Source organism: Mucilaginibacter straminoryzae, from assembly GCF_022953055.1.
Taxonomy (GTDB): Bacteria; Bacteroidota; Bacteroidia; order Sphingobacteriales; family Sphingobacteriaceae; genus Mucilaginibacter; species Mucilaginibacter straminoryzae.
In genome coordinates, this window is the sequence record NZ_JALJEJ010000001.1 from 173,015 (window position 1) to 403,700 (window position 230,686).

The following is a 230,686-nucleotide window of genomic DNA, read 5'->3' on the forward strand; positions in this document are numbered from 1 at the left end:
TTTAGTATGGTGAATCCGGTAAGCAAGGATGAACTGAAAGAAGGCGACTTGGTTTTCTTTAAAATTCATAGCCGCAGCATATCGCACGTAGGGATCTATCTGGGCGATGGCCGCTTTGCGCATGCTTCTATGAAGGGTGTAGCGGTAAGTAACCTGGATGACGCTTATTACAGCCGTTACTTTTATAAAGGCGGACGCTTGCTGGATGTTTTTAAAGAACAACTGGAAAAAACAGGCGACGTTCAATAATAGATAAATACAGCATTTACGATCCCTTCAGTAATACTGAGGGGATTTTTTTTAGGATGAAATTTTTAAAATTACTTCAATTCGTTGTTGTCGGGCTTTGCTGGATTGGATGCCAGCACCAATTACCGCCAGTACAGCATAAAAATGATGTGGGGTTAACAGTGGTGGCGCCTGTTGTTACAGCTCCCGCAGACGAGCTGAAGATTGTTGCAGTAGGCGACATGATGCTGGGTACCTCTTACCCGGATAGCAGCGCATTGCCACCCGATAGTGCTGTTAACAGTTTCAATGCTGCCGTAAAAGAACTGCAAAGCGCCGACGTAACATTCGGCAACCTGGAGGGAACCCTGCTGAATGAAGGTGAGCCAGCAAGTTTTAAATTACATCAGCGCAGTAAGGCTTATCTGTTCCGGATGCCAGAAGCATACGGGAAAATACTTAGCAACGCCGGGTTCGACCTACTGAGCCTGGGCAATAACCATAGCAATGATTTTGATCTGAAAGGCCGGAAGAGTACCGCACGTGTACTTGATTCTTGCGGTATTGCTTATGCAGGCCTGTTGTCTTGCCCGGTAACTACAATCGAGCGGAATGGTATTACTTATGGCTTCTGTGCTTTCTCTCCAAACAGTACAACCGTTTCATTGCTTAATCTTAAACATGCGGCAGAATTGATCAGTAGTTTAAAGCAGCGTTGCGATATCGTGATCGTTTCTTTCCACGGCGGTGGCGAGGGAGTAGATTTTGAACATGTAACCCGGATGCCAGAGTCTTATTTTGGCGAACCACGCGGTGATGTGTACGCTTTTGCACATGCAGCCGTCGACGCCGGTGCTGATCTGGTATTCGGTAATGGCCCTCATGTGAACCGGGGAATGGAGTTGTATAAAAACAGGTTGATTGCTTACAGCCTGGGTAACTTTTGCACCTATAAAAGCGTAAGTATAGCAGGTATTTGCGGGTTGGCCCCGCTGCTAAAAGTGAGCATTAATAAAAATGGTGAATTTGCCGGTGGACAGATCATCTCGTTTAAGCAAGACCATCAGTTGGGGTTGCGTTTAGATGCCGCTAATAAAGCGGCACTGCGAATAAAGCAACTGACGGAAACCGATTTTCCGGATGGGGGCTTAAATATCAGTGATGAAGGAGTGATCAGTCGGAAAACTGAACAAATGGCGGGTACTCCCCCGGCGAATACGACAGAGGAGTAACCTTATTTATTTTGCATTATCAGTGGTATTTCTGACCAGGCCGATGCCCGAGAAGAAAAAGATGATGGCAATAATGCCGACGGTGATCAGGGTGGTAAAATTACCTGAATGTTGTATTACACCCAGGCCAGTGTAGATTAAGCCGACGATACCCAGGATAGTAAGTATGGCTCCGAAAGTGCGTTTTAAGTTCATGATAATTGTTTTAAATTGAGTAATTTAACAACAGATTTTAACGGTATTTAATAATACGATATAATGAGTCCAGCCGGCATATTGTTTTACATAGCACTAATAATTATTGTAGTTATTCTGTTCTCAACCGCGGTAACTATTAAACAGGGAACGGTTGGCGTGATTACTGTTTTTGGAAAGTACCGCCGGATTATCCATCCGGGGTTGAATTTTAAAATACCGATCATTGAACAGCTTTATAGCCGCATATCCATACAAAACCGCTCCGTCGAACTGGAATTCCAGGCAGTAACTATCGATCAGGCCAATGTATATTTTAAGGCCATGCTGCTATACTCTGTATTTGACCAAAGCGAGGAGATGATCAAAAACGTTGCCTTTAAGTTTGTGGACGAACGTAACCTGATGCAGGCCCTGGTGCGGACTGTCGAAGGTTCTATCCGGGCTTTTGTGGCGACCAAACGCCAATCTGACGTATTGGTGCTGCGTCGCGACATTGTGGAGCATGTAAAGGAACAAATAGACCAGATCTTAGAAAGCTGGGGCTACCATCTGCAAGACCTCCAATTAAATGATATCACCTTCGACGAAGCCATTATGAAATCGATGAGCCAAGTGGTGGCATCTAATAACCTGAAAGCAGCGGCTGAGAATGAAGGCCAGGCATTACTGATCACCAAAACAAAAGCTGCCGAGGCGGAAGGTAACGCGATAAAAATTGCCGCCGAAGCAGAACGACAGGCGTCGCAGTTACGTGGACAGGGTGTAGCGCTTTTCCGCGAAGAAGTAGCTAAAGGTATGACTATGGCTGCCAAAGAAATGTCCCAAGCAAACATGGATACCTCCGTGATCTTGTTCACTATGTGGACGGAAGCCATCAAACATTTTTCTGAAAACTCTAAAGGAAACGTGATCTTCCTGGATGGCTCGCCGGATTCGATGCAGCATACCATGAAAGAGATGATGAGCTTAAACCTTTTGCACCCGGACCAAGTCAAAAAATAGATTCTTTAAACTATAGATGAAGAAACTTTTTTACTCCTGATTAATATATGAACCCCCGAAAAGTGCGTGTGATCTGTGCGGTTGCCCTATGCCTTGGTATTTTTAGTGCCAAAGCGCAGTATCATTTATTAAACACCAGTGATTTTCAAGGACGGCCAGACTGTTCGGGCAATGTTGCCTATACCAATTGTACCATCGATTTTAGCTATCAGCCCACTCCGGCTAACGGCTTTTACCATCTGGACTTTCGCATTAAAGTAGTAGTGAATAAAGACCGCTCGTGGATAGATAAGTCGCGCATTACCAGCGGGCAGATGCTCGATGAAATTTTAAAGCATGAACAGGGCCATTATACACTGGCTTTTTTAATGCAGCAGGAAATGTTACGCGTTTTCGCAAATACCCGCTTCGGTAGTAATTATGAACAGCAGGTAAATACTATATTTGGTGCGCTTAAAAATAAATACCACCAGCTGAACAACGATTACGATGAAGATACTAACCACTCTATCGACCGGAAACAGCAGAACAGTTGGGATTTATATTTCAGGCAGCAGATTGGCCAGTACACACGTGTGGCCATGAACAACTAACCAAGATAGCCAGTTTTATAAGCCGATGAACGCCCGCAAATATTTTTGCTTACTGTTAGCCTTTTCTATATATATCCCTGTTGCCATGGCGCAGCAGGAAGATAAACCGCAATATGTAGACGGAGTAAAAATAGACCGCTTCGGGAGCAATATCAACTCCTCCGAAATTGCCTATGTGGAAAACAAGCCTAACGGCATTTTCATTCACACCCGTTTAGGTGTCCGGCGGCAATACTGGGGTTACCTCAGAAAAAAATCTGATGCTTATCGTAAAATTGCGCCTAACGTGCTTGATGATAGCAATATCCAGTACATTGTAAATAACGTTCCGTTAAATAGCGGCTATGAGCGCATTTTGGCGGGCATTACCAACCGTAATTTCATAGGCTTGCAGGTGATAGACGAACGGATGCTAAACCGCGCTTTTAATATTTACGGGAAGCAATACGGCGTGCTGATCCGCACCAAAAGATAGGTTATTCTACCGGGTTCTGTTTAGTTGCAATGGCATTGCTGGCGTAGCGCAGCTCGGTACAGGTAGAAACAATGCGGTTCTGCTGAATGGCCTGTAGTTTCTTTTCCACAAAAACCAATTCTATCAGCCAGCCGCGACTGGCAGCAATGTCCCGGGCTTCAAATAAATCCTGTTGTGCCAGCGTAAAATCGCCGATAAAAGACTTAATCTCCGCCAGTCGGGTAAGATTATGAATAGTTAACTTATCGTTATTTTGCTGCCGGGAAAGCATGTTGCTTTGCAGAAAAAACCATTTAGCTTCAGACATCCGCTTTTGTTGCACATAAAACTGCGCCAATTGACTGAAGTTGTAGCTCGCGGTATTAAATACCCTGTAACGCATGTTATGCTGGGCCATATGCATTACATAGTGCTCGGTAAGGTTCTGGCTGTACGCGCTTGGGGTAACTTCGGGATGCCTGGGGATAAACTTTGCGAATGCAGGCGTTTTAAACTGATAGCTACTGCTTATGCTTGCTTCCGGTAATAACGGTAGACGTTCATGCTTTTTAAAGCTGATCCACTGCGCTGACGCACTAAAGCCACACGTTGTCAAAAAAACAAGTAGCGCTATCCTCATATACTTTGCCTGGATTAATCGAATTAATTATTACGCAAATTTATGATATAAGTTGCATGCAACGCTATCATACCCAGGTAAAGTTAACTTATTTTATTCGAAAACTTGTGGTGCGCCGTCGTGCAATGCCCATACCATATACGGATGAGTGTCAGCATAATACATCTCGCCTTTAGCTGTAATGCCAATGATGCCGCAGAACCCATCAAAAGGCTTTAACTCATCCAGGGTTTTTTTTGTAGCCGAAGAAAGCGGCAAGCCATCGGTTACCCTGGTTACAATTTTGGTTGCTACAGATCCGCTGACGATATCTTCGCCCACCCCTGTGCAAGAAATACCGGCATATTCGTTGGCGTAATTCCCTGCTGTAGTGGCAGAATCGCTCACGCGCCCCGGCATTTCAAAACCTTTACCACCGGTAGAAGTAGCTGCTGCCAGGTTACCATAAACATCCAGCGCGACACAACCTACGGTGCCCTGCCGGATAGAGTCGCTTAGTTTCTTTTCATATTCGTGTCTGCGCTGCGGCGTTTCGGGGTTATACCAGGCAAAACCCTGTTCACGTGCATAGTCCTGCGCACGTGTCCCGCTCAGCACGCGGTCATCCACACTCAACAGCTTTTCTGCTACGCAGATTGGGTTTTTTACATGTTCGATGTTAATTACCCCGGCAAACTTTTGCGTTTTACCGTCCATTACGGCGGCGCTCATGCGGATATGGCCGTCGCTCTGTATTTGCGAGCCGGTGCCCGCGTTAAACAGGTCGCAGTTTTCCAGCAAGTGAACCGTGTATACTACCGTTTCCGTAGCCGTATGGGTTTCCAGGTATTTATACCCGGCCTCGACAATATGCAGTAACGCCTCTTGTTTTGCCTTCTTTACTTCCTGGTTGGTACCGGACTCGCTGAAGAATCCGCCGTGAATAATTAATTTCATATCACCCCTCCTTAATCCTCCCCGGTGGGGAGGAGACTTTATTCTAACGGTTTAAAGTTTCTTGAGAGCCAGATAATTGAAGTCTTGTTTCTTGGCTCTTGTTTCTTGCTTCTATCTTAGCCTCTTACAGCTATTGATCCGGTGCCTGCAGGTAAACCCCGTCTTCTACCTTAACCACTTTTTTTATGGCCAGTTTGTGCTGTTTTAGGTCATATTTGTCATAGATAGACATTACATGTACGCGCAGGCTTTCAATAGATACCGGTGAGCCGATTTCCACATCGTAGATATTCGTCTCGACAATATTGCGGCCGTCTACCAGGATAATTAATCCTGAACCGATGGCTTCCATCAGGTGCCCTTCGGTAATTAGCAGGCCGGTATCTTCGCCCAAACCAATACCTAAAATGCCCGGGTTGCTGGCCACCGCATAAAATAAACGGCCAATACGGCCGCGCTGTACAAAGTGGGTGTCAATAAATACATTATCTATAAAACCAAGGCCGGCGGTGATCTGCACTTCGCCTTTAATTAGCGCCTCATTGCTTTGCCCGCGATAGATCATGTTGGCAGAAGCTGCGGCAGCCCCGGCAGAAGTACCTGCAATTACAAAGTTCTCAGTTTGGTAACGCTTCTTTAGTATCTGCAAAAACTCTGTTCCGCCGAAGATAGAAGTTAGCCTTAACTGGTCGCCGCCGCTGAACATTACTACATCTGCCTTTCGTACGCGTTCTATGCTATCGCGCCTGCTGGCATCTTCGCGTGTGCGGATATCCAGTACATTAACGTGGGTAACATTCAGTTGGTTGAAGGCCTTGATATACTCTGCGCCTACCAGCTCGGGTATTTGCGATGCCGTAGTAATCACTTCGACTACGATGCCTTCGCCCTTACCAGATTCGGTAAGAATGCGTTTAAGAATACCCCGTTCAAAAAACCTGATATGGTCTGGTGGCGGAACAATATGCTCGGCAGCGCTGACGTTGCTGCCCATATCTACGGCCCCGCCTATTATTATTAATTTCCCTTTCGGACTGATCATGCTATAACTGAAAATACAAATTAAAATAAAATAGGTTTAAAATGAGGCAAAAGCAAACAAATTATCCGTCTGTCCCTTTTTCGTTTTAATTCGAATCCGGCAATACATTTTGTAGATTTATACCAATAAAATACGTCAACACTTACTTATGAAGATAGAAAGCATTCAGGTGCTTCGCGGCCCCAATATCTGGAGTATTTACCGCAAGAAATTAATTCAAATGAGGCTCGATCTGGAAGAGATGGAACAAAGGCCCACCAATACCATCGACGGATTTTACGACCGGTTGAAAGACCTAATCCCTTCCATGTATGATCACCGTTGTTCGCCTGGCGTACCCGGCGGCTTTTTTCAACGGGTGATTGAAGGCACCTGGATGGGGCATGTGATTGAGCACATTGCACTGGAAATACAAACCCTTGCCGGGATGGAAGTAGGTTTCGGCCGTACACGCGAAACCTATACACCGGGTGTTTACAATGTAGTGTTCGCTTACCTGGAAGAAAAGGTAGGTATTTATGCGGCGCGGTCGGCTGTTCGTATTGCTGAAGCATTGATAGATGCCAAATCATACGATCTGGAAGCAGACATTCAGGAGATGCGCGAGATACGCGAGAATACCCGCCTTGGCCCCAGCACCGGCGCTATTGTAGAAGAAGCTATTGCGCGTGATATCCCCTGGATAAGGCTGAACAACCAATCTTTAGTACAACTGGGTTATGGTATCAACCAAACCCGCGTGCGTGCTACCATGACCGAGAAGACCAGCAGCATTGCTGTTGATCTGGCCAGCGACAAGGAAGAAACCAAACGCATCCTTGAAATGCACGCGATACCGGTTGCTAACGGCATGACGGTTAGTTCTGTAAAGGAGGTATCTGTTGCTATCGATAAAATTGGCTTTCCGTTGGTTTTTAAACCATTGGATGGTAACCACGGCCGGGGGGCAACCATCAACGTGAAGACGGAAGCTGAAGCTATTGCAGCGTATGAACATGCGGCAAAAATTTCACGGAGGGTAATTGTAGAGAAATTTATTACCGGTTATGATTTCCGCGTGCTGGTGATTAATAACCAGATGGTGGCAGCCGCCCTTAGGAAGCCGGCTCATGTGATAGGCGATGGGCAGTCGACAGTGCAAGAACTGATCGACAAGGAAAACCAGGATCCGCGACGCGGCTATGGACATGAGAACGTGCTGACCGAGATCAAGATAGACCGTGACACCATGGACCTGCTGACCAAAAAAGGTTATACACTGGAAAGCATCCCTGAGGCGGACGAAGTAGTTTACCTGAAATCTACCGCTAACCTAAGCACAGGCGGTACTTCTGTTGATGTGACGGATCACGTTCACCCCGAGAATATTTTTATATGCGAACGTATTTCCAAAGTGATAGGGTTGGATATCTGCGGTATCGACATTATGGCGGTTAACCTTACCGAGCCGATCACCGAAAACGGGGGAGTGGTACTCGAAGTAAATGCGGCGCCGGGCTTCCGGATGCACATTGCGCCGAGCGAAGGCATCCCGCGTAATGTCGCCGGGCATGTGATAGATATGTTGTATCCGCCGGCAAAATCTGCTCGAATCCCGATTATTGCCACTACAGGTACTAATGGTAAAACCACCACCACTCGCTTGATTGCGCATTTGGTTAAGAACAGTGGTTACCGTGTCGGTTTCACTACTTCAGATGGTATTTATGTACAAAATACCATGCTGATTAAGGGTGATACCACCGGCCCGATGAGTACGGAATTTATACTGAAAGACCCGACGGTTGAAGTTGCCGTACTGGAAACTGCGCGTGGCGGTATTCTTCGTTCGGGCTTAGGCTTCAGCAAGTGTGATATCGGCGTAATTACCAACATCCAGCCAGACCATTTGGGCATTTCTGATATCCATACGTTAGATGACCTGGCACGGGTAAAAGGTGTGGTGATTGAATCTGTTAAGCCGGAGGGCTGGGGCATTTTGAATGCGGATAACGAGTATTGTGTACGTATCGGCCAAAAGGCAGATTGTAATATTGCCTACTTCAGCTTGAACGAGAGTAACCCTGTCATTAGCGAGCATTGCCGCAAAGGTGGCATTGCCTGTATCTGCGAGAATGGTTATGTGACGATCAAAAAAGGCGACTGGAAGATCAGGGTACAGCGTACCGGCTTCATTCCGCTTACGTTTGGCGGCGCGGTAAGTTTCATGATAGAGAACGTACTTGCGGCAACGCTTGCGGCTTACTTGTGGGGCATCAAGACAGAGGATATCAAGACATCATTGACCACCTTTATCCCTTCTGCGGCGCAAACGCCTGGCCGGATGAACCTGTTCGAGTTCCGCGAGTTTAAGTATATGGTGGATTTTGCGCATAATCCGGATGGTTTTAACGGGATAAAGAACTTTTTGAACACCATCGATTCGCCTCAGAAGATTGGTTTATTAGCAGGCACCGGCGACCGCCGCGACGACGATATCCGCGAACTTGGGCGTATTGCTGCCAGTATGTTCGATCATATAGTACTTCGCCAGGCAGACCATTTAAGAGGGCGTACCCGCGAAGAAATCATGAGCCTGATGGAAGAAGGTATTAGAGAAGTGAAGCCGGATATGCCGCTGGAAAAACTGCCGGACGAAGCCGATGCTATCCGGTACGTTATCAGTCTGGCGCAACCGGGTGCGTTCATCGTCATGCTGAGCGATGTAGTGCACGGCGGTCTGGAGATCGTCCAGAACTTACTGGAAGAAGAAAGAAGAAATACACCTGTAATTGGATAAAAATCACAAGGCTGCCCTTAAACACGGCAGCCTTTTAAATTTCAGGAATAGCAACTATAGGCAGCGGCTTGGGTTTTAGTCTTTTCCGCAGCTTGCCCAATGGTTTTTCAACCAGGTAATAACTACTTAACGACAGGGTTAATGTAACACCGGTAACTGCTAAGATATATAATATGGTATGGCCTGCTGTTTTAATGGGCATTAACGCGTTTACTGCCAGCATGTGCATCAGGTAGATGGAATAGCTGAGCTTGCCGATAAATACTAAAGCCTTGTTCGAAAAGATTTCCTTCAACCAGTGGTACGCGTTGATATTCACTATTGCAGGAACGAGTATAAACAGAGACAGCCCCTGCAGCGAATAGCGAAGTGTATTCCTAAAGGTGGCGTCGCGCACCACAAGGCATAGTAACTGCACTGCTAAGGCAACTATAAAAACTAATTTATTAGACAGGACCTTTTCATAGCTTTTAGAAGAGCTGCTGTACTGTATTACGCTGGCGAGGCAGCCGTATAAAATAGAATCAAAACGGTTATGGGTAAGCAGGTAGGTGTTGGCTTCAGCCAGATCAGGTTGGCCTTGATATACCATTACACTCCAGAAACGAAGCGCTAACGGTATAACAATCAGTATGGCAAGCGTTATTTTTAATTGCTGCACATTGCGCACCAATAGCATAAACAGAAGCGGGAACAGCAGGTAGAAATGCTCTTCTACAGCTAATGACCATAAGATCATCAAGCTGCTATGATTGCTTAGCGAGTGAAAGAAAAAGTAATAGTTCTCGTAGTAAAACAAGGCGGCGAACACTTCGCTTGGATTAGCTGGTTTTAATACAAATACCGATGCGACAAGGTATAACCCAAGCATCAGCAGCAATGGCGGGTAAAGGCGCAACATACGCCGGCTGTAGAACAGTTTTAAGTCTGTAGTGCCGGTTTTCTCGTACTCGTCCAGCAAAAGGTTGGTAATAATGTAGCCGCTGATGAAAAAGAACACGGTTACGCCCAGTCCGCCCGGTACCAATTTTTCATAGCCAACGTGCGCGATATAAACCAGTAATATAGAAAGGCCCCTTAAACCATCTAAGGATGGGATATAAGCAGAGGACGTTTTTTGCATATAATTGAACGGCAATAAATAACAATTCGAGTTAGCATTCCCCCAGCCGAAACAGCCGGTGCCCTTAGCACATTTTCGCTTTTGACTGCAAGCATGCAGTACTAAGTAGAAAATAAACCAGATTGACGGTAGTATTGTTTTAAGATGCTGTATTACAAGCCTGTTTTAACTTATTTAAGACTATAATAAACGGCTGAGCAGCCAGCAAAACAATGCGCCGGAAAGTGTATTCAGAAAATTCACCAGGTTGTTACCGATTTTATGCTTACGTTCCAGTGCTGCGCCAAGTATAGAGTCGGTCATATTGCCCAACGTACCGGCGATGATGATCCGTATCACATTGCTATCGAACCCTGCTTTGCAAGCATATATCAGTGCGATCAAGGAGGCACCCGCAACACCGATCAGTGTACCTTCCAGGCTTACTACACCATCCGCACCCCGGATATCTTTTTTAAAGGAGAGGATGTTGTAAAAACGTTTGCCGTGTAAAGTACCCAATTCTGAAGAAAGGGTATCGGCCGTTGCGGAGGCCAGGCTACCGGCCACCATCAGCAGCATTGTCGCTTGTTGGTCGGGCATCGCCAAAGCAATACCACCGCATAAAGCAGCCACACCACCATTGGCCAACACCTGCCCGGCAGTACGGCGGCCATTATCCCCCTCGGCAACCGCCAGTTGCTGCTTTTTAACTTTTCCAATGCTGGTGGCTAAGGTTCCGGCGGCGAAAAACACCGCCAGCATAGTTAAACCAACGGCACCTGTAGCAGCAAACACCAGTGCGCCAACTATAAAGCCCGTCATACTACCCAAGGGTGTCAGCTTGCGTCGTAAGCTGCTCCAAATGGCCGCAGCCGCAAGGAATACATAAACCGGAAAATGCACGAAAACCTATTTTAAAGTTGCGCCAAATTCAGAATATCATTATCGCCTTGTACCTTTGCAGGCGATGGCTGATATTTTAGGCGAGGCAATCTACAATTATTTTCACACCCGCTCTAAGCACAAATTGTGGATCCATAATCGTTACGGCGAGAAGGAAGAAATGCCGATTGATACTTATTTCCGCAACGAAGATGATATGCCCGACCTGGAATGGCTGGCGCTGGAAAGTTGTACAGGCGCCGTGCTGGATGTTGGTGCCGGGGCAGGAAGTCATGCCCTTGCTTTGCAGCAGCGCGATATGAATGTTACCGCTTTGGACATTTCGCCCTTGGCTACCCAGGTGATGCGAGAACGTGGTGTTAAGAAGGCCTTGTGCGAAGATATCTACCAATACCACGAACAGCAGTTTGATACCATTTTGCTACTGATGAATGGCATAGGGCTGGCCGGTTCGCTGGAGGGATTAAAAAGCCTATTGCTACACCTGAAGTCGCTATTGAAATCCGGCGGGCAGTTGCTGTTTGATTCTTCTGATATTGCTTATTTGTACGAAGAGGACTTTCCCGAAACAGGCTACTACGGCGAGCTGGACTACCAGTATGAATATCAGGGCAAACAAGGCGAGTGGTTCAAGTGGCTATATGTTGATGAAAAAACGCTCGCTTCGATAACGTTTGATTTAGGATTCAATCAGGAAGTGTTACTTGAGGATGAATTCGGGCAATATCTCGTAAGGCTCACCGTTTCTTAAATAAAGCTGTGCCAATTCAACAAGATCGGGATAACTTCTTTTTTTATTTACATAATAGCAGTTGTTTGTTCTTGATTTTCAGTTACTCCTTGAAGGAATAGCGACCATGTGGCTTTTTATTTAACTTTGCAGCAAATTTATTAGCAGCTACTATTGAATATTAAGTTGGGCCGACAAGATGACATAATTCAGCATAGCTCCGTGTTGATTGGGGAACGATTCACCTATCCTCTTGAACCTTTACACCGGGTTATCAGCAAAACGGTAAAAAAATACCCGGATGCGTTAGCGTATAAATATCAGGATCAGCTGCTTACTTATAGCATGCTGGAAGAACAGTCAGACTATATGGCTGCTTTTCTGATGGCAAATGGCTTATGTCCCGGCACTGTTGTAGGTGTCCTTTTAGACAGGTCTGCCACTTTGGTGGTTACCTTGCTGGCTATCTTAAAAGCGGGCGGCGTTTACCTGCCCATGGATATAGATTTTCCTGAAGACCGTATCCTGTACATGCTGGAAGATTCTGGGGCAACAATGCTGCTGACCTATTCAGACAAACGTGTTTTCTCTGCCGAAAATTTGACGGTCATCAATCTGTCCCTTGCTGAAATTGCCCAGCTTAAGCCAGAGTTGCCAAGGGTTTCGCATGAATGGCCGGCGTATATCTTATATACTTCTGGTTCCACGGGCAGGCCAAAAGGTGTGAAGGTTACACACCAGAATCTGGTGAACCTGCTCATGAGCATGTTCTCGTTCCCAGGTATGGTGCATACAGACAAACTGCTGGCTGTAACCACCATATCTTTCGATATTTCTAATCTTGAGCTGTTTTTACCGCTTACCGCCGGGGCTACCCTGGTGATGGCGGATGCGGCTACCGCAAGGGATGGAAAAGCCCTTTTTAGGATGATGAAACAAGAGCAGATCACCTTTATGCAGGCCACCCCTGCTACGTGGAAGTTGCTGCTCCTAAGCGGATGGGATGAAAAACTGGATATCAAGATTGTCTCCTGCGGCGAACCATTGCCTAAAGACCTTGCCGAAAAAATATTGGAGCGCTGCGCTTCTTTATGGAATATGTATGGGCCTACGGAAACTACCATCTATTCTACCGGGAAACAGATCCTGAAAACAGACCGGGTGATCACTATCGGTAAGCCTATCGGTAATACGGAAGTTTACATTTTGGATGATCAGCTGAACCCGGTACCATGGGGCGAAATAGGTGAAATCTATATTTCTGGCGATGGCGTCACGCAAGGCTATTTCGCACAACCCGAACTGGACGCAGAAAAATTTGTAATCGACCCATTTAAAGACGGCAGTGCCAAAATGTACCGCACCGGCGACTTGGGTCAATTGACAGCCGATGACGAGATATTGTATTTAGGGCGTCTGGATAAACAAATAAAAATAAGGGGCTACCGTATCGAAGCTGGCGAAATAGAATACCAGCTAAAAAAATGTCCAGAAGTGGCCGAAGCCGTGGTGACTACCCGCACAGACCGTAGCCATGACCTTCGCCTGGTAGCGTATGTGATGCTTAAAGATTTTGCGCTAAACTTAAATTTTAAATCCCTTCAGCACGATTTCAAAGACCGGCTTGCGCAAGAGCTACCCTCTTACATGATCCCGTCCGAGTTTTATCTGTTAGAGGAATTACCCCTTACACTGAACGGGAAAATAGATTACAAAGCGCTGCCAGCCGCGGTAAGGAAAACCACCGGAAAGGTAATTGCTTCTGCCGATACCGAGCTGGAAAAGAATCTTTTTGCGATTTGGGCCGAAGCCCTGGATACTACTGATTTTACTATTGACGATGATTTTCTTGATGTAGGCGGTCATTCTTTAATTGCGCTTTATATCATGAACGAGATAGAGAAACTGTTAGGCAAAACAGTGCCGATCTCTGCATTGTATGAATATCCGACCATTCGCAAGTTGGCTGCAGTATTAGATAATGGGATTAGTGACAGCCTTGCGGCGTCATTAGTAAAACTAAAAAGTGGCGGCGACAAACATCCCTTGTACCTGATTCATGGTAATGGGTTAAACCTGCTGAATTTTAATGCGCTTGTGCAATACCTGCCCGATGACCAGCCTGTTTATGGTTTCCAGGCGATCGGTTTAAATGCATCTGACGCCGAGATCGGTACGATGGAGCAGGTGGCAGCCCGTTATGTGAAGGAGCTGCTTCACCAAAACCCGGATGGCCCCTATCTATTGGCGGGCTACTCTTACGGGGGCAACATTGGTATCGAAATGGCGCGCATCCTGAAGAATATGGGTAAAGAGATCAGGTTGCTGGCGCTGTTTGATGCCAATGCCCAGAACTCTGAGAAGTACAATTCGTGGACATCCAGAATCGGTAGAAAGATATTACGCCAAGGCCCTAAAGCGGTGTGGTTCACCAGGTCGCTCGTTAAAACCCCAGCTAAGGCAATCGGTTATCAGCTGTTTTTGCTGAGGAATAATGCTAATCGGATACTGCAGAAATTAAGATTAGTAAAGCAGGAAAAAAGCATTGGTGTTTTTGAACAATTGGAACGGGTAACTCAGAAATATAACGAAGCTTACTACAACTATCGTATCAAACCATATGACGGCGAGATTTACCTGTTTAAAGCTGCGGAAAGGGTATATTTCGTAGACGATGCCGAGCAGCTTGGATGGGGCAAGTATGCGTTAAAGGTGCATGTTCGCGAAGTGCCTGGTGATCATAAAACCATGTTTGAAGAGCCAAACGTAGCAACATTTGCCGCTGAACTTACACGTGTCATAGACGCAATAAACTGCGCTTAACAAATCCGTTGGTGCTTATTAGTAAGCCCCGCCAATCCAATCAGCTTTCTGTTATATTTACAGGGTGATAAAAATCCGGCCTTATTTAAAAAGTAAGTGGCTGCTGGCAGTGTTGCTAACCATTCTGCTGATACTGATTGCGCAGCTTTCTGCCATTCCGCTAGTGGTGGAAATGGTCTATTCGAAAGGATTGTTCCGGGGTGTTGCAGTTATCCAGCATTTGTTGCTTGGGTGGATTCCCTTTAGCATCGGCGATATCCTATACATCCTGCTGATTGTTTACTGTTTGGTTGCGTTTGTTAAATGGCTGGGATTGTTGTTTAAAGGCCGCTTTAGGCGTTGGGGCGAAGGTATCCTGAATTTTATCATAGGTTTCGAGCTATTACTTTGCGCCTTTTACCTGTTGTGGGGAATCAATTACTTCAGGCCGTCCGCGGCTGAACGCCTGAATTTACAGGATACTGCTTACACGTTAACAGATGTAAAAGCTGTGACACGGATGCTGGTTGATAGCGTGAACGCCACACGTGCGGCACTTGCTCCGGCCGACCTTCATCAAACCAATTCGCAGATCTATCAAACTGCCGCGGAAGCAATTAAGGGATCGAAAGCCATTTCACCCGAATTAACCGGTTTTATGCCCGCCGTAAAACCCTCTCTAATTAGCTGGCTGTTGAATTACCTAAGCACTTCAGGTTATTATAATCCTTTTACAGGCGAAGCGCAGATCAATTACCAGATGCCGCTATTTGACAGGCCTTTTACCGCCTGCCATGAAATGTCGCACCAGTTAGGTTTCGGGCGCGAAGACGAAGCAAACTTTTCCGGCTACCTTGCAGGTATCCATTCCAAAGACCGCTTGTTGAAATATTCTGCGTATTACGAGGGGACGGTAGAGTTTTTAAGATACCTGTACCGCAGGGACAGCGTGGCCCATCACGAATTGAAAACCATGCTCAGTCCGCAGGTAAAACAGGATATAAAAACAGACAGCCTTTATTGGACAAGCTACGAAAGCCGGATCGGTTGGCTCAGCGGCTTATTTTACGACAGGTTTTTAAAGGTAAATAACCAACCTGCAGGGCTGCGTACCTACAACCGTATGATCCGTCTGACGATGGCCTGGTACCGCCGGAAGAAGTACCCCAAGCAATAAGGCTTTGAAACCACTTTCAGGAGTATGATTTCCTGCACTCGTTCCCGAAGTTTATTTCCTGATTTTGGATAAAAATTAACCTTGGCTATATAAATTTACCTGCTACGATTATTTGCAAAATTGTACTAAAAACGCAAACACAATGCATTTTCGGGGGTTTGTGTTTTGGGTAAAGTTTCCTAACTTGACCTATATATATCTATAATGAGAGTTTATCATCTTGGTGCTGAATGCTACCCCGTAGCTAAGGTTGGGGGGCTGGCAGATGTGGTGGGCGCGTTACCTAAATACCAATGTCAGGCGGGTTTACAAGCCGCCGTGGTTTTGCCATACTATAACCGCCAGTTTGTGCGCGAGCACCAGTTTGATGTCGTCTTCGTAGCATCTACGCTTTTAGGTCATCGACGATTTGATTTCGAGATTTTAAAGGAAAGAGATAATGCCCTCGGTTTCGAGCTATACCTGATCCGAGCACCCGGTTTGCTGGACAGGGAAAATGTATACAGTTACCCGGATGAGACAGAACAGTTCATTGCGTATCAACTGGCCTTCCTGGATTGGATCAACTGGTCGCAGCAAACACCGGATATCATCCATTGTCATGACCATCATGCCGGGCTAATCCCTTTCCTGCTCTACCACTCAGTGATCTACAAACGTCTGAAGCATGTACCTACAGTATTTACTATTCATAACGGACAGTATCATGGCGCGTTCGGCTGGGATAAGGTAGGTTATCTGCCAGAAATAGACATGACGGTAGGCGGACTGCTCGACTGGAACGGCGGCATTAATCCGTTGGCTGCTGCTGTTAAATGTTGCTCTAAGTTTACCACGGTTTCTCCAAGCTACCTGGAAGAACTGAAGGTGCAAAGTAACGGGCTGGAGCACTTGTTTGAGATGGAAGAAGGCCGCGGTGTAGGTGTCCTTAACGGTATCGACAGCCAGGTTTGGGATCCGGCGAACGATGCCATGATTGCTGCTAAATTTTCAGCAAAAAAAATAGATCCGGGTAAGGCGCAAAACAAATTGGCGCTGTGCGAGCGTTTCGGTCTTTCGCCGGATAAACCTTTAATCTCATTCATCGGCCGCTTGGTTACTGAAAAAGGGGCCGATCTGTTGCCCGAAGCCGTCAGCCGCAGTTTGAATGAGCTGGGCGACCAACTAAATATCCTGGTTTTAGGAACCGGTGATATTTATATTCAGGATGAATTAAGGCATTTGCTGGATGCGCATCCGAATGTTTATAATGCTTACCTTGGCTATGACGAGAAGCTATCGCACCTGATTTATTCGGGCTCAGACTTTTTGCTGATGCCTTCGCGGGTAGAGCCATGTGGTCTTAATCAGCTTTATGCATTGCGTTATGGTACAGTTCCAATTGTCCGAAGTACAGGCGGGTTAAAAGATTCGGTGATTGACTTCGAACAGCCTGATGGCTATGGTATCAGGTTTGAAGAAGCTTCGGTTGATGATATTTGCGTAGCGGTAAAACGTGCCGTAGAATTGTATCAGAACACAGCGCAACTTGAATTATTACGTAAAAGAATGATGGGGCTCGATTTTTCGTGGGATCAATCGGCCGGTCAATATATCCAATTATATCAAAGTCTAATACCTAAATTATGATCTCAAAAGTTATAAGCATTGTGCTTGGCGGCGGGCAGGGTACCCGTTTATCACCGCTTACAGCCACTCGCTCTAAACCTGCTGTACCGATTGCAGGTAAATACCGCCTTGTCGACATCCCTATTTCCAACTGTTTACACTCGGGTATCGATCGCATATTCGTGTTAACGCAGTTCAATTCGGCTTCGTTAAACAAGCACATCAAAAATACCTACCACTTCAGTAGTTTCAGCGAAGCTTTTGTAGATATCCTTGCAGCAGAGCAAACGCCTTCGAGTGTGGCCTGGTTCCAGGGCACGGCAGATGCGGTACGCCAGAGCCTGCACCACCTGAGCGTTTACGACTTTGAGTATGTACTGATCTTGTCAGGCGACCAACTGTACCAGATGGACTTCCGCGAGATGATCGATCAGCATATCGAAAAGCAGGCCGATATTTCTATCGCCACCATTCCGGTACATGCCAATGATGTTCCGGGCTTCGGTATTTTAAAAACCGATGAAGAAAACAATATCACTGCGTTTATTGAGAAGCCTAAAAAGGACTTCGAAAGCTGGTCATCTGAAGTAAGCCCCGAGATGCAGGCGCAAGGACGTACTTACCTGGCCTCTATGGGTATTTACATCTTCAACAAGAAGACCCTTTACGATCTGTTGCAAGGCAATGACCGGACAGATTTTGGTAAAGAGATCCTTCCGCAATCAATAGAAACGCACAAGGTAATCAGCTATCAGTACGAAGGTTACTGGACCGATATAGGTACCATTCCATCATTCTTCGAAGCAAACATTGAATTGACAGATGATATCCCGCAGTTTAACCTGTTCGATAAGAACTTTATCTACACCCGCGCGCGGATGCTGCCGCCGTCAAAAGTCATCGGCACCTATCTGGATAAGGCCATTATTTCTGATGGTTGTATTATTAATGCTGCTAAAATTACCCGTTCTGTAATTGGTATCCGTACACGTATCGGCAATGATACCATGATTGAAAACTGTTACGTAATGGGTAGCGATAATTATCAGACGCTGGAGCAGATAGAGCAATCGCGTGTGGCTAATTCGCCGATTATGGGTATCGGCGACAGGTGTATCATCAAAAACGCCATTATTGATAAGAACTGTTACATCGGTAACGATGTGAAGATCAATTGCGGTAGTAAACTACCTGATGGCGATTACGGTTCATACACCAGCCAGGACGGTATCGTAGTAATTAAGAAACGCGCGATAATCCCGCACGGTACAGTGATTTAAAACAATAGTGCTTTGTATGATGTTGATATCAGCCAATATTAAAACAATCATTATGAAAAAGATCATTTGTTTATTAGCCGTAGCGGCTATCGGTTTCAGCAGCGTTGTTGCGGCCCCTGTTAAAGCTTTTCAAACAGACACCGCTAAGGTGAAAGTGAAACACAAAGCTCACAAAACCAAGATTAAAAAGAAAAGAGCAGTGGTAAAGAAAGATTCCAGCAAGATGTAAGCTTCACCGCAAAAGTGTAAGCATAAAAAAGCTCCCCGGATTAATTCGGGGAGCTTTTGTTTTATAGCGATATTGTAATGTATTATAACTCTACAGATTCGCCAATTCCGGGCAACTGGATATTGATACCCGCTTTAATAAATTTCTCGCGTGCTTCTTCTTTGTCGATCTTAATTACCGGGAAAGAATCATAGTGTATACCAACCACGTTCTTACAGTTAACAAATCCGGCTGCTTTAATGGCATCGTCCACACCCATGGTATAGTTATCGCCAATAGGTAAAAATGCCCATTCGATATTTTCATCCGCCAATAACTTCATGTCATAAGTAAGGGCGGTATCACCGGCGAAGTAAATGTTTTTGCCTTCATTGGTATAGATCACGTACCCGGCAGGGTTGCCACCCGGGTTGCCATCTGGCAGGGTGCTCGAATGCACAGCGTTCACCATTTTTACACGGCCAAACTCAAAGTTAAAACCGCCGCCAATGTTCATGCCATGCGCCTGGATATCTTGTTTACCTAACCAATCTGCAATTTCTGCAATACAGATCACTTTTGCGCCGCTGTTTTTTTGAACAGTTACCAGGTCGGCAACGTGGTCGCCGTGGCCATGACTTACCAAAATATAGTCTGGTTTAAGGCTGTTTACATCAATGTGTGACGCCAGTTGGTTATAAGTGATAAAGGGATCGAATAAAAGTTTTTTGCCGCCGGTCTCTATCTCAACGGTAGACTGGCCGTAATAAGTTGCTTTCATAAATAGTGATATTTTATAAGGGTTATTTGCCGAATAAGTTACCCAGGCCGCCAAAGCCACCCAGCATTTGCTGCGTCATGGCGGCCATTTCGCTCTGGCTGATATTCTCTGCCTGCTCCATTGCCTTGTTCACCGCTACAACTAAAAGTTCTTCCAGTTCTTCGCGGTCTGCTTCCTGATAAAATGCTTCATCTATACTTACAGATTGCAGCACTTTATTGGCATTGGCAGTTACGGTAATTTTTCCGCCTTCGGCAGCACCGGTAACGGTAATGTTATCCAGGCGTTGTTTTACTTCGCCTGCTTTTTGCTGTGCTTCAAATATTTTATCGAACATAATGCTTTGGTTTTCGATTTCGAAATTAACCTCTCAGTATCGTTATTGTTTATATTATTCTGTTAAGATTTAGTCATTTTACTGGTCTTCTGCCGTATCGCCGTTACCGCTATAAGCGCCCTTACGTACGATTGGCATGCCTGTAATCTTAAACAGATCATCCAGATGGAGTAAGCTGCCATTCACCAGGTTGCCCAGTAATACAATGGTGATATCGTTTTTCATATCGCGCAGGTAAATATGCCTGAAACCATGCCACCAGCCGGTATGGTAAACCACCTTCTGGCCAGGTCCTTCAAATATACGCCAGCCGTAACCATAATTAAAATGTCCGCGGATCATGGGATTGCGAGGGGTGTAAGCCGAATCCTGTGTGGCAGGCTTAATCAGTAAACCGGCACGCAGCGCACGGTCGAACAAAAATAAATCGCCTACCGTACTGTAGATTCCTTTATCGCCTACCGGGCCGTCTAAAAAGTTCTGGGCTACAGAATAGCGCCAGCTGTTACGGTCGTGCCCGACAACGTCTACCGGTATTTTATCATAAGTTGCTTTGGAATAAACATCGGTATGGTGCATGCCCGCAGGTTTAAAAATATTCTCGTGCATGTATTGGGCATATGGTATTCCGGTTACCTTCTCGATAATCGATCCCAGTACCATAAAGTTAGAGTTGTTGTACAGGAACCGCGCGTTAGGCTTATTAAAAGGATGTGGCTTGTATTGAGCGATCAACTCCATCTCTTGCGCATTACTGATACCTTTGCGTTGGTCGCGATGCTCTTTGCGGTAAATGTCGTCTGTAAAATAAACATAGTTCATCATCCCGGAGCGGTGCGTTAACAGCAGGCGGATAGTAACACCTTCGTACGGAAAGTTCGGGAAGAAGTCGCGCACATCCTGGTCAAGCTTTATTTTACCTCGCTCCCACAATTGCATAATGGCTGTCCCGGTCATGGTTTTGGTGACGGAAGCCAACTCGAACCGAGAATTCAGTTTCAGGCTATCCCGGGTAAGGTAGTTAGCCCAGCCGAAAGAATTTTCATAAATGATTTTCCCTTTTTTTGCGACAAGCACATTTCCGTTGAAGCCGCTGTTTTTATGTAAATGCTGCATAAAAGCATCGATACGCGGGTCAGCATCCTTCGGATTATAAGCCATCAGCTTTTGGGTATCCAGTGGCGCTGCCTTAGTTTCAGCGGTGTCTTTATTACCAGAATGATTGGATGAACAGGAGATTGTTGTTGAAGCGAAACAAAGTAAAGCTAAACCTTTTATAAACTTACCACACATGGGGGAGACTGCAATTTTATTTAGAACGCGAAAGTCTGAAAATTAAATATCAGTTAGGAAGTAAACTTTTAAATATTTTACGCTCGTGAAAAATTATTTACAGTTTATTTACCGCTGGCGAAACAGTTATCAATCCTGAAGTACTCCGAGTTATACTATTGGTTAATTAAGGTAGGTCTATAAACAGGCCCCAAGGCCCTATGCTAAAGCATTTGCACACCATAGGTAAAAAACTAATTGCAATTAGGGGTAAAACACAGCTTCCCCTTTGTGCTTGTGTGTAAATACCTAACTTTGCACCGCAAAAATCTAACAATCATGAGTTTCAGAATTGAACACGATACCATGGGCGAGGTTAAGGTACCTGCCGATAAGTACTGGGGCGCACAAACCGAACGTTCGCGCAATAACTTTAAGATCGGTCCGGCGGCCTCCATGCCTAAAGAGATCATCGATGCTTTTGCTTACTTAAAAAAAGCGGCAGCTTATACCAATACAGATTTAGGTGTACTGCCTGCAGAAAAACGCGATTTGATTGCACAGGTATGCGACGAAATTCTGGCAGGCCAGCTGGACGATCAATTTCCGCTGGTGATCTGGCAAACCGGTTCGGGCACGCAATCAAATATGAACGTGAACGAGGTGGTGGCTAACCGTGCACATGTGCTTCAAGGTAATCAATTGGGCGAGGGTAAAACTTTTATCCACCCGAATGATGACGTGAATAAGTCGCAATCATCAAATGATACCTATCCAACTGCAATGCACATTGCGGCCTATAAAACGGTAACCGAAATTACCATTCCTGGTGTAGAGAAGCTGCGCGACTCGCTGAAACGCAAATCAGAGCAGTTTATGAACGTGGTAAAAATCGGCCGTACCCACCTGATGGATGCTACGCCGCTTACACTTGGGCAGGAGTTTTCCGGCTATGTATCGCAATTAGACCATGGTTTAAAAGCACTTAAAAATACATTGGCCCACCTAAGCGAATTGGCTCTTGGTGGTACTGCGGTTGGTACAGGCATCAACACCCCTAAAGGTTACGATGTGAAGGTAGCAGAGTATATTGCACAATTCACCGGCTTACCTTTCGTAACTGCTGAAAATAAATTTGAAGCTTTAGCAGCGCACGACGCCATTGTAGAAAGCCACGGCGCATTGAAGCAAATCGCGGTAGCGTTGATGAAGATTGCGAATGACATCCGGATGCTGGCTTCTGGTCCGCGTTCTGGTATCGGCGAAATTCATATTCCGGATAATGAACCTGGTTCATCTATCATGCCGGGCAAGGTTAACCCAACCCAGAACGAAGCTGTAACCATGGTTGCTGCACAGGTAATGGGCAATGATGTGGCTATTTCTATCGGCGGTTCTAACGGACATTACGAGCTGAACGTATTTAAACCGGTAATGGCTGCTAACTTCCTGCAATCTGCACGTTTAATTGGCGATGCCTGCGTTTCGTTCACCGAGCACTGTTCAGAAGGTATCGAACCTAACTACGACGGTATTAAGAAACACCTGGAAAATTCACTGATGCTGGTAACGGCGTTAAACCCGCACATCGGTTACGAAAACGCGGCTAAGATTGCCAAAAAAGCGTTAAAAGAGAATAAATCATTGCGTGAAGCTGCTATTGAATTGGAACTGCTGACCAGCGAACAATTTGACCAGTGGGTACGCCCCGAAAACATGATCGGAAGTTTAAAATAAAACGTACTTTCCATATCTATCCCTCTCCGCTGGAGAGGGACTTTTTGTTTATGAAGAAAACTTTTCGCTCTACAACTTCTGCAGTTAAAATCACTTTGGCCTGCATGACGATGGCCGTTCTGCTGGCAGCCTGTTCGCCGAACGCCCGTTACCAGGGTAAAGGCGAGACGACTTTGCAGGGTGAGTGGAAACAGGATAGCGTGCGCCTGCAGCAGAAGCTGATTACTTATTCGCTTTATAACTTTAAATTCAACTGCGATTCGTTTTTTGTAAGCATTAATACCGTTAGTAAGGTAAATTATGGTGCAGATACTTGTATGAACAAGGGGCATTGGACCGAATATGCAAGAGGCCTGTACGTGATGTCGCACGATACGCTACGGATACGTGGATTTTTTACGTATCCCAATCAAAAGATCAAATATCAGGCAGATTGCTTTCGGGTAGGTGTGATAGATGAGCGTTTTAAAGTAAAACAGTTGTCAGATTCGCTCTATCAATTCCGTAACCTCACCAGCACCGAACCGTTTACCATGCACCTGACAAAAAAAATTACATGTGTTCCAAAACCGCTTTAACATGAAACTGATAAAAAAACTGATACTGGGCGCAGCCCTGTTTTATGCACCGCTTTCAGGCTTTGCCTGGGGTACCCAGGGGCACCGCATTGCCGGCCAGATTGCCGATAGTTATTTAACACCGAAAGCGCGTAAAGCTATCGCCGCTATTTTAGGTAATGAGTCGATTGCAATTACCAGTAACTGGGCCGATTTCATCAAGTCGGACCCTAACTATAGCTATCTTTCTTCATGGCATTACATCGACTTTGATGAAGCCATGACTTACCCGCAAATGCAGGAGTTTTTGAAGAATGATAAGAATACCGATGCTTATACCAAGCTGCAGTTTATGATTGCTGAACTGAAAAAGCCAAATTTAAGCAAAGAGAATAAGTTGCTTTATCTGCGTATGGTGATTCACATTGTGGAAGACATTCATCAGCCGATGCACACCGCACATACCAGCGATAAGGGCGGAAACGATGTAAAAGTGAACTGGTTTAGCGAGCAGACCAACCTACATTCTGTTTGGGATAGCAAGCTGATTGATTTTCAGCAATTGAGCTATACTGAGTATGCTAACTGGATCAACCATACCACTGCTGCAGAACGTACTACATTACAGGCAGAGCCGCTAAGCAAATGGATCTACGATTCAAGCGTTTTGGCAGGCAAGATCTACGAAGATGTAAAGCCTGAAGATACGCTGAATTACCGCTACAACTTTAAGTACATCGGTATCGTAAACCAGCAATTGGTAAAAGCAGGCGTGCATTTAGCAGGTTTGCTGAACCAGATATTTGGATAGAAGCCCCACCCAACCCTCCCCAAAGGGGGGAGGGCTATAATTAAATAAATCTACAATAAATACAAAAGTCCTCCCTACCGGGGAGGATTTAGGAGGGCTAATATGAAAATCCTAATGGTTTGCCTGGGCAATATTTGCCGTTCGCCGCTGGCAGAGGGTATAATGCAGCATCTTGCTGATGAGCAGGGTTTAGACTGGCAGGTAGATTCTGCCGGTACCGGTAATTGGCACGTAGGCGAAGGGCCAGACCGCCGGTCAGTACGCACCGCGAGACAGCACGGTATTGATATCAGCAGGCAGGTTTGCCGGCAATTTAAGGTGAGTGATTTTGATAGGTTCGATCATATCTTTGTGATGGACAAATACAACCTGCGGGACGTTACAGCGCTTGCGCCTGATGGGCAGGCAGAAGCTAAAGTAAAGCTCTTACTGGTAGACAAAGAAGTGCCAGACCCTTATTATGATGATAAGCAGTTTGAACCCGTGTTCAGACTGATAGAACAGAGTTGTAAGGATATCATCAAAGACTTAACCGGTAAACCCTACGCTTCAGAATAATTCTTTCAGCTGCTCTAAAGCCATTCCGCGCGACCCTTTAATTAAAACGGTCGCGTTTTTTATGGGGGAAACTTTTAATGCATCAAAGGCGTCTTTAGTAGTTTCGTAAAAATCGGCCCCTGCCACCTGGTGCTTGTAAAATTCTTTACCTACAAATATCCGTCTGTTTGCATGTGCAGCCATTGCTTTTACAATCACCTGCTCGTGTTCAGCGGCAGACTCGTCACCCAGTTCAAACATATCGCCCAGGATCATTACTTTATAATCGGCCTGCATCAGCGACACGTTTTCTATCGCCACGGCCATACTGCTCGGGTTGGCGTTATAGTAATCGCAAATGATGGTATTGGTAGCTGTATGCTCTATCTGCGAACGGTTGTTGGTAGGCTGGTAGCTGCTGATCCCCTGGTTAATTTGATCGGCAGTAAGGTTGAAAAATAATCCTGTACAAACTGCTGCCAGCATATTATCTAAGTTGTACGAGCCGGTTAGGTTGGTTTGCACTTCATGGCTGATGCCATCTTTACTGTGCCAGGCAAATTTTACAAAAGGCGAGTTACTGATTAATCGGCCGGTAACCAGGTTGTTGTTTGCGGGGTTGGTACCGTACCCAAATACGTTTGTTAAATGCCGTGCTTGCTGCATTTCCCGTAGTGCCGTGCTGTCTGTATTTAAAAATACCACACCGCCCGCCGCCTTCAGGTAATCGTATAATTCCCCCTTTCCTTTCTTTACCCCCTCAACACCGCCGAAACCTTCAAGGTGTGCCCGCCCTACGTTGGTGATTAACCCGCAGGAGGGCTGCGATATCGTACATAAAAACTCGATCTCTTTTTGATGATTGGCCCCCATTTCTATCACCGCCATTTCGTGCTCGGTAGTTATCGAAAGTATACTTAATGGCACGCCGATATGGTTATTCAGGTTACCCTGGGTAGCGAAGGTTTTAAACTGTTGCGATAGCACCGCGTTGATCAGTTCTTTGGTGGTGGTTTTACCGTTGCTGCCGGTAAGCCCTACTACGGGTATCTGCAAATGTTTGCGGTGTAATCTGGCCAGGTTCTGCAAGCTTTCCAATACATCATCTACCAGTAGGCAGCGTTCATCTGCCCGGTATTGGGCATTATCTATAACAGCATAGGCGGCACCGGCTTCAAGGGCCTGGGCTGCAAATGTATTTGCGTCAAACTTATCGCCCTTCAAGGCAAAGAAAATGCTGCCCGGGGTAATTTTGCGTGTATCTGTACTGATCACCGGGTGCTGCAAATAAAGCTGATATAGTTCTTCGATACTCATGGTGTAAATATACGTTTGAACGCTAAAGGTTGTGTTTTCTTTTTATTAGCTTAGCCATAACTAACTCTTATGATCAAAAGATTTTACTCCCTTTTAGTACTGGGTCTTTTAATGCACCTCGGTGCTATGGCCCAGCAACTGCAATCGCCTTCAGAATTTTTAGGTTATGCCCTTGGCGAAAGATATACCCCGCATTACCGGATCATCGAATACTTTCGATACGTGGCTGCCACCGCGAAGAACGTAAAGTTACAGCAATACGGCACGACTAACGAGGGGCGGCCGTTGGTGGTGGCGTATATCGCTTCGGCGGATAATTTTTCCAGGTTGGAAGAGATCAGGAAGAACAACCTGCGTCTTGCAGGTATAGAAAAGGGTGCGGGAACCACCGGTAGCCCGGCAGTGGTTTGGTTAAGCTACAATGTACACGGCAACGAACCGGCATCAAGCGAGGCGGCAATGGCTACCCTTTACGACCTGGCAAATACCGCTAACGCTAAAACGCAGGCCTGGCTAAAAAATGCCGTTGTAGTCATAGACCCATGCTTAAACCCAGATGGTCGCGACCGCTATGTGAACTTTTATAATTCTGTTCGTGGCGAAACACCTGATGCCTACAACCTTGCCCGTGAACATATGGAACCCTGGCCGGGTGGCAGGGTAAACCATTACTATTTCGACCTTAACCGCGACTGGGCCTGGCAAACTCAAAAAGAAGTGCAGGCCCGGGTAGCACTGTATAACCAGTGGCTGCCACAGGTGCATGTAGATTTTCACGAACAGGGGTACAACAGCCCCTACTACTTTGCACCGGCGGCAGAGCCTTTTCATAAGGTGATTACGCCATGGCAACGCGAATTTCAGACCACCATCGGAAAGAATAACGCCAAATATTTTGATGAAAAGGGCTGGATGTATTTTACTAAAGAAGAATTCGATCTGCTTTATCCATCTTACGGCGATACCTACCCCACTTACAATGGCTCCGTGGGGATGACCTACGAGCAAGGCGGTATCAGTGGTGGCCTGGCTGTTAACACCCGCAGCGGTGATACCTTAACGCTGGCGCAGCGTGTCGAGCATCACCATGCCACCGGGTTAAGCACCGTAGAAATAACGGCAGCAAATGCTGCCAGAGTAATTACCGAGTACAAAAAGTTTTTTGATAACAGCAGATTAAGCCCTCCAGGCGATTACAAAGGTTATGTTGTGAAAAACGATAACCCGGACAACCTGGCCAAACTGGAGGAAACCCTGAAACGTAATGGTATTAATTACGAATTCGGTACTAACCGCGCATTAACCGGCTTTAACTACTTTAACGGGAAAACCGAAAGTTTTACGGCTGGCGCGTCCGACCTGGTGATCAGCGCTTACCAGCCAAAATCTGTTTTATTAAGCGTACTAATGGAGCCTAAAACCTTTGTGGCTGACTCCAATACATACGATATTACAGCTTGGGCCTTGCCCTATGCCTATGGATTGAAAACCTATGGCGTAAAAGAGGCCATCAGCGGTACAGGTAACGAGGCAGCGAAGCCATCGTCTGCTATTAGTAATACGCATGCTTATGCCTATGTTGCGCCGTGGAAATCAACAACTGATGCTGCGTTTTTAGCGGCGCTAATGAAAGCGCATATTAAAGTACGCTACACCGAAGCGCCATTTGACGCGCAGGGAACACATTACTCACCCGGCACGCTGATTATTCCGCGAGCGGGAAACGATTTCGCCCGGTTCGACCAAACGGTTCAGGAGTTGGCTACCCGCTTTGGCAGGCAGGTGACCGGCTTATCATCCGGTTTTGTAGATAAGGGAGCCGATATTGGTTCTTCCATTGTACATAGTCTTAGAGCGCCTAAGGTTGCGCTGTTGTCAGGTGACGGTGTTGATTATGAAGCAATGGGCGAAGTATGGCACTTTTTCGAGCAGCAGTTGCATTACCCGGCTACCGTTGTCCGTTTACAGGATCTGGGGCGCATTCGTCTGGCAGATTTTGATGTGGTAGTCATGCCCGACGGCGGCTATAGCGATTTGCCTGCCGAAAAATTGCAGCAATGGGTAAAAGAGGGCGGCAGATTGATTGCTTTAGGTAGCGCGATAAATGCTCTAAGCGGTAAGCCGGGATTTTCTGTAAAAAGCAAAGAAGATAAAAAGGATGATAAGACGGCTAAGAATGAGAATATCAACCGTGTTTTTGGCGACCGTAACCGCGAAGCTTTGAAATCAACGGTCCCCGGTGCCATCTATAAAGTGAGTCTGGATAACACCCACCCGCTCGGTTTCGGCTACCCTAACTATTATTATACCCTTAAGCTAAGCGACGATTTGTACGAATATCTTGACGATGACGGATGGAACGTAGGTACACTGAAAAAGAATGCCTATGTATCCGGCTTTGTGGGGCAAACAGTAAAAGCAAAATTACAGGACGGAATGCTGTTCGGCGTTCAGGGGCTGGGCCGCGGGAATGTAGTTTATCTGACAGATGATCCGCTGTTCCGTAGCTTCTGGCAAAACGGCAAGTTGCTTTTTGCGAACGCGGTGTTTATGGTGGGGAATTAAGAGCCCCTCCTTTGCCCTCCCCGAAAGGGAGGGTATTTGCTTTACTGTCACGTCCTGTTTTTCCCCTTTTGGAAACAGCTAAAAGTCCTCTCCCTTGGAGAGGATTTAGGAGAGGTGCAATTAAAAAGTGGTGAAAGTGCGATTCCTTCCCCGTGGAAAGGAGGAGGAAGGGGTGAATATAAATGAATAGCATTACCCCTCCCTAACCCTCCCGAGGGAGGGAATAAATTCGGCAAGCATCAGTATAATTCCTCGCACTGGATAAAAATAAAAAGGGGTTAAACCCATGCGGAATAACCCCTTCAATCTTTATTCTAACTACGCTCTCATCACGCCAATCTGATCGCCTTTCCAGTCTGGGAATAATACTCTGTTGTTAGTGATCTTTAAATGTTTATCAGCAACTTCGCTAAATACACTTCTAAAATCTGTAGTAACGGCCAGGTCGCGGCCATCTTCCAGGTTTTCGATGGACAGCGGTTTTACGTCGCCGTGAACAAGTCCGCCATTTACATCATTACTTAAAATAAAGTTACATGAAGCTCGCCCGTGGTCGGTACCGCCGGTGCCGTTCTGTTTAACAGTACGGCCGAATTCGGTCATCGTCATTACGGTTACATCATCCTGATACTGGCCGATGTCGTTCCAGAAGGCCATCATACTGTTGCTAAGATCGGCTACATTCCTGCCGAAAATCCCGTTTTGTGTACCCTGGTTAAAATGAGTATCCCATCCGTTAGATTCTGCAAAAGCAATCTCGAGGCCCACATCCATTTTTATCAGCTGCGCAATTTGTTTTAGCGAATTACCCAACGGCGAGTTTGGATAAACGGCATTGTTGGCCGGTTTATAATTTTTAAGATCCGTTTTCTGTAGCAGTTTCAACGCATCAAAGCTTTCACGGCCGGTTTGCTTGAGCAAGCCTGTTGCGGTTTGGTCGTACAAATCTTCAAAACTACGGGATACCATGTTTACGTTGGTAGGCGTACCGCGCATTTGCAGGGCAAAGTCTTGCAGGTTAGCCACAGCAAGCGCAGGGTTATCGCCATAGAAAGAACGCGGCATTGCCGATGTCATAGAAACAGCGCTGAAGGGTGTTAAGGAGTCATGTCCTAACAAACCTACCGCCCTGTTAAGCCATCCGCTGGATGTACCTTTGTTAAACGGAGTCCCGGATTCCATATAATCCTGCGCATCAAAGTGCGACCGTGTATTATTCGGCGAGCCGATACCATGAACAATAGCCAACCTTTTTTCACGGAACATGGGCTCGAAGGCCGCCATTCCCGGGTGCAGGCCAAACCGGCCGTCCAGGTCTATCAGCGGGCCGCCCTGCTGGCTTTTTGCCGCCGACATAAAAAGGGTAGGCCGCGCATCCTGAAGATATTGATCCGTAAATGGCGTTACGGCCATCAGACCATCCATCGCCCCACGCTGGAAAATACATACCAGCGTTTTTTTGCGTTTATATGGTGCGTTTAATTTATCGCTTGCTGCTGCTTCTGCTAAAAAGCCGGGGATACCTCCCATTAGCCCTACACCAAAAAGGGTAAGACCGCCTGCTTTTAAAAATGCTCTTCTATTTAACATGGCTGTATGTTTTATTATCTCCGCTGATACTCTGGCGAACCGATGATAATGCCCACCACTTGTGCCAGCATCTGGCTGTTTCCGTTATTGTTTGTAGGTGCCGCCGGTTTTACCAGTTTCCAGGCTTTGGCGGCAGTATCGTTTTTCATTGTTTGAGCCTGCATGGCGCTACTGGCCGGTGGCGTGTTCGCACTGGCTGCATTTACTTTAGTTGCCAGGTCCGGGTCGTTTAGCATGGGTGTCAGCCTTTTAATCGTTTCATCCAGGTTGCGTTCCGGCATGATGATCTTGCTATAGGTTGCTAACGCTGCCTGCGAACTTTCGGGCTCATGGTGATTATTCAGCGCGGCCAGGTCTATTTTTACCCCCGGGATGCGGTTGGCGGCTATCGCCAGTCCGAAGTTCATCCGGCTGAGTAACGAACCGGTATTGATCCAGTATTGGCCGCGATCTGGAAAGCCTGTCGGGGCCTGGTAGTAATATTTTCTTTCGCCCATCCGGCTGATCCAGTTATATAATTGGTAAGGTTGGGTGATGGTAGCATTTAAATTTCTTACTGCACCGATGGCAAGTTCAAAAGGCGACTTTGTTTTTTCGCGCAGTGCAGATTTGCTCCAGAACTCCGGCGCGCTTACCATCGTGATTAACATCTGCCTGATATCGCCGTGAGTGGCCTCAAAGCTTTTCGCCATCTTATTGATCAGCGTTTGCGGCGGATTGTCGCTTACAAACCGTACCGCTATTTTGCGCGAAATAAATTTCGCGGTAGACGGATGGTTTGCCAGCATTTCCAGCAGATCGACACCTTCCTGGTAGCCGTTATTAGGGCCAAAAGTTCTTCCGAGTACTACCTTTTCTGTTTTATCGTGTCGATTTGGCGTGAACAGAAAATCACCTTCGTGTACAAAACCGCGGGCGGCCAATTGTTCTGCAGGTATTTTATTCAACGTATTGAGGATACCATTGCCGTAAGCACCCATTGGGTAGATGGTCCACCCGGTGAGCACTTTTGCAGCGTTGGTAACATCCTGCTGTGTATAGCCACCATCTACCCCGAGCGTATGCAGTTCCATCACCTCGCGGGCATAATTTTCGTTTAATCCTTGCTGCGATTTTTTAAGTTTTTGCTGACGATTGATTGCCATGATCACCTGCGCAGTATCGTTGGCATTCATTAGTAATTTCTGCTTTAACGCATTGGCAATAATCTGCCGGTTATTGGCATTGCTGTTGTCTGCCCCGGTACTGGTAAAGTTATCCAGGTAGTAAAGCATTGCTGGTGATTTAGCGGTTGCCAGTAACAAAGTATCAAACCGTCCTAATGCATTCGGGCGGATCACGTCGCGCTCATAATCCGGGATAAACTGCGCACAATCATTTTTGGTGATAGAAACATTGAAATGATTGAACCAGAAGTCGGTCATCACCTCCTGTAACTGGTTTGGCGTATAGGCAGCCCTCAATACTTTCTGGTTAATAAACTGCCTGAAAAGCTCCTGCTCCGGCCGCAAGCCTTTCTCGCGCATAAAGCTGTCTATCTTATCGCGGTATTCTTTACGGTCTGTTTTAACAGAATCTTTATTCACCCTTCCTTGGTCGATCATCATCCGGATCACCTGCCCCTGTTTGGGAAAAGTATTGGCAATTTGGGTGTTGCTCAGCTTCAATGCGTCGTACTGGTTAAGTAAATTATTGAGGGAATCTGAAGGCAGGTCTGCATTTAGTTGTTGTGTAAACCAGTTCTCGAGCCCCTGCTTTACCACCGCATCAATCTGCCCCGGCGTTGCGCCATAGGTAAATCGGTTAAGCAAATGTGCGGCGGCTTGTTGTTCTGTTAGTCCGGCGCGCTTATAAGGAAATTTGAACGAGTAACGTTCATGGGAATCGTAGAGGAATGATGCCAGCAGTAAAAATACAACTGCAAGCACGCAAATAACCGGCGTTGCTTTTTTTAAGAGCTTCATGGTAGGGATATTTAATGATCTAAGCTACGATAAGACTGTTAAGTTATAATGAAGTTTAACCGATATGAAAAAAATATTCTGGTTAACTATTTGATTATAAATATAAAAAGCAAGTGTTAACAGTAACTTTCATCTCAAATTGCTTTGCGCCTTAAAAAACATAAAGCTGTTTTAAGCTGTTCAATTTGAATGAGTATAAATTAGTTTTTGTTGCTGCTGCCCGTAAATTTTTGTATTAACTTGTAACTGATCAAGCCAATTAGTCCTATGAAAAAAAATAAGCCCTGCGGGAACGCGCCAGAGGGTAATGAACCTGAAGATAACTCGCGGCGTAATTTTCTGAAACAATCATCGTTGCTTACCGCCATTGCGTTAATACCTGGTGTAGCGGTTAAAGCAGCAGAAGGCCATTTTGATGAGAAGGTTGCCGCTGTATTTGAAAAAGTACCCGTGTCAATAGAAATTAACGGCAAAGCGCATAAACTGAGCGTAGAACCTCGTACTACCTTGCTCGACTTGCTTCGCGAACAACTGGACCTCACCGGAACCAAAAAAGGCTGCGACTACGGCCAGTGCGGTGCTTGTACGGTACATGTTAACGGTAAACGGGTAAACTCCTGCCTGACGCTGGCCGTGATGACGCACGGGAAAAAGGTAACCACGATTGAAGGTCTGGCTAATGGCGATCAGCTGCATCCCATGCAGGAAGCTTTTATTAAGCATGATGGTTTCCAGTGCGGCTACTGTACACCGGGGCAGATCATGTCTGCGGTTGCTTGTGTAAGGGAAGGGCATGCCAATTCTGAAGCGGAGATCCGTGAATACATGAGCGGCAATATCTGCCGATGTGGTGCCTATCCCAATATTGTAAATGCAATCATGGAAGTGAAGGAAGGGGGGCAACAGGTATGAAACAGTTTCAATACGTTCGCCCCACCAGCCAACAAAGCGTTATCGATGCGCTGACCAAACCAGGTACAAAAATTATTGCAGGGGGCAGCAACCTGGTCGACCTGATGAAGCACGGTGTGATGTCGCCGGATAAGCTGGTAGATATCAACAAACTTCCGCTTAGGGATATCAGCTCCATCATGGGCAATGTTCGGACTATAGCTATTGGCGCATTAGCATTGAACAGTCAGGTGGCAGAGCATGCCATGATTAAAGAACGCTTGCCCCTGCTATCACAAGCCTTAAATGCAGGAGCATCCGCACAATTACGTAATATGGCTACAGTCGGCGGCAACCTGATGCAGCGCACACGCTGCCCGTACTTTTACGATACAGCCTTGCCTTGTAATAAACGTAATCCGGGCTCTGGCTGCGGCGCGTTAGAGGGCTTTAACCGGATGCATGCCATCTTTGGGCAAAGCGAAAAATGTATCGCCGTTCATCCGAGTGATATGGCTGTTGCATTAGCTGCGCTGGATGCTACGGTAGAAGTGGTTGGCAAGAAAGGCAGACGTTATATTGCTTTTAAAGATTTTCACCGGCTGCCGGGTGATCACCCCGAACTTGATAACACCCTGGCCAAAGATGAACTGATCACGAATGTGATCGTTCCGGAAAATAATTTCGCTAAAAACAGCTACTACCTGAAGGTGCGCGACCGTGCCTCCTACGCCTTTGCATTGGTTTCGGCAGCGGTGGCGCTGGATATTGATAACGGCCGCATTCAAGACGCACGAATAGCGATGGGTGGGGTGGCGCACAAGCCCTGGCGGTTCTATGAAGTGGAAAAGGCGCTGAAAGGAAAACCTGCTTCTACGGAAACATTTGAGCAAATTGGCGAATTGGCTATGCAGGGTGCTAAAGCCTATAAAGAGAATGCCTTTAAACTGAAACTTACACCAGCAACCCTGGTGGAAGCTTTAAAACATGCTGCCCGTATTGCTTAAAACTACCCTGAACCATGAAACAACAACAAGATCCTAATAAAGCAGCATATACCGAAGGCATCAGCCGGGTAGATGGCCGGTTAAAGGTGACCGGTGCTGCCAAATATTCGGCAGAATATAACCAGGGTAATATGGCTTATGCCGTTTTTGCCAATAGTACCATTACCAAGGGTACCATTAAAGCCATAGATACCAAAGCTGCGGAACGCGCGCCGGGTGTGTTAAAGGTAATTACTTATCAAAACGCTCCTGAGTTGCCGGGTTACCAAACGGGTAAAGACCCCAGCAAACCACCAGCAGGCGGTGGACCGTTAAGGTTGTTTGTAGATAACACCGTAAAATATAACGGGCAGCCGGTTGCTATGGTAGTGGCCGATTCGTTTGAGCGGGCCACTTACGCTGCCTCATTAATTAAGGCAACATATGCCGAAGAGTCCTTCCAGACGGATGTTACCAAAAACTTAGACAAAGCCCGCAGGCCAGGTGGTGTACGCACGGAAGATTATAAACGCGGCAATCCGGACGAATGGAAAAATGCGGAAGTGAAGTTCGAGGCAGAATACGTGGTTCCGATAGAGGTGCATAACCCTATGGAACTGCATGCCATTATTGCCAACTGGACCGCCGATGATAAAGTAGAAGTTTATGCTAAAACCCAAGGTGTAAAATCTACCCAGAATGCTATTGCGCAAGCGTTTAAGTTGCCGAAAGAAAATGTACAGGTAACTACCAAATTTGTGGGTGGTGCTTTTGGCAACGCTTTGCGTACCTGGCCGCATGAAACTGCTGCTGTTATGGCGGCAAAGCTGGTGAAGCGACCTTTGAAATTGGTTTTAACCCGCGAGATGCAGTTCAACTCTGTCGGATACCGTCCGCATACGCTGCAAAAGATCAGCATTGGTGCCACCAAAGACGGTAAGCTAACGGGTTTGATCCACGAAGCTACCGGGCAAACGTCCTCATTTGAAGAGTTTACTGAGGGTACCGTGAACATGTCGCGCTTTATGTATGCCTGCCCCAATGTAGGTACCATTTATAAAGTAGCACCTACTGATACTAATACCCCCACCTGGATGCGCGGACCTGGTGAGGCTACCGGTGCTTTTGCGCTGGAATCTGCAATTGACGAATTAGCGCATCAGTTGGATATGGACCCGATAGAGCTGCGGTTGAGAAACTATGCGGAAACCGACCCTGAGAATGGCAAGCCTTTTAGCACCAAGTTTTTAAAGGAAGCTTACGAAATGGGTGCAGATAAAATCGGTTGGAAAAACCGGCCTTCAAAACCCGGAACCTTGAAGGAAGACGGCTGGCTGGTGGGTTACGGTATGGGTTCGGGCGTATTTGGTGCACACCGCGGCAGTGCAACGGTTAAAGCAACCATGCAGGCCAATGGAACCCTGTTGCTGCAAACGGCCGTGACAGATATCGGCGTGGGTACCGGCACCGCCATGACGGCCATTGCTTCCGAAGCGTTTGGTATCCCTTCTGAGCGAATTAAATTTGAACTTGGGGATTCTTCCTTGCCGCCTTCGCCAACACAAGGCGGTTCGGCGATTACGGCTACCGTAGGCTCGGCAGTGCATGATGCCTGCCTGGCATTGAAAGAAAAATTTCAGCAACTGATTGGCAATGGTGGGGCAGATCAGCCCGACTACGTCAAAGTTTTAAAGGATAAAGGTTTGCCTCAACTGGATGTTACGATCACCTCGTCGCCAAGTTCCGAAGCACGCAAATATTCCAGCTATTCATACTCCGTTCACTTTGTGCAGGTAAAGGTACACCCGGCAACAGGCGTAACCCGTGTTACCAAGGTAGTATCGGTAGCGGATTCGGGAAAGATTGCCAGCCCTAAAACAGCGCGAAGCCAGATTGTCGGTGGTGCTATAGGTGGTATCGGTATGGCTTTAATGGAAGAAGGCGTGATCGACCATCGTTATGGGCGATACGTAAACGCTGATCTGGCTGGTTACCATGTGCCTGTTCATGCTGATATCCCGCAGATTGATACCATTTTTGTAAACAAACCAGATTTTGTAGTCGACCCGATGGGGGTGAAAGGGATGGGAGAAATTGCGCTGATCGGAATGTCTGCAGCCGTGGCTAACGCTATTTTTAACGCTACCGGCAAACGTGTTCGCGAACTGCCGATCACGCCTGACAAACTGATGGCTTAGCTTACCGGTCTTAAGTGATATAGCATCCTCCCTCGGAAAAGTATTCGGGAGGATGCTATACTTTATCACTTTTTGCTTTCCAGGTAGTCTATAGTCAAATTACACAATGCTTTTACGCCTAATGTAAAGCCGCTTTCATCGATATAAAAGTCGGGAGTGTGGTGCGATGGTGCTTTCGCCGGGTCTTGCCCTTTCGGCATTCCACCTAAAAAGATAAACAACCCCGGAACTTTTTGCTCGTAAAAGCTAAAGTCTTCCGCGCCGGTAACTGCCTGGCGAAGCAATACATTTTCTTTACCTGCAGTTGATTGTAAGGTGGGTAACATCTTAGCGGTAAGGGCCGGATCATTGTAAGTTACGGGATAATGTGTCGTTACAGGGATCTGAACGGTGGCCGTTGCACCCATGGCCTCTGCCGTTTTGGTGGCTATTTCTTTTACGCGGCTGATCAGCATTTTTTCGTCCTCAGTACTCAATGCACGTAGGGTACCGTCCATCACCACTTGCTCCGGAATAATATTAGAACGGTTGCCGCCATGAATAGATCCGATGGTGACTACCGCGCCATTCTCGGTCACGTTTAAATTACGGCTCACGATAGTTTGTAGCGCATTAATGATTTGCGCTGAAACCACAATCGGGTCGATACTCGACCATGGATAGGCGCCGTGGGCAGAACGGCCTTTAACCGTAATCCGCATATCATTTGAGGAAGCCATTGTTCCGCCCGGACGGTAAGCAATCTTCCCTACCTCTGTTTGCGAATTAATATGCAGGCCGAAAATAGCATCTACTTTTGGGTTTTCCAGAACACCCTCTTTCACCATCAGTTCGGCACCGCCTTCTTCGCCTTGCGGCGGTCCCTCTTCTGCAGGCTGAAATATAAATTTTACGGTTCCGTGCAGCTGATTTTTCATGCCAGCCAATACTTCAGCTACACCCATCAGCATAGCCACATGCGAATCATGGCCGCAGGCATGCATCACACCGACCTCGTTGCCGTTATAGGTTGTTTTAACTTTTGAGGCGAAGGGGATATTTACGCGTTCAATTACCGGCAACGCGTCCATATCGGCACGAAGCGCAACCACGGGCCCGGGTTTGCCTCCTTTTAATAAACCGACAACACCGGTTTTGGCAACGCCCGTTTTTACGGTAATCCCTAAGGCTTGTAGGTGTTTGGCAATCAGCTCAGCAGTGCGTGTTTCATGGTTCCCCAATTCCGGGTGTTCATGGATATCGCGTCGCCAAGCGATCACTTTTTTCTCCAGGCTTTCGGCCTTTTTATCGGCTTCGGCTTTAAGTGTAGCGGAAGTTTGGCTGTATGCCGCCAATGAGAGCAAAGAAAATAAAAAGGTATACGTTCTTTTCATACAGGGTTGTTAGTTAGCCCTGTTAAGATAAGAATTTTACTTGTTATGCCATAGAGGGGGGCTTGCCGAATGCTTTTTTAAAAGCGAACGAAAAGTGGGACAGGTCTTCGAAGCCAACCTCGAGGTAAACATCGGAGGGCTTGCGCTTCTTTTCGGTAATAAGATGGTAAGCTTGTTTTAAACGTTGTTGCTGCAGCCATCTGTTGGGCGATGTATGGAATATCTTTTCAAAATCGCGTTTGAAAGTTGCCAGGCTTCGGCCGGTTAAATAAGCAAATCTTTCCAGGTGAACATTAAAGAGGTAGTTCTTTTTCATGAAAGCTTCCAGGTCTATCTTTCCGGGTTCACTGAAATCAAACAATACGTCTTTTAGCTCAGGATTTGTTTTTAATAGAATCAGAATGGCCTCTTTCAATTTCAAGTTCAGTAAGTTAATGTCGCCATGGCTTAGCTGTTCATAGGGTTGCAGCGATTGCAGGTAATTGTTATAAAGAAGATGATCCTGTAATAAGGTAACGGGTTTATTAATGTGGTTACCAGACGCGGTGTAACCATACTCTGTACTGAAATTTTTTAGTGTGGCCTGATCAAGGAATACCGAGACGGATTTAAATTCGCCGCCACCTTCCGGCAACTGCTTGTAGAACTTTAATAATTGGTTTCGTTGATGAAAACGAACGTCTCCTTCTTTAAAAGTATGTACATGCTCGCCATCGTTAACGGTGAGTGATCCTGCAAGTTGAAAGCTTAGTACATGATCGGGTACGAACTGTTCGCCTTCGCGGTTTAACGTGTGGTAGCAGGAATATAAGATTTTTGGAGCCGGAGCTTGTCCTGTTTTCATCACTTTTACTTCAGATATAAAATCAGCGGAAAGCGATGTACCTCCCGCTGATTTTAAATATACTATTCTGTACCTTTAATTTTTGCGTAAGCTTTACCTGCTTCGGTCTGTAGAAAATCTACTGCATCGTCCGCGTCTGTAGATTTACTTACGTGCAGCCATTTTTCAAATTCTGCTTTACGTATCTTATCTGTTGCCTCTAACATTGCCGCAGCTTCGCTTCCCAGTACCAAGTGTAGCGGTGGTTCGGGATGTTCTAACAGTTCTATGATCGCTTTCGCTGCTTTATCCGGGTCGCCCATTGGTGTAAAGCTATCGCCTTTCAGAAAGTTTTTCACAAAACCCACGGTGCTTTCGTAACCTTCTACTTCAGGTGCATAAGTCATGGAATCTTTCGCCCAGTCGGTACGAAAGCCGCCTGGTTCAACCGCCGTTACTTTTATTCCCAGAGGTGATACCTCACGTGATATGGCTTCGGCAAAACCGCTTAAACCAAATTTTGCCGCTTGATAAATGCTGACACCCGGCGTACCGATACGCCCGCCAATGGAGCTTACCTGTAATATCCTGCCTGAACGCTGCTGGCGCATATAAGGCAATACCGCACGGGTAATGGCAATAGGTGCATACAAGTTAGTTTCTATCTGGCTGCGAACCTGCTCTTCTGTAAAGGCTTCTGCTGCACCGGTAATTCCAAAACCTGCGTTGTTTACCAGCACATCTATACTGCCAAACTTAGCAATGGTTTGCTCAACCGCACTTTTGATTTGTGCATTATCGGTAACATCCAGCTTTAACGGAAGGATCTGATCAGGATATTGATCTGTGAATTCTTTTAACTGTTCCGGGTTACGTGCGGTAGACGCTACGCGGTAGCCTGCTGCCAATGCTGCTTTTGTGATGCTTCGGCCCAAGCCCCTGGCTGAACCTGTTATAAACCAAACTTTTGTCATGTCTTTCAATTTTGTACATCACAAAGGTCGGTAGTTAAAGGAGGGGAAGCTTTGTTAAAAAGCTCAATTTGCTTTGTTGAAAAGCTCAGTGAGGATATTACTTGCCGGCCGTTTTTTCTATACGCAGGCCCACATCGCTCACTTCATGCAACGGATTGTCGCGCATGTTCTGCTCTATTTCGAAACGGTAAGTGCCTTTTTCTGGAAACTTGAAATTGGTTTTAAAGGGCAGTTGATAGCTGTACAGATTGCCGGTGCCTTTGCCCAGCCACTCGCCATCTTTATTCGCTAATTTGAATTCAAAGCGGGTAGTCCAAGGTTTGCCGCCTTTCAGGTTGGTTTGCGAGATCAACACAAAAAGGTTAGAATATTTGTAATCGCCGGTTACGCGCAGGTTCAGATAGGCGTTGTACGCGGCTGACGGATCATCGATCTTTACATCATACCGGATCCGGTTGACGTACGACCAGTTACGGTTGTTGACCGGCGAATTCTGATCAACAACCATATTAGGGTCTGAACAACTGCTTATTACCAGCAGTGTTAGTAAGAAAAACGCATAAGCAAATGGTTTCAACATTTTTTATTGCTTGTTGTCTGGCCGGTTATCTTGCTGCGGTTTATTGTTATTATTTCTGTTGCGGTTTCTGTTCCGGTTGCGGTTGTTTCGCTTTTTAGCTTCGCCGTTTCCTGCAACATTCACATCAACTACCTCTTCTTTCACTACAACCACCTCTGCTTTTACTACCTGCACTTTTACTTGTGCCTGCTCGTTTCCGCCACGTGATTGTTGCTGCTGCTGCTGAGGTTTTTTCTTTTTGTTCTTATTCTTTTTATTCTTGCGGTCGTCCAGGCGGGTTAAACTATCCTGGCCGACTACGTTCTCATAGTCGAGCACTTTAACCGGCTTAGACTCCTCTTCATGAATTTCGCCCAGGTCTTCAGGTCTTTCACCCTGCTTGTTCATCTCCTGGATTTCTTTTACACGGCTTACATGCAGCGGAATCCAGTTTTCTTCACCCGGATAGCTAAACCACATGGTTTTTTTGAAAATATCCGTCTTTTGCAGGCGCGCATCACCTTTCTCGGTCTTCAATACATTCACATTATCCGGAATGTACTTCAGCGCGTCCATGTAGGTATCCAGCTCGTAGTTGAGGCAGCATTTCAGCTTACCGCACTGGCCGGCCAGTTTAAGCGTGTTTAAAGAAAGGTTCTGATAACGTGCCGCCGAAGTAGAAACGGTTTTAAAATCTGTTAACCAGGTAGAACAGCACAACTCGCGTCCGCATGAACCGATGCCACCTAAACGGCTCGCTTCCTGGCGCATCCCGATCTGGCGCATCTCTATCCGGATACGGAACGCTTCAGCCATACGCTTAATCAGCTCACGGAAATCCACACGGCCTTCCGCAGTATAATAGAAAGTAGCCTTGGTTTTATCGCCCTGGTAATCTACATCGCTGATCTTCATGGATAAGCCAAGGTCCAGCGCGAGTTTCCTTGCGCGATGCATGGTTTCCCATTCCAGGTCTTTGGCTGCTTTCCACTTGTCTACATCGGCAGAAGTAGCCTTGCGTAAAATGCGTTTGGTAACATCCTGTTCGTTCACATGACGTTTGGTCATCTGCATGCGCACCAGTTCGCCGGTGATAGACACATGGCCGACATCGAAACCGCCTGTCGGGGTTTCAACCACCACTAATTCACCTGCTTCTAAATATATATCGTCCTGGTTCAGGTAAAAATCTTTACGCGAACCTTTGAATTTAATCTCAACAATTGGGAAAGCGCGGTAACTGCCCGGCATATCCATGTGGGCGAGCCAATCGTACACGTCCAGCTTGCTGCAGCCATTGGTAAGGCAAGAGCCATTACTTTTGCAGCCAGCAGGTGTACACCCCCCTGTTGAGCAACTTCCACATCCCATAATTAGTTAACTATATATCGAGTCCGCTTTGGCGCGGAACGTTTTAAAAAACAATATTTTAATAATTTGCAAAGATACATCTAAAAACAAAATTTTAGGGTTTGCATTTCGCTCTATATGATAATGCGCTTTCTCCAGCTCGTCCGTAATGGCCTCTGCCGGTAAAAGTGGTATGGCTTTGGCCATTCTTTTGGCCAGTTCCAGCTCTGCAGGTGGCAAATGCACCAGGTCTGCAGCGTCTGAATTGATCAGGCAGCACTCGCGTAAGAAGCTGATGCCGTAACGTAAAAAGTTTTTTTGGTTCTCGCGGCCCAGTTTCGCCAGCTGATCTACCAGTTTAAACAGGTCGCCCTCTTTGTTATTGGTAATGCAGGTACGCAACCATTGCACAAATAACCCGTGATGGTTATTTTCTTCCTGCTGGGTAAGCTGGATGGCCTCGGTGATGTTCCCTTCACTGAGGTAAGCAGCCTGTTCGGCCAGTGCTTTCGGCTGTCCGTGATCTACCAGGTATTCGCGGATATCATCATACGTCATCGCCGGAATTTTTATCAGCTGCGTACGCGATAGAATGGTGTTCAGGATCTGATCCTGATTTTGAGCCACTAATAAGAATAACGTATTCGGCTGCGGCTCCTCGATAATTTTCAGTAACGCGTTACCGGTTTTATCCAGGTATTCGGGTAACCACAAGATCAGGATCTTATAGGCTGATTCAAACGGTTTAAAGCTGAGCTTCTTGATGATCTGGTGGCACTCGGCGATGTTGATGTTGGCCTGTTTATTTTCGGCATCCAGGTAGCCTCGCCAGATATCTAAACTTAAGTAAGGATTCGCTGAAAAAGCCTCGCGCCATTCTTCAATAAAAGTTAAGGCGTTATCGTCTTTATGTTTTGCAAAGAACGGGTAAGAAAAATGCAGATCGGGGTGCATCAGCTTCTGATACTTCCGGCAGGAAGCACACTCGCCGCAAGAATCCTCTGGCTGACGGTTTTCGCAGGATAAATACTGAGCATAAGCAACAGCCAGCGCTAAGGCACCCGAACCTTCCGGACCTAAAAACAATTGCGCATGACTAACCCGGTTCTCTTTAACCGAGTTAACCAACCGTTGCTTTACAGCTTGCTGCCCTACTATTTCTTTAAACTGCATTGGTGCAAGGTAATAAATTTTTGGTCAGATATGAGATGAGAGAATTGAGATATGAGATGCAGGTGTCAAACAATATATTTGCTTTTTGAAATAGTCTCAAATTTCACTTCTCTATACTTAAAATCTGATACATGAGAGTAATGGCCTTTGATTATGGTACCAAGCGGATTGGTATAGCGGTGACCGACCCATTGCAGATGATTGCAAACGGTTTAGATACCATCCATCCGAAAGATATTATCGAGTATCTGAAAAAGTACCTGCAGCGCGAGCAGGTGGAACGCTTTGTAGTGGGCGATCCTAAGCAGATGGATGGCACGCCTTCACAATCTGCGCCGCACGTAAAAGGTTTTGTTACTCTGTTGAAGAAAAGCTTTCCGGATATGCCAATAGAAATGCTCGACGAACGTTTTACCTCCAAGATGGCATCTGCGGCTATTTTGCAAAGCGGCGTAAATAAAACCACAAGGCAAAATAAGGCCCTGGTCGATACCGTTTCGGCTACCATCCTGCTGCAATCATGGCTGGAGCGAAAAGCTTTTCTCTAAAGCTAACGCTACTTTTCAGCTAACAGATCTTCCGTGATTTTCTCGAACTGGCTGACGAACTCAGTATAGTAATTTCCGGTACCCGGGCCGCTGAAGCCGGTATAGATTTTCCGGACATTGCCCTTTTTATCGATGATAATGGTGGTAGGGAAGGCCAGGAAGTTATTTAACGCAGGTAAGCTTTTGGCAGGCTCGCGTTTATTATTCGTAAAGCCGGTAATCAGGAAAGGATAAGGCACGTTAAAGTGCTGTTTCTCTTTTAGTAATGATGCTTTTGATTTATTGAAATCTGTAGTACGCTCATAAGCCAACCCTAATACCTCTACACCGCGTTTATGAAATTTCTTATAAAAGTTAACCAGGTAGCCGGTTTCGTCCATACAGTTGGGGCACCATGATCCCATCATTTCTATAACCACTACTTTATTTTTAAAGCGGCTGTCGCTCAATGATACTTTTTTGCCGTCGAGATCCGGGAATGAGAAATCCAGTTTGGTATAACCGGGTTTCAAAGCAGTCAGGCTATAGGCATCAGGTAGTTTAGCATTTGGGTTTTTAACCGCCGTCCAGGTGTCTTTACCTGTAAGGCCCGAGAAAAATTGTCCGTTGGTTAAAGTTTGCCCGTCCTGAATATCGGCAGTAAATAAAAAGGCATGACCGCCGTCAAAGCAAGATAAGTACAGCTTGCTGCCATCTACTGCACCTTCCAGAAAGCGGTAATCGCCGGTGGTAGTTAAAAAGGTGCCGGTAACTTTAGTGCCTGTCTGCTTAAACTCTGCAACGGTGGTGTCGGGATGATCGGTACCAAAATAGGCAGACCAGCGGCCGTTTACGTTATAGTTAGATTGTGGCGAAGGTTTAAAACGATAGGCTACCCCGTACTGCGCCGAAAATGGTGTAGCCACATCGCGCTCGCCCAGGTGTTTTATCCAATTGCCTTTTAAACTACCGGCTTCGGCTTTCAGCCTGAATTCCGAATCGAACAACGGCATGGTGATAATCACGGAATCGCCCTTGGTTTTTACATCATTTACCTTAAAATGCTCGCTGCCGTTGATGATAGAAACCTGCTGATGGCCTGCGGTATCTTTTACCTCGAAATTAAAAGGAATTTCTGCACCGCTTTGGGTAGCAAGTACGCCGCGCCATGTGCCGTTCTGCAACCTGGTTTGCGCAAAAGCAGTGATGGTAATAATTGAAAATATAATAGATAAAAACTTAAACTTCATTTCCTACTAAATTAGTCGATAATTTCAAAGGTAAGTGAATGAAGCTTAAGATCTAAAATAGTCAGCAGTATTTTACAAAAAGGTGAACAAGTTTTATTTTAAAATTTCACGGGCAATCACAATGCGTTGTATCTCTGATGTCCCCTCGTAGATCTGCGTGATCTTCGCATCGCGCATTAAACGCTCTACGTGGTATTCTTTTACAAACCCGTATCCACCGTGGATCTGCACCGCTTCAACGGTAACCCTCATGGCTACTTCAGAAGCGTAAACTTTTGCCATTGCCGCGGCATGCCCGTATGGCTGCCCCTGATCTTTTAGCCATGCTGCGCGTAGGCATAATAATCTTGCTGCTTCAATCTCTGTTGCCATATCGGCCAGTTTGAATTGAATGGCTTGGTGGCTGGAAATAGGCTTGCCAAAGGTGGTACGTTCTTTTGAATATTGCAGGGCCAGTTCATAAGCGCCGGAAGCGATACCTAAAGCTTGCGATGCGATACCGATACGGCCGCCGTCAAGGGTTTTCATGGCGAAGGTAAAGCCGAAGCCATCTTCACCGATGCGGTTTTCCTTTGGCACTTTAACATCGGTAAACATCAGCGAATGCGTGTCTGAACCGCGTATTCCCAGTTTATTTTCTTTCGGGCCGACTTCGAAACCCGGCATTCCTTCTTCTACAATCAGCGCATTGATGCCTTTATGCTTTAGTTCGGGGTGTGTTTGCGCGATGACGATGTATGTTGAAGCTGAATTTCCGTTGGTGATCCAATTTTTGGTGCCATTTAAAAGGTAATGGTCGCCCATGTCTATGGCAGTGGTATGCTGCGAGGTAGCGTCAGAACCTGCTTCGGGTTCGGATAAACAAAACGCGCCGATTTTTTCGCCGGTGGCCAGGGGTACCAGGTATTTTTGTTTTTGTTCTTCTGTTCCGAATTTTTCCAGCCCGTAGCACACCAGCGAATTATTTACCGAAACTACTACAGAGGCAGAAGCGTCCACTTTGGATAATTCTTCCATTGCCAGTACGTAGGAGATGGTATCCATGCCGCTGCCCCCGTACTCAGGTGAGGCCATCATTCCCAGAAAGCCCAGTTCGCCAAGTTTTTTGATTTGCTCGGCCGGAAACTTCTGATGCTCGTCGCGCTCGATTACGCCGGGTTTCAGTTCGTTCTGGGCGAAATCGCGCGCAGCCTGGCGAATCATTAATTGTTCTTCGGTAAATTCGAAATTCATAAATCGGAAATAGTTGGTGCCCAAATATAATACTATGCACGCATAGTAAAAAGTGGGCAAAAAAAAAGAGAGCTCTTGCGAAGCTCCCTTTCCCCTAATTAATTTAAACTATTGATTAAACCCAAAACAAAGAACAAAAAACCTCAGCTTGGGCGTCTGAGAATTCATACAAAAATAGGTAGATGTTTGTAATGTCTTTCACAGATAAATGCAGAGTCGTTAAGGTTAATACAAAAGTAAGGCCAGAATTTTAAAGCAATACCTACTAATAAGTAAGAATTATTTACATTTGTCTTGTCAATCCCTTTCCCCAGGAGGTAATCTAATGGTATATTGTGCCGTTAGATTAAATTATTCTATTAACTTTAATTTACCTATATCTTATTATATTACTATGCTATTAACTGATTTTGAATATCTTACCAATTCTGAAGAGGCCTTTAAAAAGAAGGTTGCGCTTCAGATAAAGCGTTTGCGCAGGCAGAACCAGGTAACGCAGGAGCGCTTCCTGAGCGAGACCAATATTAACATTGCAAGGTTAGAATCGGGCAAAATAGACATCCGTTTAGACACTTTAAGGAAGATCTGTTACTATTTCGACGTTTCTTTATCTGGTTTTTTTCAGGGCATTTACTAATTGTGTCCTTTTTTAATGTAGTAAAATTGCTGCAAATCCTTTTTATAGTACACCATAATCCTTAATATGTATGTTATTTAATACAAAACCCCTAACAAGCGCTAAAAACTGTACGGCAGTTTTAGCCGCTGCGGTAACTATCGCTTTTGTAAGTGCGTGTAGCAACCACCAAAGCGATGAGCGTTATGCAGAACATGACGTGATTGTAAAGAACATGGACACCACGGTTAAACCCGGTGATGATTTCTTTAAATATGCTAACGGCGCATGGCTGAAGAAAAACCCGATCCCTGCGGCTTACTCCAGATGGGGTATCGGCAGTGTGGTGAACGAAGAGTTGAGGGACAGGCTGAAAAAGATTAATGAAGATGCCGCTAAAGAAGGTGACGCTAAAGGAAGTAACTCACAAAAGATCGGCGATTTTTACTTCAGCGGCATGGATACCGTGAATATCGAAAAGGAGGGATTATCTCCGCTGAAAGCAGAGTTGGATAAAATAGACCAGGTGAAGGATATCCCTTCGCTGATTGATGAGTTTGCGCATTTAACCGTGATCGGTGTAACCACGCCTATCGGAACCGCTGTACAGCAGGATGCCAAAAACAGCGACAAGATGGTGCTATACCTGTGGCAGACCGGCATTGGCTTACCTAACCGAGACTATTATTTTAATACAGACGAGCAAAGCGTAAAAGTGCGTACTGATTATCAGCAAACGCATTTGCCAACTGTATTGAAGCTAAGTGGTGATAACCCGGCAGCTGCGGCGAAAATTTTCGGGCTGGAGAAATTCCTGGCGGATAGTTCGCGCAAATTGGAGCAACTGCGAGATCCATATAAAAACTACAATAAAATGCCGGTGGCCGGGTTAACCAAATTAACGTCGCAGATCAACTGGGCAGACCTTTTTGAAAAGATGGACTACAAAAAGGTGGATACCGTAATTGTAGGACAGCCGGAATATTACCGCGCACTAAGCAAAGCTTTAAATACGTACAGCATTGCAGACTGGAAAGTGTACCTGCGTAAAAACCTGGTAAACGAATTCAGCGCGTATCTGAGCAAACCTTTCGATCAGGAGAATTTCCGTTTCTACGGTACCGTTCTTTCCGGCCGTAAGGAACAATTGCCGCGCTGGAAACGTGTACTTGATACAGAGAACGGAATTATGGGCGAAGTACTGGGTCAGCTGTTTGTGAAAGAATATTTTCCTGAAAAAACAAAAGAGCGTTACGTGAAACTGGTGGACGCCATGCGCGAAAGCTTTAAAGAACATATTGAAAAGCTGGACTGGATGAGTGCCGAAACCAAAACTAAAGCGCTGGATAAGCTAAGCAAGATCACCCCTAAAGTAGGTTACCCGGATAAATGGAAAGATTTCTCTGACCTTACAATCGTTCGCGGACCGTACGTTCAGAATATCATCAACGGGAATATTTTCTGGCATAAGCGCGATGCAGCGAAATTAGGTAAACCGGTAGACCGTACCGAGTGGGATATGACACCGCAAACCTATAACGCCTATTACAATCCATCTAACAATGAGATTGTACTGCCGGCTGCACAATTCATGATCCCAGGCGCGAAGGATGAAGATATTGATGACGCTGTGATTTATGGTTACGCCGCTGCATCTACCATCGGCCACGAGATGACGCACGGTTTTGACGATGAAGGCCGTCAGTTTGATGCCAAGGGTAACCTGAAAGCCTGGTGGACTAAAGAAGATTCGGTAAAGTTTACCCAACGGGCTCAGAAACTGATCGACCAGTTCAATGGCTACACCGTTTACGGCTTGAAAGTTAACGGAAAAGCCACACAAGGCGAAAATATTGCAGATCTTGGTGGAATTGTGATCGGTCTGGACGCTTTCAAAAAAACCGAACAGTATAAAGAGGGTAAAAAAATCAACGGACTTACCCCGCTTCAGCGCTTCTTCCTGGGTTATTCACTGGGCTGGCTGGGACAGGAACGTAAGGAAACCCTAATCAACCAGGTGCTGACCAACGAACATGCGCCGGGCTTTCTACGGGTTAACGGTCCGTTCGCCGATGTACCCGACTTTTACGAGGCATTTCATATCAAAAAAGGCGATAAGCTTTACCTTGATCCGGATAAACGGGTGAAGATTTGGTAATTTGAAGATGTGTTGATTTGTGAATTGAAATTTTCAAATCATCACATTTCCAATTCAATTAATTAAAATGCACGCATTCCTGGACTGGTGGCATCAGCAAAGCTGGATAGAACTGATCGGGGTAATCACCGGGCTAGTTTGTGTTGCGCTGGCTGCCATTAATAATATCTGGAACTGGCCGTTCGCTATTGTTAATGTAGCCCTGTACATCTACATTTTTTTTAACGCACGGCTTTACGCAGATATGGGTTTGCAGGTTTATTTGCTTTGTATCAATACTTACGGATGGTACTACTGGAGCAGGAAGCCTGCAGATGAGACAAAAGTCCCGGTAGCGCAGATCAATAGTAAACAGTTGCTATGGTCTGCGCTTACTATTTTAATAGTTACCCCGTTTTTGGGTTTCACCTTAATTAAGTTGGCGCCGGTTCTGCATTATCAGCCTGCATCATATCCCTACCTGGATAGTTTTTGTACGGCCTGCAGCATTGTAGCCCAGATACTAATGGCCCGTAAGGTATTGCAAAACTGGCTGCTCTGGGTGTTTGTAGATGTGATTTATGTAGGCGTTTATATCGCAAAAAACTTACATGCCACGGCGTTTATGTACGCGGTTTATGTTATAATTGCACTACTGGGTTTTATAGACTGGCGGAAAGATTATCAAAAGCAGATACCAATCAGATAGTATTTTCGTTTACCTGCTGGCTCCCTTTAAATTTCATGGATCAGGAAGAAAAGTCCGTTATAAAAATAGCTGTAGTCGGTCCGGAATCAACCGGAAAGTCTACCATGTCGGCTTACCTGGCAAAGTATTTCCATACCATCTGGGTACCCGAGTTTGCAAGGGGCTATTGTGAACAACTGCCCGGCCCGCCTACCTGGCAGGACGAGATTAACATGTTTCGCGGGCAGGTTGAACTGGAGCAGGAACTGTTACCCCAGGCGAACAGGCTGCTGATCTGCGATACCACATTTATTACCGTAAAAATCTGGAGCGACCATGTGTTTGGACGTGCACCGCAAGAAGTGCTGGACGAATTGCCTAAGCATCCGTACGATCTGTACCTGTTGCTGGATATCGACATGCCCTGGGAGCATGACCCTTTGCGCGATTTCCCTGATCTGCGCGAACATTTTATGCAGGTGTGGCACCGTGAATTAAAAGCGCTGGATGCCGATTATATCCTTATTTCAGGCCTTGGGGCCGAGCGTTACCAAAACGCTGTAACAGCTATCGAAAGCTTTCTGGAAAAAAAATAATATTTTTCTTACACCAGATGCAACGTTGCTAAAAACGTGGTGTCTTTTTATTTCGAAAGCTAATCACAATTGGAAGCAGTATACATAGATAAACATTATGGCCTGGTGGCCGAGTGTAAGCAGGGAAGTAAAAAAGCCTGCTACGAGCTTTATCGTCTATATTCTAAAGCCATGCTCAATGTGGCCTATCGCATCGTAGGCAATATTGAAGAGGCCGAAGATGTGCTGCAAGAATCTTTTGTGGATGCTTTCGCCAAACTGAAAGATTTCCGTCAGGAAACTACGTTCGGTTTATGGCTGAAGCAAATTGTGGTAAACCGGGCTATTAACCTGCTGCGCAAACGCCGGTTAGACTTGACCGAGCTGGAGGACGGGCACCTGGAGAATATTGTCGATAAGGAAGAGGATGACCAGGAAGAAATTCAATACCAGGTGGCGCAGGTGAAACAAGCCATTCAATTACTGCCAGAAGGTTACAGGATAGTACTGTCTTTGTACCTGCTGGAAGGTTATGACCACGAAGAGATCGGCCAGATTTTGAAGATCAATGAAAATACGTCCAGAACCCAGTTTCTGCGAGCGAAAAGAAAGTTAATGGAAATTTTAAGACAGAAAGGAAACGTAGCATGAGCAAGCGATTAGAGGATTTTATCAGGAACAACCAGGACGGGTTCGACGAATTGGAACCGCGTGCCGAATTGTGGGATAATATCGAAAAAAGGTTGTTTGCAGAGGAACAAACGCCAAAAAAGCGCGAGGCCAAAACCTTCTCTCTTGGTTTCGTGCTCAGAGTGGCCGCCATGATCATCATGGTGATGGGTATCGGTTTCGTTGTATACCTGCGAAACGAAAAGCGCCCGGGAGGAGTGGATTTAACTGCCATTAACCCCGAATATGCCAAACAACAAATGCACCTGGCATCATTAGTAAAAGAGAAACGCAGCGAACTGCGGACGGTGGCCCAGAAAGACCCACAGCTTTACCGGGAATTCAGTACCGAGATAGCGAAAATGGATTCTACCTATAAAAAACTGACAAACGAGCTGAAGACCAGCCCTAACCAGGAAAGGGTTTTACGTGCAATGATCCGGAACTTGCAGGTACAAACCGAGGTGCTGAATCAGCAGCTACAGGTAATTGAACAGTTTAACCAAATCAAAAACAATCAGGAAAATGAAAACAAAGATATTTAACACCTTATTAATGGCTATTGCCTGCATTGTAGCAGGCTTCAGCCCCGCCACAGCCCAACAAGCTGTTACTATTACGCCGGCAGTGCCGCTTGATAACTTAATCGAGCCGCTTCCTGCGCTGGATCTGTACACCCTGTCTGCAGATACCTATCTTGTTACAAGCGTCAAGGATTCTAGCTATCGCAAGGAAATGAAAAAACTGCAAGAGCAGATGCGCTCATTGCAGACACAGATGAACAAGCTGCGTACAGACGAGTTCAGGAAGCAGGCCTTAGCCATGGCAGACAGCAATCGTAAAAGAGTAACCAAGACTTATTCTTTCAACCTTAAGTCGGGCGACTTAACAAATAGCTTGAAGAGTTTTGGTAATATTACCATTACAGGCGATGATTACCTTAAAAAGAAGATTGAGAGCGGCGAGGTAAAAGAAAAAACCAAAACCTATACCAAGAGCTATAATGTTGATCGCGATGATCAAATCCAAATAGATAACCGCTTTGGCAAAGTAACCGTGAATACCTGGAACAAGAACGAGGTAAAGGTAGAAGTACAGGTCAAAGCTGATGCTAACGAAGAGGAAGACGCGCAAAAATTGCTGGATAACGTAACAATCAGCGATAGCAAAGATGGTTCGTTGGTTTCATTTAAAACAAATATCGGGGGCGAAAGCGGAAGCTGGGGTACCTGGTTTAACCTGGGCAAAGTACGCACCCGTAAAATAGAAGTAAACTATACCGTTTACATGCCGATCAAAAACTCGCTGAGCATTACCAATCGTTATGGCAATACCGAACTGCCAGAGCTTTTAGGCAAAGTGGTGGTAGATAACGCATACGGTAGCTTTACCGCTAAAACACTGAATAACCCCGCCTGCGAAATTAAAGTACGCTACGGCAGCGCGAGGATAGATAACCTGGTGGGCAGCGACTTAAATGTAGCTTACGGTAACCTGGTAGTGGGCGAAAGCGATAAGTTGAATGCAGATATCAGCTATGGCAGCGCCAAAATCGGTAAGATTAAAACCACAGGTAATATCAACGCCCGCTTTAGCGGTACCATTCAGGTGTCTGATGTGGATAAAAACCTGAAGAACCTGGCCGTTAACTGCTCTTATTCGAGCGTAAAGTTAGGCTTGGGGAATGATCAGAATGCAGATTTTGATGTAACTGTGAAGTATGGCAGCTTCAAATACGATGATCTCCCGGTAAGCATCACCTCTAAATCACCAGAAGAAGGAGACCGTGGCTTTAGTGCCACACACGTTTACAAAGGCAAGGTTGGTAAAGGCAACTCTGATAAAGTAATCGTGATCAAGTCAACCTTCGGAAGCGTGAAATTTGATTGAAATTTTACTCCCCCTTTTTTAGGGCATGCGTTTAATTAGTTTGTTTAATGTGCAAATCCCGTACTGCGAGAGTACGGGATTGCGGCGTGCATGCTATTTTATAATACCCTGCACAATAAACCTTTCAGGTATTCACCTTCGGGAAACGATGCCCTTACAGGATGGTCTTCGGGCTGGCAGAACTGGTAAATAAACTGTACTTCTTTACCTGCATCCAGCGCGGCCCAGGCCAGCACCTGCTTAAACGTATTAATATCCATTGCGCCCGAACAGGAGAATGTAGCCAGAAGGCCGCCTTTGTTCAGTAACAGCATGGCAATACGGTTAAGATCTTTGTAGGCGCGTGAAGCACGGTCCAGTGCAGAACGGGAAGGCGCGTATTTAGGTGGATCGAGCACGATCACGTCGAACATTTCGCCCTCTTCTTTAAACTTTCTTAGTTGTTTGTTTACGTCAGACTGTATGGCCTGATGTTGCGGGCTTTGTAAGCCGTTCAATACGATATTCTTCTGTAAGGTATCAATAGCCAAAGCCGAACTGTCCACACTGGTTACAGAGGCAGCACCAAGCTTTAAGCTGTTTAAGGTAAAGCCACCGGTATAGCAAAAGCAATCCAGTACTTTTTTGCCTGCGGTATGTTCTGCAAGTATCCGGCGGTTATCGCGCTGGTCGCAGTAAAAGCCGGATTTTTGGCCTTCGGCTATATTAATGCCATAAGTCAGTCCGTTTTCTTTTACCTGCACCAGTTCTGGCGGGTGTTCGCCTGCAAGGATACCTCCGCTGGATGCGCCTAGGCCTTCGTGCTCGCGCGATGAAGCATCACTCTTATCAAAAATTCCTTTAGGCTGAAGCAACTGCTGTAATTCGTCAATAATTACCGCCTTGTTGTTTTCAATACCGGAAGTAAGTATCTGTAGCGAAAGATGATCCGCATATTTATCTACAATGAGACCGGGAAGGTAATCTGCTTCGCTGAAAATTAACCGGCAGGTATCTGTTTGGCCAGCGTGCAGGATATTACTCCGGCTGGCTATGGCCGTGCGCACCTTCTGACGGAACCAATCATCGTTAATTTCGATACCCTCATTCCATTCCAGCAGGCGTAAAGCAACCCGCGACTGATTATTATAAAAGCCATAAGCTAAAAATTTTCCGGTGGCATCTACCAGCCTAACAATGTCGCCATTGGCAGGCTTACCCTTTGCCCGTTCTACTGCACCCGAAAACAGCCAGGGATGGCGCTGCAATACGGCCTTTTCTTTTCCTTTCTTCAGGACAACATCAATCATCCGGCAAAGATACCAAATTGTAGCATGCTGTTTATTCTGTTGCCCGCTATTCTAAAAGCGATAACACATCTGCAATTACTTCTTCGTTTTTCAGAATGCGATCGTGACCTGCCCCGTTATAGGCTTTGCTTTTTACATCGGGATGCGCGGATAAAAATTCCTGCAGGTATTCAAACGGAGCAATATGGTCTTCCTCATCATAAGCTAAAAAATGAGGCAGGCCCTTAAAATTATACAAAGTGGTTAAACGGAAATGCGAAAAGTGATCATCAAACCGTTTCCGGAAATCTTCAAAAAAAGCCTCTTGTGCTTCCTCTGGTACCCCCACACTGTTCATGGTCGCCTTGAAATTCTCCTTCACGCGGATCAACGGAGTGATACTGATAAGCTGGCGCGGAGCCACTTTCAGATCGTTCAGGGCAATTACGTTCGCCATGGCGCCGAGCGAGTGCGCAATCATTACTTCGGGTGTACCAATGTGCTTCAGCAGGGCCTTAACCGCTTCTACATATAGCAAAAGATTAGATAACGCTCCTTCAGATTTACCGTTACCCGGCGCATCAAAAGCAATCACCTGGACATCATCCATCGTCAGCAGCGCGTTGATCAGCTCAATGAAGTCGGCAGCTTTAGAAGCCCATCCATGAGTAAGCATGATCTTCCGGCGGCCCTCTCCCCAGATAAAATAATTAAAATTTAGTTCGCGCTGCGTGAAGTACTGGTCAAATACTTTCAGCGAACCTGTTTCTGCCTTAGCCAGCAGTTCTTTCTGCGGAAGCCATAACGGCATTTGCGGCGAGTGGCAGATCAGCTGCCATAATAAGGGCGTAAGTTCTGTATTATTTTGTATTGCCGCTTTTACATCAGCAACAATACGTCTCATTGTTTTCATAGGGCCAGGAGGAGCGTTTCAGGCAAAGCTATAGCAAGATTATCTTCGCGAATAAAAAACTACTTTTCCTGACACTAATTTGATTAATGTTATACCAGGTCGCGGCATAAAAAACCCAGCCCGGTTACCAGATTAACAACAATAGCAGGCGCTACATCGCAGCCTTCGATTCGTAGTACCTTGTCGCAATCCTCCAGGTCGATACTGATCCGGCATTCCGGAAATTCAGAACGGAGCAACGCGATAACGGTACCGGCCTGCCGGGCGCTGCTGATGTTTGTACCCCAAACCTCTACCGTTACCGTTCGCATCCTGCTGATTTTATTGCTGAGGCTGATAATTAATCATCCATTGTACACCGAACTGATCTGTAAGCACGCCGTAGTAGGCTCCCCAAAACATATCCTGCATAGGCATCGTTTGCTGTCCACCTTCAGACAAGGCATTAAAGATACTGTCTGCATCTTCGCGACTATCCGGGCAGAGGCACAGAAAGGAGTTGTTGCCCATGTTCAGTTTAAAGCCCATGGATTCCGGTGCATCCGTACCCATTAAAACGTTGTTGCCAATTGGCAGTGCAATATGCATAATCATATTACGGGTATCTTCGGGTAGTTTGTCTGCGTCGGGGTTATCGCTGAAGCGTTGCAGCATGGCAAATTCGCCCCCGAGTATAGATTTATAGAAATTGAATGCTTCTTCGGTATTGCCTGCGAAGTTTAAATACGGGTTGATGAACATCGTTGTAAGGTTTATAGTATTAATGGTTATGCTTTTCTGAAAGGCTGGTAAATTTTATGGTAGTAAATGTAAGAAACCAGTAAGACGGCAAACACCACTACCGGCATAATGATAAAGCTGGTTTGGCTACCCATGGCAATGTTGGCAATAAAGGCCGAAATAATAGAGATGCCAAAACCTACGTAGGCCCATTCTTTGAAACGGGCAGGAATAAATGGCAGTATCAGTAACAAGCCGCCGATAATCTTGCCGATAGAAAGTTCGATACGGAAATAATCCGGGAAGCCCATGTGAGCGACACCTTGTTTTGCCATTTCAGAGTTAAAGGTTAACGCCGGCATTACCGAATCAAAAAGGAAGAAAATACTGGTAAATACCCAGTAGATCACTTTGTCTCTGGTGGGTACTTTTTCTACAGTTAAAGTTGTCATGCTGTAAAGTTGAAGTGATGGTTATTTAGTTTCTATAATGGAAAGTATATTATCAGAAGGGTCTTTAAACCAGGCGATCAGTGGCCCACCACCTCTGAAGATATGGTCTTTATCTGTCTTCAGGTATTCGTCGTCATAACTTTCAAAATGCACTCCCTCGCTTTTTAACGCACTTACGGTTTCTGCAATATGCTGAACAGGGAAGTTAAGAATAGTAAAGGTGGCGGGCACGTGGTTGGGTTTTGCATAGAGCAGTATATGTGTGCCGCCCTCTACATGCAGAAATAATGTTCCCGGCATGCCGCCATCCTCGACAACCAGTCCTAATACATCCTGGTAAAAATGCTTCGCCTGCACGGCATCATGCACAGAAAACCCGCTGAACGCTTTAATATGTGTTAACATGATTTCTTCTGGATTGATAACTGGTTATACAAAGCTATGTGCAAAAGGCGGTATCCGCAGGGTGTAATTACGACATACTGGGGGTTGATTGCGAAAGATGCTTTAGCTAACTTTATGATTATGAAACACGTCACCATACTGATTCCCCAGGGAACCACCAGCCTTAGTAATATCGAAGGTACCTACCAGATCTTTAACGAGGTGAATAGCTTTATGGCGATGATGGGCAAGCCGCCCTTATTTGAGATCCACCTGGCGGGTGGTAGTGCAGAGGCGTCGCAGCGCAACGGCCTTTTTACCATAAAGCCCCATTTAAATGTAAAGGATATTGCCAAAACCGATCTGGTAATCATCCCGGCGGTACACGGCGACCAGCAAAAAGTGATTGAAAGTAATGCCGAACTGCTGCCCTGGATAGTGGAGCAATATAAAGGCGGTGCAGAACTGGCTTGCTTTTGCCTGGGTGCGTTCTTTCTGGCGGCAACCGGTTTGCTAAAAGGCAAGCAGTGCGCTACCCATTGGCATTTGGCTCATCAGTTCAGGGCGATGTACCCGGATGTCAACCTGGTAGACGATAAGATCATGACGGAAGACGACGGCATTTACAGCAGTGGCGGCGCGTATTCATACCTGAACTTGGTGGTTTACCTGATTGAAAAGTACGCCGGCCGGGATGTAGCTGTGCTTACGGCTAAAACATTCATGATAGATATCGACCGCAGCAGCCAGTCGCCGTTTATGATCTTCCAGGGGCAAAAAATGCACGAGGATGAGCAGATTAAAAAAGCGCAGGAATACATAGAGCATAACTTTGCCGCAAAAATCACGGTTGATGGTTTAGCAGACATGCTGGCCCTGGGGCGCAGAAACCTGGAGCGAAGGTTTAAAAAAGCAACCAGCAATACCGTGGTAGAATACATCCAGCGGGTGAAAATAGAGGCGGCGAAGAAAGGCTTCGAAACCAGCCGGAAAAATATTAACGAGGTGATGTATGAAGTAGGTTATACCGATACCAAAGCTTTCAGAACTATTTTCAGAAAAGTTACCGGCTTATCACCTATAGCATATCGTAACAAATACAATAAGGAAGCGGTTATGCACCAGGCTTCGTAAGCATTTCGAATGCTTTTAGCTGGGTTTTGTTTGCCTTCAACTTCCAGGCATTGATTAGTAAGGGAATCAGCTCTTCATCTGCTATTAACGGAAGCCGCACCAGCACATACGGGTAGTTCTGAAAATGTGGCGTGATGTAGTAAATATCCGGGTTTGCAGCAATCAGGATATCACGGTCGTGGTGATACAAAGACAAGGTTTCGCCATCGGCTTTTAGCAGGCAAAGCAGTTTCTTTTGAATGTAAAAGCCAATATCGCCCAATCTATTGCCCTCCCTTGTTCCGGGGAGTGGTAACAGCGTTTCCCTGATCAGCTTTAATACATTTACCGTCTGATACGCATTCGGCATATAATTACGTTTAATAAAAGTTGCGATTGTGTGGTAATCAGTCTAACTTTCGCTAAAATAAACCAATTAATTTCTGATGAAAAACATTTTAACGTTACTGGTAGCCTCTGCAATTGCTGTTGGCGCATCAGCACAAAACAAATTAACAGCTAAAGAAAAGCGCGCTGGATGGCAGTTGTTGTTTGACGGCACCTCTACCAAAGGCTGGCATACCTATTTAAAGCCCGAAGCAACCGAGGCATGGAAAGTAGTGGACGGCTCGCTGACACTTGACCCTAAAGCTTCAGGCCAGGGCGACCTGGTGACGGATAACGAATATGAAAACTACGACCTCTCTGTGGAGTGGAAGATTTCTGAAACAGGCAACAGCGGAATCATATTTGGCGTTCATGAAGATCCATCATTCGGGCAAACCTATTTAACCGGTATCGAAATGCAGGTATTGGATAACAAGGGTGCTGACGATAATAAAAAAGCCAGCCACCTTGCCGGATCGCTTTATGATATGAAAGCACCGGCTAAAGATGTAGCCAAACCTGCAGGTGAGTGGAACTTAGCCCGCATCCTTAAAAAAGATGGGCAGCTTACCTTCTGGTTGAACGGTACAGAAATTATCAACGTGAAAATGGGCAGCCCCGAGTGGCAGGAACTGCTGAACAACAGCAAGTTTAAAACCTGGAAAGGTTTTGCAGCTTATCCGAAAGGTAAGATTGCCTTGCAAGACCACGGACATGAAGTTTCTTTCCGGAATATCAAGATCCGGACTAACGTATAAACCCGATAGCCACAAGTTTTATATATGAGCCGTAACGGAGCCTGTGCTTTCTGTTACGGCTTTTATTTTGCGGCTGCCAATCAGCAGGATGATTACCGATAGCAGACAGGTACCAAACATCATGGCAGCGATAGGAAGGTCGGTTTGTAGGCCTAAGAAACCTACCAGGCCGGAGATCAGTCCGGAAACGCCGATCATGATAAAACCCATCAGCGCTGCAGCGCTGCCTACGTTGTGCTCGAAAGGAGCGAGGGCTAACGCCGAACCATTAGGATTGATCATGCCGCAGCAAGAAAGAATGATAAAGAACAGAATAACGGTAGTTACAATGCCAAACCAGTTATTGAGCGCCCCTATAATGAAAACGGTGCAGGTAACTATTTGTACCAGTAATGCCGTTTTGAAGATCTGCTGCGATTTGAACTTTTTTAACAGGTAAACATTCAATTGGCTGCTGCCGATAAAGCCTACTGCCAGCAAGGTAAACAGTAAGCCGAACTGGTTGGTAGTGAGTTTAAAAACATCCATCATAATCACTGGTGCCCCCGCCAGGTAAATAAACAGCGAACTGAACGAGAACGTACCCGCCAGGTTATAGGTAATAAACTGCGGATTGCGCAGAATAGAAAAAAAGGTGGTTAAAATGGGCACAGGGTGTAAAGACACCGACGGGTCTGCCGCGCGACCGGCAGGCAGATAGAAAAATACCAGTGCGATCAGGATAACAGCGAATATAGCCAGCATGACAAACACCCATTGCCAGCCCAGAGAATCCGCAATAAAGCCACCTAACGTTGGTGCAATCAGCGGCGAAATACCAATAATCAGGATCAATAGCGAAAATATGCTGGCGCTTTCGTCGACAGAGAAGAAATCGCGCACCATGGCGTACGATGCGGTTGCGGCAACACCACCGGTTAAGGCCTGTAAGAACCGGAAGATGATAAGTGCGTTAACAGAGGTGGCAGACATACAGCCCACGCAGGCGAGGGTATAAGCAATCAGCCCGAAATAAAGCGGACCTTTCCGCCCAAAGCGGTCTACCAGCGGCCCGTAGCTGATCTGCCCGATGGCCAGCCCGATAAAGTAGCTGGACATGGAAAGGGATATTTTAGCTGAAGTACTATGCAGGTGACTGGCGATCTGCGGGAACGCCGGTAGATAAAAATCGATGGAAAAAGGATCGAGCGTGGCCATCAGGCCAAGTATAAAGATTAGAAAAGCCCTGTTAATTAAGGGCTTCGTCGGTTCCGTCGCGGCGTCTGTCATGGGTAGCTATTTGTACGCGAAGATACTACCAATTAAAGTACTTGAATTGTCAAATCACGACAATATAAGGGGTAAGCTACGACAGACTGGTTATTTACTTTACCTTGGTTAACACCTGGTTGATGGTCAGTTTTTCCTGCGTACCGCTTTCCATGTACTTAAAGGTAAGCAAGCCGCTTTCTATTTCATCACTGCCGATCACAATCACATAGGGTACACCTTTGTTGTTGGCGTAATCGAACTGCTTTTTAATTTTGGTACCGGCAGGGTACAGTTCTGTATTGATGTTTTCTGCACGGAGTTGTTGCAGTAATGGCAAGGCGTACTCTTCGCCGGCCTTATCAAAGCAGCAGATCAGCACACGGGTGGTTTGGGCGACAGAATCGGGGAACAGGTTTAATTCCTGCAGCACATCGTAGATCCGGTCGGCACCGAAAGAAATGCCTGCACCGGTTAGGCCTTTTAAGCCGAACATGCCCGTCAGGTCGTCATAACGGCCTCCGCCGCCAATGCTGCCCATAAACGTTTCGTTGGTTTTTACTTCGAAGATGGCGCCGGTATAGTAATTTAAACCACGTGCCAGGGTAATATCCAGATCAACCGTAGCGCGTTGCAATTTGCAGCGGTTAACATATTCAAATATGGTTTCCAGTTCTTCGCAACCTTTTAAACCAATGGTTGATGCAGACAGGATATAGCGAAGTTTGTTCAGCTTTTCATAGTTAGATCCTTCCAGCAGGATGATCGGCTCCAGTTTGTCCACATCTTCCTGGGTAAAGCCCTTGCTCAACAATTCGTTCACCACGCCGTCCATCCCAATCTTGTCCAGCTTATCGATGGCAACCGTCATGTCGACAATCAGTTCCGGCTTGCCGATAATCTCTGCTATCCCCGAAAGGATCTTACGGTTATTGATCTTGATGGTAAAATCCTTCAAACCGAGGGTAGACAGGGCTTCGTCATAGATCAGGATAAATTCTGCCTCGTTCAGCAGCGAGTCTGAACCCACTACATCAGCATCGCACTGGTAGAACTCGCGGTAGCGGCCTTTCTGTGGTCGGTCTGCCCGCCAAACCGGCTGCACCTGGAAACGCTTGAACGGGAAAGTAATTTCGTTCTGGTGCATTACCACGTAGCGGGCAAAAGGTACGGTCAAATCGTAGCGAAGGGCTTTTTCAGAGATGGAGGATGTTAATTGATTTGAATTACGGGCGTCAAGCGCAGCGCTGTCAGCTTTAGAAAGAAAATCGCCGCTATTTAAAATCTTGAAGATCAGTTTATCACCTTCATCGCCATATTTACCGGTCAGGGTGCTTAGGTTCTCCATTGAAGGGGTTTCTATCTGCTGGTAGCCGTACTTACGAAAAACACTTTTGATGGTTTCGAAAATATAGTTGCGCCTGGTCATTTCTACGGGCGAAAAATCACGGGTTCCTTTAGGTACAGATGGTTTAATAGCAGCCATGCCGCAAAGATACATTTTTGAAGGAAAGCGAAGATTTAATCCGCCAGGGCATTTTGTGAATGACTGGGCCTGTTGTTACTTCCCCGTCAGCCAGTTCTTTAATCTTTTAACCGGGTCAACTTTTCTTGGCTTGGGCAGGCCATCGTGCGTCAGTTGTTGGTCGTAATGCTGCTGCAATTGCGCAGCGTAGGCTTGTGCGGCTGCGTCGCCGTTTTTAAGCTGCTCAATAAAAGGCAATACCCGGCTGTTCAACGCACTGTTTTCAGAAACGGTAAAATAGGCGCTTCGCGGAATTTGATTTTCGTTCTTGTTGATTTGCGGGTTGCCGTTCTCGGCAAAGTAATCTACCTGGTAAATCTCCGGGTTTAGCCTTTTCAACCGTTTGGTACCTTTGCGTTCGTTCCGCCAGGGATGTTCGTTTTTAGGCAACTGTTGCAGCAGAAATTCGCGGTCCCAAATCGTCATCTGGTGCGACATCAGGTAGTCCGATTGTTCATTATCCAGCCTGCTTATGGTAAAACCTTCAACTTGCCAGTCGGTAGGCCTGGTTTTATACACCTCGGCACTAGTCAGCTTTACCTGCTTCCAATTGTGCTGTTGAATCAGGAGGAGTAGTTGCTCAAAAAAGGCTGCGTTTACCGTTGCACTTAACCACATGTCCTCTTGCATATAAATCACATACCGTTCTTTGATCTGCTCGCGTAGTAATAACGCCAACCTGTCCGACCATTCGCCTTTACCGGAACGGATGTTTTCAAACCCAGGTATGTCTGCCTGCAGTTCTTCCGTTGCGAAGTAATAGTTGCAGGGGATGCTTTTATCCCAGTACCTGTCAAAAAAATAGGCAAAGCCCGGATATAAAAAGCTGTAGCGGTCGCAAGCGTGAACCAACAAGGCAAAATCGGCAGACTTTTTTCCGAGCATCATAAACAGTAAGCAAAAATACAATTAGCTTCGCAAAGCTAATTACAATTAGATGTCGTCGCACCATATCGTCCGCGAAAAACAAGAACCCGCACTGCTTGCGCTGTCGCTGACAGATTTTTCGTTCGAACACTTAGGGCAATTACTGGAGTGGAGCCCGACCGTAATCGCGACTGATGATACCTTTCACTATTTTACAGCTAACGACATTAAGGTTGATTGGCTGATCACTTCAGAAGAAGCAGACCAATCACAACGAAATATCAGGGTCATTGCGCGAGATGCAGATCCGCTGAATGATGCATTGTCCATCCTGGTTCAGGAGGGTTACCCGGCAGTAAATATTGTTACCGATGAAATGCCATTACTGCAAGCTTACGCAGCTTATCTTTCTCAGATCAACCTGGTGTTTTACACCTCAACAGAAAAGATCTATCCGGTAAAACCAGGTTTCGAAAAGTGGAAGGCAGCGGGTGAAATGATCAGGTTACTGTCGCCTGTTGATAACCTGGTAGTTTCGGGGTTGAAAAAGATAGATGAGGATCATTATCAAACGGTGGCGGATGGCTTTTTCAGTCTCAACTTTTCAGCTGAATTTATTTTCATCGCCGAGAAAATCTGAGTGTACGAATTACGTTAACTATTTTATAATTTGCGATTCGCATCCAACGCAGGACCTCACCCTAACCCTCTCCAAGGGAGAGGGAATTTAAGTCCTCCCCTGCCGGGGAGGATTTAGGAGGGGTTATGCTACGGTGTTAGCTTTAACTAACGATTATAAATTAGCTTATCTTAAATAGTAGTGTTGATTGAACTATTACTACAGTTTACGTTAACTATTTTATAATTTGCGATTCGCATCCAACGCTTCAATTAAATCATGAGAAAGATCTACCTGCTTGCGCTCTGTAGCTTGTCGGCCATGCTGACACAAGCACAGCCAGCCAAAAAAATCGCTATTATTCCAGAACCTGTCGAGATACAGGAGAACGCCGGTAAGTTTATTTTGCCGCATACCGTTATCATTAAAGCTACTACCGGCAAAGAGGTTGAACCAGTTGTTGACTACCTTAGAAAAAGGCTGACAACGGCGACAGACCTTACGGTTACTTCGCGGCCGTCATCTGCGCTTTTCAGCATCAAACTGCTGTTAAATAATTCGGATGATGTGGTGATTGGCCAGGAGGGCTACCACCTGAGCGTGACCAAAAACCATGTGATCATTACAGCCAACAAACCGGCCGGACTTTTTTACGGTGTGCAAACGCTGATGCAATTACTGCCGAAAGAAATTGAAAGCCAGACACCGGTTAAACAGACCTGGGAAATACCTTGCGTAACCATTACAGATTATCCGCGTTTTGAGTGGCGCGGACTGATGTTCGATGTGTCCCGCCATTTCTTTGGTAAAGAAGATGTGAAGCACTACATAGATGATATGGTGCGCTATAAATATAACCTGCTGCACCTGCACCTTACTGATGACGAAGGATGGCGCATAGAAATTAAGAGCCTGCCAAAGCTTACGCAGATTGGTGCTTACCGGGTGTATAAAGTTGGCTATTTCGGCACCTTCTCGCCGCCAGAGCCTAACGAACCGCGCAACTACGGCGGCTTTTATACCCAGGATGATATCCGCGAGCTGGTACAATATGCTAAAGAAAGGTTCGTGAATATCCTGCCTGAAATTGATGTACCCGGCCATAGTTTGGCCGCTATAGCGGCTTACCCTGAACTGGCGAGCACTCCGGATGCGGTGAACTATCATGTCCGCTCGGGTGAACCGATCCGGGACTGGAGCAAAAAGCCGTTCCCTGCGCTGATTGACAATAACCTGAACCCTGCAAGTGAAAACACTTACCAGTTTTTAGATAAAGTAATTACCGAGGTAGCACAGTTGTTCCCGTTCCCTTACATTCACATGGGGGGCGACGAAGCTGCTAAAAACTTCTGGGAGCAAAGCGAGGCGGTTAAGGCATTAATGCAGCGCGAAAACCTGAAGAACCAGGAAGAAGTGCAAAGCTATTTCGAGAAACGGGTAGAGAAGATCGTGGAGTCGAAAGGTAAACGCTTTATGGGCTGGGATGAGATACTGGAAGGCGGACTTGCCCCTAACGCCGCCGTAATGAGCTGGCGCGGGTTGGAAGGCGGCAAAATGGCCGCCCAGCAAAAGCATGACGTGGTGATGTCGCCTACAGATTTTGCTTACTTAGATTACATGCAGGGCGATGTAGCCCTGGAGCCGAAAGTATATGCTACTTTAAGGCTTGCTAAAGCCTACCAGTTTGAGCCCGTACCAGAAGGTGTAGATACAAAATACATCAAAGGCGGGCAGGCTAACCTGTGGACAGAGCAGGTGTATAACATGCGCCATGCCGAATACATGACCTACCCGCGGGCATTTGCCATAGCAGAAGACCTTTGGACCCCTAAAGCCCGTAAAAACTGGAACGATTTCTTTGGCCGGGTTGAGGATCATTTCGAGCGCTTTAAAGTAGCCGATATTAAATATGCGCCAAGTGTTTATGACCCGATCATCACACCAGGGCTTACGCGAACTAATGAAGTACAGGTAACGCTGGCGACAGAAGTTCCCGGGCTGGATATCTATTACACATTCGACAACTCATTTCCGGATAACCATTACCCCAAGTATGAATCGCCATTAGTGGTACCAAAAGATGCCGCCATGTTAAGAATAATCACTTACAGAAACGGGCAACAAATAGGGCGACTGATCACCATACCGGTAACAGACCTGAATAAAAGAGCCGGAAAGAAATAATGAGGAATTATGAAGGGGTTTACAGTGTAGGCCCCTTTTTCATTATAAACCGAGAGGGTAAGTAAAAGCTAAGCGACGTGTTGCTGGCTACTGGTAATGTTTTTCATCTGCTGCTCAACAGCATCGGTAACCCGTTGATTAAGCAAACTTTCAATGGTTTCTATTAGTTGGTCCATGTCGAAAGGCTTTGCTAAGAAAGCATCTGCGCCTGCTTCGAGGGCAGATTTTCCGATATCCTTACCGGCAGAGATCATCAGTACAGGTATTTGCGCAGTCTGTTCGTTGGCTTTTAGCGCACGGCACACGTCGCGTCCGTCAACGCCAGACATCCAGATATCCAGCAGTATCAGGTCCGGATATTGAGCGGGTTCCAGTTTAAGCAGATCATTCCCGTCATAAGTGGAAGTGAAACTGTAACCATAAAAATCAAGCATCATTTCAATGGCGTCCACAATTCCCGGATCGTCATCGGCAACAAAAATTCTCTTAAGCATGTTCGTACAGGTAAACAAATCTATAAAAAAATTAAGTTAAAGAAAAATAATTTACCTTTATTGATCTTGTACCTTAAATGTTCGAATCGAAAAATTGCAGTTAGTTGGAAATATGGTTTTCGAAGTTCTTACTGTACAAACGTCTTTTACAACTTATTGTTTTAAGATTTCCTGGTTATTTTAATCTCGTCGCCTTTTCTGATCAAGCCGCCACCGCTGTGAAGCAAATTCTGCCCGAACATGATCTTGTTATTGTGCCTGCGATAATTGGAAAGTATTTTTAAGGGTTCCGCACCCTTAGCGGCGGTTTGTTGGTCAATGGTGGTCATCACACAACGTGCACAAAGTTTTACGCCAAAAAAGCTGATGCCATTAATTTCGAAGGCTTTCAGCTCATCTTCCTGGTAGGGTTCGCCACCGGTAAATACAATATTGGGTCGAAACCTATCCATCGGAAGCTCATCTCCAAGGCGCTTATTCAGGTCATCCAGCGAAGCCTGGCCGATCAGCAGAAACGGATAGGCATCTGAAAAGGAAGTGATCTCATCATAACGGGCATATCGTTCGTCTACCCTGCGATGGCTATCATCAGGCATGTAGAACAAGCGGCAACGGATAGTCAGGTGTTTGGTAAACCATTCGTCAGCTTCATCGCTTACCCGGGTGGCCCGGCAGCTATCATCCCAAATGGTAACCGTTTCGATATCGGTTGTTTGCGGATGGAAAGGCACCAGTAGCATTTCGTTTTTATAGGTTACCTGCAGGCCATCCTCCGTCAGCTGAAGTTTGAATAAAGCCATTTGCGCATGCTCGCGCTGGGAAAGGAAACGATTATTTTCATCAACCAATAACCAGCGCCTGTCATACTTCAGGCCGCGGTCTGTAACTTCTGCTTCGGTTAATTCAATGCCTCCCAATGATTTGATGGGATAAATAAAGAGTTGGCTTACCTGCAACATAATAGCTAAGATACAGGTGTTTGTTGGAAATTGACGTTACGTCGTTAATTTACGTTTTGTTAAGACGAACGTCATGAAGTGATTGTTCAATTTGTAAGGAAAGGTATTGCAATAAAAAAGGTCGGAAGATTGCACTTCCGACCTCTAACGGCATAAAGCCGTTTTGTTTTTTCATAGATGGTAGAGAATATATATGGTCAGGCTGCCTTTTTAGCGCCCTGGTTGTTGCCTGTTTTATGTTGCGCCTCGCGGAATGCGCGCAGGTCTTTCTGTAAAAGATTTTTTAATTCAATATCAATTGACTTTAGCAAAATCTGTGTGTTGTTTATGGTTTTCATAGTTCGTTGTTTTAAGTTAGTTGTGAAGATATATACGAGAATGATGCCAAAAATTCATCAAGCCTTCATGCAATTTAAAAATGCGGATTTTTATAAGGTGTTATCTGCCTGATTGTATTTTTAAGCATACAGCTTGACTTTAAACTGACTAAAAAATCGACATTTTACATACTTAAAAGTATTTTTTTCTCTCATAAAAAAAGCCGCAGGTTGCGGCTCGTGATAGTTATTCTCAGTGAATTGGATTAATCCTGCGTTACCGGTTCGTGATGGGCATGGCACGCTTCCGCACACCTGGTGCACGCTTCCGCACACAATTGGCAATGCTCCGCGTCGTGCTTACCACATTCTTCTGCGCACATACGGCATATCTCTTCGCAAATAACCAGGTATTGGTGAGCAATGGCCGAGTTTCTTTGAAGCAGCCTTGCTGCCTGGCTGCAAATATCTCCACAATCACGGTCGAGCATAATACAACCCGCCATTTCCTTTACCATTTCTTCGTGAAGACAGGCGGTCGCACAATTCTCGCACGCCAGTACGCAATCCAATAAGGTTTGGATTAATTCCTGATGATGATGTTGCTGTTCCATAATTTTATTATTTGATGTAATAGAACTACCAAAACAGCAGCACGTTGTTTTAGAAAATATGGAATTGTAAACAGGGGATTATTACCAGCCTTTCAGTTTCTTCAGATACGCGGTAAGTTCAGTTGCAATTTGCCGGTGCTCGCTGGTATCCGGGTGTGTGCCGCAACCATGGTCATAACGTTTGTTGAAGAAGTAATGGCTGACGTGCTGATCGCCATGATTGCGGTAATAGTTATTTACTGCTTCCATGTACTTTTTTAACGCGTTGTTCAATTCTTCATTGCCCATTGGGCTATTCAGGCAAACGATGTCTGCTTTAGGATAGTACTGTCGCAGCTTATCAATGAACAGTATATAAGCTTTGCAAAAAGCAACCGAGTCCTGTATTCCGTCGTTCTGCCCAAGGCAAACGGTTACCACGTCCGGCTGGTACTTTTTAAAGTCCCATTTAAGTGAATCGTTACTGAAATTAACACGATCATAAACATCGGACATGGTTTGCTTCATCCCGCAGCAACTGTGCATTAACCCGATGCCAGAGACTGCCGAAATATGATATTGTGCAGAAAGGTTTCGCGCCGTTACCGCGCCATAACTTAACCAGGCGTTATGCTGGTCGTACCATTGGCCTGTACCGCAAGGTGTACTAAGGTCTGATGCGCTGCCACAAGTGATGGAATCGCCGATGTATTCAATCTTTCGAAGGGGTGCTGCGGGAGGCGGTAATAAAGCTTCGCAGTTAATCCCGGTTAATGCTACATAGCCAATAGCCGCTTCCGTGTCTTTACAGATGATTACGGTATGCTTGCCATTGGTAAGGTTATTTGCAATTTTTAGGGTATCGTGTTTTGTTGTGGTCTTTATCCGTGAGGCTTTGCCGTCCACCACTATTTCCAGGTAGTTGTGTGTAGTGCCATACAGTTCTTCATCGTCCAGTAACACCTCGCAATCTTTGCCCTGAAAATTAAAAACAATATAAGCGCCAGGCGCCCAGAGCCTTGGTCTTGCAGGGTTAGAAAAATCGGCCCGACCGAAATACTGAACGCGGTTATCCGTCGGTGAAAAAGTTTGCACCGCAGTTCTTGCGTTAGCATTACAGAACAGTGCTGCAAATAGCAGCGGTATAAAAAGTAACTTAATCATGTTTCAGTAAAGCTAAAGCTTTCTGAAATCATATGGCGTATATTCTACTTCGTCGGCTACCTTTACCCGTAAGCTGATCACCTTGCCGTTCTGAACCGTGAATGGGAAAATAGCTTTGCCGAATACCGGATCAGAGAAGGTGATATAAAAGCGGTTGCCGCCCAAGGGTTGCGCACGGGCAAACATCCGTGGATGATGCTCAAAACGGATCTCCAGGTCGTTATTATCTCCTTTGGTCACGGTCAGTTTACCGTACAGGTCATTCACGTATTCGCCGGTATATTTATTTAAAGAAAGTTCAGGCTTTAGGTTCATAGCGACTGAATCGCGCATTTTGGCAGCGTTTTGCAAATCTTCATTATATCTGCTTTTGAACATCGCCAGGTATTTGTCGCTGTAATTATAGTAAGGCCTTTTCAAAAAGGCATCGAGGATTTCCCAGCGAAGTGCTTCATAGAGATAGTTTTGATCGCTGTTTGTCAGGATCACAATACCCAGGTTTTCTGAAGGTAGCAGCGTAACCGAACTCACAAAGCCATTCACACCACCGTCATGCATTACCAAGCGTTTGCCCGCATAATCCTGTAAAACCCATCCTAACCCATACAATTCGTAATAGGTATCACCATTTAAACGGGTACTGCTGCCAACAATATCCTGTGCCTGCCGCGTGGTAGCGATCGCTGCCGCGGGAATCACCTGCCTGGCACCTACTTTGCCGTTATCCAGTAAGGCCATCATCCATTTGTTCATATCACTCGCGCAAGAACTGATGCTGCCTGCCGGGGCCAGGTTATCTATCTGCGGTAAGGGAATGGCAATCAGCCGACCGTCAGAAAGGGTGTGCGCCGCCGCTTTGTTGATCTGTTTGGTGAGGTCGGCACTTAACGCGATACTGTAGCCCATGCCTAAAGGCGCAAAGATGGTTTCCTTCAGGTATTCTTCCCAGCTTTTACCGGTCACTTTTGGGATCACTTCGCCTGCAGTTAAGAAAGCGGCGTTGGTATATCCCCACGTGGTACGGAAAGGATAGAGCGCTTTTACATGGCTCATCTTTTCAATCACTTCTGCCCGGTTCAGGTTGCTGGTCCAGTAGGTAAAATCACCCTGGAAGGTACCAAAGCCCAGGCGGTGGCAAAGCAGGTCGCGAAGGGTAACCAGATGCGTAACCTGGTTGTTTTCAAGTTTGAAATTTGGAAGATATTTAGTTACCGGGTCATTCAGCGATAACTTCTTTTGCTGCTCCAGCGTGGCCAGCATGGTAGCGGTAAAAGCCTTGGTATTACTGCCGATCATGAAGAGCGTGTTCTGGTCTACTTTAGAAGGCACACCTAATTCTTTAATGCCGTAGCCCTTCATTAGTACTATCTTCCCGTCTTTTACAATGCCTACTGCCACCCCCGGGATGCGCCAGTTGGTAAGCGCCCGGTTGATGTAATTATCCAGGCTGTCTGGAATAAATTTATTGCGGTTGATGTGTTGTGCCTGAACACCTGACGAAAGGCATAGCATCAGCCCTAAAAAAATCGAGTAACCTTTTTTCATCCCGGCTTATATTTTCTGATATTTACCCATCACTTTAAAACTGTAATAACACAGTATCTTATTACTTGATCTATGAAGATTAAACTTTTTTGTTTCGGCAAGCTGCTTGGAACCGCCTTTTTTCTGCTTGCGATTATGCATTCTGCATCTGCCCAGTTCGGTGGCACCCAGTGGACGCCAGACGGCTATCATTACTATAGCAACGAAAATGGCGGCATTGTTAGTATAGACGCCCGCGACGGGAAACAAACAACCGTATTAAGCAAAGCGAAACTGCATTTGAAGGGCAAAGATACATTAGAGATCCGACGTTTCTCTGTATCGCAGGACGGTCAGAGAATTTTAATCGCCAGTAACACTAAACGGGTGTGGCGCTACGATACCCGTGGCGATTACTGGTATTATAACCTAAAGACCGGCGCCCTTAAAAAGTTGGGTGCAGGCCGTCCAGTAGCATCGCTAATGTTTGCAAAAATTTCGCCCGACGGTAATAAAGTAGCTTATGTAAGCGAGCATAACCTTTTTACAGAAGATTTAAACAGCGGCGTGATAAAACAATTGACTACTGATGGCAGCCGTAGGCTGATCAATGGTACTTTCGATTGGGCTTATGAAGAAGAGTTTGACTGCCGCGATGGCTTCCGCTGGTCGCCGGATAGCAAGAATATTGCCTACTGGCAAATAGATGCCCGCAAGATCCGCAATTACCTGATGCTGAACACTACCGACTCTGCCTATTCGTACAATGTGCCGGTAGAATACCCTATCGCCGGTACAGACCCAAGCTCGTGCCGTGTTGGTGTGGTAAACGTAAGTACGGGTAAAACCACCTGGATGAAAGTTCCGGGCGACCCGGTTCAGCACTACATTCCCCGGATGGAATGGGCCGCAAATTCAAATGAGCTGATCTTGCAGCAATTGAACCGCGCGCAAAATGAAAGTAATATTATGGTTTGCAATATTTCTAACGCAACTGTTAGGAATATTTGGACGGATAAAGATAAAGCCTGGGTTGACGCGAAAGACAACGCCATCGGCTGGGAATTTGTAGACCATGGTAAATCTTTTATCTGGGCGAGTGAAAAAGACGGTTGGCGCCACCTTTACCGCATTAACCGAGACGGGCAGGAAAAACTGCTTACCAAAGGCAATTATGACGTAATCAGCGTTACGCTGATCGACGAAGCAGGTGGTTATATTTATTTTGCTGCTTCGCCAGAGAATGCTACGCAATCTTACCTGTATCGCGTTAGCATCAACGGCAGTGAAACGCCTGATCGGATCACCCCAATGGACCAGCCGGGCACGCATAGTTACGAGCTATCGCCGAACGGCAAGCTGGCAATCCATAATTTCTCTAATATTTATACCCGCCCTGTCAGCGAAATTATCAATCTACCGCAGCACCAGCATATCGCGGGCGGCACAATCAAGGTTGATCCCGCTACCGCTAAAACCAAAACCGAGTTTTTCAAAGTAAAAACAAGCGATGGTGTAGAGATGGACGGCTGGATGGTAAAGCCTAATAATTTCGATCCGACAAAGAAATACCCTATCGTATTTTATGTTTATGGCGAACCTGCCTCGCAAACGGTTACTGACCGGTATGGCGCTTCTAACAACCGCCTGTACAAAGGCAGCATGGCAGAAGATGGTTATATCTATGTTTCTTTAGATAACCGCGGCGCACCGGCTCCTAAAGGCCGCGAATGGCGTAAGGCTATTTATCGCAATATCGGCACGCTGAATATCCGGGACCAGGCGATGGCTGCTAAAGAGATCTTGAAAAGGCCTTATGTAGATACCAGCCGCGTAGCGGTTTGGGGTTGGAGCGGTGGTGGATCATCCACCCTTAACCTGTTGTTCCAATACCCGGATATTTATAAAACAGGGATTGCCGTGGCAGCAGTTGGCAACCAGTTAACTTATGATAATATTTACCAGGAACGCTACATGGGCGTACCGATCGACGAGCAAAGCCGTTCTTACTTTATCAAAGGTTCTCCGGTAACGCACGCGAAAAATTTGCGCGGTAATCTGCTATACATTCATGGTACGGGCGATGACAATGTTCATTATGCTAATGCCGAGCAGTTGATCAACCAATTGGTGAAATATAATAAGCAGTTTCAACTAATGTCATACCCTAACCGTACGCATAGCATACGCGAGGGCGAAGGCACCACAGAACATTTGCGTACACTGTATACCCAATACCTGCGCGAGCACTGCCCTCCGGGAGGCAGATAAGCTATTGTCGATCCTTTTTAGCGAACGCCTTCTTATAGCTGCATTAAAAACAGTTATAAGAAGGCGTTTTTGTTTTAAAAACGATAACTATTTAAGCCAGACGGATTTTTACTTCTAAAAGTTGTTTTTTTGCGGGGAATTTCCTATCTTCAAGCAACTTAAACCCAACCTTATGCCAAATCAAAATCTTACACCCGACCAGGCCGCAGGCCTTAATCTGGTTAAAACGTTGATCGTCCCTAACGGAGATCCAACTACTATTCTTAACCAGCCTATTTTGAAAGTTATTGTTAATGGTAACTACACCGATGCTGTTTCAAATGCCGATACCGCTGCGATTGGTGCGCCAATAGTAGGCCGGCATGTCATTTGGTTTCAGAATGGTGTACCTACCAGTCTTCAAGCCAGCCTTGCAACTGGCAGTCTGGTTAATGTGCAGGCTTTCTCGCTAACAGTTAATAACCATGTTGCTGACAGGGTTTTAACTACTGAAGATGCTGATTATGTACGTATGGAAACGGCATTTGACAGAGCTGGGCAATGAAAAAAATTATACTATTTACCTTCCTGGCAATCATTGGTGGGTCGCTCCGTGCGCAGTTATTAACCGTGCGCGAAACTTCAAAAAACGCGACAGATACCTTAAGCTTTAAGGATGTACCCATTGTTGATATCAATGGCAGTCTATCGGTGCAAATAAAGAAGGGAGATCTGTTGCTGAAGATTCCGCAGGTGGCCCAGTCAGACCCGCAACGGACCGCACGTTTAAAGGCGTTGTTATTCATCCTGCAATCGGAGCAGGAACTTTTGCGGCAGTTAAGCATCCCGGCGGCGATGGGCAAGCCAGACCTTGTTCAGCTGAAATCTTTTTCTACATTGATGATCGAGTTTTTAGGCCGGGTACAACAATATCCTTCTATTCGTCAGGATGTGAATAAGCTGGCGATAGAATTTGGGGCGAAATACCGTGATAACAGCCTGGATAAGTCGGCTTTTCCCAATGCGCAGACTTACGTAATTAAAAACCTCTCAAAAATTACTGATACGCTGATTACCGGCTTACAATCGTCGGCGGGTGCAAGCAATGTTAGCATTCAGTTGAAGGCATTTTTAAACACCAAAAAAGAAAATGCAATAAAGGTTCATGTCGAAAATTTTGACAACTACAGCGCTGGTGAATATTATGAAGTGCCGCGCTGGGTGACGTCTTTTTCGCAAAGCGATATCCAGCAGTACAACCAAATGGCAGATGTCAGTGCCACGCTTAATACCATGCTGAATTCAAAGCTGAGCGATATTGTTAAAGGGCTGGCAGATTCTGTTAAAAGCTATCAGTGTTTTAACGAGCTTTTAACCAGCGTACAAACTCAGGCAGCAACTATAAGCGGGCAGGCCAATGCAGATGTCAGTACGTTTGTGCAAACGTCAGAACAAAATTTAAAAGATCTGGTCAGTGCCCTACAGGCAATAAAGAACCCGGGCAATGTGACCGGGCTTAACGGATTGCAGGTTTTTAACCAAACGGTAAATAATCTGTTAACCGTCGCCTCGAACTTTAAAGCATCTGTAACCGCGCTCCGGCAACAGGTGAATCAGCAGGTGATCAATGCTGATCCGGCTTTAAGGAGCATTAACAGCCAGTTTGATAACTGCACACAGCTGTTGCAAAAAGATATTCAGACCGCCACCGCTGTGTATAACACCGTTACAGGCTTGTTCAAACCGTTTCAAAATACGGCAAGCCAGGTACAACAAGTTACCGGTGCAGCATTTGACCTGACGATCAACAAACTGCCAGAATTTGGCTATATCGATCTTAAAACTACCGGCCAGCGCGAGAATGGGGACGAACTGGAAATAAAACTGATCTACCGCACCAGCGATGATATCGCGCAGAATAAACCAGGTACTACCTTACGATTAGTAGACATCGAGCTTCAGCAGATTAACTTTTATTCAGAAACCAACATCGGGGTGATATTAGCACGGCCGTTTAACAACAGCGCTGATGTAAAATTAAGCAGGCAATTCCAGTTTGCACCTGCCGGAAGCTTGCTGCTAAAGTTCGGCAGCCGAAAATCCCGCTTGTGGAATAGCCTCAGTCCGGGTATTGGTTTCAACGTATCCACACCAGATTTTAACCTGGATGGTTCGCCTGATGTAAGCTACGGCGGGGTGATTACCTTGTTCAGAAATGTGCTGAGTGCGGGGCTTTCTTACAATACCAAAACCAGCAGCCCGTTCTGGTTCTTTGGTTTATCCTTGCCATTTGCTACGCTCGGCTTGCCGATTGGCAACGTTCAGACGACGAAATAATGCGGTTATTAAAAAAGCCTGTCTAGATATGATCCGGACAGGCTTTTTTATACGGTTTGGTTAGTACTTTAAAACGGCAGATCGTCTTCGGTATTTGTTGTACTGAAATCGTCGTTAGTTTCTACTGTTTTGGTCCCGTTCTTTGCATCGTTGTCGAAGTCACTTTTGCGGCCCAACATGGTGAAGTTTTCGGCTACAATTTCAGTAGTATACTTTTTCACGCCTTCCTTATCTTCAAAAGAACGCGTACGAAGTTTTCCTTCAATGTAAACCAGTTTTCCTTTTTGTAAATACTTTGAAGCTACATCTGCTAATCCGCGCCACATCACAATGTTGTGCCATTCTGTTTGCTCGACCCGTTTGCCGTCTTTATTAAAGGTTTCAGAAGTAGCAAGGGGAAAACTGGCAACAGCCACGCCTCCTTCCAAATACCTTATTTCCGGGTCTTTACCAAGGTGTCCTACAAGAATTACCTTATTTATTCCTGACATAAATTAATTATAAAAAGGGGAATTCAGTTTGAATTTAAAAAATTTAGTTAAAAATATAAAAATGATTTGAGGCATGGCTATTTTTTTTAAATTTTCTACTTCAATGTAAAACCATTGTTCTTTTAATTTAATTGGCGGATGCTCCAATCGAACAAAACTGACCTTTAATTTTCGATGTGTTAACACGTGCTTATGCGTGCCAAGTACTTCTGCTGTCTTCACTGCCTCGCCAAAGCAGTCTACAGTTTCTTTTAAGTGCAGTACTTCATACGGATTAATTTCCCCTGGTGTTTCAATCAGCGGAAGGTCGCACATATTTGCCCAGATGTCATCCGCATTGCGCCTGTTCATCAGGATGTGGTGGCCATCGGTATACAAGAAGTAAGTGAAGAAGCGCTCCTTAACTTTCAGCTTTTTCAGCTTTACAGGCAAACTGTTCACTTGCCGGGTGGCAAAAGCAGCACAGCCTTCCCTTACCGGGCAAGTTTTACAATCCGGGTTCTTGGGTTTGCAAAGCATGGCGCCAAACTCCATCATGGCCTGGTTATGCAAACCCGGTGTTTGTTGGTTAAGCAGTTCATCTGCCAGTTGCTGAAAAACCTTCTTTCCCGGGGTAGAATTAATAGGTTCAGCAATGCCGAAGTATCGCGCCAGTACCCGGTAAACGTTACCATCTACAACTGCTTTAGCTTCGTTTGCAGAGAAAGAAGCAATGGCTGCGGCGGTATATTCGCCGATGCCTTTCAGGCGGATCAAGTCTGCATGCTGCTTCGGAAATTCGCCCTGATAAAGTTCCATTACTAACCGGGCGGTTACCAGCATGTTGCGCCCGCGCGAGTAGTAGCCCAGGCCCTGCCATAGCGTAAGTATTTCATCTTCAGATGCAGCAGCAAAATCGCGCACGGTAGGAAAGCGTTCTGCAAACCGGTGAAAGTAGGGTAAGCCCTGTTCTACCCGGGTTTGCTGCAGGATAATTTCAGATAGCCAGATGATATATGGGTTAGTGGTGTGGCGCCACGGGAGGTCGCGTTTGTTGGCCTGGTACCACCTGATAATTTCTTCGTTAAAGTTCATTGCACAAAAATACGCAATAGGCCCAAAAAGGGCGTTAGACGTTCATTTCAAGATAGATATAAAAAAATAGGGCGTTTTATTTCAATGTTTGCGTTTAAACCCATACTTTTGCAACCCCAAAACAGTTAAGTAGTTATCATATAATTAAAGAAAAATAGAGGTATGACTAAGGCAGAGATTATAGCTGAAATCTCATCGAAAACAGGCATTGAGAAAGTTGACGTTCAGGAAACTGTTGAGGCATTTTTCAAGGTTGTAAAAAACTCGATGGTTGACGGCGAGAACGTATATGTAAGAGGCTTCGGAAGCTTCGTAGTGAAAAAAAGAGCTAAGAAAACTGCTCGTAACATTTCAAAAAACACTGCCATTATTATACCAGAACATTTTGTTCCAAGCTTCAAACCCGCTAAAACCTTTATTGAAAAAGTAAAAAGCGGTAACAAGAAATAAGCAATCCATTTAAATTTTAAAGTATCATGAATAAAAAGCAAATAGCCGTTGTAGGTGCCGTTGTGATAGTGATGGGCTATTTGTTTATGCAGCCGGTGAAAGGGCTGGTTAAGCCAAAAGAAGATAACTCTCACCAGAACGCAGTACAGCAGCAGGAAAGAAAGGTAGCGCAGATTAATATCGAAACACTTTCTGCAACTGCAAAATCTGCCATCGGCAGTAATCTGTCTTCTAAGATAGAAGCGCTGGAAAACCAATTAAAGACAGCCCCCGAAAGCGACAAATTAAAAATCGAAGCGCAGCTGGCCAAACAGTGGGACGATGTAAACCAGGCGGCCCCGGCAGGTTATTACTATCTGCAGGTTGCGCGCAAGAAAAACGATTTTGAAAATTGGCTGAACGCCGGCAACCGCTTTAATGATGCTTATAAATTTACACAGGATACGGCTATACAGCCTGCTTATGTTACCAATGCGGTTGAGGCTTTTGAAAACGCCCGGAAATTAAAACCAGAAAACCTGGATGCGGAAACCGGTTTGGGTATTGCTTATGTAAACGGCGGCGCGCCTTCGCCTATGCAAGGGATAGGCCTGCTGTTAGACGTGGTAAAGAAAGATCCGAATAACCGTAACGCAAACTTAAACCTGGGGCAGTTTGCCATGAAATCGGGCCAGTTTGACAAAGCAGTACCACGTTTTAAAACGGTGATTGCCCAGAAGGCCGATGTAGAGCCTTATTTCTACCTGGCAGAAAGCTACAAGCAACTGGGTATGAAGAAAGAAGCCATTGCGGCTTATGAGAAATGCAAGGAATTGATGGCCGACCCGGCATTCAACCAGCGCATCGATCAATTTATTAAAGAATTAAAAGATTAATTAACCATAAAAAGAAATAAACTATGCCAAGCGGTAAAAAACGTAAGCGCCATAAAATGGCTACCCACAAACGTAAAAAACGTTTAAGAAAAAACAGACATAAAAAGAAATAAGCTATATTAGCTTGATTGCCTGCTTTTTAAGCAGGCAAATTTATGTTTTTGTTTTACGTATGCGGTTAGTATAACCGCATCTAAATATGGAGTAGCAGTTGGTAAAAGAATTAATTATCGATTCGACCCCTAACGGGGCTACTATTGCCTTATTACAGGATAAACAACTCGTAGAACTTCATAAAGAGCAAATCACTAACAATTATACCGTCGGTGATATTTACCTGGGCCGGATTAAAAAGATCATGCCCGGGCTGAATGCTGCTTTTGTGGATGTTGGCTATGAGAAGGATGCTTTTTTGCATTACCTGGATCTGGGGCCACAGGTTCAAAGCCTGCTAAAGCTTGCCAAACAGGTACGCGGAGGCAGCTACCAGGCCAAACTGCTGGATAATTTTAAACTCGAGGCCGATATCAGCAAATCCGGAAAGATATCAGAAGTACTGGCTAAAAACCAGCTGATACCTGTACAGATTGCAAAAGAGCCCATTTCTACCAAAGGACCGCGCCTAAGCTCTGATCTTTCTATTGCCGGCCGCTACGTGGTACTGGTACCTTTCTCCGAAACTATTTCTATCTCTAAAAAGATAAAGAGTAATACGGAGCGTACGCGTTTGCGCAAAATAATAGAAAGCATCAAGCCGAAGCATTTCGGTGTGATCATTCGTACGGTTTCTGAAGGTAAAGGTGTAGTGGAAATGCAGAAAGATCTGCTGGATCTGGTGTCTAAATGGGAAAGCTTTATTACAAGGCTTCCTGCTACCGAACCGTCTAAAAAGGTACTGGGCGAGATTGACCGCACTTCTACATTGCTGCGCGACATCCTGAACCCTGATTTTCAGCACATTTATGTGAACGATAACTCGATTTTTGAGGAAGTGCGTTCTTATGTGCATGAAATATCGCCAGACCTGGAAAGTATCGTCCGGTTGCATAAGCATAAGGACCCTATTTTTGAGCATCACGGCATCGAGAAACAAATTAAATCAGCATTCGGAAAAACGGTAAACCTGGCCGGCGGCGCCTACCTGGTAATTGAGCATACGGAAGCTTTGCACGTTATAGACGTAAACAGCGGTAACCGTACAGCCAACAAAGAGAACCAGGAAGAAAACGCCTTACAGGTAAACAAAGAAGCGGCACGCGAAATTGCCCGCCAGTTACGCTTACGTGATATGGGCGGTATTGTGGTGATCGATTTTATCGACATGCACAAACCGGTTAACCGTAAGGAGTTGTTTGACTACCTGCGTGGCGAAATGGCTCATGACCGTGCCAAGCATACCATCCTTCCGCCGAGTAAATTCGGACTGGTACAGATCACCCGGCAACGTGTTCGGCCGGAGATGAATATTGTTACCTCTGAAGTTTGTCCTACCTGTCATGGTACAGGAGTAATACGGCCTAGTATTTTACTGCTCGACGATATTGAAAATAATTTCAATTACATTTTGGTTGAGCAGAATGAAAAGAACATCACCTTATGTGTGCATCCTTACATTGAAGCATACATAAAGAAAGGAATTGTAACGCGCCAGTGGAAATGGTACTTTAAGTACGGCCAGTGGATAAAGGTTAAAAGTAACCCAAGTTACCAGATTACAGAGTTTAGGTTCTTCTCGTCCAAAGACGAAGAAATTAAACTTTAACCTGCAGGTTTGCAGTTACAACAAAGGCTTCCGGTAAAAAGGAAGCCTTTGTTTTTTAATAAGGTTCAATTATTAAGCGGTTGCTAAAGTGTTGTTTCGCTGCTTCCTTTTCAGAATCAGGGCGGCAATCAGGCTTACTAACAAAGCAACGGGTACAATCTCTGCATAGGTGAACAAAACCACCCACACAGGCGATTTATACATCTCTTTCATCTGGTTGATCTGCGCTATCCCTGCTTTGATCTCCGCAGCGCTGGCTCCTTTAGCGCGCATACGTTCAATGCTATGGGCGGCGTAACGGTCCATAAAGTCTGGCAAGAATACATAGTAGCTGATCATCCATGCAATCACATACATGGTTGATGCAATAAGCGAGATCAGCAAGCCAATTTGCAGTGCCTTGCCGAACGATATAAAGCCACTGTTATAGTTATCGCGGTAATTCTTCACACCGACAAATACCAGTGACAGGCCTACCAACATGGCGGTATAGCCCAGCAGCATGCTACCCTCAAAGTTTTTGTGCGTATAGCAGTAGCCAACAAAGCCGATCATCCAGAGAGAAAGGATGATCCCTGAAATTAGTCCGGAAACAAGTACAGTTCTTTTCATGATGTTATCATTTTAGGTTAGGAGTGATATGATTCAAAATTGAGATAAACTGCTCTTTTTACCGTCATACTTTAGGGTGATTTGCAATATTGCTGTGCCAATCACACTTTAGTATCAGGGCAATAGCTTCAATCGCTTCGCTTTTTCTATTGCCTGAGTTCGTCGCTTTACATCTAACTTACCGAATAAATTAGAAGAGTGCGTTTTTACGGTATTCAGCGAAACAAACAGCCGGTCTGCTATTTGCTGATTGCTTAAACCCGAGGCCATCAGTTGCAGCACCTCCAGTTCGCGCCTGCTGATACCCAACTCGTTCATCATAGCTTCGTTAAGGATAAATTCGGTATCGCGAACAATCACTTGCTTCTCTATCACTACCGTTTTGGGTTTGCTCAGCCTGGTGGCCAGCCATATCCCCAGGCTGGTAAAGATAACGGCGATGATACCGGCATAGATCTCAAACAGATTATCCACTATGATGAACTGCCACTCTATCCATTTGAGCAAGATCAGTATCAGGGCCAGGGAAATGCCGTACAGTATTATTCCTTTATACTTTGCCGGGAAATTAAAGGTCATGGTTTGTAATGATAGTTAAAAATAGTAAAGAGGAGCGATATTCTTTTTGCTCAGTTGTTCCGGCTGTACGATTGTTACGATAAGCAAAGAGCAACGGCCTGTAAACAAAAAAGGGTAAGAGCTGGTGGCGCTTACCCTTTCACACTTTTAAGGGAGTCTTAACTATCTAATAAGAATTAATTCTGATTGCCGATATCAACCACGCGGTAAACTTTTTGGCCGTATTGGTCGCGTTCTTCGTGGTAATATATTCCGGCCGGATCAACATAGTATTTCTCTCCGTTGATCTTTACCTTCCGGCAGTCCGGAGGTAAGGCCTGTACCACTTCGCCCGGTTGGATCACGTCGTCCTGTTGCATTTGCTGGCCCTGATCCTGGTAAACATCATCGTTCTGGTTTAGGCCGTTAGGTGTGGTCAGCTGCCCGTCTTTACCCACAATCTGGTAAACTACTTCGCCGTTATCATTGGTAACCGGCATATAATAAACGCCGTTCAACTCATAGTACTGGTTGCCGTCAATCACAATAGATTGCGCACCTGAAGGTAAAGTAGAAATTTCTGCACCAATCGGCGGTTCAACTACGGTGTACTGGTTATTATCATAATTATAGAAGTAACCGTCACTGTAGAAGTACTGGTACTGGCCGTAATAGAATGGGATATAGCCATATGGTAATACACCGATGCTGAAGCCTAAGCGTGGAGCATAATAGCGTCCGTAAAAGCCGCCATGGTAGTAAAAGCCACCTCTCCATGGAGTATAGAACCTGCCACCAATATAACCTCTGTAGCCCGGACGGTAAGCATATCCGCCGTATGGACGGTAATAACCGCCACGATAACCTGGTCTGTAATAGCCGCCACGGAAACCATAGTTGCCACGCGGAGCTACAGCTACACCGCCTCTGTAACCAAAATTACTGCGTGGCGCAAAACCGCCCGGCCTTGGCATGCTCATAGAGCCACGGCTGCCGCCACGAAATCCACCGCCGCCATTGAAACCTCCGCGGAAGCCACCTCCGAATGAACCACCCCCATGAAAGCCTCCGCCACCGTGGAAACCACCACCGCCACCGCCTCTGCGTTGGGCATCTGCGGCAGTAGTTGCAAACAAGCTTAACAACCCGCCTACAACCACAACTGTTAATAACTGATATATACGTTTCATAATCTTTTTTCCTGTCAGCCTTGTTTGCTGATGCTTTAGTATGACTTTGACATAATTAAAAAGTTTAATTATGTATTAAGTTTTCCTGAAGCAATTATAATGCTAAATTATAACGTCTTTTTAAACCTGTTGTTATCTGCTGGTTCTTCAGCACGAGGTTGGTTATAATGCGATAAATAATCAAAAAATTAATGCTTGCTGAAGCCCGTAATTATTGTCTATAAATTTTGATAAAAAATAGTTAAAATTACCATCTTGTTAATAAATGTCAATTCAACATGTTTGGATGAATTATTCATCCCGCATGTCTTAATGCTTTGTTTTTAACGTTCGGCATTGGGGGGAAAGAAACTTGACAGCTACAAGTAAACCGCCAATCAGATAAAATTATAGAAGATACCTACTATGACATTCCAAAAGCTTCTTCGTAAGGGGATTACCACCTGTACCATAGCCCTGGCTTCAGCAGGCCTGGCCAGCGCTCAAAAAACTGTTAAAATTTCTGTACTCGATAATAAACCGGGGGCGCATATCTCACCGTCGATGTGGGGTGTCTTTTTTGAAGATATCAATTTTGCGGCCGATGGCGGGCTTTATGCAGAATTGGTAAAGAACCGGTCTTTTGAATTTCCCATGCCAATGATGGGTTGGGATGAAAAAGAACTGAACGGTGCAGATGCCTCTTTACTGGTGGTTAACCGTAGCCTTGCCAACACCAGTAATCCCCGGTATGCGGTAGTAACCATGAAGAAAAATGAAGGAGCTTTCGTTTTAACAAACGAAGGGTTCAGGGGGATGGGGTTGACCAAAGACGAGTCTTATAACTTCTCGATAATGGCGCACGCGGTAGAGGGCGATGTTAAAATAAAGGTGCAGGCTGTTAACGAAAAGAACGAACCGATTGGCGAAGCAAGCCTGGACGCCGTAAAAGGCGGCTGGAATACTTACAGAACCAGTTTTAAATGCACCGCTACTGCAGCCAAAGGAAAGCTGAACGTTATTTTTGAGGGAAAGGGTGTGGTGGAAATAGACATGTTATCGCTGTTTCCGCAGCATACCTGGAAACAACGGCCTAATGGGTTACGTGCAGACCTGGTGCAGAAACTGGCAGACCTTCATCCGGGTTTTGTGCGGTTCCCCGGCGGATGTATCGTAGAGGGCCGAGAGTTGGCCAATCGTTATCAATGGAAGAAAACAGTTGGTGATATTGCCGAACGGCAGCTGATCATGAACCGGTGGAACGTTGAGTTCAGTTATCGTAATGCTCCGGATTATTACCAATCTTTCGGTCTCGGATTTTTTGAATATTTTCAGTTGTGTGAGGATATTGGCGCGACAGCGCTCCCGATATTAAACTGCGGGATGGCCTGCCAGTATAACAGCGCAGAAGTGGCCTCGCTTAACCAGACAGACGAGTACATCCAAGACGCATTGGACCTGGTTGAGTTTGCGAACGGTAGCACCAGTACCAAATGGGGCGGACTTAGGGCATCGCTCGGGCATCCTGCACCCTTTAACCTGAAAATGGTTGGTATAGGGAACGAACAGTGGGGCGAGCAATACCTGGAGCGCTATAAGTTGTTTGCTGCCGCGATGAAGCAAAAACATCCCGAAATTAAACTGGTAGCCAGTGCAGGCCCGGGTCCGGACGGTGATCAGTTTGATTACCTGACCAAAGTAATGCGGCAGGAAAAAGCAAACCTGATCGACGAACATTACTACCGCTCGCCAAAGTGGTTCCTGAATAATGCTGCGAGATACGATAATTACGACCGCAAGGTATCTAAAGTATTTGCAGGTGAATATGCCGCACATATCATGGATGAAGACCAGAAAGATACCCACGCAGAAAGCCACAACACCTGGTGGGCGGCGCTTTCAGAAGCGGCGTTTATGACCGGTTTAGAGCGTAACGCAGATATGGTTCAGTTGGCGTCCTACGCGCCTTTGCTGGCGCATGTAGATGCATGGCAATGGCGCCCGGACCTGATCTGGTTTAACAACCTTCAATCCGTAGCTACACCCAATTATTATGTACAGCAATTGTTTTCTACAAATAAGGGTACCCGGGTTATACCGGCGCTTGCAGATGGTAAAGTACTTGCCGGACAGGACAGCCTGTATTGCAGCGCTACGGTAGATAGTGTTAACAATAGGATAATTATTAAACTGATCAATGCTGCTGAACAGTCAAAGCAGATCAGTTTTGATATGACAGGTAAAAAGAGCGCATTTAAACAAGCCACCTGGACGAAAATTGCGACCATGAACAAGCTTGCATTTAACAGTATCGATAACCCCGATGTGGTAAAGCCGGTAAGCCAGAAAATGAAGTGGAGTAATAAGCAAACCGTTACGATAGAGCCGTTATCTGCCAATGTATTTGTGTTGCCCTACCGATAAGGCCGAAAAGCAACACAAATAAGATCAGGAGCTGTAACCGTCTTTTTGAGTAATGATAAAAGTTAAGCCCCTCTGGTTATCAACCAAAGGGGCTTACTATTTTACGGATAAGTTGATGATGTCAGCTCAATCACCGCATTGTGTTCTAATTTAAAGATCAACCGCCGCTGCTTTGGTTCTTACCAATCAGCGACATGAACTGATCGAGCTTTGGTGTGATAATGATTTGGGTACGCCGGTTCTGCGACCTCCCGAAGTCGGTCATGTTATCCGCTACGGGATTGTATTCTCCGCGTCCGCCGGCGGTGAGCCGTTTGGGATCTACCCCGAATTCATTTTGAAGGGCCTGTACCACCGAGGATGCCCTTAGGCAACTTAAATCCCAGTTGTTTCTGATGTTCATCTGCGAAATCGGCACATTATCGGTGTTGCCTTCTACCAGCACGTCATAGCTGGAATAGTCTTTAATGATTTTGGCAACCTTACTTAGAATAGTATCAGCCTTGTTAGAAATCTGGTAGCTGGCAGACTGGTAAAGCATATTATCTGCCAGGGAGATATAAACTACGCCTTTAAGCACCTTGATGTTGACATCCCGCATTTCGTCGGGCGTTAATGAACGGGTCAGGTTACTGGTGAGCACCTGGTTAAGCGAATCGCTTTTATTTTTAAGCTCTACCAGGTGTTCGATGTATTTATCCGAAGCGCTGATCTGGTCTGCCAGTTTAGCAATGTTAACATTGCCCTGGTTATTACTGGCCAGGCACTTGTTCAGCGCATCCTGTAGTCCGGCGGCATTACTTTTTGCGGCGGCAATCTCATCTTCAAGACTTTGCACCCGGTTCTTTGCATCGGCCAATTGCTGTTGCGTAGCCTGCCAGCTTTGTTTTAAGTTACGGTTGGTGTCTATGGAGCGATTATAACTATCCTGTAAAGCAGTATATTTTTTTGTAGTTACACAGCCTTGAGCGATTAGCGCCGTCAATACAATGAGCGGCATTAATATTTTAATTTTCATGATGGTTTGAATTCGTTAAACAATCGGCCTGACCAAATAGATCAGCGCTCTTATTGATATGCTTCGCCGCTTTGATTTAGCGGTTCAGCACTATTTCTACACGGCGGTTTTTTTCACGGCCGGCTTCTGTCGCATTGGAAGCAATGGGGTGCTTTACACCGTATCCTTTGGTGCTTAACCGCGATCCGTCGATACCGGCATCTGTCAGGTATTGGTTTACTGCGTTTGCACGGTCTGCCGATAATATCATATTGTGTTCAGCCGTACCCTCCAGCGAAGCGTAGCCGTTAAGTTTAAAAGTAACGCTTGCATCCTTTCTCATTTCGCCTGCAACATGATCCAGATACTGAATAGCATCGGTACGAAGTACGGACGAGTTGAAATCAAACTGGATATTGCTGAAATTGTAATCAGGTGCTGGTGCCGGAGGGGCTGGTTGCGGTTGCGCAGGTGCCGGGGCGGGTGTGCTTGCTACAGGAGGAGCCGGATTGGCAGTAGGCTGAGGCTGTGGTTTAGTCATTAACTTTTTTGATTTACAGGCTGGAAGTGTCAGTGTAAATACCATTGCGCATGCTGCGCATAATAAAAATTTATAAGATTTCATTGTGAATGCGTTATGTGAAGTTTGAAAATGAACAACCGGTTGCTAATAATACCGGTCAGTAAAAAATGATTGCGATGCTATTGGATAAGCATCATAATCTTCTCACACATAACGTGGCCAGCCGACTGCTTAATCTGGCAGAAAAGATATAAGGGAATAATTTGGGGCGGATAGCAAAGAAGTAAAATATGCAAGCGAACAGGCTTAACAGTAAGCCGGTAAATTTCATATCTGGTACCAATACTTCTGTAAATTCCGCAATGGCTTTATCGACAAATACATGTGCTTCTGTAGATGATGAATGTGCTTTGACAGACCGCTCGGCAACAATAGCAGTCCGCCCCGGCGTAATGGTAGTTTGCCAGGCGAAATAACGCGGGTTGATCTTTACCAGCAGGAACAAAGCTGTAAGCAGCAGTGTTCTGACATGTAAGGATAATCTATTTCTGTTCAGCGCCATTTTTAATTTAATACGAGTTGCAGGCCTTAAATTCTGTTTATTCCTTTTTCACTATATCGCTGTTCACTTCAATTTCGTTAAGCAGCCCCGGCGAGTTAACCGAACTGGAAAAGCTTTTTTCCGGAGCTGCCGCGGTTATTTTATCCAGATCCGCATCTGTCTGGTCCAGCTCTTTAAACAGTTTGTTAAGCTGCTGCAAATGCGAATTAAAAAATCTGGCCTTGTTATTAAACGAATTAATGCGCAGGTTATTCGCATACGCCGTAGCCAGCTTGGATGTATCCTGCGGAAGCAGCGCATACGGTGAAAGGTCGTTAACAGTAGTACGGATAGGTAGTAAGGATGCTATTGCGTCTTTTGCATCTACGGTCTGTAAAGTTAACTGCTGCGGGTCGGGGTTGTAAGCCACCAGACTTTTGTATTCATTAAAAATATCGGCGCTGATACGCGACTGAAGGGCTTTGTCTTCGGCAATGATATTTTTTTTGATATTGCTTTGAAACCCGTTGAACAAGAGTGAAGTAAAGTCGTAAGCCTTGGTGCGTAAAACCGCCCCCTGTACTGAATAATAGTTGCTGAGCGTGCGGGTTTTGGCATACATCACACCGAGATTGGTACTAAGCACCTGCGTCGGGGCATTGAAAGATACATCTGTTTCATTCCCGAAATTATAGAACTGCCGTCCGTAAACTTCCAGATCATCAATTCGTTCATAGGACGATAGAAAGTATAGCCGGTAACGCTGGTATTCCTTGTCGGGGTTATCAATCTGGGTGTAGCAATTCTGAAGGAAATCAATAAAAGACCTGTCATTGAATATTTGGTAGATATTTGCCTGCGGTGTTGGTTTCCACCTTACCAGCGATAGCCTGGCTTTAAACTCCAGTTCTGCCGTGCTGTTTACCCGTAACGAGTCGAACATTTTCGCGACGAAGAACGCGACCTGCGCATTCGCCATACCTCTTTTATCTTTATCTACCATGGCAGACAGGCTGTCTTGTACAGTAAGATAGTTTTCGCTGTTATTCCAGAACGAGGGTTCGAGCGGCGGCAGCAGCAGCCGGTTTGTCTTTACATCTACAAAAATAAAAGTACCCAGGGGGTATACATTCTGGAAGTTCTTTTCCAGCATAGACAAACTGCTCATGGAGGTAGAATCCATCTTCAGTAAAAAGTTGAGCACTTTATTGTGTTCCAACTTGATACTTAGCCCTTCCAGAGATTCGAAAGAGGTATTAACTTTTTCCGGAACGATGATGGGGATGTCAGTTACTTCCTTTTTGTTCTTCTGCAGTGTTTCATAATCGCGCTTAATGGGTACCGAAAGCTGGTCTTCAGTATCCTGTCCGTAAAAACTTACGGTATCGCCTTTTTTTAGAGTAACATCTCTTTCGCGTATTTCTCCGGGATCAAGGCTGAAAATGGCTTTTACCTGCAAACTGCCCGAAGGCTCCATCATGCGGTAAAAAACGGCAACCTTGCTTTTGCCTTCATTCTTAATACGGAACTTGAAGCTTGTAGCCTTTGAATAAACAGGCAAGCAGAAAAAAGCGATAGCTATAACGACGCGGAGCGTTAAATAAGTATTTTTCATGGGGGTATTGATGGTTTAACGCACATCGTTATTAAATATTTCATATATGTCCATATTTTGACTTCACTTCTTTACCGATGGTTAGATGTAGGCATACCTTGTTTTGAAGAATTTTGAGAATATCAATTATATTTAATAACTTAGAATATAACCTTTTATCATGAGAAGTCTGTCCTCACAGGAGAAAAACAACGATACGCTTTCAACTACTTCCACTGTCCATCGTTCTGGTTTATCCAGGCAGGCAGTGCCGGTATATCAAAGTAAATCGGATGTTTTAAATTCTAATGCAGTAGCTGCTATGCCGGCGCAGTTTAAAGTAGCCCAGCTCGTTGGGGGCAGCCATGCTGAAGAAGAAGAACCGTTACAAATGCAGTCGGCAGTTGCGCAGAGAGTTGGCGGCCATACAGAAGAGGAAGAGCCTTTGCAGATGAAAGCAGCGCCGATACAAAAGAAAGAGAATAATACCGGCATGCCCGATAGTCTTAAGGCAGGGGTGGAAAACCTTTCTGGCATAGATATGAGCGATGTAAAGGTGCATTACAATTCTTCGCAACCTAAACAATTGCAGGCCCACGCATTTGCGCAGGGAACGGATATCCATATCGCCTCCGGGCAGGAGCAGCATTTACCTCACGAGGCCTGGCATGTGGTGCAGCAAAAGCAGGGCCGGGTACAGCCTACCATGCAGATGAAAGCAGGCGTAGCCATAAACGATGATAAAGGTTTGGAAAGCGAAGCAGACGCGATGGGTGCCAGGGCGGCAGCGCATGGCAGTTCGCTCACGAATTAATGGTAAAGAAAGATAGTAAAATCTTCTTCAGAATAGTCATCTTTCAATACTGCTTTTGTAGTTAGTTCCTGGCAATACGCCCATATTGTATCCAAGTTGTATGCCTTTAATAAACCAGTCTGACTGACACTTCGTAACAAATTAAAGCCAAATCCTACCCGGCTGCTTTCAAATAATTTACTAATGGCCTTGTAAATAAATTCAGGATCAGAACTGCTGTAGTTTAACGAGCCGCTTGCCAGAACATAATCTGCAGCAGGTAGCGGTGATGTTAAAAAATCACCCAGGAATAATAGCGTTTCCGGCAAATGCCCGTAGCGTTCTATCGCCCTGTCTAAGAGCTCCGGTATTTGTTCCACGCCCAAATAACGGCAATCAGGATAAATAGCCTTGAGATAAGGGCAAAGATCGGCATGCCCGCATCCGACATCCATCACCGAATGGTGGTTCAAATCTCCGATTTGCGACAATACCTGAAAGCGGATCAGCTGGCTTTGATCGTCGCGCCAGCCCAAAGCATGACTGTTATTATTCCCATAATGAGCGATCATTTCCCGGTGATAGCGGAATATCGAAGCAGTATCTGTAAGTGAATTCATTATGGAATATCCTCTTTTTTAATGAACGGGAATATCAGGAAGCGCATGATCAGCATCCCGGTAACCAAGCCAAAAATAATAATGCCCATCAGGTCATGGAAGGGCATGTTAATACAACCATCTTTATTACTTGCCCCAAACCATGGTATACTGTCCATCAGGTATAAAGACATAAACCCGGTAAGGATAAACAGGTGGACGATCACGATTAAAAATCCGGTAAGGGGTTTCTTCCAGGGCCACCATTCACCTTCCATCCGGATATAGTAGATCAGCACGATAATGCCCACAATTAAAATAACGGCAAGCACCAGGTTAACAATGTGCAGCGCATCCATGGCTTCTTTAACAGTCTTTTTAAAAACAGGTCTGTTATTTTTAACAGATATACCAAGCATTTTCTGCATCGGGGCATTAAATGTGGTATCGCAGGGCTTGTTAAACAGATAGTAGTACTTCTGTACATTTTGCCAGAAGGTTAGCTTAAGCGGATGCAAACTGTTGTTGATGGTCTTGATCCTGACGGTATCAAAATCCATAAACTTGTCTGTCAGGGCATCCCACAATTCGCCGTACCCGTCGCCGTCCTCAAGGTTCCTTACCACTACGCCTCCCAATCCGCTCAGGAAAATATAATCGTATTTTTTTGCCAGGGTATTCTCATCATCAAACCAAACCGTGTCGATGGCTCCGGTTTTGCTGGTTTGCGTGGCAAATGCGACTGTAGAATCCAGGTTATAAAAGGCGTTGTTGAATTTAGAACGGATAGTTTTATAGGGAATATAAACGGGGCTGGCCGCAGCGGCTCCGGGTTTGCTAAAGGTATATTGTATACCCTGATAAGGCAGGCAAAGCATGAATTTTGCCGGTAGAATGCCGGTATTGGCAAATTTTGCTATAGCCGATTGTATATTATTGTTCCGATAACCGTAGAGTGGTGCAATAGGCCCTGCTTTGCCGGTGTAACTTTTAGAGAAGTCGAGCACGAAGGCCGAAACATAAGGGTCAAGGTCTTTCAGGCTGTAAGCTGTATTATTGCCCAGGCCGGGCAGCGTGATGCTCAGCTGAAATGCCGGGTTATTGTTTTTGCAGAACTTATACAGGTTTCTGATAAAGGTGGTGAAGTTTTGTTGTTGGGCTACAGGGATATTGGCAAAAAAGATGTTTGCCCAATTTACCTGGTTGGTTTGAAGTTGTTTTAAAACGCTTGCGTTAAAAGTGGCCTGCGAATATTTATTGGTTAAAAAACTGCTGATGTTAATTCCATCGTAGAAGAAAGAGAGATGTATGGCGCTCTTGCCGGGCAGCACTTGCTTCATCACTGCCGAAGTATGTGAATTGCCGAGGTCTTTTATATAACCTGAATAGGGATCGAGCTGATAGGTGTAGAATAAGGCACCGCTAAGAATTTCGTAGTTGTAATTAACACCGTTATCCTGGTTCTGGTAAGATACATAGCCCCAGACCGGTTTTTTATGTTTTAATCTAAGGCGATAAATCAGCGATAGCGTGTCATTAATTTTAGCGGTATCTTTTTTGGTAGCAGGTTGCCCAAACAACCCGCGGATGACCTGGATGCGTTTTTGCCTGGACAGATTTACGGTCTGATCATTCTCTACGCTTTTAAGCATCGGCACAACCTTAGCTACCAGGGTGTTGATGGTTTGCTGATTCTTTACCGAATCTGCACTGGTATCTGCCAGCACACTTACCTCTTTTTGCAGGGCAAGCAGCTTAATCACCAACTCGTTATAACGCATTTTTGCGCTGTCGGTAAGTTGTTGTTTCAACTGGTTAAGGTCTGTGGCTTTAGCCATCTCAGGGTTTTGTATCACCAGCGAGTCTACCAGTTTAATTACCCTAATCTTTTCTTTTGCCTGCGCACGCTTCCTGAACTGTAAAGCCTTAATCAGGTCTTGCGAAAGCTTTTTTAATAGTCCAGGCGGCTTTATTTTTATAGAATCAGTTTTTTTTGCCGGTAGCTGCGGCGCTTTAACCTTAGGTGCTTTAGGCGCTTTTACTTTTGGTAGTTTTACGGGTACTTTAGGCAGCGCTATCTTTTTTACCGAATCTGTCTGTGTGATAAAATTGCCTGCTACCGCCCGTTGGGAAGCAATGAAGGTAAAGGTAAGAATGATACCTATTGCAATAAAGTAGCGGTAAAGGACATTCATAATCTTGTGCAAGGCTTATCGCCGACAGGATATTTGTACTATCCCGCTGGCGCTTTTTATAACAGGTTGTTCAGGGAAGTAAATATAAAAGGTTTGCGAAGTAAAAAATTGCAAATTTTTCTAAAAATTTTGCTTTTTGCCAGAAAATCAAATACTTTTAATTATTGCGTAACCGCTCCCGGTATGGTTACGTAGAAAACTAACCAAAGCCTGTTTTTATCATGATTTTCGAAGCCATTAACTATTTAGCCGAAGAGATGAATGAATACTTTCGGAGTAAACTAAAAGTTAATGAAGATAAGGTCATCATTTCTGCATTAGTTAACCAGGACGGTACCATCGCTATCCAGGGCGAAAATAAACTGGTGATTACCCTGGTGAACCTCGAGCGCGAGATTAACGGGTTTGGGCACACGCCAGCTACTTCCGGCGGGCAGTCCTTCAACAGGTCATCGCCGGCAACCATCAACCTGCACCTGATGTTCTCTGCCTACTTCTCAAATATTAACTATACCGAAGCATTGCGGTTTCTTTCATTTGTGGTTGCTTACTTCCAATCCAACCCTGTCTTTGGGCGCTCAAACGCAGCAGGGCTCGATCCCCGTATCGAAAAGCTCACAATGGAGATGGTAACCCTCAGTACAGAACAGGTAAACAATATCTGGAGTATGCTGGGCGCCAAGTATATGCCTTCGGTGATCTACAAAATGCGGATGCTCATCTTTGACGATTCGATTGTAAGGGAGGTAAGGCCGGTAATCAGCGGGGTAGCGCAACAAACAACCTAAAGCCTCAGAAATCATGATCAGCCAATACCAAACCTTATTAACCGTCAGCCTCGAACATGATTACTTCGCCAACAATCAGTTTAGCAGGTTTACACTTGCACCATTTGCAGAGACGGCTGATTACATGCACAAAAAGGGGATTTTGTTACGTGTAAGGGGCGCGGCAATAACTTTACTGGCCGATACAGGCGAAGAGGGTGATAAACTTAAGTTCCTGCTTGCAGAGGGCTATCCTTTAAACTTTGCCATCAATATTACAGATCCGGATTTTCTTAACTATACGGATGCCATCAGCGATGCTCTTGCGTCTTCCGTTTATTATTTTAGTAGTTATCAGCAGGAGGATTTGTTACCAACCGATAGTGCGCTGCACCAGGCAGCGGCAGTAACCGGTGCAGACACAAAGCCGGTCGAAAATTTTGCAGAATTGTTCTTCAAAAAGCCGTTTGGGGTACTGAGTCTTAAACTCTCATCTGTAGTTCCTTCAGCATATCGCATCAATTTTAAAGCAAAAGCCACTTATTGGAAATATATTATCGTGAGCGAATACCTGCTCGATATGGATCACTTAGCCGTGGTTGATAGTCAGCAGCAGGCATTTGAAGGTCCGGAACAAGCGGTTCTCCCCAATAACCAAAAGGCACTGGTTTTTAGTTCGGGCCAGCCTATAAAACTTTCAGAAAGGCCTGCGGCAGTTTTTTCACTGGTTGAAAGCTACGCGGGTAATGCGACCAGGTATCGTGTGGTGAAGCGATCGTTACCCGGCCCTGACGTCAGTCGTATTTCGGCGGCCCTGACAGACACAACAACAAACTCTTCAGAAATATTTATCTAAACTTAATCTTAAATCATGGCAACAACCTTAATGACCCCCGGTGTCTACATCGAAGAAAAGAACGCCTTCCCCAACTCGGCGGTGGCGGTAGAAACGGCTGTTCCGGTTTTTATTGGCTATACCTCTGTAGCGGTAAGAAACGGTAAATCGCTGCTGCGGCAGCCGGTTCGCATCACCTCATTTGCAGAATACATAGAGCTTTTCGGCGCAGGCTTTAAACCTAAGTATACCATTGCTGATGCAGCTGCTACAGATAAGGATGCATTTGTGATCGATGGTAAATCAAAAGTATTAGCGATTGCAGATAACAATACATTTTATCTGTACAACTCTATTCGCCTTTTTTACGCGAATGGCGGCGGTCCTGCTTACATTGTGTCTGTTGGTACCTACGGAGATAAACCGGAGGGCTTTGAGATCAACGCGGCTGACTTCATCGGTTCTGCTGACATCCCGAGTGCCATTGATCTGCTGATCAACGAGCAGGAACCTACGCTGGTAGTGATCCCGGATGCAATTGCCCTGGGTGAAGAATGTTATAACAGTATCTATACCACTGTGCTGCTGCATTGCGCTAAAATGCAAAGCCGTTTCGGCATATTCGACCTGGTAAAGCAACCGGCAACAGCTACAACAGACGAAATTGTTGCCGCTTTCAGAGATAAGATCGGCATTAATGCGCTCAATTACGGTGCCGCTTATTATCCCTGGATACAGGCTACAGTAGTACAGCCGGATGAAATAAACTTCGAAAACTTTGATGCAGGTGTTGATCTTGGTGCGTTGCTGCCAGAAGATGCCGCTAAAGAAGTGGTGACCCGTTTCAAAGCAATAGCTGAACCTAATGATAACGATAAAAGAAACTTCCACCTTTCTTTAAAAGCTACCAGTATTACTTATGTACACCTGCTGAACGAACTGCGTAATAAGGAAAACGAGTTGCCGCCAAGCGGGGCAATGGCCGGTATTTATACCCTGGTTGATAATAGCCGTGGCGTATGGAAAGCGCCTGCAAACGTATCGCTGAGCATGGTGAACGCACCAACTGTAAATATTTCGCATGATGCGCAGCAACAACTGAATATAGATGTAATGGCCGGTAAATCTATTAATGTGATCCGCCCGTTCCCGGGTGTGGGTACGTTAGTTTGGGGCGGCCGTACGCTTGACGGCAACAGCCAGGACTGGCGCTACATCAACGTTCGCCGGACCATGATCATGCTGGAACAATCTATTAAACTGGCTTGCCGCGCTTACGTGTTCGAACCGAATGATGCCAACACCTGGGTAACCGTGAAAAGCATGATTGTGAATTTCCTGACCAACCTTTGGAAACAAGGGGCTTTGGCCGGTGCAGTTCCGGAGCAGGCTTTCGATGTTCAGATCGGTTTAGGTTCAACCATGACACCAACGGATATCCTCGATGGTAAAATGCTGGTTATGGTTAAAGTAGCGATCGTTAGACCGGCTGAGTTTATCGTGATCACCTTCCAGCAACAAATGCAGCAATCTTAATTAACAAAACCAATTTAAACTAATCACAAAAAGACTAATAAAATGGCAGACGACGGATCAGCACAATCAGCGGCAACGTGGCCGATGGTTAAGTTCGCATTTCAGGTGAAATGGGACGATGCAGAAATAGTATTCCAGGAAGTAACAGGCCTTACAGCAGAGGCGCAGGTAATTGAGTACCGCGGCGGTAGCAGTAAGACATTTTCTACCGTAAAAATGCCCGGCTTGCTGAAGTACGGCAACGTAACACTAAAGAAAGGGATTTTTAAGGGTGATAAAACACTTTGGACTAAATTCCAGGCCCTGAAAATGAACACCTACAAGCGTTCGCAGATTACCATCAGTTTACTGGACGAAGCAAATGCAGTAGCCATGAGCTGGACACTGCTGAATGCTTTCCCAAGCAAGATAACGGTTACTGACATGAAATCAGACTCGAATGAGGTGGCCGTTGAAACCATGGAACTGGCACATGAAGGTTTAACACTGGCAAGCTAAACTAAATAATGGCTGATAATTACTATCCTCCGGTAGGGTTTTACTTCAAAGTAAATGTAATTGGAGTAAGCGGAAGCAATGAGGGTAATTTTCAGGAAGTAAGCGGGCTGAACATCAAGCTCGAAACCCAGGAAGTTAAGGAGGGAGGGGAAAACCGGTATGCACACCGGTTGCCCAGCCCTCCTAAATTTCAAAATATTGTGTTAAAGCGCGGTTTGACCACCAGTTCTGCGCTGATTACCTGGGCAAAAGCCGCTGTAGAGCAGTTTACTTTTTCGCCAAAAACAGTAGTGATTAACCTGATGGACGAAAACGCTTCGCCCCTGGCCAGTTGGAATATCAAGAACGCTTACCCGGTTGCGCTACAGTTTTCTGATTTTAAGGCGCAGGAAAACGGTATCGTGATAGAAACTATAGACCTGGCCTTTGATTATTTCACCAGAACTTTTTAAACCATGCCGATAGAGATCAGGGAATTAGTGATAAAGGTAGCCGTAGACGACAACCCTAACCGTGGGCAGTTAACAGAGGCAAACCTGCAGCAGCTGAAAAATCAGTTGATTAAAGAGTGTTCCAAAAAAATATTGAATAAAATTAAAGCAGAGCCGGAAAGGTAATGGCCTTAACTAAATTAAAAATAGAATCGTATGCCACCCCTGCCTGCACCGGCAGCGCATTGGGCACAATCGATGCCATGTTTAACCCGGCAACATATTCGCGTAATTACGATATCAGTTATGTAACTTCTAAAGAAGCTAACCGTAACGAACCTACTTTGCTTTTCAGAGGTATTGATAATACCGACCTTAGCCTTGATCTGATTGTAGACGGTACCGGTATTGTTCCGATACCCGGTGCAAAAACCGTCGATGCCTATATCACCAATTTTAAAAAACTGGTATACCGTTACCAGGGGTCGCAGCATAGGCCCAATTATCTTAAAATTACATGGGCCAACCTTTCTTTTATAGGGGTATGCAAAAGTATCAACATTGCTTACACGCTATTTAATGAGGATGGCTCTGCCCTGCGCGCTACCATAAAAGTTACCTTTTCAAAAAGTGTAGACTATAGCACCAAAGCCAAGGAAGCGCAGAAAAGCTCGCCCGACCTGACCCATATCCGCACGGTGCAAGCGGGTGATACCTTACCGCTGATGACCTACCGTATTTATGGCGACAGTGCTTATTACCTGCAGGTGGCAGAAGCGAATAATTTAACCAGTGTTGCCGATATTAAACCCGGCGACCAAATTTATTTTCCACCGATAAAAAAATAATATGGCTGCCCCTTCACCTACAGATCTACAGGACGCTACCCTGCGTACCACCATCCTGGTAAACGGTTCGGCCATAAAGGATACTTACCCGCTGGTTTCTATCCAGATCCGCCATGAACTGAACCGGATATCCTGGGCCGAGGTGGTTTTTATTGATGGAGATATTACCAACAGCGACTTCCCTATCAGTGATAGTGACGACCTGATTCCGGGTAACCCGATCAGTATTAGTGCCGGTTATGGCGACGATGCCGAGAGTACCATCTTTAGCGGCGTTATTGTTAAGCAAGCACTGGAGATTAACGAAAACGGAGATTATCACCTGGTAGTTACAGCAAAGCACAAGGCCGTAAGTATGACGTTTAACCGTACCGAAGCCGAGTTCGCTTCTAAAGCAGACAGCGATATCCTTACCGCCATTATTGGTAACTACAGCTTAAGCAGCAGTGTTTCCTCTACATCATATCAGCAGGAGGCGATGTTCCAGAAACTGGCTACCGATTGGGATTTTATCCTGGCACGTGCAGAGTTTCTGGGCTTTGTAGTTGCGTTGGATGGCGATAACGATATCAGCATAGCTGCACCCGAAGTATCTGGCACGGCAGTGTTGAACGTCACCTTTGGCCAGTCTATTATTGCTTTTCGTGCAGAGCTGAATGCAGAGCGTCAGTTGCCTGGGGTTACCATTAACTCCTGGGATATCAAGTCGCTGGCGCAGGCATCATCCTCGGGTACAGAACCCTCGGTAAACAGCCAGGGCAACCTTAGCGGTAAATCACTTTCCACTAAACTGTCGCAAACGGCGCTTAACATCAGCTCGGGTACGCCAATGGATAAAGCAGAATCAAAGCTTTGGGCAGATGCCTTTTTCCTGCGCATGCGTTTAGCTGCTTTACGTGGCGAAGTAACGTTTACCGGCAGTGCGCTGGCTAAAACGGGTAAACTTTTAGAACTGGCCGGTGTAGGCGAGAGGTATAATGGCGATGCCTATATATCTGCTGTAAGTCATACACTGGAAGACGGCCGTTGGGAAACCACGGTTAAATTCGGGTTGGAGGATAAAAAGGTAGCCGAACGTGCAGACGTATCCTATCCCCCCGCATTTGGTACACTGCCCGCTATACAAGGCTTGCAGGTGGCAACGGTGAAGAAGTTAACGGAAGATCCGGCAAGCGCCTACCGCATTCAGTTAAATATTCCATCGGTGTCAACAGGAACGGGTGTTTGGGCGCGCATGGCCAATTTTTATGCCACCAATAATGCAGGTTCGGTTTTTCTGCCTGAGATCGGTGATGAGGTAGTGATTGGCTACCTGGAAAGCGACCCTCGATATCCCGTTATATTGGGTTCGTTGTACAGTAGTACCAATGTTAACCCTAATCCCGCAGCTGATGGCAACAACACGAAAGCATTAACTACGCGGTCACAATTAAAGATCACTTTTGACGACGATAAAAAAGTGATCACCATTACCACTCCCGGCAACAATACAATCACCCTGTCAGACGATGCCAAATCCATCACACTGGTAGATCAGAACAGTAATAAAGTAGAAATGACATCGTCTGGCATCAATATCCAATCTGCCAAAGACATTACATTAAAGGCCACAGGTAATATCAATTTAAATGCCACGCAGAAAGTATCTGTTACGGCTACGCAGGATGTAGAAATCACCGGGATGAACGTAAAGGCTACCGCTAACGTGGGTTTTACTGCCCAGGGAAGCGCTACGGCAGAAGTATCCGCTTCGGGGCAAACCACCATTAAGGGGGCTATGGTAATGATCAATTAAACAATTTACGAAAATGGGAGCACCAGCAGCACGATTAACAGATATGCATACCTGCCCGATGCAGACACCGGCCCTTCCGCCGATCCCGCATGTTGGCGGCCCGGTAATAGGCCCTGGTGTGCCGACCGTTTTGATCGGCAAACTTCCGGCAGCCGTAATGGGCGATAATCTGGTATGTGTAGGCCCGCCGGATTCTATCGTGAAGGGATCAGCCACGGTAATGATCGGCGGAAAGCCGGCAGCAAGAATGGGCGATACAACTGCGCATGGCGGCAGTATCGTATTAGGATGTTTCACAGTTTTGATCGGAGGTTAGCATGGCATCAAATATCCAAAGCTTTTTAGGTACAGGCTGGGGGTTCCCGCCCACGTTTGATAAGGTAAGCAACGGCGTACGCATGTCTTCAGATATGAAAGATATTGAAGAAAGTATCTGGCTGATACTGGGTACGATTCCTGGTGAGCGGATCATGCAGCCCGAATTTGGATGCGATCTGCGAAAGATGGGTTTCGAACGGATAGACTCAAACCTCGTCTCCTCGTTGAACCACGTGATCTATCATGCCCTGCTTAATTTCGAACCGCGCGTAAACTTCACCGGGGCGGATGTGTTGGGCCGTGATGACGCAGACGGGATACTCACCATCCAGATCAATTACACCATTATCAGTACCAATACGCGCCACAACATTGTTTATCCATTTTACCTGGTGGAGGGAACGAATTTATCTGCCGCTGCCATTTAAATATTGAACCATGAGCGAGCTGTTATCGGAAGCAAAAGACGGATTAAGCCAGCAGGAGCGTAAGATTGCAGCACTGTTTCCAGAAAACTTTCGCATAGACGAGAAAGACGGCGTAGACCTCTTGCGTTACCTGTACGAGCTGGCCGGCGAGTTTAATTTTTACAATACCAAAAATGAGATAGAGGGCGACTGGCGCGATTTTTTTCAGACCAATGCCAATTTACTGATTTTAATTACTTCCCGGCAGGACTATGCCGAGAACCTTACCCGCTTAGAACACATAGAAGCGCAGCTGCAGTTAACAGAGCACGACGAAACATTTTTCAGGCATATTAATTCCCTTTTTGATTTTCTTGCCGAAGCGGTAGCCAATATCCAGCAGTTGCAGCATCAGTTTACCCGCATTTATGCCGCTAACATTCGCGTTCAAAGCATAGCTAAAATAGCCGCCACCCTTAACGATCAGTTTGGGCACTTCAAAAATATTTACCTGCAATACAAAGAGGTATTTAGCGGTAAGGTGCACAGGCAGGAAAAGTTGGAAAAGCTGCATGCAGATGATAAATCAACGCCGCAGTTCTTCAATACTGCAGACGAAACGCTAAGGGAGCAGGCCATGGCTTCTGTAAAGTTTGTTAAAGGGGCTTTTAATGATTTGCGACGGCACTATAACCAGTTTCTTGGTGCCATAAATTACTACCTGCGCGGGTATGATCTATTTAAAGACAAGCAACCGCCGCACCTGGCGCTATGCCTGGCATTTATCCATCTGTACCAGTATTTGCAGGAACAGTTGAATTTATTACCCAAGAAGCACCTGGATTTTTACTACCGGGATATTTTAAATTTTAAACCCCTGCCAGAGCAGCCGGATAGTACTTATGTGCTATTTGAAGCGGACCCTACGGTAGAAATGGTAAACCTTAAAAAGGGAGAAGAACTGCTGGCAGAGATTGGCAGCCAGAAGCCCCTGATCTATATAACCGAACAACCGCTTCAGCTTACCGGCGCCAGTGTGGCGCAGTTGAAAACACTATACATCTCTAAATACACCTGGAATGCCGACCTTGCAGAAATAAACATGTTAAGGCCTTTTCAGGCTGATTTTCAACCGCTGACTGCTACAGAATTGCTTAAACCACGCGGTACGGTTCTCCCCAAGGCCGTGCTGGGCGAAAATCAGGGAGATTTTGGCATGAACGAACGCACCATGGACGATACAGCTATCGGCACGATCATTAGTTCGCCTGTGCTTTATCTTCCCGAGGGAGACCGTCGCATTAAGATCACTATTTACCTGTCAAAAAAGTCGGCCGTGCAGTTAGATGGTTTTATAAACAGCTATCAGCAAATAAAGGACGCAGATTTCCTGCAAACGAGTTTTGACTTGTTTAACGAGGCCTTTAATGTTTGTTATACCGCGAAGGATGGCTGGCTTAGCGCGCAGCGATACAATGCCGTTTATGCCGGTAATGCAACAGACCGTTATATCGAGATCAATATCAGCCTGCCCTCACAGGAAGAAGCACCGGTTGTTTATGTCCCCGGTGTGCATGGCGATATTAATCATATCACGTTCCCTGCAATAAGAGTAAACTTAAATAACGGTGCGGCTGTTCATGGCTATTCGTTCTTACGCAACCTGGTTATCGAACGTATAAAGATCAACGCCCGGGTTTACGGGGTGAAAAATTTCAGCCTGGCCAGTAATTACGGCCCTGTAAGTTCGGTGGCGGCATTCCCGCCATTCGGTTCGCCGCCGGTCAAGGGTGCCCCACTATTGATCAAGAACACCAACGTTTTTAACCGGTATACAAAAAAAGTACGCTTGTTTCTGCAATGGATCGGCCTGCCCGAAGTAACAGGTGGTTTTGAGGAGCATTACCGTGCTTACGGACTTAACTATAAAACAGATTCTTTCAAGATAAAGGTAGCATCGGTAAACAATGGTCGCGTAACCCCGCCGGAAGATAAACAGCAGGAGTTTGAGCTGTTTGCGGTAGATTACAATAGCGAAGGTCATGAATACCTGCTGCCCGAAACCCGGCTGGATAAGATTGACGTGCAGCAACTGGAGTTTACCAATAACCCTTTAATGGATGCGGAGAATAATGTAGCTGGTACCGGTTATGACAACGGTGCTTTGCAGATCGAACTGTCCAATCCTCCTTCGGCGTTTGGCCACGAGGCCTACCCGCAGTTGGTAGCCGATGTAATGGTACATAATAGCCGGCGGTTCGTACGGAAAAGGCCAATGCCTAATCCGCCGTATACACCCATGGTGAAAACCCTGCGGGTAGATTATATCCTGGAAGCTTCAGAAGCGTTACGTCGGTCTGTCCGTTCAGACGGTAACAATATAACAGTTCATCACTTATGCCCCTTCGGCTACATGCAGGCATACCCGGGGCATGTGGAAGGGGGAACCACTTTGTTTCCGGACTTACAGCAAAACCGAAATCTGTTCATCGGCTTAAAGAACGTGGTGCCAGGCCAGGAACTGTCTTTGTTGTTCTACCTGGAAGAAAAGAACTTTATTGAATCGCTGGGTGACGAGGCCGCGATCCGCTGGAGTTACCTCGACCGGAACGAATGGGTAAGTATCCCCGCATCCGGGTTAATTGCCGATACCACCAATAACCTGGTCAATACAGGGATTGTCAGGATAACCGTTCCGCGTGAGCTTTGTATCGAAAATACAGTGATGCCCTCCGGGCTTTTCTGGCTCAGGCTTTCTGTTGACGGCTTTGCAGAGGTGTATACCAAACTTATCGCCGTTACAACAAACGCCGTATTGGTCACCCGGCAGGGCCTTGCCCCGGAACATTTTGAACTGCTGAAGCCTGGGAAAATTAAAAGCTTCAACAGGCAGATAGCAGGCATAAAACAGGTAATACAGCCTTTTTATGCTTTCAACGGCAGGGCAGCAGAATCTGAAGCAGATTTTTATGTGCGGGTAAGCGAGCGTTTGCGCCATAAGAACAGGCCGGTAACCGTAAGGCAGATAGAGCAATTCATTCTGCAGGCTTTCCCTGAACTACTGATGGCTAAATGTATTACCCGTAATGAAACAGTGATAGAACAAACCGAGGGGCCGGGGGCTACGATAAAAGTGATCCTGATTCCGAGGCTGAATGATAACGGTGCGGAGATAGTGCGAGAGCCTATGGTAAATCTGGCAACGCTGTATAAAGTAAATAAGCTGCTAAGGGGGGCGTTGCCGGCCTTTATTTACGCCAGGGTAGCTAACCCTGTTTATGAAAGGGTAAAAGTGGTAGCTGATATTGTGTTTGCAAACACAGAAAGCGCCAACCAGCAATTCTATCTTAACCAGCTATTCCAGGATATCCGCGATTATTTCTGCCCGTGGATCAACAAAAACGTATTCGAGATTAAAATAGGTTCAAAAGTATTCGTTTCTGAGGTGCTGAGCTTTATAAAAGAACTTCCTTACGTAAACAGCGTTACCCGCTTCTCCATGGTACATTTTTTTAGAAGCCGCGAGAATTCAGGCGAATACCGTTACCACATCAATGATCTGGCTATTTCTGGCGATACCTTTTTGCAGGGCTCTGTTCCCGAGGCGATACTCATCCCGGCAGATGAGCACCTGATTTCGGTAAGTATATCTGAGGAATACCACACGGCGGTTGCCGTCGGGATAGGCGACCTGGCTGTAGATGCCGAATTCCTGGTAACGGAAAACCGTGCAGAAAAAGGGCTGCAGCAGCATAATAAAAACGAGGATAGTGGCGAAGACGAGTATTTTAATTTAACCATCCACGAAATCTGAACAAGCAATGGAGCAGTATTCAACACAGCAAAATCAAAGTCGTGATCAGCTTAAGGATTATTTCAAAAACGGGAAAGTCCCTACAGAAATTCATTACGCCGCGCTTATCAACTCCATGGTGCATAAAACGGAGGACGGGTTTTCTAAAGACCGCGAAAACGGGCTGAAGGTGTATAACCAGAAAGCCAATAAAAACCTGCTGTCTTTTTATTCGGATATTAATGAAATAGACCCCTACTACCAGATCGCGAAAGACGAAGCCGATCCGTCTTGCCTTAAGTTTCAGCCGCATAATAGTCTCGAGGATGACCCTGATTCAAAAAGCTTTTATTTTAACGTTCAGGGAGGGTTGGGTATTGGTAAAAAAGCAGAAGACCATTATAAACTGGAGGTAGCGGGCTTCGCGGCGATGGAAGGGCGTATTGGTACCTTCATCAAAGATAGAAAACCTGCCGATGGCAAGTGGCACACAATTGTAGAAGGACTTGATAATTGCAACGCCTTTGAAGTAGTGGCCCGCGCCGGGAAAAAAGGCACCGGCAAATTTAGTATGATGCACGCGATTGCTGTAAGCGCTTACGGGCGTTCTGGCGGTAAAATAAAAAAGGTAAGCAGCTGCTTCGGTTTTTTCTGGAATAAGCTTAACCTAAGATGGCGTGGTACCACGCACGATTATTCGTTACAGATACGTACCAATACCAATTATGGCCCGGAAGCTTACGCATACTACACCCTGACCAAACTTTGGGACGACCAGCTTTTTCCGGCAGACCGCGATGTGTATAAATAATGTTAATGTTTGCTATAGTCCGGATTGAAGATGCCCGTGGTTAAACCCGTAATTATCAACAAAAAAAATGCGGTAAAGCAAAGCTGCGCGCATGATTTTGCTTTTTTACGGCAGGCGGCTATCGCACTCGTACAGCAGATGGCTGGCGAAGAGTGGACGGATTATAACCTGCACGACCCCGGCGTGACCATCATTGAGCAGTTGTGCTACGCCATTACAGACCTGGCTTACCGCACAGGTTTTTCGATAAAAGACCTGCTGACGGATAAAAACGGGCATATTAGCTTCAATAAAAACTCTTTTCATCATCGCGAGGAAATATTGTTTTCGGGGGTGGCCATCGCTAACGATTACCGTAAGTTACTGATTGACCGTATTGATGAAATAGATAATGCCTGGCTGGCGCCGGTATATAGTGCATTTGCGGGTAGCGGTATCAGGGGATTATACCGGTTGACTGTTCAGGTAAATAAAACCACCGCGCAATTAATCTTGAAAGAACCGAATGAAGGAGACCGGATAAAAGAGCAGATAAAGAGCGTTTTTGTGGCCGAACGAAAACTGGGCGAAGACCTGCTGCACGATGTGGTGATTTTAAAACCCGTTGCCGTTGAAATAAAGGCCGATGTATTAATAAAAGACCAGGTGCAGCCCGAACATATTCTGGCAGAGATATACAATTGTATAGATACTATGCTGAGAGCCAGGGTGAGGTATTTTACAGAAGAAGAATTGATAGCTAAGGGGTATACGATGGACCAGATCTATGCCGGTCCGAGGTTGAGCAACGGCATTATACCCGATAGCGAACTTAAGAAAAGGAAAACCCGTATAGATTACATTGAACTGGTGCGTTTGATATCTGTCATCGAGGGTGTTTTGCATGTAAAACAGATCACCATAACGGCGAACGGCAAACAAGCCCATAACAGCCCACTGGAAATAGATGAAGATGCTTTCGCTTTTTTAGATGATGAAGCGGCGCAGGGTATCAGGCTGTTTACCAGTAAATACCAGGTTAAGATCAGGCAGGCGGTTTATAAAAACCTTCTAATTAAACTAAACGCCGCACATGACAGGCGCTTCATCAGTTCTTTCTACAGCAATGATAATAACCTTACTTCGGGTACGTTCCGTAACCCGGGTAAGTATTTCTCTTTGCAAAATTACTTCCCCGCTGTTTACGGGCTGGGCGAACACGGTTTGCCCGCAGGGGCATCAGAGGCGCGAAAAGCCCAGGTGAAGCAGTTAAAAGGCTACCTGATGCTATTCGAACAGGTTTTAGCCAATTACCTTGAGCAACTGGCTAATGTGCAGGAATCGTTCTCTACCACCATCCCGCCCGAAAAACAAACCAACAGCTTTTCCCAGCCGCTTTATGACGTACCGGGAGCACAGGAAATCATCAAACAGTATCAGGCACATGTAAAAGACAGGTGGAACCGGGAGTGGGAGCAATTTGTAGCCGACCCACAGAACGGCTATATGAAAGCGCTGGAGGCAATGGGCGATAGTGATTTGGTTTACCAGGAACGTCGCACCCGTCAATTAAACCATATGCTGGCAAGGTTTAATGAGCTATTACCTACCTACCCTGTCCGCTCGTACCGGCAGATCTATCATGCCGATCAACCCGAAGAAAAGTATACCACCGAGATGAAATGGAAATCGTATTACTTAAGTAATATCGTTAACATTCACCGGGGCGAAAACCGTGGTTTAAACTATCTAAACGGCCCTAACCATAGTACCACCTTTAATTTCGAAAAGAAGATCAAACTATTGTTGTGTTTAAATTATCTGGAAGAAAGGCGCCTTTCTGCTGTTTTCGAGGATCCAAGTATAAAGATAGAGAGCGCCACACAAAACTCAACTAACGAACATCAAAGCGCCGCTTTTGAAGAAAGTAACGATACGCCCGATTTGTTCTTATCCGCAAATGATATCAGCGAGCTATTCAGGCAAAACAAGATAAAAGACTATACACTTTCCGACCGTAAAGGGATTGCGTTTAAAGGCCGGGATAAACAGCTTTTTGCTGCCGCGATCAATTTCGGCAATTATAAAATTGCACCCTACCCGGAAGCCGGAAGCGAAACAGCCTGTTTGCTGCTTTTTAAGTATGAGGCGGATGAACAGTGGGAAGTCATCGGGCGCTATGCGTCTGGCCCGCTGGCGGTAGGCGCATTAAAAAAGCTGGTGAAATATTTCCGTAAGCTAAGCCTTGATTCTGAGGGGTTTTATGTGGTAGAGCATATCTTGCTGCGGCCGTCGCTGCAAAGCCCCGCTTTTGGGTTCCGCCTGACGGATCATCACCAGAAACGGCTGCTGTATAACCGCGAATGGGTAGACTTTAATACCCGTGAGGCACAATTACAAGAATTATTGCAGGCGGCGCAGGATAGGGACAGGGATAAAACCCACACGGCCCTGGTTAAGTATTGTTATCTGGATTCGCGCAGCCATGACGAAGTGATAGATCTTCTTTTCAGGTACGCATCGGAACGGGCTGTTGCGGGAAGTTCGTCGGCTGTCAAGGGCTTTGAAATGCTGGTGCGGAATGACGTGGGACCGTTGAATGAATCTTTCTTTAACTTCCAGGTAACGGTGGTGTTGCCTTCATGGCCTGCCCGGTTTCAGGACCATGATTTCAGGGAATATGTAAGGGATATTTTTATTCTGAACATTCCGGCAAACATCCGGCTCAACTTCAAATGGCTGTCGCCTTCCAGGATGAAGATTTTTGAAGATGAATATGACGTGTGGAGAAAATCTTTCAGGGATGAAACGGAGGAACACGATGCCCTCTCGCGAAAACTGATCTCATTCCTTCAAAACAATTAAGACGGTATCAGATGGGTTATTACCATATCCAGCGCTACCTGTTTGATGTTACTACCACCGGTAGCGAAAGCGAAGCACGCCTGCTTCAGGGGCAATTGAGCAATATATTCAATCAGCAAGTTGTTTCTCGGCTCGAAGCGTTATTTGATCGCGTCATACCAGAAGATGTGGCCTTGCATATCAATGAACTGACTATTGACGCCGGAGTGATACCGCCCCAACTGCTGGATACCCAACTGGTAGAGCGCATTATAGAAGAACTAGAACAACAATTATTGCTGCTACTGGAAGAAAACCACCAACAGTTGCCCGGAGGTACTACCAATAGCCCAACCGGCCAGTTTGCTGCAGATAAGTTCGGCCTGTTAACCTACTACCTGCTTTACGGCTTGTTTCCGTGGTGGGCAAAAGGGTTTGCAATTAGTTCTGTAAATAAATTGATCGAAGAGTTGATCCACTCGGACGAACAACGCCTAAAGCGTATTATTTTAAGCATTGGCTCGCGGCAAAATGTACAGCAACGCCTCGCCTGGCAGTTTTCAGATCATACCATTCGCAAGATGATTGCTGTGCTGGAACCGGCTGAAGCAGATTTCATCTTTCAATATCATGCAGAAGTGCTGTACCAGAAGCGCCGTACAAACCTGTTTACCGGCGAAGCCAGTGGCTTCAGCCGTGTTATCTGGCGTTTTATTTTCAGTACGTTGTTAAGAGATGGTGCGGGGCGCTTTAACCGCAAGATGTTTGTGCTGTACAACATCCGCAGCATTGCGGCCCATTTCAATTTAGCCTATACCCGCTTGCTGGATATACTTTATGCCTCTATGGATTCTGAATATTTTGAGGGCACCCATTTCGAAGTATTCGGAATTGTAAAAGAACTTTGGAATGAAGGCAGGCAAGCGGATACCCCGAACCCGGTAAATGATTACATCGGTAACGAAGATACCAGCACCCCGGAAGCAGAAATCTGGGTACAGCAGCTTCGGATCATTCACTATTATCTTTTTCACCTCTCGCTGCCGCCCGAAGCAAAAATTAAAGATTTAGCCGAGTTGAACAGCAATATGCTTCGGCTGATGCGGATGACTCCGCGATCGGTTATTCAACTATTATATGAATTACAACAGCTCGAAAACCCGGGGGCACGGTTAGCAATAGTGTTTAATGACGGAGTGACGGAAGAGATCATCAGGCTGATTGAACCTACCAATGCTGTTTTTATATTGGAATATCGCACAACGGTTAATAAAATACAGGAGCGTGAAAGACCGGTAAATATAGAACAGGCCAGCTTTTCGCGGGTAGTTTGGGAGCTGATCTTTAACTTCATTTTAAAGGAGCATGGTTCGGAGTTTAACCGGAAGATGTTTCTTGAGCGGAATATCAGGGCTTTGGCTGGTCATTATAACCTGTCAGTTGCAAACCTGGCTAACATTCTGCGCCACAGAAGCAGCGCCTTGCTGAGCACATCCTTGCTGGATATCTTTTTCGAGGTGTTAGACAGATTGGAAGAAGCCGCGATAGTTGGAACAGATAACACACCTTCTACGGTAGCTACGGTTGTAGTAAAAGAAAATCCTGCGCGGTTACACAACCATCCTGTTTACCAGCGTAATGTTTTGCTGCATATCATCATCCATGGCGAGGTGCCTTCCTGGTATCATGGTGAACTTACAGTTGGAGCGCTTGTGCTCGAATTAGCCAAAGCAGCTTCTAATGAGTTTATTCAGTTGCTGGCTTATGCTGCACACTCCGGCACTTATCTTTTGAATATTTACAGGTATATCCCTCTTGCAGCTTTGTTAGAAGCTTTGCAGCAATTAACAGGTGGCCGTAAGGCGGTCCAGATTTATCAGGAGGCTGTGGCCGCTATCGCTACAATAGGCGCTATCAGTATGGACCCGGAGCGGCTACAGAGAATGGTATTCGAAGCATTTTTACAAACCTACAGTTCCGGCAGTTGGCGAAGTTTCGACATTCGTTTGTTTCTCGATGCTGTCATCCGGAAGCTCTCGCTTTCGGGCGGTTTGTCCGAGGCAAAAGTAGTGGCGCTTTTAAGGGATGCGACAACTACGCAGGGACAATCTGTTTATTTAAAAGAGGCGCTGAAAGTTATCCGTGCCGTGCCGAAAGGCTACGAGTTTAACGGTAGTGAAGCGCTTATTCTATCTGCGACCGGCACCGAATGGCTCACAACGGTTTTAGATACTTATCATCAAAACAACAGCAGTTCTACAATTACATACCAGGATACCCTGCTCCATATTTTGGAGTTTTATCTTAAAGAATACCGGTTGCCACCTGGCTTAGGTCTATCGGCAGATCAGGCTATGGTGTTGTTAAGGCAGATTATAGTGGTTTTACTGCGGCGCAGCCCGGAAAAACTAAAAGAGGTATTTGATGGGGACGGGAATATATATGCCCGCATGTACCTTCATAACCTTTTCGCTATAACCGTTAGCGCAGAGTACATGGCCGTCCGCCGCTTCCTGGAACTTTATTTAAAAGCCGATGCGGAGCGTTATATAACTACTCTAACAGGAAATTCTTCAAAAGAGGGCGATCAATACATTCTGCGATGGATTGATCAGTTACTCACCAGAAAAGAAAATTTAAGCGCTGCGGAACGTACGCTGCTTTCGCGTATCAGCAGGCAGCAAAGCCTGGCGGTTTACCTGGCCGGGCATTACACGGATGAGCAGATCTATTCCCTCCTGACATTAGTTGAGCAGGAATGGGGTGAAAACCTCGTGCTTTTTTTAACAGAGCTGACGGCTTTTCTCCAGCGGGCCTTTAATGTTTCGGACCAGGCGCTGGCAGCCAGGCTCCGGACATTTAATCTCATCTATTTTTTAGGGAGCAATCAACGCGTTTCTGCCCGGGATTACATCCGCAAGCTTTTCGAAAACTTTAATTACTATATTGGAAACTTAACCGAAGCACAGTTGACCCGGCTCATCGAAGCACAGATAGCCCGGGAAAAGGTGTCGCCCGGTTTTTACCAGTTATTACCTGAAATAAAGGTAGCTTTATTAAGGCAAATGGAATTATTAACCGGTCGTGCGGCTGTTGCCCGTTTGGTAGCCGCGATCGGAAAAGAAACGCGTCTGCCCCCGCCTGATCAGCAAATTATTGATGAATTGAAAAAATATAAAAATATAGGATCAATGCAGGACGATGAATTGCCCTTGCCGGAAGGAGACACCTACCTGATTAATAATGCGGGCCTGGTGTTGCTGCACCCATTTTTGTTTACCTTTTTCAATCGTTTAGAGATGCTGGATGGAAAGAATTTTAAAGACGAAAACGCAAGACGGTGGGGTATTCATTTGTTACAGCATTTAGTCGGAAGCGATGGCTCAGTAACAGAAAACGAGCTGTTGCTGAACAAGATACTGGTGGGGTTGCCGCCCCAGGAGGCGGTTGAGGAAGGTATTGAATTAAGCGATACAGAAAAGGAATTGTCCGAGCAACTGCTTAAGGTAGTTACCCAGCAATGGGATAAATTAAAAAACACTTCTATCGCCGGTTTGCAGGCCTCGTTTCTGCAGCGGCAAGGCAGCTTGTCTATCACAGAAGGTAACTGGCAATTGCGTGTAGAGCCACGCGCTTACGATCTGATTTTACAAACCCTGCCCTGGGGAATAGGGCTGATTAAATTACCTTGGATGGATACCATGCTTCATGTAATATGGGAACTGAACTAATAAGTGATAACGCAGCCGTTTTAACAAGAGAACTGCAATGGCTGGCCCAGGTGATAGACACCCGGATGACTTCCTATTTTCAACAGGACTTTTCGCCAGGTCTTATAGAGGAAATACCTCCGCCTGATCTGAGTAATAACAACTCAGTCTATGCAAAATATATCAGTCACTATAAGCTTGATATATACGAGCGTATTATTTTATTGCTGGCGTTAGCGCCTCACCTGCAACCACAATTGCTGGATACCTTCTTTACCAGGAACTCAACGTTCGACCGGCCTTTTACAGAATTTGGCGGTATTAAGGGAAAGCAGTTTGGTGGCTTTTTGCCTACGGGCGAAACAGCGGCTTTTATCCTGGCGGTTAATGATCTGGAAAAGCGCATCATGGTGAGCCGGCTACTAAGCGACGAGGGTACTTTAAATCACTTTAACCTGGTAAAGCTAGTGAATGAATCCACGGACGAACCACAGTTAAGCGGACTATTAAAAGTCAGTGGCGAATGCCTGAGCTATTGTACCCTCGGCACAGCTCACAAACCAGATTACAGTACCAATTTTCCTGCAAAATTGATTAATACCTCGTTGGATTGGTCGGATCTGGTATTGGACGACCAGATACTGCACGAGGTGGAGGAAATAAAGGATTGGTTGACGCACGGCGGTACGCTGATGAACGATTGGGGGATGAAGCGCAAACTAAAAGCAGGGTTCAGGTCATTGTTTTACGGTCCTCCGGGTACGGGTAAAACGTTAACGGCAAGCTTGCTGGGTAAAGCCACGGAGCTGGACGTTTACCGTATAGACCTTTCTATGGTGGTATCGAAATATATCGGGGAAACCGAGAAAAACCTCGCAGGCGTGTTTGATCAGGCCGAGCGTAAAAATTGGATCCTGTTTTTTGATGAGGCCGATGCGCTGTTCGGTAAGCGTACGCAAACCAGTTCTAGTAATGACAGGTATGCCAATCAAGAGGTGTCTTATCTGCTACAGCGGATAGAGGATTTTGATGGTGTCATTATTCTTTCCACAAACATCAAAGCCAACCTGGACGAAGCTTTCAGCAGGCGTTTCCAATCCATGATTCATTTTAGCATGCCTGGTTATGCAGAGCGCGAGCGTCTGTGGAGACAAGCTTTTTCTGAGAAGGTGAGGTTTGAAGATGCCTTAAATATAGCCGACATTGCTAAAAAGTATGAATTGGCAGGTGGTGCGATTATCAACGTGGTTCGATATGCAAGTCTGCAGGCATTAAAACGCGGCGATAGTGTTATTCTGCACCGGGATATTGTAACAGGTATCCGCCGTGAGTTTTCAAAGGACGGCAAAACAGTTTAAAATGTTGGGTTTGTAGTGCTGCTTGAAAACACTACTTTTAGTAACCCCATAACCTGCCAGTTTTAAACTTAATAACCTGTACCAGAAATGATGTCAGAGGTCTGCCGGTCTGCAAAACTATTCTATTGCGCGCTGTTTTTTTGCGCGTTATTATTTAACCAGCCATTCTGTTTTTCACAAAGCAGGAAGGTTATAAAAACTTTTACCAACCCTATTCTGCCCGCAGGCGCAGACCCATGGATCACTTATAAAGACGGCTATTATTACTATACCAACACGCTTGGTGATAGCCTTCAGCTTTGGAAAACTAAAGACATCGCCGACCTTAGAAATGCACCAAAGAAAACCATCTGGATTCCGCCGCGCGGCAAAAGTTATTCGAGCGAGTTATGGGCGCCCGAGATCCATTTTCTGGATGGTAAATGGTACATGTACTTTGCCGCGGATGACGGCAAGAATAAGAATCACCGCGTGTATGTGCTGGAGAATGCCTCAGCTGATCCGCTTTCAGGCGAATGGGTTTTTAAGGGAATGCTGGCAGAGGCCTCTAATAAATGGGCAATCGATGGTTCGGTTTTTAAGCATAAGGGGCAAATGTACCTGATCTGGGCCGGATGGGAAGGCGACGAGAACGGGCAGCAAAATATTTACATTGCTAAAATGAAGAACCCTTATACCATAGAAGGGAAGCGGGTTAAAATATCCAGCCCGGAGTATGATTGGGAAAAATACGGCGACCTGCATGACGAAAATAACCCACCGCATGTAAGCGTAAATGAAGGGCCTGAAGTATTGACCCATGGCAACCGCATCTTCCTGATCTATTCGGCAAGCGGCTGCTGGACGGATTATTATGCCCTGGGCATGATGTCGGCAAATATTTCGAGCGACCTAATGGACCCAAGATCGTGGACAAAAGCTGCTAAACCTGTCTTCGCACAATCAAAAGAAAATAGCGTATACGCACCCGGCCATAATGCATTCTTTAAATCGCCGGATGGTAAGGAAGACTGGATCTTGTATCATGCCAATTCAAAACCTGGGCAAGGTTGTGGCGGTAAACGCTCGCCACGGATGCAAATGTTCACCTGGAACAAAGATGGCACACCAAATTTCGGCTTGCCTGTTAAAGAAGGGGTAGCTATACCCGTTCCTTCAGAGCCGGTAATTGTTGCCAAGCCGCCAAAAGCGCCCGGTGCAAAGAAAAAGCCGGCAGTTAAAAGCCAGCGTAAGCAGACCATCATCATCAACAATAAAAAGAACAATTAAAACCACCGACTTATGAGAAGAATAAATTACATCCTTGTCTTGCTGCTGTTAATGGCCGGGCTTGCTGCTTGCCAGCAAGAGCCAAAACCGGCTGTAAAACCAATAGAAGAGGGTAAGATCTGGTCTGTAGAAAAGGCAAATGAATGGTATAAGCAGCACCAGTGGATGATTGGCGCTAATTTTATCCCAAGCACCGCCATTAATCAACTGGAAATGTGGCAGGCCGAAACTTTCGACCCAAAGACTATCGACCGCGAGTTAGGCTATGCCCAGGGCATAGGTTTTAATACCATGCGTGTGTTCCTGCATAGCGTAGCTTATGGGGCCGATCCGAAGGGGTTTAAATCGCGGGTGGATCAATACCTTACTATTGCTAATAAGCATCACATCCAAACCATTTTTGTGTTTTTTGATGATTGCTGGAACCCTAATCCTAAACCGGGCAAACAGCCGCTACCTAAGCAGGGTATCCATAACTCGGGCTGGGTGCAGGATCCCGGTGTGCGCGAGGTGAAAGATCCGAAACAGTTTAATGTGCTGAAGAGTTACTTCCAGGATGTGATGAGCACTTTTAAGCACGACAAACGTGTTTTACTTTGGGATTTATATAACGAACCAGGCAACAGCACCAAGCATGATACTTCGCTTGCACTGCTTACCAAAGTATTTACCTGGGCACGTGAAGTAAACCCCGATCAGCCTGTTTCTGCCGGTTTGTGGGCCTGGGACTTTGAAAAGCTGAATGCTTTCCAGGCATTGAATTCGGATATCATCACCTACCACGAATATGAACCGGATACCGCCCACACGCGCGTATTGCAATTGTTAAAAACGCATGGCCGCCCCATGATCTGTACCGAATATATGGCGCGTACCCGCAAAAGCACATTCCAAACGATATTGCCTATACTTAAAAAGGCAAACGTCGGGGCGATCAACTGGGGATTAGTAGCAGGTAAAACCAATACCATTTACGCCTGGGATACCCCGATGCCGCAAGGCGGCGAACCAAAGCTATGGTTCCATGATATTTTCCGGAAGGATGGAACACCCTACAAGCCAGAGGAAGTGCAGTTCATCAAACAGATCATCGCCAGTCCGCGAGTAGAGACAACAAAGTAAGCGAAGTAACATTACATGTTTTGTATCATCACCCGCAGTGACCGTTGTCACTGCATAAGTTAAATAGAATCAGGAGCTTTAAAATGTTACCATTGCTCGGGTTAACGTCGCATTCGGCGCAGTCCGTTCAGGTTTAAAATTAAAGCAACACCATGAAAACTTTTCTTGTTCCAACAGATTTCTCGCCCGAGGCAGACAACGCCGCCCGTTTTGCCGTTTATTTGGCTAAAGATTTAAAAGCAGACGTGCAACTTTGCCACGCGCTCTCGTTGCCCGAAGAATCGCCGGTTTCTGCCCAGGTGGTATGGCCGCTGGAAGATTATAACTATCTGAAGAAAGACGCCGATCAAAACCTGCTTGCCTTATCTAAACAGTTTGCCGAAGAAGAAGCAAGTGTTTCTGACCACGACAGCCACCATCCGCTAATAACCACCATAAGCCAGGTGGGTACGGTTACAGATGTTGTCCGGAATTTGGTTTGTTATCCGGGTGTAAGCCTGGTAGTGATGGGGATGTCTGGTGCGGGGCGGCTGAAACGGTTCTTCTTAGGGAGCAGCAGCCGGGATGTGATTGAGAAAGGTGGTTTCCCTACCCTGCTGATCCCATCACATACCGTTTTTCATGGTTTTAAAAAAGTGGCGTTTGCAACAGACCTCGGCGCTGACGATGTATTGGCGATAGCCCAACTGGCGGCAGTCATCAAACCTTTTAATGCCGATTTGATGGTGATCCATATTAAACCCGAAGGTGTAGAGCAGCCAGAGGATGCCGCCCGGGCCAATGCGTTTATGAGCGAGGTAACGCAAACTGTTAACTACCCGGCTATTGGCTATCGCAGTCTCAGGGCTGTTAATATAGATGCCGCGCTGAATTCACTATGTGAAAGCGATGAACTGGACCTGTTGGCGGTAGTACACCGTAAACACAGCATTTACACCTGGTTAACCTCCGGAAGCCATACGCAGAAGCTGGCCCGGCATACACAAATCCCTTTGTTGGTTTATCCGGGTTGAGGGGTGTTCCCGAAATATAGCAGTTACGCGTGATGCACTCTTTAGGGTTGTGACGAAAATCTTTCTTCGCCTGTAATTTTATGACGAAAATCATTTCCTGAAGCACGTCCGTCCGGCATCTTTGAAGTAAGATGCTTATTCCCTAATTGCTCATGTTATGAACGAATCGGAAATACAGTTCCTGGACGGGCCACAATCGCGCTGGAAGGAACTGAAGTTTACTTTTAGAACGATGTACGAATTCGTTACCGGTTTCCGTGCGCTGCATTTTGTAGGGCCATGCATCACCGTTTTTGGATCGGCCAGGTTTAAGGAAGATCATCCCTATTACGAACTTACCCGCAAAGCTTCCGCAGCTTTCGCCAAGCTTGGCTTTACGATACTGACAGGTGGTGGTCCCGGTTTAATGGAAGCGGCAAACCGAGGTGCAAAAGATGTAGGCGGCCGGTCGGTGGGATGTAACATTGTACTTCCCATAGAGCAGCAGCCAAACCCCTATCTTGATAAGTGGGTATACCTTAAGCATTTTTTTGTTCGTAAGGTATTGCTGGTAAAATACTCTTTTGCCTTTGTGGTAATGCCGGGCGGATTTGGTACGCTCGACGAATATTTTGAAGCTTTAACGCTGATCCAGACGCATAAGATCAAAGATTTTCCGGTGATTATCTTCGGTAAAGAGTACCATAAAGAACTGGTTGACCATGTTGAGGTGATGAAGAAGAACGCCACGATCGGGGACGCAGATACCGCACTGTTTTTAGTAACTGATGATATCGACGAAGCCGTACAACTGATTGTAGAAAAAAGCATCAAGCAATACGGGCTTCGTCCGCGTAACAAGGTAAAACCCTTCAGATTTCTTTTTGAGCATGAGTAACACCCAACGCCTAACGTTTAGCCACAATGATCCAGCCGTTACTTAAAGCAATTTTAGAAAATGCCATAGATGGTATCGTTGTTATTGATCCCAAGGGCTACATCGAAATGGTTAATCCGGCGGCTTGTACTTTGTTTGGTTATGAAGCGGCTGAATTACAGGGACGCCGGGTAGAAGTGCTGATGCAAAGTCGCGATGCACATACACATCAGGCACATGTTAATCAGTACCTTCAGGGTGGTGTTAGCGGCATTATAGGCAGAGGTCGCGAAGTAAGCGGTTTAAAAAAGGACGGCACTATATTCCCCATGCGTTTGGCCGTAAGCGAGGTGATAATGGGCGACAAGATCTATTTTACAGGTATACTTCATGACCTGACGCGCGAAAAACAAGCAGAAGAAGCGCTTAAGAACCATGCCGCTACTTTAGAGCGCCTTGTTGCCGAAAGAACCGGGAAGCTGAAGATAAACATCAGCCAGTTGGAAGAACTAAGGGAAGAACTGAGCAATACGCTGGAGAAGGAAAAATCCCTGAACCAGATGAAGAGCAAGTTTGTTTCCCTGGCTTCGCATGAATTCCGTTCGCCCTTAAGTAATATACAGCTTTCTGCTTCGCTGGTAGAGAAGTATTATGACCGGCAGGAACCCGATAAAGCGATGTCGCACCTGAAGAAGATAAAGTTCGCCGTGAATGACCTTACTACCACCTTGAATGATTTCTTATCGGTAGAGCGTATCGAAACAGGTAAAATAAAACCGGTTCTGGGTAATTTTGAGATAAAAGCCCTGATGGACGAAGTAATGGCCGAGATCCGCTCCCTGCTGAAAGATGACCAACTGCTCTCGTCGACACATCCCGAAGAAGCTATTCAAATATCGGTTGACCGCAACCTGCTAAAACATTGCCTGTTAAACCTGTTGACCAATGCCGTTAAATATACCGGAAGCGATGGCGTGATTGAATTGGTAACAGAAGCTAACAGCCAGGCCATAAATATCAGTGTTAAAGATAATGGCATTGGAATTCCCCAGCACGATCAGCCTAAATTGTTCGAAGCGTTCTTCCGGGCAAGTAATGCCGGTAATGCACCCGGTACCGGCCTGGGCCTGAGCATTGTGCACAATTATGTTAGGCTGATGAACGGTAAAATTTATTGCGAAAGCAGGGCCGGTAGCGGAACCGTTTTTACGATAACATTTCCGCCTTCAATAATAGTGACATCCGCCACTTCAGCGCAGCAGGGAGTTAAAAAGCAGGCTTCCTGAAACCTGCTTTTTAATTGGTGATATTTTACATCCATTTAGATGCGAACCGGTTGAATGCTTGCCTTAGTTCATTTACCATTCGTTCTTCCGTACCAAAATCTTCCATCAGTTTGTCATACCCTTCGGCGGTACTTTCTTTAATGTGGCCTGCCAGGTGGTTAATGTCATGCTCTACTTTCTGCATGCTCTCCCTGATGCGGTGTTTCAGCCCGTCGATATAATCGCGGTGAATGATCAGTTGATTTTGAAAATACTCAACGTTTTCAGCAACCTCGTGCCCGGTGTTATCACCGGCTATTTCCTGCAGGCGTTCGTCAAGAATATTCAATTCCTGTTCGTAAAAAGTAAGTGCCCTCATCCACTCGTTATGTTGGGGGGTAGTGTGTTTAATTGTTGATGTTCTCATGATACAAGATTAATGTGTTGTCGCTTTCGTGCGAATGACGGATGGCATTACTTATTGTGATGCTGCTCATGAACAACGGCCGCGGCTGGTTCTTCTGAAATGGCGAACAGAAATTCTTTATGGTCTTCCTGCAAAATTTTTACGGGTGTGCCTGTTTCATCTTTTATTTTAACCCGCAGGGTTTCTAATGAGCAGGGTTCGCCGTGTACCAGGTAAACCCTTTCAGGCCTTGGTACAAAACCATTGATCCAGTAACGCAATTCTTTTTGGTCTGCATGTGCAGACATGCCCCTTATTTCTTCTACGCGCGCTTCTACAGAGTAAAACTTTCCATGGAACTTCAGCTCCTTTGCCCCGTTAAGCAAAGATCTGCCCCGTGTTCCCTCTGCCTGGAAACCAATGAGTAAAATGGTATTTCTGCTATTGCCGATGTAATGTTCCAGGTAGGCAAGCGCCCGGCCGCCGGTAAGCATGCCGCTGCCCGCCAGGATAATCTTACTGCCTTTGGTATCAATAATTTTTTCCGTTCCGCGATAGTCTTCATTAATCTGTATACCGTTAAACATCGCCCTGCATTCTTCCTTCGTGATCTTCAGCTCTTCGCTATGGTTCAATACCACTTTACCGGCCGCTGCGGCCATGGGGCTGTCCAGGTAAATGGGTAACTCTGCCGGGATAGCTTTTTGTTGTTTCAGCTTGTAAAGCATATGAATAACTTCCTGCGCCCGCCCTACCGCAAAACAGGGGATCAGGATGTTGCCTTTCTTAAAAACGGTATCGTTAATCATATAAGCTAAGGCTTCACTCGCGTCGCCGGCAGGGTGTGTCCGGTCGCCATAGGTAGCTTCCATTACCACAAAATCTGCTGTGGAAACATGCTGCGGATCTGCTAATAGCCCTGCATGGTAACGGCCAATATCCCCGGAGAAGAAGATGGTTTTGCCAAAGCAAGTAACTTCAGCAGAGCTGGCGCCGGGAATATGCCCGGCCGGGAAATACCTGAAGCTAATGTTTGCACTAAGCCGATGCGATACTCCCGTACCCACTGTTTTAAAATAGGGGATGCAAGCTTCTACATCTTCGGTAGTATATAAAGGTTTCGCCGGTTTATGCTTGCTGTAATGATGTTTATTGGCATGAAAGGCGTCTTCTTCCTGTATCCGGGCACTGTCTTTTAAGATAAGTATAGTCAGATCTTTTGTGGTCTCGGTCATATAAACCGGTCCGCGGTAACCGTCTTTAAATAGTATGGGGAGATAGCCGCAATGGTCAAGGTGTGCATGGGTCAGGATCACGGCATTGATTTCTGCCGGGTTAAACGGAAGCGGTTCCCAGTTCTTTTCACGCAATGCTTTCAATCCCTGGAAAAGGCCGCAATCGATTAAAATATTTCCTTCAGGTGTTCTTAACAGGTGCTTGGACCCGGTTACCGTTCCTGCCCCGCCGAGGGACTCGATATAAATGTTCTGGTTAGCGTATTCGGAATGCATTTTAGAAAGATTGGTTAAACGAAGGTACTGGCGGGGGTAGGCTAACTTATTGACCAGCATCACGCTTCGTCGTGATAGCTGTCATGGATGTTGAGCCGGAATAGGCAGAGCTTTGATGTACAATTTAAAACTTAGTCCTATGTCAACTTTAGTAAAACCAAACGGCTTCCCATCTATACGTTCATTGATGGAAGATTTCTGGAGCACCGATAAGTTTTTCAATCAACCCTTTCTTAAAGCAGAATTGCCGGCAGTGAATATTCGCGATACCGACAAAAACTACGAGATAGAAGTGGCTGTACCGGGCTTTAAAAAAAATGATTTTAAAGTAACTACAGAGAACGGACGGTTAACCATCAGTGCCGAAACCAGCAACGAAACAAACGAAGAGAAGGAAAACTACACCCGTAAAGAGTTCTCTCGTTCTTCGTTTACCCGCTCTTTTACCCTGCCGGATAATGTGGTAGAGGATAATATTACGGCGCAATACCAGGATGGATTATTGAAAATTGATCTGCAAAAGGCAGGTAAAAGCCTGACCGCAAAAAAAGAAGTTAAGGTGGCTTGATTTTTCTGCTCCGGCGGGTAACTGCCGGAGCTTTTTTTAGGGACTAAGTATCGTTCAAACACATTATAAACCAGCAAGGATAGTTATGGAAACGTTTATCAAAAGATTTAGTGAAATTGGCCTGGGTGACATTGCCGCTGTAGGGGGTAAAAATGCTTCGCTTGGCGAAATGTACCGGTATCTGCGACCCAAAGGCGTACTTGTTTCGGATGGGTTTGCAATAACTGCCGATGCTTACCGCTACTTTATCAGCGCTAATAAGCTGGAAAAACAGTTACAGGCATTGATGCAAGAACTGGATCGTGAAAACTTTTCTAACCTAGCCGCGACCGGTGAGAAGGCGAGGGGTTTGATCATGGCCGGAAAAATGCCCGCCGACCTTGGCATGGCCATCACCGACGCCTATGATTACCTGTTTGAACAGGCAGACCAGGGCGTAGCGGTACGAAGCAGCGCAACTGCCGAAGATCTGCCCGATGCCAGTTTTGCCGGTCAGCACGAGTCTTACTTAAACGTTCGGGGGCATTGCTCTTTGCTATATGCGGTCAGGAAATGTTTTGCATCGTTATATACAGATCGCGCCATTAAATACCGCGAGGATAAAGGTTTCGACCATAACAAAGTATACCTGTCTGTCGGCGTGCAGCAAATGGTCCGTGCAGATAAGGGCTGCTCTGGTGTTGGTTTTACACTCGAGCCGGAATCCGGTTTCCGCGATGTGGTTCACATTGCAGGTGTTTGGGGCCTGGGCGAAAATATTGTTCAAGGCACGGTAACGCCGGACGAATTTCTGGTGTTCAAGCCCTCGCTGAAGAATAATTTTAAAGCGATTATTCAGAAGAACCTGGGCAGCAAAAGCCTGACCATGGTGTATGCCGACGATGAAAACCGCGAAATAGTTAATAAGGACACTCCCTGGGAACTGCGCGAAAAGTTTGTGCTCACCGACCGTGAAATTGAGAAGCTGGCCAATTGGGCGCTGCTGATTGAAGAACACTATGGCAAGCCGATGGACTTTGAGTGGGCGAAGGATGGTTATAACCGCCAGCTTTACCTGATTCAGGCACGTCCGGAAACGGTGCATAGCCGCGAAAAGCTGGTTCAGGTGAAATCATACCAGATCAAAGAGAAAGGCGAAGTACTGGTAACCGGCGAAGCGGTGGGTGATGCCATTGCCTGCGGGTATGCGCGTTTGCTTAACTCGCCCGCCGAGGCAGATAAACTACAGGCCGGTGATATCCTGGTTACAGATAAGACCAGCCCAGACTGGGACCCTATTTTAAAAAAGGTAGCCGGAATTATCACCAACAAGGGAGGCAGAACCAGCCACGCGGCAATTATTGCACGTGAACTGGGCGCCGTAGCTATTGTGGGGACAGAGAATGCCACTACAGAGATCAAAGATGGCGAGCTGATCACCCTGAGCTGCTGCGAAGGGAAAACCGGTAAAGTTTACCGTGATAAGCTAAGCTGGAAGGAAACCGTTACCGATGCAAGTAAAATCCGATTGCCGGATACCGTAAAACCCCAGTTGATCATTGGCGAACCGGATAAGGCTTTCAAATTATCTTTCCTTCCTAATTGTGGCGTGGGGCTCATGCGCCTGGAATTTATCATTAGCAATTACGTCAAGGTGCATCCGATGGCGCTGGTTAATTTCGAAAAGGTAACCGATGAAATCGAACGCGTTAAGATTGAGAACCTGACCGGTTCATATGACGATAAACGCCAATATTTTGTAGATAAGCTATCGCAGGGTGTCGCAACTATCGCCGCCGCTTTTTATCCGAAAGAAGTGATCGTGCGGATGAGTGATTTCAAGACGAACGAGTATGCAGGACTGATCGGCGGCCGGGACTTTGAGCCTGAAGAGGAGAACCCGATGATTGGTTTCAGGGGGGCGTCAAGATATTATAACGAACGTTACCGCGAAGGTTTTAAACTGGAGTGTGAGGCCATGAAAGTTGTGCGCGACGACATGGGCCTGACCAACGTGAAGCTGATGATCCCTTTTTGCCGTACGGTGGACGAGGGAAAGAAAGTTGTGGACCTGATGGCTGCGTACGGCCTCAAACGCGGGAGAAACGGGCTGGAAATATTTGTGATGGCCGAAATACCTGCTAATGTGCTGCTGGTAGACGAGTTTGCCGAGGTGTTTGATGGTTTTTCTATTGGCTCTAATGACTTGACCCAGTTGACTTTGGGGATTGACCGTGATTCGGCCCTTGTTGCAGATCTGTTTAATGAACAGAATGAAGCCACCACCAAACTAATCGTTGCTTTAATTAAGAAAGCCAATGCCCTTCATAAAAAGGTGGGTATCTGCGGGCAGGCGCCGAGTGATTCTGAACCCTTTGCCAAATTATTGATCGAAACCGGTATCGATAGCATTGCCTTCAACCCGGATGCCCTTATCAAAGGGATTGAAAATATCAACAAGGTGCTCGACGCCCGGAAGGAAACCGTATCTGAGGTATTGGAACACGAAAAGACCGGTGCCGTTATCGCTTAACAGATGGTAATATATAGCATTGCCCGTCAAAAAAAAATGGCGGGCAATGCTGTTTAATTAAAATAAAGCTTGCTGAAATTTTCTACGCTTTCTGCCTTACTTTTCATAGCAGTTCACACGGGTTTTAAAGCTGACGCGCAGAACAAAGATTCTATTGCCATAAACCCAACTGGCAATCCTGCTGTTCCGAACCGAAAGCCGGGCAGAGCCCTTTTACAATTCGGTATGGCCGAAACGCTTCCCTGGGTTTTTGACCGTTACCTAAAAAAGGCAGACTATGCCTATATCTCTGTTGCAACGGCTAAACGTAATTTAAAACCGGGTAGCTGGACCTGGGACGATGATCCTTTTGAAACCAACCAGTTCGGCCATCCCTATCATGGCAATTACTTTTTTAATGCTTACCGAACCAACGGCTATACCTTCTGGCAGTCTGTACCGGCGGCCTTTGCGGGCAGCTATCTCTGGGAAACTTTTGGCGAAAAGCAAAAGCCAGCCCCTAACGACTTTATCAATACCGGTTTTGGTGGTGTGGTACTTGGCGAAATGACCTACAGAATTTCTAATCGCCTGGTAAGCAACCACTCGCGGGGATTTAAACGGCAGCTTACCGAGATCGCAGCCTTATTGATAAACCCTATCAACGGCTTCAACCGCATTGCAGATGGCAAGTGGGGGAAAAGGCCGCGTGAGGCTAAAGATACGGACACTACCAGGGTAAAGGCAGAATTTGATCTCGGCGTAAGAAGGATCAACTCCAATACTTCTAACTTTTTAAAGAACAGTAAAGCAGGTTGGTATGGCCATATCCGCCTCATTTATGGCGAACCTTTCAGCAATTATAAAACGCCGTTCAGCAACATGTATATCAATGCCGGGTTTGGAAAAGACGATAGCTCCAGCGTAAATATCATCAGTGCTTATGGTTCACTTACCGGGTGGAAGATTTTTCCGAATTCGCGTCATAATCATATCGCCATCCTTTCTGCCAATTATGATTTTATTGATAATGAAGCTTTCTTTTACGGCGCTCAAAGTGTAAAGCTGAATATCCTGTCGTCAGGTTCTTTTGGCAGGAAGATCCACCTGACCACTAATTTTGGCACGGGGCCTATTCTGCTGGCCGCCGTGCCAGACCCCTATCATCCCCGCGGACGTAATTATGATTATACCTCTGGATGGGGAATATCGGGCATGGGGCTGATAAATTTAAATGAAAAGCTTTTTTATACTATTAACTATCGCGGCGGGTGGCTGCTGACGATCAATGGCAACCAGAGCCATTACTTTCTGCATACCCTCTCCGGCGAATTCAGATACAGATTTTTAAGAGATGTATCGCTATGCGCCGAAACAGGTTATTTTACGTTGGAAGGAAAATACAATCATTTTGATAACGTGAACAAACGATACCCTTACATCCGTTTATCTTTACGTTACGAGTTGTAGGGATGTTTACTGCCTGGCTTTCTGTAGTTTTTCCTGCTTTTTAAAATAGCCGCGCAACAGGAAATTATGTTTCAGGGCTTCCATATTCTGGTTAAAACCGTCGGTGCCTTTTTGGATGTTTTCCAGGCTTTTTCTAACGTTAGCTGCGGCTGAGGTATCATTCAGCAGTTTCAAAACCCCGTTATCTGCATTGACATTCTGCACCACCTGGTTTAACTGAACTGCCAGGCGGTTTACTTCTGTACTGGTTGCTTTAACGTGCACCATAGTGGTTTTAAGGTCTGCGGCAAAACCGGTATCGCTCAATAAAAGACCCGCTGCTCCTTTTCCCCGTTTGGTTTGTGTGATCAGCTGGTCAAGGTTGCGGGTCATTTCCCGGGCATTGGCGGTGGTTTTTGTGATGTTATTAAGCGATGCACGGATATTGCTTGCGGTTGAACTATCATTCAGTACATCCCATATCTTGCTATCGTTGATCTTTGCAACGGTAGTTTTTAACGCGCCCGATACAACGGCAAAGTTATTGTTGGTTTGCGACAACGTTTGCAGCATTTCATCAGTGCCGATAACTCTTTTTACGGCCAGCTGGTCGCCGTTTTCAATCAGTGCAGCTTTTTTGTTAACAGCAGAGATGTTAACCACCTTTTCGCCCATCAGGCCTTCGGTGCCAATAACTGCAAGGGCATTTTTACGGATATAGGGTTTAAATTTCTTATCCATCAGCAGGGTTACCTCCATGGTAGTATCGTTGATGATATTTATTTCATCTACAGTACCGGCCTGTATCCCGGCATAGAGCACATTGCCGCCTTCCATTAATCCGTTAAGGTTTTGAAAGCGAACGCGAAGCGTAAACCCCGAACCGAAAAGGTTGCGGTTCTTCCCGATCAGGTAAAAGCTCAATATCAATACAAAAAGTCCCGTGAGTACAAATACGCCAAGCTTTATGTTATTTTCTCCCTGGTTGTTCATGGTGTTTTTATTCAAAAAATTGTTTGATGTTGTTGTCTTCTGCGCTTTCCAGCTCGTCATAACTGCCCGTGATGTAACATTGCCCGTTAAGCAGCAGCGCTACCCTGTCGGCCGTCTTCTTTACACACTTCATGTCATGTGAAATAATGATAGAAGAGGTATGGTATTTCCTTTGCAGTTTTACAATCAGTTCATCTATTTCACGTGCGGTAACTGGGTCAAGGCCAGAGGTCGGCTCATCATAAAGAATGATCTCTGGTTTAAGGATCATGGTGCGGGCAAGGGCAATACGTTTGGCCATGCCGCCGGATAGCTCTGCGGGCATCATCTGCGCGGTATAGGCTAAACCCACGTTTTCCAGGGCTTCTTTTACCATGTCTTCTACCTCGGCTTCCGTCACCTCCAGCCAATGGCGGCGTAAAGAGAACTCGAGGTTTTCGCGCACGGTCATGGAATCATAAAGCGCGTTGCTTTGAAAAAGAAACCCTACCCGGGCACGCAGGCGGTCTAACTGCTGGTGATCCATCTGTGCAACATCATCGCCGAATACCTTTACTGTACCCTTATCCGGTTTAAGCAAACCGATGATGCACTTGATCAATACAGATTTACCGGAACCAGATTTGCCGAGCACCACCAGGTTTTCTTCTTTGCCGAGCGTGATGCTGAAGTCTTTAAGCACCTTGTTATCCCCAAAGCTTTTAAAGACATGGCTGATCTCTATCAGCGCCTGTTCTGCCTGGGTTTCTGTTACTGCCGACGGGTATGTTGTTGTTTCCATCGCCATTAGTTTAAACCTAAAAGGTCTGTCACCTGTACCACCAGCAGGTCGATGATGAAGATGATCACTGATGACAGCACCACGGCACTATTAGCCGAACTGCCCACTCCCCGCGTGCCTTTATTAGAATTATAGCCTTTGTAACAACCCACCATGCCAACGGCAAAGCCAAATAAAAAGGTCTTGATAAAGGCCGGGGTAAGGTCGCCGTATTGCAGGTTTTGAAATATCTGGGTAAAAAACAACCGGAAACTGGTAACGGCTTTAATATTAACGCCGATGTAAGCGCCGAACAGGCCGATGGCATCACTCAGAACAGTAAGTATCGGCAGCATCAATGTTGCTGCAAGAACGCGCGTAGCAACCAGGTATTTGTAAGGGTTGGTGCCGCTTACCTCCATGGCATCTATCTGTTCTGTCACTTTCATAGAGCCCAACTCGGCGCCGATGCTGCTGCCAATCTTACCCGCAAAGATGAGGGCGGTAATTACCGGGCCTATTTCGCGCACAATAGCAATACCTACCATCATGGGTAGTTTAGATTCTACACCATAGTAAACCAGCGAGGGCCGCAATTGCATGGTAAGCACTAGGCCCATAATAAACCCGGTAAGGCCGATAAGAGAAAAAGATCTGTAACCAATGGAATAACATTGAGACAAGAACTCGCGGACCTCGTAAGGCGGTTTGCTGGTTACTGAAAACAGCTGTCCTGTAAACCGGGCGATGCCGCCGGTTTCATTTAAAAACTCCCGTGTTTTGGTTGATGTAGCCATCGTAACTGTATAGGGTGTAAGTGAGCCTTCCGGCTGTTACAATGATCGGCTGGCGCAAGCGGAAAATGGTTGATACGCCTCATGGTTCGATGTGATATAGATCATTTATCGCTATGAATGAGGGTGTTAGCTTTGGGTAAAAATTAACTATGTCAACTTTTGCCTATCAAACAATCCGGAATACGGCCAAACACTGGTGGCTGGTATTAACCGGTGGCGTCGTTCTTACCCTGTTGGGTATCTGGATGCTTGTTTTTCCCGTACAATCTTATATTTCGCTAAGCTTTGCCTTTGCGTTGGTGATTCTTACCGCGGGCGTTTTCGAGTTTACGTTTGCAGTGTTTAACTTAACCGCAAAAGGATGGGGACTAACCTTACTGAGCGGTCTGGCAGATTTATTTATCGGTGGTTACCTGTATAGCCATCCCGCAATCACCATGACGTTGCTGCCATTTATCTTGGGCTTCTGGCTATTGTTCAGGGGGATATTAGCCATATGGGGCGCCTGGGGTGTAAAATCCTTTGGTTTTGACGATTGGGCCTGGCTGATGCTGGTGGGTATCGCTATTGTTCTTTTCGCCATTGTCGTACTAACCAATCCCTTATTCGGTGCATTGAATATTGTGATCTGGACGGGTGTTGCTTTTGTTTCAGCAGGGGCATTCAGGATTTACCTGTCGTTTAAACTCCGTGATTTAAAGAACAGGCTGCCTGGTCATTAAAACATTTTTTTCTGATAATATCTGTATGAGTTGGTGAAGCCTGCCCGATTTTGGGCAGGCTTTTTAGTGTTGGAACCAGGCTTTGTGAGTGCCGTTTACTTTCCACAACGATCTTTTTGATTACCTCGCTGCGGCCGTTTTTGCCTTTTCTGCCTGCTGCGTTTCTTCGGTATGTTCATCAACTTGAATTCCTTTTACACGATAAGCGTAAGGGAACAGGCAAGATTGCTCGGTTAGGCTGGGGCAAGCCGTGCCTTTATTAATCTGGTTGTACTTGCCTTTAAATTTCTTCAGATAAGTCATTTGATAAAGGTGTTTAGCGTTAGTGAATTTCCGGGTATATTAACAAAGGCATCTGGTGATTACTGATCATGTCCATGCAGGGCTGCTGGTTAAATAGGCGCCATAAGAAAGCATGCTTTTTGTGTACCATGGCAAGTAACCCCACGTGGTGCTTTTGGTTATATTGCTCTAATTGGTGGGTAACATCTTCTCCAAAAATGGTTTGATAGCTTATGTTCTTTATTTTTAATGCTGCTACCTGCTCCCTGAAACGCGCTATTGCTGCTTCTTCTCTTAAATCGGGTACTAAGGCAGGCTCCATCACATGGACGATCTGAATATCAAAATGCAGCAGCCCCACAATTTCAGCAAGAGCACCGATTGCTTTTAAATCACCGGCTGCCAGATCTGTTGCAAAGGTAACCCTGGTGATTTTATCAAAATGCATTTTATGCGGCACGATCATCACCGGGAGGTGTATATGGTTTATAACCGCTTTAATACTATCCCCTAACAAAAAGGGCATGTCTGTTTTGGTTCTTCCACCCATTACCACCAACCCCACATGGTGCGAATGGATAAGTGTTGTTACCGAATCTGCAAGCCCACCATATTCGCACAAAGTTTTAATCACCGGTTTCCCCGGTTCAAAGTCCGAAGTTTTCAAGTGGTTCTCTAATCTTTCCAGTTCCTTTTGCAGTTGTTGTTTACTGCTGTTCTGCACTAAAAAATATTCCTGCATTTGCCAGTTGGCAGCCTCGTCTGATGGCAGCATCGGGACGGTTACAAAAGTATTCAGCAGTAAAACGTTTGCTTTTATTTTGCCCGCCATAGCAATTGCTGCATCGGCAGCGTACTGCGCGGTTTCAGAGAAATCTGTAAGCACCAGGATGGTTTTCATGGATTAAGTGTTTTTAACACAAGGTCTTATTTTACAGTTGGTTAAATAATGATGAGGGTCATTGCGGCGCGTGTTTAGCCTCATGTAATGACGTGAGGAAGATCATGTAGGATTGGGCTGCCAGGTGCCAGTTTTGTTATCAGAAACATACACCAATAGACCGTTATGAAAACCCTTGAAAACAAAGTAGCGCTGGTAACCGGTGCGGGATCTGGAATAGGCAAAGCCATTGCCGAACTTTTTGCGCAGGAAGGTGCAAGTGTTATGCTGGCAGATGTACATCAGCAGAATATTGAAGCGGTAGCCAATGCTATTACAGCTAAGGGCGGCCGGGCGATGTGTTACGCGGCTGACATAGGTAACGAGGTAGATGTGCAATTGCTGATAGACTATACCTGCCGGATGTATAAGACCCTGGACATTCTGGTAAATAACGCCGGTGTGATGGATTCTTTTACCCCGGTTGCAGAAGTAACTAACGGACTATGGAACAAGGTGATCAATACTAATCTTACCGGTCCGTTCTACACTTCAAGGGCTGCCATCAGGTTGTTCCTGGAAAAGGGCAGCGGCAACATTGTCAATATCGCTTCCATTGGCGGGTTGTTCGGCGGGCGCGCAGGAGTAGCCTATACCGCTTCTAAACATGGCCTTATCGGGCTCACCAAGAATATCGGCTACCAGTATGCCGAAAAAAATATCCGCTGTAATGCCATTGCTCCGGGAGGCGTTAGCACCAACATTGTGCAGGGGATGGAAGTTGATCCGTTCGGATTTGAACGAATGAACGCTGGAACAGCTAATGTTACCCGCCAGGCAGATCCCATGGAAATTGCAGATGTAGCCTTGTACCTGGCTTCTGATCAATCAAGCTTTATTAACGGTGCTGTAGTTACTGCCGATGGCGGATGGACGGCCTACTAACCTAAACCCTTAACCAACCCGGAAAAGGAGTAAATAAATATATGAAAGCTATTTTAGTCCCTACGGACTTCTCTTTGGCTGCAGAAAACGCAGCTGTTTATGCCGTGCACCTGGCTGAAGCCATACGTGCAGATATTTTGTTATGCCACGCAATTAAAATACCATCCGAAGAGGCGGTAATAGCGGATGAGTACCGGCCCCTAGACGATTACATATCGGTAAGGAAGAAAGCAGACAGCGACCTGGAAATATTGATCCGGAAGTTGAGGCAGGAAAGAAACCATCATTTTTCGTATGAGCCCTATCACCCGGCGGTGCACCATCGGGTAGAGATCGGAGGGGTTACGGATGCATTACGGAATGTAGTGCTTGCAGAGAAACTGCCGTTTGCGGTAATGGGAATGTCCGGCGAGGGGGGCTTGAACAGGCTTTTCCTGGGGAGCAATGCGCGGAGTGTAATAGACAGGGCTGAGTTTCCGGTTTTGCTGATCCCATCAGATTGCACCTACAAGCCTGTGAAAAAAATAGCTTTCGCAACTAACCTGAATAAGAGCGACCTGCCCTTGCTTCAATGGCTTGTGAACATAGTTTCCCCACTGGGTACTGAAATTATACTGACCCACATTACTGCGGAAAAATATGATAAGGGGAAACACCAGCGACAGGTTGACGATTTTTTAAACCAGGTTTTAAGCGATATAAGCTATAACAAGGTGAATTATCGCGAGGTGAAGAGTATCGATGTAAGCCATGGTTTAGAATGGATGGTAGAACACGGGCATATTGATCTGCTGGCCATTGCCCACCAAAAGCCCGGCTTTTTTACCAATATTTTTGAAAGCAGCCATACGCAGCGTGTGGCTAAGCATATTCATCTGCCGTTGTTGGTGTTCCCCGGCCCGGATCGGCCGATGACAGTTCCCCTTTTTTAGTTAATGTTTACCCAATAACCTGTTTTTTATGAGCAATACCATTCAATGGCAGTTAGAGCCACGACATAGTTACCTTGAGTTTGAAATTCGCCACCTGTACATCACTTACGTAAAGGGGATGTTCAGGAAATTTGATGCTACCGTTACCAGTAACGGAACTGATTTTAACGAGGCAGTGGTGACCGCGAATATTGATATCGCTTCCGTTTTTACCAATGACGATGAAAGGGATGCGCACCTCCGCGGCGCGGATTTTTTTGATTCGGACCGCTACCCTCAGGCGACTTTTAAGAGTACGGATATTTCGGGCTCAAACGGCAAGTACCAGGTAAAGGGGATGCTAACAATAAAAGGCGTAACCAAAGAAACTACGCTGGATGTGACTTATCATGGCCGTAACATGGACCTGGATAGCCACTGGGTAGGCGGCTTCTCCATGACGGCGCTGATCAGCAGGAAGGATTTTGGCCTGGAATGGAACACCACTTTATTAGCAGGCGGCGGGTTGATCGGCGATGAAGTGAAGATCACTGCCGAACTGGAATTTATAGAAGGCAATCAATAAGGTGTAGAAGAGTAGGTACGCGATTCACTGGCTTACCCTTCTACAGCAGATTCTGTTTCAGCTCTGCTCGTAACGCCCGGTTTTAGTGGTGATTCTTATCCGGTAAACAATTAGGTCCATATCGGTACCAATGTCGCTTTCATTGGCGGTAATGCCGTGTGAAGGGTGCCCGCTGGGAGTGCTCACAAAAGGCATGATCCGGTGAATAAGCCCCTGCATGGCCTGTTGCTGTTCATCTATATCGGTAATCTCTTCAAACACGCCCCAGGCAATTACGCTTCTCCACCTGAAAATGCTTTCCATCTCATCGGCCTGGAAACAAACCTGCGGATTGCTGCGCATCATTTCTATCTTTTTACCCGGTCCGGAATGTGCGTAGATCATGCCGTCTTTATATAAATAGTTGATCGGCACAATGTAGGTTATCCCATCTGCGTGGCAGCCCAGTCGACCGGTTACCTGGCGTTTTAATAACTCATCAATCTGTTTTTCATTTAGTTCTCCCAGCATGGTCATTCATTTTTTATAAAGGTCGGCAATTGATTTGCCCGGTTGAATGATGCCGGCGGTAGAAAAGAAATGATCTGCATCACTAAACGTTTTACAGATCAGCCTGGCATGTTGTGAGCAGGGATGCTTATTACGGTCGTTGATAACGAAAATATAGGGAGTAGCAGCAGCGCCCAGTCCTTTTCCAGAATGATCCGGGCCTTGCAGAGCGTCAAATAATCAGGTGATTAGTGTCATTTTTTAGGGGGACGGTTTGCTACACTTTTGGATAAAGCAAATAAACCGTTATGAAAAAAATCAGTGCAGCCTTTGACGGGCTTAAATTTTCGGACGCAACCTTAGCCTATGCGATAGAAGCGGCGGTTAAAAGTAAAGCGGTTTTATCCGGGGTTTTTCTGGATGATTTTCTGTATCACAGCTATCACCTGTATGATATGGTAGGCAGCCGCGGGGTATCGGGCACCAAGATGAATCATCTTAATCAGAAAGATAAAGAAACCCGTAACCGGGCAGTGCAATCATTTGAAGACGCTTGTAAAAATGCCTCCGTTAAACACATCATACATCGCGATAAAAGTTTTGCATTGCAGGAATTGCTGAAAGAGACTGTCTACAGCGATTTGTTGATAATCAACACCGCCGAAACGTTCACGCATTTTGCAGATGAAGAGCCTACACAGTTCATAACCGGGTTGCTTGCAGATACCCAATGCCCTGTGCTGGTAACACCAGAGAAATTTCAGCCGATTGAACGGTTGGTGCTGTTGTATGATGGAAAGCCCTCTGCCGTATATGCTATTAAAATGTTCAACTACCTGATGCCCTGGCTGGCTAAACTACCGGTAGAGGTGCTTACCGTAATGGAACCCGAAGAGCTAGCCTTGCCGGATGATACCTTGATTAAAGAGTTTATACAGTGCCATTACCCGCAAGCAAAGTATACCGTATTGCATGGGAATGCTAAAGAACAGATTGTAAATTATTTAAAGCAGGCATCCGAACCGGCTTTGGTGGTTTCCGGGGCTTACCGCAGAAACAACGTTTCGATGTGGTTTAACACCAGTATGGCAGACGTGCTGATGAAAGAGCTGGATATGCCGCTATTTATTGCACATAATAAATAACTTTTAATTCCGGATTATGAAAAAGATTCTCGTCCTGACAGATTTCTCTGATAACGCTAACCATGCTGCCCAGGTGGCAGCAAGAATGGCGCTTCGCCTGCAAACAGACCTGCTGCTTTATAACGCTTACCTGAAGGCGCCAATGATACCGGTACTTGCTGAAAAACCGTGGAGCAGCGAAGGCGACCTGAGCTGGGGCGACAGCGCAGTAGAAAAGTTAGATCTGCTGGCAGGCGAACTACGCCTGGAAATAGAAAACATGGCAGAGGACGAACGTCGGCCAAAAGTATTTTGCAGCTATGGCGAGGGCGATCTGGGCGTTAGCGTTAAAAACCTATGTAAGGAACATCATATCGACCTGGTAGTGATGGGTAGCCGCGCGGGCGGTAGCATCAACCATTTGTTTTTTGGTAGCGATAGCGGTTCCGTAATCAACCAGGCCTGCGTTCCGGTGCTGGTAATCCCGCCGAAGAATGAACTGGATAGTATCGATCACATTATGCTGGCCACTAATTTTAATACCGGCGACTGGGAGGCCGTGAAATACCTGGTGGCGCTGAGCGAGATTTTTAAAAGCGAGATCAATATTGTACACGTGCAGCTAAGCGCAGACGAGCCGGATGTAAGCGAACAGGAACGCGCTAAATTTCTCAAACATCTGAATCAACTGCATAACAGCAAGATATCCTACCATCAGATCCGGGGGCGTAATGTACTTACGCGCCTAAGTCATTTATGTAAAGAATCCCGGGCAGATGTGCTTGCGCTTGTTCATCATAAACGTTCTTTATTAGAAGGTTTGCTACAGCAGTCTGTAAGTAAAAAGGCTTTAAGCGCGCAGAAACTGCCGCTACTAATCTTCCCCTCGATGAGCTAAACTTTTATGGCAGGGAAAAGCAAAACAGGTAACCCCTTCCCGTTTCGGGGCTTAAGTGCGCAGGAGGTATTGACCGCCCGCAAGCAATTCGGCGAAAATACTTTTGGTAAACCTGCCAATGTTTTATGGGCAAGCTTTAAAAAGAGCTTTCTCGACCCGGTTTTTCTGCTGTTGATCCTGGCAGCGGTGCTTTATCTGTTGCTTAACCAGGTGGCCGAGGCGGTGTACATGACGGCTGCCGTAATCGTGATTGCGTCCATCTCTTTTTACCAGGAGAATAAGAGCGGCAAGGCACTTGATGCACTTCAGAAAATTACCGCGCCGCATGCCAAAGTAATACGCAACAGCGAGGTTGCGCTAATCCCCCAGCAAGAGCTGGTGGTGGGCGATTACGTTGTGGCCGAAGAAGGCATTGTACTGCCTGCCGATGGCGAAGTGGTTCAGGCCAATGATTTTTCGGTAAATGAATCGCTATTGACCGGTGAAGCGGTAGCTGTTTTCAAAAATACAGATAACGATAATAACCGGGTTTACCAGGGTACTACGGTTTCGTCCGGCCTGGCGGTATATCAGGCTACGCAGGTAGGTGCGGCAACACGCATGGGCGGGATTGCCCACTCGCTGGGCGAGATCAAATCAGAACCATCCCCACTCGAGAAAAAGATCAACCGTTTCGTAACCCGGATGTCGCTCGTCGGCCTTGCCGTGTTCGTTATGGTATGGGCGGTTCACTACTTCCGCTCGGGGCTGCTTGCAGATAGCCTTTTGCAGGCGTTAACCCTGGCCATGTCTATTTTGCCCGAAGAAATACCGGTGGCTTTTTCTACGTTTATGGCCCTTGGCGCCTGGCGGCTGATGCAGAAAGGCATCATCGCCAAAGATGTTAAGACGGTAGAGGCCCTGGGTGCGGCTACGGTTATTTGCCTGGACAAAACAGGTACCATCACCGAGAACGAGATGAAGCTGGAACAGGTCTATCATTATGCAGCTGGTCAGCTATTTTCATCGTCAGATTTTACAGGTGTTGCAGCGGCAGAAGTGGTTACCTATGGCATGTGGGCCAGCGAGCCGGTGCCGTTTGATCAGATGGAGAAAACCCTGCATCATTTATATGCCGAGGTTGCCCAGGATGATCAGCGGCGATATTATCACCTGGTACACGAATATCCGCTGGCGGGCCGCCCGCCGATGATGACCCACGTATTTGAAAATGAACGCGGCGACCGCATTATTTCAGCAAAAGGCGCCCCTGAAAAGATCATTTCGGTAGCTAAATTGACAACGCAGGAGACACAACGGCTGAAAACAATTGTGGCCGGGCTGAATGCAAAAGGGTACCGGGTACTGGCTGTTGCCGAGGGTAGTATGAATGATGCAGCATTTCCTGCAAATCAGGAGGATTTTGATTTTCGCTTCGTAGGGCTTTTGGCCTTTTACGATCCACCCAAAAAAGGGATTAACCACGTCTTTAATCAGTTTTACCAGGCAGGTATCGCCGTAAAAATAATCACCGGCGACAGTACGGAAACAGCCCGCGCTATAGCCGTGCAAGCGGGTATCCGTGAAGCCGAAAAAACGATGGAAGGGAATGAGCTGATGGCGCTGGATGACGAGGCGCTGAAGCAAGCGGTAACCGATACCACTGTTTTCACGCGCATGTACCCGGAAGCCAAGCTAAAAATCATTCAAACGCTTAAAGCATTAGGCCATGTGGTAGCCATGACAGGCGATGGCGTAAACGATGCCCCTGCACTTAAAGCAGCGCATATTGGTATTGCTATGGGTAAGCGTGGGGCCGAAACCGCAAGGGAAGCCGCATCGCTGGTGTTATTGAAAGATAAGCTGGACAAAATGGTAGATGCCATTGCCATGGGCCGTGGTATCTCATTGAATCTGAAAAAAGCAGTAAGGTATATCATCTCTATTCATATTCCTATTATCCTGATCGTGACCATCCCCCTGATGCTGCATTGGGTTTACCCGGATATTTTTTCGCCTGTACACGTGGTTTTCCTGGAACTGGTAATGGGGCCAACCTGTTCAATTGCCTATGAAAATGAGCCAGGCGGAAAGTTTTTGATGACTATGCCCCCGCGCGTCGTAACCGGTGACCTGCTTTCGTTCCGCGAACTTGGTACTGCCCTTGTCCAGGGGTTGGCTATTACCGCAGGTACTTTACTGGTTTACCAGGGAAGCGTCTATCTGCAGCAGGGCGAACACGTTACCCGGGCATTGGTCTTTATTGCCTTAATCAGTTCAAATATCTTTCTAACCTTGACTGACCGAGCCCTATACAAAGCAAAAAATGGCAGCCGTTTTCAGCGTAATATTGTTCTTCGCCTGGTTATCATAATCACGCTGTTACTCGTTGCCGTTATTTTTACAGTACCGCCGATCAGAAATTTTTTCGGTTTTGCTATCCCTGCGTTTTGGCTTGTTCTAACCGCTACAGGCGTAGGCCTTTTAAGCGTGATGTGGTTCGATCTGGTGAAAAAAGAGGTGAGTGTAAAGCGTTGAAAATTAGAATTTCCCGACCAATTATGTTGTGGGTTTTCTTAAAACGAAAGCGTAACGTGCGTCCTGACGAAATGTTGCCCGCATATCGCATAATATCTCAAAACCATTATTTATTTTAAACCGAATATACTATTTTAGTAAAAGCCAGCCTTTGTTAATTTCTTGAGAATCAATTTCTGCGGCAGCTTTTAATAAACCGGTTTTGATGTTTTGCTAAGGATGTTATGACAGATACGCTCCTATCCGATCACTTACTACAGGTGCTTTATGACAGCATGACGGATACGGCTATCTGCCTGCTGGATGAAAACGGCCTTATTGCTGATTGGAACCAAGGGGCAGAGCGCCTATACCAGGCCGGCGCTGATAGCGCATTGGGCAAGAGCGGCGCTGAGCTTTTTAAAAACATTGATTTTCAGCAGGCGCTTTCCATCGCCTTTAGTACCGGGCGTTTTGAACAGGAATGGACTTTGGCGGTCGGCAATGGGAGAAAGGCCCTGGTAATGATACAGCCGGTTTATACCGATGGCCAATTAAGAGGTTATAGTTTACTTTGCCGCAGCCTTTTTTACGAGAAAAAGTTTGGCAATTTTAGTTCGGTTACTTCCGGGCAGCTTCATACAGACAGCCTTTTCCAGCAACTGATAGAACATAGCTACTCGGGTATCAGCTTGTTGGATGCTGATCTGAATATGGTTTACCGCAGTCCTTCAGCTGCGCGTATCACCGGTTTTACCGATAATGCCCGTGCCGAAGCTTCGATTAACGAGATGATCCACCCGGCAGATCAGGCCGAGGTTAAAGGGCTTCTCGAGGAATTGCTGCATTCGCCAGGTAGTTCACGCACCTGTTTTTTTCGCACCCGCCATTTCCAGGGACATTTTATTGAATTAGAATGCGTTTTTACCAATCTGCTGGAAGTGCAGGGTATCAATGCCATCGTACTTAATTTTCATGATGTGACCAAAAGCAGGGCTTCGGAAGCCCATCTGGAGGCCATGATGCACGAGCTTTCTGCTTATAAGTATGCATTGGATGAGGCCGCTATCGTTGCGGTAACAGACCAGACCGGCCGTATCACCCACGTTAATGATTATTTCTGCCGTATATCTGGTTATACGCGCGAAGAATTGCTTGGGCAAGACCACCGGATCATTAACTCGGGCTATCATGAAAAGGAAGTGATACGCGAATTGTGGCGGACAATTGCAGCAGGAAAGATCTGGTACGGCGAATTGTGTAACCGTGCTAAAGACGGACATTTCTATTGGGTTGCCACCACCATTGTTCCTTTTCTGAATCAACAAGGTAAGCCGTACAGGTACATGGCGATCAGGTTTGATATTACCGCTGCCAAGCATGCCGATGAAGAGCTGCGCCGGAAGAGCGAGCAGATCAGCGATTTACTGGAGGGAATCTCAGATGGGTTTCTGGCACTGGACGATCAACTTCGTTACACCTATGTTAACGCGCAGGTATGTAAGATGCTGGGGTTAAAGGCGGAGCAGCTGCTCGGGCGCTATGTGTGGGATCTTTTCCCTGATGCGGTAGGGTCTAAAACCTATGACGCAATTATGAAGGCCCATCGTGAACGGGTGCCCGTCATAAATGAAGATTATTATCCGCCGCTTGATCTCTGGCAGGAAAACCGGATATATCCGGGTAATAACGGCTTATCGATATTCATCAGCGATATTTCATTGCGCAAAAGGGTAGAGATGGAGAAAGCGCTGCTCAGCGAGATCAGCCTTATTTTTAATCACCAGGACAGTATGGCCGCTTCGCTCTCACAGGCGCTTCAGCGTTTGATTGATTTTTCGGGGGCAAGATTGGGTGAGGCCTGGCTGATCAGTTCGGAACCCGATCAGCTTTTTCTGATTGCTAACGCTACAACAGATGAAAAGGTTGGCCGCGTTTTTCAAATCGACAAGCAGGAGCGGACAATGCCTGTGGGTAAGGGCCTGCCGGGAGCTACTTTTGCCAAAGGGAAACCTGAATATTGGGAAGACCTTCCTCATCATCCGGAATTTATCCGTAAGGCCGCAGCCGCAGAAGCAGGTATCCATGCCGCTATCGGCATCCCCTTGCAGAACGTCGGCGAAAGGTTAGGCGTGATTTTATTAGGTTTCGACGCCACCCATCCTAGTCAGCTTTCGGAGCAATTCCTGATACAGTTAAGGGAGTACATGGGGGCAGAGGTTAGGCGTAAACAACTGAAGCGTGAGCTTCAGCAGATTTTTGAATCGGTACCGGACGTGATCTGCACCATAGGTGAAGACAGACGTTATAAACGGGTGAACAAAGCCATGTGCGATATATTTGGCTATACCGAAGCAGAACTGCTGAATAAGCGGATTGATGACCTGATCCACCCGGATGAGGTAGAAGACAGCCGGAAACGGACCGTCTATTTTCGGAAGGCCAAGCTGGAAACCATGTATTTCGAAAACCGCTACCTTACCAAATCCGGGAAGGTGCTTCACCTGGCATGGACCGTCCGTAAAGCCACAGAAAAAGGTGTGCTGTTTTGTGTAGCGAAGGATATTACTGAAAAGAAAGAACTGGAGCAGCTGTTGCAAAAGGCTAGCGAGCTGGCACGAATAGGTACCTGGGAGGTCAACCTGGAAACAGGCGGTGTGTTTTGGTCGACGGTAATGATAGAAATTCTGGAAGTGCCACCAGATTTTAAACCGAAATCAGGGGACAGGGTATTGTTTTGCACAGGAGAACACCTGCGACAGCTTGATGAGGGGCTCGATAATGTGAAAACCAGGAAGCAGCCATTTGATCTGGAACTGGAAATAACCACCTATAAGGGACAGCAAAAATGGATTAGGATGCTGGGGCAGGGCGAATACCAGCGCGATAAGTGCATTCGTATTTATGGTAGTTTGCAGGATATTGATGCGCGAAAACGGGCACAGTTGGAGCTGATGGAAAAGGCAGAGCAGTTAGCCATTTCGGGAGAGCGCTACAGCGAGCTGTTTCATATGAGCCCTTTGCCAATGTGGGTTTTCGACCTCGAAACCTTAGCGTTTCTGGACGTTAATGAAGCAGCGCTTTTGCATTATGGCTATACACGAGAAGAGTTAATGAGCATGACCATAAGGGATATCCGCCCGGCTGATGAACTTCCTCGTCTGCATGCTGTGATAAAGGATGCGCATCGGCGGCAATTTCAGCATAGGCCGGGGATTTTTACACACATTAAGAAGAACGGCGAGCAGATACAGGTAGAAATTGTCAGTAGTTCTATTAATTACCAGGGAAGGTCGGCACGCCTGGCATTGATGCTGGATGTGACGGAACGTAACCGCCACCTGGCAGAGATTGAAGCACAGAACAGAAGGCTTCGCGATATCTCCTGGTTGCAGTCGCACGTTATCCGGGCGCCTTTGTCGCGGTTGATGGGTTTGGTTAATCTTTTAGAGCATACCGGTGTCGATGAAGATGAGTACCACGAAGTGATCAGCTATATTCGTTTGTCTGCCAACGAATTGGATCGGGTGATTCACGATATTACCTCGAGCGCAGCAGGAAACTCTGCCGGTTGATCGGAAGGCCAGGTAGTCCCTTGTGTAAAAATTAAATGACCGCCTTAAATCCCGCGGCCCCGTGCTTAACTTGCGCCCTCAATATTACTACAATCTACATGAAGGGTTTTTTCTTTTTTCTTTGTTTCATTTCTTTTTCTGCTTTCTGCCTGGCACAGCAAGCCTATCCGGCTGCCGCTCCACTTCCCAAAAAGAATATTTCCATCTTTGGTAGAGGACTATACCCCGGCGATGATGCCACGTATGAGTTGCTGAAGAAGAGTGGTTTTAAAACGTTGCTGCTCTCCAGTTTTTATATTCATGCAGACGGTGATCTTTACTCGGGCGATTCCCACCTGCCGATCATCCACAATGGCAAATGGGTAGGTGATTCTGCTTATGTAGTGCGCGTTAAGAATCTGAAAAAGCATTCTTCCATTTCGCGCATTGAGATATTGTTAGAAGGCCGGTGGTATGGGCAGCCACCTAATACGTTCGATTTCATCCGCGATTGGTACGATCCTTCTAAAACAGTACCCGGCATTGTAACCGGTATTGGCGAACAAAGCACTTTATTCAATATCTGTAAGGTATTGAAGGAGGTATTGGGTGCCGATGCGTTTTGTATTGATGATGAATCTGTTTATGACAGCCCATCTATTATTGCCATGGGTAAGATCGCCGCTAAGCTGAACATGCACATGACGCTATGCCCTTTCACCAAATACAGTTACTGGGGGGATATTTTAAGGGCTTCTGATGAAAAGGTGGTGGATGCGCTGTACCTGCAATGTTATGATGGCGGCGCAAGAAACGATATTAAAGACTGGGTAACGGCCTTAAAGCCACAACAACCCATCTACCCCATTTTTATGGTGCGTGGTTCATTCGGTACGTGCGATAGTTACAAGGGAAGCAAATCTGTTGATGAAATCAGGGCGCAGCTGAAGGGATTTAAAAGTGATTATCCGGCTATGAGTGGCGCATCCATTTGGCAGATGGATGATGTAAAGAAATTTGTTTCGATGGGGTGCGCAGTGAAAAATCCTGCATCGGGCACTGCTACAGATGTAGCCCAGTTCTTAAAACAGTTAAAAACTACCTTTAAGAGGGAGTTATAAGGAGAAAGTAGCAGTAAGCCGCAAATCGGGCTTACTGCATGATATACTTTATTCCTTAATAAATTTCAGGAACTCCTCATTAAACTTCGGCGTCTCTTCCAGGTAGGTTAAGTGCCCGCTTTTCTCAAAAGTAACCAGCCTGGCATCTTTGATACCCTGGTGAAGTTGCTGCGCCATAGCATAAGCTACAATGGCATCATCTACGGCATGAAAGATAATCGTAGGCACGTTGATCTTCGGCAGATCGTCCCGTAAATCGCTGTCGCAAAGTGCGGTTAAGGCTTTATCCATAGCGTATGGTGCAGCCAGCGAACTTGAAGCACCCAGCCATGCGCCGATACCGGCATTTAGTGAATCGGCATTCAGGGTAAGTTTGCTGCCTACAGCCCCTAACATCGCAGGGCGGTCTACCTTCAGCAGTTCAATCCACGAAGTCACATCTTCTTTAGTGAATAGCGGAAAGTCGTAGTCCGGTAATTTAGTATGCCTTGGTGTTGCTGCAGAGAATAAGGCCAGTTTACTGATATGTTCGCCATTATATTTTGCTGTAAAGTGTAAAGCAATTGCGCCACCCATAGAATGCCCGCCAAGGACAGCGTTCTCAATTTCCAGAGTTTCCAGCACTACTTTGATATCGTCTGCAAAAACGTCAAAATCGTAAGTACCATACGGTTTATCAGATAAGCCAAAGCCGCGCATGGTGATACTGATGACCCTGTAACCGGCTTCAATCAACGTGTGGTACTGGTATTCATAAGTTTCGTTGCCCAGTGGGTAGCCGGGGATGAGCACTACTGCGGGGCCTTCGCCAAGGTCTGTAATATGTAGGTTTACATTTGGTTCAACTTCAATGTAAGTTGGCCTGCCTGCCGATGCAGTTTTTCTGTTGTTAAAGGTACTTGATTTCATGTTTGTATCGTTTTATTGAAAAGTTTCGATCCTAATCAATCCCGTTCTGTCGAAACAGGCCGGGATGGATTAACGGCATGACTATTTTCAATAGACCGGCCATGTGTTTGTTGCTTGATATACAGCAAGTTGAGCTATTTTTTAGATTCTGTGGTGTTCCGATATATCGTTAATTTACGGGCGATGAGTAAACTAAAAATGCTGAAACAGGGTTAACGCCAGGATTGAAAATGTTCTTATGCGTTGCTTAGAACTGATAGGACAAATACAATAGCTGCTAATGAAAATCAGGCATTATGGCGCATTACGGAAAGTTCATGAAATTTCTTTTGCCAGAAAGGAGCTGTTGAGTATCGCCAATAAACCGTGGGTCGTAAAATAACGATATAGCGTTATGGAAATTTAACAGTAAATTTTTAAATAACTGATTTTCAATTATTTATTTTACGGCATATTAATGGCAAAACACTAAACGACAACAAACAACACAATTAAACATAAAACGTATCAGTTATGAAAATCACAGTAAAAGACGGAACAGAGATTTATTACAAAGATTGGGGCACCGGACAACCAATTGTATTCCATCACGGCTGGCCATTATCAAGTGATGACTGGGATGCACAAATGATGTTCTTTGTACAAAAGGGATACCGTGTTATCGCTCACGACCGTCGTGGCCATGGCAGATCAGGTCAGGAATCAGAAGGACATAACATGGAAACTTACGTGAACGACGTAAACGAGTTGATGACAGCATTAGATCTTAAAGATGCGATCCACGTTGGTCACTCTACAGGTGGCGGCGAAGTAATTGCTTATGTAGCAAAATATGGCAAAGGGCTGGTTTCTAAAGCTGTCCTGATCAGCGCGGTTACACCGATCATGGTACAATCAGAATCAAATCCTGAAGGTGTTCCAATGTCGGTATTTGACGAAATTCGCCAGGGTACTGCCTTTAACCGTCCGCAATATTTCCAGGATTTTACCATTCCTTTCTACGGTTACAACCGCGAAGGTGCAAAAGTATCTCAGGGTATCCGCGACAACTGGTGGCGCCAGGGCATGATGGGCAGCGTAAAAGCACATCATGATGGTATCAAAGCATTCTCTGAAACTGATTTCACCGAAGATCTGAAAAGCGTAGATATCCCGGTGCTGGTATTGCACGGCGAAGACGACCAGATTGTACCTTACGCAATTTCTGCCCCTAAAGCAGCTAATTTATTAAAGAACGGTAAACTGATCTCTTATCCGGGCTTCCCTCACGGTATGCCAACTACAGAGGCAGCTACTATCAACGCAGATATTTTAGCGTTCATTCAATCATAACATCACCATCTGCATATGTATAAGCAAAGAGGCGTCTGCAAAGGCGCCTTTTTCCGTATCAGGTTTTGCGAAGTATCCTGCTATTCATTGTATGGCTTATTGTCGTAAAATGGCGATATGTCATTAATCCGGAGAAAATGATATTTGATTAATGTGTTAAAAATGAGTTAGATAGATCGGGTTTGCCTTTTGCATAGAACTCATTAAACTTTAACAGCAATGGCTATACATACCACCAATACGCTTACCAAAGTACAGATTATTATCATGTCTGTAACGGCGGGTATTTGCGTAGCTAACGTATACTATATTCAACCCATCCTGAATACCGTCGCTGCCAGCATCCACATTCCGGGCCATTCCGCCGGGATCCTCGCTGTGCTTGCACAGGCGGGTTACGGCCTGGGGCTTTTCTTTCTGACACCCATTGGTGATAAAGTGGACCGTAAGAAACTGATCTTGTGGCTACAAGTATTACTGGCGGCCTCGCTTCTGGTTACAGGTTTAAGCAAGAATATTTATGTGTTATACTTATGCAGCGTCCTCATCGGTACTTTTGCCGTGGCTGCGCAGGTGATCTTGCCTATGGCAGCCAGCATTGTCACTACAGACCGCGGTAAGATTGTTGGACTCATCTTTACCGGTATCCTTGCCGGAGTATTGGCGGCCAGGGTCTTTAGTGGTTTCATTACAGATCTGCTGGGCTGGCATTATGTATACCTGATTTCTGCAGGTATGGTTACCATTTCAGCTATCCTGATGCAGGCCGACTTCCCTTCGACGACTGACCGTTTCAGGGGGAATTATTTCGAGCTGCTGCATTCTGCTGTTTACCAGTTTAAACGCTTCTCTAAACTTAGGACGAGCGCAATCATCGGCGGTCTGATGTTTGGCACGCTAAGTTCTTTCTGGACTACCTTAACTTTTCACCTCAGTGGAGCGCCATTTAATTATAAGGCTACCACTATCGGTTTGTTTGGTATTCTGGCTGCGGCCAGCGCCTTACTGGTGCCTGCCTTTGGTAAACTGGCAGATAAGGGAAACGTTAACCGCTCCTTGGTGATCACAATTAGTATGGTGCTCTTAAGTATTGTTATTCAGTTTATTTTCCCATCCTCTTTACCCGTGCTCTGCCTGTCAGTAATTCTGTTAGACATTGGTGTGCAGGCTACCCAGGTTACCAATATCGCCGTGATCTATGGCCTGGATGCCACGGCCAACAGCCGGATTAACACCATGTATATGACCATCTATTTCCTGGGCGGCGCGGGCGGGGCTTATGCAGGGGTACTCAGTTGGAACCATTTTCAATGGAACGGCGTGTTAGGGCAGATGTTGCTGCTCTCACTGATAGCTATGGCAATTGTATTTCTCAGAAGAAACAAAGACAAGAAACAAGAGGCGTTGGATGGTCGCGAACTTCACAATGAATTAGCTCACAATTAAAAACGATTATAATGGAAGACGTTCAAATTTCACACCACATTAAAAATCTCACCCTTGAAGAAGAAAAGCTTTGGGGAAAGGCAGATCTGAGCGATGAAGATGTTGCCAAGTTAAACCACATTAAGCATGAACTTGACCAATGCTGGGATTTGTTAAGGCAGCGCCGTGCTTTGCGCGATGCGCACCAAAACCCCGATAAGGCAGAAGCGAGGGATATCGACACGATCGACAACTACGAGAACTAAGGGCCGAAAATTCTCACCAGGGTTCCGGCAAAACAATATTACTATGGAAAAGATAACGGTTTATGGTAAACACGATTCGTCGTCGGCTTATATTATCAGGGATTTTTTGAAAAGAAGCCTGGTGCATTTTGATTGGGTACCTGTAGAAACATTGGACACCTTGAAGCCACTGTTTCCCGGCCAGGTAGCGGATGATGCCCAATTACCCATAGTGGCATTACCCGAGCATCAATTGCTTTTTAACCCAACGGTAGAGGATATTGCCTGCAAATTGGGTTGGATCTCCGAACCCAAACATACCGAATACGACGTGTCGATATTCGGTGCCGGTCCTGCTGGCTTGAGTGCAGCCGTATATGCTGCTTCAGAAGGGTTAAGCACGGTATTGGTAGAACGTGAAGCCATCGGCGGGCAGGCCGGTACCAGTTCGCGGATTGAAAATTACCTGGGCTTCCCCAACGGTATTTCTGGTTCTGAACTGGCGGAGCGTGCCAGGCAGCAAGCGGTTAAATTTGGTGTGGATATCTTGCTGGTACGCCGGAGCATGAAAGCCGAATTTATTGGCGGTAAATTGCATGTCGATCTGGTGGGCGGGAACAAGTTGATCGCCAAGTCGAACATATCTGCCACGGGAGTAGAGTACACACGTTTGGATCTGCCCGACGAAAATCGTTTTTTGAACCTGGGAATCTATTACGGTGCGGGTGCCAGCGAAGCTTTACTTTGTGCTAACCAGCACGTATTTGTGGTTGGCGGTGGCAACTCCGCAGGGCAGTCGGCATTGAACTTTTGCAAACACGCGCGAAAGGTAACCATGGTTGTCCGCGGTAATGATCTGGCATCCTCCCTTTCGTATTACCTGCTTACGCGAATCCAAAAGAAGAAAAAGATAGAAGTACTTTACAACTCGGCCATTACGGAATTGCACGGCGAAACAACGCTCGAAGGAATAACCGTTACTAATACATTAACCGGGTTAAACTCGGGTTATATTACCAAATTTGTTTTTGTATGTATCGGCGGGAAACCGAACACCAATTGGGCCAGAAATACTGCTATCGTACGTGACGAAGCAGGCTATCTGGTAACCGGGGGCGATCTGATGAAAGCGCCGTTTAACAGTCGCTGGAAAAACAGTTTTGTACCGGCGTTTCTGGAAACAAGCGTTCCTGGTTGTTTTGCCGCGGGCGACGTTCGTTTTAATTCGGTAAAAAGGGTAGCATCTGCCGTTGGCGAAGGTGCAATGGCTGTAACGTTGGTACACCGGTACCTGCACGAAAATTATTAAGATATTAGGGAAATGTCTGTTCAACTATGTAGCCATTTGCAGGATTTCAAGGAAATACCTGCGGATAAGTATTATTGCGAAGAATGCGTTAAAACCGGTAGTACCTGGGTACACCTGCGCGTATGCCAAACCTGCGGTGTAGTGCTCTGCTGCGACTCTTCGCCTAACAGGCATGCTTCTAAACATGCCGCGGCCAAACAACACCCGGTAATTACGTCTGCAGAACCGGGCGAAGCATGGGCTTATTGCTTTGTGGATGACGTTTGGGTAGAACTGGGCTGATCCGCATCAGGCGGATTGCAGCACTGCCATAGCACTGCGGGCTTCGAAGGTTATTTTAATCGTCAGTCCGTTTTGGTTGATCAGTTCAAATGAACCTTCTAACTGGTCTGTGAGGCCGCGCATCAGGTTCATGCCTAACGAGCTGTTTTCATATTCGTCAAAACCAGCCGGCAACCCCGTACCGTTATCCGAAATTACTAAAGTATAATGGCCATCTCCAACGGCTTCGAGGATAATGCTAACCGTTCCTTTCCGTCCCTGCGGAAAGGCATATTTGATGGAGTTGGTGACAGATTCGTTCAGGATCAGCCCGAGCGGTACAGCCTGCGCAACATCCAGGCAAAGGGGTTCTGCGACTACATTGAAATTAATATTGTTCACCTCGAAACACTCCTTCATATAAGAAACCAGTTCCTGGATATACCAGCTTAGGTCAATCGTCGCCAGGTTGTCAGACTGGTAAAGTTTCTGGTGGATAAGCGACATGGCATGCATGCGGTGCTGGCTGTTTTGGATAGCATCCATCGCATCCTGGTTGTTGATATAGGCAGACTGCGTATTTAACAGACTGATCACAATCTGGAGATTATTCTTTACCCGGTGGTGAATTTCTTTCAATAACCAGTCTTTCTCCTGAAGCAGTTTGCGCAGTAGCTCATTTTGCTTATTGATCTCCTGCTGTTGCTGTTGCAATTGGGCATGGCTTCTTTGCTTTAACCTGTAGCGATTGTAAATAACCGCAAGCAGCACAAACAGCAGGAAGGCACATGCCGCAACAATTGCCTTAATGGTGCCGTCTTTTTTGATAGTTTCTGCCTGAAGTCCGTTCTTCTGTTTCAGCAGTAGGATGTTCTTGTCCTTTTGTGCTGTTTCGAACTGAATTTGCAGGTAAGATATCTGATTGGCCTTATCCGCGTTAAAAACAGAGTCCGAATAGGTTTTATATAATTTGTAGTGCTTAATTGCCGATGCAAGGTTATTGGTGGCAGAGTCTGCCTTGTACCATTGCAGTTCCGTGCGTGATAAAAACAGGTTGTTGCCGGCATCAAACTCAACCGACTTTTGCAAATACGGATAAACCTCTTTATACCGTTTTGTGGCAATCAGGTAACGGATAATACCAGTATACAGGTAGGTTTGGTTAGGGTCGTCTCCGGCCAGTTTCTGGTGATAATCCATCAAAGTATTAAATATCGGTGCGGCTTTATCCAGCTTGCCCATTTCCATATAGGTGTTAAAGTAGATGTAGGGCACACGCAATTTCATTTGTATTTCAGTCGGCGGGTATTTCAGCCGGATCTCATCCAGTGCCTTCAGGGCTTCATTATATTTCTTTAGCCGCACGTAAGAGGTAGCCATGTTGGCCAGGATGGTTTGCATATAACCTGGATCATTATACCGCCGGGCCACATCTAAGGCCTTGTTCCAGGTATCCAGCGCTTGTTTATCCTGCTTCAGGAAATAATAGGTCATGGCCAGGTGGTTGTAAATAGAACTAAGCTGCAGGCTATAATCACCCAATTCCTCGGCATTTTTGGCAGCCATAAACCCGTATCGTATCGATAGCGGATAATTCCCCATCTGCATATACACGTTACTGATGAGGTTATAAACCCCCTGCATTTCCCTGAAGTGGATTTTTTGATAAAGGGCCATAGCTTGTTGCAAATAACTAAGCGCTTCTTCGCCCTTTCCAAGCATATGATCATAATCTCCCAAAAACTTCAGCCCGGTAGCTTCTTCCTCAACAGCGCCTATTTCATGAAATAAGGCAATAGCCTTTTTTTCGAGCGCCATCTTGGCCTTCAAACCCTCGTTCTCATTGTCAAAGAATTGCAGTTGGGTTTCGTAAGCTTTCGCTTCATCATACTTCAGCTTTCTTTTAATGGAGAAATCAAGCGCTTCCTTAACTGATGCTGAAGCCTTTGCGCGGTCGCCGGCTTCTAATTGTATCCTGCCTTTAAGCAATATGGCTTTTGCCTGCATACTTTCGTCGCCGGTGCTTTTGCTTAATTGCAGTGCCAAGTTTTGAAAGTACATGGCGCTGTCCAAGTCGTTCTTTAACTCACCGGGTTTGGTCAGGTACTGTTCCCCTAAGCGCAGGTTCAGGTCGAGTTTCTCCTGATCAGAAGTTGCCGCCTTTATCTTCTTTCTCAGGTCCGGAATCTGATCGTGCCTGTTGGCAAGGGTAGTTGCAGGCGCAAGCAACAGCAACAAAATTAGCCTGGCGGACAAATTGCGAAGGGTCATGTTCTTTCTATTTTTTAAAAATCAGTTAAGGCGTTAACCGGCTATGGCGTCATCAAATGTAAATAACTCTTCTCCCAAAAAGAGAGAAGAGCCTATATAATCGTTGCGGCGATATCTAATTATTCGCCTGCGTTTGCGGCTGCTTCAATTACTGCTGCAACTGCTTTAGGCTGGGTCATAAATAACGTATGCCCGCCTTTTATGTCTGTCACTTTAGCTTTTGCGCGTTTATACATCGTATCTTCCAGGCCCATGTTAATGGTTTCATCATTCGACGGTTTAACGGCGTAAACAGGTTTGTTCTTCCATGCCGCCTGTGTTACCTTATCTGTAAATGCTTTAACTGTAAGCGGGATCTGCGAATCATACATAAAATCTGCCTTTTCTTTAGTTTGCCCGCTTGCAAAGGTTTCTAAAAAAGTGTCTTTGCCCAGGTAAACATTGCCTTTAGCATCCGGAGGTAAGATGCCTTTAGGGGCGGGTTTTACATTTTCTACAAGTGACAGGGTAGATTCCCCTTCGTCCGGAATAAACGCGGCTACATAAACCAGGCTTTTCACTTTCGGATGGTTGCCTGCCTGGGTAATTACTGTGCCTCCCCATGAATGGCCAACTAATACGGCATCATTATCCTGCCGGTCCAGCGCGTCATTGGTTGCAGTCACATCATCCTGCAGCGAACTGGTTGGGTTTTGCACTAAAGTTACCTTGTAACCATCCTTCACCAGGATCTTATAAACGGCTTCCCAGCCAGAGGCATCCGCAAAGGCGCCATGCACAATCACAATGTTTTTTTTTTGTGCCGCAGGTTGTGCCTGGGAAGCTGCCGGAGCAATCATTGATAAAATAGCTGACGCAGTTGCAGCCAATGCTGCTTTAAATTTAGTTTGTGTTTTCATCTTTAGTCTGTTTTGGTTTCGAAAACAGATGCTATTGATGGGCCATTATTTAATATATTGATAATCAGGTTGATAATATCAATATTAATATCTTGAGATCACGCTATACCGCCATTTTACGATAAGTGACTACCTGATTTACACTTTTTAAAAATGTTTCTTACTAAGACCAAGCCGTTTAATTTTTGAGTTGAGCGTAGTGGCCGGAACGCCCAGCAGTTTGGCTGCGCCCTGCTCGCCGCTAATGCGGCCGCTGCATAACTGCAGCACGGCAAAGATATGGTCGCGCTCGTTTTCGTCTATCGTTTTAACTTTTTGTGCAACACCGTCTTTATTTACTATCCGTTTTTCTTTAGGGGCAATGCCTAACTCCGTGATCTGATTTTTGGTAGCCAGCAAAACCAACCGCTCTATGGTATGCTCCATTTCGCGCACGTTGCCCGGCCACTCATAGCTGTTCATCTGTTGCAGCGCACGCTGGCTAAAGCCGGTGACCTGCCTGCCCGATTTCTGCGCATAACGGAAAAGGAAATGAGCGGCAAGCGCAGGGATGTCTTCTTTGCGGGAACGTAATGGAGGAAGCCAGATTGGGAAGACGTTTAAACGGTAAAAAAGATCCCGGCGGAAACGGCCCGCCTCTACCTCGGCAGCCAAATCGCGGTTAGTAGCTGCGATTATCCGAACATCTACTTTGATGACGGTTTTACCGCCAACCCGTTCAATCTCTTTCTCCTGTAAGGCCCGCAGCAGCTTCACTTGCATATCTAACGGTAGTTCGCCTATCTCGTCAAGGAACAATGTCCCTTTATCAGCCAGTTCAAATTTCCCTTCCCTGCGTTCGGTCGCCCCGGTAAAGGCACCTTTTTCGTGCCCAAAAAGTTCACTTTCGATCAGGTTGGGTGGGATAGCAGCACAATTAATTTTAATCATCGGCTGATTTGACCGCTTAGACGCCTGATGAATTCCACGGGCGACAACTTCTTTCCCTGTCCCGGTTTCGCCGGTGATCAGCACGGTTGAATCTGTCGAAGCCACCTGTTCCATCAAGGCAATCACCCGTTGCATGTGTTTACCCCTGCCAATGATATCACTAAAATCTTTTGATTCAACTCTCAGGTCTTGGGTCGCGCTCAGCTTATTTTCGTATTCCTTTATCAACTGTTGCTGAAGGGCTGATTTTTCTGTCACGGCAAGGTTGTTGATCGCCGCAGAAACGAAGATGCCCAGTCGTTGTAACAGATGCAACAATTCATCCGAAAGTATTTTTGAGTCTTTTAAGCATACAATAAGATACCCTATTACCTCGTCCTGATGTTTGAGCGCTGTTGCAGCAACCCCATGCCGATTTAATTTATTTGCTCCAAGCTTGCTGATCAACGTTCCTTTGGCATCGCCTGAATCCAACAACAAGCCTTTACCTGCAGCGTTATCAATTTCTTTAAACAGGGTTTCTTCTGCGCTGAATTTTTCGCTTAGCAGTTGTTCTCTCTCCCCGTTCACATCTATGATGATGTAAGGATGAACCAGGTTTTCTTCGGCATCCTTTCGTAGTACAATAACACTTTCCGCTTTAAACAGCTCTGCTACTTCTGCAAGAGGTTGTGATAGTTCATCCCTTGAAGCTACCGCGGTCAATTTTTCCAGCAGTTTGTTAGGAAGAAGGTCTGTAGCTGTCTGTTGCCTTGCTTCTGCATGGGCTGAGGCAGAAATCTCTTTCAAATGTGGTAAATCTGTTGCTGAAAACAGGCCGCAATGTTCTTTATGCAAAAGATCTGTAAGAATGTCTGCAAGGCTGCTACAGAAAGATAAACATTCTGTACTGAGCGGATAGCTTAGATTATGCAGTTCAAAAGTACCCAGTACCTGGTTATTAAATTCGAGCGGGATATAGCAATGGTATTGGTATTCGCCTGTCTGGCCGGTTACGTGATGGTTTTCTCCCAGTTCTGCTACCCATTCGTCTTTGCTCTTCAACACCGGGAAGGTAAACCCGGCTACCTCTTTTTGAAAAGGTGTTAAAGCTGTTTGTACAGCAACTATTTGCTCGCAAATTTCTTCCGAAGCGGGATCGAATGCGGAAACATAAGCCCGGCTAATGGTAGTTACTTTGCTATCGTAAACGGTTAATACACCGCAATCGATAGAAAATAGCGGATGCAGAATTTTTAAGATAGACTTAAACAGTTCAAACATCGGTACAAAGGGATCCGATTCGTGTTTGTTTAAACCATTCGCGATCTCATGGAAATCAGCGAGGCGTCGGGTAGAATGAGCTGAAGTGGTCGGCAACGGCACAATCATAATCAAATAATTAAGTAGATGTAGTTAAAAAAATCACAGTGAATATTGTTTCGAAGCAAGCTCCTGTAAAACAACATGATACAGCTGCGAAAAGTAATTTAACGGGAAAATAGTCAATTAATTTAAAATTAAAAAAACAACAATTGACTTTCGGGGTATCAGCGCGAAATTAAGAATGCTGCATGTAAAGCACAAATAGTTGTGATCGAGGCAACCGGATGAAGAGTTTGTAATGCAAATAGAAGGGTATACTACGCTAACGGTAAATGATTGAAAGAACTTGATAGACAACTGTATAACCTTGTAATAAGAGGTACTTGATACTTGTGATGTTTAGCTTTTTCATGATAAATGTTAGGAGGTTTAAATGTTATTTCATTGCCGAATAACTTGCCATGGATGTGCCAGTGAATTAAAGCACTGATTTTTAATTAGTTAATACTGGTTGTGCGCTGGCCAGCCTGCGATATTTCGTTATTTTATGAATAAGTGTATCCCCTTATACCAGACGGGTTTATGAGTTTAAATGACGTCATTGCGATAAAGTTTCGCCGAAAAAGAAAGCGATGGGTTAATCGCTGAAGTGAAAACAAGTATTTATCGTGAATTAACGATATATCATTAGTGGTAATTTAAGGTCTTTGTTTTTAAGTAACTGTAATACAATAGTTTGTGTTGTTGGCATTTGGTTGGAAAGGTGGTGTTCAAACAAAAACTTTTAATCATGAAACCATCTCCAGACTTACTGACACCCGAAAACCACGCACTTGTACTGATCGACTTTGAAGGCCAGATGGCTTTTGCTACAAAAAGCATCGACATCAGCGCACTGCGTACCAATACTGCCATTATCTGCGGCGCTTCTAAAATTTTTAATGTAAGCACCATTGTAACTACCGTAGCGGAAGAAAGCTTCAGCGGACCGGTATTTCCAGAGATTGAAGAGTTTTATCCACAGGCTACTTCCAATTATATCGACCGTACAACCATGAATACCTGGGAGGATGAAGCTGCTTACAAGGCCATTACCGGTACCGGCAAAAAGAAATTAGTGTTAGCTGGGTTATGGACCGGCGTATGTATTGTTGGTCCGGCGCTTTCTGCCCTGAGCGAGCATTACGAAGTATACGTAATCACAGATGCCTGCGGCGACGTTAGTCCCGAAGCGCATGAAAGAGCAATCCAGCGCATGGTGCATACCGGTGTTAAGCCAATCACTGCAGTTCAATACCTGCTGGAACTTCAGCGCGACTGGGCAAGACAAGAGACTTATGTAGCCGTAACCGACCTGATGAAAAAATACGGCGGCGCATACGGCGTAGGTATCCACTACGCACACCATATGTTAAATCACTAAGAAGCAACTGCTATTCTGATGTGTTCCCCAAGGATACTCAAAAAGCCAACTAGTGCCGGTGTTGTCCTGCTCATCACCGGGCTGTTGCTTTGTTTAAGCAATGCTTACGCACAGCCATTTAAGCTGATGCGGTTTGATGAGGATTACAGCTATCTGAAAGATTCATCGCGCAACTGGTACCGGCAATTTAAGTTTGTGCCGCTCTCGCCGGATGGTAATATATATGCCTCATTCGGCGGCGAAGCAAGGGCAGAGTTTGTTGCGTTCAACAACGAAGATTGGGGGCGCATGGGTATCGGGCACAACAACTTCCTGCTCCAACGCTACGACCTGCATACCGACGTTCATTTTGGAAACCGTTTCCGTGTTTTCGGCCAAATCCGAAGCGCACTCGAAAATGGCCGGAAGACGGGGCCGCGTCCTATTGATGAGGATAAGCTGAACATTCAGAACCTGTTTGCAGACGTTGTAGCCGTTAAAGAGGCAAAAACCAGCCTGACCTTCCGTTTAGGACGGCAGGAGTTAGATTATGGTAGCGGCCGGCTGATCTCCGTAAGAGAAGGACCAAACGCCAGGTTGTATTTCACCGGTGCGAAGGCAATGCTGGTAAAGCAGAACCTGCGGTTGGATGCCTTTGTGATGATGGCCGACACCGTCAATCCCGGTGCTTTTGATAATAAACCCAGCAAGCAGGCTAATCTGTGGGGCGGTTACGGTACACTGATTATCCCCCGTAGCGGCAACATCGATTTTTATTATGTCGGCATCCGTCGCGATACTTCGGTATTTGAAGCAGGGGCGGCAAAAGAGACCAGGCATACCATCGGTGGAAGGTTCTGGCGTTATGGCGGAGGCTTTATTTACAACCTGGAAGGGGCTTACCAGTTCGGTACGTTTGGCACTGGTCGCATCAGTGCGTGGACGGGTTCCGCCGATATTGGATACTTTTTTGAAAACGCACCGCTAAAGCCATCTATCAACCTGCGGCACGATTATATTTCCGGTGATGCAAATCCGGGCGATAACCGCCTGGAGACCTTCAATCCTATTTATCCTAAAGGAGGATATTTTGGATTCAATCCGCAGATTGGTCCGGTTAACCTCATCGATATACATCCTTATGCCACCATCAAAGCCGGTAAACAAGTTACCGTACAGGGCGATGTGGTTTTCAACTGGCGCTACTCGCTGAATGATGGTGTGTACCGCCCAAGCGGAACCTTTAATATGCCGGGAGAAACCTCCCGAAAAAGGTATATCGGGACCGCCTATCTACTGAGCGCCGTTTGGCAGATCAATAGTTTTTTAAGCCTGAACCAGGGAATCCAGTATTTCAGTACAGGCTCGTTCGTGCACGATGTAATTCCTAATCCCCATGATGGATTATTCATTAATACCCGTATAGCATTTAAATTTTAACCTATAAATAGTTACAATTATGAAACCAACCCCACTTTTTAAAGCCGTGAATACCGGTTCGTTTATTCGCCGTATTTTCAATACCCTTGTTTTTACCGCTTTTGTAAGCTTATCATACGCCCAGACACCGCTGGGTACCACTAAAGTATTCGGCAGTATAGATGGCGTAAGTATAGCGGGTAAGGTGCAAAGCCCATCAGGGCAGGCTACGCCTTTACAAGTAGTATGTCTGTTTGAATATACCGAAGGCGACCTGACCTCGCCAACAGCTTTACCTGAAAACCTGAACGGCATGGTACACGTAGATAAAGCCCTGCGCGGGCTGATTACCGATCTGCGTAAGAGCGGAAAGTTTGCAGGCCATGCTTATGAAACGCTTTTAATTACCCCGGCTCCGGGTACCATCCCTGCGAAAAAACTTTTATTGATCGGCCTTGGCGACCGCACTAAATTCTCTGCTGACCTGATGACCGATATTGGCCGAATTGGTATGCGCGAAGCTTTACGTTTAGGAGTGGACAGCTATTCGCACGCCAGCGATCTTAAAGATGCTGGTATAGATTCGCCTACCGGTCCCGTGGCGCAAAATGTAGTTAAAGGTGCTATGGAGGCTTACGAAACTGATCTGTACCTGCACCAGAAAGGCATGGCGCCTGCACCTAAAGTTAAAAAGGTAACGCTATTGGCCGGTCCGGCTTTCTTTACGGTTTCCGGCGAAGCAATAGAAGCCTATATCAAATCAAGAAAATAAACGGCGCGGTTATGAGATACGCAGACACCATACTGTATAATGGGAAGATCCATACGGTAGACCCAGATCTACCGGCGGCTACAGCAGTTGCCATTGCAGACGGAAAGTTTATCGCGATAGGCGATGATGCTGCCATTATCAATCAATATGCAGGGGATGAAACGCAGGTGATAGACCTAAAGCAAAAGCGTGTAGTGCCAGGCATTAATGATTCGCATACGCATTTGATCCGCGGAGGGCTGAATTATAATTTGGAACTGCGCTGGGACGGTGTGCCCTCTTTGGCAGATGCCCTGCGAATGTTAAAAGAACAGGTTGACCGTACGCCCTCGCCGCAATGGGTACGGGTAGTGGGCGGCTGGAGCGAGTTCCAGTTTGCCGAGCGCCGCATGCCGACACTGGACGAGATTAACACGATTGCCCCAGACACGCCGGTATTCATCCTCCATCTGTATGACCGCGCTTTGATGAACCGTGCCGCACTACGTGCCGTAGGGTATACCAAGGATACGCCTGCGCCTCCGGGTGGCCATATTGAGCGCGATAGCAATGGCGAGCCAACGGGTTTAATCATTGCCACGCCTAATGCCATGATCCTGTACTCTACCCTGGCTAAAGGGCCCAAGCTTTCCTACGAACACCAGGTAAATTCTACTCGGCATTTTATGCATGAATTGAACCGATTTGGTATTACCAGTGTGATAGACGCAGGCGGTGGTTTCCAGAATTTCCCGGACGATTATAAAGTGGTGAATGACCTGCATGAGGCCGGACAGCTTACGCTACGTATTGCCTATAACCTGTTTACCCAACGCCCAAAGCAGGAGTTTGAAGATTTTGATAACTGGACAAAGACGGTTAAGGTACACCAGGGAGATGACATGTACAGGCATAACGGCGCAGGCGAAATGCTGGTTTTCTCAGCCGCTGATTTTGAAGACTTTCTGCAACCCCGGCCAGATCTGCACGAGAACATGGAAGCAGAGCTGGAGCGGGTGGTGCGCCTGTTGGTAGAAAACCGCTGGCCGTTCCGCTTGCACGCAACCTACAACGAAAGCATTGGCCGTTTCCTAAATGTGTTCGAGAAGGTAAACCGGGACATACCTTTCGACGGACTGCATTGGATATTCGACCATGCGGAAACGATTGACGAACGCAATATAGAACGTGTAAAAGCTTTAGGCGGCGGGATTGCTATTCAAAGCCGGATGGCTTACCAGGGCGAATACTTTACCGAACGGTATGGTACCGAAGCAGCTTTGAACACCCCTCCAGTGAAGAAAATGATTGCTGAAGGTGTTCCCGTTGGCGGCGGATCTGATGCTACCCGCGTAAGCAGCTATAATCCCTGGGTGTCTATGTACTGGCTTACGGCCGGGAAAACGGTAGGCGGTTTACAGCTTTATAATGAACAGACAAGGCTAAGCCGCGAAACAGCGCTCGAACTATACACCAAAGGCAGCGCCTGGTTCAGTAGCGAACAGCAAAAGAAGGGGATGATCAAGGCTGATATGCTGGCCGACCTGACGGTGTTAGACAAGGATTACTTCCACGTAACGGATGAAGAGATCAAAAGCATCGAAGCTGAGCTGACCATAGTAGGCGGCAAGATTGTGTATGCCAAAGGCGATTTTTCGACTTTCGCCCCACCAACTATTCCTATCCTGCCGGATTGGTCGCCTAGCAAAATTTACAATGGTTACTATCCGGGATCCGGCTTCCTGGCCGATGCGCAGTCGAGGCAGGCAAAGGCGGTAGCTCAAAAGCATAATTCGGCGCTACAGCAATTGCAGGTGGCCAATGCCATTCACCAATGTATAGGCAGTTGCCATGTGCATGGGCACGACCATAATTCGGCGCGAATGAGCAATGTACCTGTAAATAATTACACCACATTTTGGGGCGCGCTCGGCTGCTCCTGCTTTGCATTTTAACAGTAGAAATCATGACTATCAATCAAATTATTCACCTCCTGCTGTTTTCAGATGCCGGCAGCCGGATCAATAACTGGGCGCTGCTTTTTTTCAGGGTGTTCATCGGTTTTGAACTGTTTAGAGTTCACGGCCTGAAGAAGTTTAAAGTAGAGAACGGGCAGCGCGAACATGTGCCTAATCCGCTCGGTCTGCCAGATAAGCTTAACGGGTTGATCGCCACGTTTTCAGATACCGTAGTGCCCTTTCTGCTGATGCTGGGGGTAGCCACACGGCTGATCCTGCTACCCGTAATGGGCGTTACCAGTATCGGGTATTTTGTGGTACACCGGCATGATTCTGTCGAGGTAAGGGATGTACCCTATATGTATACCCTTTGTTTCCTGTTTCTGCTTATTATTGGGCCGGGAACTGTTTCAATCGATCATTATTTACTCAATCAATTTTTCACACTTTAATTATAGTACTTATGGAACCTAAAATCGGAATAACTGCAGAGAACCTGAAAGCAGTTGCACATGCGCTTAACCACATCCTGGCTGATGAATTTGTACTTTACGCTAAAACACGTAACGCACACTGGAACGTAGAAGGGCCTGATTTTCATAGCAAGCACCTGTTCTTCGAAAGCCAGTACGAGCAACTGGACGAGATTATGGATAGCGTTGCCGAACGGATCAGGTCACTTGGCCACTATGCACCTGCAACTTTAAAAAGCTTTTTAGAGCTGACCCACCTTTCTGAAGTACTGCATGAGAAGAACGACGGTACCGGCTTTGTAACCGAACTGCTGAACGACCATGAGAGTATCATTATGAAACTGCGCGAACAAGTGAACTACTTTGCCAATGAGTTGAAAGATGCCGGTACCAGCGATTTCGTAACCGGGCTGATGGAAACTCACGAAAAAATGGCCTGGATGCTCCGCGCGCACCTACGTTAACCATATGGAAAGCTCGAAGAACATCTGGTATATCTCTATTTTGCTGAGCGCCGTGGCGGGTTATTGTGATACCGTTACTTTTGTTGCGGCAGATGCGGTATTTTCTGCACATGTAACCGGTAACTTTATTCTGTTTGCGTACCAGATTGTTAAACACACAGATGCTACGGCATGGATAAAGCTGCTCACTTTTCCGGTGTTTGTACTATCCGTGATTGTTGGCGGAAGGCTTGGCAAGGATCCGGAAAAGCGTTACAACCTGTTGTTTACCGAAGGTTTGATGCTGCTACTGGCGGGAGGTTTGGCCGCATTGATTGCCTTTTACTGGGATTTTCCCTGGGGTAAGCATTTAGTAGCCATGATCACTGTAGCAGCGATGGGCTTGCAGAATGCGTTCGGGAAGCTTTATGCTAAAGAAACCTTTGGCCCCACCACCATGATGACGGGCAACGTCACCCAGGCCTCTTTAGATCTGGGCGCGGTAATTACTTCTGCCTTTACAGATACCCTTGGTTTGGCCAGCCTTAAAAAAAGCGGCGCTACCATATTTGGTTTTCTGGGTGGCTGTATTGCCGGGGCTGTGCTGGCAAAATATGTTGGGTTGCACGTTTTAGTGCTGCCCGGGTTTGTTTTATTGGGTTGTTACCTACTTTCAAAAAGGGCAGCGAATGCTTAAATAGGAAGAAATAAAAAAGGGAAAGCGCGTATAGTGGCTTTCCCTTTCATACATTAATATTTGGTAGTACGATCTATGGTTAACTTTGCGATCATATCAGCGTTTAGCGCAGTTGCATAGGTGCCAAAGGCATCAACTAATAAACCTTTCACACCTTCGTCAGAACTGATAGCATAAAGGATCTCGTTGTCTTCGGGATCGGTTGCCCCTTCGAAGCGGAACACGCCATCCACATGGAAATCGCCGGGGGATAGGCTTAGGTTAAGTTCGCTGCAATAAATGCTTTCGGGGTTGAGGTTGAAATTGTACTGGTAGCCTTTGGCGGTAAGGTCTGTTATGGCTTCAGATAAAGTGTCGTAAACAGTGTTCATGATCTTAAAATTTGAGTTCTGAATACCGGTGCTAAATCTGATCCAAACACCAAATCGCAGTGATACAGTGATTTAAGTATGGTTTAAAGAATATCAGGTTACGATTATTCGTTCATTTACGATAAAAACCGGGTAACTGAAGCCATGGCGTTACAGGATAGGTAAATTGGCGAAATATCGTAAAGGATGTTGGTTGATAATTGATGTAATGTTTTGTTTATCAATTATTTAAATACTGGTATTGATATTGTATGACTACTCTGTAACTAACAGACATACCTTTAATATTAATCCGCCTGAATTTTCCTGAAACTTAAATTTATGCGGAGGCAGCTTAACCGGCAATTTTTAATAATCTATAGCCGGTTACATTAAAGGCTGCAATTTGTAATTTGTACTTATAATCGTTCGGCTCTGCCTGGCGTAATAAAAAAGATGAAAGAGAGTATTTTAATTGTTGAGGATGAATTTATTGTTGCCAACGATCTTCGGATAATGCTGGAAAAGGCGGGCTACAAGGTTTGTGGAATTGCGCCTTCTGTAGCCAAAGCTTTAGACCTGATCAAGGCCAAGAACCCGAATTGGGTATTGCTGGATATTTTTCTGCAGGGCGCCAAAACCGGGATCGATCTTGCCGGGCAGTTGAGGGAGATGAATATTCCTTTCATTTATATCTCGGCAAATACTAACCAGGCCATCCTCGAGGCAGCAAAAGCAACCGAACCGTATGGCTTCCTGGTGAAGCCCTTCAGGGAGAAAGACCTGTTGGTAATGTTGGATATTGCCCAGTACAGGCACGAGCAGGGGCAAAAATTGGTGAAGCCGCAGGAAATTTCTCTGGCAGACCAGGTGGGACTGATTGCCCAGAAAGCGGAACAAAGAGATGAAAAGCTGAAGCAGGTAGCGCAGGTACTTCAATCATTTATTCCGTTTGATTGCCTTGCCATCACCCGTAAAGATCAATCGTTTGATAGCTTCAGTTTGTACCTGATCAAAAATTCGCTCAACATATTTAAGGCTTACCCGGTAAGCGAATTATTGGAAGATACAGGCATATCGTTGCGCGATTACCGCTCGGCCAAGAACAATTTGAACGAAAGCGGAAACCATTTTTACAACAATTTCGATTTCCGCCGCCTTAAAATGGATAGCCTTTGGATCAAGGCTTTAAGCGATCATTATCAATACCAGTCTACCCTGATTTTTAATGTCTCGGCTTCGGACCGGTATACCTATGCTTTTCAATTTTTCAGTAAGGGAGCTGACAGCTATAACCAGTTGCAGATAGACATCTTGAATAAAAATCAGCAGGTGTTTGCTGCGATCGTTGACGAAATCGTCTTGAAAAAGGATGAAGAAGTTAAGGTAGTGAAAGACCGCCGCCCGATTACACCGTTAGTTTCCGGTGAAGCTGCTGTTAGCGATTTTCATGGCATTGTAGGGCAAAGCCCGTTACTCAAAGCGGTATTCCGGAAAATTGAGATCGTTGCCCCGGATGATACTTCAGTGCTGGTATTGGGCGAGAGCGGTACAGGTAAAGAACGGATTGCTGCGACTATCCACAAGCTTTCGCCCAGAAAAAATAAGCCGTTGGTGACTGTTAACTGTGCGGCGCTACCCTTGACCCTGATTGAGTCTGAACTATTCGGGCATGAAAAAGGGGCTTTTACCGGTGCGACCGAAAAACGTGTGGGGAAATTTGAACAGGCGGATGGCGGTACCATCTTCCTGGATGAAATTGGTGAACTGCCCCTCGACTCGCAGGTGAAGCTGCTACGTGTTTTACAGGAGAAAGAAGTGGAGAAGCTGGGCGGTAACGGTGTAAAGAAGATCAACGTCAGGATTATTGCGGCAACCAACCGTAACCTGGAGAAAGAAGTAGCCGAGGGACGTTTCCGCCTGGATCTGTATTACCGCCTGAACGTATTCCCGATTGAACTACCAACCTTAAGGCAGCGGAAAGAAGACATCCCGCTTCTCGCTAACTACTTTCTTCAAAAATTAGTGAAGAAGAACCAACGGCCGGTAACCGGCTTTTCTGCGGATGCGCTGGAAACATTAATGAATTACGATTGGCCCGGGAATGTTCGGGAACTGGAACACCTGATCGAGCGTAGTCTCTTAATGGCTACAGGGGAATTGATCGAGCAAATCGAAATACCAGTTATCAGGGGTGCTGTCGCAGGTATGGAGGATAACAACTTCCGGATCAAAACCATGGAAGAAATGGAGCGCGATCATATCCTGGCGATACTGACGCTTTGCAAAGGAAAAGTTTTTGGCCCCGGTGGTGCTGCCGAACTGCTGAACATCCCTTCAACTACGCTCAATTCGAAGATCAAAAAGCTTGGGATCAAGTATGAATTTGTGAAATAGCAGGTGTCTGGTAATAGCCTGGCACTTTTATTTTACTACAGGCTCTAACCCCCTTTCTTACTGCCTGGCTGGCAAAAACCAGTTCGCCACGTCTGCCGCATTCGCCGCATTTACCACCCCGGCCATAGGTTTGCTGACTTTTAAGTCAGGATGATAATAGCAGAAATCTTCACCTTTTTTCTACTATGGCACCTGGGATATATTTCTATCTAAAGCGGATATGCCGTTTCGCTTTTCGTTTCTGAAAGTACAAAGAAGCTTTGCACGGTGGTGATATTGGGTAACGTTGCCAGCTTATTACGGTAGAAGTGATGGTATTCTTCCATATCCCTGGTGGCAATACGCAGGATGAAATCAAAAGTGCCCGTCATCTGGAAACATTCCATTACCTCGGGAAATTTAGACACCTCTTCTTCAAACTGCTTCAACGTTAGGGCTGTATGGTCGTTAAGTAATACCTGGCTAAAGGCTAGTAAACTCTTGTCGATTTTTTTTCTGTCCAGAATGGCTACGGTTCGTAAAATGTAGCCTTGCTCTTTCAACCGCCTTACCCGCTCATGAATGGTAGCGATAGACTTGTACAAAGCAGCTGCTATTTCTTTATTGGTAAGTGAAGCGTTTTTCTGAAGCAGCTTTAAAATTTGCAGATCAGTTGGGTCAAGCTCTTGTAGCGACATTGGAATACGTTTCGAAAAATTTCAGGGAAAACAGATCGTTTTTATTCAAATATCCGAAATTATGGAAAGAATAATAGGGTTTTTTCGGAATAATTACGGATTATAGGGCTAACCATTGAATTTAAACCTGTTATCTGCCAATTTTATCAAAAAAATTAAGGCAATGGTAAGTAGTTCTTCTCTCGCACCTGAAACGCAAATGAATGATAAGTTTGCGGAGTTATGGCACTTGGTGGGCAACACCCCGATGGTGGAAATTAACTATAATTATAAGGGTACAACCGGAAAGGTTTATGCCAAGTGCGAGCATTATAACCTTACGGGTAGCGTGAAAGACAGGATGGCGTTGTACATTCTTCACCAGGCCTATTTATCCGGCAAAATTTCCCCAAGTGACACCATTGTCGAGGCGACATCCGGCAATACCGGTATTGCATTCTCGGCCATTGGTAAAGCGCTGGGGCATGATGTTAAGATCATTATGCCGAACTGGCTGAGCCGTGAACGCATCGATATCATCCGCAGCCTTGGTGCCGAAGTAATTTCGGTAAGCAAAGAAGAAGGCGGTTTCCAGGGCAGTATCCGCATCAGCGAAGAGATGGCAGCAAAAGGCGGTGTATTTTTACCACGCCAGTTTGAGAACCAGTACAACTGCGAAGCGCACGAACGCACTACTGGCAGAGAGATCTGGCGGCAACTGGCGGCTATGGGCATTATTCCTGATGCGTTTGTTGCAGGGGTAGGTACAGGCGGTACCGTGATGGGAGTAGGCTGCTACTTACGTTCGTTGAACCCAAAAATTAAGATCCACCCGCTGGAACCTGCAGAATCACCAACATTAACTACCGGTTATAAAGTAGGTTCGCACCGGATCCAGGGTATTTCAGATGAGTTTATTCCCTCAATTGTGAAACTGGACGAACTGGACGAGGTAATTCAGGCTAACGATGGCGATGCGATTATCGTGGCTCAGAAACTCGCCCGCGAACTTGGCCTGGCAGTGGGTATATCTTCTGGTGCTAACATCATCGGTGCAATTAAGTTAAGCATGCAAATGGGGCCTGATGCTACTGTTGTTACCTTACTTTGCGACAGTAATAAGAAATACCTGAGTACAGCGTTAGTACAGGAAGAACCGTTGAAAGAGGATTATTTAGGCGCACACCTGAAATTCGAAGGTTTTAAACCGATCAGCCGTTTGCCAAAACCGTTTATTCAGTAACAGAAAATACCCTTTTTAAAAATATACACATGAAAAAATTATTCTTCCTTATTGTGCTGGCCTGCTTCTCGGTTTCACTACAGGCGCAGATTTTACATCCGGTTAAATGGAGCTATGCAGCTAAGAAATTAAACGCCACCGAGGCTGTTGTATTCTTCAAGGCAACGGTAGACGAGGGCTGGCACCTTTATTCGCAAAATGTTGGCGAAGGCGGCCCGGTAAAAACAACCTTTACTTTTCCGGCATCTGCAGAATATACCTTAATAGGAAAAACAGCAGAGCCAAAGCCGATCACCAAGTTTGAGAAAGCATTTAATATGCCGGTGAGCTATTTCGAAAAAGAAGTGATCTTTCAGCAAAAAGTGAAACTGAAAAAAGGTGCTGCAACCGTAAAAGGAACGCTCGAATACATGACTTGTAACGACAAGCAATGCCTGCCACCGGATGATGTAGAATTCAGTATCCCTGTTAAATAATTAAGTGACCCAAAACCGCCTTCCCAATTAACCGATGCAAAAAAGATTTGTGCTGATTGCCCTTTGTGTAATGCTGTTTGCTGTATTTGCAAAGGCAGCCGTTATACAAGATACCGTTTCAACTTCGGGCATAGAATTTTCACCTGCCCCTGCTGCGCAACAGACCACCGGGACAACAGATAGCAGTAGCGGCAGGGCAACAAATGTTGCTGCAAAGGTTAACAAGGCAGAGCAGAAAGTTTCGGATAAGCAAAATAGCCACCAGGCAAAACAAACGTTGTGGGCTATTTTCGGCGCAGGTTTTCTGGGCGGTTTGGCGGCGCTTTTTATGCCCTGCATCTTCCCGATGCTGCCTTTAACGGTAAGCTATTTTACCAAGAAAGCACAATCTAAATCTAAGGCGATACGCACCGCCATATTTTACGGCCTAAGCATTATTGCTATTTACGTGGTACTGGGCTTGCTGATTACCATTGTATTCGGCGCAGATGCCTTGAACAGCCTGGCAACTAACGGTGTTTTCAACATGGCGTTCTTCTTGTTGCTGGTTGTTTTTGCGGCATCTTTCCTGGGTGCGTTTGAGATCACCTTACCTAATAGCTGGGTAAACAAGATGGATGAAAAGTCTGACAAGAGCGGCTTTGCAGGCATCTTCTTTATGGCCGCTACCCTGTCGCTGGTTTCATTCAGCTGTACAGGGCCCATTATCGGTACATTATTAGTACAGGCTGCCGTTAGCGGCGCCTTACTTGGCCCGGCGGTCGGCATGTTCGGTTTTTCTCTTGCGCTGGCCATTCCATTTACGCTGTTTGCCACCTTCCCTTCGCTGCTACAGGCCATGCCTAAATCTGGCGGCTGGTTAAACAGCGTGAAAGTAGTTTTAGGTTTCCTTGAACTGGCTTTAGCGCTTAAATTCCTGAGCAATGTAGACCTGGCTTATCACTGGCACTGGTTTGACAGGGAAGTTTTCCTGGTACTATGGATCGTGATATTTGCGCTGATGGGCTTCTATCTATTGGGTAAGCTAAGGTTCAGCCACGATAGTGAACTGCCTTATATATCGGTACCTCGTTTATTCCTGGCTATAATCGTGTTATCATTTACCACTTATATGATCCCCGGTTTGTGGGGAGCGCCGCTGAAAAGCATCAGCGCCTTTTTACCGCCGCAGGCCACGCAGGATTTCGACCTGTATACTGCTTCGTTATCCGGTTCTTCTGCAAGTACAGCAACGCAAACAGATACCGTCACCCGTAAATATGCCAAGCTGTTTGATAAGCCTGCAGGCCAGAACCCATTCTTTGATTATCAGCAGGGTTTGGCTTACGCACGTGCGATGCACAAACCGGTGATGATAGATTTTACCGGGCATGCTTGCGTAAACTGCCGGAAAATGGAAGCCAATGTGTGGACAGATAAAGCCGTGCTGCCGGTAATCCGCGACGAGTATGTGTTGATCCAGCTGTATGTAGACGACAAAACAGAGCTGCCTGCAGCTGAACAATATACTTCTAAGTTCAGCGGTAAACTGGTGAGGACCATTGGCGCGTTAAACAGCGACATCCAGGCATCGCGCTTTAACAGTAACTCACAACCGTTCTATGTACTGATGGATCCATCAACAGAGCAGCCTTTGGCAGAGCCGCAAGGTGCGGATTACGATGCGCAAAGCTATCTGAAGTATTTAAACAGCGGGTTAACAGCTTTTAAAAGCAAAGCCAAATAGATAAAGTATAAGCATGCATCTTCCAAAGAAATTAACGTTAGGCCTTTTCGGATTTGGTGTTGTAGGGCAGGGCCTGCTGGATATTATCAGCAGCAAGAACTTAAACCTGAGCATCAAAAAGATTGGTATTAAACATCCTGAAAAGCAGCGGACACTTTCTGCCGAATTATTTACAACCAATCCGGATGAGATCATTAACGACCCGGAAATTGATACCGTTGTAGAGCTGATTAATGATGCCGACGCAGCTTATGAGCTGGTTAAGCGGTCGCTGTTAGCGGGCAAGTCGGTAGTTTCTGCCAATAAAAAATTAATAGCCGAACATTTGCCAGAGCTGATCAGCCTGGCAGAAGAAACCGGTAAATCTTTTCTGTATGAAGGCGCGGCCTGTGCCAGTATCCCTATTATCCGTAACCTGGAAGAATATTATGATAACGAGTTGTTGCACGAGATCAGGGGCATTGTAAACGGATCTTCCAACTATATCCTTTCCAAGATATACCAGGAACAGATGACCTACCATGCGGCACTGAAGCAGGCGCAAGACCTGGGCTTTGCCGAGACAGACCCGTTGCTGGATGTGGGCGGGTACGACCCGAAATTTAAGCTGAGCATCATAGCCGCCCATGCCTACGGTTTAATTGTAGACCCGGCGCAGATCTTTAACTATGGTATTCAATATTTATCTGCAGATGATATCCGCTTCTCGACGGAAAAAGGCGTGCGTATTAAGCTGGTAGCCCGCGCTATCCCGGCAGAGCAACATGCTATTAGTTTGTTTGTGATGCCTGCATTTGTTACTGCCGAAGAACCATTGTACCAGGTAGAAAATGAATATAACGGCGTAGTGATCCAGGCGGCCTTTGCAGACCGGCAGTTCTTCTACGGTAAAGGAGCAGGAGGCCACCCAACAGGCTCAGCCGTGCTTTCAGACATCGCGGCGCTGCGTTATGATTACCGTTACGAATACAAGAAATACCATACCCTGAAGCAGCACCTCACCCTGAAAACAGATCAGCAGATATGCATCTATCTCAGGTATGAGCATGAGCAGCTGGTAGAGGCGCTTCAGTTCGATGAAATTATAGAACGGTTCAACAACCGTAAATTCAAATACGTAATGGGCCTGATCTCCCTTGAAAAACTGATCGCTAACCGTGAAAAACTACTTACACCTGATGTCTTCCTCTGTGAAGCCTCCGTTTTAACCTAAATATCCCTTGTCAATAAAAAGTCTTCAGTTGTTCTTGTCATTATACCTTATGTCAGTTATTAGTTTAGTTTAATTAATTCACTCAGGTGTCCTCCTGAAGCAGGTTGCCTGAGTATCTTTCCCTAAATCAAGTCTATCTTCATTATAAACTTTTCAGTCTTCCTTTGAACTCTCTTCAGAGGGCCTGTTGCTTTGTGTTCTCATAAAAACTCATCCGCTTTTTTGATGTTAACATTATTCTGACAAAAGACATTTGCGGGATTAAAAATATTTTCGACTTTTGTGTCGAACAATAAAGTTGATGTTGGAAATGGAAGCGACGACTAATATAGAAGCACAGATTAAAGAAGCGGCTAAAAAAGTTTTTTTAAGAAAAGGGCTGGCGGGTACCAAACTGCAGGAAATTGCAGACGAAGCTGGTATTGGCCGCACCGCGGTGCACTACTACTTCCGCAGCAAAGAGAAATTGTTTGCTATCGTATGGTCTGAATTTTTTCAGGAAATGTGCTCGCGACTTCCTGATATGGAAGATGAAAGTCTGAGTATTGTGCATCGCATGCAGCTATTTGCTGATCATTATATCAGCACAGCAGTTACCAATCCGGACATAGACCTCTTTATGCTGAACCAGTTCAACCTTAACAGGGATATGTTCAAGGAAATACTTGATAAGTCGTTACCATTTGATATTGAGAAATTTTTTCTCCCGCAGATTTTAAAGGCGGTAGAGAAGGGAGAAGTAGTTGGTGATCCTAAGCAGATATTTCTAACCTTTCTGTCTATCTGTTTCTTTCCCTTTGCAGGTATGTCAATGCTAAAAGCCATCATGAACGTGAACCAGGAGGATTATATCAAACTGATGGAAACCCGAAAAGAGCATGTCATGCGGGTATTAGAAACCGCATTTAAGTAATAAAAATTTTTTTATCTTATGTTCGACTTAAATGTCGAACATAAATATCGAATAATAGAGTTTAAAAATCACCTAAGTCATTAAACAAGTAAGCACAACAATGAGTAAAATTTATGTTTCACTGGCCGGATTATCAGTCGCATCCCTGATCCTGGCCGGCTGCGCAGGAAAAAAAGAAACTGCTGCCACGGTAGATACCATTAGTGTCCAGGCCATCAGGTTGGATAGCACCGGCAACCATGCCGACGGAAAAATTATCTATAACGGTACACTACAAGCCAACAAAGCGATAGACTTGAGCTTCCAGGTATCCGGAACCATTAATGCCATCAACGTAAAAACCGGCGATCATGTTAAAAAGGGACAATTGCTGGCAACGGTAGATCAAACTACTTACCAAAGCCAATACGACGCGCAATTGGCCCAGGTACGTTTAGCCGGTGAAAATTACCAGCGTATCAAAGCTGTGTATGATAAAGGCAGCGTAGCAGAGATCAAAATGCTGGAGGCGAAATCTAACTACGAGCAAGCCTTAGCATCCTCAAAAGCTACCTATCAAAATATTGCACATACCCGTTTGTTTGCGCCGCAGACCGGTTACATCGGCGAAAAGAAAGCAGAAGCCGGTTCAACCGCCAGCCCCGGTCAACCGGTATTGCAGTTATTGGATACCCGTTCGATAGACGTGCTTGTAGCTGTACCCGAATCAGAAATCAATCGCTACCACATCGGCGATGCCGCCACGGTTAAAGTTGATGCGCTGGATAACCAGCCCTTGCAAGGCCGGGTTTCGGAAGTAGGAGTACTTGCACTGAATAACAGCGCCAATTATAACCTGAAGGTTAGGCTGGGTAATGATGGCGAACGTTTGCGTCCCGGTATGCTTTGCAAGGTGGTATTTGACCATAAACAAACTGCTGCAAAAGAAGCAGGAAACAGCGAAGTGATTGTACCCGTACAGGCCGTGCAGGTTGATGAGAACGGCAATAATTATGTATACATCATCTCTGCAGATAACAAAGCACAACGTAAGCCTGTAAAGACCGGCACCCTGTACAATAACGGCCTTTCCATAACCAGCGGGCTTAGCGGAAATGAACGCCTGATCCTTTCCGGCTATCAGAAACTGGCAGACCAAACCCCGGTAACAGTTAAAAACACGGCTGAGTTATGAAAGAGAAAACCAACAACCTGATCGAATGGGCGATGCGGCATCATGTCGTGCCCGTCACAGTAGCCGCTGTTTTATTTATACTGGGTATACTCGGTTTGTTTAACATGCCCCGTAACGAATTTCCTGATTTTACCATCAGGCAGGGGGTAATTGTCGGCTTTTATCCCGGCGCTTCTTCTGCCCAGGTAGAAGAACACCTTACCAAGAAGGTAGAAGAATACCTCTTCAGCAATAACGAGGTAGACAAAACCAAAACCTATTCATATTCGAGGGATGGCATTATGTACATCTTCGTCGAGGTTTCTGAAACTGTAAACGGCCCAAGTACAAAGGCCTTCTGGAATAAGATCAAGAACGGCTTGATGCTGCTGCAGGCGCAGTTGCCTTCGGAGGTAAAAGGCTTTGCGGTGAACAGTGATTTCGGTAACACCGCCGCGTTGATCTTCGCAGTAGAGTCTAAAACCAGGCCTTATAAAGAGTTGCAGAAAAACGTAGAAGACATTGAAGCCGAATTACGCCACGTAAAAGATGTGGCTAAAATTTCGCATAGCGGTAACCTTTCAGAGCAGATCAGTATTTATGTAGATAACAATAAGCTGCTGCAAAATGGCGTAACCGTTGGTTCTCTGATGAATGTGCTGCAGTCTGAAGGCGCCATAAATGCATCCGGTAAACTGGATGGCAGCGTGCTGGACAGGCCTATCCATTTAAGCAGTTTTTATAAAACAGAGGCCGACCTGGCAGAACAGGTGATCCGCCGGGATAATCACGGCAACCCGGTAAGGCTGCGTGATATCGCCACTTTAAAACGCGAATACGACGAACCGGACAGTTATGTCACCTCAAACGGTGTAAAAAGTATCATTATCTCGCTGGAGATGATACCCGGTAAAAACATTGTGCAGTTTGGTGATAAACTGGAAGAACGTATCGACAAGATTTCCGCACACCTGCCTTCAGACGTTAAGATCGTTAAACTGGCCAACCAGCCGGAAGTGGTGGATGAATCGATCACCCACTTTATGAAAGAGTTCAGCTTCGCGCTCATCGGTGTGGTGATCGTCGCCTTGCTTTTACTTCCGGTAAGGGTGGCAGCGGTGGCCGCAGCAACTATCCCTATCACTATTTCTGCTACGTTAGGTATTATGTACCTGGCCGGTATCGAGCTGGATACGGTAACCCTTGCCGCGCTGATTGTGGTATTAGGTATTGTGGTAGACGACCCGATTGTGGTGATTGATAACCATATTGAAAAGATCGACCACGGCCTGTCTGTCTGGGAAGCGGCAAAAAGCAGTGCTATGGAGCTTTTTCCGTCTGTATTTACTGCTACGCTGGCTATTTCGGCCACTTTCCTTCCGCTGATGTTTTTCATGACTGGCGTTGCTAAAGATTTCATCAGCGTATTCCCGGTTACCATCATCATTGCGTTAACCCTTTCGCTGATTATTTCTATGGTGCTGGTGCCCTACTTCAATACGCTGTTCATAAAGAAAGGGCTGCACAACCCGCATAAGAAAAGCGATAAAAAGTCTTTTCTGGACTATCTGCAGGCATTCTTTAACAGGCACATCGGTAATGCCATCGGCCATTACAACTTAACTGTGTTGTTTGGTGCATTGTCTGTATTGATCGGTATGTTTTTCATGAGCAAGCTGCCGCAACAGCTGTTTCCTATTGTAGAGCGTAACCAGTTTGCTATAGAGGTTTACCTGCCAAGTGGCTATAACCTGGCCCAGACCGGCGAGGTGGTAAAAGGGATGGAACGTATCCTGCAGAAAGATAAGCGGGTAACCAATTACACCAGCTTTGTCGGAACCAGTTCGCCACGTTTCCACACCGTTTACGCACCAAACCTTGATGCGCGGAACTATGCGCAGTTATTGGTGAACACCATTTCCAGCGATGCTACCGAAGAGATGATCGGCGAGTATACCAAAAAGTACAGCAACCTGTTCCCATCGGCTTACGTGCGCATGAAGCAGTTGAATATGGCGAGTGCGCCTGCACCGATAGAGGTGCGGATATCTGGCGACAATATTGCAGACTTAAAGAAGGTAGCCGATAAAGTGCTGGCTATCGGAAAAAAACGCAGCGACGTAACCTGGGCACGTACAGATTATTATGAATCGCAGGAAGGCATCCGGTTAGATATTAACAACGAAGAATTGTCGAGACTGGGCCTAACCAAAAGCGATGTGGCCAATACCATTGCTATTAATACAGATGGCATTAATGCAACGCGGGTTTGGGAAGGTAACTACCAGGTGAATGTTAAACTAAGGGCGCCGAAGGCATCCAGGTCAAGCGTTTCTAACCTGGGCGACCTGAATATCCCTTCACAACAAACCAATAGTATCGTACCGATCCGCCAGGTGGCAGACATTATTCCAGACTGGCATGAAGGGCAGATTGTACGCCGTAATAGCATCAGAACGCTAACTGTAAGAATGGACGTGGCACAGCACAGCGTAGCTAATGAAGTGTTAGCAAAGATCCGCCCCGATATAGAAAAGCTGAAACTGCCGCTGGGCGTAGAAATTGCCTACGGTGGCGACCTGGAGCAGCAACTGGAAAACCAGGGACCAATGGGTATGGCCCTGCTCATGAGTATCATCGTGATCTTTATGATCCTGGTGTGGCACTTTAAAAAGATGAAGCATGCCATCTTAAGTATCACTACTATGCCTTTAAGCTTGCTTGGTGCATCTTTCGGGCTGCTGGTAACCGGTTACCCGTTTGGTTTTACTTCTTTCCTGGGCTTGCTTGCACTATGTGGTATTGTGGTACGTAACGGCATTATCTTAATAGACCATGCAGATGAATTGCGTTTCCACGAGGGTAAATCTGTTAAGGAAGCGGCTGTCCTTTCGGCAGAAAGACGGATGCGCCCCATCTTTTTAACCTCTACTGCTGCAGCGGTAGGTGTTACGCCAATGATCATCAGCGGCTCGCCGCTATGGGGACCTTTGGGTACCGTCATCAGCTTCGGGTTGATGATCTCCATGATGCTTACCCTATTTGTATTGCCAACGCTTTACTGGCTTTTCTTCAGGAAAGAAGAAGCCGCTGCCGGGGAGCAACAACCGCAAACTATTTAATACCTACGACCATGAACATCAAATATTTTGTAATAACGGCGGCGCTGGTGGCAGGTGTACAATCGCTTTTTGCACAGCAAACCATTTCGCTCGAACAAAGCCGTAAAGCTGCGCTGGCTTATAGTACTGCCATCAAGAACGGCCAGCTTAATATTAATTCTGCCGAGGCTGGTATTATTTCGGCACGGTCTAATCATCTTCCCAGTGTTAGCGGCACCGGTGTGGCGCTGCATAGTTTCAAAGATCTGGTACAGCCTATTCCGGGTGTGCTGGATAAAGGGATCAATAACCTTTATTTATTCGGCCTAACAGCTTCGCAAGCCGTTTACAGCGGTGGCAAGATATTAACCGGCGAACAGCTTGCTTCCCTGCAACTGGAGGCCAGTAATATCCGTGCACGCCAGTCTGTAGATTCCGTGCTGCTTTTAACCGAACAGAAATACTGGAATATTGTGAACCTGCAGGAACAGACCCGTACTATAAAAGCTAACGAAGCGCTGTTGAGAAACCTGCTGAAAATGCAGCAGGACATGCTTGCTTCCGGCCTCATCGCCAGGAATGATCTGCTGAAGGTGAAAGTACAGCTAAGCCAGCTTTTGGTGAATAAAAGCAGCCTGAACAATAGCCGGATGCTTGCCCTTTACGATTTCTGTGCCTATACCGGCATGCAGTTCGATTCCACAATGGTGATGGAGGATAGTTTTGAAAAAGAGCCGTTAATGTCATCACAGGAAGCCAGCCCGGATACCTCCCTTACTCATGTAGAGAACTATCAGTTACTGGCCCTGCAGGTAAGAAACAGTAGCCTGCAATCACGGCTTACCCAGGCAGATAATCTGCCAAGCCTTTCGGTAGGGTTAAGCGCATCACAGGTGGGTTCGTTCAACGGCGCTTTTAAAAGCACGTTCACCCCCATGGCATTTGGTACCCTGAGCATCCCCATTTCTGAAAATATCTGGGGAGGGAACCGCCAAAAAGTAAAGCAGCGCAAGCTAAACGAGCAGATAGCGCAGAATAACCTGACAGACGGCCGCAACCAGTTAAAGGTAGGCATATTAAAATCATGGTATGATATGAAGGATGCGCTTACCCAAATATCCTATGCCAAGGATAACCTAACCCAGGCTACCGAAAACCTTAAAGTGAACCAGGATAACTATAAAGCCGGCTTAAGCACTGTAACTGATGTACTGGATGCGCAGGCATCTTATCAGCAGGCTGCAGTTACGTTGAACACTTCGTTTACCAACCTGCAGATCAAGAATGCTTCTTATCGCTTTGCGACAGGCACTATTAACAAAATGTAGCAACAGGGCAGCGGATACGCCAGCCGCTGCCCGCTAAAAATTATCACATTATGCTAACGTCAGATCAGAAACAGCTTATCATCCGTAAAGCGATCAAATTAATTAATAGGTACGGCGCGGAAAGCCTGTCTTTGCGGCAGGTAGCTTCAGAGGCGCAAATAAAGCTTGCAGAATTCGAGCTGATGTATGCAAACGCAGATGAACTGGTAATCTGCTGCGTTAAAAATGCTATTGATCAGCTACATGCTTTTAAAGCGGCCCCAACGCCGGCCGTGCTGGCAGATCCGCGAAGTATCCTTAATTTCTGGCGACAGTTAGTAGAATTTAATTACAACTACCCACAGGAGGGCGGGCTGATAGCCCGCTTTCTTAAATCACCTTCATCTTTCCCGAACAATGATATCAGGATGCAACTGCTGAAGGTAACGGAAGCGAAAATGAAGCGGCTGAACCATTATTTGTCGCAAAGCCGCCAGCCGATACGGTTTATTGCTTTTACCCATTTGTTTGTGATGGCATCGCAGGCTACCCAAAAGCTGAAAGGCCGTAACCAGCCCGAAGAAAATAACGCGCTCGACGATTATTTTCACCATAACGTAGAGCACCAGTTAAGCAAATCGTTAGCGCTGCCTATTTACTAACATCTGCCGGGCTATTGATATCGCTGATGTCTCCTATAGTTTTTAGTGATATGTTATAGAAGGAAATGATTGGTATACGCTGTTTTGTTGGTGTATATTTACATTAACGGATTTAAATCAATTAAATACCTATAGATACCCAAAAACATCAAGATGGATACAAATTCAAATGACATCAGCAAGTGCCCGTTCCATAACGGCACCATGAAACACAGCGTAGCCGGAGGGGGAACCCGTAACCGCGATTGGTGGCCAAACCAGTTAAAACTGAATATTTTGCGCCAGAATTCTTCGCTGTCTAACCCGATGGATAAGGATTTTAATTATGCCGAAGCTTTTAAATCGTTAGACCTTGAAGCCCTGAAGCAAGACCTTCGTGCGCTGATGACAGATTCGCAGGATTGGTGGCCGGCAGATTTTGGCCACTACGGCGGTTTATTTATCCGTATGGCCTGGCATAGCGCAGGTACCTACCGTGTGACTGATGGCCGCGGTGGCGGCGGTGCAGGTTTGCAGCGTTTCGCGCCATTGAATAGCTGGCCGGACAATGTGAGCCTGGATAAAGCGCGCCGGTTACTTTGGCCGATCAAACAAAAATATGGTAACAAGATTTCCTGGGCAGATTTAATGATTCTTACTGGCAACGTGGCATTGGAATCGATGGGTTTCAAAACCTTTGGTTTTGCCGGTGGACGTGAGGATGCGTGGGAAGCTGATGAATCTGTATACTGGGGATCTGAAAGGACCTGGCTTGGTGGCGATATTCGTTATGCACAGGGATCAGACGGAGTAGAAGGTCATGGCGTGCTGGTTTCTGATGACGACGCCGACGGACAGGTACATACCCGTAACCTTGAAAAGCCGCTTGCTGCGGTTCAAATGGGTTTGATCTATGTAAATCCGGAAGGCCCTGACGGTAACCCTGACCCGGTAATGGCTGCAAAGGATATCCGTGATACCTTCGGCCGTATGGCGATGAATGATGAAGAAACCGTAGCGCTGATTGCCGGGGGCCATAGCTTTGGTAAAACCCACGGTGCTTCAACGGCAGACCATGTGGGTAAAGAGCCAGAGGCTGCAGACATCGCATCACAAGGCTTCGGATGGAATAACAGCTTTGGTTCTGGTAAAGGTGCCGATACCATTACCAGTGGATTAGAAGTAACCTGGACCAAAACCCCAACCCAATGGAGCAATAACTTTTTTGAAAACCTGTTCGGTTTTGAATGGGAACTGACCAAAAGCCCGGGCGGTGCGCACCAATGGGTGGCTAAAGATGCCGATGATATTATACCCGATGCTTACGATAGTACGAAAAAGCATAAACCAACCATGCTGACTACCGACCTTGCTTTAAGGTTTGATCCGGCATATGAAAAAATATCAAGACGCTTCTTAGAAGATCATGAAGCGTTTTCAGATGCGTTTGCACGTGCCTGGTTTAAACTTACCCATCGCGATATGGGTCCGCGTGCCCGTTACCTTGGTCCGGAAGTTCCGCAGGAAGAATTGTTATGGCAGGATATTGTACCGGCTGTAGACCATGCTTTGGTTGATGAAAGTGATATTTCGAGCCTCAAGGAAAAGATCCTCGCTTCAGGCCTTAGCGTTTCTGAACTGGTGGCTACTGCCTGGGCTTCGGCTTCTACTTTCCGTGGTACAGATAAACGCGGTGGCGCTAACGGTGCACGTATTCGCCTGGCTCCGCAACGGTACTGGCGCGTAAATAACCCTGTTCAATTGCAAAAAGTGCTGAGTGTGTTGGAAGGTATCCAGAAAGAGTTTAACGCAGCGCAAGCAGGGGGCAAGAAAGTTTCCCTGGCGGATCTGATCGTACTGGCCGGTAATGCCGGAGTTGAAAAAGCAGCTAAAGATGCTGGTCAGACTGTTAACGTGCCTTTTACCGCAGGCCGTATGGATGCTTCACAGGAACAAACTGATGTAGAATCTTTCGGTTACCTGGAGCCATTGGCAGATGGTTTCCGCAATTACCGCAAAGCCAACTACCCGGTTTCTACCGAAGAACTGCTGGTTGACAAAGCGCATTTATTGACCCTTACTGCACCGGAATTAACCGTATTAATGGGAGGCTTAAAAGCGATTAACATCAACTTCGATGGTTCTTCACACGGTGTGCTTACTGAACGCCCAGGCCAGTTGACGACAGATTTTTTTGTGAACCTGCTGGATATGGGTACTGCTTGGAGCGCGACATCTACAGACCGCGAACTATATGAAGGCAAAGACCGTTCTACAGGCGAGTTGAAATGGACAGCTACCCGTGCCGACCTGGTATTTGGTTCGCATGCAGAACTGCGTGCCATTGCCGAAGTTTACGGCAGCGCAGACGGTCAGCAAAAGTTCTTAGCCGACTTTGTGTTTGCCTGGAACAAGGTGATGAACCTGGACAGGTTCGACCTGTAAATTTCACTAATACCGATATATAAAAGAGCGAAAGGGAACCCCGAAAAGGTTCCCTTCCTTTTTTTAGTAAAGAATGAGGTGGGAAATACCGGATCCTAAAATGTCATCCTTCGAGCAAAATTGGATGACGTTTTAACCCGAATTCAGGTTAATTCACCTTATCGCCTTCCTTCAGCTCGTCGCCGGCATTCAAAACTACGTGTTCGTTGGGTTTCAAACTGCCGAATACCTCGGTCGAATCGTGGGTGGTTAAGCCCTCTTTTATATCAACTAACGCCGCTTTGCCATCTCTAACGGCAATAACGTATTCACGCTCGGTAGAACGGATGATCGCGTTATTAGGAACCAGGAGTGATCTCGCACCAGAGACCATCGGTATTTCCACCTCGGCATACATGCCCGGTTTTAGTTGCTGGTGATCATTATAAACATCAATCTCTATCGCTTCAGAACGCATGCTGCCCAAAGCATTGGCACTTCTGGCAATTTTGCCAGTATGCTGCTGGCCGGGCATGGCATTGAAGGTATACTTTACCTGTTTTCCAAGATCGACTTTATCTACATAATCTTCAGGGATATACACTTCCAGACGCATCTTCCGGGTATCCTGTAAAACCAGCATGGGCTGGTCGGTTGCTTTGCCTGGCGTAACCAATGCGCCCGGCGAAACGTTACGTTGAACGATCATGCCATCAAACGGGGCATAAATGTTTAAGTAGCCTTGCAGCGTATTCACCGATGTAACGTTAGAACGTTCTGAACTGGCCAATGCGGCATCTGCTTTCATTTTCGCCAGGGCGTTATCAAGGTCGAGCGGGGAGACTGATCCCGGTTCTTTGGCCGCTTCTTTTAAACGCTGGTATTTTTCGCTGCTGGCCTGCGCGTTTTCCTGTGCCTGCAAATAGCGCGATTTGGCAGCCTGTACCTGTGCCTGCATTTCCGGCGCTTCCAGCCGTACCAGTAATTGCCCTTTGCGTACAACAGATCCGCGGTCTACATATACTTCCTTTACAAAGCCGTTCACTTTTGGGAACAGGTTTACTTCATTAAAGGGTTTCAACTGCCCCGGTAAGCGTACCGCGCTGGAAAGCGCTTTCTCTGCTACGGTAGCCAGTTGTGTTTGTGCAGTCGCCTTAGTTTTAGTGTTGCTCTCGGTAAGGTCTACAGGTTTATGATTGCCTGAACAGGCATATAATGATGCTGCTATTGAAGCGAGCAGGATTGGTTTTTTATAACGTTTCATGGTGTGATTATGCATTTACAGTTTCTGGATCATTGTTAGGTTCGTTTTCTGGCATCAGCGCTGGCGAGTCAAAAGTTGTTTTATCCTGCACCCAGGCAAATACCTGCGGAAGGATAAATAACGCGGCAAGGGTAGAAGCAATCAACCCGCCGATTACCGCACGGCCGAGCGGTGCAGATTGCTCGCCTGCTTCACCAAGGCCTGAAGCCATCGGGATCATACCGGCAATCATGGCTAAACTGGTCATCAGGATAGGGCGCAGACGAATGGAGGCGCTGGTTACCGCTGCTTTAGTGGCATCGCGGTATTCTAAACGCAGTTTTTCTGCATTGGTCACAATCAGGATCGCATTGGCAACAGACACCCCTGTAGACATGATCATACCCATGTATGATTGCAGGTTAAGTGTAGACCCGGTAACGAGGAGCATTGTTAGCGAACCCAGGATTACCGCGGGTACCGTAGATAGTACGGTCAGTGATACTTTGAACGACTGATAGTTTGCTGCCAGTAACAGGAAGATAACCAGGATGGCGAAAAGCAAGCCGTTCTGTAAACTGCCCATGGTTTCGGTAAGCAGGTTAGACATGCCCCCCAGCGTTGCGATCAATCCTTTTGGTGGCGTACCGGCCTCTTTCAGCGCCTTTTCAACATCAGCCGTAGCTTTACCCAAATCCTTTTTATAGATGTTGGCGCTCACGGTAATGTAGCGGCGAGGCCCGTCACGGTCGTATTCGCCAGGAACATAGACGGTTTTGAAACTTGCTACGTCGCCCAAAACCGGGGTGCTTTGGCCTTTCAGTAGCGGTATTTCCCGCAGCTGGTCCATATTGTTCATCACATATTCCGGCACCTGTACCTGTACAGAGTAGGTATAGGCTCCTTTTTCATCCAGCCAAAGGTTTTTTTGCGTAAAGCGGCTGGAAGTGGTGCTGGCAGTAACAGAGTTTGATATATCCTTGATATTGACACCCAACTGCGCGGCCTTCAAACGGTCTACCGTGATGGCAATTACCGGGAACTTCAGCGGCTGGTTGATCTGCACGTCGCGCAGGTAGCTGATCTTCTTTAGCTTATCGACTACCTTATTGGCATAGCCTTCAATCTGCTCCATATTCTTACCGGCAACCTGTACTTCAATCGGGGTAGAAGCGCCCTGGCTCATGATCTTTTCCGTCATGTCAATGGGTTCGAAGGTGATTTGCAGATCCGGCAATGCCTGGTGGATGTTCTTACGCAAGGCATCTTTTAGCTCATCCATGTTCATGTGGTAGTCTTCATCCAGGTTCACTTGTAAGATGGCCTCATGCGTGCCTGTGTTGAAGATGTACAGGTTACTGCTACCATAGCTGCTCGGGATAAGCCCGATATAACCAGATGTGATCTTTACGTGCCCGTCCACTGTTTTGTTGATGATATTCAGCACCTGCTTAAATTTATCTTCGGTACGTTCAAGCCGGGTACCGGCGGGCGCTTTCATCCTGATCTGGAACTGCCCGTTATTGATCTTCGGCATCATATCCTTACCAATCACCATAAAGCATACCCCTGCTAACAGCAGCACCGCAGCCAGGTAAACAGGAACGATCAGTTTTTTTCTCGGAAGCATCCCTTCCAGCGATCTCATGAACCGCAGTTTTACCCGTTCAAAGCCATCGTTTTTCTCGGGTTCTTCCACTTCGTGGCGGTAATGCTCATTTACCTGTATTTCTTCCGGCCTGTCCAGCGCTTCGCCAGCATGGGCATGTATTTCGCCATGATGGTAGTGTTGGTACTGTTCTGCTTTAATCAGCCAGTTGCTCATGATCGGTACCAGGGTTTGCGCCAGTACATAAGAAACGATCATGGTTAAACCGATGGACATGGAAAGCGGCAGGAACATGGCTTTGGGTACACCGCTCATCATAAATGATGGTGCGAACACCGCCAGGATACAAAGCAGGATGAGCAATAGCGGGAAGGCAATCTCCTCACAAGCATCATAGATAGCCAACCGTTTAGACTTGCCCATCTCCAGGTGCTGGTGAATGTTTTCGATAGTAACCGTGGCCTGGTCTACCAGGATACCGATGGCCAGAGCCAGACCGCTCAACGTCATGATGTTGATGGTTTGGCCAAACATGCTCAACAGCAACACCCCGATAAGGATGGATACGGGGATAGTGATCACCACGATCAAACTGCTGCGCCAGTCGCGCAGGAACAGCAGAACCATTAACCCGGTAAGCAAAGCGCCCAGTCCGCCTTCGGTCATTAAACTTTTAACCGCATTCACCACAAAGACAGATTGGTCGAACTCATAAGAAAGTTTGACATCATCGGGCAGCAGCGATTGCATTTCGGGCAGCTTTTGCTTCAGGTTTTGCACCACAGACCAGGTAGAGGCATCCGCCGTTTTAACAACAGGGATATACACAGAGCGCTTGCCGTTGATGAGTGCATAGTCGACTGTAATATCCGCAGCATCGGCGACCCGGGCAAAATCGTGAATGAAAATTGGTACACCGTTTTGGGTTTTTACCGGGATGTTGCCAAAATTATCCGCGTTCTTGATCAGCGAGTTCATTGTGGTCAGGAACATCGTGTTATCCAGACGAAGGTTACCCGAAGGCGCCATCACGTTAAATTTTGATAGGGCGTCCACCACTTCATCCGGTGTCAGGTTCAAACTGCGCAGCTTGTCCGGATCAACGTTGATGGTGATCGAACGGGCATTGGCGCCAAAAGGCGGCGGCGCGGAAAGCCCGGGAATGGTAGAGAACATTGGCCGGATACGGGTTGCGGCCAAATCGTAGATATCTTTCAGTGGCCGCGTTTTGCTGGAAAAAACCAACTGACCGACCGGCAATGAAGAGGCATCAAAGCGGATTACCTGCGGTGGTAATGCACCCGGCGGGAAAAAGCTGGTGGCGCGGTTTACCTGTAAGGCGACCTGGGCAGATGCTTCGGCCATATTGGTGCTTTCGTAGAAAGAAAGCTTGATGAGCGTAAGTCCCTGGATGTTTTTACTGGTGATACTTTTTACACCGTTGATGTACAGGAACTGGTTTTGGAGGCCCGTTGAAAAGAAACCCTCCATCTGCTGGGCAGACATACCACCGTATGATTCAATTACATAAATGGTAGGCAGGTTAAGCTGCGGGAAAATATCGATAGGGATCTTTAATGCACTGAGAACTGCAAACAGTAAAAGGCTGATCGTGATAACAATAGTAGTTATCGGCCTTTTTAATGCAGAGGTGACCATAGACATAGCTGGTTATTTTAAAGAGTTTAACAGGGTATTAACTTGGTTATCAGTAATCGCTTCGCGGAAAACTGCGTTGGTGTAGGCATATTTCGCCTGCGCGTAATCTGTTTCTGCACGGTACAGGATATTCAGTGCAGCATTCAGCTCAATGATGTCTGTTAACCCGTTGCGGTAGAGCGATAGCTTTTGCCGATAGCCTGCATTAGCAGCCTTTAGCTGGTTAGGGATTTCCTGCAAGCGTTCGCGCGCTGTTTGTAATTCGGTTTGCGCCTGTGCGGCTTCAGCGGCTAATAAAGCCTTCTCCTGATCCAGCCTTTTTTGCGCATAATCTGACGCCGTTTTTTGCGTACGCAGTTTCAGTTGGCGCCGGCGCAGGTCAAACAGGTTATAAGAGATGCTTAAACCTACCAGGTAATTGCTGCGGTCGAAGTTGAAACCGCTGCCTACCGGGCCGAAATGATCGTTTGCATCCACGCTTGAACCGCGGCCCCAGGCGGCAGCTTCCAGTAATATCTTGGGGTTATATTGCTTCTTTACCAGGTCCTCGCGCTGAAGACTGTTCTGATATAACGTTTTATAATAGTTGATCAATGGGTGCGATGCAGTATCCATCAGTGGTTGCACAGCGGTTGTCTGGCTCAGCATCTGGTTTTGCATCAGGCTATCGGCAACAATAGTTTGGGCAGGTAAGCCACTGATAGCTGCCAGCTGCTGCTGTAATTGCCTGTACTGGTTATTCAGCTCGATGTAGTTTAACCTGGCTTTAGAAAGCTCTGCTTCGGCAATGCTGGTGTCTACACCCGGCCTTACACCGCTTTTAGCTAAAGAATAGATGGAGCGTTTGATCTCCTGGTTACGCTGGATGTTGCGTTGCTGGATAGACAGGTAATTCTGTAGTCGGTTTAATTGAAGATAAGCACCTATTACGGAGGCTTCCAGCTGATATTTGGATTGCGCGTATTGGTTTTGCTCTACCTTAATATCCGAATTGGCTACACGGTTCTGGGCAGCGTATGCACCAAAATTGTAGATCTCCCAGTCCAGGGCGGCTATCCCGAGGTTAGCGCCTGTTGCCGCCGTGTTACTTTCTGTACGGACACCGCGCGAGTTAGAGGGGATGATACCAAAGCCAAAATACGGGCCTGCGACGTTATTATTACTACCGACATCTGCCTGGTAGTTCAATTTAAGATTGGGCAACCAGTTATTGCGGGTTTCTACCGCTTGTGCCTGCCGTATGCGGATGGCGGCCGAATCTGTCAACAGGGATGGTGCTTTCAGGTCCACCTGGTTAAGCAACTGTTTTAAAGAAATAGTCGGGGTATTTTGTTGTGCAGCAGCATGTAAACCTATCAGTAAACAGCCAAGCGCCGCAGCAACTTGTTTAAAATGTGACATTTGAATTCTTAGAAATTAATACATGAATGAATAGACAGGCCAAGCCCTTCCAGGGGCCGGATGACTAAAAAACTGTAGGAATTGCTAAGATCAAATGGTAAGCTTGCCGGTAAGCAGGTACGTTTTATTGCCGGCGTCTCCGGCTAAGAATGTTCCGGACGGTCTGCTTTTTTCAAGCAGGGTACGGACAATGAAAGCAGATGGAAATAACAGCGACAAAAGCAATGCAATGCTTACGATGTTTTTATGCGGGGGGTTGGATAATTTGTAATGAAAAGCAGATTGTTCTTTTTCTGACTCTTCTAAAAACTCCGGCTTACGCTGGGTAAACGCTTTTGCTAAAAGCATCGGACAGTTAGAGTTGCAAAGACGGTGATATGCTTTAAAGCCTAAAAACGGCTTAGCGACAAATAGCAAACCAGCTATCGCTAATATGAATTTTATGGCTTTTATATAACGCATCGGAGCAAAATTGATTAAAAAATGCAATCTGTGTGCCAATGTAACGCATATTTTGCAAATATGGTGTGACGAAAGTTACATATTCTTAAAATGAAAATATATGTTGTTACGGGTTGCGTTAAAGGTTGATTAATAATCCGTTAAATTTTGAAAACTGCGCTTTTAAGTGCTTTCTTGTGCTGATATTTATGCCGTTGATTAACCCTACGACATCATGAAAAACCTTGCCCTGTTACCGCTTATTGCTATTTTGCTGTTAAGCAGCTGCTCCAAAAAAGATAAAGTACAACCGTTTGATAATGCGAGTAAGACCATTATTAAAGATGAAGGACTTATTGCATTTAAAGCAATGCCACTGGCAGATAATCAGTTGAAAATTGCGCTGGCCCCGGAAGGTCCCGTTGCAACTAAAATGATACTTCGCCAGGATACCAACACGCTTGCTACTATGCCCGTAACCCGCGATGCAAACGGGTATGCTGCTGCAACTTTTACGTACGCCTTTAAAAGCGGGGTGAAATACAACGTGGTGATCCAATCGCCTGTTGCCGGAACGGATACCCTTAAACAATACCATATTGCAGATTACCAGCACCAGTATGTGAAGAAGTACAATTATACGCAGGTACTGGCCTTGCATCAGAGTTTAGGTTCTAATTATTTCGATATTTCACCATCACGCAGGTACATTTTTATCCAGGATGACGTGAATAACGTAGTACAGACAAAAAAGCTTGATCTGCAAACGATGGCGGTAACAACCCTCGATTTTGATTTTACCGGCAGCCCGATACGTGCGGTATCAGATAATGAACTGTTAGCTTTTGGTAATAAAACGACAGCGAATGTGCCAACACCGGCAGACCCGGGAAATGACGCCGTTGTACTGGCCAAGTATAATACAGACAGCAAGCAATCAACCTTTGTGAGTTTTGTTTCCAATGGGTATGGCCGTATTTCAAGAGTAATTAATAACCATGTGCTGGTCACCAACCCTGTTTTCACTGCTAAAACCGCTTCGCTGATTAACCTGGGAGACTTGTCTGCCGTTAAATATTCGCTGAACAGTTTCGATTTTACTGCCATTCACGAATATAGTTTCAACCATATTATTTACAGCAATAGTTTTGTGAACCCGGCTAACGGTGCAATTACAACACCTGTTCAGTTGCCTGCTAATTCGGGATTAATAGACGTCGATGATGCTACCGGATATGCTTTTGCGACAAACTTTTCAAAGGATGCGAAAAATAACCCGCTGGTTGGTTTTAGTGTTTATAAAGGGAACAACGAGGTATTTAGATCTGATTTTAAATACGGCAGAGGCGACTATTTTCCCATTATTTATAACATCAGTAATAATAGCGTGATCTTCTACCGCCATTTCGGTTTTGATACAACGGTTAACCTGGATGGCTATTACCAACTTAACATCAGCACCGGTGAAATTACCCTTCTTCAAACAGATAGTAACCCTTATGTAATTACAGATTACCAGGTAGCAGACGGTTCAATTATCTCGGTGAGAAACGATGGCGTTTATAAACTGACCATTGCCCGATAAGTTACGGGTTAGAAGAAAAGGTACTGCGATCCGGCGAAGATGAAGCTTTTTAGCATCACGGGTTGTGGCAATTGCAATTGAGGTCATAACGGCTTGTAAACAGTTTGTAAACTTTAATGGAAATAAAACCATAAGCTGTAAATTCTTCTTATTTAGTATCCTGAATCAGGCGTTATTACACGCGTGCCGTTAATGCCTTTTACAGGTATGCAGTTGCGGTAGCGTGTAATACGTTAACCATTTTAGCCGGACCATGGATATTGAGAATAAGAATTATTTAATTGCAGGTGCATCATCTGCTATCGGCACCGCCCTGCTGAAGTCGCTTACCGAAAAAGGTGCAAAAGTTTATGCTATAGCCCGCAGGCGGGTTGAAGAATGGCCGGCAGGTATTGAATTTCTGGAGGCTGATCTTTCAAAACCTGTAGAGGGGCTGGCCGCATTCCTGCCAGAAAAACTGCATGGCTTTGTTTATTGTGCCGGAAGTATACAGTTGAAGCCATTCACCAGGTTTACCGATGATGATTTTTTGCATGATTATCAATTGAATACCCTTGGTGCTACCCGGGTAAGCAGGGCCGCCCTGCCCGCGCTGAAGGCCGCCGGAAGTTCTTCGGTAGTTTATATCAGTTCGGTAGCGGCAAAAACAGGGATGCCTTACCATACCAGTATCGCTGCTGCAAAAGGGGGCTTAGAAGGTTTTGCGCTCGCATTGGCTGCCGAGCTGGCAAGCCTGCACATCAGGGTAAATGTGGTAGCACCTTCGCTCACAGAAACACCGCTTGCGGCAACGCTGCTGAACACGGCAGAGAAGAAAGAAGCATCAGCCAAACGGCACCCATTAGGCCGTTACGGGCAGCCGCGGGATATCAGCGAGGCCATCGAGTTTTTATTATCTGATAAGTCTGACTGGATTACCGGGCAGGTGTTGTCTGTCGATGGCGGTATGGGGCATTTAAAAACATTTTAATATGCAGGTGATAAACGGGCAAAATATTGCGGAAATGGAAAAGCTTTACCGCACCGCCATGATGAACAGTATCAGCGGCTATAAACCGCTCAACCTGTTAGGTACGATCAGCACTGACGGTAAACCTAATTTATGCATTGTTAGTTCGGTTTTTCATCTTGGTTCTAACCCACCGCTTCTGGGCATGGTGATCAGGCCGGTACGGCCCCATAATGACAGCCTGAAAAATATCCGCACCACCGGAGTTTACACGCTTAATAACGTACAGGCAGATTTCTACGAGAAAGCGCATCAAACCAGTGCCAGTTATCCGTCCGGAGTTTCGGAGTTCGAGGAGTGCGGGTTGACCGAATTTTACCACGAAGGTATCGAACCACCGTTTGTAGCAGAGTCTGGCATTAAAATAGGGTTAGAGCTAATGGAAATGACAGAGCTGCAGTTAAACGGAACCACCATTGTTATCGGGAAAATTAACCTGATCATAACCGATGATCAGCTAATCCTCACCGACGGAGCAATAGATCATGTTGCTGCAGGTACGGTAGCTGGTACCGGGCTCGATAGTTACTTCCAACCGCAGTTTTTAGCGAAGTTGCCTTACGCCAAGCCAGAAACTACCGGTGCCAAAAAGTAAATTTAATTTAAATTACTGATGCTTATTGGGTGTCGGAAGTTTCATACGGAATTGAAAAGGTAATAGTGGTGCCTTTTCCCGGCTCGCTTTCCAATGTAATCTCGCCACCCTGCTTTATGATAATCTCCCTGCATAAATATAAGCCTAGCCCGGTGCCGGGCTTGTGGCCTTCTGCCTGGTAATAAGGTGTAAACAAGCGGTCTTGCTGGTTTTTAGAAATACCTGCCCCCGTGTCTTTTACTTCTACTTTCAGTACGTATTCGTTTGTAAGCTCGCTTTTTACTGCCACGCCGCCAATTTCTGTATACTTTATAGCGTTGCTCAGCAAGTTCAGCATCACTTGCTTCAGCCTGAAGCTATCGCCGATAATGGTTGCGGCTGTACTTGTATCCTGCTGAAGCGTAAGGCTGATATTTTTGTTTTCGGCCATGAAACGCATAGCTTCCACAGCATCGGCTATGGCGTTACCGGGAACAAACGGCCCGCTTTTTCTGCTTTCTGCATAACCCTGCTCCAGTTTGCTGGCATCTAAAACGTTATTCACCGTTTCGAGCACCAGCCCCGAGGCCAGGTTAATGGTATTTACCTTTTGTTCCTGCTGTTGTGAAAGCCCGATTCTCTTGAGGGTATAAACAGCGCCGTTAATGGCCATCAGCTTATTACGGATCTCGTGGCTCATGATAGCCAAGATCTCTGATTTTTGCCCGGCCAATTGTATGGCCCGCTTGGTTTCTACCCTGATGCGTCTTTCTGCCCAGGTGGCGCGGCGAACGTAAACCAGCAGCAGGAAAATAAAAACAAGCATTGCCGCAAGGGCAATGCCCGAAAAGGTATTCAGGTCGCGGGTGGCAGAGGCATAAGCTTTTAAAGTAGCTTCGCGGCTGCGCTGTGATGAAATGCGGTCAATATCCTGCAATTGCCCCACCAGTTGTCGTAAACTGGTAAGTAAGTTTAAGTTCGCCAGTACCAAAGCCTGCCCGGATTGTGCCAGCCTGCCATATTGTGAACCTAATTCTGCAAGAAGCGCCCGTGCCTGTTTTTCAGAAAGATCATTAGTGGCCTTGCTTTTCTTTCTGAGCGTGATCACTTTAACAGACTGCGTACCACGGAAAGCGTCTTTAAGCCTGCTGAAAAATCCGCTTTTGCTCGCTTCTTTATGTGTCGTGATAACAGAATCTGTCTGAATCTCTTCTTTCTGGCCTTTGGGTGTAGTCAACGACTTCTGATGCAGGCGTTCTATGGTTGTAACGCGGACAAGCGAATCAAAGCTGGTACGTAATTTGAAAAGCTGCGCTGATATTTCCAGTTTTTGTGCTAATATCCGGGCCAGTTGTTCACGGCTTTCGGGCAGGTTTGAAGCAGATTGGCTACGGTAGTGCTCCGTGATCGCAGAAATTTCCCGGAAAATATTGTCTGTCTTCTTTTGGTAGTCTGTCAGATATTTTGCGTCGCCATTACTGCTGGCCTTCTGGAAGCTGTTCTCAGCCATATCCAGGTCAAGCAGTAGCGCGCTGATCCTGTTCTGCGGCGACGGCGCGTTCAACTGTCCGCTTAGTTTATCCAGCCTGGTAGTGATACTATGGCGAAGAATAAACGAGCCGGCTGTTACAATCAGGCTGAATAAAAGGAAGATAATTAACAAGCGGTTGATAATGCCGGTTAAGTTGTCCCGTGTCGTCATATTAATGGCACTACAACACTAACCGGCATAGAAAGTTTGTTTATTCACCGTTCTGAAGCTTTTCAATCTTCTCTTTGGTCTTATCGATGTCTTTATTCAGCTCCTTGATCTTCTTTTGATCTTTTTCCACTTTACGGGCCGCATCTTCGGCATCGCTGGTTTGGCTGTCTGCTTTTCTTGCAGCCTTGGCTGCCCTGCGGGTATCACCTGCGTCGCCGCCTACGGCAGAAGCAGCCTGTTTACGACTTTTTTCCTGCGCTTTATTTGATTCGGAAGCGGCTTCCTCTGCGGCAGCCTGTTCGTCTGGCAGGCGCTGCTGTATCTTGGCAAGCTCCTCCTGTAGGTCTGCAAGTTTTTTATTTAACTTCTGTACCTGCGCGTTGATTTTTGCGGTATCGCGTTTGGTGCTGTCTTTTAGATTATTGGCTTTGGCGGCTACAGATAAACCAAGTACCAGGGCAATTAATATTAACTTTTTCATAGCTGTTCATTTTAATAATACTCAAAAGAACAACAGGCTGCTTTTTTTACAAAGCAGGTTCGACGGAAGCCCGGTGCCAGCCGATGAAAAGGGTTTTCGGGCCGTCAGAGCCAGGCGGCAAATTCGCGCCGGAAATCGTCCCGGTATTGTTCGGTTACAGGGATAGTTGTTTTACCGAACTTGACCGTCATATGCTGTATGGATTCTACCTTAGCCGGATTGATAATGAAAGAGCGGTGAATGCGTAAGAAACCATGATCCCGCAGTTTTTCTTCCATGGCTTTTAGTGTGGAGAGGGTAGTGATGGTCTTGCTTGCGGTGAATACTTTCACATAGTCTTTAAAGCTCTCCAGGTAGCAGATGTCTGCAATGTCTACCCGTACCAGTTCGTGCTCTACCTTCAGAAAAAGAAAATCAGCTGCTGGTGCAGTTTTTTTATTTGATAATGCCGAACGTGCTTTAATTGCGGCCTTGTAAAAATCTTCGTAGGTGAAAGGCTTCACCAGGTAATCCAGTGCGTCTACTTTGTACCCGTCTACGGCGTATTCGCGCGAGCCACTGATAAGAATGACTTTCGGAGCAGACACACCGCTGTTTTTTAGTGTAGAGGCAAACGTAACGCCATCTATGCCTGGTAAGTTAATATCCAGGATCAGGAGATCGATGCCGCCTTTTTCCAGGATATCCAATGCCTCGGCAGTATCAAAAAAACAACCGGATAGATGAAGGAACGGCGTTTGTTTAACCATGTCAGAAACGCAGGCGTTTACTTCTTTATCGTCATCAATTATTAAACAGTTAAGCCTTTGTTCCATTCCACTAATTTACAATCGCGTTGCCTGCGGTGCAACTTCTTATTAAAAGGGTCTATTTTATTTAGCCTATACCCCCGTTGATGAAGAACGTTTTCTTTAACAAAAGGTTAGGTCAAACAGCCTATTTGACGTCGTGCTAAATAAAAATCGCCCGCTCTGGCTAACAGGCGGGCGATCGATTTGATGACGAAGAACGTTACATGAAGCTAACCGGAATAACCAGTTTAAAGCTGATGTTACGCCCCATGTTAAAAATACCGGGCTGAACACCGGCAGGTACCGTCGGATTGTCGAAGTATTTTAACCTGCTCATGTTAGATTGATAGCTTACATTGGCAAGATTGGTGCCTTCAATAAACAGGCTAAGCAGGTTTCTGCCTTTGGTATTGTATAAACTGCCGCCAATACCGGCGCTTAACAGATTATACCCGGCAGTATACGTTTCGGTGCCATAGGCAGAGAAGAAACGGCTCTGCGCATTGTAATGATCAAAGCCAGCAAACGCGAACAGATTTCTGAAATGGCCGAACCCTTTTGCAAAATTACCCCTCAACTCAGAATGGGTATGCAGCGGCGGTATAAAGGGCAGGTATTTTAAACTGTCTGCTACTTTCTCGCCGTTGCCTAAATTTTGCCCGTAGGTAAGGGTTAAGGCATTGGCAAAGTGCAGCCATGATACCGGGTGTACATCCAGGCTGAACTCGCCACCCTGAATCCGGGCTTTGGTTTGCACATAGGTGAAGGTATTATACCCTTGTGTAACTACCGGCGAACCATCAGCATTCAACTCCTGCTCCTGGAAGATGTAGTTAGAAATGCGGTTGTTGTACAGTTCTACACTTGCAGAGAGGTAAGGCAGGGTTAAGAAAGCACCAAGGTCTTCCTGCAAGCTAAACTCGGGTTTGAAATTGCTGTTGCCGATGTGATAGATCTGCGAACCCGGATCAGGTCCGTTTGCAGAAAGTTCTGCGATACTTGGCGCGCGGAAACCACGGGCGATATTAGCTTTCACTGCAAAAGCATTGGAGAAGTTATAGGTAGCGCCAAAGCTGCCGGTTGCACCAGAGAAAGTTTTGCTTAAAGCAGGGAATTGCTGCGTTACATTAGCTGTTGCCGTTGGATTACCCCCGGTGTAAAGAGACGGGAAGTAAGCCCTTGTCGTATCTATGTAGGCTGCTTTGCCGGTAAATGAGCGGCTGTCATACCTTACACCGCCTGCTAAATCTAATTTGCCGAATGATTTTCTGGCTACCAGGAACGGGCCGATATCAAACTGATGGTAGGCCGGTATAGGGAAGTCTGTACTGTTGCTGCCCAGGCTGTTGTTTTGATACATGCCGTTAACGCCCACTGTAGTTTCATAGCCGTTACCTAACGGATAGTTATATTTGATATCATAGGTATAGGTGTTCAATTGCAGGTTTAGCCCGGGTATATCTGCATCTTGTGGGTGGGTATATTCCCGGCGGTGGCTGTACTGGTACCCCAGGTTAACGATCAGGTTACCCGGCCCGATAACAAAGTTGCTGTTGTTATAAATACGGTAAAGTTGTACCCGCTGGTGCAGTACAGGTATAGCGTAGGAATTTAATTCGCTATTAGGGACAATAGGGCGATAATGATCTGCATCGGTGATCTGTTTGGTAAACTGACGAGTAAGCGAATCACGGCTGCCATCGGGGATGTCTTGCTTGTCGTCAAACAAGGTGCCGTGGAAGTAAGAGTAACCCCATGATTTGTTGACGCCCAACATCACATGCGCATCTTTTTCTTTAAAGCCGGTGGCATATACGCGGCCGTCATGCGGGTTCTGATAGTCTTTAGCTTCCTTGTTAGAGATTATCGTTCCCCAAACCAGGCCTTTGTTATTGCCGAATAAATTCATGGAGTTATCCCAAAGGCCATTGTTAGTACCGTAGGTGTTTGTGATCGCGCCTTTGATTGTTCCTTCGGGTACGGGCTGCGGCGATAACAGGTTAACCACACCACCGATGGCATCCGAGCCATAGGTTAAGCTGGCGGGGCCCTTGATGATTTCTACACGGTCGATAGAATTCTGGTCAACCTCGATACCGTGTTCGTCGCCCCATTGCTGGCCTTCCTGGCGGATACCATCCTGCAGGGTAACTACGCGGTTATAGCCCAGGCCATGTATAAACGGTTTAGAAATATTCGGGCCTGTTGTTACAGCGCTGATACCGGGCAGGTTTGCTATCTCATCGATCACGTTGTTGGATGCCGCCCGTTGGTCCAGGTAACTTTTGCTAATGGCGACGATTGGTATCGGGTTACGCTTGATTTCTGTAGCGCGGCTTACGCCCGTAACTACCACTTCGTTTATTTCTACAGCAGAAGTCTGCAACTGGATATTTAAAGTAGCAGTGCTGCTTAAATTTACGTTTTGTGCAATAGCGCGATAACCAACTGCGCTCACCTGGATCAGGTATGTACCTCTGGGAAGATTATTAAAATGGTAAGCACCGCTACTATCTGATGTGGTGTTTAGTTTAAGGTCGGGAATGCGCACGGTTGCGGCGTAGATCGGATGGCCGTCTTTGGCATCTGTTATTTTTCCGCCGAGTTTGGTTAGCGGTGGTAAAGCAAAAAGAAATACAGGAAGCATCAGCAGCATTAAGCTGGCAAATAGTTTAATTTTCATATTGTGGATTGGATTAAATTAAAAAGTGTTTATGGCGATGTTAAGCCATAACCGGGGGAGCCCTTCCACATTTCTGATAAATAACTACTTCATGCTTAAATAAGGTGTTTTTTGTAAGATAATGATAGCTGCTTACCGCAAGCCTGATAGCCTGGTAGGATTGACACGAGAAGTAAACCGGGTCTGAACTGAAATGACAGATGTTACAGGTGTCATTTTCTTTCCTGGACTGATCGTGGTCTGCTTTTGTATAGGAAGCATGATGGTGCGTGTGTAAAGAAACAGCCAGCTGCCCTGCAACAAAAGTAAACAGCAGTACAACGGCAATACATCTGATGAGGAAATTCTTTTTCACAGCCCTAATGAGCAAAGCTAATGATAAAAGCTTTTAAACGCAGCTATGTTGCAAATTCTAATCCTTTTCTAATGTTTGCCGGGTTGCCATCAAGAATACCTGGTATGGTGCCGACAGTATTAAAAATAATAGCTTACTGCTTGTCTTTGCAGTGCTCACAAATGCCGGAGATCAGCATATTGATGTTTTGAGCAGTGTAGCCCTTTGGCAGGTGCAACGGAGGCAGGTGAAAATCTTTCAGGCAATAGAGTTGTTCGCATTTTGTACAGTTAAAATGTACATGCTCGTCATGATGATGCCCCGCTACACAATTATCCGTACACATGGCATAGTTAGCCGTGCCATTGACGTCAATGATCTTATGTAAAATGCCTTTCTCTTCAAACGTTTTCAGGATACGGTAGAGGGTAACCCGGTCTATATCTTCTTTGATGTTTTTCTCCAGGTATGGCTGCGAGGTTGCGCTCTCGCGAGAGGCAATCATTTCCAGCACGGTTAAGCGCGGCGATGTAACGTGCAGGTTATTTTTTTGCAGAAGTTCCGTGAATTCCTGTACCATATACAAATATACAAAGATTAATTTTAGCGCGGCTTTGCCCGGTGTGTCACCATAGATAGCGTAAACGACATGCTGTCTGCATTTGATCATTATCCCGATTGCAGCTTTTTTAACATAAAATCAACAGATAATTAATCATTCTAATTACTAACTTTAGGATTTATATCAATGGAGCAGATGAATGATCAGCAATTGTGGACGTTGTTTTTACAGGGAGACCAGCAAGCCTATCATGACATCTATGCACTTTACTATCAGAACCTGTACAGCTATGGCCTCCGGAAAGTTAACGAACCCGAGTTGGTGCGCGATTGTATCCAGGATCTGTTTGTCAATCTTTGGTCGGGGCGGAAGAATTTAAACTCGACGGATAATATTAAATATTACCTGCTGGCGTCGTTAAAAAACCTGCTGATCAGGGCTGCTACGCAAAATACCCGTTGGCAGGGGATAGATGCAGATACCTTAAACCAGTTCCAGTTAGAATTTAACCTGGAATCTGAATATATCCGCAAAGAGAACATGAGTTTGCAGGCCAAAGCGCTGATGGATGCACTGGATCAACTAACTCCGCGGCAAAAAGAAGTGCTTTATCTCCGCTATTTTGAAGAACTAAGCTTTGAAGAAATTGCAGATTTGCTGGATATATCTGTAAGAGCAGTCTATAAGTTGGGATATCGCGCAATTGATGCGCTTAAATTAATATTGAACCTCCCTAAATCCGATATTTTAATGTTATTGGCTACATATCGGATAGAAATTTCCCTTTCTGCAGGGCATTTCTTAAGATAATATTAAATTATTTTAAAATTTTTTCTTTTTCGTGGGTCAAAATCAGAAGTAAGATGCTTTGTATTATTGATAACACCTTAAAGTGTTTGATAATACATGCAAAAATTTGACGATTATTCGTTTGATGACTTTTTAGAAGACATTTCATTCATCAGGTTTGTGAAAAACGGGCCGCAAGGCAATGATGATGTATGGCAGCAATGGGTGGTGAGCAATCCGCCCAATCTGGATACGTATTCCCAGGCAAGAAGATATATACTGACAGCCATAAGTATTACCCCTGTTAAAGATACCGAAGAGAACCGCTCTGCAGTATGGGCTAAAATTAATAGCCGTATCGCCCGCCAGGCTAAAATAGCGGTCATGACAAAGCGCATTAAAATATGGAGCTATTCTGCTGCTGCTGCGTTGCTGTTATTTGCCTGCGGGTACTGGTATGTTACTTCGCAAATTATTATTCAAACCGGTTTTGGCGAACAGCGCTCGGTTACCCTGCCGGATAACAGTATCGTTAAACTGAACGCCAATTCGGCTTTGCGTTATCCCCGCGCATGGCGCATACATGGCGTACGTGAAGTATGGTTAAATGGCGAGGCTTTCTTTAGGGTGCAGCACCTTAATAAGCAGCCGCAGCAGGTTAAACCTTCCGAGCGATTTGTGGTACACGCCGGCGTGGTACAGGTGCAGGTATTGGGTACAGAATTTAACGTAAAGAGCCGTCGTAACCATGTGACGGTATCCCTTACCAAAGGTAAGATCGGTGTGAGCACCGGTAAAAATAATCCGCAGTTTATTCTTGCGCCGGGCGAGGCGGTTAGGTACCAGGATAAGAAGATCGTCCGTACGGCAATCAACCGGATGAATAACCAGCCGCTGGCCTGGACCAAAAATCAAATGATTGTTAACGGGATAACCGTTGCCGGTATTATCGAAAATTACGAGGATACTTACGGCGGCCATATTATTCTTGAAAACCCGGCACTGGGAAACAAGCGGATTGACGGCACCATTTCTATGACCAGTAAGGACGCTACCATTTATATGCTGGCCAACTTATTGAATGCCACCGTGGAACCGCGGAACAATGGGGTCTATTACATTAAACTAAATCATGTAAAATAATTAACTAACAAACCCAACTACTTTAAACTATCGATTTATGCACAAAACTATTACCCGATTAACGGGATGCTTGTTGCTTGCCTTTTTTTTAGGGTGCTGCTTCAACGTTTCGGCACAAAAGACGGCTTCGCAAATTCCCCTCAGCGAAGCCGTAAAGGAAATTGAGACCAGGTTTAATGCGCATTTTGCCTATGAACACGGTTTACTTGACGATAAATTTACCACACGCCCGCTGCTAAAAGGTAAATCACTGGAAGACGTTTTAAAGAACGTATTGTATCCCAACAACCTGATCTTCCTGTACGTTAGCGAAAATACCTATTCTATAGTAGCGCGTAGCAGTACCTTTTTTACAGGAATGGCCCCGGCAAATTCGGTAGCTATTACAGTATCAAAGTCTGCCACGGGTGATGATGCACACAGCTTACGCGGCAGAGTTACCGATGAAAACGGCACAGCTATAGCTTATGCTAATGTGTGGGTAAAAGGTACCAACCAAGCTACACGGACTAACGATGAAGGTGATTTTCTTTTACCAGCTGTGAAGAGCAGCAGTGTGATCTTGTTTAGTATGGTTGGTTATAACAGCCAGGAAATTGTAGTTGGCGACCAGATTAAGCTTTTTGTAAAACTGCAGGCTAACAAGACCATGCTTAACGAGGTGAATATTATCAGTAACGGTTACCAAACTTTACCAAAAGAACGCTCAACAGGTTCTGCTGCTATACTTACCAGCGCCGATATCGCCTTACGTCCGCAAACTAACCTGATAGATCGTATTGAAGGTCTTGTTCCCGGCGTTCAAGTCAATGTGCTATCCGGCGACCGCGGCTTTTTTTACCAATCAGGATCCACCACTGCTACTACCCAGGTGGCACTAAAATCTGGTGTGCGTAACGTAGGTACCTTTGATTACTCGACAAACATACGCGGAAGAAGTACACTAACTGGAGAATCAACACCGTTGATTGTGTTGGATGGTGCTATTACAGAAATGGACCTGGCTACTCTTAACCCTAATGATGTTGAAAATATTACCTTTTTGAAAGATGCTGCTGCTGCTTCAATTTGGGGGGTACGTGCCGCTAACGGCGTAATTGTAATTACCACTAAGAAAGGTAAGCAAAACCAAAAGCCTTCGATCAACCTGTCTACTACCCTTACTTTTGGTGAGAAGCCTGATATCAGTTACTACAAAACCATGAACTCTGCTCAGCAGCTTGGTTATGAAAAAGAATTGGTTACCCGCGGGTTTTTACCGGCGATAACTGCAACCGACTATTATTCGGCCAGCTATCTGGTTTCTCCGGGCACGTATTTGGCACAGCAACTTAAAGCGGGTACTATTAGCCAGTCGCAATATGATAACCAAGTAGCAGCGTGGAGCGCTATCGATAACCGCTCGCAAATTTCCAAGTATTTTTATCAGGGCGAACAAAGCCAGCAATACAACTTCTCTGTAAACGGCGGCACTGATAACTCTAACTACTATTACGGCGTTTCTTACAGCCAGCAACGCCCTACAGAAATAAGGGACTATGGCAAACGCTTAACCGCAACCTTAAATAACAGTTGGAAACTATTTAACTGGGCTACTTTATCTACCAGCTTTAAAGGGTCATTCTTCAATCTGGTAAATAACGGCCTCAACTTATACTCTCTTTATACCCCTTCAAACAGTACTTTACTGCCGTATGAGTTAATTGCGGATGGAAACGGTAACGGTATTTCTTATGACCGTTTGAACCCCGCTTATACGTCTACGCTTTCATCAAAATACAAAAACTGGCAATACAACTATTTGAACGAGCTTGGTTACAACGATAATACCGAGAAAGACAATAATTACGTTTTCAACGTCAATTTAAAGGTTCCTATTTATAAGGGGTTGTCGGCAAGCGGCATTTTTAATAACGAACGGACTTTTAGCGCGATCAGAACTTATCAGGATCCTAACAGCTATTTTATGCGCAATATTTTAAACTATTTCACTTATCCAACAGCGGTGAGCAATAGTTTAGGTATTACTAACGGCGGGTATTTAAACCAGGTGAACACTAATCAAAATAACTATAGTTTACGTGCCCAACTGGATTATAATTATACGTTTGGTAAACACCAGATTACTGCTCTTGCCGGTACGGAAATTCGCGAGACCAATAACGGTCAGAATAGTTTAGGCCTTTGGGGTTACAACACTCAAACCGGTTTAACCAACAGCAATATCAATTTCAGCAACACCCCAACATATACCTACATTGCAGGCTTTAGCCCTACAGATGTTACCGGATTTTATTACGGCGGTTACCCCTCTGCTACTGATATGAAAAGGCGTTTCCTTTCTTATTTCGGTAATGCAGCTTATACTTACAATAACAAATACATCATCTCGGGCAGTGTACGTTATGATGATTATAACAACTTCGGTCTGGACAGTAAGTATCGTGCTACACCGCTTTGGTCTTCAGGTCTTAAATGGAATATCAACCGGGAAGAGTTTCTAAAAGATGTAAGATGGTTAGACCAGTTAGCGCTTCGTGCAACGTACGGGGTTAACGGTAACCTGTCGCTTTCAACTTATCCGTATACCTATATTAGTTTAGGTTCATCGGATGCTACCACCGGGCAAACCTATGCTTCCATTATCGCGCCGGCTAACCCGCAGTTACGTTGGGAAAAAACTTATGTGACCAACTTTGGTGTTGATTTTGGCTTATTTGGCAACCGCCTTAACGGAAGTGTGGATATCTACAATAAAAACTCTAAAGACCTGCTCTATTCTTTCCCGACAAGCTCTGTTTATTTAGGCAGTACCAGTCCATATTTAACACGTAACGCCGCTTCTATGAAAAGCCACGGTATAGATGTTGGCTTAAACGGCACCGTCTTTAAAATTAAGGACTGGAGTTTGGGTGCCGGTATGACCTTCTCTTACAATACCAATAAGGTAACAAGCAGCTATTTCAGCGAATCATTATATTCTAATTATTATGGTTATTACCCTCCTGGCATATCCTACATCACTGGCTATGCTACAGATAAGCTGTTTGTATACCGCAATGCCGGATTGGACGCAAACGGACTTACACAGATCTATGACCATAACGGGAATATTGTAAAGGCGTCCCAAACTACGCTTGGTTCACTTTCTGATCTGAAATACGCCGGACGTACTACAGCACCATACTACGGTGGTTTTAACACAAGTCTGAATTACAAGAGGTTCTCGCTTTTCGCACAGTTTACCTACCAGTTTGGTAACGTGTTCCTGAAACCAAGTATCCAGAATTATATTACCTCTGCTTACAGTAGAACAAACTATGATCTAAGTGCGGATATTGCCAAACGCTGGCAAGCGCCCGGCGACGAAGCCAAAACAGTGGTGCCGGGTTTAAATGGCACGGTCAACCAGGTAAACTACAGTTTGTACCGTTATCAGTACTCAGATATCAACGTTTTAAAGGGTGATTACGTGCGCATGCGCCAGTTAACGCTTAATTACCAATTATCCGGTGCATGGATGTCTAAGTTTAAGATCAAATCTGCACAGGTAGGTGCAACTGCCAATAATTTGGGCTTAATCTGGACAGCTAATAAAGAAGGATATGATCCAAACTTCGTCGGTTATGTTGGCGGTAACCAGGGCTTACCGGCGGCACGTTCTTACACACTTAATATTAACCTTAACTTCTAAGTGCGCGTCATGAAATCAAAATATTTTCTATTCGTAATGTTAGCGGCTGCTGCATCATCATGCCGCAAATATGTTGACATCAAAACACAAGGATCACTTGTGCCAAAAGAAACCAGCAATTATCGCTATCTGCTTAACTACACTTACGCTTACGAACAAGGGCCAAAGTTAGATGATATTGCCTCTGACGACGTTCAGTTAGTTGACGGCAGTAACCAGGTTAAAGCTTTAAGCGGCTCTGATTATTACGGCTGGTTCCCTAAAGCTTATTTATGGAACCCGGTTGTTTACCCAATCGGTAACTACCAGACAGACGATGCGTGGAACGGAATGTACAACACCATTTTGTATTGCAATACCGTTATCGAAGAAGTTCCTGCAAGTACGGGCGGCACTGCGGCAGATAAAGCCGAACTGATTGCTGAAGCTAAAGTACACCGGGCGGATGCCTACCTGATGCTGATGAACACTTATGCAAAGCCGTACAACACTTCAACAGCTGGTACTGATCTGGGTGTGCCGTTGGTATTGGTTGAAACTACGCAGCAGTCGCTCGTACGTCCAAGTTCCCAATCGGTGTATACGCAGATCATCGCAGACCTTAACCAGGCGTTGCCTAACCTGCTGCCACAGCAAAGTTTTAACACTATTCCTTCAAAAGCATCGGCTTATGGCGAACTGGCGAGGTGTTACCTGTATATGAATGATTATGCAAATGCCAATAAATATGCTGATAGTGCTTTGCTGACAAGAAGCACCCTGAACGATTACAGTGCGTCATCTGCGTTTCCTTTGCGTAAAAGCGATCCGGAAATCTTGTTGTCAAAAGTGGCGTCAAGCGGTGTAGGCTATCAGCCTACAATTATGCGCCTGAGCGATGATCTGCTTAACCTGCTCGGTACTAAAGACCAGCGTTATGTACTGTTTACCAAAGATGCGGCAACTTTTGCAGCATCATACACAGATGCAGGCGGAAGGTTCTTTTCGCGGGACAGGATCAATAGCGAGGCTCGTAATATAGGGCCAAACGTGCCTGAAATGATGCTGATCAAAGCAGAATATTACGCCCGTACCAACGATGTTGGCAATGCGCTTTTATGGGTTAATAAACTAAGGCAAAAACGCTTCAAACCTGCTGATTACACAGCGGCTACAGCCTCAACCTCTGCCGATGCGCTTAAGGTTGTTATTGATGAAAGGCACCGCGAGTTCTTCTGTCGCATGTTACGCTGGTGGGATATGCGCCGTTTAAAAAGCGAGCCTGCATTTCAGAAAACCTATACAAGAGTGCTGGGTGGGGTAACTTATACCCTTGACCCGAATAGCAACCGTTACGTGTTTCAGATACCGCCTTACCAGGTGCAGTTAAATCCTGAAATGCAGCAAAATCCATAATACCGAAAGAAAACAAAATGATCAGAAACATCAAACTGCTGTTTATACTGCCGCTGCTGGCGATATCAGTGCTTGCGAGCGCGCAGGATAAACACTTTACCTATGAACCGCTAAGGGCTAAACCTGGCGAAACAATCCAGATTACCTATGACCCGCAAGGGACCCCTTTAGCTGGTAAGAAGAACATCAGCGGGGTAGTTTATAGTTATAACAATTATCATTGGCAGGCAGCAGACCTGCCAATGATACCTTCTGGTAGCGTTTACAAAGCATCTTATACCTTACATAAGCAATGTGGTTTGGCCGCTTTTAAATTCAAAAGTGATGATACCACAGATGTTGGTAACGAAGGGTATGCGATAATGACCACGGATCCAGAACATGCTGGCGTGAATGCCCAAGGGGCTTACGCCGGGTGGGGCTTGCTACGGTCGCAAAGTCGTGGCTATGGTATACCAGACTACTATAAAAACCTGTCTATATCCGATACCGCCTTTTACTACTGGTTGAATAATGAAGTAAAGTGGCATCCGCAGGAGGCCAGCCAGGTTCTGGCTGTTCCGTTTGTGCAATCCTTGTATGCCTACCAAAAAGAAAAGGGTATACCACGTATCAATCGTGTAATTGATTATTTGTATAAAACCGGAGGAGAAGACAACCTGATGCGTATCAGGCAGATTTATATGGGTACATTAAACCGCAAGTCATCTGCGGATTCGCTTGGCGATATTATCCTGTCAAAATACCCTAAAGGCAGCTTAGCAAGGTTAAAGGCCTATCGTGCTTTTACAAGCGAACGCAAGCCCGAACAAATGATAGTTAAGGCCACCGGGTTTTTAGAGCAGTTCCCGCAAACTACCGATGCCCAGTTTGACATACAAAATAACCTGAGCTATACGAACGTTTACCAGGCCATTATTTTGATTTCGGCAATGAAAGGCGACTACGGCCCAATCGAAAAGTATGTTCACGATTTACCCATATCAGGATTAATTAATATTTATTACAAGCTTATCCAGATACCATATGACCGTAAGGATCTGCCGGGTAGCAAGTTGCTGCCTTATGCAAAAATGCTGGTGAGCCGCATGGAAGAAGTAAAGAATAAAGTACCTGCCGAATACTGGTACTTGTCACCTTCGGAATGGCGGGAGCAATATGAGAAATTCACAGTGGCAAGCGTATGGCCTACGCATATCAACCTGTTACTTAAAACCGGAAATTATAACGAGGCTTTGGTGTATGCTGCAAGGGCAGAAAAAAGTTTGAATTATAAAAAGGCTTCGGTTAATGATGACTATGCATGGCTGTTAAATAATGCCGGGCAATATCAAAAAATGAACGAGGTGCTGGTAAAAAGTATTTATCTGAACCAGAGTTCGCCAGAGATGCTGCAACTGCTTAAAGAAGATTATGTACGCAATAATAAATCAGAGCAGGGATTTGACAAGTATTTGAATACGTTAAAAAATCCTGAACTGGCAGCAAAAAGCGCTGAGCAGATCAAGGCGATGAAACGCAATGATGATGTGCCAGATTGGCAAATGACAGGACTTGACGGTAAAGTGGTGAAATTTAAAGAACTGCGGGGTAAAACCGTTGTGCTTGATTTTTGGGCAACATGGTGCGTACCATGCAAAGCCTCTTTCCCGGGTATGAAACTGGCCGTTGAGCATTATAAAAATGATCCTGATGTGGTGTTTTATTTTGTTGACACCGAAGAGCGCGGCGATGCTTATAAACAACAGGTAGCCCAGTTTATAAAAGACAACAACTACCCTTTCCATATTCTGTTTGATAACAGAAAGGCCGGATCTAAACAGAACGACGAGGTTTATGAACGGATATGCAAAGCCTATACTATATCTGGAATACCCATGAAATTGATTATTGCGCCCGATGGCAAGCTGCGCTTTTTAAGTGATGGCTACAAAGGAAGCGCTACTGCACTTGCAGATGAAATAATTGAGATGGTGGAATTTGCAAAGCAAGTTGAAAAGAAATAATGATCAGTAAGTTAGTTAAGCTAGTGATCGCAGGCTGCATGGCGGCCTGCGCTTCACTAAATCCGGCAAACTGTCAAACAGTAGATAACAACGCATTACCTTACAAAGCAGACAGTGTAATTTTTGAGGGTAAGCAAACAGGCTTGCACTACGGCGCAACGATTACCATGCCTAATGGCCCTGGCCGACATACTGCTGTTGTTTTAGTTTCGGGAACCGGGCAGCAGGATCGCGATGGCAAAATGGCGGGGCATAAAATGTTTGCAGAAATTGCCGACTATCTTACGCGTAACGGAATTGTGGTACTACGGGTTGATGATCGTGGTGTTGGTAAATCAAACGGCAACTATGCCACTTCTACAACAGGCGATTTCGCGGCCGATGTATTAGAGGCATTTCATTACTTGCAGACAAGGCCCGAAGTTAATCCGAAACATATTGGCTTGCTTGGCCATAGCGAAGGAGGTATGAGCATCGCAATAGCGGCCTCAAAAGAGCCAAAAGTTGCTTTTCTGATCAGTATTGCCGGTTTGTGTATGGATGGCTATGATGCCCTGATTATGCAGAACCGCGATTTGGTGAACGCGGCGCCCATTAGTAATGATGATAAAAACCGCTATAACCAGATCAATGAGATCATGTTCAAAGCGGCACGACAATATGCAGATTCCGCAAATTTAGATAAGGTGCTGAACGAACGTTACGCGAACTGGAAAAAGACAGACGATGAATGGGTGAAAGCGCATAATATCCAGTTTGATCATTTCCGTTTCCCGATCTGGAGCTACGTAAACCAGGCTACCAGTCCATGGTACCGATTTTTTATTAAGTATGACCCTGCACCGGTACTGGCCAAAGTAAATATCCCGATACTGGCCTTGAATGGAGATAAGGATGTAATGGTAGCGTTTAAAGAAAACCTGGCAAACTGGAAGAACCTGCCCGCTGCCGGTCATGACAAGGATGTTACCACGATCGCTCTCCCTGGTTTAAACCATCTTTTTCTGCCTTGCCAAACTTGCACACCACAAGAATATGCTTCCATAAAAGCACCGTTCTCGCCGGATGCTTTAAAAATAATCGCAGACTGGGTGAAGAAGCGTTTTAAGTGATTTTAGGAGATTAGCTCCTTCTCTTTTTATCAATATAAAAGAGCTGGTGAATAGTTGCTGAACGACAGTTGTGTGATCAGTGGCTGTTCACCAGTTTATTATTGCGGGCCGTTATTATAGACCTGTTGTTTATACGCGCGCGGCGATAGGCCTGTCACGTTTTTAAAGGTCCTGGAGAAATGCGAAAGGCTTTCAAAACCTGTTTGCTCGGCAATGTCAGAATAGTTGGTCTGGCTGGTCACAATCAGGTACTGCGCACGTTCTATCCGTTTTTCGTTAATATAAGCAAGCGGCCGCGATCCGGTGAACTCTTTAAATAATCGGGAAAAATATTCGGGGTTAAGGTTGGCACGTTCGGCCAGGAAAGAAACCGAAAGTGATAAATGCAGATTGACGGCGATAAAGCTGATCGAGTCTAATATTTTTACCGGTATATAGCGTACATCTTTTTGTTTAAATACCTCGGCAGTGGCAAACCGTGCAACCAGTTGCAGCAGCAGGCCCTGCGTTTCCAGGAAATCGGCCATATTCTGCTGGTTGTTTAGCTCCTGGTATTCCTTATAGTAAACATTTTTCTCGTACACCTTCGGGTTGTCAGACCGGTTGATCCCCCGGCCCGGGTTGATCTCCACCAGGCGTTTAAAATTAATCATGTCTATTTCCTTGGCCTTTACCTTAAAGAGCGAGCGGTTATTAGCAAACATGGAAATACCGTCTGAAGATTCTTCAAAGAACTGAACAAAGTACTGGCTAAGGTAACTCTGGCAGGTCATGTTACATAGCGTAAAGCTGGGGATAATGTAAAGGTAGCCTGCTTCCAGTTTTAATACCTTTTCCATATCAGAAATCTCACCCTCACCCTCGTCAATATAGTAGATCCGGTGATACGGGCTGATCACGTTTTTATAATTCCACTTATTGCCAAGTTTTACATGGTCTGTATTAAGCAGGGAAAAGGTATGCCTGAGTACGCGCTTGATCATAAATCTGAAGGACGTAAAAACGAAAATTATAAAAAATATCTGTTTCGTTCAAAAAAAAGTTGGATTTGAACATATTTTACGGTAGTGTGGTGTAATACATTTGATTATTGATAATTAATTAACGCTAACGCAATTAATAGAGATTATCAGCATACCAATTATAGGTTACAACCGTGCAGGGCTATCGAAAAGCGTATTTAATACACGGAGTAGATGCCATGCAGATAGATTAATAAATATTAAACAGCAAAATTTTGCTAAAAGATATATGCCATTGGCGTGATGAATGAGAAGAGCATTTAGCCGGCAATGGTCTCTTAATTAAACCAATTATTAGTTAAACCTAAAATTAGAAGCCGATGAGAAAATAAACGTTACGCTCCTTTAGAAAAAAGAGAAAGGAAAAGTGCTTCCACCACTTCTCCTTTCGACGTCCCTCGTCCGATGTGATACCTTTTTACAGGTGCAGGGGGATTTTTTGTTTCATTTTTCACAATAAAACAATCCTAATGTATGAATAATCATTTACTATCCTTAAATAGCTGGCATAAAATTATCAAAACAGGTTGCTGCCCGCTTTTGATGATTACCGCGCTGGCCGGAAGCGCCTATGGTGCAAATGGAAAAGGGGCTGCTGCAAAATTTGCAGGTATTTCCGCTATGAAGCCCACCAATAATTTACTAAACAGATCAATTTTTGCAGTAACCATCAACGGTAAAGTTACCGACGCAAATGGCGTTGGTTTACCAGGCGTTACGGTAAAAGTTAAAGGCGGTACAACAGGGGCCGCTACAGATACCCAGGGCAACTACTCCATCAGTGCGCCGGACTATAATGTAACCCTGGTTTTTAGTTTCATGGGCTACACGAGTCGCGAAGTTGCAGCCAATGGCCAGAAGGTAGTCAACGTGCAGTTGAAAGAAGAAAACCGTTCGCTTAGCGAAGTAGTGGTAGTAGGCTACGGTACGCAGAAGAAAGTAAACCTTACTGGTTCTGTGGCCACTGTTTCATCAGAACAACTGGATAACCGCCCCATTACACAAACCTCGCAGGCTTTAGCCGGTCTTGCTTCTGGTGTGCAGATACAGTCCGGAGGCAGCAAGCCAGGTGGTGACGGATCAAGCGTAACCATACGTGGTATCGGTACCTTTAATTCTGGCCGGAGCCCGTTGGTATTGATCGACGGTATCGCCGGATCGATAGATGACGTTGCGCCTGATAATATCGGCAGTATCTCTGTTTTGAAAGACGCTGCCTCGGCTTCTATTTATGGTAGCCGCGCGGCCAATGGCGTTATCCTGATCCAGACCAAACGCGGCAAGGCTGGTGCTAACCAGATTGCTTATAACAACTATGTGGGTTGGCAAAAGGTAACCGAGTTGCCCCAGTTTGTAAACTCTGCAACATATGCCCAACTTACAGGTGCGAGTGCGGATATTGTGGCGAAATACGCTGCCGGTACCGACCCGGATAATTACCCTAACGTTTATCACCTGAAAGACCTGTTGAATTCAGGATCGGGTTTCCAGCAATACCACAACGTGAGTTTTTCCGGCGGGACAGATAAGAATACCTACCTGTTCTCTACCAGCTACCGTAACGATAACGGTATTACTGCACGTACCAATAATAAACGCTACGACATTCTTGCCAATATAGACAGTAAGTTGAACGACAGGCTGACGCTGAAAACCAGCATCACCGGGTTTAACCAGATACAAAACGAGCCACAGGCAAGTTACGGTGGTATCACCAATATTATCGGGTTTGCCGTACGTGAGCCTAATACTTATGCCGGGTTAAAATCTGATGGTACTTACGGTCACCAGGATAACTACTCGCCAGAAGCATGGCTGGCCAGCCCGGGTTTCCATAATTTCAGGGGTAAGAATTTCTACGGAAATACGATGCTGACATGGGATATCCTTAAAGGATTATCATTAAGCGGTACCGCTGGTTATCACTATTATACTGGCGTAAACACTACCTATGTGGCTGATGTTTACCTGGATAAAAACACCTATGTAGGTCCTAATAACTTGTCAGAGGCTTTCTATGACGGCCACGAGGTGACTTTGAACGCCCTTGCTAAATATACCAAGTCAATCAAGTCGCATAACTTTACTGTATTGTTAGGTTACTCGCAGGAAGAGCACCGCGATGATAGCTTCTCTGCCTACCGCGATAAATTTCCTAATAACCTGTTGTATCAACTAAATGCAGGTGCAACTACTAATCAACAAAACAGCGGATCAGGTGGTGAGTATGCGTTCCAGTCTTACTTTGGCCGTCTAAATTATGATTACAAAGGGAAGTACCTGTTAGAACTGAATGCCCGGGAAGACGGTGTTTCAAGATTTGCACCCGGTCACCGCTTCGGATTTTTCCCTGGTGCATCTGCCGGATGGCGCATTTCAGAAGAACCGTTCTTCAAAAACAACGTGGTTTGGGTTGACGAGTTAAAGCTTCGCGGGTCATACGGTTCACTGGGTAATGCGAACATCTCTAACTATCCTTATCAATACAACATTAGTACCAGTGTGGGTTATAACTTCGGCGGTACATTAGCGCCTGGTGCGGCAGTAACTTCTGCGGCTAACCCGGATATCCGTTGGGAAACTACCACCTCTATCGACCTTGGCTTAGATTTTGGCTTATGGAAGGGTAAGCTGAACGGTTCAATCGGTGTTTATCAAAGAACTGCGAAAGACATTCTTTACCAGGTACCAGTATCCAGCACATTGGGTTTAAGCGCGCCGACAGTAAATGCAGGATCTTTAAGAAATAAAGGTTTTGAAACCAACCTGACTTATAACGCGAAGATTGGCGGGGTAACATTGGCAGTATCACCAAACTTCTCTTACAACAAGCAACAGGTAATTAAAATTGCCGGTAACCTGCAATCCGTGATCCCTAACTTCTTCCTGGGGCAGCCTTTAAACCCGATTTACGGTTATGTGGCTGACGGGTTATTTAAAGATGCTGCTGATGTGGCAAGCTATCCTACGCAACCTATTGCAGGTAAACCGGGCCAGATCAGGTTTAAAGATATCAGCGGCCCTAACGGCGTGCCTGACGGCAAGGTTGATGCCACTTATGACCGTACCATCATCGGTTTCCAAAATCCTAAAACATCTTACGGTTTAAATATCAACGCGGGGTATAAAGGGTTTGATTTCTCTGTATTATTTGCTGGCTTAGGCGGCTACCAGGAACAAATGGGTTCGTACATGGCTTTTGCCTACTACAATGGGGGTAATATCCAGCAATGGCAGGCTGATAACGCCTGGACACCGAAAAACCCGGATCCTAATGCAAAATACCCTCAGATCACCAACCTTAGCCAGGGTAGTGCCAATGTGCAAACCAACTCTTACTGGAACAGGTCTGGTACGTTCCTGCGGTTAAAAAATGCGCAGATTGGCTATACGCTGCCTGCAAGTATCACCCAGAAACTCCATATCAACAAACTAAGGGTGTTTGCAGGCGGACAGAACCTGTTCAGCTGGAACCATTTCTACCCGGGATGGGATCCTGAAAACATGCAGGGCTCTGGCGACTCGCCGAATTACTACCCTATTACGGCTATCTACACCTTTGGCGTGAACGTTAAATTTTAAGTGTCGAATTGATCATAATTTATTGAACCATGAGAACAATATTTCATAAAAATAAGCTGGTGAAAACCACAATGGCACTAAGCTTATTGCTTACTGTTATCTCGGGCTGTCAAAAAAACCTGCTGGACAAACAACCTTTGTCTTCTATATCAGATGCCACCTTCTGGAAAACGTCTAACGATGCTACTTTGGCGCTGAACGGCGTTTATGATTCTGGATCCGGATGGACAGGCTACAACTTCTGGTGTGCTACCTCTATGGTAAACCTCGACCTGATGGCGGGCGACGGTTCTGAAAAGGAATCCATCCCCGATCATTTTACCGATGGTACCCTGAGCTCTTCCTACAGTTTTGTCGGTGCCTATTATTCGCAGGCATATACACAAATTACCCGGTGTAATAACTTTCTTGACCATATCGGGCAGGTAAGTATGGATGCCACACAAAAAAACGTAATGATAGGCGAGGTGCGTACCATCCGGGCCTATAACTACTTTAACCTGGCCCTGTATTTCGGTGGTGTGCCACTGGTGCAGCATGTGCTGACTACCGATCAGGCAAATAGCGTAACCCGTGCTTCACAGGCTGATGTTTGGGCATTTTGCGAAAGCGAACTGAAGGCTGCCGCAGCAGTATTGCCAAATTACGTTCCGGATGCGCAGCAAGGCCATATGACCGCCGCTGCTGCCCTGGCGATATTAGGCCGTTTGCAGATGGCTGAAAAGAAATGGGCTGATGCTGCGACAAGCTATAAGGCTATTATGGACATGAATTATTACATCATTGATCCGCGCTACCGGGAATTGTTCCTGAAAGCCGGTGAACTGAGCCACGAAGTAATTCTGTCTATGCAATATATTAAAGATACCTATAGCCACGTTCTACTGCAGTACCTTACACCAGAAACCTGGGGCGGCTGGCACCAGTACTCGCCGTTTAACGAACTGGTGAAGGATTATGAATGTACCGACGGAAAAACCATCGACCAATCGCCGTTATATGATAAGAATAATCCCTACAATAACCGCGATCCGCGCCTGGATTTCAATATCATGATCCCTGGCCGTACCACCTTCAGGGGGATCCAATATTCGGCCACACCTGGTACGAACAAGCCAGACCGCCTGGATGAGTATCCTGGTGTATGGAGCGGCTATTCAATTTACAAGTTTTTAGAGGATGATCCTTCAGTGGCGAACGACTTCAACTCTGGTAACAATTTCCCGCTGATCCGCTATGCAGAGGTATTGCTGGGTTATTTAGAGGCAAAAGTAGAGTCAGGCGCGCCAATTGATCAGTCGTTGTTAGATGCTACCGTTAACAAAGTGCGCGGACGCGCGGCTGTACACATGCCGGCTGTTACCACAACAGATCCGAACGCGTTAAGAACGATTATCCGCCGCGAGCGTCATATCGAGTTTGCTTTCGAAGGGCTGCGTTACTATGATTGCCTGCGCTGGGGAATTATCGGTAGCGAAAACAACCGCCAGTTCACCGGTATGAAGCTGACTAATACGCCATCTTCTTATACCGCATTCCCGGTTGATGCCGATGGCTACTACATTTACAAGAAAAGGAACTTTGTTGTCGGGAAAAATGAGCTTTGGCCTATCCCGCAATCAGAGCGCGATCTGAATAAAAATCTCACCCAGAATCCGGGGTATTAATAGTTACGGATTGTTAATTGGTTACACTTCTCCGGGCGGATGGGCGCAAGGTCTTTCTTCCCGGAAAGTGTTATTTTGTTAAATATTTGATATTTTACCTATATGCAAAGGAGAAAAGTTTTAAAGCTCATTACAACTGGTCTGTCAGCCGTAGGCGTATCACGTGTTCGCGGAGCAAATATCATTGGCAATGCCCTGCTCGATGCGCCTGTCGGTCCGTTCAAACCTACCTGGACCTCATTAGCTAACTACCAGGTTCCGGAATGGTTCCGGAATGCGAAGTTTGGCATGTGGGCGCACTGGGGGCCGCAATGCCAGCCAGAATATGGCGACTGGTATGCAAGGGGCATGTATCAGGAAGGAAGCGACCAGTATAAATACCACTGTAAGAAATACGGTCACCCTTCAAAGTTTGGCTTTAAAGATGTGATTCACGAGTGGAAAGCCGAAAACTGGAATCCGGAGGAATTGGTATCCCTTTATAAAAATGCAGGCGCGAAATATTTTATGGCACTGGCCAACCATCATGATAACTTCGACCTGTACAACAGCAAATACCAGCCATGGAACTCCACCAAAATGGGCCCGAAAAAAGACCTGATCGGTGGTTGGGCAAAAGCTGCCAAAAATAACGACCTACCGTTTGGCGTGAGCGTGCATGCCGCGCACGCGTGGAGCTGGTTTGAAACTGCCCAGCGTTCAGATAAAAATGGGCCTTTAGCGGGGGTGCCTTACGACGGTAAACTAACTAAGGCGGAGGGTGCCGGGAAATGGTGGAATGGCTACGATCCGCAAGACCTTTACGCCCAAAACCACCCCTTAAGCGAAAATAGTCTTGATAATGGCATGATCCACCGTCAATGGGCATGGGGTAATGGCGTTACGCCGCCGAGTAAGGCCTATTGCGAAAAATTCTATAACCGTACCATAGAACTGATTGACCGTTATAACCCGGAGCTGATTTACTTTGACGATACTGTTTTGCCGCTTTGGCCCGTTAGTGATGCAGGGCTTCGTATTGCGTCTCATTTATACAACAAAAGCATTAAAGAACATGGGCATTTAAGGGCGGTTATTTACGGTAAGATACTGGACGAACAGCAAAGAAAATGCATGGTTTGGGATATAGAACGCGGGCAAAGTAATGAGATTGAACCGCTGCCATGGCAAACAGATACCTGCATAGGCGGCTGGCATTATGACCGCCGTATTTACGACAATAACGAGTATAAAAGCGCAAAAACCGTAGTACATACCTTACTGGATGTAGTAAGTAAAAATGGCAACCTATTGCTGAATATCCCTGTACGCGGCGACGGCACCATTGATGAAAAGGAACGCGCCGTAGTGGAAGGTATAACCGCCTGGATGAAGATTAACAGTGAAGCCATTTACGATACCCGCCCGTGGCAAACATTTGGCGAAGGGCCGGCTATTGAATCTGCGGCACCGCTAAGTGCACAGGGCTTTAACGAAGGTAAAGGCAAGCCGTTCACTTCAGAGGATATTAGGTTCACCCAAAAAGGAAAAACGCTGTATGCGGCTATGCTTGGCTGGCCAACTAACGGTATGGCAACAATTAAGAAGCTTGCTGCAAGCGCTTCGGCAGGTAAAATAGCTTCTGTAACGCTGTTAGGGCACCATCAGCAATTAACCTTTCAACAGGGGAATGAAGGGCTGCAAATAACCCTGCCGCAGGAAGCGCCGTGCCAAAATGCTTTTGTATTTAAAATACAAGGGGCAGTAAAATCCTGATCGGCCAAGTAAAATACCAGCATATTTGATATATTAAATGAAAAAGACAACACTCCCCATTATTCTGCTAACTACCCTGTTCTTTTTATGGGGATTTGCGCACAACCTGGACCCGATCCTGATTCCGCACCTGAAGCGTTCATTTACCTTAAGCACCGTGCAGGCTACCCTGGTAGATTCGGCAGTATTCATCGCCTACTTCATTATGGCGCTGCCTGCCGGTTTCCTGATCCGGAAATATGGCTACAAAGGCGGCATCATTACCGGGCTGATCATATTTGCAGCGGGTTGTTTCCTGTTTATCCCGGCGGCCAATACCCAGCAGTACATGTTTTTCCTGGTGGCCTTGTTCATTATTGCTTGCGGCCTTACCACGTTGGAAACGGCTGCTAACCCTTACATGACGGTTATTGGCGACCCGGAGACAGCCTCTACAAGGTTAAATTTTGCGCAATCTTTTAACGGACTGGCGACAACGCTGGCGCCTATCATCGGTGCAAAGGTCATCCTGACGAAGACCTATTCTGATAATGTACTCAACGCCATGACGCCTGTTGCCCGTAAAGCGGCATTGGCTGCAGAGGCTTCTTCGGTAAAGATGCCTTATTTTATTCTCGGGGTGATACTGGTTGTTATTGCTATCTGTTTTTATTTTTCAAAGTTGCCCGTGATTACCCACAAGGCAGATAACGATGAAAAACGAAGTGCACATATCTTCCAAGTATTGCGGTATAAACATGTTTCATGGGGAGTAGCGGCACAGTTTTTCTACGTTGGGGCGCAGGTTTGTGTGTTCAGTTTGTTTATTTTATATGCCACCACCTCGGCTAAGATCTCAGAGGTACAGGCTGCTTATTACCTTAGCGCGGGTGGCTTCGCTTTCCTTACCGGCCGTTTTATTGGTACAGCGTTAATGAAGTTCATTGCGGCAGAAAAGCTGTTATGCCTCTATGCTGCCATTAACGTGATACTTTGTGCCGGTGCAATATGGTGCCATGGCCTGGTGACGGTTTACATTGTGATTGCGATCTGCTTCTTCATGTCGATCATGTTTCCTACCATTTTTGCGCTGGGTATCCGCGACCTGGGCGCTGATACTGAATTTGGCAGTAGCCTCATCATCATGTCTATTGTTGGCGGTGCCATCATCCCGCGATTTTTCGGTTACCTGAGCGACCAGACCGGAAATGTTCAGAACGGCTATTTTATACCGCTGGCCTGCTTTGTAGTAGTGATGCTTTTCGGATTAACAGGCCATAAGGTGATCAGGAAAGCGGGAATTAAAGAACTGCCGGTTTCTAACGTGTATTAAGCTTTGAAGGCACGTCGGCTGTTAGTGGAATGTGGCTTCAGAAATGATCTACCCGAACAATATTTCGTAAACGGGAAGAAGTAATTAAGCCCAAAGATTTATAACGATTAATTATATGAAAAAATATTGTTTGGCACTTGACCTGGTGGATGATCCGGTATTGATTGCCGAATATGAAAATTGGCACAAAGCCGGCAACGGTTGGGCTGAGATTAATGCCAGCATTAAAGACGCCGGTGTGCTTCAGATGGAGATTTACCGTACCGGCAATCGTCTTTTTATGATTATGGAGACGGAAGACTGGTTTGATTTTGATAAGAAAGCAGAACAGGATTATAACAACCCCAAAGTGCAGGAATGGGAGCAGCTGATGTGGAAATTTCAGCAACCGCTCCCATGGGCAGGTGAAGGTGAAAAGTGGGTTCTGATGGATCAGATTTTCGTTTTGAACCCAAGTGTCATCCAACCCTAAAACCTTTAATAAAGTTGGTAGGTGGTGTTTTTCTTAGCCACGAAAGAAATAAGGTAGCCGTTTTTAGAAGCGACATACTTGGCGGTTACCCCTTTTACCTTAACCGGCGTTAGCGTACGGATGTGTACCATGCCACCTTTTTCTGCGTAAATACTGCTTGTTTTTAACTTTCCGTTCTGCCAGTTCATAGAAACTGTAAATGCACCTCTTGCCTTTAAGCCGGATACATTTCCGCTTGCCCATGCTTTAGGCAATGCGGGCAACAATTGTAGTTCGCCCAGGTGGCTTTGCAGCAGCATTTCCGTCATGCCGGATACAGCGCCGAAGTTGCCATCGATCTGGAATGGCGGGTGCGCATCGAACAAGTTGGGGTAGAGGCCACCACCTTTAGAAACGCTCAGGTCGCGCATTAAATCGCGCAGCAGCTTATAGGCATGGTCGCCATCCAGTAACCTTGCCCAGAAATTGATCTTCCAGGCTAAACTCCAGCCGGTACCTGCGTCGCCGCGTAGTTCAAGCGTTTTGCGGGCAGCATCGGCGTATGCCGGATTAGTAAGCGGAGATATTTCCCTGCCCGGGTGTAAGCCGAATAACTGGCTCACGTGGCGATGATGCGGATCAACATCTTCCCAGTCTTTGTACCATTCCTGCAGGTTGCCTTTATGGCCTATATGTAGCGGATAAAGCTTAGCCAACTTCGCTTTAAGCATGTTACGGAAAGCAACATCGGTATTCAATGCTTCGGAAGCTTCGATACAGTTACGGAAATGATCACGGATGATAGACATATCCATGGTCGTAGCAATGGAGGTATTGCCTGGTTTGCCATGGTCGTCAATAAACTCGTTTTCTGGTGAAAAAGACGGTGATGTGATCAGGTAGCCGTTCTTATCCTCGATCAGGAAATCTACCAGGAACTCGGCAGCACCTTTCATAATGGGGTAAGACTGTTTCAGGAATGCTTCATCCTTAGTAAATAAATAATGTTCGAACAGGTGCCTGCACAACCATGGCGCGCCCATATACCAGTTTGCCCACTTAGGTTCGCCTTTACCCAAATCGCCAACCGGGTTGGATATTGCCCAGATGTCTGTGTTATGATGGGCTACCCAGCCGTGCATGTGATAAAAGTCTTCTGCGGTTGCTTTGCCCGTTACCGATAGTTCTTTAATAAAGGCAAAAAGCGGGTATTCCAGTTCCTGCAGGTTGGTTGTCGCCGCAGGCCAGTAGTTCATTTGCGTATTGATATTAATAGTGAAGTTTGAACTCCATGGTGCCCTTAATTTATTATTCCAGATGCCCTGTAAATTAGCAGGCGGCCCACCCGGACGGGACGAGCTGATAAGCAGGTAGCGGCCATATTGGTAAAACAACGTTTCCAGCTCGGGGTCTTTAGCACCATTGCTAAAAGCAAGCAGCCTTTGGTCGGTAGGCAGTTCCGGCTCGGTTCCGGTAGTTTTACCCAGATCAATATTAACCCGGTTGAATAGCTGGGTATAATCTTTCAGGTGGTCTGCGTAAAGCTGCTGCCAGCTTTTTTGCATCACGGTGTTCATTTCAGTATTGCAAATGGCAACCTCGTCACGGCCATCGCTATCGGGGCATTTATCATAGCCGTTAAAGCTGGTCGCCGCGCAGATAAATAACGTTACCTCGTCGGCATTTTTTACAGTCAACCCATCTTTGTTGGCACTTACCGTGCCATTTTTAGCCACTGCTTTAACCCGTAAAGCGGCACGCATACCTTTGCAATTGCTACTGTCGGCATATTTTACGGGTTCTTTATTGTAATCGACATAGTTAGGATCTACCTGCGATGGGGCTTTAGCCTTCAACAATAGGCCATTTTGGCTCGCTGCTTCAACTACATATTTTACCTGGCTGTTTAAGCTGGCACTGAAGCTTATTTTCCCGGGACGGTCTGCCGTTAAATGAACAACAATGGCTTTGCCGGGGAATGTGGCAATGATCTCCCTCTTATAATTTACGCCCGCCGCCTGGAATGTAACGGTTGCAATACTTTTAGCTACAGAAAGGGTACGCTTGTAGTTGGTATAATAAGAAGAGCCAACCTCCTGCGATAGATGAAGATCTGCCAGGGGAAGATAGGATTGTGTATATACACCCTGCATCTTTTTCACCGCTTCGGTAGCGCCGTCATAATCTTCTTTTGATAATGCTTTACGAGTTTCTGCCAATGCATTCGCTGCATTGGGGTTAATGCCGCGTGTTACCGGTCCGCCGCTCCAGAACGTTGATTCATTAAGTTGCAGTAATTCTTTGTCGGGGTTACCGTAGATCATCGCACCTACCCGGCCATTGCCTACCGGCAGGGCTTCTGTCCATACCGAAGCCGGTTTGTTATACCATAGTGTCAGCTTGTCCTGCGCATTTGCTGTACGTACACTGCTTAGCGTTAAGCTGGCGCAAAGCAATAATAGCAAAGGAGCAACAGGGGCAAAAAGCTGCTCCTTCCTTTTTTTTGTATAAAATTTTAGCATGAAAGTTTTATTGGTATTCTGTAAATATCTCAAAAGTATTGACTGTGTTAAAGGTAAGTTTGATAATATCCGACCTTTTTTTTCACAGAACCGACACAAAAAAGCCTCGGCCTGCTTGCATAGCAGTTGCCGAAGCTCAAGTAATTTAATCTGGATTGTTCATGTGTATCTTATTCGACTACGCAGACAAATCCTCCGCGGGGCAAACAGCTGACCTGTACTTTCTGGCCTTTACTTAATGATTTTGTTTCCGCCTTGAAAGATTTATCGTTTTCGCCGTCTTGAATGATGCTGATTCTAGCTGTTTTTTGTGTGATGAAGTCGAGGTTAAATTCCAGTGTTTTCGCCGTATCCTGTCCGTTCAAACCGCCGATATACCACTTGCTGCCTTTTCGTCTGGCAATCACTACATGGTCACCGGGATAGCCGTTTAAAAGTTTGGTTTCATCCCAGGCAACAGGCACTGTTTTAAGAAAGTTCAGCGGTGCTTCCGGCAGTGCGTAATACGCTTCAGGCCTGTCGGCGAAGTGCTGCAAACCTGATTCAAATACAACGGAGAGTGCCAATTCGTGCCCGTAAGAAGTGATGTGCGGGTGCTGGCTGTTAGAGAAAGTTACCGGGGTATAATCCATGGAGCCAACTACATTACGGGTAAACGGCAATGTGGTGTTATGCGCAGCGGCCTTATTGGTCATCACATCTTTATTGTTATACCATTCGGCACCATAAACAGCTTCCACCGTCATTAGATTGGGGTATGTGCGCGACCAGCCGCGTGGAATGGTGGCACCATGGAAATCGACCATCAAATGATGGTCAGCAGCGTCTTTCAAAATGTCGAGGTAGAGCTTCATCATGTCCTGCTGATCGCCGGCAAAGAAATCTACCTTCACCCCGTAAACGCCTATTTTGTTGAGCCAATCAAACTCTTTAACCCGTTTCTCCCGCTCACGGATCCTGTCGTATGGGGTAGCATCTGCCCATCCGGTTGTGCCGGAGTTATACCACATCAGCGGCTTAATTCCTTTAGATTTTGCATACTTAACGGCATCTTCCAGGTTACCGCCGTTAGTCATGGCATCCCATTCCCAATCAATCAGCACATAGGGCCAGCCCATGTTTTTCGCCAGGTCTACGTATTCAACTACTTTCTTGTAATCCTTAGATCCGTGATTGTTTGCCCAATAGATCCAGGATACGGCACCAGGCTTAATCCAGTCGGTGTTTTTAATTTTTCCGGGTTCACTCACATCAGTAATGAGGGTGGACTGTACTATGGTGGCCAGCGAGCCGATGATTATGGTATGCCATTGCGATGTCCATGGAAGCGGCGCAACGTCACCCTGTTGCTGAAAATCCTTTCTCGGTTCGGGGTAGGTAACTTTATAGCTATTCAGGTCGTTGTTGTTGGTAAGCCTTGCAGCGCAGTTCACTTCGCTATTTGCAGCTTCAGAGATCAGGTACCAAACGGGTAACTCATTTGCTTTAAAAAGCGCAGGGTAGGCCCATTGCTGTCCTTTTGTGCCCTTTCCGGTAGTGTTGTACGGGTAGAAGTCTTCATAAGAGGGATCATATGCCTGCATCCACCGGCCTGTTTTTGCGGGGATGTTGTAGGTGGTGTACTCATCCTTCACATTAACCGGTTGGGCAGACCATTTCGGTAGCTGGTACCTGAAAGCGATGCCATCATTATAAACACGGAAGATTACATTAATTTGCTTGCCGACTGCGTTAAGGAAAGCGAACGTACTTTCGTTTGCGGCATTTGAGCAGGCTTTACGTTTGCCGGTGAGCATTTCATAACGGGTAGTTACACCTCTGATTGCCCCGCCGGTTTTCAGCTTCATGTTGCTGAATTGTTCATCAGCGGTGGAAAGCCCCAGTTTGCTCCCACTCATCAACGGTTTAAACTTTCCCTGCGTTTTGTAGTAAACAGCAAAACGGGCAGACGCGGCAGAATCATTTCCAGCCTGGTAATGATTCTCTAAAACCAGTTTGATGTTCCCGTTCGGCGAGGTAACCGAATACGTTTGCTTTGTTTGTGAATAGGCAGGCGTGTAGCCTAACGAGCTGATGGCACAAAAAGTAAGGAGCTGAATACGTTTAATCAATGGATGCATAGGGTGTATATCCTTTTTTCAAAAGTTTTATAGTTAGTTTATTTGTTTCCAGGTAAAAACAGTGCCGTCTTTTCTGCCGGGTAGCGTGCCAAACCAGTCTGCCGAATACAGTTCGCCGGTATGCGGGTCGAGACCAACGTAGCGGTTTGTTTTTAAAGATAGTAACATGCACTGGCCGCGCAGCATATCCTGCCATAAAAGCAGGCTGGCAGCGGATTCTTCTTTGATTAACCGTACGTCTGCAGATAATCCCTGCCCGGTGATAGTTACAAAGCCCGTTCCGTTAACTGCCTGCAATACCACCTTGCCATTTCCGCGGTCGAGCACTTTAAAGGCGTAAGCAGAATCGGTCTGTTTTGATGATCCGGTAATTTGCCCCGGGCAAAGCATACCATGAGGGTTGGCCCACACCATCCGCCTGTCGGCCAGGTTAGTGAGCATGATAGTTTTACCCAACGGGATGTTATTTGAACGGTTCGCCAGCGGTTCTTTTAAAACAAAGTTGCTAAAGCTGGCGTAACCGCCTTCATGGACTTTGGTGTTGTAGGCAAATAAGGCATACCTGGTTCCCTGGAAGGTTTTTAACTGGTAAGGCAAACGGATACTGTCGCCGATATTTTTAAACCTATTTCCGTCTGTACTATAGCTCAACTGGGCAATATCCGTATCGAAATTGCCAAAGGCACGGAGATAAATGTGCGGCGAGTTAAGCGACTTATCAATAGTCTGCTGCCGATGCTGATCGAACATTCTCAGTACATAACGGTCGCCCCGCCGTAAAATACCTACCCATGCAAAAGGTATATTCATAAGGCCTAGCCCCGCAATATCCCCATCTTTCAGGTTTTTGCCGTTCAATTCAACGGTTGCTTCAGATTCCGGTCCTACACCTCTTTGCGTAAGGGTATTCCTTGCCCACAAAAAATCTTTTGCGGGCAAGGTGTGTAATTTAAGCGAGCCATCTTTCAACTGCCATTTAGTATTAACGGGATTGTGGTTCCACTGCCATGCCGATGCCAGTTTACTCGCTTTAAAATTATCATTGCGCTGGTATGGCGCATGCGGTTTTTCTTGGTTCGCTACCCTGGGTTTAAGCCATGTACGTGGCGAACGCCCCAGGTTTCCTTCCACGCCATAAAACGGCCAGCCATCTTTCCAGGTAACGGGTGACAGAAAAGTAGTGCGTCCGACAGAACGGAAATCCATCATTGAAAAACCCCACCAGTCGCCGTTAGGCAAATCCACAATACCGCCCTGGTGCATCGGCACCGATTTGAATAATTGATCGTTCTGTTTATAAATAGTCAGGCTATCCGTAGCGGCCGGAAGCGGTGTATCTAACCAGATATCTTTTGCCAGCCATCCAAGCGATGTCCCCATCGTTTCCTTAGCGCTGACTACCGTAGTTTCGTAAGGGCCGTAAATATTGGTAGCCCTGGCACACTGCAGGCGGCCATTATCTGCATTGGTGATATAGTATTTACCGTTGATCTTATAAAGATGGTTTCCCTCGCCCATAGCATTGCCTTCGGGGATAATCACCCTTTCGCTATTGGGAACAAAGCCGCTTAAATCTGTTTTAAGTTCGATCATTTTGATCTCGCCTACGCCATAGGCAATATAAATGCGTTGATTTTCGAACAATACAGAAAGGTCATAAATGTGACGGCCAAGATTGTGCTGTTTCCACGGCCCGGCTGGGTTAGTTGCAGTGAAAACCTGCAGCCCATGTTTATTGATATTGGAGAAGATGTAGAAAACGCCGTTGTGGAAGCGGATACAAGGCGCCCATATGCCCTGCCCATAGGCTTCTTTACCGTTAGTCAGGTCAAATTCATCACCGAGGTTAAACCTGTCAAGCGCGTAGCCAACCAATTGCCAGTTCACCAGGTCTTTGGAATGCAATACAGGTAAGCCGGGTACGCTGTGCATGGTTGTGCCCGTCAGATAAAAATCATTCCCCACACGGATCATATCCGGGTCTGAAAATTCATCATAAAAAAGCGGGTTGGTATAAGTGCCGTTGCCGTTATCTGCCGTCCAGGACTGCGCATGTAAAGCGCTTAACCCTGTAATAACACATAGAAAAAAGGTGAGCAGTTGTTTCATCAGGGATTTACTTTTTGGCCAAAACTATTTTGCGTATGTATAGTGCAGATAATCTACATCCACATAACCGTTATCTGCTTTGGCGTTATAATTATAGATGGCTAACCTGTCTCCCCGGTATGATCCCCATTGCAACTGGTAAACCTCGCCGATGGGTTCAAATACTTTACCGTCTGTACTGTAGCTATAGGTGCTCTGGCCGTTTAATCCCCATACAGAACGTAGCCATAACAGCTTGCCGTTAATCTGCGGACCGGGTATTACCTGATCTTTAGTAGTAAATTCCAGCCTTTTTAGTTTACCTATGCATACGATCCCAACAGCCGAATAATTTGGGTTGCCGAAGTGCGCAAAGCCTGCCTTCTGCCCGTCGGTCATCCCGCTGATATCAAATTTAACGGTAACCTCGTTTCTTTCGGTACGGTACGTACGCTGGGTTAAGGTATTGCCGGCATAAAGCAGGTTGTCTTTAAGCGGGTTAAACGCGTGGAGCCTTAGCCAGCCCTTTCTTTCGGTTAGCGACCATTTATCTTTTCTTGGCTGATAGTTCCACTCCCACTGGGGTTGAAGGGTGGCGGATGAAAAATCGTCACTGCTTTGCGGAATCACTTTCTGTTGATTGGCTACCGGTTTAGGTGCAGACCACACCATTTCGCCAATACCTGCAGCGTTGGGCTTACCAATTATGGGCCAGCCTTCCAGCCAGGTCACCGGCAGCAGGCTTAATATCCGGCCAGACCAATCGCCGGATCCGTGATGGGTAAGGAAATACCAGTTACCAGAAGGGGTTTTTACCAGCCCGCCCTGGTTGGGTTCATTGTATTGCGGTTGCCCTTCGCTCAACTGCCGCGGGCCTTCATATGGCCCCCAAATATTCTTCGCACGTTCCATCATCAGCACGCGCACATTGTTGCGTACCTCGCTGAAGAGGTGGTAATAGTAGCGGTTTATTTGGTATAACTTGTTAGCTTCGCTTCCGTTTGACTGATAGATCACCTTATCAGATGCTTTGATAAGAGATTGGCCATCGGCCGTCATTTTAAACAGATGTATTTTGTAATTGTCGGCAAAGTTGGTCCCAACTAAATAGCCCTGGCCGTTTTCATCCCAGAACGGGCAGCAGTCGTCCCAGCCTTTTTCTGCCAATACCCGTTTTAGCGGCGACCATGGCCCTTCGGGTTTTTCTGCAGTGCTCATGAGATACCCTTCATCCGGATCACAAAAATAAACCCAGAAGCGGTGATCGTGATAGCGGATGGCCCCAGCCCAGATCCCTTTTCCGTACCGGTCCATTTGAGTATAGTTCATGGCGGGGGAGATCACTGAAATATCATTCACCACGTGCCCCAGTATTTTCCAGTTCACCAGGTCTTTCGAGTGCAGGACAACAAAGCCGGGAGAATACTGGAAGGTGGACGAAACGGCATAATAATCTGTTCCAACCCTGATGCAATCTACATCGCTATAATCCCCTGGCAAAACTGGGTTGTGATAAGTGCCATTGCCCTGGTCGCCCCAGGTTAGCCAGTTACCCCAGGTAACCGGCGTTTGCTGCGGTTGACTATAGACATTCACTACTGCGAGTAAAAAGACAGACAAACTCCAGATGGCCTTTTTAAGGTGCATTGTAAAGAACTTAATTGATTTTGAAATGGTTAAATTGGTTTAGTAACCGGTTGATAGTTACCGCTAATCTTCAAAATTAGTTTAGTGCAAGCCTATTATATTTTCCTAAATAAGACTTTTTTTTGCATAAAACAGATAAGCGCTTGCCATAAAATCAGCAGTTTTGGGGAACAATCCTCAAACGAAAAACCCCTTAGATGATCTCTAAGGGGCTGCTTTATTGCGAAGGAATAGGTGCTTTTATGTCTGTGATTTTAAAAATCCCGAGCATGCTGCATTTAGATGCTGATCTTAATCACAAGTATCAACACATCAACCGCAAAGGCCGGAAATTCTTTTTATTGTGAAATAAGCGTTGTTACGCTTGATGGTGCAAGGTTAATGTTGAAACTGCCGCCGGACACGCTGAATGAGGTATGGGCAAGGTTAGAGCCGCTGTCGGTTGCATAACGGTCAAAACCTGCAGTAGAAATTCCGCTAAAGCTGAAGGCCTGGTTTGTGGTTGCGCTGTTCCGGTTAACAATAACAATTACCAGTTTAGTGCCGCTTTTGTAAGCCGTGGTATAAACACCGGAAGCCGGATTTGCGGTACAGGAAACTTTGCTGTAACCCGGGCGAACAAAGCGTGCCCATTGTGCCATTACATACCCTAATTTTGTGATGTTACCGCTTTCATCGATTGGGCCGTAGCTGCGGCGAATATACCACCAAACGTAAGCAGCCCAACCAGCGTTCATACAGTCATGTATCTCTTTGGCAGCTGTCATGGCGTTGCCCCAATCATTTCCGCTGATACTCGAATTGGTGTAGTGTTCGGTCATCCAGACAGATTTACCGATGCTGCCGAGATTGTAAGGATTTACGCCATAAATATGCCCGCATACAAAGCTGGTATTAGCTTTTGCAGCGGAGTTGCTCAGAAAAGTGTTAATAAAAGTTTGATCCATATTAAATGGTTCCGGCGCCATAATTGGTGCGCCGCAGTTAGCTCCCTGGGTAGCTACAAAGTTGGTTACTTCACTAACAGAAGCCTGCATCCAGGTAGAGCCGGTGTAGTTGGGTTCATTAAACGGACTGATGGCGTATACTCCCCCTACGGCTGAGTTATAAGAGCTTAAGTAGGAAGCAAAGGCTGCGTAAGATGAGGTATTGAGGTGATTGCCGGTCATCATACTGGAAGGCGCATTCCAGGCGGTGGCCACTACTCTTGCACCATAGCTTTTTGCGGCATCTATGGTAGGCTTTTCGGCGGCAAAGCTGCTACTGCTTGTAGGCACCATTACCCGCAGGACACTCATGCCGATACCACTTGTCGGAGAGAAAGCCTTAGTGCGCTGGTCTGAGGTGAGGTCGGCTTGCCAGGCCAGGATGCTGGCGCCGCCAAAACCCTGGACAGTCTGCTGAACGGTGCTTGCATCAATTGTAGCTGTACCCGTAACGGCATTTACCGTTTTGTTGTTCTTGGATACCTCGGCGCCTGCTGTTTGATCGTTGATGTTTTGCTTTGTACAGGCGGAAAGCGCTAATACCGACGCGCATAGTGTAAAAATCTTCTTTTTCATAAAGGTTAATTTGGTAATTAATTGGTTGGTGTATCCCGAATGGACAATCCAAAAATATCGACGCAATAACCCTTGCAAGTATCAAAAACAGACCAATTACTATCACAAATGTTGATTTTTGAGGATAAAAGGCAATTTTTAGACGTTATCTGAAACTTTACATTATTTTCTTCCTGGTATAATCTGTTGGGGGCTTGCCGTATTGGTCTTTGAAGCTTTTTGTGAAATAAGCGGGGGACCTGAAGCCGGTTAGAAAGGCAATTTCAGCTATCGCATATTTTTGAGTTTCCATCAGCTTTAAAGCTTCTTTTAAGCGCACCTGCCTTATCAGCTCTACAACAGATAGCCCCGTTGCTGCTTTTACTTTTCTGAACAAATTGCTTCTGCTTAAATTCAATCCGTTTGAAATACTTTCGACACTCAGGTTTTCGTCGGCTATGTTTTTAAGTATATAATCTGTTACCTCCCTGATCAGCTCTTCTGCAACCGCATCAGCTTGGGTATGTCCCGGATGCAGATAGGCATCCTGGCTGAAATGGGCGCACAATTCTCTTCTGGAATTAATGAGCTGACTGATTTGGGTGCTTAGGACTTCAATATTGAATGGCTTGGTAACATAGGCGTCTGCCCCGAGGGCAATGCCTTCAACCTGGTTTTCGATCGCTGCTTTTGCTGTCAGTAAAATTACCGGGATATAAGCTGTGTTTGCGGAAGCTTTAATTTTTTTGCATAGTTCTATTCCCCCGCACCGCGGCATGATCACGTCGCTGATGATTAAATCAGGGCTGTGCGTTAGTGCTATCTGATAAGCTTCTTCTCCATCTGCTGCCTGCAAAACCCGGTAGGTTGCCGATAATACCGATACAAGGTAGTTTCTTAAGTCGGCGTTATCTTCTGCGATCAATATAGCAGGGGCATTGTTTTTTTGGGGATTTAAGGCTGGTGTTTTTGTGTCTGCCGGCGCTGTTAACGCAGTTTCGACCTGGGTATTTATTAAACTTTTCGTTTCGAAATGGGCATTACCAAGCGGGAGGGTCACTTCAAAGGCAGTCTTCGTCCATTTTTCGCTGGTTACTTTGATAGAGCCGCCATGCAATTCTATAAATTCTTTTACTAAAGCTAATCCGAGCCCGCTGCCTGCGATACTCTTTGTTGAAATTTCAGGGCTTTGAAAAAAACGATCGAATATCTGGGGCAGGTATTCTTGTGCTATTCCGCACCCATTATCGGTTACTGTTATGCTTGCGGTCCCTTCTGTATACAAATGATCTGCAATATTTCGGTCTATGTTTACAATAATGCGCCCGCCGTCTGGCGTAAATTTAAAGGCATTGTTAATGAGGTTAATAACTACCTTCTGCATTTTGCCCTTATCCATCCATACCGGTAAGGCTACAGCCTCTGTGTATAATTCATAGTTTATTTTTCTTCTGAACGCTTCGTCCTGAAATAACAGAAAAACCTCGCGTGTTAGCAAGATCAGGTCGCAGTGTTGAACCTCGATATTCAGTTTATGATGTTCCAGCTTATTAAAATCCATCAGTTCGTTCACCAGGCTATGTAACTGACTGGCGTTTTTATATACCAGGTTTAAACGCTCCCTGAATTGGTTACCCATGTTTTGCTCAGAAAGCATTTGTTCAATGGGAGCAAGGATGAGGCTTAACGGAGTTCTTAGCTCATGCGAGACATTGGTGAAAAACTGGTTTTTAACCTGGCTTAGCTCTTCTACGCGCAGGCGGTGGTCATGTTCGAGGGTAAGTTTTTGTTCGTTTGCTAACTGCGCTGTACGCAGTTTGATGAACAACCAGAGTAACGCTGCAAAAATTGCGAGATAACTTGCATAGGCGATTTTGGTTCTCCACCATGGAGGCAAAACAGTAATATCCATGGTTGCAGGGATTGGGTTCCAGTAACCTTCGTTGTTAGAACCTTTCACCATAAAAATGTATTTGCCTGGATCGAGGTTGGTATAAGTTGCAGAACGCATTTCGCCGGCATCATGCCAGGTGTTGTCAAAACCAACGAGTTTATACTGGTAGTGGTTTTTTTGTGGATAGATATAGTTGAGCGCGGCAAATTCTACCGAAAATGATGTTTGCAGGTGATTTAACGTAAGCTTTTTAGTTTCGCTTATATTTTGGGACGATGAGGGTTGCTGTCTCCGGTTTTTTGCTGGTGAACTAAAAAGATGAAACCCGGTAATATATACCGGTGGCGCGGTTGTATTGGTCTTCATCGATTTTGGCACACAGGTGCAAAAACCATTATTGCCGCCGAAAAATAATTCGCCGTTACGTGTTTTCATACATGCGCCGGGATAGAATTCGTCGATTAATAAGCCGTCTTGTTCGGTGTAATTCCGGATGCTGCGGTTTTGGGTGTTAAAGCTAAAGATCCCTTTATTGGTGCTGATCCAAAGCAGGCCTGGTTTTTCCTCCAGTATCCCGTTAATAATATTATCTGGTAGACCGTTCTGTTTATTGAAAATTGTAAAATTTTTTGTTTTCCTGTCGAATAGGGATAGCTCTTCACTTGTGCCAATCCAAAGCCGATGCTGGCTGTCTTTAAACAGCGTATTTACCGCAATACTATTACGGGTGTTTTCTGATTTAGAACAATACTGAAACCACTCAAACTTCGGTTTAAGCCAGTTATTGGAGTATAGGTGTACTAAACCGTAAGAGGTGCCTACCCAAAGGGAGCCATCGTCATCTTCTAATATCGCGTTGACATAGGAAGTGCGGCCTAAGTGGGAAACTCCGGTAGGATCTATTATCGGCGAAAAGCAATCATTGCCGGTGTCGTAGCGATAAAGCCCGCTTCCGGATGTGCCGACGAGCAGCTCACCAGATTGGGTTTTGAACAAGCACCTTAAGTTATTGCGCCCGCTTTTTGTCTGTCCATCAAAACTGTAGTTTCTTAATTTTCGTCCTGAGCGGTCATAGCGGTCAAGACCGCCAGCCCAGGTACCTATCCATGTGTTTTTTTTGACGTCCGTTAGTATCGCCTGCACCGCCTTATTAGTGAGGGTGCTGTTGTTAATAGGATAAGAAAAAAGATGACTCCTGATATCGAAATAGCAAACCCCACCTCCATCCGTAGCGATCCATAAGTTGCCTTTATCATCCTCTGAAAAGCTTTTGACATTGTTATTGGGCAGGGTATTGGTTTGAAAAGGGATGCGTTCGTAATTTCTGAATTTCTCAAAGTTAGCATCGTAGATATTCAGTCCTTTACCATAATTTCCGATCCAGATCAAGCCATCTCTTGATTGATAAAGCGACCAGATGGAGTTGCTGCTTAACCCCTGTGAGTTGCCATCATTGCTTGAATAATGCTCAAAATGACCGTTTTGGGGATTTTTAAAATTCAGCCCGCCGTTTTCTGTGCCAACCCATAAGCCGCCGCTACGGTCTGTCAGGATGCTCAGTACATCGTCATTGCTAAGGCTGCCCGGCTGTTTCTCATTTTTAAAATGAACGAAGCTATACTGCCCACTTTGCTGGTGAATCTTATTTAAACCACCGCCATAAGTACCCACCCAGATTTCACCGTTTTGATCTGTTTTGAGGCAGGTGACGATATTGTGGCTCAAGGCCGTCGCGTCTTTTTCATTCGCCGCAAAGTGAAAAAAATGCCCTGGTTTTGCTTCCCTGATTAAATCCAGGCCGCTGCGCGTACCCACCCAGATATTTCCAAGGGTATCTTCAGTGATCGCCGTTATAAAATCAGAACAAATGCTACCACCATTCCTGTCATCATGTGTGTAGGCAAGCAGCTTTTTGTTGCGCTGCTGGTATACGTAAAGACCGCTGCCCGAGGTAGCGATCCAAAGGTTTCCGTCGTGATCGCAGAACAAACAGCTGACATATATCGGCTTATCTTTCTTTAGTAAAAAGGGAACAAAAGCATCGGCAGCTCTGTCATACTTGTTTAGGCCGGTAGCGGTACCAATCCATAGGTTACGATATTTATCTTCGAGAACGGCGTTGACAGCGTTGTTGTTAATCGTTTTTGAGTTGTGGGGATTATGTTCGTAAACAACAATATGTGTTCCGTCGTAACGGTTCAACCCGGATTGGGTGCCAAACCACATAAAGCCTTTAAAATCCTGGTAGATGCAGGAGACAGTTTGGTGCGAAAGCCCTTTTTGCAAACGCCGGCAAATAAGTTCATTTTGGTATTGCGCCGCGGTAACTCCTGGAAGCAGTAAAATAATGAATATTAGAAGTAAGATATTCGCTACAGTGTATGAATAACTTTTAAATAATCGCATAAGTCAGTTAGTATATGGTACGACAGCCCGTTTACAACAAGAGCCGGTATTGCTGATGATATATCAAGCAAGACCTGAAAATTGGAGGTATTTAAAAGATAGTTGACCGAAATAAATCGATAATTGGTTATGCTGTATTCAGCACAACTAAATTATCCGAGAAGGCGGTTGACACCTGCTACGAATTGATTTATTCATGGTACAAATGTTTATTAAAAACTTATGGTGATGATGGAAGGGTAGAGTAGGGAAATATTCTTCAAATAAAAAACCCCTCAGATTTCTCTGAAGGGCTTTCTTTTGTGGGAGCAACAGGATTCGAACCTGTGACCCTCTGCTTGTAAGGCAGATGCTCTGAACCAGCTGAGCTATGCTCCCGTTGTTTTCAAAGTCATTTTCTTTTCAGATATTTTCCTTTGTTTTGGGACTGCAAACATAGGAACTTCATTTATTTATTCAAAATTATTTTTCAAAATTTTTTGAAGTGCCTGATATGCAGTGAAATAATTTTTTCTACACTAAAAAAGCAACTGCAAACATAGCTTACAGCATTGTTGTTATTAAATGAAAACAACTCAACTATGACTGATTACACCAATAATAGCTTCCCCGAGGGCAGACAAGAATTCACTATTAACTATTCTGAACGCGAATTATCTGTTTGGGTAGAGAAAGAGGGTAACATCCTTCACCTTCATCTTGACAATAATACTTTTGCTGATCTTGAAATCCAGCAGGACGATAGTTTGAAGCAAATTTCGGGGCCGGAACTACCTGCGTCGACTGTTGATTTTATTCGCAGAAAAGTACTAGAGAACGAGGCCGGGGATAGCGGCCGCGGTTCTGGTATATAACTTACAGCCGGTATTGCCCGGCTTTTTTCTTTTTAAATATGCTACAGCTCAACAAGATCTTACGGATACTCGCCCTTATCTGCCTTTCTACACTGCTGCTTTATTTTGGCGCAACGGTATTTATACCACTAACCTTTGGAGCTGTTTTCGCTATGTTACTGATGCCGCTCGGGTCATGGCTCGAAAAGAAAGGGTTTAACCGTGGCATCGCATCTGTTGCCTGTATTTTGGTTTTTACTTTATGCGCGGCGGGGTTAGTTTATCTGTTGCAGTGGCAGATCAGCGATTTGCTGAAAGATCTTTCGCAAATAGAACAACGCTTTCAACAGTTAACGGATAGCCTGCAGCGCTACGCATCCGAGCATTTCGGTTTGTCTGTTCATCAGCAGAAGCAAATGATCAGGGAGCAGCAATCCGGCGGGATGGAGAAAGCAACCGGCATGGCCTGGTCTGCCTTTAGCAAATTTGCCGGACTGATGCTTGATACCGTGCTGGTGCTGGTCTACACCTTCTTGTTTCTTTACTTCCGCAGACATTTTAAAAATTTTGTCATCAGGCTTGTCGGAAACGAAGACCGCAAGAATACCCAGGTTATCCTTCAAAAAATAAGCGGCGTTACCCAGAGTTACCTCTCCGGTTTAGGGATGATGATTGTGATGCTTTGGGTGATGTACGGAATCGGCTTCAGCATTGTGGGGATAAAAGGCGCTATTCTTTTTGCCATATTATGCGGACTGCTGGAGATTATTCCTTTTATTGGAAATTTAACCGGCACCACCATTACAGTATTGATCACGCTGGCGCAGGGCGGCAGTACCAATATGGTGCTTGGAGTATTGGCAACCTACGCTATCGTTCAGTTTACGCAAACCTACCTGCTGGAACCCCTGGTGGTAGGCCGTCAGGTAAATATTAATCCGCTTTTTACCATCCTGATCATCGTAGTTGGTGAAGCCATCTGGGACATCGCCGGTATGATCTTAGCCATCCCGCTTTTAGGGATGTTTAAAGTGGTGTGCGACCACGTAACGCCACTGAATGCTTACGGCTACCTTATCGGTTCGGGGCAGCATGAACAAAAGGACGGGAATATTTTTAAAAAGCTTTTCGGACGAAAGGAAGATTAGCCCAGTACTTCTTCCAGTATTTCGGCAGAACGGATATTGCCAAATCCTTCTACGTGCATCGCATAGTAATCCATCAACTTGCCGATCAGGTAACGACGTTCGGTATTGGTCAGTTTAAGCTCACCCATGGTATTAAAGCCGTACTGTAACAACCTGTAGAAGTTTTGTGTATGTGGTGAAGCCAGATATTGTAGTCCTTCGGGTTTGTAGGGCAGAAATACACCGTCTTTTAAATCAAAATAGTCCGCATTGCCTGCGTTGGCAGCATCCGGGTAAAACCCCAGAAAGCGGGTTAGTTTTACCAGGAAGATGAGGTGGAAATTTACAAAGTTCTTTTCCTGGTGATCCAGCCATTCTATCGCCCTGAAAACGTACTCGAACAAATGTTCGTCCGGGATGTGTTGTTTAACGGCTTTGTACAGCACTTCATTCAAAAACATCACCATACAACTCTTCACCACGTCGTAAGGGATGCTGTTTAGCACCGGTGCGTTTTTTAGCTCCTTGATCCGCTGTACCGAGTTTTGATCTTTGTGGTAAACGATCATATCCAGCAGGTAGAGCGGCTGCAGCATGTTGCGCGAAATTTTAGCCTTTGGCTTTTTAACACCATTGATCAGGTAGGATTGCATGCCGAACTTCTCGGTAAATACCTGTACAATTACGCTGCTCTCCTGGTAATCCGTTACCTTAAAAACTATTCCGCGGGTCTTGTGCAGCATCAGAAGAATAGTTTAGGGATAAAAATAATACCGCCAACCACTACCGCAAATATGGCTGATAAAAGTACCGCCGCGGCAGAAACATCTTTTATGTGCCCGGCTTTAATGTTGTATCCGGGCGAAACCAGGTCGACCAGGATTTCAATAGCAGTGTTCAGTAACTCGGTGATCAGTACAAAGGCAATTGCGAAAGCCAGCCAGCACCATTCGTTCGCCGAAAGATGGAAATAAAGGCCTAACGTAATGGCGGTAAGCATAGCCACCAGGTGCACCCTGAAGTTTAACTGGGTTACAGCAGCATACTTTAAGCCGTTAAAAGCGTAGGTAAAGCCTTTTAAAAATTTCTTCATCAGCAAAACAAATGTAGGATTAATCTATAACCCCTCCTAAACGGCAAAGCCCTCATGAGCATCTAAAACGAGTACGGCGAATAATCCCCTACGCCAGCAAGCGGAAAGACTTTTATTCCCTCTCCTTTTGGAGAGGGTTAGGTAGAGGTCAATATTACTATCATATCTAATACTACAGTATTATCCTACGCGTTAATGTCACAATATTATCGATGGCTCAACGCATTTCAGACATTTTTGTAGTTTTGCCGGCTGTTATTCTTTACGCATGATCTGGAAAAAGCTTGCTGGCGTTATTCTCAAAAACAGGCCGGCAGTCATTATCATAGTTACCCTTCTGAGTGTATTTATGGGATGGAAGGCGAGCAAAGTACGCCTTACCTACAACGCAGGAAAAGTTTTGCCCGTTACCGATTCGGCCTATATCCGTTTTACTAAATTTCAGAAAAAGTTTGGTCAGGATGGTACGGCATTGGTACTGGGGATACAATCAGACAGGTTATTTCAGCAGGATGTTTTTAACGGCTGGTACCTGCTCGGCACCCAGGTACAGCACCTGAAGGGCATTAAAGCAGTCATTTCTCTTGCTAATATTTACGATCTGCAAAAGGATACTGCCCTGCACCGTTTTGTATTGCAGCCATTGGTGACCAAACCGTTAGCTACACAGGATGGGGTAGACAGCGTTAAAGCGCATGTGCTGAATTTGCCGTTTTATGATGGCATGATGCTAAGCCAGGACCATCGATCTACGCTGATGGCCATAACGTTTGATACCAAAATTGTCAATTCTCCGGCACGGGTGCCTATCGTCAACCAGATTGTAAGGCTGAGTAAGCAATTTGAGCTGAAACATAATATCAAAGTACATGTATCCGGTCTTCCGCTGATCCGTACCGTGGTGAGCGATCTGGTTTCGCACGAATTTGCGCTATTCCTGGGGCTTTCCCTTTTGATCACCGCTATTATCCTGGTGGTGTTTTTCCGTACGGTATACGCGGTTATCTTCCCGGTACTGGTGGTGATGCTCGGCGTGGTATGGAGCCTCGGTTTATTGGTATTAAATCACTATAACATCACCCTGCTAACCGGCATTATTCCGCCGTTGGTGGTAGTGATCGGTATACCTAACAGTATTTTTATCCTGAACAAGTACTACCGCGAATACGGACTTACAGGCGATAAAATGCAAGCTTTGTATGTGGTGATAGAAAAGGTGGGCATTACTACTTTTATCGCCAACGTAACTACTGCTATCGGCTTTGCGGTGCTTTGCTTTACCAATAGTCAATTACTAACCGAGTTTGGCCTGGTAGCATCGTTGAGTATTATGGCCACATTTGCGCTTAGCCTGGTGCTCATCCCCGTTATCTTCAGCTATTTGCCAGATCCAAAGCCCAAGCAAAGCGGCATTAAAGATCAGCCGGTGCTGCACCGTGTGTTGAACTTTATCGATCACCTTGTTCATCATAAAAGGCCTGCGATATATTTTGGAACCGCAGCATTGGTTGTCGTTTGTTTTTACGGTATGAGCCGCATTAACGTGAATGGTTACATTGTTGACGACCTGCCAAAGTCGAGCGCAATTATTACCGACCTGCGCTTTTTCGAAAAGAACTTTAAGGGCGTGCTTCCGCTGGAAGTAAGTGTAGAATCTAAACGTAAGAACGGGTTGATGAACCTTGCCACCATGCGTAAAGTGGAACGGTTAGAGAAGCTGATTTCGTCTTACCCCGAATTCAGCCGTTCGCTGTCGCTGATACAGGTGCTGAAATTTTCTACCCAGTCTTTTTATAATGGCAACCCGGAATATTACCGCCTGCCAGACAACATTGACCAGAACTTTATTTTAAGCTATGCGGCCAACAGCGGTAAGAACAACAATAACACGCTTAAAAACTATCTGGATAGCACCAAGCAGACCACACGCATTAGCTTCCAGATGGTGGATGCTGGATCAAAAAAACTAAACCAACTGTTTGAAGAATTGCAGCCAAGGATAGATTCTATTTTCAATCCAAAGAACTTCCATGTAGAACTAACCGGCTCGAGCGTTATTTTTGTTAAGGGCAACAATTACCTGGTGAAAAACCTGTACGAAAGCCTGGCTTGGGCCGTCGTATTGATTGGTTTGGTGATGTGGGTATTGTTCCGCGGTATTAAAATGATCGCCATTTCCTTACTGCCCAACCTGATACCGTTGGTGATTACCGCGGGTATTATGGGTTTTTGCGGCATCCCGCTTAAGCCATCCACCATCCTGATCTTTAGTATCGCGATGGGCATCTCTTCAGACCAGACTATTTATTTCCTTAC

192 protein-coding genes and 1 tRNA gene (2 of these 193 cut by a window edge) are annotated in these 230,686 nt (G+C 45.9%); 112 read left to right on the forward strand and 81 right to left on the reverse strand.

The window, feature by feature from the left end:
• Positions 1–249, forward strand: partial view of a C40 family peptidase gene (locus MUY27_RS00835; RefSeq protein WP_245128065.1) — the 3' portion only. The gene continues 321 nt to the left of window position 1, outside the view; 249 of the gene's 570 nt are visible here — the last part of the coding sequence; its start codon lies beyond the left edge, outside the window; its stop codon occupies positions 247–249.
• A 56-nt stretch (positions 250–305) separates the two neighbouring features.
• Entirely contained in the window at positions 306–1,460 is a 1,155-nt protein-coding gene (locus tag MUY27_RS00840) for a CapA family protein (protein WP_245128066.1), read from the forward strand.
• A gap of 6 nt (positions 1,461–1,466) precedes the next feature.
• On the opposite strand, the gene MUY27_RS00845 is transcribed toward MUY27_RS00840, so the two are convergent.
• Positions 1,467–1,655 carry a hypothetical protein gene (locus MUY27_RS00845; protein WP_245128067.1) on the reverse strand — a complete coding sequence of 63 codons (189 nt, stop codon included), beginning with the start codon at positions 1,653–1,655 and terminating at the stop codon, positions 1,467–1,469.
• A gap of 63 nt (positions 1,656–1,718) precedes the next feature.
• Here MUY27_RS00845 and MUY27_RS00850 point away from each other — a divergent pair, with 63 nt between their 5' ends.
• From MUY27_RS00850 to MUY27_RS00860, 3 genes are read left to right on the forward strand one after another with little or no spacing between them, the layout of a single operon-like run.
• Positions 1,719–2,660 (forward strand): SPFH domain-containing protein, encoded by a 942-nt coding sequence (locus MUY27_RS00850; RefSeq protein ID WP_245128068.1) that lies wholly within the window; start codon positions 1,719–1,721, stop codon positions 2,658–2,660.
• 47 nt (positions 2,661–2,707) lie between these two features.
• On the forward strand, positions 2,708–3,253 hold the full coding sequence (locus MUY27_RS00855; protein WP_245128069.1) for a DUF922 domain-containing protein: 546 nt from the start codon (positions 2,708–2,710) through the stop codon (positions 3,251–3,253).
• 25 nt (positions 3,254–3,278) lie between these two features.
• Complete coding sequence (locus MUY27_RS00860) at positions 3,279–3,728, forward strand: hypothetical protein (RefSeq protein ID WP_245128070.1); 450 nt, start codon at positions 3,279–3,281, stop codon at positions 3,726–3,728.
• A gap of 1 nt (position 3,729) precedes the next feature.
• Here the strand turns inward: MUY27_RS00860 and MUY27_RS00865 are convergent, their stop codons facing one another.
• From MUY27_RS00865 to MUY27_RS00875, 3 genes are all read right to left on the reverse strand, one after another.
• Positions 3,730–4,323 (reverse strand): hypothetical protein, encoded by a 594-nt coding sequence (locus MUY27_RS00865; RefSeq protein ID WP_245128071.1) that lies wholly within the window; start codon positions 4,321–4,323, stop codon positions 3,730–3,732.
• Between the two features lie 117 nt (positions 4,324–4,440).
• Positions 4,441–5,283, reverse strand: a complete 843-nt coding sequence (locus tag MUY27_RS00870; RefSeq protein WP_245128072.1) for an isoaspartyl peptidase/L-asparaginase — start codon at positions 5,281–5,283, stop codon at positions 4,441–4,443.
• A 130-nt stretch (positions 5,284–5,413) separates the two neighbouring features.
• Positions 5,414–6,325, reverse strand: a complete 912-nt coding sequence (locus tag MUY27_RS00875; RefSeq protein ID WP_245128073.1) for a cyanophycinase — start codon at positions 6,323–6,325, stop codon at positions 5,414–5,416.
• A gap of 148 nt (positions 6,326–6,473) precedes the next feature.
• Between MUY27_RS00875 and cphA the strand changes: the two genes are divergently transcribed.
• A complete protein-coding gene (gene cphA, locus MUY27_RS00880; RefSeq protein WP_245128074.1) occupies positions 6,474–9,104 on the forward strand; it encodes a cyanophycin synthetase in 2,631 nt (876 codons plus the stop codon).
• Between the two features lie 34 nt (positions 9,105–9,138).
• Here cphA and MUY27_RS00885 read toward each other — a convergent pair whose 3' ends face one another.
• Positions 9,139–10,227 (reverse strand): acyltransferase family protein, encoded by a 1,089-nt coding sequence (locus tag MUY27_RS00885; protein ID WP_245128075.1) that lies wholly within the window; start codon positions 10,225–10,227, stop codon positions 9,139–9,141.
• Between the two features lie 180 nt (positions 10,228–10,407).
• The gene (locus tag MUY27_RS00890; protein ID WP_245128076.1) at positions 10,408–11,112 is read right to left on the reverse strand and encodes a DUF92 domain-containing protein; all 705 of its coding nucleotides are present in this window, start codon (positions 11,110–11,112) and stop codon (positions 10,408–10,410) included.
• 64 nt (positions 11,113–11,176) lie between these two features.
• Between MUY27_RS00890 and MUY27_RS00895 the strand changes: the two genes are divergently transcribed.
• The 6 genes from MUY27_RS00895 (at position 11,177) to MUY27_RS00920 (ending at position 18,938) form a co-directional block, all read left to right on the forward strand.
• A complete protein-coding gene (locus tag MUY27_RS00895) occupies positions 11,177–11,863 on the forward strand; it encodes a class I SAM-dependent methyltransferase (protein WP_245128077.1) in 687 nt (228 codons plus the stop codon).
• A gap of 204 nt (positions 11,864–12,067) precedes the next feature.
• Positions 12,068–14,665: a non-ribosomal peptide synthetase gene (locus MUY27_RS00900; RefSeq protein ID WP_245128078.1), complete on the forward strand. Its 2,598-nt coding sequence runs from the start codon at positions 12,068–12,070 to the stop codon at positions 14,663–14,665.
• Between the two features lie 64 nt (positions 14,666–14,729).
• Positions 14,730–15,821, forward strand: a complete 1,092-nt coding sequence (locus MUY27_RS00905; RefSeq protein WP_245128079.1) for a DUF3810 domain-containing protein — start codon at positions 14,730–14,732, stop codon at positions 15,819–15,821.
• Positions 15,822–16,025: 204 nt separating this feature from the next.
• Positions 16,026–17,450: a glycogen synthase gene (locus MUY27_RS00910; RefSeq protein ID WP_245128080.1), complete on the forward strand. Its 1,425-nt coding sequence runs from the start codon at positions 16,026–16,028 to the stop codon at positions 17,448–17,450.
• A complete protein-coding gene (locus tag MUY27_RS00915; RefSeq protein WP_245128081.1) occupies positions 17,447–18,709 on the forward strand; it encodes a glucose-1-phosphate adenylyltransferase in 1,263 nt (420 codons plus the stop codon). The genes MUY27_RS00910 and MUY27_RS00915 overlap by 4 nt, the downstream gene beginning before the upstream one ends.
• 52 nt (positions 18,710–18,761) lie before the next feature.
• On the forward strand, positions 18,762–18,938 hold the full coding sequence (locus tag MUY27_RS00920; protein WP_245128082.1) for a hypothetical protein: 177 nt from the start codon (positions 18,762–18,764) through the stop codon (positions 18,936–18,938).
• 82 nt (positions 18,939–19,020) lie between these two features.
• On the opposite strand, the gene MUY27_RS00925 is transcribed toward MUY27_RS00920, so the two are convergent.
• The 3 genes from MUY27_RS00925 to MUY27_RS00935 all read right to left on the reverse strand — a co-directional run bounded on the left by MUY27_RS00925 (position 19,021) and on the right by MUY27_RS00935 (position 21,328).
• Positions 19,021–19,698 carry a metal-dependent hydrolase gene (locus tag MUY27_RS00925; RefSeq protein ID WP_245128083.1) on the reverse strand — a complete coding sequence of 226 codons (678 nt, stop codon included), beginning with the start codon at positions 19,696–19,698 and terminating at the stop codon, positions 19,021–19,023.
• Positions 19,699–19,720: 22 nt separating this feature from the next.
• The gene (locus tag MUY27_RS00930) at positions 19,721–20,035 is read right to left on the reverse strand and encodes a YbaB/EbfC family nucleoid-associated protein (protein ID WP_245128084.1); all 315 of its coding nucleotides are present in this window, start codon (positions 20,033–20,035) and stop codon (positions 19,721–19,723) included.
• 78 nt (positions 20,036–20,113) lie between these two features.
• Positions 20,114–21,328, reverse strand: coding sequence for a serine hydrolase domain-containing protein (locus tag MUY27_RS00935; RefSeq protein WP_245128085.1), 1,215 nt, complete (start codon positions 21,326–21,328; stop codon positions 20,114–20,116).
• A gap of 318 nt (positions 21,329–21,646) precedes the next feature.
• Between MUY27_RS00935 and fumC the strand changes: the two genes are divergently transcribed.
• The 4 genes from fumC (at position 21,647) to MUY27_RS00955 (ending at position 24,970) form a co-directional block, all read left to right on the forward strand.
• Positions 21,647–23,044, forward strand: a complete 1,398-nt coding sequence (gene fumC, locus MUY27_RS00940; protein ID WP_245128086.1) for a class II fumarate hydratase — start codon at positions 21,647–21,649, stop codon at positions 23,042–23,044.
• A 50-nt stretch (positions 23,045–23,094) separates the two neighbouring features.
• Positions 23,095–23,622, forward strand: coding sequence for a fumarate hydratase (locus tag MUY27_RS00945; RefSeq protein WP_245128087.1), 528 nt, complete (start codon positions 23,095–23,097; stop codon positions 23,620–23,622).
• A 1-nt stretch (position 23,623) separates the two neighbouring features.
• Positions 23,624–24,412, forward strand: coding sequence for a S1/P1 nuclease (locus MUY27_RS00950; RefSeq protein WP_245128088.1), 789 nt, complete (start codon positions 23,624–23,626; stop codon positions 24,410–24,412).
• Between the two features lie 102 nt (positions 24,413–24,514).
• A complete protein-coding gene (locus tag MUY27_RS00955; RefSeq protein ID WP_245128089.1) occupies positions 24,515–24,970 on the forward strand; it encodes a low molecular weight protein-tyrosine-phosphatase in 456 nt (151 codons plus the stop codon).
• Here the strand turns inward: MUY27_RS00955 and MUY27_RS00960 are convergent.
• Positions 24,962–26,266, reverse strand: a complete 1,305-nt coding sequence (locus MUY27_RS00960) for a UDP-N-acetylmuramoyl-tripeptide--D-alanyl-D-alanine ligase (protein ID WP_245128090.1) — start codon at positions 26,264–26,266, stop codon at positions 24,962–24,964. The genes MUY27_RS00955 and MUY27_RS00960 overlap by 9 nt on opposite strands.
• 69 nt (positions 26,267–26,335) lie before the next feature.
• Here MUY27_RS00960 and MUY27_RS00965 point away from each other — a divergent pair, with 69 nt between their 5' ends.
• Positions 26,336–28,831 carry a M14 family metallopeptidase gene (locus tag MUY27_RS00965; RefSeq protein WP_245128091.1) on the forward strand — a complete coding sequence of 832 codons (2,496 nt, stop codon included), beginning with the start codon at positions 26,336–26,338 and terminating at the stop codon, positions 28,829–28,831.
• A 318-nt stretch (positions 28,832–29,149) separates the two neighbouring features.
• Here the strand turns inward: MUY27_RS00965 and MUY27_RS00970 are convergent, their stop codons facing one another.
• Positions 29,150–30,421: a DUF1501 domain-containing protein gene (locus MUY27_RS00970; protein ID WP_245128092.1), complete on the reverse strand. Its 1,272-nt coding sequence runs from the start codon at positions 30,419–30,421 to the stop codon at positions 29,150–29,152.
• A 14-nt stretch (positions 30,422–30,435) separates the two neighbouring features.
• Positions 30,436–32,385 carry a DUF1800 domain-containing protein gene (locus MUY27_RS00975; protein ID WP_245128093.1) on the reverse strand — a complete coding sequence of 650 codons (1,950 nt, stop codon included), beginning with the start codon at positions 32,383–32,385 and terminating at the stop codon, positions 30,436–30,438.
• A gap of 267 nt (positions 32,386–32,652) precedes the next feature.
• Between MUY27_RS00975 and MUY27_RS00980 the strand changes: the two genes are divergently transcribed.
• The 3 genes from MUY27_RS00980 to MUY27_RS00990 are packed head-to-tail and all read left to right on the forward strand — an operon-like array spanning position 32,653 to position 36,460.
• Positions 32,653–33,297 (forward strand): (2Fe-2S)-binding protein, encoded by a 645-nt coding sequence (locus tag MUY27_RS00980; RefSeq protein ID WP_245128094.1) that lies wholly within the window; start codon positions 32,653–32,655, stop codon positions 33,295–33,297.
• Complete coding sequence (locus tag MUY27_RS00985) at positions 33,294–34,283, forward strand: FAD binding domain-containing protein (protein WP_245128095.1); 990 nt, start codon at positions 33,294–33,296, stop codon at positions 34,281–34,283. Before MUY27_RS00980 ends, MUY27_RS00985 begins: the two co-directional genes overlap by 4 nt.
• Positions 34,284–34,297: 14 nt before the next feature.
• The gene (locus tag MUY27_RS00990; RefSeq protein ID WP_245128096.1) at positions 34,298–36,460 is read left to right on the forward strand and encodes a xanthine dehydrogenase family protein molybdopterin-binding subunit; all 2,163 of its coding nucleotides are present in this window, start codon (positions 34,298–34,300) and stop codon (positions 36,458–36,460) included.
• A gap of 65 nt (positions 36,461–36,525) precedes the next feature.
• Here MUY27_RS00990 and MUY27_RS00995 read toward each other — a convergent pair whose 3' ends face one another.
• The 6 genes from MUY27_RS00995 to MUY27_RS01020 form a co-directional block, all read right to left on the reverse strand.
• Positions 36,526–37,833, reverse strand: a complete 1,308-nt coding sequence (locus tag MUY27_RS00995) for an amidohydrolase (RefSeq protein ID WP_245128097.1) — start codon at positions 37,831–37,833, stop codon at positions 36,526–36,528.
• A 43-nt stretch (positions 37,834–37,876) separates the two neighbouring features.
• Positions 37,877–38,677, reverse strand: coding sequence for a helix-turn-helix domain-containing protein (locus tag MUY27_RS01000; protein ID WP_245128098.1), 801 nt, complete (start codon positions 38,675–38,677; stop codon positions 37,877–37,879).
• A gap of 62 nt (positions 38,678–38,739) precedes the next feature.
• Entirely contained in the window at positions 38,740–39,630 is an 891-nt protein-coding gene (locus MUY27_RS01005; protein WP_245128099.1) for an oxidoreductase, read from the reverse strand.
• Between the two features lie 97 nt (positions 39,631–39,727).
• The gene (locus MUY27_RS01010; RefSeq protein ID WP_245128100.1) at positions 39,728–40,210 is read right to left on the reverse strand and encodes a gliding motility lipoprotein GldH; all 483 of its coding nucleotides are present in this window, start codon (positions 40,208–40,210) and stop codon (positions 39,728–39,730) included.
• Positions 40,211–40,213: 3 nt separating this feature from the next.
• Positions 40,214–41,560: a PSP1 domain-containing protein gene (locus MUY27_RS01015; protein WP_245128101.1), complete on the reverse strand. Its 1,347-nt coding sequence runs from the start codon at positions 41,558–41,560 to the stop codon at positions 40,214–40,216.
• 6 nt (positions 41,561–41,566) lie between these two features.
• The gene (locus MUY27_RS01020) at positions 41,567–42,712 is read right to left on the reverse strand and encodes a DNA polymerase III subunit (protein WP_245128102.1); all 1,146 of its coding nucleotides are present in this window, start codon (positions 42,710–42,712) and stop codon (positions 41,567–41,569) included.
• A 131-nt stretch (positions 42,713–42,843) separates the two neighbouring features.
• Between MUY27_RS01020 and ruvX the strand changes: the two genes are divergently transcribed.
• Positions 42,844–43,260 (forward strand): Holliday junction resolvase RuvX, encoded by a 417-nt coding sequence (gene ruvX / locus MUY27_RS01025; protein WP_245128103.1) that lies wholly within the window; start codon positions 42,844–42,846, stop codon positions 43,258–43,260.
• Between the two features lie 8 nt (positions 43,261–43,268).
• Here the strand turns inward: ruvX and MUY27_RS01030 are convergent, their stop codons facing one another.
• Both MUY27_RS01030 and MUY27_RS01035 read right to left on the reverse strand, forming a co-directional pair.
• On the reverse strand, positions 43,269–44,489 hold the full coding sequence (locus MUY27_RS01030) for a peroxiredoxin family protein (RefSeq protein ID WP_245128104.1): 1,221 nt from the start codon (positions 44,487–44,489) through the stop codon (positions 43,269–43,271).
• Positions 44,490–44,582: 93 nt separating this feature from the next.
• On the reverse strand, positions 44,583–45,722 hold the full coding sequence (locus MUY27_RS01035) for an acyl-CoA dehydrogenase (RefSeq protein WP_245128105.1): 1,140 nt from the start codon (positions 45,720–45,722) through the stop codon (positions 44,583–44,585).
• Between the two features lie 394 nt (positions 45,723–46,116).
• On the opposite strand from MUY27_RS01035, the gene MUY27_RS01040 reads away from it, so the two are divergent.
• From MUY27_RS01040 to MUY27_RS01070, 7 genes are all read left to right on the forward strand, one after another.
• Positions 46,117–46,359, forward strand: coding sequence for a helix-turn-helix domain-containing protein (locus MUY27_RS01040; protein ID WP_245128106.1), 243 nt, complete (start codon positions 46,117–46,119; stop codon positions 46,357–46,359).
• Positions 46,360–46,429: 70 nt separating this feature from the next.
• Complete coding sequence (locus MUY27_RS01045; protein ID WP_245128107.1) at positions 46,430–48,496, forward strand: M13 family metallopeptidase; 2,067 nt, start codon at positions 46,430–46,432, stop codon at positions 48,494–48,496.
• 67 nt (positions 48,497–48,563) lie between these two features.
• Positions 48,564–49,184 (forward strand): nicotinamide riboside transporter PnuC, encoded by a 621-nt coding sequence (pnuC, locus tag MUY27_RS01050; protein WP_245128108.1) that lies wholly within the window; start codon positions 48,564–48,566, stop codon positions 49,182–49,184.
• Between the two features lie 35 nt (positions 49,185–49,219).
• Entirely contained in the window at positions 49,220–49,759 is a 540-nt protein-coding gene (locus MUY27_RS01055; RefSeq protein ID WP_245128109.1) for an AAA family ATPase, read from the forward strand.
• Positions 49,760–49,828: 69 nt separating this feature from the next.
• Positions 49,829–50,389, forward strand: a complete 561-nt coding sequence (locus MUY27_RS01060) for an RNA polymerase sigma factor (protein WP_245128110.1) — start codon at positions 49,829–49,831, stop codon at positions 50,387–50,389.
• On the forward strand, positions 50,386–50,952 hold the full coding sequence (locus MUY27_RS01065) for a hypothetical protein (RefSeq protein ID WP_245128111.1): 567 nt from the start codon (positions 50,386–50,388) through the stop codon (positions 50,950–50,952). The genes MUY27_RS01060 and MUY27_RS01065 overlap by 4 nt, the downstream gene beginning before the upstream one ends.
• The gene (locus MUY27_RS01070) at positions 50,933–52,297 is read left to right on the forward strand and encodes a hypothetical protein (protein WP_245128112.1); all 1,365 of its coding nucleotides are present in this window, start codon (positions 50,933–50,935) and stop codon (positions 52,295–52,297) included. The genes MUY27_RS01065 and MUY27_RS01070 overlap by 20 nt, the downstream gene beginning before the upstream one ends.
• A gap of 98 nt (positions 52,298–52,395) precedes the next feature.
• Here MUY27_RS01070 and MUY27_RS01075 read toward each other — a convergent pair whose 3' ends face one another.
• From MUY27_RS01075 to MUY27_RS01100, 6 genes are all read right to left on the reverse strand, one after another.
• Positions 52,396–53,586: a class I SAM-dependent rRNA methyltransferase gene (locus MUY27_RS01075; RefSeq protein WP_245128113.1), complete on the reverse strand. Its 1,191-nt coding sequence runs from the start codon at positions 53,584–53,586 to the stop codon at positions 52,396–52,398.
• A 46-nt stretch (positions 53,587–53,632) separates the two neighbouring features.
• Positions 53,633–54,478 carry an alpha/beta fold hydrolase gene (locus MUY27_RS01080; protein WP_245128114.1) on the reverse strand — a complete coding sequence of 282 codons (846 nt, stop codon included), beginning with the start codon at positions 54,476–54,478 and terminating at the stop codon, positions 53,633–53,635.
• A gap of 89 nt (positions 54,479–54,567) precedes the next feature.
• Positions 54,568–54,789: a hypothetical protein gene (locus MUY27_RS01085; RefSeq protein ID WP_245128115.1), complete on the reverse strand. Its 222-nt coding sequence runs from the start codon at positions 54,787–54,789 to the stop codon at positions 54,568–54,570.
• A gap of 10 nt (positions 54,790–54,799) precedes the next feature.
• Positions 54,800–55,219 (reverse strand): VOC family protein, encoded by a 420-nt coding sequence (locus MUY27_RS01090; RefSeq protein WP_245128116.1) that lies wholly within the window; start codon positions 55,217–55,219, stop codon positions 54,800–54,802.
• A 26-nt stretch (positions 55,220–55,245) separates the two neighbouring features.
• Positions 55,246–55,650, reverse strand: a complete 405-nt coding sequence (locus MUY27_RS01095) for a DoxX family protein (RefSeq protein ID WP_245128117.1) — start codon at positions 55,648–55,650, stop codon at positions 55,246–55,248.
• Positions 55,651–55,671: 21 nt separating this feature from the next.
• A complete protein-coding gene (locus MUY27_RS01100) occupies positions 55,672–56,055 on the reverse strand; it encodes a VOC family protein (RefSeq protein ID WP_245128118.1) in 384 nt (127 codons plus the stop codon).
• Between the two features lie 36 nt (positions 56,056–56,091).
• Here MUY27_RS01100 and MUY27_RS01105 point away from each other — a divergent pair, with 36 nt between their 5' ends.
• On the forward strand, positions 56,092–57,168 hold the full coding sequence (locus tag MUY27_RS01105; RefSeq protein WP_338042641.1) for a GlxA family transcriptional regulator: 1,077 nt from the start codon (positions 56,092–56,094) through the stop codon (positions 57,166–57,168).
• Here the strand turns inward: MUY27_RS01105 and MUY27_RS01110 are convergent.
• Positions 57,149–57,517 (reverse strand): hypothetical protein, encoded by a 369-nt coding sequence (locus MUY27_RS01110; protein WP_245128119.1) that lies wholly within the window; start codon positions 57,515–57,517, stop codon positions 57,149–57,151. The genes MUY27_RS01105 and MUY27_RS01110 overlap by 20 nt on opposite strands.
• Before the next feature lie 76 nt (positions 57,518–57,593).
• On the opposite strand from MUY27_RS01110, the gene MUY27_RS01115 reads away from it, so the two are divergent.
• Positions 57,594–58,292 (forward strand): 3-keto-disaccharide hydrolase, encoded by a 699-nt coding sequence (locus MUY27_RS01115; RefSeq protein ID WP_245128120.1) that lies wholly within the window; start codon positions 57,594–57,596, stop codon positions 58,290–58,292.
• A gap of 18 nt (positions 58,293–58,310) precedes the next feature.
• Here the strand turns inward: MUY27_RS01115 and MUY27_RS01120 are convergent, their stop codons facing one another.
• The 3 genes from MUY27_RS01120 to MUY27_RS01130 all read right to left on the reverse strand — a co-directional run bounded on the left by MUY27_RS01120 (position 58,311) and on the right by MUY27_RS01130 (position 61,953).
• A complete protein-coding gene (locus MUY27_RS01120) occupies positions 58,311–59,561 on the reverse strand; it encodes a multidrug effflux MFS transporter (protein WP_245128121.1) in 1,251 nt (416 codons plus the stop codon).
• Between the two features lie 94 nt (positions 59,562–59,655).
• Positions 59,656–61,026, reverse strand: coding sequence for a histidine--tRNA ligase (gene hisS, locus MUY27_RS01125; RefSeq protein WP_245128122.1), 1,371 nt, complete (start codon positions 61,024–61,026; stop codon positions 59,656–59,658).
• A 75-nt stretch (positions 61,027–61,101) separates the two neighbouring features.
• Positions 61,102–61,953, reverse strand: coding sequence for a hypothetical protein (locus MUY27_RS01130; RefSeq protein ID WP_245128123.1), 852 nt, complete (start codon positions 61,951–61,953; stop codon positions 61,102–61,104).
• 49 nt (positions 61,954–62,002) lie between these two features.
• On the opposite strand from MUY27_RS01130, the gene MUY27_RS01135 reads away from it, so the two are divergent.
• Together MUY27_RS01135 and MUY27_RS01140 are read left to right on the forward strand one after the other, a co-directional pair.
• Positions 62,003–62,572: a thiamine pyrophosphokinase gene (locus MUY27_RS01135; protein ID WP_245128124.1), complete on the forward strand. Its 570-nt coding sequence runs from the start codon at positions 62,003–62,005 to the stop codon at positions 62,570–62,572.
• A 258-nt stretch (positions 62,573–62,830) separates the two neighbouring features.
• Positions 62,831–64,735, forward strand: a complete 1,905-nt coding sequence (locus MUY27_RS01140; RefSeq protein ID WP_245128125.1) for a beta-N-acetylhexosaminidase — start codon at positions 62,831–62,833, stop codon at positions 64,733–64,735.
• A 68-nt stretch (positions 64,736–64,803) separates the two neighbouring features.
• On the opposite strand, the gene MUY27_RS01145 is transcribed toward MUY27_RS01140, so the two are convergent.
• From MUY27_RS01145 to MUY27_RS01170, 6 genes are all read right to left on the reverse strand, one after another.
• On the reverse strand, positions 64,804–65,229 hold the full coding sequence (locus MUY27_RS01145) for a response regulator transcription factor (RefSeq protein WP_245128126.1): 426 nt from the start codon (positions 65,227–65,229) through the stop codon (positions 64,804–64,806).
• 161 nt (positions 65,230–65,390) lie between these two features.
• Entirely contained in the window at positions 65,391–66,188 is a 798-nt protein-coding gene (locus MUY27_RS01150; protein ID WP_245128127.1) for an MOSC domain-containing protein, read from the reverse strand.
• A 197-nt stretch (positions 66,189–66,385) separates the two neighbouring features.
• The gene (locus MUY27_RS01155) at positions 66,386–66,526 is read right to left on the reverse strand and encodes a hypothetical protein (RefSeq protein ID WP_245128128.1); all 141 of its coding nucleotides are present in this window, start codon (positions 66,524–66,526) and stop codon (positions 66,386–66,388) included.
• A 245-nt stretch (positions 66,527–66,771) separates the two neighbouring features.
• Positions 66,772–67,119 (reverse strand): four-helix bundle copper-binding protein, encoded by a 348-nt coding sequence (locus tag MUY27_RS01160; protein WP_245128129.1) that lies wholly within the window; start codon positions 67,117–67,119, stop codon positions 66,772–66,774.
• 81 nt (positions 67,120–67,200) lie between these two features.
• A complete protein-coding gene (locus MUY27_RS01165) occupies positions 67,201–68,262 on the reverse strand; it encodes an SGNH/GDSL hydrolase family protein (protein WP_245128130.1) in 1,062 nt (353 codons plus the stop codon).
• A 12-nt stretch (positions 68,263–68,274) separates the two neighbouring features.
• On the reverse strand, positions 68,275–69,807 hold the full coding sequence (locus tag MUY27_RS01170) for a serine hydrolase (protein ID WP_245128131.1): 1,533 nt from the start codon (positions 69,805–69,807) through the stop codon (positions 68,275–68,277).
• Between the two features lie 72 nt (positions 69,808–69,879).
• On the opposite strand from MUY27_RS01170, the gene MUY27_RS01175 reads away from it, so the two are divergent.
• From MUY27_RS01175 to MUY27_RS01185, 3 genes are all read left to right on the forward strand, one after another.
• The gene (locus MUY27_RS01175; protein WP_245128132.1) at positions 69,880–72,057 is read left to right on the forward strand and encodes a S9 family peptidase; all 2,178 of its coding nucleotides are present in this window, start codon (positions 69,880–69,882) and stop codon (positions 72,055–72,057) included.
• Between the two features lie 172 nt (positions 72,058–72,229).
• Positions 72,230–72,601 carry a hypothetical protein gene (locus MUY27_RS01180; protein ID WP_245128133.1) on the forward strand — a complete coding sequence of 124 codons (372 nt, stop codon included), beginning with the start codon at positions 72,230–72,232 and terminating at the stop codon, positions 72,599–72,601.
• Complete coding sequence (locus MUY27_RS01185; protein WP_245128134.1) at positions 72,598–74,373, forward strand: hypothetical protein; 1,776 nt, start codon at positions 72,598–72,600, stop codon at positions 74,371–74,373. Before MUY27_RS01180 ends, MUY27_RS01185 begins: the two co-directional genes overlap by 4 nt.
• 68 nt (positions 74,374–74,441) lie before the next feature.
• On the opposite strand, the gene MUY27_RS01190 is transcribed toward MUY27_RS01185, so the two are convergent.
• Entirely contained in the window at positions 74,442–74,864 is a 423-nt protein-coding gene (locus MUY27_RS01190) for a single-stranded DNA-binding protein (RefSeq protein WP_245128135.1), read from the reverse strand.
• A 3-nt stretch (positions 74,865–74,867) separates the two neighbouring features.
• Positions 74,868–75,938, reverse strand: a complete 1,071-nt coding sequence (mutY, locus tag MUY27_RS01195; protein WP_245128136.1) for an A/G-specific adenine glycosylase — start codon at positions 75,936–75,938, stop codon at positions 74,868–74,870.
• A gap of 162 nt (positions 75,939–76,100) precedes the next feature.
• Between mutY and MUY27_RS01200 the strand changes: the two genes are divergently transcribed.
• The 3 genes from MUY27_RS01200 (at position 76,101) to MUY27_RS01215 (ending at position 79,025) form a co-directional block, all read left to right on the forward strand.
• Positions 76,101–76,388, forward strand: coding sequence for an HU family DNA-binding protein (locus tag MUY27_RS01200; protein ID WP_245128137.1), 288 nt, complete (start codon positions 76,101–76,103; stop codon positions 76,386–76,388).
• A gap of 26 nt (positions 76,389–76,414) precedes the next feature.
• Positions 76,415–77,263 (forward strand): tetratricopeptide repeat protein, encoded by an 849-nt coding sequence (locus MUY27_RS01205; protein ID WP_245128138.1) that lies wholly within the window; start codon positions 76,415–76,417, stop codon positions 77,261–77,263.
• Positions 77,264–77,474: 211 nt separating this feature from the next.
• Positions 77,475–79,025 carry an Rne/Rng family ribonuclease gene (locus MUY27_RS01215; RefSeq protein WP_245128139.1) on the forward strand — a complete coding sequence of 517 codons (1,551 nt, stop codon included), beginning with the start codon at positions 77,475–77,477 and terminating at the stop codon, positions 79,023–79,025.
• A gap of 72 nt (positions 79,026–79,097) precedes the next feature.
• Here the strand turns inward: MUY27_RS01215 and MUY27_RS01220 are convergent, their stop codons facing one another.
• The 3 genes from MUY27_RS01220 to MUY27_RS01230 form a co-directional block, all read right to left on the reverse strand.
• Positions 79,098–79,637 (reverse strand): DUF4199 domain-containing protein, encoded by a 540-nt coding sequence (locus tag MUY27_RS01220; protein ID WP_245128140.1) that lies wholly within the window; start codon positions 79,635–79,637, stop codon positions 79,098–79,100.
• A gap of 114 nt (positions 79,638–79,751) precedes the next feature.
• The gene (locus tag MUY27_RS01225; RefSeq protein ID WP_245128141.1) at positions 79,752–80,216 is read right to left on the reverse strand and encodes a response regulator transcription factor; all 465 of its coding nucleotides are present in this window, start codon (positions 80,214–80,216) and stop codon (positions 79,752–79,754) included.
• A gap of 176 nt (positions 80,217–80,392) precedes the next feature.
• Entirely contained in the window at positions 80,393–81,385 is a 993-nt protein-coding gene (locus tag MUY27_RS01230) for a DUF6515 family protein (protein ID WP_245128645.1), read from the reverse strand.
• A 405-nt stretch (positions 81,386–81,790) separates the two neighbouring features.
• On the opposite strand from MUY27_RS01230, the gene MUY27_RS01235 reads away from it, so the two are divergent.
• Entirely contained in the window at positions 81,791–83,788 is a 1,998-nt protein-coding gene (locus MUY27_RS01235; protein WP_245128142.1) for an alpha-L-arabinofuranosidase C-terminal domain-containing protein, read from the forward strand.
• 157 nt (positions 83,789–83,945) lie between these two features.
• Here MUY27_RS01235 and MUY27_RS01240 read toward each other — a convergent pair whose 3' ends face one another.
• The 4 genes from MUY27_RS01240 to MUY27_RS01255 form a co-directional block, all read right to left on the reverse strand.
• Positions 83,946–84,806, reverse strand: coding sequence for an OmpA/MotB family protein (locus MUY27_RS01240; protein WP_245128143.1), 861 nt, complete (start codon positions 84,804–84,806; stop codon positions 83,946–83,948).
• Positions 84,807–84,882: 76 nt separating this feature from the next.
• The gene (locus MUY27_RS01245; protein WP_245128144.1) at positions 84,883–85,326 is read right to left on the reverse strand and encodes an OmpA family protein; all 444 of its coding nucleotides are present in this window, start codon (positions 85,324–85,326) and stop codon (positions 84,883–84,885) included.
• A gap of 175 nt (positions 85,327–85,501) precedes the next feature.
• Positions 85,502–85,870 (reverse strand): hypothetical protein, encoded by a 369-nt coding sequence (locus MUY27_RS01250; protein ID WP_245128145.1) that lies wholly within the window; start codon positions 85,868–85,870, stop codon positions 85,502–85,504.
• 37 nt (positions 85,871–85,907) lie between these two features.
• Positions 85,908–87,464 carry a hypothetical protein gene (locus MUY27_RS01255; RefSeq protein ID WP_245128146.1) on the reverse strand — a complete coding sequence of 519 codons (1,557 nt, stop codon included), beginning with the start codon at positions 87,462–87,464 and terminating at the stop codon, positions 85,908–85,910.
• Positions 87,465–87,624: 160 nt separating this feature from the next.
• On the opposite strand from MUY27_RS01255, the gene MUY27_RS01260 reads away from it, so the two are divergent.
• A complete protein-coding gene (locus MUY27_RS01260) occupies positions 87,625–88,257 on the forward strand; it encodes an eCIS core domain-containing protein (protein ID WP_245128147.1) in 633 nt (210 codons plus the stop codon).
• On the opposite strand, the gene MUY27_RS01265 is transcribed toward MUY27_RS01260, so the two are convergent.
• Both MUY27_RS01265 and MUY27_RS01270 read right to left on the reverse strand, forming a co-directional pair.
• On the reverse strand, positions 88,254–88,856 hold the full coding sequence (locus MUY27_RS01265) for a class I SAM-dependent methyltransferase (RefSeq protein ID WP_245128148.1): 603 nt from the start codon (positions 88,854–88,856) through the stop codon (positions 88,254–88,256). The genes MUY27_RS01260 and MUY27_RS01265 overlap by 4 nt on opposite strands.
• On the reverse strand, positions 88,856–91,030 hold the full coding sequence (locus MUY27_RS01270; protein ID WP_245128149.1) for a glycoside hydrolase family 18 protein: 2,175 nt from the start codon (positions 91,028–91,030) through the stop codon (positions 88,856–88,858). Before MUY27_RS01270 ends, MUY27_RS01265 begins: the two co-directional genes overlap by 1 nt.
• Before the next feature lie 221 nt (positions 91,031–91,251).
• Here MUY27_RS01270 and MUY27_RS01275 point away from each other — a divergent pair, with 221 nt between their 5' ends.
• The 20 genes from MUY27_RS01275 (at position 91,252) to MUY27_RS01370 (ending at position 116,506) form a co-directional block, all read left to right on the forward strand.
• Positions 91,252–91,818, forward strand: a complete 567-nt coding sequence (locus MUY27_RS01275) for a Pvc16 family protein (protein ID WP_245128150.1) — start codon at positions 91,252–91,254, stop codon at positions 91,816–91,818.
• Between the two features lie 13 nt (positions 91,819–91,831).
• A complete protein-coding gene (locus MUY27_RS01280) occupies positions 91,832–92,653 on the forward strand; it encodes a hypothetical protein (protein WP_245128151.1) in 822 nt (273 codons plus the stop codon).
• A gap of 15 nt (positions 92,654–92,668) precedes the next feature.
• Positions 92,669–94,168, forward strand: a complete 1,500-nt coding sequence (locus MUY27_RS01285) for a phage tail sheath family protein (RefSeq protein ID WP_245128152.1) — start codon at positions 92,669–92,671, stop codon at positions 94,166–94,168.
• 42 nt (positions 94,169–94,210) lie between these two features.
• A complete protein-coding gene (locus MUY27_RS01290) occupies positions 94,211–94,666 on the forward strand; it encodes a phage tail protein (RefSeq protein ID WP_245128153.1) in 456 nt (151 codons plus the stop codon).
• A gap of 8 nt (positions 94,667–94,674) precedes the next feature.
• Positions 94,675–95,118, forward strand: coding sequence for a phage tail protein (locus MUY27_RS01295; RefSeq protein WP_245128154.1), 444 nt, complete (start codon positions 94,675–94,677; stop codon positions 95,116–95,118).
• Between the two features lie 3 nt (positions 95,119–95,121).
• The gene (locus tag MUY27_RS01300) at positions 95,122–95,283 is read left to right on the forward strand and encodes a DUF5908 family protein (RefSeq protein ID WP_245128155.1); all 162 of its coding nucleotides are present in this window, start codon (positions 95,122–95,124) and stop codon (positions 95,281–95,283) included.
• Positions 95,283–95,945: a CIS tube protein gene (locus MUY27_RS01305; protein ID WP_245128156.1), complete on the forward strand. Its 663-nt coding sequence runs from the start codon at positions 95,283–95,285 to the stop codon at positions 95,943–95,945. Before MUY27_RS01300 ends, MUY27_RS01305 begins: the two co-directional genes overlap by 1 nt.
• 1 nt (position 95,946) lies before the next feature.
• Positions 95,947–97,740, forward strand: coding sequence for a type VI secretion system tip protein VgrG (gene vgrG / locus MUY27_RS01310; RefSeq protein WP_245128157.1), 1,794 nt, complete (start codon positions 95,947–95,949; stop codon positions 97,738–97,740).
• Positions 97,741–97,753: 13 nt separating this feature from the next.
• The gene (locus MUY27_RS01315; protein WP_245128158.1) at positions 97,754–98,056 is read left to right on the forward strand and encodes a PAAR domain-containing protein; all 303 of its coding nucleotides are present in this window, start codon (positions 97,754–97,756) and stop codon (positions 98,054–98,056) included.
• A 1-nt stretch (position 98,057) separates the two neighbouring features.
• Positions 98,058–98,486: a GPW/gp25 family protein gene (locus MUY27_RS01320; protein WP_245128159.1), complete on the forward strand. Its 429-nt coding sequence runs from the start codon at positions 98,058–98,060 to the stop codon at positions 98,484–98,486.
• Between the two features lie 10 nt (positions 98,487–98,496).
• The gene (locus tag MUY27_RS01325; RefSeq protein ID WP_245128160.1) at positions 98,497–102,279 is read left to right on the forward strand and encodes a baseplate J/gp47 family protein; all 3,783 of its coding nucleotides are present in this window, start codon (positions 98,497–98,499) and stop codon (positions 102,277–102,279) included.
• A gap of 7 nt (positions 102,280–102,286) precedes the next feature.
• A complete protein-coding gene (locus tag MUY27_RS01330) occupies positions 102,287–103,069 on the forward strand; it encodes a hypothetical protein (RefSeq protein WP_245128161.1) in 783 nt (260 codons plus the stop codon).
• A gap of 30 nt (positions 103,070–103,099) precedes the next feature.
• On the forward strand, positions 103,100–105,913 hold the full coding sequence (locus MUY27_RS01335) for a hypothetical protein (RefSeq protein ID WP_245128162.1): 2,814 nt from the start codon (positions 103,100–103,102) through the stop codon (positions 105,911–105,913).
• An 11-nt stretch (positions 105,914–105,924) separates the two neighbouring features.
• Entirely contained in the window at positions 105,925–109,623 is a 3,699-nt protein-coding gene (locus MUY27_RS01340; protein ID WP_245128163.1) for a contractile injection system tape measure protein, read from the forward strand.
• A complete protein-coding gene (locus tag MUY27_RS01345) occupies positions 109,608–110,960 on the forward strand; it encodes an ATP-binding protein (protein ID WP_245128164.1) in 1,353 nt (450 codons plus the stop codon). The genes MUY27_RS01340 and MUY27_RS01345 overlap by 16 nt, the downstream gene beginning before the upstream one ends.
• Positions 110,961–111,047: 87 nt before the next feature.
• Entirely contained in the window at positions 111,048–112,229 is a 1,182-nt protein-coding gene (locus tag MUY27_RS01350; RefSeq protein ID WP_245128165.1) for a glycoside hydrolase family 43 protein, read from the forward strand.
• A 12-nt stretch (positions 112,230–112,241) separates the two neighbouring features.
• Positions 112,242–113,351 (forward strand): cellulase family glycosylhydrolase, encoded by a 1,110-nt coding sequence (locus MUY27_RS01355; protein WP_245128166.1) that lies wholly within the window; start codon positions 112,242–112,244, stop codon positions 113,349–113,351.
• Positions 113,352–113,503: 152 nt separating this feature from the next.
• Positions 113,504–114,364, forward strand: a complete 861-nt coding sequence (locus MUY27_RS01360; protein ID WP_245128167.1) for a universal stress protein — start codon at positions 113,504–113,506, stop codon at positions 114,362–114,364.
• A gap of 157 nt (positions 114,365–114,521) precedes the next feature.
• Positions 114,522–115,241: an LOG family protein gene (locus tag MUY27_RS01365; RefSeq protein ID WP_245128168.1), complete on the forward strand. Its 720-nt coding sequence runs from the start codon at positions 114,522–114,524 to the stop codon at positions 115,239–115,241.
• Positions 115,242–115,267: 26 nt separating this feature from the next.
• Positions 115,268–116,506 (forward strand): PAS domain-containing sensor histidine kinase, encoded by a 1,239-nt coding sequence (locus tag MUY27_RS01370; protein ID WP_245128169.1) that lies wholly within the window; start codon positions 115,268–115,270, stop codon positions 116,504–116,506.
• 25 nt (positions 116,507–116,531) lie between these two features.
• Here the strand turns inward: MUY27_RS01370 and MUY27_RS01375 are convergent, their stop codons facing one another.
• Together MUY27_RS01375 and MUY27_RS01380 are read right to left on the reverse strand one after the other, a co-directional pair.
• On the reverse strand, positions 116,532–116,912 hold the full coding sequence (locus MUY27_RS01375) for a hypothetical protein (protein ID WP_245128170.1): 381 nt from the start codon (positions 116,910–116,912) through the stop codon (positions 116,532–116,534).
• 47 nt (positions 116,913–116,959) lie between these two features.
• A complete protein-coding gene (locus MUY27_RS01380; protein WP_245128171.1) occupies positions 116,960–118,462 on the reverse strand; it encodes an MBL fold metallo-hydrolase RNA specificity domain-containing protein in 1,503 nt (500 codons plus the stop codon).
• A gap of 79 nt (positions 118,463–118,541) precedes the next feature.
• Between MUY27_RS01380 and MUY27_RS01385 the strand changes: the two genes are divergently transcribed.
• The 3 genes from MUY27_RS01385 to MUY27_RS01395 all read left to right on the forward strand — a co-directional run bounded on the left by MUY27_RS01385 (position 118,542) and on the right by MUY27_RS01395 (position 122,931).
• A complete protein-coding gene (locus MUY27_RS01385) occupies positions 118,542–118,970 on the forward strand; it encodes an Hsp20/alpha crystallin family protein (protein ID WP_245128172.1) in 429 nt (142 codons plus the stop codon).
• Between the two features lie 85 nt (positions 118,971–119,055).
• Complete coding sequence (ppsA, locus tag MUY27_RS01390) at positions 119,056–121,482, forward strand: phosphoenolpyruvate synthase (protein ID WP_245128173.1); 2,427 nt, start codon at positions 119,056–119,058, stop codon at positions 121,480–121,482.
• Between the two features lie 69 nt (positions 121,483–121,551).
• Positions 121,552–122,931, forward strand: a complete 1,380-nt coding sequence (locus MUY27_RS01395; RefSeq protein WP_245128174.1) for a DUF3943 domain-containing protein — start codon at positions 121,552–121,554, stop codon at positions 122,929–122,931.
• A gap of 6 nt (positions 122,932–122,937) precedes the next feature.
• Here the strand turns inward: MUY27_RS01395 and MUY27_RS01400 are convergent, their stop codons facing one another.
• Genes MUY27_RS01400 through MUY27_RS01410 form a run of 3 tightly spaced genes read right to left on the reverse strand, consistent with a single transcriptional unit; the run spans position 122,938 to position 125,460 of the window.
• The gene (locus MUY27_RS01400; RefSeq protein WP_245128175.1) at positions 122,938–123,903 is read right to left on the reverse strand and encodes an MlaD family protein; all 966 of its coding nucleotides are present in this window, start codon (positions 123,901–123,903) and stop codon (positions 122,938–122,940) included.
• Between the two features lie 7 nt (positions 123,904–123,910).
• Positions 123,911–124,684, reverse strand: a complete 774-nt coding sequence (locus tag MUY27_RS01405; RefSeq protein ID WP_245128176.1) for an ABC transporter ATP-binding protein — start codon at positions 124,682–124,684, stop codon at positions 123,911–123,913.
• A gap of 5 nt (positions 124,685–124,689) precedes the next feature.
• Positions 124,690–125,460, reverse strand: a complete 771-nt coding sequence (locus MUY27_RS01410) for an MlaE family ABC transporter permease (protein WP_245128177.1) — start codon at positions 125,458–125,460, stop codon at positions 124,690–124,692.
• A 149-nt stretch (positions 125,461–125,609) separates the two neighbouring features.
• Between MUY27_RS01410 and MUY27_RS01415 the strand changes: the two genes are divergently transcribed.
• The gene (locus MUY27_RS01415) at positions 125,610–126,182 is read left to right on the forward strand and encodes an HdeD family acid-resistance protein (RefSeq protein ID WP_245128178.1); all 573 of its coding nucleotides are present in this window, start codon (positions 125,610–125,612) and stop codon (positions 126,180–126,182) included.
• A 120-nt stretch (positions 126,183–126,302) separates the two neighbouring features.
• On the opposite strand, the gene MUY27_RS01420 is transcribed toward MUY27_RS01415, so the two are convergent.
• Both MUY27_RS01420 and MUY27_RS01425 read right to left on the reverse strand, forming a co-directional pair.
• Positions 126,303–126,485: a hypothetical protein gene (locus tag MUY27_RS01420; RefSeq protein WP_245128179.1), complete on the reverse strand. Its 183-nt coding sequence runs from the start codon at positions 126,483–126,485 to the stop codon at positions 126,303–126,305.
• Between the two features lie 19 nt (positions 126,486–126,504).
• Complete coding sequence (locus MUY27_RS01425) at positions 126,505–127,365, reverse strand: universal stress protein (RefSeq protein WP_245128180.1); 861 nt, start codon at positions 127,363–127,365, stop codon at positions 126,505–126,507.
• A gap of 165 nt (positions 127,366–127,530) precedes the next feature.
• On the opposite strand from MUY27_RS01425, the gene MUY27_RS01430 reads away from it, so the two are divergent.
• The 3 genes from MUY27_RS01430 to MUY27_RS01440 are packed head-to-tail and all read left to right on the forward strand — an operon-like array spanning position 127,531 to position 129,786.
• On the forward strand, positions 127,531–128,289 hold the full coding sequence (locus tag MUY27_RS01430) for a glucose 1-dehydrogenase (RefSeq protein WP_245128181.1): 759 nt from the start codon (positions 127,531–127,533) through the stop codon (positions 128,287–128,289).
• 41 nt (positions 128,290–128,330) lie between these two features.
• Positions 128,331–129,221 (forward strand): universal stress protein, encoded by an 891-nt coding sequence (locus MUY27_RS01435; RefSeq protein ID WP_245128182.1) that lies wholly within the window; start codon positions 128,331–128,333, stop codon positions 129,219–129,221.
• 28 nt (positions 129,222–129,249) lie between these two features.
• The gene (locus tag MUY27_RS01440; RefSeq protein ID WP_245128183.1) at positions 129,250–129,786 is read left to right on the forward strand and encodes a YceI family protein; all 537 of its coding nucleotides are present in this window, start codon (positions 129,250–129,252) and stop codon (positions 129,784–129,786) included.
• Between the two features lie 57 nt (positions 129,787–129,843).
• On the opposite strand, the gene MUY27_RS01445 is transcribed toward MUY27_RS01440, so the two are convergent.
• Entirely contained in the window at positions 129,844–130,296 is a 453-nt protein-coding gene (locus MUY27_RS01445; protein ID WP_245128184.1) for a pyridoxamine 5'-phosphate oxidase family protein, read from the reverse strand.
• Between the two features lie 287 nt (positions 130,297–130,583).
• Between MUY27_RS01445 and MUY27_RS01450 the strand changes: the two genes are divergently transcribed.
• From MUY27_RS01450 to MUY27_RS01470, 5 genes are all read left to right on the forward strand, one after another.
• Positions 130,584–131,420, forward strand: a complete 837-nt coding sequence (locus MUY27_RS01450) for a universal stress protein (RefSeq protein ID WP_245128185.1) — start codon at positions 130,584–130,586, stop codon at positions 131,418–131,420.
• 16 nt (positions 131,421–131,436) lie between these two features.
• Positions 131,437–132,297 carry a universal stress protein gene (locus MUY27_RS01455; protein ID WP_245128186.1) on the forward strand — a complete coding sequence of 287 codons (861 nt, stop codon included), beginning with the start codon at positions 131,437–131,439 and terminating at the stop codon, positions 132,295–132,297.
• A 6-nt stretch (positions 132,298–132,303) separates the two neighbouring features.
• Positions 132,304–134,814: a cation-translocating P-type ATPase gene (locus MUY27_RS01460; protein WP_245128187.1), complete on the forward strand. Its 2,511-nt coding sequence runs from the start codon at positions 132,304–132,306 to the stop codon at positions 134,812–134,814.
• A gap of 224 nt (positions 134,815–135,038) precedes the next feature.
• Positions 135,039–138,368, forward strand: a complete 3,330-nt coding sequence (locus tag MUY27_RS01465; protein ID WP_245128188.1) for a PAS domain S-box protein — start codon at positions 135,039–135,041, stop codon at positions 138,366–138,368.
• Positions 138,369–138,466: 98 nt separating this feature from the next.
• Positions 138,467–139,468, forward strand: a complete 1,002-nt coding sequence (locus MUY27_RS01470; RefSeq protein ID WP_245128189.1) for a hypothetical protein — start codon at positions 138,467–138,469, stop codon at positions 139,466–139,468.
• Between the two features lie 48 nt (positions 139,469–139,516).
• Here the strand turns inward: MUY27_RS01470 and MUY27_RS01475 are convergent, their stop codons facing one another.
• Positions 139,517–140,377, reverse strand: coding sequence for an alpha/beta fold hydrolase (locus tag MUY27_RS01475; RefSeq protein WP_245128190.1), 861 nt, complete (start codon positions 140,375–140,377; stop codon positions 139,517–139,519).
• A gap of 513 nt (positions 140,378–140,890) precedes the next feature.
• On the opposite strand from MUY27_RS01475, the gene MUY27_RS01480 reads away from it, so the two are divergent.
• The 5 genes from MUY27_RS01480 (at position 140,891) to MUY27_RS01500 (ending at position 144,970) form a co-directional block, all read left to right on the forward strand.
• The gene (locus MUY27_RS01480; RefSeq protein ID WP_245128191.1) at positions 140,891–141,709 is read left to right on the forward strand and encodes an alpha/beta fold hydrolase; all 819 of its coding nucleotides are present in this window, start codon (positions 140,891–140,893) and stop codon (positions 141,707–141,709) included.
• 219 nt (positions 141,710–141,928) lie between these two features.
• The gene (locus tag MUY27_RS01485; protein WP_245128192.1) at positions 141,929–143,155 is read left to right on the forward strand and encodes an MFS transporter; all 1,227 of its coding nucleotides are present in this window, start codon (positions 141,929–141,931) and stop codon (positions 143,153–143,155) included.
• An 11-nt stretch (positions 143,156–143,166) separates the two neighbouring features.
• Positions 143,167–143,400 carry a DUF2630 family protein gene (locus tag MUY27_RS01490; RefSeq protein WP_245128193.1) on the forward strand — a complete coding sequence of 78 codons (234 nt, stop codon included), beginning with the start codon at positions 143,167–143,169 and terminating at the stop codon, positions 143,398–143,400.
• A 43-nt stretch (positions 143,401–143,443) separates the two neighbouring features.
• Entirely contained in the window at positions 143,444–144,688 is a 1,245-nt protein-coding gene (locus tag MUY27_RS01495; protein ID WP_245128194.1) for an NAD(P)/FAD-dependent oxidoreductase, read from the forward strand.
• A gap of 12 nt (positions 144,689–144,700) precedes the next feature.
• Complete coding sequence (locus tag MUY27_RS01500; RefSeq protein WP_245128195.1) at positions 144,701–144,970, forward strand: UBP-type zinc finger domain-containing protein; 270 nt, start codon at positions 144,701–144,703, stop codon at positions 144,968–144,970.
• Positions 144,971–144,976: 6 nt separating this feature from the next.
• On the opposite strand, the gene MUY27_RS01505 is transcribed toward MUY27_RS01500, so the two are convergent.
• The 3 genes from MUY27_RS01505 to MUY27_RS01515 all read right to left on the reverse strand — a co-directional run bounded on the left by MUY27_RS01505 (position 144,977) and on the right by MUY27_RS01515 (position 150,312).
• Positions 144,977–147,220, reverse strand: a complete 2,244-nt coding sequence (locus MUY27_RS01505) for a tetratricopeptide repeat-containing sensor histidine kinase (protein ID WP_245128196.1) — start codon at positions 147,218–147,220, stop codon at positions 144,977–144,979.
• Positions 147,221–147,339: 119 nt separating this feature from the next.
• Positions 147,340–148,119 carry an alpha/beta hydrolase gene (locus tag MUY27_RS01510; RefSeq protein ID WP_245128197.1) on the reverse strand — a complete coding sequence of 260 codons (780 nt, stop codon included), beginning with the start codon at positions 148,117–148,119 and terminating at the stop codon, positions 147,340–147,342.
• Positions 148,120–148,266: 147 nt separating this feature from the next.
• Positions 148,267–150,312: a sigma-54 interaction domain-containing protein gene (locus MUY27_RS01515; RefSeq protein WP_245128198.1), complete on the reverse strand. Its 2,046-nt coding sequence runs from the start codon at positions 150,310–150,312 to the stop codon at positions 148,267–148,269.
• Positions 150,313–151,144: 832 nt separating this feature from the next.
• Here MUY27_RS01515 and MUY27_RS01520 point away from each other — a divergent pair.
• Genes MUY27_RS01520 through MUY27_RS01550 form a run of 7 tightly spaced genes read left to right on the forward strand, consistent with a single transcriptional unit; the run spans position 151,145 to position 157,497 of the window.
• Positions 151,145–151,777 carry a hydrolase gene (locus MUY27_RS01520; RefSeq protein WP_245128199.1) on the forward strand — a complete coding sequence of 211 codons (633 nt, stop codon included), beginning with the start codon at positions 151,145–151,147 and terminating at the stop codon, positions 151,775–151,777.
• An 18-nt stretch (positions 151,778–151,795) separates the two neighbouring features.
• Entirely contained in the window at positions 151,796–153,196 is a 1,401-nt protein-coding gene (locus MUY27_RS01525; protein WP_245128200.1) for an alginate export family protein, read from the forward strand.
• A 19-nt stretch (positions 153,197–153,215) separates the two neighbouring features.
• Positions 153,216–153,947, forward strand: a complete 732-nt coding sequence (locus MUY27_RS01530) for a M17 family peptidase N-terminal domain-containing protein (RefSeq protein ID WP_245128201.1) — start codon at positions 153,216–153,218, stop codon at positions 153,945–153,947.
• Positions 153,948–153,958: 11 nt separating this feature from the next.
• Entirely contained in the window at positions 153,959–155,881 is a 1,923-nt protein-coding gene (locus tag MUY27_RS01535; RefSeq protein WP_245128202.1) for an amidohydrolase, read from the forward strand.
• Between the two features lie 11 nt (positions 155,882–155,892).
• Entirely contained in the window at positions 155,893–156,336 is a 444-nt protein-coding gene (locus MUY27_RS01540) for a DoxX family protein (protein WP_245128203.1), read from the forward strand.
• Between the two features lie 11 nt (positions 156,337–156,347).
• Positions 156,348–156,821 (forward strand): Dps family protein, encoded by a 474-nt coding sequence (locus MUY27_RS01545; RefSeq protein WP_245128204.1) that lies wholly within the window; start codon positions 156,348–156,350, stop codon positions 156,819–156,821.
• A 4-nt stretch (positions 156,822–156,825) separates the two neighbouring features.
• A complete protein-coding gene (locus MUY27_RS01550; protein WP_245128205.1) occupies positions 156,826–157,497 on the forward strand; it encodes a YoaK family protein in 672 nt (223 codons plus the stop codon).
• 53 nt (positions 157,498–157,550) lie between these two features.
• Here MUY27_RS01550 and MUY27_RS01555 read toward each other — a convergent pair whose 3' ends face one another.
• Entirely contained in the window at positions 157,551–157,868 is a 318-nt protein-coding gene (locus MUY27_RS01555) for a phosphoribosylpyrophosphate synthetase (RefSeq protein ID WP_245128206.1), read from the reverse strand.
• 435 nt (positions 157,869–158,303) lie between these two features.
• On the opposite strand from MUY27_RS01555, the gene MUY27_RS01560 reads away from it, so the two are divergent.
• On the forward strand, positions 158,304–160,244 hold the full coding sequence (locus MUY27_RS01560; RefSeq protein WP_245128207.1) for a sigma 54-interacting response regulator: 1,941 nt from the start codon (positions 158,304–158,306) through the stop codon (positions 160,242–160,244).
• 209 nt (positions 160,245–160,453) lie between these two features.
• On the opposite strand, the gene MUY27_RS01565 is transcribed toward MUY27_RS01560, so the two are convergent.
• Positions 160,454–160,921, reverse strand: coding sequence for an Lrp/AsnC family transcriptional regulator (locus tag MUY27_RS01565; protein ID WP_245128208.1), 468 nt, complete (start codon positions 160,919–160,921; stop codon positions 160,454–160,456).
• A 199-nt stretch (positions 160,922–161,120) separates the two neighbouring features.
• On the opposite strand from MUY27_RS01565, the gene MUY27_RS01570 reads away from it, so the two are divergent.
• From MUY27_RS01570 to katG, 10 genes are all read left to right on the forward strand, one after another.
• A complete protein-coding gene (locus tag MUY27_RS01570) occupies positions 161,121–162,143 on the forward strand; it encodes a PLP-dependent cysteine synthase family protein (RefSeq protein WP_245128209.1) in 1,023 nt (340 codons plus the stop codon).
• A gap of 29 nt (positions 162,144–162,172) precedes the next feature.
• Positions 162,173–162,619: a protein-disulfide reductase DsbD domain-containing protein gene (locus tag MUY27_RS01575; RefSeq protein WP_245128210.1), complete on the forward strand. Its 447-nt coding sequence runs from the start codon at positions 162,173–162,175 to the stop codon at positions 162,617–162,619.
• A gap of 34 nt (positions 162,620–162,653) precedes the next feature.
• Positions 162,654–164,345 (forward strand): protein-disulfide reductase DsbD family protein, encoded by a 1,692-nt coding sequence (locus MUY27_RS01580; RefSeq protein ID WP_245128211.1) that lies wholly within the window; start codon positions 162,654–162,656, stop codon positions 164,343–164,345.
• Between the two features lie 13 nt (positions 164,346–164,358).
• Entirely contained in the window at positions 164,359–165,558 is a 1,200-nt protein-coding gene (locus MUY27_RS01585; RefSeq protein WP_245128212.1) for a homoserine dehydrogenase, read from the forward strand.
• Between the two features lie 310 nt (positions 165,559–165,868).
• The gene (locus MUY27_RS01590) at positions 165,869–166,471 is read left to right on the forward strand and encodes a TetR/AcrR family transcriptional regulator (RefSeq protein WP_245128213.1); all 603 of its coding nucleotides are present in this window, start codon (positions 165,869–165,871) and stop codon (positions 166,469–166,471) included.
• A gap of 100 nt (positions 166,472–166,571) precedes the next feature.
• On the forward strand, positions 166,572–167,645 hold the full coding sequence (locus MUY27_RS01595) for an efflux RND transporter periplasmic adaptor subunit (protein ID WP_245128214.1): 1,074 nt from the start codon (positions 166,572–166,574) through the stop codon (positions 167,643–167,645).
• On the forward strand, positions 167,642–170,746 hold the full coding sequence (locus MUY27_RS01600) for an efflux RND transporter permease subunit (protein ID WP_245128215.1): 3,105 nt from the start codon (positions 167,642–167,644) through the stop codon (positions 170,744–170,746). The genes MUY27_RS01595 and MUY27_RS01600 overlap by 4 nt, the downstream gene beginning before the upstream one ends.
• Before the next feature lie 11 nt (positions 170,747–170,757).
• On the forward strand, positions 170,758–172,053 hold the full coding sequence (locus MUY27_RS01605; RefSeq protein ID WP_245128216.1) for a TolC family protein: 1,296 nt from the start codon (positions 170,758–170,760) through the stop codon (positions 172,051–172,053).
• Between the two features lie 50 nt (positions 172,054–172,103).
• Positions 172,104–172,694 (forward strand): TetR/AcrR family transcriptional regulator, encoded by a 591-nt coding sequence (locus MUY27_RS01610; RefSeq protein ID WP_245128217.1) that lies wholly within the window; start codon positions 172,104–172,106, stop codon positions 172,692–172,694.
• Between the two features lie 153 nt (positions 172,695–172,847).
• Positions 172,848–175,118 (forward strand): catalase/peroxidase HPI, encoded by a 2,271-nt coding sequence (gene katG, locus MUY27_RS01615; RefSeq protein ID WP_262918259.1) that lies wholly within the window; start codon positions 172,848–172,850, stop codon positions 175,116–175,118.
• Between the two features lie 148 nt (positions 175,119–175,266).
• Here the strand turns inward: katG and MUY27_RS01620 are convergent, their stop codons facing one another.
• From MUY27_RS01620 to MUY27_RS01635, 4 genes are all read right to left on the reverse strand, one after another.
• Complete coding sequence (locus tag MUY27_RS01620) at positions 175,267–176,361, reverse strand: efflux RND transporter periplasmic adaptor subunit (protein ID WP_245128218.1); 1,095 nt, start codon at positions 176,359–176,361, stop codon at positions 175,267–175,269.
• 7 nt (positions 176,362–176,368) lie between these two features.
• Entirely contained in the window at positions 176,369–179,614 is a 3,246-nt protein-coding gene (locus MUY27_RS01625) for an efflux RND transporter permease subunit (RefSeq protein WP_245128219.1), read from the reverse strand.
• A 6-nt stretch (positions 179,615–179,620) separates the two neighbouring features.
• Positions 179,621–181,009, reverse strand: a complete 1,389-nt coding sequence (locus MUY27_RS01630) for a TolC family protein (RefSeq protein WP_245128220.1) — start codon at positions 181,007–181,009, stop codon at positions 179,621–179,623.
• A 90-nt stretch (positions 181,010–181,099) separates the two neighbouring features.
• A complete protein-coding gene (locus MUY27_RS01635) occupies positions 181,100–181,357 on the reverse strand; it encodes a hypothetical protein (protein ID WP_245128221.1) in 258 nt (85 codons plus the stop codon).
• A gap of 328 nt (positions 181,358–181,685) precedes the next feature.
• On the opposite strand from MUY27_RS01635, the gene MUY27_RS01640 reads away from it, so the two are divergent.
• The 3 genes from MUY27_RS01640 to MUY27_RS01650 all read left to right on the forward strand — a co-directional run bounded on the left by MUY27_RS01640 (position 181,686) and on the right by MUY27_RS01650 (position 184,639).
• Complete coding sequence (locus MUY27_RS01640) at positions 181,686–183,035, forward strand: hypothetical protein (protein ID WP_245128222.1); 1,350 nt, start codon at positions 181,686–181,688, stop codon at positions 183,033–183,035.
• Positions 183,036–183,288: 253 nt separating this feature from the next.
• Positions 183,289–184,005 (forward strand): SDR family NAD(P)-dependent oxidoreductase, encoded by a 717-nt coding sequence (locus MUY27_RS01645; RefSeq protein ID WP_245128223.1) that lies wholly within the window; start codon positions 183,289–183,291, stop codon positions 184,003–184,005.
• Position 184,006: 1 nt separating this feature from the next.
• Positions 184,007–184,639 (forward strand): flavin reductase family protein, encoded by a 633-nt coding sequence (locus tag MUY27_RS01650; protein WP_245128224.1) that lies wholly within the window; start codon positions 184,007–184,009, stop codon positions 184,637–184,639.
• Between the two features lie 22 nt (positions 184,640–184,661).
• Here MUY27_RS01650 and MUY27_RS01655 read toward each other — a convergent pair whose 3' ends face one another.
• The 6 genes from MUY27_RS01655 to MUY27_RS01680 all read right to left on the reverse strand — a co-directional run bounded on the left by MUY27_RS01655 (position 184,662) and on the right by MUY27_RS01680 (position 191,279).
• The gene (locus MUY27_RS01655; RefSeq protein ID WP_245128225.1) at positions 184,662–186,320 is read right to left on the reverse strand and encodes a sensor histidine kinase; all 1,659 of its coding nucleotides are present in this window, start codon (positions 186,318–186,320) and stop codon (positions 184,662–184,664) included.
• A gap of 40 nt (positions 186,321–186,360) precedes the next feature.
• A complete protein-coding gene (locus MUY27_RS01660) occupies positions 186,361–186,801 on the reverse strand; it encodes an Atg14 domain-containing protein (RefSeq protein WP_245128226.1) in 441 nt (146 codons plus the stop codon).
• Positions 186,802–186,905: 104 nt separating this feature from the next.
• The gene (locus MUY27_RS01665) at positions 186,906–187,616 is read right to left on the reverse strand and encodes a LytR/AlgR family response regulator transcription factor (protein WP_245128227.1); all 711 of its coding nucleotides are present in this window, start codon (positions 187,614–187,616) and stop codon (positions 186,906–186,908) included.
• Between the two features lie 196 nt (positions 187,617–187,812).
• Positions 187,813–190,275, reverse strand: a complete 2,463-nt coding sequence (locus MUY27_RS01670; protein WP_245128228.1) for a TonB-dependent receptor — start codon at positions 190,273–190,275, stop codon at positions 187,813–187,815.
• A gap of 40 nt (positions 190,276–190,315) precedes the next feature.
• Complete coding sequence (locus MUY27_RS01675) at positions 190,316–190,630, reverse strand: hypothetical protein (RefSeq protein WP_245128229.1); 315 nt, start codon at positions 190,628–190,630, stop codon at positions 190,316–190,318.
• A 133-nt stretch (positions 190,631–190,763) separates the two neighbouring features.
• Positions 190,764–191,279 (reverse strand): Fur family transcriptional regulator, encoded by a 516-nt coding sequence (locus MUY27_RS01680; RefSeq protein WP_245128230.1) that lies wholly within the window; start codon positions 191,277–191,279, stop codon positions 190,764–190,766.
• 78 nt (positions 191,280–191,357) lie between these two features.
• Here MUY27_RS01680 and MUY27_RS01685 point away from each other — a divergent pair, with 78 nt between their 5' ends.
• The 6 genes from MUY27_RS01685 to MUY27_RS01710 all read left to right on the forward strand — a co-directional run bounded on the left by MUY27_RS01685 (position 191,358) and on the right by MUY27_RS01710 (position 201,310).
• Positions 191,358–191,981: an RNA polymerase sigma factor gene (locus MUY27_RS01685; RefSeq protein WP_245128231.1), complete on the forward strand. Its 624-nt coding sequence runs from the start codon at positions 191,358–191,360 to the stop codon at positions 191,979–191,981.
• 96 nt (positions 191,982–192,077) lie between these two features.
• Positions 192,078–193,103 carry a FecR family protein gene (locus MUY27_RS01690; RefSeq protein ID WP_245128232.1) on the forward strand — a complete coding sequence of 342 codons (1,026 nt, stop codon included), beginning with the start codon at positions 192,078–192,080 and terminating at the stop codon, positions 193,101–193,103.
• A 37-nt stretch (positions 193,104–193,140) separates the two neighbouring features.
• On the forward strand, positions 193,141–196,797 hold the full coding sequence (locus MUY27_RS01695) for a SusC/RagA family TonB-linked outer membrane protein (protein WP_245128233.1): 3,657 nt from the start codon (positions 193,141–193,143) through the stop codon (positions 196,795–196,797).
• 9 nt (positions 196,798–196,806) lie between these two features.
• The gene (locus tag MUY27_RS01700) at positions 196,807–198,192 is read left to right on the forward strand and encodes a RagB/SusD family nutrient uptake outer membrane protein (protein ID WP_245128234.1); all 1,386 of its coding nucleotides are present in this window, start codon (positions 196,807–196,809) and stop codon (positions 198,190–198,192) included.
• A 17-nt stretch (positions 198,193–198,209) separates the two neighbouring features.
• Complete coding sequence (locus MUY27_RS01705) at positions 198,210–200,198, forward strand: TlpA disulfide reductase family protein (RefSeq protein WP_245128235.1); 1,989 nt, start codon at positions 198,210–198,212, stop codon at positions 200,196–200,198.
• The gene (locus tag MUY27_RS01710; RefSeq protein WP_245128236.1) at positions 200,198–201,310 is read left to right on the forward strand and encodes an alpha/beta hydrolase family protein; all 1,113 of its coding nucleotides are present in this window, start codon (positions 200,198–200,200) and stop codon (positions 201,308–201,310) included. The genes MUY27_RS01705 and MUY27_RS01710 overlap by 1 nt, the downstream gene beginning before the upstream one ends.
• A gap of 98 nt (positions 201,311–201,408) precedes the next feature.
• Here MUY27_RS01710 and MUY27_RS01715 read toward each other — a convergent pair whose 3' ends face one another.
• Positions 201,409–202,293 (reverse strand): helix-turn-helix domain-containing protein, encoded by an 885-nt coding sequence (locus tag MUY27_RS01715; RefSeq protein ID WP_245128237.1) that lies wholly within the window; start codon positions 202,291–202,293, stop codon positions 201,409–201,411.
• Between the two features lie 513 nt (positions 202,294–202,806).
• Between MUY27_RS01715 and MUY27_RS01720 the strand changes: the two genes are divergently transcribed.
• From MUY27_RS01720 to MUY27_RS01740, 5 genes are all read left to right on the forward strand, one after another.
• A complete protein-coding gene (locus MUY27_RS01720) occupies positions 202,807–205,914 on the forward strand; it encodes a SusC/RagA family TonB-linked outer membrane protein (RefSeq protein ID WP_245128238.1) in 3,108 nt (1,035 codons plus the stop codon).
• Positions 205,915–205,943: 29 nt separating this feature from the next.
• Positions 205,944–207,581, forward strand: coding sequence for a RagB/SusD family nutrient uptake outer membrane protein (locus tag MUY27_RS01725; RefSeq protein WP_245128239.1), 1,638 nt, complete (start codon positions 205,944–205,946; stop codon positions 207,579–207,581).
• A 102-nt stretch (positions 207,582–207,683) separates the two neighbouring features.
• Entirely contained in the window at positions 207,684–209,336 is a 1,653-nt protein-coding gene (locus tag MUY27_RS01730) for an alpha-L-fucosidase (protein ID WP_245128240.1), read from the forward strand.
• 37 nt (positions 209,337–209,373) lie between these two features.
• Complete coding sequence (gene fucP / locus MUY27_RS01735; protein WP_245128241.1) at positions 209,374–210,648, forward strand: L-fucose:H+ symporter permease; 1,275 nt, start codon at positions 209,374–209,376, stop codon at positions 210,646–210,648.
• Between the two features lie 115 nt (positions 210,649–210,763).
• Entirely contained in the window at positions 210,764–211,120 is a 357-nt protein-coding gene (locus MUY27_RS01740) for an L-rhamnose mutarotase (RefSeq protein WP_245128242.1), read from the forward strand.
• A 5-nt stretch (positions 211,121–211,125) separates the two neighbouring features.
• On the opposite strand, the gene MUY27_RS01745 is transcribed toward MUY27_RS01740, so the two are convergent.
• The 7 genes from MUY27_RS01745 to MUY27_RS01775 all read right to left on the reverse strand — a co-directional run bounded on the left by MUY27_RS01745 (position 211,126) and on the right by MUY27_RS01775 (position 225,695).
• Complete coding sequence (locus MUY27_RS01745) at positions 211,126–213,621, reverse strand: glycoside hydrolase family 95 protein (protein ID WP_245128243.1); 2,496 nt, start codon at positions 213,619–213,621, stop codon at positions 211,126–211,128.
• 170 nt (positions 213,622–213,791) lie between these two features.
• A complete protein-coding gene (locus MUY27_RS01750) occupies positions 213,792–215,741 on the reverse strand; it encodes a glycoside hydrolase family 97 protein (protein WP_245128244.1) in 1,950 nt (649 codons plus the stop codon).
• A gap of 33 nt (positions 215,742–215,774) precedes the next feature.
• Positions 215,775–217,850, reverse strand: a complete 2,076-nt coding sequence (locus tag MUY27_RS01755) for a glycoside hydrolase family 43 protein (protein WP_245128245.1) — start codon at positions 217,848–217,850, stop codon at positions 215,775–215,777.
• Positions 217,851–217,874: 24 nt separating this feature from the next.
• Positions 217,875–219,476 (reverse strand): glycoside hydrolase family 43 protein, encoded by a 1,602-nt coding sequence (locus MUY27_RS01760; protein ID WP_245128246.1) that lies wholly within the window; start codon positions 219,474–219,476, stop codon positions 217,875–217,877.
• 338 nt (positions 219,477–219,814) lie between these two features.
• A complete protein-coding gene (locus MUY27_RS01765; RefSeq protein ID WP_245128247.1) occupies positions 219,815–221,038 on the reverse strand; it encodes a hypothetical protein in 1,224 nt (407 codons plus the stop codon).
• Between the two features lie 157 nt (positions 221,039–221,195).
• On the reverse strand, positions 221,196–225,317 hold the full coding sequence (locus MUY27_RS01770) for a hybrid sensor histidine kinase/response regulator transcription factor (RefSeq protein WP_245128248.1): 4,122 nt from the start codon (positions 225,315–225,317) through the stop codon (positions 221,196–221,198).
• Between the two features lie 303 nt (positions 225,318–225,620).
• Positions 225,621–225,695, reverse strand: a tRNA-Val gene (locus MUY27_RS01775).
• 203 nt (positions 225,696–225,898) lie between these two features.
• Between MUY27_RS01775 and MUY27_RS01780 the strand changes: the two genes are divergently transcribed.
• Positions 225,899–226,171, forward strand: a complete 273-nt coding sequence (locus tag MUY27_RS01780; RefSeq protein WP_245128249.1) for a hypothetical protein — start codon at positions 225,899–225,901, stop codon at positions 226,169–226,171.
• Positions 226,172–226,209: 38 nt separating this feature from the next.
• Positions 226,210–227,298 (forward strand): AI-2E family transporter, encoded by a 1,089-nt coding sequence (locus MUY27_RS01785; RefSeq protein ID WP_245128250.1) that lies wholly within the window; start codon positions 226,210–226,212, stop codon positions 227,296–227,298.
• Here the strand turns inward: MUY27_RS01785 and recO are convergent.
• Positions 227,295–228,020, reverse strand: coding sequence for a DNA repair protein RecO (gene recO / locus MUY27_RS01790; protein WP_245128251.1), 726 nt, complete (start codon positions 228,018–228,020; stop codon positions 227,295–227,297). The genes MUY27_RS01785 and recO overlap by 4 nt on opposite strands.
• On the reverse strand, positions 228,020–228,370 hold the full coding sequence (locus MUY27_RS01795) for a diacylglycerol kinase family protein (protein ID WP_245128252.1): 351 nt from the start codon (positions 228,368–228,370) through the stop codon (positions 228,020–228,022). Before MUY27_RS01795 ends, recO begins: the two co-directional genes overlap by 1 nt.
• A 349-nt stretch (positions 228,371–228,719) precedes the next feature.
• On the opposite strand from MUY27_RS01795, the gene MUY27_RS01800 reads away from it, so the two are divergent.
• Positions 228,720–230,686: the 5' portion of an efflux RND transporter permease subunit gene (locus MUY27_RS01800; RefSeq protein WP_245128253.1), read on the forward strand. It continues 304 nt past the right edge of the window; the window shows 1,967 of its 2,271 coding nt (coding positions 1–1,967); its start codon is at positions 228,720–228,722; its stop codon lies beyond the right edge, outside the window.

Bases quoted from the DNA above. Each gene is read 5' to 3' on its own strand.
- MUY27_RS01370 (WP_245128169.1), top strand. From the start codon at position 115,268: ATGATCCAGCCGTTACTTAAAGCAATTTTAGAAAATGCCATAGATGGT.
- MUY27_RS01260 (WP_245128147.1), top strand. From the start codon at position 87,625: ATGAGAAGTCTGTCCTCACAGGAGAAAAACAACGATACGCTTTCAACT.
- MUY27_RS01380 (WP_245128171.1), bottom strand. From the start codon at position 118,462: ATGCTGGTCAATAAGTTAGCCTACCCCCGCCAGTACCTTCGTTTAACC.
- MUY27_RS01020 (WP_245128102.1), bottom strand. From the start codon at position 42,712: ATGCAGTTTAAAGAAATAGTAGGGCAGCAAGCTGTAAAGCAACGGTTG.
- MUY27_RS01475 (WP_245128190.1), bottom strand. From the start codon at position 140,377: ATGAAATCAAGTACCTTTAACAACAGAAAAACTGCATCGGCAGGCAGG.
- MUY27_RS01175 (WP_245128132.1), top strand. From the start codon at position 69,880: ATGAAGATTAAACTTTTTTGTTTCGGCAAGCTGCTTGGAACCGCCTTT.
- MUY27_RS01640 (WP_245128222.1), top strand. From the start codon at position 181,686: ATGAAAAACCTTGCCCTGTTACCGCTTATTGCTATTTTGCTGTTAAGC.
- MUY27_RS00860 (WP_245128070.1), top strand. From the start codon at position 3,279: ATGAACGCCCGCAAATATTTTTGCTTACTGTTAGCCTTTTCTATATAT.
- MUY27_RS01190 (WP_245128135.1), bottom strand. From the start codon at position 74,864: ATGTCAGGAATAAATAAGGTAATTCTTGTAGGACACCTTGGTAAAGAC.
- MUY27_RS01085 (WP_245128115.1), bottom strand. From the start codon at position 54,789: ATGCGAACGGTAACGGTAGAGGTTTGGGGTACAAACATCAGCAGCGCC.
- MUY27_RS01265 (WP_245128148.1), bottom strand. From the start codon at position 88,856: ATGAATTCACTTACAGATACTGCTTCGATATTCCGCTATCACCGGGAA.
- MUY27_RS01180 (WP_245128133.1), top strand. From the start codon at position 72,230: ATGCCAAATCAAAATCTTACACCCGACCAGGCCGCAGGCCTTAATCTG.
- MUY27_RS01690 (WP_245128232.1), top strand. From the start codon at position 192,078: ATGCAAAAATTTGACGATTATTCGTTTGATGACTTTTTAGAAGACATT.
- MUY27_RS00970 (WP_245128092.1), bottom strand. From the start codon at position 30,421: ATGTTAAATAGAAGAGCATTTTTAAAAGCAGGCGGTCTTACCCTTTTT.
- MUY27_RS01440 (WP_245128183.1), top strand. From the start codon at position 129,250: ATGAGCAATACCATTCAATGGCAGTTAGAGCCACGACATAGTTACCTT.
- MUY27_RS01665 (WP_245128227.1), bottom strand. From the start codon at position 187,616: ATGGAACAAAGGCTTAACTGTTTAATAATTGATGACGATAAAGAAGTA.
- MUY27_RS01585 (WP_245128212.1), top strand. From the start codon at position 164,359: ATGCATCTTCCAAAGAAATTAACGTTAGGCCTTTTCGGATTTGGTGTT.
- MUY27_RS01725 (WP_245128239.1), top strand. From the start codon at position 205,944: ATGAGAACAATATTTCATAAAAATAAGCTGGTGAAAACCACAATGGCA.
- MUY27_RS01415 (WP_245128178.1), top strand. From the start codon at position 125,610: ATGTCAACTTTTGCCTATCAAACAATCCGGAATACGGCCAAACACTGG.
- MUY27_RS01235 (WP_245128142.1), top strand. From the start codon at position 81,791: ATGACATTCCAAAAGCTTCTTCGTAAGGGGATTACCACCTGTACCATA.
- cphA (WP_245128074.1), top strand. From the start codon at position 6,474: ATGAAGATAGAAAGCATTCAGGTGCTTCGCGGCCCCAATATCTGGAGT.
- MUY27_RS01600 (WP_245128215.1), top strand. From the start codon at position 167,642: ATGAAAGAGAAAACCAACAACCTGATCGAATGGGCGATGCGGCATCAT.
- MUY27_RS01290 (WP_245128153.1), top strand. From the start codon at position 94,211: ATGGCAGACGACGGATCAGCACAATCAGCGGCAACGTGGCCGATGGTT.
- MUY27_RS01130 (WP_245128123.1), bottom strand. From the start codon at position 61,953: ATGATGCTCGGAAAAAAGTCTGCCGATTTTGCCTTGTTGGTTCACGCT.
- MUY27_RS01750 (WP_245128244.1), bottom strand. From the start codon at position 215,741: ATGCATCCATTGATTAAACGTATTCAGCTCCTTACTTTTTGTGCCATC.
- ruvX (WP_245128103.1), top strand. From the start codon at position 42,844: ATGAGAGTAATGGCCTTTGATTATGGTACCAAGCGGATTGGTATAGCG.
- MUY27_RS01620 (WP_245128218.1), bottom strand. From the start codon at position 176,361: ATGAAACGTTATAAAAAACCAATCCTGCTCGCTTCAATAGCAGCATCA.
- MUY27_RS01530 (WP_245128201.1), top strand. From the start codon at position 153,216: ATGAAACCAACCCCACTTTTTAAAGCCGTGAATACCGGTTCGTTTATT.
- MUY27_RS01275 (WP_245128150.1), top strand. From the start codon at position 91,252: ATGATTTTCGAAGCCATTAACTATTTAGCCGAAGAGATGAATGAATAC.
- MUY27_RS01330 (WP_245128161.1), top strand. From the start codon at position 102,287: ATGGAGCAGTATTCAACACAGCAAAATCAAAGTCGTGATCAGCTTAAG.
- MUY27_RS01660 (WP_245128226.1), bottom strand. From the start codon at position 186,801: ATGAAAAAGTTAATATTAATTGCCCTGGTACTTGGTTTATCTGTAGCC.
- MUY27_RS01740 (WP_245128242.1), top strand. From the start codon at position 210,764: ATGAAAAAATATTGTTTGGCACTTGACCTGGTGGATGATCCGGTATTG.
- MUY27_RS01590 (WP_245128213.1), top strand. From the start codon at position 165,869: ATGGAAGCGACGACTAATATAGAAGCACAGATTAAAGAAGCGGCTAAA.
- MUY27_RS01435 (WP_245128182.1), top strand. From the start codon at position 128,331: ATGAAAGCTATTTTAGTCCCTACGGACTTCTCTTTGGCTGCAGAAAAC.
- MUY27_RS01160 (WP_245128129.1), bottom strand. From the start codon at position 67,119: ATGGAACAGCAACATCATCATCAGGAATTAATCCAAACCTTATTGGAT.
- MUY27_RS01070 (WP_245128112.1), top strand. From the start codon at position 50,933: ATGAAAACAAAGATATTTAACACCTTATTAATGGCTATTGCCTGCATT.
- MUY27_RS01405 (WP_245128176.1), bottom strand. From the start codon at position 124,684: ATGGAAACAACAACATACCCGTCGGCAGTAACAGAAACCCAGGCAGAA.
- MUY27_RS00980 (WP_245128094.1), top strand. From the start codon at position 32,653: ATGAAAAAAAATAAGCCCTGCGGGAACGCGCCAGAGGGTAATGAACCT.
- MUY27_RS01550 (WP_245128205.1), top strand. From the start codon at position 156,826: ATGGAAAGCTCGAAGAACATCTGGTATATCTCTATTTTGCTGAGCGCC.
- MUY27_RS01090 (WP_245128116.1), bottom strand. From the start codon at position 55,219: ATGTTCATCAACCCGTATTTAAACTTCGCAGGCAATACCGAAGAAGCA.
- MUY27_RS01065 (WP_245128111.1), top strand. From the start codon at position 50,386: ATGAGCAAGCGATTAGAGGATTTTATCAGGAACAACCAGGACGGGTTC.
- recO (WP_245128251.1), bottom strand. From the start codon at position 228,020: ATGCTGCACAAGACCCGCGGAATAGTTTTTAAGGTAACGGATTACCAG.
- MUY27_RS01365 (WP_245128168.1), top strand. From the start codon at position 114,522: ATGAACGAATCGGAAATACAGTTCCTGGACGGGCCACAATCGCGCTGG.
- MUY27_RS01350 (WP_245128165.1), top strand. From the start codon at position 111,048: ATGATGTCAGAGGTCTGCCGGTCTGCAAAACTATTCTATTGCGCGCTG.
- MUY27_RS01145 (WP_245128126.1), bottom strand. From the start codon at position 65,229: ATGCTTAAGAGAATTTTTGTTGCCGATGACGATCCGGGAATTGTGGAC.
- MUY27_RS01575 (WP_245128210.1), top strand. From the start codon at position 162,173: ATGAAAAAATTATTCTTCCTTATTGTGCTGGCCTGCTTCTCGGTTTCA.
- MUY27_RS01595 (WP_245128214.1), top strand. From the start codon at position 166,572: ATGAGTAAAATTTATGTTTCACTGGCCGGATTATCAGTCGCATCCCTG.
- MUY27_RS01300 (WP_245128155.1), top strand. From the start codon at position 95,122: ATGCCGATAGAGATCAGGGAATTAGTGATAAAGGTAGCCGTAGACGAC.
- MUY27_RS01720 (WP_245128238.1), top strand. From the start codon at position 202,807: ATGAATAATCATTTACTATCCTTAAATAGCTGGCATAAAATTATCAAA.
- MUY27_RS01005 (WP_245128099.1), bottom strand. From the start codon at position 39,630: ATGACAAAAGTTTGGTTTATAACAGGTTCAGCCAGGGGCTTGGGCCGA.
- mutY (WP_245128136.1), bottom strand. From the start codon at position 75,938: ATGAACTTTAACGAAGAAATTATCAGGTGGTACCAGGCCAACAAACGC.
- MUY27_RS00925 (WP_245128083.1), bottom strand. From the start codon at position 19,698: ATGAAAGCAACTTATTACGGCCAGTCTACCGTTGAGATAGAGACCGGC.
- MUY27_RS01075 (WP_245128113.1), bottom strand. From the start codon at position 53,586: ATGATTGATGTTGTCCTGAAGAAAGGAAAAGAAAAGGCCGTATTGCAG.
- MUY27_RS01470 (WP_245128189.1), top strand. From the start codon at position 138,467: ATGAAGGGTTTTTTCTTTTTTCTTTGTTTCATTTCTTTTTCTGCTTTC.
- MUY27_RS01605 (WP_245128216.1), top strand. From the start codon at position 170,758: ATGAACATCAAATATTTTGTAATAACGGCGGCGCTGGTGGCAGGTGTA.
- MUY27_RS01635 (WP_245128221.1), bottom strand. From the start codon at position 181,357: ATGCTTTTAGCAAAAGCGTTTACCCAGCGTAAGCCGGAGTTTTTAGAA.
- MUY27_RS01485 (WP_245128192.1), top strand. From the start codon at position 141,929: ATGGCTATACATACCACCAATACGCTTACCAAAGTACAGATTATTATC.
- MUY27_RS01240 (WP_245128143.1), bottom strand. From the start codon at position 84,806: ATGAAAATTAAAATATTAATGCCGCTCATTGTATTGACGGCGCTAATC.
- MUY27_RS01120 (WP_245128121.1), bottom strand. From the start codon at position 59,561: ATGACAGACGCCGCGACGGAACCGACGAAGCCCTTAATTAACAGGGCT.
- MUY27_RS01430 (WP_245128181.1), top strand. From the start codon at position 127,531: ATGAAAACCCTTGAAAACAAAGTAGCGCTGGTAACCGGTGCGGGATCT.
- katG (WP_262918259.1), top strand. From the start codon at position 172,848: ATGGATACAAATTCAAATGACATCAGCAAGTGCCCGTTCCATAACGGC.
- MUY27_RS01545 (WP_245128204.1), top strand. From the start codon at position 156,348: ATGGAACCTAAAATCGGAATAACTGCAGAGAACCTGAAAGCAGTTGCA.
- MUY27_RS01115 (WP_245128120.1), top strand. From the start codon at position 57,594: ATGAAAAACATTTTAACGTTACTGGTAGCCTCTGCAATTGCTGTTGGC.
- MUY27_RS01285 (WP_245128152.1), top strand. From the start codon at position 92,669: ATGGCAACAACCTTAATGACCCCCGGTGTCTACATCGAAGAAAAGAAC.
- MUY27_RS01000 (WP_245128098.1), bottom strand. From the start codon at position 38,677: ATGAAAACAGGACAAGCTCCGGCTCCAAAAATCTTATATTCCTGCTAC.
- MUY27_RS01495 (WP_245128194.1), top strand. From the start codon at position 143,444: ATGGAAAAGATAACGGTTTATGGTAAACACGATTCGTCGTCGGCTTAT.
- MUY27_RS01135 (WP_245128124.1), top strand. From the start codon at position 62,003: ATGTCGTCGCACCATATCGTCCGCGAAAAACAAGAACCCGCACTGCTT.
- MUY27_RS01540 (WP_245128203.1), top strand. From the start codon at position 155,893: ATGACTATCAATCAAATTATTCACCTCCTGCTGTTTTCAGATGCCGGC.
- MUY27_RS00915 (WP_245128081.1), top strand. From the start codon at position 17,447: ATGATCTCAAAAGTTATAAGCATTGTGCTTGGCGGCGGGCAGGGTACC.
- MUY27_RS00840 (WP_245128066.1), top strand. From the start codon at position 306: ATGAAATTTTTAAAATTACTTCAATTCGTTGTTGTCGGGCTTTGCTGG.
- MUY27_RS01510 (WP_245128197.1), bottom strand. From the start codon at position 148,119: ATGAAAACACAAACTAAATTTAAAGCAGCATTGGCTGCAACTGCGTCA.
- MUY27_RS01480 (WP_245128191.1), top strand. From the start codon at position 140,891: ATGAAAATCACAGTAAAAGACGGAACAGAGATTTATTACAAAGATTGG.
- MUY27_RS01570 (WP_245128209.1), top strand. From the start codon at position 161,121: ATGAATGATAAGTTTGCGGAGTTATGGCACTTGGTGGGCAACACCCCG.
- MUY27_RS01225 (WP_245128141.1), bottom strand. From the start codon at position 80,216: ATGACCTTTAATTTCCCGGCAAAGTATAAAGGAATAATACTGTACGGC.
- MUY27_RS01325 (WP_245128160.1), top strand. From the start codon at position 98,497: ATGAGCGAGCTGTTATCGGAAGCAAAAGACGGATTAAGCCAGCAGGAG.
- MUY27_RS01410 (WP_245128177.1), bottom strand. From the start codon at position 125,460: ATGGCTACATCAACCAAAACACGGGAGTTTTTAAATGAAACCGGCGGC.
- MUY27_RS00950 (WP_245128088.1), top strand. From the start codon at position 23,624: ATGAAACTGATAAAAAAACTGATACTGGGCGCAGCCCTGTTTTATGCA.
- MUY27_RS01305 (WP_245128156.1), top strand. From the start codon at position 95,283: ATGGCCTTAACTAAATTAAAAATAGAATCGTATGCCACCCCTGCCTGC.
- MUY27_RS01760 (WP_245128246.1), bottom strand. From the start codon at position 219,476: ATGCACCTTAAAAAGGCCATCTGGAGTTTGTCTGTCTTTTTACTCGCA.
- MUY27_RS00870 (WP_245128072.1), bottom strand. From the start codon at position 5,283: ATGAAATTAATTATTCACGGCGGATTCTTCAGCGAGTCCGGTACCAAC.
- MUY27_RS01765 (WP_245128247.1), bottom strand. From the start codon at position 221,038: ATGAAAAAGAAGATTTTTACACTATGCGCGTCGGTATTAGCGCTTTCC.
- MUY27_RS01030 (WP_245128104.1), bottom strand. From the start codon at position 44,489: ATGAAGTTTAAGTTTTTATCTATTATATTTTCAATTATTACCATCACT.
- MUY27_RS01445 (WP_245128184.1), bottom strand. From the start codon at position 130,296: ATGCTGGGAGAACTAAATGAAAAACAGATTGATGAGTTATTAAAACGC.
- MUY27_RS01425 (WP_245128180.1), bottom strand. From the start codon at position 127,365: ATGAAAACCATCCTGGTGCTTACAGATTTCTCTGAAACCGCGCAGTAC.
- MUY27_RS01385 (WP_245128172.1), top strand. From the start codon at position 118,542: ATGTCAACTTTAGTAAAACCAAACGGCTTCCCATCTATACGTTCATTG.
- MUY27_RS00885 (WP_245128075.1), bottom strand. From the start codon at position 10,227: ATGCAAAAAACGTCCTCTGCTTATATCCCATCCTTAGATGGTTTAAGG.
- MUY27_RS00965 (WP_245128091.1), top strand. From the start codon at position 26,336: ATGATCAAAAGATTTTACTCCCTTTTAGTACTGGGTCTTTTAATGCAC.
- MUY27_RS01580 (WP_245128211.1), top strand. From the start codon at position 162,654: ATGCAAAAAAGATTTGTGCTGATTGCCCTTTGTGTAATGCTGTTTGCT.
- MUY27_RS01685 (WP_245128231.1), top strand. From the start codon at position 191,358: ATGGAGCAGATGAATGATCAGCAATTGTGGACGTTGTTTTTACAGGGA.
- MUY27_RS00990 (WP_245128096.1), top strand. From the start codon at position 34,298: ATGAAACAACAACAAGATCCTAATAAAGCAGCATATACCGAAGGCATC.
- MUY27_RS01205 (WP_245128138.1), top strand. From the start codon at position 76,415: ATGAATAAAAAGCAAATAGCCGTTGTAGGTGCCGTTGTGATAGTGATG.
- MUY27_RS01710 (WP_245128236.1), top strand. From the start codon at position 200,198: ATGATCAGTAAGTTAGTTAAGCTAGTGATCGCAGGCTGCATGGCGGCC.
- MUY27_RS00975 (WP_245128093.1), bottom strand. From the start codon at position 32,385: ATGAAGCTCTTAAAAAAAGCAACGCCGGTTATTTGCGTGCTTGCAGTT.
- MUY27_RS01095 (WP_245128117.1), bottom strand. From the start codon at position 55,650: ATGACAACTTTAACTGTAGAAAAAGTACCCACCAGAGACAAAGTGATC.
- fumC (WP_245128086.1), top strand. From the start codon at position 21,647: ATGAGTTTCAGAATTGAACACGATACCATGGGCGAGGTTAAGGTACCT.
- MUY27_RS01780 (WP_245128249.1), top strand. From the start codon at position 225,899: ATGACTGATTACACCAATAATAGCTTCCCCGAGGGCAGACAAGAATTC.
- MUY27_RS00875 (WP_245128073.1), bottom strand. From the start codon at position 6,325: ATGATCAGTCCGAAAGGGAAATTAATAATAATAGGCGGGGCCGTAGAT.
- pnuC (WP_245128108.1), top strand. From the start codon at position 48,564: ATGCACGCATTCCTGGACTGGTGGCATCAGCAAAGCTGGATAGAACTG.
- MUY27_RS01255 (WP_245128146.1), bottom strand. From the start codon at position 87,464: ATGAAAAATACTTATTTAACGCTCCGCGTCGTTATAGCTATCGCTTTT.
- MUY27_RS01355 (WP_245128166.1), top strand. From the start codon at position 112,242: ATGAGAAGAATAAATTACATCCTTGTCTTGCTGCTGTTAATGGCCGGG.
- MUY27_RS01320 (WP_245128159.1), top strand. From the start codon at position 98,058: ATGGCATCAAATATCCAAAGCTTTTTAGGTACAGGCTGGGGGTTCCCG.
- MUY27_RS00910 (WP_245128080.1), top strand. From the start codon at position 16,026: ATGAGAGTTTATCATCTTGGTGCTGAATGCTACCCCGTAGCTAAGGTT.
- MUY27_RS00960 (WP_245128090.1), bottom strand. From the start codon at position 26,266: ATGAGTATCGAAGAACTATATCAGCTTTATTTGCAGCACCCGGTGATC.
- MUY27_RS01295 (WP_245128154.1), top strand. From the start codon at position 94,675: ATGGCTGATAATTACTATCCTCCGGTAGGGTTTTACTTCAAAGTAAAT.
- MUY27_RS01055 (WP_245128109.1), top strand. From the start codon at position 49,220: ATGGATCAGGAAGAAAAGTCCGTTATAAAAATAGCTGTAGTCGGTCCG.
- MUY27_RS01340 (WP_245128163.1), top strand. From the start codon at position 105,925: ATGGGTTATTACCATATCCAGCGCTACCTGTTTGATGTTACTACCACC.
- MUY27_RS00850 (WP_245128068.1), top strand. From the start codon at position 1,719: ATGAGTCCAGCCGGCATATTGTTTTACATAGCACTAATAATTATTGTA.
- MUY27_RS01335 (WP_245128162.1), top strand. From the start codon at position 103,100: ATGCCCGTGGTTAAACCCGTAATTATCAACAAAAAAAATGCGGTAAAG.
- MUY27_RS01680 (WP_245128230.1), bottom strand. From the start codon at position 191,279: ATGATCAAATGCAGACAGCATGTCGTTTACGCTATCTATGGTGACACA.
- MUY27_RS01535 (WP_245128202.1), top strand. From the start codon at position 153,959: ATGAGATACGCAGACACCATACTGTATAATGGGAAGATCCATACGGTA.
- MUY27_RS00985 (WP_245128095.1), top strand. From the start codon at position 33,294: ATGAAACAGTTTCAATACGTTCGCCCCACCAGCCAACAAAGCGTTATC.
- ppsA (WP_245128173.1), top strand. From the start codon at position 119,056: ATGGAAACGTTTATCAAAAGATTTAGTGAAATTGGCCTGGGTGACATT.
- MUY27_RS01785 (WP_245128250.1), top strand. From the start codon at position 226,210: ATGCTACAGCTCAACAAGATCTTACGGATACTCGCCCTTATCTGCCTT.
- MUY27_RS01730 (WP_245128240.1), top strand. From the start codon at position 207,684: ATGCAAAGGAGAAAAGTTTTAAAGCTCATTACAACTGGTCTGTCAGCC.
- MUY27_RS01105 (WP_338042641.1), top strand. From the start codon at position 56,092: ATGTGCAAAAGGCGGTATCCGCAGGGTGTAATTACGACATACTGGGGG.
- MUY27_RS01655 (WP_245128225.1), bottom strand. From the start codon at position 186,320: ATGACGACACGGGACAACTTAACCGGCATTATCAACCGCTTGTTAATT.
- MUY27_RS01170 (WP_245128131.1), bottom strand. From the start codon at position 69,807: ATGAAAAAAGGTTACTCGATTTTTTTAGGGCTGATGCTATGCCTTTCG.
- MUY27_RS01270 (WP_245128149.1), bottom strand. From the start codon at position 91,030: ATGAATGTCCTTTACCGCTACTTTATTGCAATAGGTATCATTCTTACC.
- MUY27_RS01100 (WP_245128118.1), bottom strand. From the start codon at position 56,055: ATGTTAACACATATTAAAGCGTTCAGCGGGTTTTCTGTGCATGATGCC.
- MUY27_RS01770 (WP_245128248.1), bottom strand. From the start codon at position 225,317: ATGCGATTATTTAAAAGTTATTCATACACTGTAGCGAATATCTTACTT.
- fucP (WP_245128241.1), top strand. From the start codon at position 209,374: ATGAAAAAGACAACACTCCCCATTATTCTGCTAACTACCCTGTTCTTT.
- MUY27_RS01315 (WP_245128158.1), top strand. From the start codon at position 97,754: ATGGGAGCACCAGCAGCACGATTAACAGATATGCATACCTGCCCGATG.
- MUY27_RS00895 (WP_245128077.1), top strand. From the start codon at position 11,177: ATGGCTGATATTTTAGGCGAGGCAATCTACAATTATTTTCACACCCGC.
- MUY27_RS01500 (WP_245128195.1), top strand. From the start codon at position 144,701: ATGTCTGTTCAACTATGTAGCCATTTGCAGGATTTCAAGGAAATACCT.
- MUY27_RS01565 (WP_245128208.1), bottom strand. From the start codon at position 160,921: ATGTCGCTACAAGAGCTTGACCCAACTGATCTGCAAATTTTAAAGCTG.
- MUY27_RS01375 (WP_245128170.1), bottom strand. From the start codon at position 116,912: ATGAGAACATCAACAATTAAACACACTACCCCCCAACATAACGAGTGG.
- MUY27_RS01250 (WP_245128145.1), bottom strand. From the start codon at position 85,870: ATGGCGCTGAACAGAAATAGATTATCCTTACATGTCAGAACACTGCTG.
- MUY27_RS01670 (WP_245128228.1), bottom strand. From the start codon at position 190,275: ATGAAAATTAAACTATTTGCCAGCTTAATGCTGCTGATGCTTCCTGTA.
- MUY27_RS01245 (WP_245128144.1), bottom strand. From the start codon at position 85,326: ATGACTAAACCACAGCCTCAGCCTACTGCCAATCCGGCTCCTCCTGTA.
- MUY27_RS01010 (WP_245128100.1), bottom strand. From the start codon at position 40,210: ATGTTGAAACCATTTGCTTATGCGTTTTTCTTACTAACACTGCTGGTA.
- MUY27_RS01280 (WP_245128151.1), top strand. From the start codon at position 91,832: ATGATCAGCCAATACCAAACCTTATTAACCGTCAGCCTCGAACATGAT.
- MUY27_RS01795 (WP_245128252.1), bottom strand. From the start codon at position 228,370: ATGAAGAAATTTTTAAAAGGCTTTACCTACGCTTTTAACGGCTTAAAG.
- MUY27_RS01455 (WP_245128186.1), top strand. From the start codon at position 131,437: ATGAAAAAGATTCTCGTCCTGACAGATTTCTCTGATAACGCTAACCAT.
- MUY27_RS01200 (WP_245128137.1), top strand. From the start codon at position 76,101: ATGACTAAGGCAGAGATTATAGCTGAAATCTCATCGAAAACAGGCATT.
- MUY27_RS01035 (WP_245128105.1), bottom strand. From the start codon at position 45,722: ATGAATTTCGAATTTACCGAAGAACAATTAATGATTCGCCAGGCTGCG.
- MUY27_RS01700 (WP_245128234.1), top strand. From the start codon at position 196,807: ATGAAATCAAAATATTTTCTATTCGTAATGTTAGCGGCTGCTGCATCA.
- MUY27_RS01515 (WP_245128198.1), bottom strand. From the start codon at position 150,312: ATGTTTGAACTGTTTAAGTCTATCTTAAAAATTCTGCATCCGCTATTT.
- MUY27_RS01185 (WP_245128134.1), top strand. From the start codon at position 72,598: ATGAAAAAAATTATACTATTTACCTTCCTGGCAATCATTGGTGGGTCG.
- MUY27_RS00855 (WP_245128069.1), top strand. From the start codon at position 2,708: ATGAACCCCCGAAAAGTGCGTGTGATCTGTGCGGTTGCCCTATGCCTT.
- MUY27_RS00845 (WP_245128067.1), bottom strand. From the start codon at position 1,655: ATGAACTTAAAACGCACTTTCGGAGCCATACTTACTATCCTGGGTATC.
- MUY27_RS01165 (WP_245128130.1), bottom strand. From the start codon at position 68,262: ATGATTAAGTTACTTTTTATACCGCTGCTATTTGCAGCACTGTTCTGT.
- MUY27_RS01715 (WP_245128237.1), bottom strand. From the start codon at position 202,293: ATGATCAAGCGCGTACTCAGGCATACCTTTTCCCTGCTTAATACAGAC.
- MUY27_RS01520 (WP_245128199.1), top strand. From the start codon at position 151,145: ATGAAACCATCTCCAGACTTACTGACACCCGAAAACCACGCACTTGTA.
- MUY27_RS01560 (WP_245128207.1), top strand. From the start codon at position 158,304: ATGAAAGAGAGTATTTTAATTGTTGAGGATGAATTTATTGTTGCCAAC.
- MUY27_RS01695 (WP_245128233.1), top strand. From the start codon at position 193,141: ATGCACAAAACTATTACCCGATTAACGGGATGCTTGTTGCTTGCCTTT.
- MUY27_RS01150 (WP_245128127.1), bottom strand. From the start codon at position 66,188: ATGTTGCAGGTAAGCCAACTCTTTATTTATCCCATCAAATCATTGGGA.
- MUY27_RS01465 (WP_245128188.1), top strand. From the start codon at position 135,039: ATGACAGATACGCTCCTATCCGATCACTTACTACAGGTGCTTTATGAC.
- MUY27_RS00930 (WP_245128084.1), bottom strand. From the start codon at position 20,035: ATGTTCGATAAAATATTTGAAGCACAGCAAAAAGCAGGCGAAGTAAAA.
- MUY27_RS00955 (WP_245128089.1), top strand. From the start codon at position 24,515: ATGAAAATCCTAATGGTTTGCCTGGGCAATATTTGCCGTTCGCCGCTG.
- MUY27_RS00995 (WP_245128097.1), bottom strand. From the start codon at position 37,833: ATGAAAAGAACGTATACCTTTTTATTTTCTTTGCTCTCATTGGCGGCA.
- vgrG (WP_245128157.1), top strand. From the start codon at position 95,947: ATGGCTGCCCCTTCACCTACAGATCTACAGGACGCTACCCTGCGTACC.
- MUY27_RS01555 (WP_245128206.1), bottom strand. From the start codon at position 157,868: ATGAACACTGTTTACGACACTTTATCTGAAGCCATAACAGACCTTACC.
- MUY27_RS00945 (WP_245128087.1), top strand. From the start codon at position 23,095: ATGAAGAAAACTTTTCGCTCTACAACTTCTGCAGTTAAAATCACTTTG.
- MUY27_RS01015 (WP_245128101.1), bottom strand. From the start codon at position 41,560: ATGGGATGTGGAAGTTGCTCAACAGGGGGGTGTACACCTGCTGGCTGC.
- MUY27_RS01155 (WP_245128128.1), bottom strand. From the start codon at position 66,526: ATGAAAACCATAAACAACACACAGATTTTGCTAAAGTCAATTGATATT.
- MUY27_RS01360 (WP_245128167.1), top strand. From the start codon at position 113,504: ATGAAAACTTTTCTTGTTCCAACAGATTTCTCGCCCGAGGCAGACAAC.
- MUY27_RS01755 (WP_245128245.1), bottom strand. From the start codon at position 217,850: ATGAAACAACTGCTCACCTTTTTTCTATGTGTTATTACAGGGTTAAGC.
- MUY27_RS01220 (WP_245128140.1), bottom strand. From the start codon at position 79,637: ATGAAAAGAACTGTACTTGTTTCCGGACTAATTTCAGGGATCATCCTT.
- MUY27_RS01450 (WP_245128185.1), top strand. From the start codon at position 130,584: ATGAAAAAAATCAGTGCAGCCTTTGACGGGCTTAAATTTTCGGACGCA.
- MUY27_RS01490 (WP_245128193.1), top strand. From the start codon at position 143,167: ATGGAAGACGTTCAAATTTCACACCACATTAAAAATCTCACCCTTGAA.
- MUY27_RS01040 (WP_245128106.1), top strand. From the start codon at position 46,117: ATGCTATTAACTGATTTTGAATATCTTACCAATTCTGAAGAGGCCTTT.
- MUY27_RS01230 (WP_245128645.1), bottom strand. From the start codon at position 81,385: ATGAAACGTATATATCAGTTATTAACAGTTGTGGTTGTAGGCGGGTTG.
- MUY27_RS00935 (WP_245128085.1), bottom strand. From the start codon at position 21,328: ATGTGTGGTAAGTTTATAAAAGGTTTAGCTTTACTTTGTTTCGCTTCA.
- MUY27_RS01525 (WP_245128200.1), top strand. From the start codon at position 151,796: ATGTGTTCCCCAAGGATACTCAAAAAGCCAACTAGTGCCGGTGTTGTC.
- MUY27_RS01650 (WP_245128224.1), top strand. From the start codon at position 184,007: ATGCAGGTGATAAACGGGCAAAATATTGCGGAAATGGAAAAGCTTTAC.
- MUY27_RS01045 (WP_245128107.1), top strand. From the start codon at position 46,430: ATGTTATTTAATACAAAACCCCTAACAAGCGCTAAAAACTGTACGGCA.
- MUY27_RS01400 (WP_245128175.1), bottom strand. From the start codon at position 123,903: ATGAACAACCAGGGAGAAAATAACATAAAGCTTGGCGTATTTGTACTC.
- MUY27_RS01610 (WP_245128217.1), top strand. From the start codon at position 172,104: ATGCTAACGTCAGATCAGAAACAGCTTATCATCCGTAAAGCGATCAAA.
- MUY27_RS01110 (WP_245128119.1), bottom strand. From the start codon at position 57,517: ATGCCGAATGCGTATCAGACGGTAAATGTATTAAAGCTGATCAGGGAA.
- MUY27_RS01420 (WP_245128179.1), bottom strand. From the start codon at position 126,485: ATGACTTATCTGAAGAAATTTAAAGGCAAGTACAACCAGATTAATAAA.
- MUY27_RS00920 (WP_245128082.1), top strand. From the start codon at position 18,762: ATGAAAAAGATCATTTGTTTATTAGCCGTAGCGGCTATCGGTTTCAGC.
- MUY27_RS01705 (WP_245128235.1), top strand. From the start codon at position 198,210: ATGATCAGAAACATCAAACTGCTGTTTATACTGCCGCTGCTGGCGATA.
- MUY27_RS01460 (WP_245128187.1), top strand. From the start codon at position 132,304: ATGGCAGGGAAAAGCAAAACAGGTAACCCCTTCCCGTTTCGGGGCTTA.
- MUY27_RS01345 (WP_245128164.1), top strand. From the start codon at position 109,608: ATGGGAACTGAACTAATAAGTGATAACGCAGCCGTTTTAACAAGAGAA.
- MUY27_RS01630 (WP_245128220.1), bottom strand. From the start codon at position 181,009: ATGTCACATTTTAAACAAGTTGCTGCGGCGCTTGGCTGTTTACTGATA.
- MUY27_RS01140 (WP_245128125.1), top strand. From the start codon at position 62,831: ATGAGAAAGATCTACCTGCTTGCGCTCTGTAGCTTGTCGGCCATGCTG.
- MUY27_RS01080 (WP_245128114.1), bottom strand. From the start codon at position 54,478: ATGAAAACAATGAGACGTATTGTTGCTGATGTAAAAGCGGCAATACAA.
- MUY27_RS01745 (WP_245128243.1), bottom strand. From the start codon at position 213,621: ATGCTAAAATTTTATACAAAAAAAAGGAAGGAGCAGCTTTTTGCCCCT.
- MUY27_RS01505 (WP_245128196.1), bottom strand. From the start codon at position 147,220: ATGACCCTTCGCAATTTGTCCGCCAGGCTAATTTTGTTGCTGTTGCTT.
- MUY27_RS01625 (WP_245128219.1), bottom strand. From the start codon at position 179,614: ATGTCTATGGTCACCTCTGCATTAAAAAGGCCGATAACTACTATTGTT.
- MUY27_RS01645 (WP_245128223.1), top strand. From the start codon at position 183,289: ATGGATATTGAGAATAAGAATTATTTAATTGCAGGTGCATCATCTGCT.
- hisS (WP_245128122.1), bottom strand. From the start codon at position 61,026: ATGGCTGCTATTAAACCATCTGTACCTAAAGGAACCCGTGATTTTTCG.